We start from the raw sequence: 223741 nt of genomic DNA, 5'->3' as shown, positions 1-223741 counted from the left end.
CAACTGCTGGCAGAGCTTGCGGCAAAAGTGCCGGGCTTTATGGCGATCGAAGTGCCGCAACAGGCGGTATCGGTCACAGACGCGGTGGCAACTTACCTGTTTAATAGTCAATTATTGAGCCATGATGATGGACGCATGACGCTGGTGTTGCCGCAGGAGTCGCAGGAGCATGCGGGCGTCTGGCGTTACCTCAACGACCTGCTGGCGCAGGATAACCCGATTAGCGCCCTTAAGGTCTTCGATCTGCGCGAAAGTATGGCGAACGGTGGCGGGCCAGCCTGCCTGCGTTTGCGGGTGGTGTTGAGCGAGGCGGAGCAGCGGGCGGTCAACCCGGCGGTGATGATGAACGATACGCTGTTTGCCACGCTCAATGCGTGGGTGGACAAATACTATCGCGACCGTCTCACGCAGGCCGATTTAGCCGATCCGCAGCTACTGCGCGAAGGGCGTGAAGCGCTGGATCGCCTCACTCAACTGTTGGATCTCGGGTCGGTTTATCCTTTTCAGCGTTAAGCGGAGGCGGTATGGAGAACTTTCTGGCAGCAACCATTGCGGGCGATATTCCACGCAAGATGTCCGGTGAAGCGGGCGGTATTCACTGGTTGTGGCATGAGCAGGGGATCCTTGAGCTGGTGCCGCCGCAGCCGGTAGGGCGTTCGCTGGTGATCTCCTGCGCCATTCACGGCAATGAGACGGCGCCGGTGGAGCTTATCGATCAACTGCTGCATAACCTCTTCTCCGGTGAGCAGCCGCTGACCTGGCGATTGCTGATTATTCTTGGCAATCCGCAGGCGCTGGCGCAGGGCAAGCGCTATATCAAAAGCGATCTCAACCGCATGTTCGGCGGGCGCTGGCAGCAGCTTCCGCCGAGTGATGAAACCATCCGCGCGGCGCAGCTTGAGCGGGCGGTGACGCACTTTTTCTCTGAAGGGGACGAGACGAGCTGGCATCTCGATCTGCATACCGCCATTCGCGGCTCGCACCATGTGCGTTTTGGTGTCCTGCCGCAGCGCGCCACGCCGTGGGATGAAGCTTTCCTGACGTGGCTCGGCGCGGCCGGGCTTGAAGCACTGGTGTTCCATCAGGCACCTGGCGGAACCTTTACCCACTTCAGCTGTGAAAGCTTCGACGCGCTTGCGTGCACGCTGGAGCTGGGCAAAGCGCTGCCCTTTGGTGCCAACGATCTGAGCCAGTTTCAGCGCACCGCCTGGGCGCTGGCGGCGCTGCTTGCCGGTGAACCCGCGCCTGATACCGAGCTTGCTCCCCAGCGTTACCGGGTAGTGCAGCAACTGACCCGGCGCAGCGAGGCGTTTACCCTCTATATGGACAATGAGACACTGAACTTTACCCCGTTCAGTGAAGGCACGCTGCTGGCGGAGGATCGCGGCGAGCGCTATGTGGTGACGCACCCGCAGGAGTATGTGCTGTTTCCCAACCCCAATGTCGAGATTGGATTACGCGCCGGATTAATGCTGGAAAAAATAGCGTAGCGTTAAGCCCTGCCACCGCAGGGCTTATTTTTGCTCTCTGAATTTATTACGGAATTATCTTGTTGAGTGCTGAAAAAAATAGCATACTCAGTTTTTACTTATCTCCATAAAAAACTTATATTTCAGTGCCTTGTTTATTTTTATTTCCACTCTTCATCGTTTATCCTTATTTCCTTCATATTTGATTAAATCCTCACTTTTATACTTTCACTGTTTTACCATCGCTCTGATTAATTGACGCTTGAAGCGCTAAAGTGATTAGCGTCAACACGGCAACCGCCGTATATAAAACTGAAGTAAGGAAGAATATTATGCGTAAATTGACTGCCCTGTTTGTTGCCTCTACCCTGGCGTTTGGTGCTGCAAGCCTTGCGCACGCTGATGATGCTCCGGCTGCACCGGCCGATGCCAAACCGATGATGCATCATCACAAAGGAAAAGGGCCGCACGAGATGATGTTCCAGGGCCTGAACCTGACCGATGCGCAGAAAACGCAAATCCGCGACATTATGAAGAGCCAGCGTGAAGAGATGAAACGTCCGCCAGTGGAAGAACTGCGCGCGATGCATGAGATTGTTGCCAGCGACAGCTTCGACAAAGCCAAAGCCGAAGCGCAAATCGATAAGATGGATGAGCAGCGCAAAGCCGACATGCTCAAACATATGGAAACGCAGAACAAGATCTACAACATTCTGACGCCGGATCAGAAAAAACAGTTCAATGCCAATTTTGAGAAGCGTCTGACAGAACGTCCAGCCGCAGGCGATAAAATGCCTCCTGCACCGGCTGAATAATTTAGTCTACCCCTCTTAAGACCGCCGGTTTTGCCCATCGCCAGTAGCACATGATGGGCAGAACCGGCGGTTTTTTCTCGCCTGCCTCTTGCCAGCCGCTACCGGCGCGGTATCCTCGTTGTTCCTGTGTGCCCGAAGTTGCTACTTATCTGAAGTTTATACTTTTTTACATCTCTGGTTACGTCGTAGCCTAAGGCATCGCTGCCTGGCTGCCGATAACCTGTTTATAGCAATGTGAACAAGAACAAGAATGCACGCTGTTTCAGAAGCAGCGGCGCAGCGTATCGCTGTGCTATTCAGGAGTGATGATGGAATTCTTTGATATTCGCAAAATGCCGGTCAATCTCTGGCGAAATGGCGCAGGCGAAACGCGCGAGATTTGCTGCTTTCCGCCCGCTACCCGCGAATTTAACTGGCGCGCCAGCATTGCCTCGCTGGCCGGAAACGGCGAGTTTACGCCGTTTCCCGGCGTCGATCGCGTGATCACACTGATTGAGGGCGGGGAAGTAACGCTCAACGGCGGCAGCGTGCGCCATACGTTGAAACGCCACCAGCCCTTCACCTTCGCCGGGGATCAGCCGGTCAAGGCCGAGCTTTGCGAAGGCCGCATGTCGATGGATTTTAATATTATGACCCGCCGCGATCGCTGCCAGGCGAACGTGCGCATCGCCGATCGCACCTTTACCACCTTCGGCTCGCGCGGCGGGGTGGTGTTTGTGCTGAGCGGCGCATGGCAGCTGGGCGATAAACTGCTCACCGCCGATCAGGGTGCCTGCTGGCAAGAGGGGAGGCAGACCCTGCGGCTGCTCCGCGCCGAAGGGCAGCTACTCTTTAGCGAAATCACGTGGCTGGCCGGGCACTAAGCCAGCTCAACGATCTCGTGTTCACCCGACAGTAGCGGTTTACACAGAATTTTATAGCCATCGTGATCGAAACCAGCGGGGGTGCGCAGTAAAGCTGCCGCCTCGCCTGGCGTATTGACCGAACCCAGCCAGAGCCAGTTATGGATGATGTGATATTGCGTCATCCCGCCGAAGCTCTCTTTCAACCCAATCGGGCCCTGCCACGGCCAGCACACCAGTTGCATGCGCGCCATCGCGGCGAGAAAACGGCTATTGTGCTCTTCAACACTCTCTTTCCCGCAGCAGGCACCGGCGCAGCGCTTTAACGCCGAGCGAAAGCAGGGGCGGCCGCGGCTGAGCGGCTCAAGACCGAGCAGGCCGTAACAGAGCTTCTCTTCATCAGCGATAGATTGCAGCGCCTGCAGCGCCGTACGCCGGTTGGCAAACAGGCCAAAAAGATGTGGCGATGAGGAAAAGTCCACTTCGCGGGCGTAGACCACCTGCGGTTTACCTTCCTCCACGCGCAGGGAACAGAGCTGGCGGTTACGGCGCAGGCGTTTATTAAACAGCGGCTGTTGCTCTTTAATAAGCCTGGCTTCCAGCAGCAGCGCGCCAATCTCACCGGCGGTGCAGATCCAGCTGACGCGCCTTGACTGGCGCAGCATGGAGGCTTCATCCGGGGTGCGGAAATGGGACATCACCCGGCTGCGAATATTGACGCTTTTGCCGATATAGAGCGGCATGGCCTCGCTGTCACCGTGAAAAATATAGACGCCAGGGTGCTTAGGCATCGCCTCAAGCCACTGACGCAGATGTTCGGGGTATTCATAGATTGCCGCCGCCTCAAATGAAAGACGCGGGGCCGATTGACGCCTTGCCACACGGAACTCCTGATACTGGTTACTTGTACAGTGTAGCAGGGTGCTTCAGGTTAAAAAAGAAACATTTGGAAAGATCAGGCAAGTGTGGGGCGGGAAGAAGGGCGCTGACACCGCTTCGCTTAGCAGGCCTACAGCGTATCTGTAGGCCTGAGCGGTCGTTACGGTTTACTGTTTTTTCCAGAAATCGTCGAAAATGGTGATTGGCTGACGGCGCTTGTGCTCGGTCTTCACATACCAGCCCTCAATAATGCGGGCGGTTGCTTCATCCAGCGTTTTGCCTTCCAGATAATCGTCAATGTTCTCGTAGGTGACGCCAAGTGCGGCTTCATCCGGCAGAGAAGGGCGGTCATCTTCCAGATCGGCAGTCGGTGCTTTTTTGTAGAGATGCTCCGGGCAGCCAAGGTGCGCCAGCAGCTGTTTGCCCTGACGCTTATTGAGGCGGAACAGCGGGTTAATATCGGTACCGCCATCGCCATACTTGGTGTAGAAGCCGGTGACCGCTTCGGCGGCGTGGTCGGTTCCGACAACAATCCCTTTGCACATCCCGGCGATGCTGTATTGCGCTTTCATACGCTCGCGCGCTTTCTCATTCCCGCGCACAAAGTCGCTCAGCTCAATACCGGTATCACGCAGCGCCTGCTCGCTTGCCAGCACCGACGCTTTGATATTGACGGTCAGGACGCGGTCCGGTTTGATAAACGCAATCGCGTCCTGGCAATCCTGCTCGTCAGCCTGCGCGCCGTAGGGCAGACGCACGGCGATAAACTGTAACTCGCTGTCGCCGCTCTCTTCACGCAGCTCCGAGATGGCTAACTGGGAGATTTTCCCCGCCAGCGTTGAGTCCTGGCCACCGCTGATGCCGAGCACCAGTGATTTGATAAAGGGATAGGTTTTCAGATACGTTTTCAGAAAATCCACGCTGCGGCGAACTTCTTCTTCGGCATTGATGGTTGGCTTGACGCCCAGTGCCTGAATAATCTCTTGTTGCAGAGCCATTAACCCCTCCGTTGTTGAATCCTGCTGTGCAGGTTGCAAATTGTTATTCATTAAAGCTAACCCCTTCGTGGGAAAACGACAAGGTTCACAGTTTTACGTGCCGTAATTTGCGCCGATTCAGGTCGTTTACGCACTTTTATTAGATTTTTCTGAAAGATATATCATTTTCTGTCTCAAGTTGAAAAAAGCAATATTATATTCCAGGCTTAGTTAACACGCTGATACAGAAGCGGATACTAAAGAGGATGGAATATGAATAAGAATATCGCAGGAATTCTGGGCGCCGCAGCAGTACTGACTATGCTGGCAGGTTGTACCGCTTACGATCGCGCGAAAGATCAGGTTAGTCAGCCGGTCGTTAAAGATGTGAAAAAAGGGATGAGCCGCCAGCAGGTAATGCAGATTGCAGGCCGTCCGTCATCAGAAGTGAGCATGGTTCACGCTCGTGGTACCTGCCAGACCTATATCCTGGGTCAGCGTAACGGCAAAACTGAAACCTACTTCGTTGCACTGGATGAGACCGGTCACGTGCTGAACTCGGGTTATCAGACCTGTTCTGAATACGACACCGACCCGCAGGCACCGCAGCAGCAGTCTCAGCAGAAAAAACCTTTCCAGTAATTTTTTGATTCGCCTGAGCAAACAAAAAACCGGCCATCTGGCCGGTTTTTTTATGCCTTATGCCGGCACGTTATCGATTTTGCTGATACGTGACCAGACGCGGTGCGCGGAAAGCTGTTCGATAAAATCTTCCACCAGCGCGGTGGACGCGATATCGCCTTCAATAATGCCCTCTTCGCCCTGCGGGTTTACGTGGATCACCCCTTTAAACTGGCGGGCGTCACCGGCAAGACCGATAGTCTTGAGATGCTTATAAGCTTCCAGCAGGTAGTATTTCGCATCGCCATTTTGCAGCAGCGTGCTGACATCGCCGCCGGGCACAAAAACGCCATCCACCGTCAGCGAAGGCGAACCGGCAAAAGTTGCCGCCACCGGCAGGCGGGAGCCATCATCAGCCACCACTTCGCCCATACGTGAGTAGAGCAGTTTGGCGTGCACGCCTTTGTTCTTCAGCCCCTGCAACAGAGTAAGCACATCCTGCGCACGCACATTGTCATGCAGCAGCACCGCGACCACGCGGCCCTTCACATCGCCATCCGGAATGGCATACAGGCTGAGGGAGGGATCTTTCTCCACGCCATTTACCGCAGGCGGCGGCGTAATATTGCACTGCTCTTCCGTCAGGGTAATACCCAGGTTTTCCGCGACGGACTGCGCCAGCTTGACATCAATATGTGCCAGCAGATCGACCACGCGTTCGCGAATATAGGGGCGTGCCACTTTGCTTAGCTCAAAGCTGAAGGCATCAACGATATGGCGTTGTTCAAACGGCGTCTGGCTTAGCCAGAAGAGGCGAGGATGGGCGTAGTACTCACCAAATGAGGGGCTGCGCTCGCGCACTTTATGCCCTTCAACACGCTCCTGATAGCTCTCAAAACCACCGCGTTTCGGCCCCGGCGGCGTTTCGCGCGGCCAGTTATCGTTGATGGAGTTCGGCTCATAGTTGGCCGGATTGGTATCGATATCCATCCGGTGCATGCCGTCACGCTGGAAGTTGTGGTACGGGCAGGTCGGGCGGTTAATCGGAATTTCGTGGAAGTTCGGCCCGCCGAGACGGCTAATCTGCGTATCGGTATAAGAGAAGAGGCGCCCCTGCAACAGCGGATCGTTGGTGAAATCGAGCCCCGGCACAATATGGCCCGGATGGAAGGCCACCTGTTCGTTTTCGGCAAAGAAGTTATCCGGGTTACGATTGAGCACCATTTTGCCGACCCGCTGCACCGGCACCAGCGCTTCCGGGATCAGCTTGGTCGGGTCGAGCAGGTCAAAATCGAACTTGAATTCGTCCTCTTCCGGGATCAGTTGCAGCCCCAGTTCATATTCCGGGTAGTCGCCCGCTTCAATCGCTTCCCACAGCTCACGGCGGTGGAAGTCCGGATCGCGCCCGGTCAGCTTCTGCGACTCGTCCCACACCAGCGACGCTTTACCCGCCAGCGGTTTCCAGTGGAAGCGTACAAAGGTCGCTTTCCCTTCGGCGTTAATCAGGCGGAAGGTGTGAATACCAAACCCTTCCATGGTGCGATAGCTGCGCGGAATGCCGCGGTCGGACATCGCCCACATCACGTTATGCAGGGTTTCCGGTTGCAGGGAGACGTAATCCCAGAAGGTGTCGTGCGCGCTCTGACCCTGCGGAATAGCCCAGTGTGGCTCCGGTTTTACCGCATGGACAAAGTCGGGGAATTTGTGCGCATCCTGCAAGAAGAAGATCGGCGTGTTGTTGCCGACCAGATCGAAGATACCCTCTTCGGTGTAGAACTTGGTGGCGAAACCGCGAATATCACGCACGGTATCCGCTGAACCGGCGCCGCCCTGTACGGTTGAGAAGCGCACAAACACCGGGGTGATCTTCTCCGGGTCGGAGAGGAAATCGGCCTTGGTGACATCTTGCAGGCTGCGGTAGGGCTGGAAGTACCCGTGCGCCGCCGAGCCTCGCGCATGCACGATACGTTCAGGGATACGCTCATGGTCAAAATGGGTGATCTTTTCGCGCAGAATAAAATCTTCCAGCAGCGTCGGGCCGCGCGAGCCTGCGCGCAACGAGTTCTGATCGTCGCTGATGCGCACACCCTGGTTAGTGGTTAGCGCGGCGTTTTCGCCGCCCTTACGGAACGGCTCCAGCGCATTCAATTTCTCATTGGCGGTATCGGGTGATTTCAGGCTGCCAGGTGCGGTGGGCTCTTCACCGGGTGCGGTCGGTTTTGGCGAAGGGCGGTGGGAGTTATCGGATGGTGCGAGGGAATCCAGTCCCGGGCGGGCTTCGTTTTCATCATCAACCGGGGCGCGGGAAGGTTGCGTCTCTTTCTCATGCTGCGACATTGAACTCGTCTCCTGTTATCCATGACTAAAAAGGCAGGTTATTGCCATTAACCCTTCTAACTATAGAACAATGTCCCGGTCGCGCCCGTTTACCGGCCCGGCCTTGAAAACGCGCTGAGAAGCGCACGCCGGGCGCGACGAGCGGGGTCACAATCGGCTATCATTGGCTTTCGTGTGTGTGAAATTTGTCTTTAGTGAATGCATCGCTTATGAAAACGCTTCGTCAACAGAATCGAGTCATTATCAGCTATGTCCCGCGCGTCGAACCGGCGCCCCCCGACCATGCGTCAAAGGTCGAAGGTTATCGTGATGTCTGGAGGCTGCGCGCTAAATATGTCGCGTTTGTGTTGATGGGCGAGAATTTCCGTCGCTCGCCGACCTTCACTACGCCGGATGCGGCACAGCGCTGGGCGACGCAGATGCGTCAGGAAGGCGAGATAGAGGAATAAAAAAAACGCCTGCAGTGTGCAGGCGTTTTTGTTTTTACACGTGAAGCTTAGCGATGCGCCAGTTCGGCGTGCTCTTCGCTGTCCAGAATGGTTTTATCTGTCTGCTTCAGCCACTGGCTGGTCAGCGTCCCGGCGGTCATGGAGCCGCTAACGTTCAGCGCGGTACGGCCCATATCGATCAGCGGTTCAACGGAGATCAGCAGCGCAACCAGCGTAACCGGCAGGCCAAGCGCCGGCAGCACAATCAGCGCGGCGAAGGTAGCGCCGCCGCCCACGCCCGCCACACCGGCGGAACTGATGGTGACAATACCGACCAGCGTGGCGATCCACATCGGATCCAGCGGGTTGATGCCGACCGTTGGTGCAACCATCACCGCCAGCATTGCCGGGTAGAGACCCGCACAGCCATTCTGGCCGATGGTCGCACCAAAGGAGGCGGAGAAGCTGGCAATCGACTCCGGTACGCCAAGGCGACGGGTCTGCGCTTCCACATTCAGCGGAATAGAGGCGGCGCTGGAGCGGCTGGTAAAGGCAAAGGTCAGCACCGGCCACACTTTACGGAAGAACTTCAGCGGGCTGACGCCATTCACGCCCAGCAGCACGCCATGTACCACGAACATAATGCCGAGGCCGAGGTAAGAGGCGATAACAAAGCTGCCCAGCTTGATGATGTCGTGGATGTTGGAGCCAGCAACCACTTTGGTCATCAGCGCCAGCACGCCGTAAGGTGTCAGCTGCATCACCAGACGCACCAGTTTCATCACCCAGCTTTGCAAGGTGTCGATGGCGGTCAGCACGCGCTGGCCCTTCGGCGCATCATCTTTCAGCAGCTTCAGCGCGGCAACGCCGAGGAAAGCGGCAAAGATAACGATGCTGATGATCGACGTTGGGCTTGCGCCAGTCAGATCGGCAAACGGGTTTTTCGGCACAAACGACAGCAGCAGCTGCGGCACGGTCAGATCGGCCAGTTTGCCGACGTAGTTGCTCTGGATGGCATTCAGACGCGCGGTTTCTGCGCTGCCCTGCACCAGCCCTTCAGCGGTAAGACCAAACAGATTGGTCACCAGCACACCGACCAGCGCGGCGATAAGGGTGGTGAACAGCAGCGTGCCGATGGTAAGGAAACTGATTTTGCCCAGCTGCGACGCGTTGTGCAGACGTGCAACGGCGCTGAGGATCGAGGCGAAAACCAGCGGCATGACGATCATTTGCAGCAGTTGCACATAGCCGTTACCGACTACGTTGAACCACTGAATAGACTCTTTCAGCACCGGATTATCGGCACCGTAAATAGCCTGCAGCGCAAGACCGAATGCCACGCCAAGCCCGAGACCAACCAGTACTTTCTTTGCCAGGCTCCACTGTTTGTGGCGCGCCTGCGCCAGCAAAAGCAGCAGTGCAGCGAACACGACAACGTTCGCGATTAATGGAAAATTCATCCCCGTTCTCCTGATTTCATTATATTGATGACATCGAGGTCATCCTGTGGCGCAAGGTTAGCAGAAGTGCCCGGGGCGGCTTATATCCAAATGGAATGCTTTATAGCGAAGTGTTCAAAAGCGACTATTTATCGTGCAATCTGGCGATCAATAAAGCGATTGAACTCATTTTGCAGGATATTTATCGCTTCGGATGACCAGCGGATTGCACCATTTTCGGGCAGGGTTTGCGGCATCCACACGGCATAGGTGAGCAGGGCCATGCAGAGCACGCGCTCCATCTGGTTACCTTTTTGTGACGCGAGAATCGGCAGGCGAAAGCGCCAGCGGCAGGGCCACAGCAGCGGCACACCGGCGGGCGTGAGCATATCTGCGACGATATGGCTGAGATAGCCGACGACCATACCCTGCAGCGCGTCCGTCGGCAGGATCCAGCTATCAGGCACTTTTAAGGCAAAGAGGGTAAGCGCAAGAAACACCGCCAGCAGGCTGTGGGTGAACCCGCGGTGACCAAAGGCACGCGCAACGGGTTTTGAGATCCACTTTAGCCGCTGGCCGAGGAAGGATTTTGGGTGATCGATGTCCGGCAGCAGGCAGGTGAGAATGGCTGAAGGCACAATATGCCACCAGTCGCCCTGTGCAAGCACGGGCGTCAATTCGGCATTCTTGGTAAACACCGCGCAGGCTATGGAGAAAAGCAGGTGTCCTTCCGCCGTCATGATCAAACTCGCTAAACTGTCGATGCATACAGTATAGGATGTTTGTACAGTAGGCGGAAGAGGTGACGGTGTAACTCTTTGTCACAATCCTGCTAATTTAGCGCGCCAGCCAGCCGCCATCGACCGCCAGCGTGTAACCATTTATGTAGTCAGCCGCCGAAGAGGCGAGAAAAACCGCCGCGCCCTGTAAATCCTCCGGCGTACCCCAGCGAGCCGCAGGAATACGATCGAGGATCTCCTGATTACGTTCAGCATCTTCGCGCAACTGCTGGGTATTGTTGGTCGCCATATAGCCGGGCGCAATCGCATTAACGTTAATATTGTGCTTCGCCCACTCATTCGCCAGCAGGCGGGTGAGGCCCATCACGCCGCTTTTTGAGGCGGTATAAGAGGGAACACGAATGCCGCCCTGGTAAGAGAGCATCGAGGCAATATTGATAATTTTGCCGCCGCTGCGCTGGGCGATAAATTGTCGGGCGACAGCCTGGGAGAGGAAGAAGAGCGATTTGAGGTTGAGATCCATCACCTCATCCCAATCCTTTTCGCTGAAATCGATGGCGTCACAGCGGCGGATCGTTCCGGCGTTATTGATGAGAATATCAAGGTGCCCCATCTTCGCCACCGCTTGATCAACAATCGAGGTCAGCTGCTGCTGGTCGCGCAGGTCGGCCTGAATCGCGTGAAATCGGCGGCCAAGCGCCTCGACGCGTTTTGCCGTTTCATGAGGGATTTTCCGGTTAACACCGACAATATCGCAGCCTGCTTCTGCCAGCCCTATTGCCATGCCCTGGCCCAGACCGGTATCGCATCCGGTTACAAGAGCCACCTTATCCGTTAGCTTAAAAGCATCCAGTATCATATCTACTCCGGCGTGATGTCATGTCGTGACGGGCGTCAATGCCTGCGGATCAGAATAGAAGGCGGGAGCGTAAAATACAAACAAATGAAATCATGTTTCAATATTTTTGTGATGCAGGAGCAGCTTTGCACTGCTCCTGCACATTGTTAACCGAGCAGATGCGCGGCGGTGAGCTGCTGCAAGCTGTCGAGTTTGACATTCGCCAGCACATATCGCGGATCGGCACGATGATCCTCATCGGGCACCACAATCGAACGCATGCGCGCCGCTTTGCTGGCAATCATCCCGTTTACTGAATCCTCCAGCGCGACGCAGGCTAAGGGATCGACACCGAGTTTCGCCGCACAATCGAGATAAACCTGCGGATGCGGCTTGCTGTAAGGCAGGCTCTCGGCAGAGGCCAGTGCATCGAAGCTGTCACGCAGGTCGAACATCGCTAAAACTTTTTCGAGCATATGCAGCGGCGAGGCGGAAGCCAGCCCAACACGCAGACCGTTCGCTTTGCACAATGCCAGCGCTTCACGCACGCCCGGCAGTAGCGGGCGCTCTGCTTCTACCAGCGCAATGGCGCGCTCAATAATTTGTGCGGTCACTTGCTGGCGGGACGGACCGCTCCACGGCTGTTGCGTATACCATAAATCAACCACCATATCGATGCGCAGGCCCAGCGTGTCAGGCAGTTCGCCGCGGCGCGTGATGTCGACGCCGAGGCTTGAGATCACCTCAAGTTCAGCGCGATCCCACAGCGGTTCCGAGTCAATTAATAAACCATCCATATCAAAAATTGCTGCAACTGTTTGGCGCGGGGCAGACATAACACCTCTCCGGTTAGCGTGATTAAACAGGGTGAAGGTAGTGAGTATGGCAATGCGTTCACCCTGGCGTCTTTAAAAATCAGGCGAAAATAGTTATCAGCAGGTAGACTAAGGCACAAACAGTGCGTCAACAACAAGGGGAATCCATGACGTATCAACAAGCTGGACGCATCGCCGTACTGAAACGCGTTCTGGGTTGGGTGATTTTTATTCCGGCCGTTATTTCGACCGTTATTTCGATCCTGAAGTTTATGTATGAGCATAGCGATAAACAGCCCGGTATTAACGCCGTGATGCTCGATTTTGCCCACGTGATGATTGAGATGATGCGGTTCAATACGCCATTCCTCAATCTCTTCTGGTACAACTCGCCGACGCCCCATTTTCAGCAGGGTCTGAACGTTCTCTTCTGGATTATCTTCGCGCTGATCTTTATTGGCCTGGCTTTACAGGCTTCAGGTGCACGCATGAGCCGCCAGGCACGCTTTGTGCGTGAAGGGGTGGAAAACCAGCTGATCCTCGAAAAAGCCAAAGGCGACGAGGGGCTGACCCGCGAGCAGATCGAAGCGCGTATTAATGTGCCAAACCACACCATTTTCTTGCAGATTTTCCCGCTCTATGTGCTGCCGGCCATTATCATCGTGGCGGGGTACTTCTTCTTTAAGCTGCTCGGCTTTCTGTAAAGTGACAGCGCCCGATAGCATTCGCGATCGGGCTTCTTAGCCTTCCACTTTTACGCGGCCAATACCCGATCCAGCGCCTTCTGTGCATTCATCAAATGTTCACCGCCGAAAAGAATGGCGCGGTTGAAGAGGGTGTAGAGCTGGTAAATAGGTTGGCGGTCGAGAAAGTCGGGCGGGAGCGGGGAGATAGACTGGTAACCGTCGTAGATCTGCGGCGGCTGATCCGGATGGAGCGGCAGCATCGCCAGATCGCACTCCCTGTCGCCCCAGTAGCAGGCGGGATCGTAAATATAGGGGCCATCCGGGCCAAGGGCACAGTTGGCGGACCAGAGATCGCCATGCAGTAAAGAGGCCTGCGGCTGGTGGCCAGCTAACCGCTGCTGAACATGTTCAACAATTGCATCGATATTGCCGAACTGTAGCCCTTTCTCCGCCGCCAGCTCAAGCTGCCAGCCGATACGCTGCTCGGCGAAAAAGGTCGACCAGCGTCGCTGCCAGGCGTTTGGCTGCGGGGTGGTGGAGAGATCGTTATCGAAGTCGAGACCAAACTGCGGCTGATCGCTCCACTGATGGAGCCGGGCAAGCTGCTGGCCCAGCAAAAAGGCGCTATGCATATCCAGCGGACGGGCGTGGAGATACTCCATCACCAGGAAGCTGTAGTCGCGGTCGCTGCCGACCGCCCACACTTCAGGCACCCGGACCGTATTGCTGCGCGCCAGCAGCGCCAGCTGATCGGCTTCGGCAGTGAAGATGGGAAGCAGGGCGCGTTCATCACATTTAACGAAACAGTCGCGTCCTGCGTAACGTATGCGCCATGCAGCGTGAATTTCGCCGCCCGGTAGCTCATCGCGTTGTTCAATTTCGCCTTCACCCAGTTGCTCGCTTAACAGACCACTTATCGCTTGCCACATGATATTTCTCCCATGTAATCAGCCAGATCATTAGGTTAGCGCACTAAAGCTGTGAAAAAATTCGACTTAACGCACACCAGGCGCACGCACGGCGCAGGATGGCACTTATTGCTCTTGTTGCCGCCACGTTTCCCAGGTGGAAACCGTGACATCGGTTTTTCGCCCGACGGCGCTTTCGGCCAGGCCGCTGGCGAGATCATGAACCTCTTGCTCATTTAAGGCGCTAATCAGGCCGAAGGTGTTGGTGCCCAGATCGTGCACCTTGCCATCGTCGTCCGCCATGGTGATAAGAAAGCCCGCAAGTGTAAAGTGGTTATTCAGCTCATTAATATCCGTTAGCGTCTCATCGTGAAATTTCACCGTGACGACGTAGCGGTTGATGCCATCGCTACTCATATTTCACCTCATTGTTAATGCAAATTTTTTTAGCATAGTCGGCGACGACTATTTGTCGACCATCGCCAGCGACTCTCGCTGCGTTAACGCGCTTAAGCACCGCATAAGTAGTCGTAGATCTTTTGCGTATCTTCACTGGCACACAGGCGCGTACCCTGATTGATGGTTGCCGCGCTGCCGGCTGCGACGCCAAAGCGCACCATATCGTCGAGCGGGGCATCTGCGGCAAGCTTAAGGGTCATGGCACCGACCATGCTGTCACCCGCACCAACGGTGCTCTGGCTTTTCATCGGCGGCGGCACAACCTGAACATGGCCCTGCTGATCCACCCCCAGCGCCCCTTGCGGCCCAAGCGAGACCACTACGCGGCGCGCTTTGCCGCTGTTAATGATCTCCTGCGCGGCACGCAATACGTCATGGGGTTGGTTGAGCGGTCGGCCAACCAGCGCGCTCAGCTCTTTCTGGTTGGGTTTGACCAGTTCGATATTGCCAATCTCCAGCGCAGCGGCCAGCGCTTCGCCTGAGCTGTCGATAATGCAGCGGATCCCCTGTTTTTGCGCGACCGTAATCAACTGCGTCAGTTTTTCAAGCTGTACACCAGGCGGAAGACTGCCGCTGATGACCAGAATCGCGCCGCTCTCTATCGTCAGCACTCTCTCTTCTATCTGGCGGAATTCATCTTCGCTGAGGGCAGCGCCGGGCATCACAAAGCGATACTGCTCGCCGCTCGCTTCAACGTGCACATGCAGGTTCTGTCGCGTCCAGTCGGCGGTCTGCACGCTGAGGGTCGGGACATGCTCATCGGCGAGCAGGGCAGTCAGGTGTTCACCGGTTGCGCCGCCCGCCGGGAAAATCGCGGTAGCTTTGCCGCCGAGGTGGGCAATGGCGCGGGCAACATTAATTCCGCCGCCACCCGGTTCAAAAACCGGCGAGGTGCAACGGAGTTTTCCTTCCGGATAAATTTGCGGCGTTATTGTCGCGCTATCGAGAGATGGCGCGAGCGTTAGCGTATAAATCGATACCATATTGACCTCCTGTTACGTAGGGTGCAGTAAGCCTGGCACCATTTACAGCGAAGGGAAAGTAAATAACAGTATGATTTTAAATACGATATTATTTTTACAGTGATATTTCGGAATCTATAACAATTATTCTGAGATCTCTCTTATTCAAAAAATCAAATAAGATTTCATTGATATGTTTAAGCGGTCTTTTTATAATTTGTTACCTTTCTGCGGACCGTTGGTCATTGATCCATAAGAAAGTTTCCGGGACCGTGTTGGTCTCATTTACTGTACGGATTTTAAAAAAATGAAGCTTTTTAAGACAGTACCCGCGCTGGTTGTAGCTGCGGGCGTGCTTGCGTCGATGAATGCTGTCGCAGATGATACCGTTTTTACTGTCATGGATGACCCCGCCTCCGCGAAAAAACCGTTTGAAGGTAATGTTAACGGTGGCTATCTCGGTCAGTCAGGCAACACAAAGAGTTCCTCTTTGACGGCTGACTCTACCCTGACATGGTATGGCGATTCTACGGCCTGGTCCCTGTGGGGCAACGCCAGTAATACCTCGTCTAATGACGAACGTTCTTCCGAGAAGTATGCCGTTGGTGGTCGTAGCCGTTATAACATGACTGACTACGATTACCTGTTTGGCCAGGCGAGCTGGTTAACCGATCGCTACAACGGTTACCACGCCCGTGACATCGCCACCGCCGGTTATGGTCGTCAGTTCCTGAATGGCCCGGTTCACAGCTTCCGTCTCGAATTCGGTCCGGGTGTACGTTATGACAAGTACACTAACGGCGATACCAAAACGACGGCGCTGGGCTATGCGTCTGGCACCTATGCGTGGCAGTTCTCTGACAATGCGAAATTTACCCAGGGCGTTTCGGTGTTTGGTGCGGACGATACCACTGTCAACTCCGAAACCGCGCTGAACGTGGCGATTAACTCCCACTTCGCGTTGAAAGTTGCCTATAACGTAACCTGGAACTCCGAGCCGCCATCATCGGCACCGGATCATACCGATCGCAGAACGTCGATTACCTTAGGCTACAAAATTTAACTGGACGGGCCGGATTATCCGGCCCGTTTTTATTTACACTCAGGGCGCAATTCGCCGGTTAATTTTATTTAAGTCCGCTCCTGCACTTTCTCTCCACATTTCCTCTTTGAGAAACATATTCAGTTTATTTGACACGAACGGCTAAATAAATTGACTGGGAAAAAGTGTGATCCAGATCTACAATTCTTGCTGTGGGCACGCTGCTGCCCGGCCAGTTAAATCTATTTCAGCAAGAGAATTCAATTATGAAAACAATCACAGCAACCGCCGCCGCGCTGGTTATTTCTGCGCTCTCTTTCAGCGCATTCGCGGCACAGCCTGCACAATCTACTAATCACATCACCAGCATCGAAGCGGGTTCAAACATGATCCCCGGCACGCATGCAGTAAAAGGTACTAATGACGCTGCTTTTAATGCGCATACGCTGGTAGCCGGTGGATGGGAATAAAGATTATTCTTAGCAGTTTCATCTGCTTAATTTAAAAACCGGATTATGCGGTACCGGTTTTTAAATTTGGCAAGACAGACTTAATAATGAGTCGATTCTGAAAAGTTATTTATAAAAAGTGCACGAATAACGCTTATCTCTGGTTGCGTTAAATCTCAGAGTATTAGCTACGCAGGAGAGAAAGAATATTCTCCGCCGCCTGGTTGGCCACTTTTAGCACGGCGTCCTGACCCTGCTGTAACAGCTGCGCTTTAGCCATCTTGCTCGCTTCCAGCGCGTAATCTGCATCTTCTATCCGGCTCTTTGCCGCCTGCGTGGCGACACTCTGCTGCGCCAGCACCGATTTGTTTGATTCAAAACGATTAATAAAAGCGCCATATTGCGCGCGGTAACCGCTCACTTTCTCCAGCGCCTGGTCGAGTTTGCCCATCGCCTTACCTGCGGTGGTTTCTGACAGCAGATCCGTGCCGGTTAAGCCAAGGGATTTAACATCCGCGGGCGTGGTCGGAATGGTCGTTGATTTGATCTCATCCCCGACAGTGGCGCTGGTTACCACTTCCCACGGCCTGCTCTGCTTAGGTGGCACTTCCGGCGTAATGGTCGGTTTTGGCAGGTCGCCCCAGGTCAGGTTGCTGGTGAAAGAACCGCTACCCACGATCATCACCACCAGATCTTCGGTGACATTATCTATTTTTAACCGCTCAAGGCGGTTCGAACCATTGCTGCCATCATTGTAGGCCGCAGCGGACTCGTAACGATCGCCATCGCCGCTGTATTTGATGGTCATGCCGTGATAGGCGAGCGTCTCGCTGCCATTTAATGCCCAGGATGTACCCCCTTCAATCAGCAGCGAGTCATCATAGGTGGCGCCACTCTTGAAACCGTTCGCTGGAGTCAACACGCGGCTGGTCGCCTTCGCAGAATCCGTGATACCACGGCTTTTCCAGGTGTAGTCCGGGTCGCTGCCGTTAATTGGCGTGCCTGCCAGATGTTTACCGTCACGCGTAAAGAGCTGAATATCGTCATCCAGACCGAGCGAGTCGATGGTCAACGTAATATTTTTCGCCCCCGCCGGGATATAGGCCAGCGAGACGATCCCAGAACTGAAAGAGTAGTCCGTCCCGCTCACCGGAAATTTCGTACTCAGCGGCGGTACATCGCCGATAAGCTGCGGCGGTAGCTCTGGCGAGTCCGTTGCCAGCGGATAAGAGCCGAAAATCTCGGTGCCTTCGGAAATCGACTGAATGGTATCCAGAATACTTTTATATTCATTCTGAATGCTCTGTCTGTCGCCTTCGGAAAGCGTGCTATTGCCGGCCTGGATAGCCAGGCTTTTAGCGCGAATCAGCCGTTCGCTAATGGTACTCAGGCCACCATCGGCGGTCTGCGCCATGCTGATGGCGTCATCAAGCCCGCGGGAAACCACGGTGTCTGCGTTGCTATTAGAACGCATACGATTGGCGATGGCCTGGCCTGCCGCATCGTCTTTTGCGCCATTGATTCGAAAGCCTGACGATAAACGCTCAATTGACTCTTGCAGAGTCGATGAGGTCGTTTTTCGAACCGTCAGGTTCAATCCCGTCATCTCGTTGTAATTGATCGCTTGCATTACCGTCGCTATATCATTCAAACCACGAATGCTCTATTTATCGGCAACAGGAGTGAGTTTCTTTAAGGTAAATCGATAAGGAAATTTAACTTTGTGCAACTGTATAAAAAACAAGTCCTTTTACATTTCCGCTATAGATTTGCTGTGTTGTGGCACACTTACAGGCAATGGGTATAAGGACAGGTTGCGTTTTACTCAAGGCTTTCTAATGAAAAAAGTGGGGCGATATGGGCAAGTTGAATGATGCGGCGTTATACGATGAGATGTGCCGGGTGGTGGGCAAGGTGGTGCTTGAGATGCGTGACCTGGGACAGGAGCCTAAGCATATTGTTATTGCGGGTGTGGTAAGAACCATGCTGGCTAATCAGAGAATTAAACGTACCGAACTGACCGAAGCGGCGATGGAAGAGGTGATTCGCGCACTGGGTTTCGACGCCTGAGCCGGGTTTCAACAGGGCACGCATTGCTGCGTGCCCGGGAGAAGCGAAAGCCCTAGCGTCGTTTTCTCGGGGAAACCGGAAGGGTTTGTGAATATTTCACTTTGCTGTGTTTATAGAAGGCAAAAAAAACAATCGCAATCAGCAGAACAATGGCTAAGATATAAACTATTACCATGATTTATCAGTGGGTTAGGGGTTAATGGGAAGCCAAATAGACTGCTTCCACCCCTGTTGTGTCAAGATGGCAAAGCAAAATCAGATAATACCTTCCTTGCGCCAGCACAGTTGAATGGCGACTTACTCCCCAATAGAGCCGAAAAAGGGCGCAAAAACGATCCGCGCCACACTAGCCCTTTCAACGCCGAGTGCAAATGTGTACTATTGTCGGGTACTTAACAGCAGCGGGTAAGGGTAAAGTGCGGTCATTACCGTTCGATACATATTCCGCAGAGTGAAGCGAGAAAACTTATCTAAGCGGCTGTTATATCTTTGAAATCTCATTTTGCATGTGCTCTTTCGTGTGGCGCACCACTGCAAATTAAGGAAATGAAATGCCTGTAATTACGCTTCCTGATGGCAGTCAACGCCATTATGACCACGCCGTAAGTCCCCTGGATGTCGCGCTTGATATTGGCCCTGGCCTGGCGAAAGCTTGCATTGCCGGGCGCGTCAACGGTGAACTGGTCGATGCTTCAGATATCATCGACAGTGATGCAAACCTTGCTATCATCACCGCAAAAGATGAGGAAGGGCTGGAGATTATCCGCCACTCCTGTGCGCATCTGTTGGGCCATGCTATCAAGCAACTGTGGCCGCACACCAAAATGGCGATTGGTCCGGTTATCGACAACGGTTTCTATTATGACGTTGATCTCGATCACACCCTGACTCAGGAAGATATCGACGCGCTCGAAAAACGTATGCACGAGCTCGCCGAATCCAACTATGACGTTATCAAGAAGAAAGTGAGCTGGCAGGAAGCGCGTGAAACGTTTGTCGCACGCGGTGAAAACTACAAAGTCTCCATTCTTGATGAAAATATTGCCCATGATGATAAGCCTGGCTTGTATCATCATGAAGAATACGTCGATATGTGCCGTGGTCCGCACGTACCGAATATGCGTTTCTGCCACCATTTCAAACTGATGAAAACGGCGGGCGCTTACTGGCGTGGCGACAGCAACAACAAGATGCTGCAGCGCATTTACGGTACCGCATGGGCAGATAAAAAAGCGCTTAACGCCTATCTGCTGCGTCTGGAAGAAGCCGCAAAACGCGACCACCGTAAAATCGGCAAGCAGCTTGACCTGTACCATATGCAGGAAGAAGCGCCGGGTATGGTATTCTGGCACAACGATGGCTGGACCATTTTCCGTGAACTGGAAACGTTTGTACGCTCTAAGCTGAAAGCGTACCAGTACCAGGAAGTGAAAGGCCCGTTTATGATGGACCGTGTGCTGTGGGAAAAAACCGGCCACTGGGACAACTACAAAGATGCTATGTTTACGACCTCTTCGGAGAATCGTGAGTACTGCATCAAACCGATGAACTGCCCGGGACATGTGCAGATTTTCAACCAAGGGTTGAAATCCTACCGCGACCTGCCGCTGCGTATGGCGGAGTTCGGTAGCTGCCACCGTAATGAACCTTCGGGTGCGTTGCACGGTCTGATGCGTGTGCGCGGCTTTACGCAAGATGATGCGCACATCTTCTGTACGGAAGAGCAGGTTCGCGATGAAGTGAACGCCTGCATCCGTATGGTCTACGATATGTACAGCACGTTTGGCTTCGAAAAGATCGTTGTCAAACTCTCCACCCGTCCCGAGAAACGTATCGGTAGCGACGAGATGTGGGATCGTGCTGAGGCGGATCTGGCAGTTGCGCTGGAAGAGAACAATATCCCATTTGAATATCAGCTGGGTGAAGGCGCATTCTACGGTCCGAAAATTGAATTTACCCTGTATGACTGCCTCGATCGTGCATGGCAGTGCGGAACGGTACAGCTGGACTTCTCCCTGCCGGCTCGTCTGAACGCCTCTTATGTGGGCGAAAGCAACGAGCGTCAGGTTCCAGTTATGATTCATCGCGCAATTCTTGGGTCACTGGAGCGCTTTATCGGCATCCTGACTGAAGAGTTCGCAGGCTTCTTCCCAACCTGGCTTGCGCCGGTGCAGGTAGTGGTCATGAACATCACTGATTCACAGTCTGAATATGTCAACGAATTGACCGAGAAACTGCAAAATGCAGGCATTCGTGTAAAAGCAGACTTGAGAAACGAGAAGATAGGCTTTAAAATCCGCGAGCACACTTTACGTCGTGTCCCTTATATGCTTGTTTGTGGTGACAAAGAGGTTGAAGCCGGCAAAGTTGCTGTGCGTACCCGTCGCGGTAAAGACCTGGGTAGCCTTGACGTAAATGAAGTTATCGAGAAGCTGCAACAAGAGATTCGCAGCCGCAGTCTTAAACAACTGGAGGAATAAGGTATTAAAGGCGGAAAACGAGTTCAAACGGCGCGTCCCAATCGTATTAATGGCGAGATCCGCGCCCTGGAAGTTCGCTTAACTGGTCTGGAAGGCGAGCAGCTTGGTATTGTGAGTCTGCGAGAAGCTCTGGAAAAAGCTGAAGAAGCCGGGGTTGATTTAGTTGAAATTAGCCCTAACGCCGAGCCGCCCGTTTGCCGTATAATGGACTACGGCAAGTTCCTCTATGAAAAGAGCAAATCTTCTAAGGAACAGAAGAAGAAGCAAAAAGTTATTCAGGTCAAGGAAATCAAATTCCGACCTGGTACAGATGAAGGCGACTATCAGGTAAAACTCCGCAGCCTGATTCGCTTTCTTGAAGAGGGCGATAAGGCCAAGATCACACTGCGTTTCCGCGGTCGTGAGATGGCCCACCAACAGATCGGTATGGAAGTGCTTAACCGCGTGAAAGAAGATCTGGTCGAACTGGCAGTTGTCGAATCCTTCCCTACGAAGATCGAAGGCCGCCAGATGATTATGGTGCTTGCTCCTAAGAAGAAACAGTAAGGCCATCAAGTAATTAAACCTGTGGGCCTCGTGCTCGCGGGTTTAGTTCGCCTTTGTTTCGTTTATTAACAATGCGAAGTGGAAATTGAAAAATGCCAAAGATCAAAACCGTACGCGGTGCTGCTAAGCGCTTCAAAAAAACCGGTAAAGGTGGTTTTAAGCACAAGCATGCTAACCTGCGTCATATTCTGACCAAAAAAGCTACCAAGCGTAAACGTCACCTGCGTCCGAAAGCCATGGTTTCTAAAGGCGATCTGGGCCTGGTCATCGCGTGCCTGCCGTACGCATAAGTCGTTAACCTTTTAACTTTTTAATTAGAATATACAGGAGAGCATATGGCTCGCGTAAAACGTGGTGTGATTGCACGTGCACGTCATAAGAAAATTTTGAAACAAGCTAAAGGCTACTACGGCGCGCGTTCACGCGTTTACCGTGTTGCCTTCCAGGCTGTTATCAAAGCTGGTCAGTACGCTTATCGTGACCGTCGTCAGAAAAAGCGTCAGTTCCGTCAGCTGTGGATTGCACGTATCAACGCAGCAGCACGTCAGAACGGTATTTCTTACAGCAAATTCATCAACGGCCTGAAAAAAGCCTCTGTTGAAATTGACCGTAAGATCCTGGCTGACATCGCCGTATTCGACAAAGTGGCATTCTCTGCCCTGGTTGAAAAAGCGAAAGCAGCTCTGGCGTAAGCCAGTTTAAGAGAGGGAGCCTGGCTCCCTCTTTTGCTTTAACAGTATCAATACATTGACTTTTTGCCGTGATGCGTTTTCAATAGCCCATCGTCGCCACGTAGCCGATTAAGGTAATGCAAGCATGAATGCTGCTATTTTCCGCTTCTTTTTTTACTTTAGCACCTGAATCCAGGGGGCTTGCGCGTGAAAGAAGAAACGGAAAACAGCGCCAGAAAGCCTCCCTTGTGGAGGCTTTTTTTGTATCTGCCGCGTGTAAATATCGTCATATAACGAGGAAAACCATGTCACATCTCGCAGAGCTGGTTGCCAGTGCGAAGGCAGCCATTAACGATGCCTCAGATGTCGCCGCGCTGGACAACGTACGCGTCGAATATTTGGGTAAGAAAGGGCATCTGACCCTTCAGATGACCACCCTGCGTGAGCTGCCGCCAGAAGAGCGCCCGGCTGCCGGAGCGGTAATCAACGAAGCGAAAGAGCAGGTTCAGCAAGCACTGAACGCGCGCAAAAACGATCTCGAAAGCGCTGCGCTGAATGCCCGCCTCGCTGCTGAGACCATCGATGTCTCCCTGCCGGGCCGTCGTATTGAAAATGGCGGTCTGCACCCGGTGACCCGTACCATCGATCGTATCGAGAGCTTCTTTGGCGAGCTGGGCTTTACCGTCGCCACCGGGCCGGAGATCGAAGACGATTACCACAATTTTGACGCGCTGAACATTCCGGGCCACCATCCGGCACGTGCCGATCACGACACCTTCTGGTTCGACGCCACGCGTCTGCTGCGTACGCAGACCTCAGGTGTGCAGATCCGCACCATGGAGCATCAGCAGCCGCCGATCCGCATTATTGCCCCGGGCCGCGTCTACCGTAACGACTACGATCAGACCCACACCCCGATGTTCCATCAGATGGAAGGGCTGATCGTTGATAAAAACATCACCTTTACCAACCTGAAAGGGACGCTGCACGACTTCCTGCGTAACTTCTTTGAAGAGGATCTGCAAATCCGCTTCCGTCCCTCCTACTTCCCGTTCACCGAACCCTCCGCCGAAGTGGATGTGATGGGTAAAAACGGTAAATGGCTGGAAGTGCTGGGCTGTGGCATGGTCCACCCGAATGTGCTGCGTAACGTTGGCATCGACCCGGAAATCTACTCCGGCTTCGCGTTTGGCATGGGGATGGAGCGTCTCACCATGCTGCGCTACGGTGTGACAGATCTGCGCGCATTCTTCGAAAACGATTTGCGTTTCCTCAAACAGTTTAAATAAGGGCAGGCGAAACAATGAAATTCAGTGAACTGTGGTTACGCGAATGGGTGAACCCAGCGGTTGATAGCGAAGCGCTCTCCGGGCAGATCACCATGGCCGGCCTGGAAGTGGACGGCGTTGAACCGGTCGCCGGTGCGTTTCATGGTGTAGTGGTTGGCGAAGTGATGGAGTGCGCTCAGCACCCGAACGCTGACAAACTGCGCGTAACAAAAGTGAACGTGGGCGGCGATCGCCTGCTGGATATCGTCTGCGGCGCGCCAAACTGCCGTCTCGGTCTGAAAGTGGCCGTTGCGACCGTCGGCGCGGTACTGCCGGGCGATTTCAAAATTAAAGCGGCGAAACTGCGCGGCGAACCCTCTGAAGGGATGCTCTGCTCCTTCTCCGAACTCGGTATTTCCGACGATCACAACGGCATCATTGAACTGCCGGCAGATGCGCCGATTGGCACCGACATTCGTGAATACCTGAAGCTTGAAGACAACACTATCGAAATCAGCGTCACGCCAAACCGCGCCGACTGCCTGGGTATTATCGGTGTCGCTCGCGACGTTGCGGTGTTGAATAAATCCCCGCTGAACGAGCCAGAAATCGCACCGGTTGCCGCCACCATTAACGATACGCTGCCGATCGTTGTGGAAGCGCAAGAGGCCTGTCCGCGCTACCTGGGCCGCCTGGTCAAAGGTATCAACGTCAGCGCGCCGACGCCGCTGTGGATGAAAGAGAAGCTGCGTCGCTGCGGCATTCGTTCAATCGATGCGGTAGTCGATGTCACCAACTACGTTCTGCTTGAGCTCGGCCAGCCGATGCACGCTTTCGACAGCGATCGCCTGGAAGGCGGCATCGTGGTGCGTATGGCGAAAGAGGGCGAAACGCTGGTGCTGCTCGACGGCAACGAAGCGAAGCTGAGCACAGACACGCTGGTCATTGCTGACCAGAAAAACGCGCTGGCAATGGGCGGTATCTTCGGCGGCGAGCATTCAGGTGTAAACAGCGAAACGCAAAACGTTCTGCTGGAGTGTGCTTTCTTCAACCCGCTCTCCATTACCGGTCGCGCGCGTCGTCACGGTCTGCACACTGATGCTTCTCACCGCTACGAGCGCGGCGTCGATCCGAAGTTGCAGTATAAAGCGATGGAGCGCGCCACGCGCCTGCTGCTGGATATTTGCGGCGGTGAAGCGGGCCCGGTTATTGACGTGACTAATGAAGCCTCTCTGCCGAAACGCGCCACTATCCGTCTGCGTCGCAGCAAGCTGGACCGCCTGATTGGTCATCACATTGCCGATGAGCAGGTGAGCGATATTCTGACCCGCCTTGGCTGCGAAGTCACCGCAGGCCAGGATGAGTGGCTGGCGGTCGCGCCGAGCTGGCGTTTCGATATGGAGATCGAAGAGGACCTGGTGGAAGAGGTTGCCCGTGTTTACGGTTACAACAATATTCCTGACGAGCCAGTACAGGCCGGGCTGATCATGGGCGAACATCGCGAAGCCAACTTGTCCCTTAAGCGAGTGAAAACTATGCTTAACGACAAAGGCTACCAGGAAGTGATCACCTACAGCTTCGTTGATCCGAAACTGCAGCAGTTGATCCACCCGGGCGAAGAAGCGCTGGTGCTGCCAAGCCCGATCTCCAGCGAAATGTCGGTGATGCGTCTCTCACTGTGGACTGGTCTGCTGGGCACCATTGTCTATAACCAGAACCGTCAGCAGAGCCGTGTGCGTATTTTCGAAACCGGTCTGCGTTTTGTGCCGGATACCCAAGCGAACCTCGGCATCCGTCAGGATGTGATGCTGGCAGGTGCTATCTGCGGTAACCGTTATGAAGAGCACTGGGACCTGGCGAAAAACAGCGTTGATTTCTTCGATCTGAAAGGCGATCTGGAGTCTGTGCTGGAGCTGACCGGCAAAACAGGCGCTATCGAGTTCCGCGCTGAGACCAATCCGGCGCTGCACCCGGGTCAATCTGCCGCGATTTATCTGAAAGATAAGCGCATTGGCTTTATCGGCGTGGTGCATCCGGAGCTGGAGCGTAAGCTTGATCTGAATGGCCGCACGCTGGTGTTTGAACTGGAGTGGAATGCCCTTGCAGACCGCGCCGTGCCTCAGGCTCAGGAGATTTCTCGCTTCCCGGCGAACCGCCGCGACATCGCTGTTGTGGTCAATGAAAATGTACCCGCAGCAGATGTTTTGGCTGAATGTAAGAAAGTTGGCGCAAATCAGGTAGTTGGCGTAAACTTGTTTGACGTGTACCGCGGTAAGGGCGTCGTGGAAGGGTCGAAAAGCCTTGCCATCAGTCTGATCCTTCAGGATACCGGCCGTACACTCGAAGAAGAGGAGATTGCCGCTACCGTTGCCAGATGTGTAGAGGCATTAAAAGAGCGATTCCAGGCATCATTGAGGGATTGAACCTATGGCGCTTACAAAAGCTGAAATGTCAGAATATCTGTTTGATAAGCTTGGGCTTAGCAAACGGGATGCAAAAGAGCTGGTAGAGCTGTTTTTCGAAGAGATCCGTCGTGCTCTGGAAAATGGTGAGCAGGTCAAACTCTCCGGCTTCGGCAACTTTGATTTGCGTGACAAGAATCAACGTCCGGGTCGTAATCCAAAAACCGGCGAAGATATTCCCATTACAGCACGGCGCGTGGTGACCTTCAGACCCGGCCAGAAGTTAAAGAGCCGCGTCGAAAACGCTTCGCCCAAAGCTGAATGATTTTGCATTAACCAAAAAGGCCGCCTCGCGGCCTTTTTTCTTTTCAGCATCCGCTATCCCTCTTAGAATCAGTCACCTGGCTGATGAGTAAACGTGAAACCATGCTGGCATACGCCCATCTTCAACAGCAACGCAACCGCCTCTGGCTCGGCGCGCTGGCGCTGTTTTTACTGCTTGCGCTCACTTTGAGTCTTTGCGCAGGCGAGCAGTGGATAGCCCCCAATCGCTGGTTCACTCCTGAGGGTGAGCTTTTCGTCTGGCAGATACGCTTACCGCGCACCCTTGCCGTGCTGCTGGTGGGTGCTGCGCTGGCGCTGTGTGGTGCCACCATGCAGGCGCTGTTTGAAAATCCTTTGGCAGAGCCAGGCCTGCTTGGCGTATCGAGCGGCGCGGGCGTAGGCCTGGTTGCGGCGGTGTTTCTCGGCGGCGGGATGTTGCCCGACTGGGCGCTCGGTCTATGCGCCATTGCCGGCGCATTGATGGTTACGCTTATCCTGCTGCGCTTTGCGCGCCGCCATCTTTCCACCAGCCGCTTACTGCTGGCCGGTGTCGCGCTCGGCATTATCTGCACTGCCTTAATGACCTGGGCGGTCTACTTCTCCACCTCGCTCGATTTACGCCAGTTGATGTACTGGATGATGGGCGGCTTCAGCGGCGTCGACTGGCAGCAGGGCTGGCTGATGGCAGCACTTCTGCCGGTGATGGTGTGGATCTGCCTGCAATCCACGGCGTTGAACGTGTTAGCGCTGGGGGAAATCTCCGCCCGCCAGCTCGGGCTGCCGCTCTGGTTATGGCGTAATCTGCTGGTGGCGGCTACTGGCTGGATGGTAGGCGTCAGCGTGGCGATTGCCGGGGCTATTGGCTTTATCGGGCTTGTGATCCCGCATATTATGCGCTTATGTGGCTTAAGCGATCACCGCGTTCTGCTTCCGGGCTGCGCGCTGGCGGGCGCGGTAGCCTTACTGCTGGCGGATATTGTCTCGCGCCTCGCGCTCAGCGCCGCAGAGCTGCCGATTGGCGTTGTAACATCGACACTAGGTGCGCCGGTGTTTATCTGGCTATTATTGAGGGTCGGGCGCTAAGCCCGGCAACCATCACATTCATTAAGGGGATGTTATGCAACAGAATATTCTGGATACCGAAGTCACCACTATTGATGGCGAAAGGATCTCGCTCAGCGCCTGGCGCGGCAAGGTGCTTTTAGTGGTTAACGTCGCGTCAAAATGTGGCCTGACGCCGCAGTACGAGCAGCTGGAAAACCTGCAGAAAGCGTGGGAAGGGGAAGGCTTTAGCGTGCTGGGCTTCCCGTGTAACCAGTTCCTTGGCCAGGAGCCGGGCTCGGAAGAGGAGATCAAAACCTTCTGTAGCACCACCTATGGCGTCACCTTTCCGCTGTTCAGCAAGATCGACGTCAATGGCGACGCGCGCCATCCTCTCTATGAAAAATTGATTGCTGCCGCACCAACAGCGCTTGCCCCGGCAGACAGCGAATTTTATGAGCGCATGGTCAGTAAAGGCCGCGCACCGCAGGCACCGGGCGATATTTTGTGGAACTTCGAAAAATTCCTGATTGGCCGCGACGGCCAGGTGATTCAGCGTTTTTCACCCGATATGACGCCGGAGGATCCGCTGCTGGTCAACGCCATTAAGCAGGCCGTCTCGAAGTAATGTCGATGCTGATGCAGCTGCAGCAGGTTGCTGAGCCAGGCAGGCTGGCACCGATAAGCGTGTCGCTGCCCCCCGGGCAGATCGTGCATCTTGTCGGGCCGAACGGGGCAGGGAAGAGCACGTTGCTCGCACGTATCGCCGGGCTTTCCGGCGGGCCGGGTAAGATAACTTTTGGCGGCCAACCGCTTGAGCAGTGGTCGGCGACGGCGCTGGCACGGCATCGCGCCTACCTGGCCCAACAGCAGAGTGCACCGTTTGCCATACCCGTGTGGCACTACCTGTCGCTGCATCAGCCTGATAAAAGCCAGCACGCCCTGCTGACCCACATTGCCGGTCAGCTTGGCCTGCAGGATAAGCTGGCGCGGGCAACCAACCAGCTCTCCGGCGGCGAATGGCAGCGGGTGCGGCTGGCGGCGGTGATTTTGCAGATCCATCCGCAGGGCAACGATCACGGGCAGTTGTTGCTGCTCGATGAACCGATGAACAGCCTTGATGTGGCGCAACAGGCGGCGCTGGATGGGGTAATTGGCGAGCTGGCCAGCGCTGGTATTACGGTGGTAATGAGCAGCCACGATCTGAATCATACGCTGCGTCAGGCACACCAGGTCTGGCTATTGCGTGAGGGCGAGTTGCTGGTGAGCGGCGCCAAAGCAAAGGTGATGACACCTGCGCATCTGGCTGACGCCTACGGCATGGTTTTCCAGCAGGTTGAGGTGGAAGGCCACCGAATGCTGATCCCGACCGTGTGACGCAATGGTGACTTGCCACAACTCGCGCTCCCACTGTAGATTAATCCGATAAAAAGAGATAACGAGGCGTATTGCAGAATGCGTATCTGGTTTTTACTGGCGGCAGCGCTTTTCCTTGCAGGATGTAGTTCTCATCGCGCCCCCCCGCCGAACCCACGGCTGTCGGACTCGATTACGGTGATCGCCAACCTGAACGATCAGCTGAGCGAATGGCGCGGCACGCCCTATCGCTATGGCGGAATGGCGCGTTCAGGCGTCGACTGCTCGGGCTTTGTGATGATGACCTTCCGCGACAAATTCGCGCTGCAGTTGCCGCGTGAAACGCGTCAACAGGCGAAGCTTGGCACCGAGATAGATAAAGAGGATCTGCTGCCAGGCGATCTGGTGTTTTTCAAAACCGGCTCTGGCGAGAGCGGGCTTCACGTCGGCATCTACGACACTGATAACGCCTTTATTCACGCCTCAACCAGCCGGGGGGTGATGCGCTCTTCGCTGGATAATGTCTACTGGCGCAAAAATTTCTGGCAGGCGCGACGCATCTGACGCGGCATCGACAGACAGAGAAAAAGGGAGCGCGCGTTATGCAGGCCTCCCTTTTTTTGTTTGCGGCAGCGGAACATTTTCATATAAACCAGGACGTTTCCACTAATTCATTTTTTAAAGTTTAATTATGCTGTTCGCAACTCACCGCCAGGGGGCAGGAGAATGCGGGAGCCAACGAATAACAACGGAGGGGAGGGTAGAAAAATAGAACGGGAAAAAAATGAAGCCAATCTCATTAAAATCAGTAAATATAGAATATTGTCAAACAGCTTTGTTGAAGCCGGATTTCACCCATAATGCGGGGCTGGCAAAATGATAGTTTCACTCGATTACAGCTATCGCTCTGAGCTTTTATTACTCCCGGCAAGAAACGGTAACGGAGTGCTTCAGGGTGTCGAAATTATCGTTAACTTTGTTGGAAAGGACAGCACCGTCCGCGCCCCGACAGAGCTGGTTTTGCCGCGCCTGACGAATGCAGAAAAAGTGACGCTATTTACTGAGCAACTGGCGCTAATTGAAGCCTGCCAGCTCTTTTTAATTCAGCATCACCTTACCGCCTGGATTAATATTTCTCCGGAAATAACCGAGCAATTACTGACGGATGACACGCTGGCGGCGCAGGTAAGAAAATTCCCGTGCCTTGAATTAGCCATCAATGAGAATTATCCAGATCTCAATAGCGGAAAAGAGAACAAAACTCTGTCTCTATTGGCGAAACAATATCCGCTGGTGCTGTGGAATTTCGGCGTTGGCGCTGCGTCAACCAGAGCGGTATTTGACGGGTTGTTTAAACGGGTCATGCTGGATAAAAACTTTATTCACCAACGTTTATCTACGCTTGCCTTCGAACCCTTTATGCGCGCCATCATTTCGCAGGTTGAACCCTATTGCGATGCGGTGATGATTGCCGGCATTGATGATGAGCCGTCGCTGAAGCGCGCAAGGGCGTTTCAGTTCAGCGCCATGCAAGGCGCACTTTGGCCTGCGGTTACCGCCGCGCAGCTGACGTCACTGATCCATCCATAGCCCTTGTGTTGCCCGGTGTTTAAACACCGCGTTAGGCACTACACTAAAAGGCTGGAGGATCTATGACCCTGACTTTTACTACTCGCTGGCGTGATGAACTGCCAGATTACTACACCGCGTTAACGCCCACTCCGCTCAGCAACGCACGCCTTATCTGGCGTAATGCTCCGCTGGCTGAATCCCTCGGCGTGCCCGAGGCGCTCTTTCACTCTGAATCCGGCGCTGGCGTCTGGGGCGGCGAAACGTTGCTGCCCGGCATGTCGCCGCTGGCGCAGGTCTATAGCGGGCATCAGTTCGGTGTCTGGGCCGGGCAACTGGGCGACGGGCGCGGCATTCTGCTCGGCGAACAGCAGCTGGCGGATGGCTCAACCCGCGACTGGCACCTGAAAGGGGCCGGGCTGACGCCATACTCGCGCATGGGCGATGGCCGCGCGGTGCTGCGTTCGACCATTCGCGAAAGCCTTGCCTCAGAAGCGATGCACTATCTCGGCATTCCCACCACTCGTGCGTTAAGCATTGTCACCAGCGACACGCCGGTGATGCGAGAGACCCGCGAGCAGGGGGCGATGCTGATGCGCATCGCGGAAAGCCATGTCCGTTTCGGCCATTTCGAACACTTCTACTATCGTCGTCAGCCCGAGAAAGTGCGTGAGCTGGCCGATTTTGTCATTCGCCATCACTGGCCCCATCTGCAGGAGGAGCCTGACCGCTACGTCGCCTGGTTCCGCGATGTGGTCCGGCGTACTGCCGTGATGATTGCCCGCTGGCAGGCGGTCGGTTTTGCCCACGGCGTGATGAACACCGACAATATGTCGATCCTCGGGTTGACGATGGACTACGGCCCTTATGGTTTTCTTGATGACTACAACCCGGCGTTTATCTGCAACCACTCTGACTACCAGGGGCGCTACAGTTTTGAAAATCAGCCGGTGGTGGCGCAGTGGAATCTGCAACGCCTGGCGCAGTCCCTCTCGCCGTTTATTGCCGTCGATGCCCTGAATGGGGCGCTGGATGAGTATCAGACCGCGCTGCTGACGGAGTATGGCAGCCTGATGCGCAGCAAGCTCGGCCTGTTTGTGCCGCAAGAGGGGGATAACGAGATCCTCAACACGCTGTTTGCGTTGATGGCGCGGGAAGGGAGTGATTACACGCGTACCTTCCGCATGCTAAACCATACCGAGCAGCAGAGTGCGGACTCGCCGCTGCGCGATGAGTTTATCGATCGCAGCGCGTTTGATAGCTGGTTCGCCACCTATCGCCAGCGCCTCCAGCAGGAGGGAATTGACGATGCGCAACGGCAGCAGCAGATGCAGGGCGTTAACCCGGCGGTGGTGTTGCGCAACTGGCTGGCGCAGCGCGCCATCGATGCGGCGGAGCAGGGCGACATGGCAGAGCTGGAAAGGCTGCATGAGATCCTGCGCCAGCCCTTTAGCGATCGCAGCGATGATTATGCCCGCCGTCCGCCGGACTGGGGCAAACGGCTGGAAGTAAGCTGCTCGAGCTAGTTTATTTGGTGAGGATCAGCTTGCCGGCATGGGTTTCGCGCAGCAAATAGCGCTGCCCGTTATGCTCAATCACAACACGGCGCTGTTCGCCGAGCAGCGCCTGGCTGGTGATGTACCGATCGTCGGCCTGAATCTGATCCGGTTTTTCGTGCGGGCTGGTGGGCGTGGCGGGGCTATCCATAGGCAAAGTCGCGCTTAACGGTAAATCAACAATGAGAATTATTATCGATAAACCGCGCAGTGAGGCAAGTGCGTTTCAGGGAGATCGCGCCGATCCCCCTAAAATCTGTAGGTAACCTCTGCCTGGTTCGCAGATGAGCCTGGATCAACCGCGCGTGGCGACGGCGGCGGCCAGTTTTTCCAGCAGCAGGATGCTGTCATCCCAGCCAAGGCACGGGTCGGTGATCGACTGACCATAGATCAGCGGCTGCCCGGCAACGATTTTTTGCGTTCCCTCTTTCAGGAAACTCTCCGCCATCACACCGGCAATGGCCGTTGAACCATTGCGAATTTGCGCACAGATCTCATCACACACCTCAAGCTGGCGGCGATGCTGCTTCTGACAGTTGCCGTGGCTGAAGTCGACCACCAGTTGCTCCGGCAGATCAAACTCGCGCAGCGTGTCGCAGGCATTGGCAATATCCTGCGGGTAAAAGTTTGGCTGCTTGCCGCCGCGCATAATGATATGGCCCCACGGGTTCCCGCTGGTCTGGTAAACGGTCATCTGACCATCTTTGTCCGGTGACAGGAACATATGGCTGGCGCGGGAGGCGCGGATCGCATCCACGGCAATACGGGTATTGCCATCGGTGCCGTTCTTAAAGCCCACCGGGCAGGAGAGCGCCGAGGCCATTTCGCGGTGGATCTGGCTTTCGGTGGTGCGCGCGCCGATGGCGCCCCAGCTAATCAGATCGGCGATAAACTGGCCGGTCACCATATCAAGGAACTCGGTGGCGGTCGGCACACCCAGTTCGTTGACCTGCAACAGCAGCCTGCGCGCCAGTTCGATACCGTGATTCACGCGATAGCTGCCGTTCAAATCGGGATCGGAGATCAACCCCTTCCAGCCGACCACCGTGCGCGGTTTTTCAAAATAGGTGCGCATCACAATCTCTAACTGCGCCTCGTGCTGCGTACGCAGAGCTTGCAGGCGGCGGGCATACTCCATCGCCGCATCCAGATCGTGAATAGAGCAGGGGCCGATAACCACCAGCAGGCGGCGATCTTCACCGTTAAGGATTTTTTCTATACGTCTCCGTGAGGCCGTCACATGGGCGGCGACCTCCGGGCTGACAGGATAGCGCTGTGCCAGCGCCGCAGGCGTCACCAGACTATCAATACGCGCGGTGCGAAGTTCATCTGTTTTGTTCATTAACGATCTCGAAATTAGGGGCTTCAGCGGCAAAAGTGCCGGAAGTGATGCGCTCACCATAAACCAATCGCGGCTGAAAACAAGCCCGCTACAGGGCGCAACACATCAGTGGCAAGCATGATAGCGCAGAATGCATTCATGTACTAGCTTATTAGTACATGCGACGGCTTAATCCCATCATATCGAGCATCTTGGTGGCGATCTCCTCAACGGAGTAGTTGGTGCTGTTAAGGCAGGGGATTTGATGGCGGCGGTAAAGTGCTTCTACTTCGGCCACCTCCATACGGCACTGGCGTAGCGACGCGTAGCGGCTGTTCTCGCGGCGCTCTTCGCGGATGGCGGCAAGGCGCTCAGGATTAATGGTCAGACCAAAGAGTTTATGCTGTAACGGCTTGAGCGCGGCAGGCAGGCCGAGGTTATCCATATCATCCGCAATAAAGGGGTAGTTCGCGGCACGAATACCGAACTGCATCGCCAGATAGAGGCTGGTAGGTGTTTTACCGCAGCGGGAGACGCCGAGCAAAATCACCTGTGCCTGGTCGAGGTTGCGCAACGAAATACCGTCATCGTGCGCCAGTGTGTAATCAATGGCGGCGATACGCGCGTCATACTTGGTCAAATTTCCCGGCGTCAGGCCGTGGGTTCGATGGGCAATCGGCGTCGGATCGAGTTTTAATTCCTGCTGCAACGGGGCCACCAGCGCCTGCACGATATCCTGACAGAACCCCTCACATTGCAAAATAATGGCGCGGATTTCCGGCAACACAATCGAGTAGAAGACCAGCGGGCGATTGCCGGTCTGCTGATAGAGCGCATCTATCTGCTCCTTGACCGCGCGGGCGCGGCTCTCGGTTTCCACGAAAGGCAGGGTGATGCTGCTGACGGCAACCGGAAATTGCGACATCACCGCATGGCCTAATACTTCAGCGGTGATAGCGGTTCCATCGGAAATATAAAACACGTGACGATCGACTGCGTTGTCCATTAATCCCATCCTGAGTGTGATGCGCAATTATCTGAAAGCTTAAATTAAAAAGCCTGCCACTGCGTATAACCTTTATCTCATTTTAAAATGAAATACCGTTTTTATTTTTAATGAACTGTACGGTTCATTTTTTAACACCGGGAAGTACGCGCAGCGCCGGGGTATTAAGAATTAACCTGGTCACCATTAATTGATGGGTATCTGTCCGAAAAACCGCTAAGGCTAATTGCTTACACGATTCACCGTTTTTTCAACGCAATTTATTATGCCAGGATAAAAAACGCTGTAAGACGTTATGTACCCCTTCATATATCACAAAAGGATTGTCTCGATGTCCAACAATGGCTCGTCACCGCTGGTGCTTTGGTATGACCAACTCGGCATGAATGATGTAGACAGAGTTGGAGGCAAAAATGCCTCCCTGGGTGAAATGATTACTAATCTTTCCGGTATGGGCGTCTCCGTACCGAATGGATTTGCGACCACCGCCGACGCGTTTAATCAGTTCCTCGAACAGAGCGGTTTAAATCAGCGTATTTATGAACTGCTTGATAAAACCGACATCGACGACGTCTCCGAACTGGCGAAAGCCGGGACGCAGATCCGCCAGTGGATTGTGGATACCCCGTTCCCGCCCGCGCTGGAACAGGCGGTACATGAAGCGTACGCCCAACTTTCGGCAGATGACGCAGAGGCCTCGTTTGCCGTGCGCTCCTCCGCCACCGCAGAAGATATGCCGGACGCCTCGTTTGCCGGTCAGCAGGAAACCTTCCTCAATGTGCAGGGCTATGACGCCGTGCTGGTGGCGATTAAGCATGTCTTCGCTTCCCTCTTTAATGATCGCGCCATCTCCTATCGCGTGCATCAGGGTTACGACCATCGTGGCGTGGCGCTCTCGGCGGGCGTGCAGCGCATGGTGCGCTCCGATCTCGCCTCTTCGGGCGTGATGTTCTCCATTGATACCGAATCCGGTTTCGACCAGGTGGTGTTTATCACCTCTGCGTTTGGGCTGGGTGAAATGGTGGTGCAGGGCGCGGTCAACCCGGATGAGTTCTACGTGCATAAGCCGACGCTCGCCAACGATCGCCCGGCGATTGTGCGCCGCACCATGGGTTCGAAAAAAATCCGCATGGTCTACGCGCCGAATCAGGAGCATGGCAAGCAGGTGCAGATTGAAGATGTGCCGCAGGCCGACCGCGATCGCTTCTCCCTGACCGATGAGGAGGTGCAGGCGCTGGCGAAACAGGCGGTGCAGATTGAAAAACATTACGGCCGCCCGATGGATATCGAGTGGGCGAAAGATGGCCACACTGGCAAGCTCTTTATTGTGCAGGCGCGTCCGGAAACCGTACGCTCGCGCGGCCAGGTGATGGAGCGCTACACCCTGCATGCGCAGGGCAAGATCATCGCCGAGGGGCGCGCCATCGGCCACCGCATCGGCGCGGGCACGGTGAAAGTGATCCACGATATTAGCGAGATGAACCTGATTGAGCCTGGCGACGTGCTGGTCACTGACATGACCGACCCGGACTGGGAGCCGATCATGAAAAAGGCGGCGGCGATTGTCACCAACCGCGGCGGGCGCACCTGCCATGCGGCGATTATCGCCCGTGAGCTGGGTATTCCGGCGGTGGTCGGCTGCGGCGATGCCACCGATCGCATCAAAACCGGCGAAAAAGTGACGGTCTCTTGTGCTGAAGGCGACACCGGCTATGTCTATGCCGAACTGCTCGATTTCAGCGTGAAAAGCTCAAGCGTCGACACCATGCCGGATCTGCCGCTGAAGATCATGATGAACGTCGGCAACCCGGATCGCGCCTTTGACTTCGCCTGTCTGCCAAACGAAGGCGTCGGGCTGGCGCGTCTCGAATTTATCATCAACCGTATGATCGGCGTGCACCCGCGCGCGCTGCTGGAGTTTGACGACCAGGAGCCGAAGCTGCAAAACGAAATCCGCGAAATGATGAAGGGTTTCGATTCGCCGGTTGAGTTCTATATCGGTCGCCTGACGGAGGGGATCGCGACGCTCGGCGCAGCCTTCTGGCCGAAGCGCGTTATCGTGCGCCTTTCCGATTTCAAATCTAACGAATACGCTAACCTGGTGGGCGGTGAGCGCTACGAGCCGGAAGAGGAGAACCCGATGCTCGGCTTCCGTGGCGCGGGCCGTTATGTGGCAGATAGCTTCCGCGACTGCTTTGCGCTGGAGTGTGAAGCGGTAAAACGCGTGCGCAACGAGATGGGGCTAACCAACGTCGAGATCATGATCCCGTTTGTGCGCACCGTTGACCAGGCGAAAGCGGTGGTGGATGAGCTGGCGCGCCAGGGGCTGAAGCGCGGCGAGAACGGGCTGAAGATCATTATGATGTGCGAAATTCCGTCGAACGCGCTGCTGGCAGAGCAGTTCCTCGAGCACTTTGACGGCTTCTCCATCGGTTCAAACGACATGACCCAGCTGGCACTCGGCCTCGATCGCGACTCCGGCGTAGTGTCGGAGCTGTTTGACGAGCGCAACGATGCGGTGAAAGCGCTGCTGTCGATGGCGATCCGCGCGGCGAAAAAGCAGGGCAAATATGTCGGCATCTGCGGCCAGGGGCCGTCCGACCATGAGGATTTTGCCGCGTGGTTAATGGATGAGGGCATCGACAGTTTGTCGCTCAATCCGGATACGGTGGTGCAAACCTGGCTCAGCCTCGCCGAACTGAAAAAATAACGGCGAAAACAAAATCCCCGGCACAATGTCGGGGATTTTTTTATTTCAGCTGCGAATATGTGGCCGATCACAATAACTAAAAAACGTAAAAAGCCTGGCAATTATTGCAATTGTTCCGATGCTGCCTTCTTCTAATACTTGAGCCTGTAGTGAGCGGTGCGATAAGAAATAACGCACCAGGATGAAATAATTTTTCACCTCACAAGGCTAATAACAATGACAATTTCCTCTGTCCTGCGTACGAAAGACAAAATAGGCTATGGCCTCGGCGATATGGCAAGCGCCCTGGTGTGGCAAACGGCGACGCTATTTCTCGCCTATTTCTATACCGATGTTTTTGGTTTACCCGCCGCCATTATGGGCACTATGTTTTTAGTCGTTCGCGTTATTGATGCGTTTGTCGATCCCTGTATCGGCGCGCTGGTGGATCGCACGCAAACACGTCATGGTCGTTTTCGCCCATGGCTGCTCTGGTTTGCTATTCCCTTCGGCGTCAGCTGCGTCATCACTTTCTATGTACCGGAGGCGGGCGCCACGGCAAAAATTATTTACGCCTGCATCACTTATGCCATTCTCAGCTTTATCTACTCCGCGATTAACGTGCCTTACTGCGCCATGCCCGGCGCGCTGACCATGGATCCGCACGAGCGCCACTCGCTGCAATCCTGGCGCTTTGGCCTGTCGTTTATCGGCGGTCTGATTGTTACCGTTATTGCCCTGCCGCTGGTGGCGCATCTCGGCGATGGCAACGTGCAGAAGGGGTACTTCTACGCCATGAGCATGATGGGCGTATTGGGGATTGTGCTCTTCTTTAGCTGTTTCTTTATGACCCGCGAACGCTTTACGCCGCGTAATGACACTTCCGGCTCGATGATAGGCGATCTCAAACTGCTGGCGGCAAATAGCCAGTGGCGCATTGTTTTCCTGTTTAATATTTTGCTGTTGACCGCCGTCGTCACCCGCGGTTCAGCCACCATGTATTACGTCAAATATGTGTTATTGCGCCCGGAAATGGTCTTCACCTTTATTGTCTCCGGCATGCTGGCTTCACTCACCGGCGCACTATTATCGGCGCGTCTACTCGGTAAATTCGATCGCGTGCGCGCTTACCAGTGGACGATTATTACTTTTGTCATCTTTGCCGCGCTGATCTTTATCATTCCGCCATCGCAGGTGTGGCTTATTTTCACCCTCAATATTGTCTTCAGCTTTATTCAGAACCTGACCACGCCGCTGCAATGGACGATGTTCTCCGACGTGGTGGATTATGAAGAGCACCGCAGTGGACGCCGCCTCGACGGGCTGGTCTTCTCCACCGCGCTCTTCGCCATTAAATTTGGTCTTGCCCTCGGTGGCGCAGTGGTGGGCTGGGTGCTCGGTGCGGTTGACTATATTCCGAACCAGGCTCAGCAGAGCGCAACCGTGCTCACCACCATCAATGCGCTGTTTACCCTGATTCCCTGCCTGTTATTTATCTGCATGGTGCTGCTGCTTACCCGTTACAAACTCAACAGCAGCGTCGCTGACAGCATCGCACAAGAACTTCTGCAAAAACGCGGTGGCAGTAATGAAGCCGCCGACGCGCAAACCACCCCGGATCTCAGCAACACAGGAGTGACCCGATGACCGCAATTTACAAAGACGCAAACCGCCCCGTCGCCGAACGCGTGGCTGACCTTCTTGCCCGTATGACGCCAGAGGAGAAGTTCGCCCAGATGCATGGGCTGTGGCTGGTGCTCTCAGAGGAGGGCGACCACCGCGAGCGGACCGATTTAAGCGATGAATTTGCCGGTGTAAGCGCTCAGGAGGCGCGGGCGGAGCGGCTGAAACTCGGCGTCGGGCAAATTACCCGCCCGCTGGGTACACATATTGTCGAGGCGAAACAGGGTGTACGCGCCGCCAACCGGCTGCAAAAAACGCTGATGGAGGAGACGCGCCTTGGCATCCCGGCGCTGTTCCATGAAGAGTGCCTGGTGGGGCTGCTGTGTAAAGACGCCACGCTGTTTCCCTCCTCTCTCAACTACGGCTCGACGTGGGATCCGGAGCTGATTAAACGCGCCGCGCAGCACATTGGTGATGAAGCGCGCTCGACCGGCTGTAAACAGGGGCTGGCGCCGGTGCTGGATGTCTCGCGCGATGTACGCTGGGGGCGTACGGAAGAGACCTTTGGCGAAGATCCATGGCTGGTCGGCGTGATGGCCTGCGCCTACGTTGAGGGGTTGCAGGGCGAGAAGGGCGATATGCTGGCGACGCTCAAGCACTATGTCGGCCACTCATTCAGTGAAGGGGCACGCAACCACGCGCCGGTGCATCTCGGTTTTTGCGAGCTTAACGACACCTTCCTGCTGCCGTTTGAGATGGCGGTGAAGTGCGCCAATGCCGGATCGGTGATGCCCGCCTATCACGATATCGATAACCAGCCGGGCCACAGCGATCGTTTCCTGCTCACCACCGTGCTGCGTGAACAGTGGGGCTTTGAGGGGATTATTGTTGCCGATTATGGCGGCGTCAGCCTGTTGCACCAGCATCATGGCGTTACTCATGATGCCGCCGAGTCGGCGGCGCTGGCCTTTAACGCCGGGCTCGATGTCGAGTTGCCGAAAGATGACTGCGCGCGTCATCTGGCGCAGGCGGTGGAGCGCGGTCTTATCACTATGGAGAAAGTGGATGAGATTGTCGCGCGACTGCTGGCGGTGAAGTTCCGCCTCGGCCTGTTTGAACACCCCTACAGCGACGAACAGAAGATTGTTCTGCAAGCGGAGGAGACACGGCAGGTGGCGCGCGAGGTGGCGACCCGCTCGTTGACGCTGCTGGAAAACAACGGCGTGCTCCCCCTGAGCGGCGCGCCGAAGGTAGCGGTTATCGGCCCGACCGCCGACGATCCGCTGGCCTTATTGAGCGGCTATAGCTTCCCGGTGCATCTGATTATCAGCGATATGCTGGAGGAGACGTCCCAAGTCACCACACCGCTTGCCGCCCTGCGCCAGACCCTTGGTGAGGCGCAGGTTCGTTACGCCAAAGGGTGCCATATCATTGAAAAACGGATGGCGGGCGCGCCGGTCTTTCCGGGCGATGCCTCAGGAAAACCGATGCAGGCGTCGCCGGTCTCAAAGGATATAAGCCTGATCCCTGACGCGGTGCGCGCGGCGCAAGAGAGTGAGGTAGTGATTGCCTGCGTGGGCGATCTCGCTGGCCTGTTTCAGAGTGGCACGGTCGGTGAGGGCTCTGACACCGATAGCCTGACGCTGCCCGGCGTCCAGCAGCAGTTGCTGGAGGCGCTGGTAGAAACCGGCAAGCCGGTGGTGGTGGTGATGACCGGCGGGCGGCCGTATAACCTGCAGGGGCTGGAAACGCGCGTCGCTGCCCTGCTGATGGCATGGGCACCGGGGCAGGAGGGTGGATGGGCAATTGCCGATGTGCTCACCGGGCGTGCGGAGCCGCAGGGCAGGCTGGTGGTGAGCGTGCCGAAGAGCGCGGGCGCCATGCCCTATTACTACAACCATAAACTGAAGAGCGGCGGGACGCCTTTCGCCTTCCACTTTGGCTCTCGCTACCCCTTCGGCTATGGACAGAGCTGGACGCAGTTTGCCTACGGCGAGCCTGAATTGGCGAGCAGTCAGGTCGATATCGACGGCGAAATTACGCTGCGCGTGAAGGTAAGCAATACCGGAGAGCGCAGCGGCAGTGACGTGGTGCAGCTCTATGTGCGCGATAACGTCGCCTCGATGGTGCGGCCGGTGCAGGAGTTAAAAGCGTTTCAGCGCGTGGCGTTAAGCCCCGGTGAGACGGCGACGCTCACCTTCACGCTACCGGTTGATATGCTCAACTTCACCCGCCGGGACGGAAAGCGCATTGTCGAGCCTGGCGAGTTTGAGTTGCAGATTGGCACCTCATCGGCAGACATTCGCGGGCGCGCAACCGTGACGGTAACCGGGCAGACAAAAGTGTTGCCGCAGCGATGGCGAATGATGAGTAATTGTGAAGTAAGTCGCTAATTTCAGACGAAACCCGCTATGCAAAGCGGGTTTCGTCTGAAATTAGCGCTATCAATAAAAAAAGGATAAAAAAAAGCCCATCGTGGGAGATGGGCAAAGACTACACACAGCAATTCGTTGTTTCACTCAGGGGATTTCCATGCTTATAAATCAAGGTGTTGATTTATAACCGTGCTCTTATAGTAGGCATGCGGAATTTTTGCGTCGATCAGATTCGTCTCATTAGTTAAACGCAGGTAAAGAATATATGCTGCAAAAGAGGCGATATACCGGAGATTATACAGGATGGGTGATGTAGCGGTGTTAAAATGATAAGCAATGCTTAATGATTATTAAGGCGGGCTACCCCGCCTTAACGGTATCAGGCAGGGTTGTCTAAATCGTCGACTTGCGCCAGCGCGTCGTCTGAGGGCGTCTTCGGTGCCGGGACTTCGTTAACCCAGGCGGAGAAGAGACGCCAGGAGACCGCCAGCAGCACCGGGCCGATAAACAGGCCAATCATGCCAAAGGCTACCAGGCCGCCGATAACGCCGGAGAGGATCAGGATCAGCGGAAGATCGGCCCCGAGGCGAATCAGCACCGGGCGGATAAAGTTATCAAGCGTTGCCACCACCGCACTCCATACCAGCAGCACCGTTCCCCACGTCGAATCACCGCTCCAGTAGAGCCAGATAATCGCCGGTACCAGCACCAGCAGCGGACCGATCTGAATCAGGCAGGTCATCAGCATCAGCACGGTAAAGAGGGTGGCGTAAGGCACGCCGGAGACAGCAAGCCCGATACCGCCCAGCACCGCCTGAACCAGCGCCGTTACCACCACGCCGAGCGCGACGGCACGGATCGCCTGGCCTGCCAGCAGCACCGCAGCATCGCCGCGCTCGGCCGCCAGCCTGAAAGCGAAGTGGCGAATACCCTCTGCCACCTGCTCACCGCGCCAGTAAAGCAGGGCGCTGAATAGCAGCATCAGGCCGCAGTGCAGCATCAGGCGACCAATATGCGCGGCCTGGCCGACAAACCACGTTGTTGTGGTCCCGACGTAGGGACGTAGCTTCGCCATAATCGCGCTACCGCCCATATCGAGCAGGCTGTGCCAGGCGGCGTAGAGCTTGCTGCCCACCAGCGGAATGCTGTTCAACCATGCCAGATCCGGCGGTGAGGAGACGCCGCTGGTCACGGCGTGGATCACCGTGCCGCTGGAGTCGACAAGGCTATTGACCAGCAGGGCGACCGGGATAATAAACAGCAGGATCAGCAGCAGCATCATCGCCAGCACCGCCAGCGAGCGGCGGCCGAAGAGTAATCGCTGCAGGCGCAGCAGCAAAGGCCAGGTGGCGATCACCACGGTTCCCGCCCAGGCGAAGCCGAGCACAAACGGCTGCACCACCCACAGGCAGGCAATGATCATCAGGGCTAAAAACAGTACCGACAGCATTAATTGCGGCACATCCCTGGAGTGACGACTATCAACTTTATCCATTATTCACCTTTCCAGTACTGAAGGGGCGGTGCGGCAGGCAAGCACCCATTATTATGCGAAGCGATATGCGCTGGTTTGCACCGCCTGATTCTGCCTGCAATTCTGCTGAGCACCTAAGAAAAAAATGTGATACAACGATGAGGGCTTAAAGCAAACGATTAACTTTTAACAACATTAACTGTCAGGCAGGGTCAAGCATAATGATCCCACAGATTTCCCAGGCACCAGGCGTCGTTCAACTGGTGCTCAATTTTTTGCAAGCACTGGAGCAGCAAGGTTTTACAGGTGATACCGCCACCAGTTACGCCGACCGGCTAACCATGGCGACAGACAACAGTATTTACCAGCTACTACCCGACGCCGTTCTCTTCCCCCGTTCAACGTCAGACGTTGCCCTGATCACGCGTCTCGCCGCCGAAGCGCGTTTTAAGGCGCTGGTCTTTACCCCGCGCGGCGGCGGTACCGGCACCAACGGCCAGGCGCTGAATCAGGGCATCATTGTTGATATGTCCCGCTATATGAACCGCATTATTGAGATTAACCCCGAAGAGGGGTGGGTGCGTGTTGAAGCGGGCGTCATCAAAGATCAGCTTAACCAGTTTCTTAAACCGTACGGTTTCTTCTTCGCGCCGGAGCTCTCTACCAGCAACCGCGCGACCCTTGGCGGCATGATCAATACCGATGCCTCCGGCCAGGGTTCACTGGTCTACGGTAAAACCTCCGATCACGTGCTCGGGCTGCGCGCGGTGCTGCTGGGCGGCGATATCCTTGATACCCAGGCGATGCCGGTTGCGCTGGCCGAAACCCTCGGCAAGGCCAGCACCGCTATCGGGCGCATCTATAAAACCGTGCTCGAGCGCTGTCGCGATAACCGCCAGCTGATTGTCGATAATTTTCCGAAACTCAACCGCTTTCTCACCGGGTACGACTTGCGCCACGTCTTTAATGACGAGATGACCGAGTTTGACCTGACGCGCGTGCTGACCGGCTCGGAAGGGACGCTGGCCTTTATTACCGAAGCGCGGCTCGATATTACCCGCCTGCCGAAAGTGCGCCGGCTGGTGAACATCAAATATGACTCCTTCGACTCCGCGCTGCGTAACGCCCCCTTTATGGTCGAGGCGCGCGCGCTGTCGGTGGAGACCGTTGACTCGAAAGTGCTCAACCTGGCGCGGGAAGATATCGTCTGGCATTCGGTTAAAGAGCTGATTACCGATGTGCCGGACAAAACCCTGCTCGGCCTCAATATCGTCGAGTTTGCCGGGGATGATGAAGCGTTGATCGATGCACAGGTCGCCTCGCTCTGTCAGCGGCTGGATGAGCTGATGGCGAGCGGCGAAGGCGGCGTGATTGGCTGGCAGCGCTGCGATGAGCTGGCGGCGATTGAACGTATCTATGCGATGCGCAAAAAAGCGGTTGGCCTATTGGGGAATGCCAAAGGGGCGGCCAAGCCAATTCCGTTTGCGGAAGATACCTGCGTGCCGCCGGAGCACCTGGCAGATTACATTGTTGAGTTTCGCGCGCTGCTCGACGGGCACGGGCTGAGCTACGGCATGTTTGGTCATGTTGATGCCGGTGTGCTGCACGTGCGTCCGGCGCTGGATATGTGCGATCCGCAGCAGGAAGTGCTGATGAAAACTATCTCTGATGAGGTGGTGGCACTGACGGCGAAATATGGCGGGTTATTGTGGGGCGAGCACGGTAAAGGTTTCCGCGCCGAGTACAGCCCGGCCTTTTTCGGCGAGGCGCTGTATGGTGAGCTCAGGAAAATCAAAGCGGCGTTTGATCCTGAGAACCGCCTGAATCCGGGGAAAATCTGCCCGCCGGAGGGGCTTGATGCGCCGATGAAGCAGGTTGATGCGGTTAAGCGCGGGACGTTTGATCGGCAGATCCCGACCACTTCGCGCACGGCCTGGCGTGGGGCGATGGAGTGTAACGGTAACGGGCTGTGCTTTAACTTTGATGTCAAAAGCCCGATGTGCCCGTCGATGAAGATCACCGGCAACCGCATTCACTCACCGAAAGGGCGCGCTACGCTGGTGCGCGAATGGCTGCGCCTGCTGGCCGACCGCGGTATCGATCCGCTGAAGCTTGAGAGAGAGCTGCCGGAAAAACGCGCCTCGCTGCGCACCCTGATTGAGCGCACCCGCAACAGCTGGCATGCGCGCCGCGGCGAGTATGACTTCTCCCACGAGGTGAAAGAGGCGATGTCCGGCTGCCTGGCCTGCAAAGCCTGTTCGACCCAGTGCCCAATCAAGATTGATGTTCCGGAGTTCCGCTCCCGTTTTCTGCAAATCTATCACGGTCGCTATCTGCGCCCGCTGCGCGATCATCTGGTGGCGACGGTCGAAAACTATGCACCGCTGATGGCGCGTGCGCCGAAGACTTTCAACTTCTTTATGAGCCAGCCATGGGTACGAAACCTGTCGGCGAAACATATCGGCATGGTCGATCTGCCGTTACTCTCAGTACCGTCGTTGCAGCGGCAGATGGTCGGCCATCACTCGGCCAATATGACGCTGGAGCAGCTTGAAGCGTTGAGCGAAGAGCAGCGCGCGAAAACGGTGCTGGTGGTGCAGGATCCCTTCACCAGTTATTACGACGCGCAGGTGGTGGCGGATTTTGTCCGCCTGGTAGAGCGGTTAGGTTACCGCCCGGTAGTGTTGCCCTTTTCACCGAACGGCAAAGCGCAGCACATCAAGGGCTTTCTGAATCGCTTTGCGAAGACGGCGCAGAAGACCGCGGATTTCCTCAACCGCGTTGCGGAGCTGGGGATGCCGATGGTTGGCGTCGATCCGGCGCTGGTGCTCTGTTATCGCGATGAGTACAAGCTGGCGCTGGCGGATAAACGCGGCGATTTCCATGTGCAGCTGGTGCATGAGTGGCTGCCCGCCGTGCTCGAAAAGGTTGAGCCACGCACCGTGAGCGGCGAGCCGTGGTATCTTTTCGGCCACTGTACCGAAGTGACCGCCTTGCCCGGCGCGCCTGCGCAGTGGGCGGCTATCTTCGCGCGTTTCGGCGCACAGCTGGAAAATGTCAGCGTTGGCTGCTGCGGGATGGCCGGCACCTATGGCCACGAAGTGAAGAACCACGCCAATTCACTCGGTATCTATGAGTTGTCGTGGCATCAGGCGATGCAGCGTCTTCCGCGCAACCGCTGTCTGGCGACGGGCTATTCGTGCCGCAGCCAGGTGAAGCGCATTGAAGGAAACGGTGTGCGCCATCCGTTACAGGCACTGCTGGAGATGGTGTGATGATCTGGAAACGCGCGGTTACGCTGGAAGCGCTCAACGCCATGGGCGACGGCAATATGGTTGGCCTGCTGGATATTCATTTTGAGCGCATCAGCGACGATACGCTGGAAGCGTCGATGCCTGTCGATGCGCGCACGCATCAGCCCTTTGGCCTGCTGCACGGCGGCGCGTCGGTGGTGCTGGCTGAAACCCTCGGCTCGGTGGCGGGCTATCTCTGCACGGAAGGGGAGCAAAAGGTGGTCGGTGTAGAGGTCAATGCCAACCACCTGCGCCCCGTGCGCAGCGGTCGGGTGCGCGGCGTCTGCAGCGCCCTGCATACCGGCAGCCGCCATCAGGTGTGGCAGATCGATATCTTCGATGAGCAGGCGCGCCTCTGCTGCTCTTCACGCCTGACCACCGCCGTTGTCTGAAGTGATTTCGGCGGGTTACCGCCGAAAATCTTCACGATTTATTCACTATTCTTAAGATAACCCATTAGCACTCCGTGCTATATTACGCGCTACGGGATGTAACGCTTGCGCTCTGATGCAAGCGATTGGGCTGTAACGCGTAATGACTTGATGAAGTTCTTCATTGTCTCTTTAAGCGCTACTGGATACATGCTTGAAGGATTGATGAATGACGGCATTTAAATTAGCTTTTCTCCACCCGCGTTACTGGCTCACCTGGGCTGGTCTGGGTTTTCTCTGGTTGCTGGTGCAACTCCCTTATCCTTTTCTTTCGCGTCTTGGCGCCGGTCTGGGGCGACAATCACGCCGCTTCCTCAAACGCCGCGAGAAGATCGCAAAACGTAATCTCGAACTCTGTTTTCCTGATATGAGCGACGAGATACGTGAAACGCTTATCGCCAAAAACTTTGTCTCGCTGGGCATGGGCCTGATTGAAACCGGCATGGCCTGGTTCTGGTCCGATAAACGCGTGCGCCGCTGGTTTGATGTCGACGGTTATCAGCACTTGCAGGCCGCGCAGGCAAGCCGCCAGGGTGTTATGGTGGTGGGCGTGCACTTTATGTCGCTGGAACTTGGTGGCCGCGTGATGGGGCTCTGCCAGCCGATGATGGCGACCTATCGCCCGCATAACAGCCCGGTGATGGAGTGGGTGCAAACCCGTGGACGTATGCGTTCCAATAAATCGATGATCGATCGCCGCAACCTGAAAGGGCTGGTGCAGGCGCTGAAGCAGGGCGAAGCCGTGTGGTTTGCACCGGATCAGGATTATGGCCGTAAGGGCAGCAGCTTCGCGCCATTCTTCTCGGTCAAAGACGCAGCGACCACCAACGGTACGTTCGTGCTTTCCCGCCTCTCCGGCGCGAAGATGTTGACCGTAACAATGGTGCGTAAAGAGGACAGCTCCGGCTACTCGCTGCACATCGGCCAGGCGCTGGATGATTATCCGGCCCATAACGAATTTGCCGCAGCCAGCTATATGAACCGGGTGATTGAGCGTGAAATCCTGCGCGCACCGGAACAGTATTTATGGATCCACCGGCGTTTCAAAACGCGCCCGATCGGCGAACCTTCGCTCTACAGCTAATCTTTCTTAACGCCCCGTTTCAGGGGCGTTTTGCCGTTTAATTAAAGGGAGTGGTTATGGTCAGGATTATTGCCGCGGGCTGCTTTGCCCTTTTCTCTGCCTGCTCGTGGTCAGCCGGTATCACGCTGCTCTGCGATGAGTACAGCGTTGAGGTGGAGCCCAACGGGCTGACGGTAAACGGGCGGCACTTCAGCGATCCGCAAGAGAAGCCGTATGAGATTGGCGATCAGTACACCGGGCGTTCGCTCTTTTACAGTGATAAAGAGGATCAGAACGCAGAAACAAACTGGGTTGCGATCCATATCATTACGCAACTGGGAAGCGGTAAAAAAGCCTTTTTCTATTCAGATAAAAACCACACCGATGACAAAGCGATCCTCTGTAGCCAGGGGAAGGAAACGCCGTCACCGTAAAGGCGAGCGCAGGGCGTTAACTGCTGAGATTTTCCCATAACTGCAGCTGTGAAAGGGTCAGAGCGTGGGGTAACGCATAGCCTTTAACGGCAGGAAAGAGGCTTTGCCACTCGCTGTCGCCACTCTGCAGAAGGTGCTCTGCGCGATTGTGCAGCCCCAGCATAAAACCGTACGCTTTAATCTCGCGCAAAAAGGGCAGGCTCTGTTGCAGCTCCGCGTGCGCGATGCGCTTATCAAGAACAATCTCGATACGATCCGCTGCGACATCATGGCGGGTGCAGAGATGATGAAGCGTGGCGAGATAATCGCTATCGTTCAGCCGCTGCGGCGGTAACGTAAAGGAGAAACAGAGCGTCTCTTTCTTTTTCGCCAGCTGGCACAGTGTTGTAAAAATAAATTCGGCCACGCTCGGCGGCTGCCCGCATGTTATCTCTACCGGACGGGGGAGTGCAGGGCGATCGCTGTATTCAAAAAAACGCGCGCTCGTCTGGTAACAAAGAATATTTTTCCCCGACAGATCGGTCACCGGCAGAAATTCTGCCGTCACGAGAAGTTTCTTATCAGCAATATCGACTATTATTGATTTCATTTCCCTGATTAAGCTCCCTACTCAAAAGAACAGGACTTTTCCAATATACAAGAGTGCAATTTTACCTACGCAATCATCACATTTGAAAATTGTTTTAAGTGATCGATCTGTTGCTGTTTGATAGCCTCTATCTATTGCTATTACAAAACCGATCGCTTAAATCTATATAATTGGTTAGCGTTATCGGCGTAATATTTGTATTAACGGCATATTATTATCTGTTGGTTTGTTTTGGGTTTTTGTTATCTTCTTGTTATCGCTGATAAAACATCAAAAATTTATTTCTATACTGTCTGAGAAAACCGCCGTGAAACGGGCCTGCGATCGCCGGGTTTTGTTTTTTATGCCGCAATAAAAGCATTAATTGTTTAAATACCAACTCCGCGCTGCCAATAAATCATCGGCCATGATGAAAATAGCGCGGGCGCGCCGGAAGGAAAAAGACGCACCCTGAAGATAAAAATGCCAATTAAGCGTAACGGGTGAGGAAATCAATAATCAGCCGGGTAACAAATTCCGGGTTTTCTCTGTTGCTAATATGGGCCGCGCTGGGGATGAGGCTAAATTCACAGCCCACTTTTTCCGCCATCAATTGGCCCTCCAGCGGCGGGCGCGGTAAATCCAGCTCTCCGGTGGCAACCTGCACCGGGCAACTGATTTTCTCCAGCATCGCCATACGATCGGGCCGCCCGAAAATGAGCTTGCCAAGCGGAACAATGCTCTCGCGCAGCTGCTCTGCGCTGAGTGCACCAAGCCGGGCCTTGAGCGCCTGAACATCAGATGGATCGGCATTATGCGAGTAGAACTGCGAAACCACATACTCCAGCAGCGGCGGGGGAAGGGTGCCAGCAGCGTCAATGGCGTTAAGCATGGCGAAATACTTTTCACGCGCCTCATCCGTTTCACTGCCAATAAAGGTGTCGATCAGCATCAGCGCTTTAACCCGTTCCGGAGCCATTGCGGCGAGTTCTGCGCCCCACATTCCCCCTACCGACAGCCCGACGATGGCAAACTCCTCAATGCCAAGGGCATCCATAATCTGCAGATGATCGGCGGCGAGATCGGCCATGGAGCTTTTCCCTGCGGGCAGCGCGGGGGATTCACCATGTCCCCACAGGTCAGGCACGATGACGCGAAACTGCTTCGCGAGCGCGGTCATCTGCGGTGACCACATGGTTTTATCAAACAGGTAGCTGTGACCAAGCAGGAGGGGTAAGCCGCTGCCGCTATCGATATATGACAGGGTAGATGGTGTCTGCATCACTCTTTTCCTTATAGGGGCGCTCGTTGGCGTGAGCGCGGTAAAAGTGCGCTCATCATATAAAAGATCGATCGCCTCGGGAGCCTGCAAATTCCTATTCTTCAGCGGGCGGTCACCTTTAAGCCCTTCCTATAATAAAAATAGGCATTTCCTATACATTTTTTGCGCTTTTACCGATTTAACGCGTTACGCTTGCTAAAGCCATTATTTATCAATTTATTAATCATTTTTTTACCGTCCTCTACACCCTTTCAACAGGGTCTATGCTTAACAGATACGCTGTAAAAAGGGCCCGCGGGGGAATAACCCTGCGGTAAGAAGGTTGAAGTGAGAATTATTATCACTAACATAGCGTTATGCCCTTCAGCTCAGATGAAGTGAGGTAACACGATGGAATCATTTAACCCCGAAGATTTTGCATGGCGCGGGCTTACCCTGACGCCGGCCGCCGCGGAGCATATCCGTGAGCTAACCGAAAAACAGCCCGGCCTTCTTGGCGTGCGGCTTGGCATTAAGCAGACCGGCTGCGCAGGCTTCGGTTATGTGCTCGACACCGTAAGCGAGCCGAACGACGACGACCTGCTGTACGAATCTGATGGCGCTCGCCTCTATGTCCCTTTACAGGCCATGCCGTTTATCGATGGCACCGAAGTGGACTACGTGCGCGAAGGCTTGAACCAGATCTTCAAATTCAATAACCCGAAAGCGCAGCACGAGTGCGGCTGCGGCGAAAGCTTTGGGGTATAGGCGGTACTATGTCTCGTAATACTGAAGCAACTGACGATGTCAAAACCTGGACCGGCAATATCAATTATAAAGAGGGCTTTTTCACCCGGCTGAGTACGGATGAGCTGGCGAAGGGCATCAACGAAGAGGTCGTGCGCGCCATTTCGGCGAAACGTAACGAGCCCGAGTGGATGCTGGAGTTTCGCCTGAACGCTTTTCACGCCTGGCTGGAGATGGAAGAGCCGCACTGGTTAAAAGCCCATTACGATAAGCTTAACTACCAGGATTACAGCTACTACTCCGCACCCTCCTGCGGCAACTGCGACGACGCCTGCGCCTCGCAGCCTGGCGCGGTGCAGCAAACCAACGCCAATACCTGGCTGACGGAAGAGGTCGAAGAGGCCTTTAACCAGCTCGGCGTGCCGGTGCGTGAAGGCAAAGAGGTGGCGGTAGATGCCATTTTTGACTCGGTGTCGGTTGCCACTACCTATCGTGAAAAGCTCTCCGAACAGGGGATTATCTTCTGCTCCTTTGGCGAGGCGATCCACGATCATCCGGAGCTGGTGCAGAAGTACCTCGGCACCGTGGTGCCGTCGAACGATAACTTCTTCGCCGCGCTGAATGCGGCCGTCGCCTCTGACGGCACCTTTATCTACATCCCGAAAGGGGTGCGCTGCCCGATGGAGCTGTCGACCTATTTCCGTATCAACGCGGAGAAGACCGGCCAGTTCGAGCGCACCATTCTGGTGGCGGATGAAGGGAGCTATGTCAGCTACATCGAGGGCTGCTCTGCACCGGTGCGCGACAGCTACCAGCTGCATGCGGCGGTGGTGGAAGTGATCATCCATAAAGATGCGGAAGTGAAATACTCCACGGTACAAAACTGGTTCCCGGGCGATAACAACACCGGCGGCATTCTCAACTTCGTCACCAAGCGTGCGCTGTGCGAAGGGGAGAACAGCAAAATGTCGTGGACTCAGTCAGAAACCGGCTCTGCGATCACCTGGAAGTACCCGAGCTGTATCCTGCGCGGCGACAACTCGATTGGCGAATTCTTCTCGGTAGCGCTCACCAGCGGGCATCAGCAGGCGGATACCGGCACCAAGATGATCCACATCGGTAAGAACACCAAATCGACGATTATTTCGAAAGGGATCTCGGCCGGAAAGAGCCAGAACAGCTACCGCGGGCTGGTGAAAATCATGCCGACGGCAACCAACGCGCGAAACTTCACCCAGTGTGACTCAATGCTGATTGGCCCTGATTGTGGCGCGCACACCTTCCCCTATGTCGAGTGTCGCAACAACAGCGCGCAGCTGGAGCATGAAGCGACCACTTCGCGTATCGGTGAAGACCAGCTCTTTTACTGTCTGCAGCGCGGCATCAGCGAAGATGACGCCATCTCAATGATTGTTAACGGCTTCTGTAAAGATGTCTTCTCCGAGCTGCCGCTGGAATTTGCCGTCGAAGCGCAAAAACTGCTGGCTATCAGCCTTGAACACAGCGTCGGTTAAGAATTAAAGGATAATAAATGTTAAGTATCAAAGATTTGCAGGTTGGTGTTGAAGATAAATCGATTCTGCGCGGCCTGAACCTTGAGGTGCGTCCGGGCGAAGTGCACGCCATTATGGGCCCGAACGGCTCCGGGAAAAGTACGCTCTCCGCCACCCTTGCCGGGCGTGAAGATTATGAAGTAACCGGCGGCAGCGTGGAGTTCAAAGGCAAAGATCTGCTGGAGCTGTCACCGGAAGATCGCGCCGGCGAAGGCGTCTTTATGGCCTTCCAGTATCCGGTGGAGATCCCGGGCGTCAGCAACCAGTTCTTCCTGCAAACGGCGCTCAACGCGGTGCGTAAATATCGCGGCGAAGAGGCGCTGGACCGCTTCGATTTTCAGGATTTGATGGAAGAGAAAATTAAGCTGCTGAAGATGCCGGAAGATCTGCTGACCCGCTCGGTTAACGTCGGCTTTTCCGGCGGCGAGAAGAAGCGTAACGACATCCTGCAAATGGCAGTGCTGGAGCCGGAGCTCTGCATCCTTGATGAGACCGACTCGGGGCTCGATATCGATGCCCTGAAGATCGTTGCTGAAGGGGTCAATGCGCTGCGCGATGAGAAACGCGCCTTTATTATCGTCACCCACTACCAGCGCATTCTCGACTACATCAAACCGGACTTTGTGCATGTGCTGTATCAGGGGCGCATCGTGAAATCAGGCGATTTCACGCTGGTTAAGCAACTGGAGGAGCAGGGCTATGGCTGGCTTACCGAACAGCAGTAACGCGCTGCAACAGTGGCACCATCTTTTTGAAACGAAGAGGGGTGCGCACTCCGCCACGGCTGAGCAGCACCTGCAGCAGATGCTGCGTCTCGGCCTGCCGACGCGTAAGCATGAGAACTGGAAATATACGCCGCTGGATGGTCTGTTACACAGCCAGTTTGTCGCCAGCAACGCCACCCTTGACGCCGCGCAGCGTGATGCGCTGGCGCTGCCGGTTGACGCCCTGCGTCTGGTCTTTGTCGACGGTTTGTTCAGCGCTGAACTGAGCGACGACACCACCGGCTCCGGGTTTGCGGTAACGGTAAGCGAAGCCGCCGAAAACCTGCCTGCGCCGGTGCAGCCGGAGGTCTTTTTACACCTTACCGAAAGCCTGGCGCAGAGCGTCACCCGCATTGAGGTCGCGCGCAATCAGCGGCCTGAAAAGCCGCTGCTGCTGATGCACGTTACCCAGGGGCTGGCCGGGGAAGAGATGAACACGGCGCACTATCGCCACCATATCGAACTGGCGCAGGGCGCGGAAGCGACGATCTACGAACACTATGTCAGCTTGAATGGCGCGCGCCATTTTACCGGCTCGCGCTTCACCATGCTGGTCGGCGCGAATGCGCGTCTGCATCATGTCAAGCTGGCTTTCGAGAACCCGCTAAGCTACCACTTTGCCCATAACGATATTGTACTCGGCGACGATGGCGCAGCCGACAGCCACAGTTTCCTGCTTGGTGGCGCGGTGCTGCGACATAACACCAGTACTCAGCTGAATGGTGAAAACACGCAGCTCAATATCAACAGCCTGGCGATGCCGGTGAAGAGCGAAGTGTGCGACACCCGCACCTGGCTTGAGCACAATAAGGGCTACTGCAACAGCCGCCAGCTGCATAAAACCATTGTCAGCGGCAAGGGGCGAGCGGTGTTCAACGGTCTGATCAAGGTGGCGCAACACGCCATTAAGACCGACGGTCAAATGACCAACAACAACCTGCTGCTTGGTCGTCTTTCGGAAGTGGATACCAAACCGCAGCTGGAAATTTATGCCGATGACGTGAAATGTAGCCACGGGGCGACCATTGGACGCATCGACGATGAGCAGATGTTTTACCTGCGCTCGCGCGGCATTGATGAGAACGCAGCGCAGCAGATGATCATCCATGCCTTTGCCGCTGAGCTGACCGAAGCCATCAGCGACGAGGCGCTAAAACAGCAGATTCTGGCGCGTATCAGCCAGCGTCTTGCAGGGGGCGAAGCATGAGTTTTCCCGTGAACGAGGTACGTGCCGATTTTCCGGTACTGCAACGTGAAGTAAACGGACTCCCGCTGGCATATCTCGACAGCGCCGCCAGCGCGCAAAAACCGAATGCGGTAATCGATGCCGAAGCGGAGTTTTTCCGCCACGGCTATGCCGCAGTGCATCGCGGCATCCATACGCTCAGCGCGGAAGCAACGCAGCGGATGGAAAATGTGCGGGTGCAGGCGGCAAGCTTCCTGAACGCGCGTCTGCCGGAAGAGATCGTGTTTGTGCGCGGCACCACCGAAGGGATCAACCTCGTTGCCAATAGCTGGGGCAACAGCCAGGTAAACGCGGGCGATAACATCATCATCAGCGCCATGGAGCACCATGCCAACATCGTGCCGTGGCAGATGCTCTGTGAGCGGGTTGGCGCCGAGCTACGCGTCATCCCGCTGAATCAGGATGGCACGTTGCAGCTTGAGGTGTTGCCCGGCCTGCTGGATGCGCGGACTAAACTGCTGGCGATTACCCATATCTCTAACGTGCTCGGCACCGAGAACCCTGTTGCTGAGATTATCGCGCTGGCGCATCAGCACGGTGCGAAGGTGCTGGTGGACGGTGCGCAGGCGGTAATGCATCACGCGATTGATGTGCAGGCGCTCGATTGCGACTTCTACGTCTTCTCCGCCCATAAACTCTACGGCCCGACCGGGATTGGCGTGCTCTACGCTAAAGAAGATATTTTGCAGGCGATGCCGCCGTGGGAAGGGGGCGGGGCGATGATCGCCACTGTCAGCCTCACTGAAGGCACGACCTATGCAAAAGCGCCGTGGCGTTTTGAAGCGGGCACGCCGAACACCGGCAGCATTATGGGCTTTGGCGCGGCGATGGAGTATGTGACGCGCCTCGGTCTGGAAGCGATCGGTGAGTATGAGCAGACGCTGATGCGCTATGCTCTCGATGCGCTGAGCGAGGTGCCGGATCTGACGCTTTACGGCCCGGCCGACAGAAAAGGGGTGATTGCCTTTAATCTCGGCAAACATCACGCCTATGACGTGGGCAGCTTCCTGGATAATTACGGTATTGCGGTGCGTACGGGTCACCACTGTGCGATGCCGCTGATGGCCTTCTATAATGTCTCGGCAATGTGTCGTGCGTCGTTTGCGATGTACAACACGCATGAAGAGGTGGATCGTCTGGTTACCGGCCTGAAACGTATTCATCAGTTACTGGGCTAACAGGGAGCACACATGGCCGCACTACCCGATAAAGAGAAGCTGGTGCGCAACTTTAACCGTTGCGCCAACTGGGAAGAGAAGTACCTCTACATTATTGAGCTGGGCCAGCGCTTACCGGCGCTGAGTGCTGAAGCGCATAACGCAGACAATCTTATTCAGGGCTGTCAGAGCCAGGTGTGGATTGTCATGCAGCGCAATGATGAGGGCGTGATTGAGCTGACCGGCGACAGCGATGCCGCCATCGTCAAAGGGCTTATCGCCATTGTCTTCGCCCTCTATCAGCAGATGACCCCGCAGGACATCATGGCCTTCGATGTACGCCCGTGGTTTGAAAAACTCGCCCTGACGCAGCACTTGACCCCCTCCCGCTCGCAGGGGCTGGAAGCAATGATCCGCGCCATCCGTACCAAAGCCGCCAATCTTAGCTAAACTCAAAAGACCCTTCTATCCTGTTTACGCGGGGCGTTTGCCGCCTCGCTGATTCTTCAGCTTTCTGACAGCCTGTCAGTGATTACAGGAAACACAGCATGAAACGCGCGTCTTTACTTTTTCTTTCCCTTTTTGGTGCACTAAGCACACTTCACCTGGCCCATGCGGCGGAATACAGCCTGCCTGCGAACGGCGGTCGCCTGATTGGCCAGAACCAGACCTACACCGTACAGGCCAGCGATAAAAACCTGCAGGCCATTGCCCGCCATTTTGATACGGCAGCAATGCTGATCCTTGAGGCGAATAACACCATCGCGCCAGTTCCTGCACCGGGCACGACGGTGACTATCCCAACACAAATGCTGCTGCCGGATACGCCGCGGGAGGGGATTGTCGTCAACCTCGCAGAGCTGCGGCTCTACTTCTACCCGCCGGGTAAAAACAGCGTGCAGGTCTACCCGATTGGCATTGGCCAGCAGGGGCTGGAAACGCCGGTGTCGGTGACCCGCATCAGTCAGAAGATCCCTAACCCGACCTGGACACCGACTGCGGGCATCCGTGCGCGCTCGCTGGAGCGTGGCGTGGAGCTGCCGAAAGTGGTGCCCGCAGGGCCAAATAACCCTCTGGGACGCTTTGCCATGCGTCTGGGGATTGGTAATGGCGAGTATCTGATTCACGGCACCAATGCACAGGACAGCGTCGGCTTACGCGTTAGCTCCGGCTGTATCCGCATGAACGCGCCCGATATTGAAGCGCTGTTTGCGCAGGTCGCTGCCGGTACGCGGGTGGCCATCATCAATGAACCGGTGAAGTATGCTGTCGAGCCTGATGGTAAGCACTACATTGAAGTGCATCGTCCACTGGCGCAGACCGTTGAACAGGACACGCAGACGCAGCCTATCGTCTTCTCACCGGCGCTGGGCGCGTTGATTGAGCAGTCTGGCGGCGACCATTCGATGATTGAGAAAGCGCTCTCGCGCCGTGCTGGTTATCCGGTGGTAATTGCGGGCGGGAAAGCCACCTCTGCGTCAACCGCGGTATTGTCGGTAAAGAACAGCATTAAGCCGACAGCCAGCGTTGAAGGGCAGAGCGAAGTGGTGATGCAGTAGGTTAGAGGGATAGAAGGAAGGCAAAAAAAATGGCGCACAATGTGCGCCATTTTCATTACAGGAACTCTTACTTACGGTAAGAGTGAGCCTGGTTGTCCAGACGCTGGTTAGCGCGAGCTGCGTCGTCTTTAGCAGCCTGAACGTCAGAACGCACTGCGTTCACGTCGTTGCTCAGCTGGTCAACTTTAGCGTTCAGAGTCTGAACGTCAGAAGACAGCTGATCGATTTTAGCGTTGCTGGAGCAACCAGCCAGCAGAGTAGAACCCAGGATTACCGCGCCCAGTACCAGTTTAGTACGATTCATTATTAATACCCTCTAGATTGAGTTAATCTCCATGTAGCGTTACAAGTATTACACAAAGTTTTTTATGTTGAGAATATTTTTTTGATGAGAATGCACTTAAATTTGATCGTTCGCTCAAAGAAGCACCGACTTTGATTTAACTTGCTAAAAACGCCTATTAAAACAGCGGATTCTCATCGGATTCATCTTAGATAAAGGGCGAATTAAATAGCAAAATCCGATTGAAATTTTTAATTCCATCCGCAAGCAAAAATATTTAAAAAAAAAGCGCCGCAAGGGCGCTTTTTTAATCTGCCAAAAAGTCCGGTAATTATTACAGTACGTGGACAGATGCAGTGTTGGTGGTGCCGCTCGGAACCAGCGCGCCGGAGACCATCACTACCACGTCGCCTTTGCTTGCCAGACCGCTTTCCAGCGCCACTTCTTTACCCAGACGGTAGAAATCATCCGTAGAGGAGATCTCTTTCACCAGTTGGGCAACAACGCCTTTGCTCAGCACCAGCTGACGCGCAGTCACTTCATTGGTGGTCAGCGCCAGGATAGTCGCATCCGGGAAGTATTTACGCACAGCGCGCGCAGATTTACCGCCCTGAGTTGCCACAACGATCAGCGGCGCTTCCAGCTTCTCAGCGGTTTCCACTGCGCCACGGCAGACAGCTTCGGTAATACGCAGTTTGCGGCTGTCGTTGTTGTAGTCCAGACGGCTGGTCATCACGCGGTCAGTACGCTCGCAGATGGTTGCCATGATGGAGACGGACTCCAGCGGGTATTTCCCTTTTGCAGATTCGCCAGAGAGCATCACGGCATCGGTGCCGTCGAGGATGGCGTTCGCCACGTCGCCAGCTTCAGCGCGGGTCGGACGCGGGTTTTTGATCATGGAATCGAGCATCTGGGTAGCGGTGATCACCACTTTACGTGCGCGAATACATTTTTCGATCATCATCTTCTGCGCGAAGATCACCTCTTCAACCGGGATCTCAACGCCCAGGTCGCCACGGGCAACCATGATGCCGTCCGACGCTTCAAGGATCTCGTCGAAGTTGTTCAGGCCTTCCTGGTTTTCAATTTTGGAGATGATCTGGATGTTTTCGCCGCCGTGCGCTTTCAGGTGCTCACGGATTTCAACCACGTCAGAACGCTTACGGATAAAGGAAGCAGCAACGAAATCGACGCCTTGCTCGCAGCCGAAGATCAGATCCTGCTTATCTTTTTCCGCCAGCGCCGGCAGGGCGATGGAGACGCCCGGCAGGTTCACGCCTTTGTTTTCGCCGAGATCGCCGTTGTTCAGCACTTTACAAACAACTTTATTCCCTTCGATGGCGGTTACTTCCATACCGATCAGACCATCGTCGACCAGCACGGTATCGCCGACGCTCAGGTCGTTGGTGAAGCCTTCATAGGTCACGGCAACGGTGTCGCTATTGCCAACAACGGATTTGTCGGTGGTGAAGGTGAAAGTCTGACCCGCTTTCAGCGAAACGTCGTTACCGCCTTCCAGTTTGATGGTGCGGATTTCCGGACCTTTGGTGTCCAGCAGGATGGCCGCTTTCTTGCCGGTTTTGCTCATCACGTTGCGCAGGTTCTGGATGCGCTGGCCGTGCTCAGCATAGTCACCGTGAGAGAAGTTCAGACGCATGACGTTCATGCCTGCGTCCAGCATTTTGGTCAACATCTCTTCGGATTCGGTTTTCGGCCCGATGGTGCATACAATTTTGGTCTTTTTCATGACAGTTTCTGGTCTTTAAGTTTGGGTTGAGAAGGAATGGGAATTCACGCTCCGGGATGCGCACGGCGCCGGAGTCAAACCTGTGTTGCGAAAAGAGCGATGCCACAGACTAAGGATAGGTGACATCAAAAAAGCGTGCAGAGGAATGTGTGCCTGAGGTTCAGCCAGTCTGGGAAAACATTGATGTGAGTTATCTGCTTTACAGTTCAATCAGCTGAATCCATTCAAATTAGGATTGCGGCATTATAGCGTCCACAGTGACAGAAAGGAATTAAAAACGCTGTTTCAAAATACGAATTGATGACCAGCATCGTTTCGTTATGCAACCGTTATCACATAATTGCGCAACCGTTGCACCAGCGTATGCACTTCTTCTGCTGAACAACCCGGCGTCAGCAGTTGCATCAGAATGACCGCATCTTGCGGCAACATTATTGTACAGCTGCGCAAGTGCTTATTTATCGAGCCACTCTTTTGCTGAAAAAAATTAGCAATAAGAAAGTTCCATATATCTCAATTGACTCACGCCTGAGATCAGGGTATTAAATAAATGCAAAGCAAACTGCTTGCACTCTAATTAATTACCACGATAGCTAATTTTTTAATCACGCCGACCTTTAAGCGAGGCGGATATATCGTTCATTTCGTCAGCATAATCGCAGAAATATATTTTATATTTCCGAATCACTATCACGTTTTTGCACCAAATTTAGATTAAGGAAAATCCTAAAACGCTTGCATTTAAGCGTGGCTAACTTTTTGTTTTAGTTAGTTTCTTCTAACGCAGCGCGAAAGTGGCATAAATCTAAGTTGTTGATATATATGAATCTTCATTTTTTGAGATAATTTGCAATAAAGCACGGCGTAACTACTCTTAAGCGACTCTTAATGAGAGGCAAAACTTTATAAAAAAATTTGTTCCGGAGAATTACACCCGGAGGTCGGCTGGTGCCTGCTAATTATTTTACCGCCAGCCCTATTTAATGCGTTGACTCTTGATGAAGGTTAGGCGATGACGACTTCCACAGTTGTTGGTCATGGATATGCTTTTATTTCACCGCCGGAAATTCCGACCCAACAGGGGCCGATGGGTATCCTGTATGATTTTAATGACGGCGCCCGTTTATTGTTGCCAGCCGGTAACTGGCGGGTCGAAATAAGCGATGACGAAACGGGAAATATCCTCTTTGCTGACGATGTCGGGCAGGGGTGGGTCATCAGCACGAAAAAATATTATGTGCCGTTTCGTCTGCGGGTCTGGGACGGAGTGCAGGCGGAGCCCGTGCTGGATCATGCGCTGGATATGCGCGGCAAAAGGGTGCTGATCTCTTTTCCCAGCGGCACGCTCGGCGATCTGGTCGGCTGGGTGCCGTACGCCGAACGCTTTCGGCAAACCTACCAGTGCCACGTTGACTGCACGCTGGCGCAACCGATTGTCGATCTCTTCTCGCCGGTCTATCCGCAACTCAATTTTTCAACCCCGGAAAGCTGGCAGGCCGGGCCTGGCGTGAGCGCGCCGCCCTATGCCAGCTGGCGCGTCGGGCTCTTTTTTAATGGCGATCTCGACAAACAGCCCTTTGATTTTCGCGCCGTTGGCCTGCACCGCACCGCCGGGCATATCCTCGGCGTCGACCCTAGCGAAATTATCCCGGATCTGCGCCAGCACACTCCACGCCGCATCGCTGAGCCCTATGTCTGCATCGCCACCCAGTCCACCAGCCAGGCCAAATTCTGGAACAACGGCACCGGCTGGCATGAGGTTATCGACTATCTACAAGCGCAGGGCTATCGCGTGCTTTGCATCGACAAAGAGCGCGTGGTCGGCCGCGGTTACGTCTGGAACAAAATCCCCCACGGCGCGGAAGATTTCACCGGCAATCTGCCGCTGGCTGAACGCGTGGCGCTGCTGGAGCACGCCGACTTTTTTATCGGCCTCGGCAGCGGTCTCTCCTGGCTTGCCTGGGGCTGCCATATCCCGGTGGTGCTGATCAGCGGTTTCAGCCTGCCCAACAGTGAGTTTTATACCCCCTGGCGCGTCATCAACACCCATGTCTGTAACGGCTGCTGGGATGACGTGCGGCTCAATTTCGATCATCAGGACTATTTCTGGTGTCCGCGCCACAAAGGCACGGACCGGCAGTACGAATGCACACGATTTATCACTGGCAAGCAGGTCATCGGCCATTTACGTCGGCTGATTGCCCTGCGAAGCAATCCCTTTGGCATCAAAACAACAGCATTGGCAGACCCCGATCAACACGCCGCATAGCGGATGAGAGACGGGTTTCGAGGACATTGAAATGAAGAAAAGTCTTAACTGCAGTTACCGGCTGGTGTGGAATGACGTTCAGCGGGCGTTCGTGGTGGTTTCCGAACTGACACGGGCAAAAGGCAAACGCGCAGGCGGAGCGGTATTAATCTCAGCGGCGGTGGGCGGTCTGTTCGCCAGCAGCGGGGCAATGGCATTCACCCCCGATGTCACCGATTCGGTGCGGGATGAGGTGGTGCAAGAGGGCGTGCAGAATGTACGCACCGGCGGGTTAACCACTAACCATACTATCGGCAGTCGCGGTACCCAGATCGTGGCGGGCGGTCAGACCGTTGACACCCGCGTTCAGGATGGCGGCTCGCAGATCGTGCGCCAGAATGGCCAGACCACCGGGACGGTGGTCACCAACGGTGTACAGATTGTTGAAGTGGACGGCACGGCAACCGGCTCGCAGCTTAACAGCGGCGGCACGCAGGCGGTCTCCGGTAAGGCGAGCGGCACCGTGGTCGGTGCAGGCGGCGTGCAAACCGTGTTGCAAAGCGGGCTGGCAAGCCAGACGGTAATTAACAACGGCGGCGTGCAGGCTGTTAGCGGCAACTCAGTCGAGGGTGTGGTTAATGCGGGCGGCACGCAGCTTATCAACAGCGGCGGTTTCTCGCAGGATGCGACGGTCAACAGCGGCGGCAGCCAGCACGTTAACGTCGGGGGTTCCGCCGCCGATACCGCTATCTTTGGCGGCGGTAATCAAATTGTTGCCGGTACGGTATCCGGTGCCCACCTCAACGACGGCGGCGCGCAGCTGGTTCAGCAAACCGGTAAAGCCATCGGCACCATCGTCAATAATCGTGGTACCCAGACCGTCGACGGCACCGCGATCTCTGCGGTGGTCAACGGCGGCGGTACCCAACTTGTGCATAGCGGCGGTCTGGCGGCGGGCACAACCGTCAACAGCGGCGGCATCCAGCATATCAAACAGGGCGGCGCAGCCTCCGACGGCGTCGTGTTTGGCGGCGGCACCCAGGTTCTCTCAGGAACCGCATCCGGCACCAGCGTCAGCGACGGCGGTGCGCAGTTAGTCCAGGCAACCGGTAAATCTACCGGGACCATCATCAACAATCGCGGCACACAGACCGTTGACGGCCAGGCGATCGACTCCGTGGTCAATGCGGGCGGTACGCAACTGGTGAATCGCGGCGGTCTGGCGACCGGCGGCGTGGTCAACACCGGCGGGCTGCAGCATATCAGCGTAGGCGGTGCGGCATCCGACGCCACTCTGCTCGGCGGCACCCAACTGGTGGAAGGTATGACCTCCGGTACCGTCATCAATAACCGCGGTTTGCAGCAGATCCACGCCAGCGGCATCAGTAAAGACGCGGTGGTTAACGCGGGCGGTGAACAGGATGTCGACGGCGTTTCGCTCTCCGCTGAGGTGAACGACGGCGGGCTGCAGAAAGTGCGCAGCGGCGGTAGTGCAACCAGCGCGGTGATCAACGCGGGTGGGATCCAGAGTGTGCTCACGGGCGGTTCAACCACCGCTACCACGCTGCTGGGCGGTATTCAGCAATTAGCAGGCGTAGCGGCAGACACCATTATCGGTGCGGGCGGCGTACAACACGTGCAGGTAGGCGGCAGCGCGACGGGATCGCTTATCAACGAAGGCGGCCTGCAGCGCGTGGACGGCACAGCCACCTCATCGGTTATCTATGACGGCGGCACCCAACTGGTGAATAACGGTGGTCTGGCCAGGAGCGCGACCGTTAACAGCGGCGGCCTGCAGCATATTAATGAAGGCGGAGCGGCGTCCGACACCACGGTGTTTGGCGGCGGTAAGCAGGTTGTTGCCGGCACGGCGTCCGGGACCAGCATCAACAATGGCGGTCATCAGCTGGTGCAGGCCACCGGTAAAGCCACCGATACCATTATCAACAGCGGCGGAACCCAGGCGGTAGATGGCGCGGCCATTGCTGCCGTGGTCAACGACGGCGGGGTACAGCTGATCCACTCCGGTGCGCTGGCCAGCGGATCGCAGGTGAATGCCGGTGGTTTGCAGCATATCAATGAAGGCGGTGCAGCGTCGGATGCGCTGCTGTTTGGCGGTACCCAGGTTGTTGAAGGTACGGCATCCAATACCCGCGTCGATGCAGGCGGCGTGCAGCAGGTTCACGCTACCGGCAAAACCACCGACAGCAAAATCTATGACGGCGGTTTCCAGGATGTTGACGGCACGGCAAACGGCACCACCGTCTACAGCGGCGGTAAACAGCTGATCCGCAGCGGCGGTCACGCGAACGATACCCGCGTTGATAAAGATGGCGTGCAGATTGTGCGTGCCAACGGTGCGGCTTCAAAAACCACCCTGCTGGGCGGAACGCAGCAAGTTGCCGGGCTGGCAGGTGATACGGTTATCGGCGACGGTGGCATTCAGCACGTGCAGGTGGGCGGCATCGCAACGGGATCGCTTATCAACAGTGGCGGTTTGCAGCGCGTTGACGGTTCGGCGACCTCAGCCGTGGTCAACAACGGCGGCGTGCAGCTGGTTAATAGCGGCGGGCTTGCCGCAGGCTCCATCGTCAACAGCGGTGGCCTGCAGCACATCAATGTCGGCGGCGCGGCCTCCGACGGCACGGTATTCGGCGGCGGCAAACAGTTGGTGGCAGGTACGGCTTCCGGCACCAGCGTCAGCGATGGCGGTCAGCAGATCGTGCAGGCGAGCGGCAAAACCACCAATACCCAAATCAACACCGGCGGCGTGCAGAGCGTCGACGGCAATGCCACCTCATCGGTCGTGCGCAACGGCGGCACGCAGCTGGTGAACCGGGGCGGCCTGGCGGCAGGCACCACGGTGCACAGCGGCGGCCTGCAGCACATCAATGTTGGCGGCGCGGCCTCCGACGGCACGGTATTTGGCGGCGGCAAACAGGTGGTTGCGGGCACGGCGTCCGGCACCAGCCTGAGCGATGGCGGTCAGCAGATCGTGCAGGCGAGCGGTAAAACCACTGATACCCATATCAACAGCGGCGGCGTGCAGAGCGTCGATGGCACCGCTATCGCCTCCGTCGTTAATGACGACGGTCAGCAGATTGTCAACAACGGCGGCCTGGCTGCCGGTTCAATCGTCAAAAACGGCGGGGTGCAGCACGTCTCAGCCGGTGGCGCAGCCTCCGACGGCACAGTGTTTGGCGGCGGTACGCAGCTGGTTCAGGGTACGGCTTCCGGCACCAGCATCAGCGACGGCGGCGTACAGCTGATCACGAAAGGTGGCCAGGCACGCGGCACGCTGGTGAACAGCGGTGGCGTCCAGCGCGTAGACGGTCAGTCGTTCGAGGCGGTGATCAATAACGGCGGGCAGCAGATCGTTGACCCGTACGGCTGGTCGCGCCAGAGCGTGATTAACGCGGGCGGCAAGCAGATCCTCAGCAACGCGGCGGTAGCGATCTCCACCGTTCTCAACGGCGGTGAGCAGCACGTCAATAACGGCGCGAAATCCTTCGCCGCGCGCGTGCTGGGCGGAACGCAGAATATCGGCAGCGGCGGCCAGGCCTTCGACGCGCGTATCGAGAAGGGCGGCGTGCAGAACGTTAACGATGGCGGTTATACCTACGGCGGCACTATCTCTGAGGGTGGCAGACAAAACGTTGCCACTGGCGGCGTTACCGACTTCACTTTCGTCGACGGCGGCCTGCAGGTCGTTGACGGCACGTCGATTGTCAGCATCGTGAAAAACGGCGGGCGTCAGGTGATCAACAAAAATGCCAACGCCGAAGTCTCTATCGTCATTGATGGCGGTATCCAGGAGGTGTACGGCACCACCACCGGTTCGGAAATCACCCGTGCAGAACAGCGCATCTACAGCGGCGGCTCAGCTACCTCTACCGTGCTGAACGACGATGCAGTACAGAGGATTTACGACGGCGCCGTGGTCACCGATACACGCAACCGTCACGGCATCCAGAATATTTACAGCGGTGGCCGTGCGGAAAACAACCTGATGGATAACTTTGCGGTGCAGAATATCGCCGCCGGGGGCACGGCGGTCAACACCTCGTTGGGCAACGACAGCCAGCAGAATGTGCGCGGCAGCGCGGTGGATACCGATCTCTCCTCGAACAGCGTGCAGAACGTCTACCGCGGCGGTACCGCGACCCGCACAACGCTCTATGAGCGCGGCACGCAGAATATCTACAGCGGTGGTTCATCCGATTTTGCTGTTATCAACGTCGGCGGGATCCAGAATGTGCTGACCGGCGGCACCGCCAGCAACACCACCATTAACGGTGGCGGTACGCAGAACGTCAACAGCGGCGGGACGGTGATCTCCACCATCATCCGCGAAGGCGGGATCCAGAACGTCAATGACGGCGCAATCGTCATCGACAACAAAGTGGTTGGCGATCAGGTGGTTAACCAGGGCGGTACCGTTGCCTCCTCTACCGTCAGCGAAAACGGCGCCCAGAGCGTCACCTTCGGCGGCAAGGCTATCGCTACCACCGTCAGCAAAGGCGGCGCCCAGTTCGTTCGTGCCGGGGGCGTGGCGGATCTGACAGCGATTGAGCGCGGCGGCATGCTGGCGCTGGAAGATGGCGCCACGGTCACCAATATCAATCTCAACAGCGGCGCAGCGCTGATGGCGGGCACTGACACCACCCTTAACGGCACCAACGCTAACGGCAGCTTCTCCATTGCCAATAAGATCGCCGATAGCCTGCTGCTGGAAAGCGGCGGTCTGCTGGCGGTTGCCGCAGACGGTAGCGCCAACAACACCGTGGTCAGCGAGAACGGTACGCTGAGCGTTGCCGAGGGCGGCATGTTGACTGGGGTCACCAAAATCAATGATGGCGGTACGCTGGCCGGTAATGTGAACAACGACGGCGAACTGCGTATTACCACTGAGAACAGCGCCAGCACCGTTAACGCGGCGATCAACGGCAACGGTACGCTCTATAAAGAGGGTAACAACACCCTGACCCTGAGCGGTGCGCTTAATCAGGCGGGCGGCACCTACCTGCAGAGCGGTACGCTGGTGTTCAGCGGGCTGGATGCGGTGACCGACATCATCGCCCAGGCCGGGACCTCTTTGCAGTTGAGCAACGGCTCCACGCTGACCGGGATGATTGACCCGACCGACCTCACCGTCGATGCGGGCTCAAACTGGCTGATGACCGACAGTTCCCTGCTCGACAACCTGACGCTGGGCGGCACCATTGATTACCAGGCACCGACCGGGGCATTTGTACCGAAAACCCTGACCGTCACTAACCTGGTGGGCAATGGCGGCACCATCACCCTCAACACCCTGTTTGATGGCAATACCGCAGTGAGTGACAGCCTGGTACTGGATGGCGGTACCGCCACCGGTAACACCAATATCGCCATTCGCAGCCAGGGCGGCCTCGGGGCACGTACCAGCGGTAACGGCATTCAGGTCGTTAACGCCATTAACGGCGCGACCACCACCGATGATGCTTTCCGTCTGGACGGCAGCCTGCAGGCGGGTGCGTATAACTACACCCTGCAACAGGGCAGCGCCGACGAGAGCTGGTATCTGACCACCGCTGAGGCAGGCGGTAACGCAGACGGCCCGCAGAACTACCGTTCGGCGATCTACCTCTACAGCTCCGTCTACGCTCAGGCAATGGACTATGACAGTGCGCTGCTCGGCTCGCTGGATGCCCGTCGCTATGCGGCGCGTACCCCGACCGAAGGCGGCAGCAATATGTGGGCCCGTTTCCAGGCCGGTCAGTTGAGCCACGATCACGGCGGCAGTGATCTGAGCAATGGCAACACGCCGGAAAGCAAAGGCGGCTACACCTTCCTGCAGATCGGTAGTGATTTGTGGCAGGGTTCAGGCTCGGGCATGGAGTGGACCGCTGGGATCTACGGCGCGGCAGGTCTCTCTGCCATCGACGTGCAGCGTAACAACAAGTCAAAAGCTGGTACGGTTCGCGATGACGCTTACAGCGGCGGTCTCTACCTCAATGGCGTGCATGAGAGCGGCTGGTGGATGGACGTAGTGGCACAGGGTACTCGCCACAACTTCGACACTAATCCGCGCGACGGCGACGGCCTGAAAACCCACGGCTGGGGCTACGTTGGCTCCTTCGAAACCGGTCTGCCGTTTGAGATTGGCAGCGGCCTGGTGCTGGAACCGCAGGTGCAGTACCAGTATCGCGGCGTGAACCTGAAAGATGGCAGTGATGATGTGGCTGACGTCCAGTTCGGTGATGGTCACAGCCAGCAGGTACGTGCCGGTCTGCGTCTGGGCAACAATGCGACGCTGAAAGAGAGCGGTAAACCGGTACCGGTAAGCTGGTTTATCCGTCCGTCCTTTATCCAGACCTTCGACTCGAAGGGCACGCTGAACGTTAGCGCGCCGGGTGTGGCAGGCAGCGAAACGTCGTTCAATCCGGATCAGGATGGCACCGCGGCAGCGCTGGATGTCGGCATCGATGGCCAGATCCGCGATAACGTGACCCTCGGGGTGCGCGCGGGCTACACCCGCAGCATCGATGACGCGGGTACCGGCGGCTACGGCGGTCAAATCACGCTGAAAGTCGGCTTCTGATAAGCCTTGCAGTCATATGAAAAGCCGCGCCGCAAGGTGCGGTTTTTTTTATCTCTTATTTCTGTGGGAAAATTTTTATCACGACCGGTAACGCGCAGAAGGCGTGTGGGTGATGCTGAAGCTGAGATGAAATAAAGGGGATAAAACAGAGAGTAACAACGAATGGTGCGTCCGAGTGGACTCGAACCACCGACCCCCACCATGTCAAGGTGGTGCTCTAACCAACTGAGCTACGGACGCACTGAAGAAGGATGGTGCGTTCAATTGGACTCGAACCAACGACCCCCACCATGTCAAGGTGGTGCTCTAACCAACTGAGCTATGAACGCAATGTTGTGGTTGACAACGGGGACGAATATTAGCGGCAGCCCGCAGATGTGGCAAGCGGAAAATGGCAGATTTCTTACTGAATTCACTCGATTGCGGAACAACTGAGCAAAACGCGCTGAAAGTAGCCGCCCGCAGACGGCTACAGCGGTTTAGCGTGCCGCGCGCTGCAAAATACGGCTCGAAGGCTGACGCTGCAAATGGCGCATGCGCAGCATCATCATTACCGCCGCCGAGGTCAGGCCAATAATAAAGCCCATCCAGAAGCCTGCTGGTCCCATTGGTGCAACCAGCAGATCCGTCAGCGCCAGAATGTAGCCGGTCGGCAGCCCCAGCACCCAGTAGGCGATAAAGGTAATAAAGAAGATCGAGCGCGTATCTTTATACCCGCGCAAGATGCCGCTACCGATCACCTGAATCGAATCAGAGATCTGATAGATTGCCGCCAGCATCATCAGATGCGATGCCAGCGCCACCACTTCCGGGTTGTCGTTATAGAGCAGGGCGATTTGCTCGCGCATCAGCACCGTAAACACCGCGGTAATGGCCGCCATACAGACGCCGACCATCAACCCGGTACGCGCCGAGGTTTTGGCATCAATCGTCGAGCCCTGACCGAGGCGGAAGCCGACGCGAATGGTGACCGCCGCTGCCAGCGACATCGGCAACACGAACATCAGCGAGCTGAAGTTAAGCGCAATCTGGTGTCCGGCAACATCGACAATGCCGAGAGGCGAGACCAGCAGCGCGACGACGGCAAACAGGGTCACTTCGAAGAAGAGCGCCAGCGCAATCGGTAAGCCGAGCTGGGCCAGTCGTTTCAACACCGCCATATCGGGTCGTGCGAAGCGGGCCTCGTGTTTGATGTCGCGCATCGCACCGGCGTGTTTCACGTAGAGGCGCATAAAGATAAACATCACCCAGTAGACCGACGCGGTCGCCACGCCGCAGCCGACGCCGCCCAGCTCCGGCATACCGAAACGGCCATAGATAAAAGCGTAGTTAACCGGAATATTGACCAGCAGGCCGAGAAAGCCCATCACCATACCGGGTTTGGTGCGCGCCAGCCCTTCGCACTGGTTGCGCAACACCTGGAAGAAGAGGTACCCCGGTGCGCCCCACATCAGCGCGCGTAAAAAGTGGACCGCTTTATCGGCCATCAGCGGGTCGATGTTATGCATGGCGCGAATAATATGACCGGCGTTCCACAGCACAATCATAATCAGCACCGATACGGCACCCGCCAGCCAGAACCCCTGGCTCACCTGATGCGCGATGCGATCGCGACGCCCGGAACCATTCAGCTGCGCAATCACCGGCGTCATTGCCAGCAGCAGGCCGTGACCAAACAGAATAGCGGGGAACCAGATAGAGGTACCGATAGCGACCGCAGCCATATCCGTGGCGCTATAGCCCCCGGCCATCACGGTATCGACGAAGCCCATCGCCGTCTGGGCAACCTGCGCAAAAATCACCGGCAGGGCAAGTGCCAGTAATTGACGCGCCTCTGTTACATACTTCTGCACGCGAACACCTATATATTGTTGTTATAAGAGAGAATGGAAATACTTAAGAGAAAGGAGTTATATCCTTGTGCGACAAAAAATGCCGCACTGCGATAAGTGCGACATCTGCTCAAATAGTACCTGTTAACGCCCCTTTTTGCCACGTTATCCATAAATCAAAATTATCTTTCGCCGCAAAGCGGGCTTCAGGCTGGCAAGGGGATTTTTCACCTGTTATTGTGCGTGAAGCACACGGTAATGCCGTAAGAATGAAACAGGAGTGATGATTATGTTTACGGGTATTGTACAGGGCACGGCAAAAGTGGTGTCGATTGACGAAAAACCGAATTTTCGCACCCACGTTGTTGAGCTGCCTGAAACGATGCTGGACGGAATTGAAACCGGGGCGTCCATTGCGCATAACGGCTGCTGCCTGACCGTCACCGAGATTAACGGTAGCCATATCAGCTTTGATTTGATGAAAGAGACGCTGCGTATTACCAACCTTGGCGAACTCGAAGTTGGGGATATCGTTAACGTTGAGCGCGCGGCGAAATTCAGCGATGAGATTGGCGGGCATTTAATGTCGGGTCATATTATGTCGACCGCTGAAATCGTCAAAATCCTCGCCTCGGAAAATAACCGTCAGATCTGGTTTAAAGTGCAGGATCCGACGCTGATGAAATACATCCTTTATAAAGGATTTATTGGCATCGACGGTATCAGCCTGACGGTCGGCGAAGTGACCGCCACGCGTTTTTGCGTGCATCTGATCCCGGAAACGCTGCAGCGCACCACCCTGAGTGGCAAAAAACTGGGCCAGCGCGTCAATATTGAGATCGATCCGCAAACTCAGGCCGTTGTCGATACCGTTGAGCGCGTACTGGCGGCCAAAGAGGCTGCTGTTGTGGTGAATGTCGTCGAGTGACCAGACGCCACAAACAGCAAAAAGCCGCAGCGTAGCCGTTGCGGCTTTTTTGTTGCTCAAACGCAGCGCTAACGCGCGACGCGCAGACCTTTCTCGACGCCGCGGCTAAACACCACCTGCCAGAGCTGAATATCGCGGGCGCGAAAGGCCCCGGCGCAGGCGTTCAGATAGTAACTGAACATGCGTTTAAACCGCTCGGAGTAGTTGTCGGCAATCTCCGGCCACGCGGCGAGAAAGCGCCCATACCAGGCCATTAGCGTGCGGTCATAATCGGCGCCGAAGTTGTGCCAGTCCTCCATCACAAAGTGCGGCTCACTGGCGGTAGCGATGTGGCGCACCGAGGGCAGACAGCCGTTCGGGAAGATATAGCGGTTGATCCACGGATCAACATTGTTATCGGTCTGTCTGGAGCCGATGGTGTGGAGTAAAAAGAGGCCGTCCGGCTTCAGGTTTTTGTCGACCACATCAAAGTAGGTGGCGTAGTTTTTCGGCCCGACGTGTTCAAACATACCGACGGAGACGATGCGGTCAAACTGATCGCGCAAATCGCGGTAATCCTGCAACAGAATCTCCACATCCAGCCCGGCGCAGCGCTGTTGCGCCATTTTCTGCTGCTCTGCGGAGATGGTGACGCCGACCACGCGAACGCCATAGTGCTGTGCCATAAACTGCGCCAGCCCGCCCCAGCCGCAGCCGATATCGAGCACGCGCATACCGGGGGTTAACTGTAATTTTTCGCAGATAAGCCGCAATTTTGCCTGCTGCGCCTCGGCAAGGGTGGTCGCCTCTTTCCAGTAGCCACAGGAGTACTGCATCGCCGGGTCGAGCATGCGGGTAAAGAGATCGTTGCCGAGGTCGTAGTGCTCTTTGCCGACAATCCACGCCCGCTTTTTACTTTGCAGGTTGAAGAGCCGGGCCGCGGCGATGCGCAGCGTATCTTTGAGATGGTGCGGAAGCTGTTTTTCAAGGCCAGCGCGCAGTACCTGGGTGAAGAATATGTCGAGCCGCTCGCACTCCCACCAGCCGTCCATATAACTTTCGCCGAGTCCGAGCGATCCGTCCTGTAAAACGCGTTTGAAAAAATCAGGATTTTTCACCTGAATATCTGCGGGTGCGGGACCGTTGATACGAATACCTGCGCGACCCAGCAGTTCGTTTGCTATGCGGAACCAGTTGTCATCCCGCACGCTCACTTCTTCTATACACGATGAACTCATACCTTCTCCATCACGAATAGTGATCAGAACTCTACAAGCGTAGACGCTGGCAGAATTTGTGAGAAATCTCACGGTTTGCACCGTAAGGCTGATATCAGACGTAGAACAGAGGAAGGGAGAGACCCTTGCCAGAAAAGGCCCTCCTTGGGGAAACGAGCACGCTCCGGTGCCCGTTACTGCATAATATTTATCGTATTTATGAGATAGCCGAGAATCAGTATAGGCCTCAATATCAGGTGATTCAACTTGTCGCTAATAGCAGGCTAATTACGCCATTAGCGACAGTCCCGTCAGCAACTACCCGCGCGCGGAGGAGGGCTCACGCACTTCATCCTGCTCTTCGCCTGCGCGATGCTGAATGCCATAACCGAGTGCCGCGAGCAGCACCATGGCGAGCATCACGCTGGTGGTGGTCAGCAGCGGGGTAATGATCAGCCACGAAACAACGAGGCTTGCGAAGAAGCAGAGCCCCAGTTGCAGGGTATTCTGCAATGCTGCCGCGCGGCCCGTCGCCTGCGGGAAGGGACGTAGCGCCCGCGCCACCACGATAGGGTAGATAGCGCCATTTGCCATCGCCATCAGGCAGAAGGGGATCAGCAGCGCGGTCAGCGAGACGCCGGGAATGAAGCCGACTGCCCAGGTCGCCAGCACGCTCAGAGCGAAGCCGCTCAGTAACCACGGCAACATGCGCGAACCCTGCCATTTTTGCAGCGCTGCGCGGCAGCCGTAACCACCAATCAGGAAGGCGAAGGTTTGTGGCACATAGCTCAGGCCAATTACCGACGGGCCATAGCCCATCTCATGCAGGATAAACGGCGAGCCGGTAAGCCAGGCGAAGAAGCTGGCAGAGCAGGCGGCGTAGATCATCACATTGCCGCGATAATCGCGGGCGCGCAGCAGATCGAGGAAGGTGAGTGCCTGCTGGTCATGCGCCACCTCTTTTACCGGCGATTTGAGGCGGAAAACCGGGATCATCAGCACCACGGTGATCGCCAGCAGGGTAGCGAAAATCGCCTGCCATTCAATATGCGCCAGCAACCAGGCACCGAGCAGCGGGGCCAGCGCCGGGGTTAAGCCGACCAGCGGCATAATGGTGGCGAAAATGCGGTTAACACGGTGCGCCGGGTAGTGATCCGTCACCAGCGCCTGCCAGCTAACGGTAGCGGCACAGACGCCGACAGCCTGCACAAAACGCAGCACCAGCAGCCAGGTGGCATCGCGCACCCAGAGGGTGCCAAGGCAGCCCAGGGCGAAAATAGAGAGACCAATCAGCAGAATCGGTTTGCGACCATAGCGATCCGACAGCGGCCCCCACAGCAGCTGCGCCACCGCGAACCCGGCCAGGAACAAACTCAGCGAGGCGCTGATCACGGCGGGAGAGGTGTTTAAATCTTGCTGAATCGCGCTGAAAGCGGGCAGGTACATGTCGGTGGCTAAAAAGCCCAGCACGCTTAAGCCCGCGAGCCAGACTAAAAATCCTTTGCCAGGTTGCATTCTCATTTCTCTTTAATTGCAGGTAATCAGGGTGGGGAAGTGTAAGGAGTGCTTTCCTGGTTGTGAAACGCTAATATTTGCACATTGGTTTCAAAAATTTTGCAGGCAGAATATGTGGTCAGAATACTCCCTTGAAGTGGTGGATGCCGTGGCGCGTAACGGCAGCTTTAGCGGCGCAGCGCAGGAGTTGCACCGCGTGCCCTCTGCGGTGAGCTACACCGTGCGTCAGCTGGAGGAGTGGCTGGCGGTGCCGCTGTTTGTGCGCCGCCACCGTGATGTGGAATTAACCCCCGCCGGGGTCTGGTTTTTAAAGGAGGGGCGGTCTGTTATCAAAAAAATGCTGATCACCCGCCAGCAGTGTCAGCAGATTGCCAACGGCTGGCGCGGCCAGTTGCCGATTGCCGTCGATAACATTGTGAAACCCGCCCGCACCCGGCAGATGATTGTCGATTTCTATCGTCACTTCAGCGATGTCGAACTGGTGGTCTACCAGGAAGTGTTCAACGGTGTGTGGGATGCGCTCGCCGATGGTCGGGTTGAACTGGCGATCGGCGCCACGCAGGCCATTCCGGTCGGTGGACGTTATGCTTTTCGTGATATGGGCACTTTGAGCTGGAAGTGTGTCGTCTCACGTCAGCATCCGCTGGCACAACTCAACGGTCCGCTAAGTGATGAGACGTTGCGCAACTGGCCGTCGCTGATTCAGGAGGATACCTCCCGCTCGTTGCCGAAGCGCATTACCTGGCTGCTGGATAACCAAAAAAGGGTGATGGTGCCCGACTGGGCCTCGTCGGAAGCGTGCCTGTCGGCGGGGCTCTGCGTGGGGATGGTGCCAGCCCATTTTGCCCGACCGTGGCTCGATAGCGGTGACTGGGTGGCGCTTGAACTGGAAAACCCGTTTCCGGATGCCGCCTGCTGCCTGACATGGCAACAAAACGAGGCGTCGCCTGCGCTGAACTGGCTGCTCGATTACCTGGGCGATAGTGAAACGTTGAATAAGGAGTGGCTGCGGGAGCCGGAGTAAGGCTCCCGCGCAAAGGGATTAACGGCGGTAATCGCGGAAGGGGCCATCGGCCACCGAGCGGCGCTCAACCAGGCGCGGATGTACCTCAATCGACTGCGACTGTTCGCGCTTATTCACAATGCGATCGAGCAGCATGGTGAATGCCGTTTCGCCCAGTGAGTCTTTCGGCTGATGAATCGTCGTCAACGCCGGGGTGAAGAAGCGCGAGTTGCGCACGTTGTCATAGCCGATAACGGAGATGTCCTGCGGCACGCGCAGACCCATCTCATCGGCGGCGCAGAGTGCGCCCATCGCCATAATGTCGCCGCCGCAGAAGACTGCAGTGGGGCGTGAGGACTGGCCGAGGATCTGCTGCATGGCGCGGTAGCCGGACTCCGGCTCAAAGTCGCCCTGCACAATCCAGTTTTCCGGCACGTTGATCATCGCTTCGTTCATCGCCTTCATAAAACCGGCCAGACGACCTGCGCCGGTGTTGCGCTCCAGCGGACCCGGGATCACGCCGATGTCGCGATGGCCGCGCTCGATCAGGTAACGACCGGCCATATAGCCGCCCTGGAAGGCGTTATCGATCACCGAATCGGTGAAGTCCGCCTTCGATTCGCCCCAGTCCATCACCACCATCGGAATATGGCGATACTCCTCAAGCATGGTGAGCACGGTTTCCGGGTACTCAGAGCACATCACCAGCAGGCCATCGACACGCTTTTGCGCCATCATCGACAGATAGGCGCGCTGCTTCTCCTGGCTGTTCCAGGCGTTGCCGAGGATCAGGGTGTAACCCTTCTGGAAACACTTCTTCTCAACCGCTTCGATGATCTCGGCGAAGTAGGCCGCTTCACTGCTGGTCGCCAGCAGACCAATCGATTTGGTGTGATTCACTTTCAGGCTGCGCGCAACGGCGCTTGGCGAATAGTGCAGCTCTTTGATCGCCGCCCAGACAGCGTTGCGCGTCTCTTCGGCGACGAAACGGGTTTTGTTAATTACATGTGATACGGTTGTAGTGGAAACGTTTGCTCGTTTCGCGACATCTTTAATCGTTGCCATCAGATATTACTCCAGACCATATCGTAAGCTCCTGATAATTCGGTAGGTAAACGTTTGCCTTTAAACACCCTGAACTCATCAAAGTGAGTGCGGTACGCCGGGAAAACGACACTGGACGTCAGGAGGGGAGTCAATGGCCGGTACGCTAATAAATTTAGCGTCGAATTTTGTCTGATCTTGAGCAAAAGGGGAAGTATTAAAACGGTTCTGCTGGCAAATCACGCAAGATTTTTCCCATAATTTGTGCAAAAATGCGTAAGCTCACTTTTTGTGGGGAAATTAAATGGAGAAAAATTGATGAGCACCGATCTTAAGTATTCACTCTTCACCACCGTCATCGTTCTGAGCCTGATTGTTTTCGGCGCGCTGACCGCTGCACTGCATTGATCTGATGCGAGGGAGAGCCCTCTCCCTCGGTTCTTGCGTCCCTATTGTTACCCGTTGCGCAATAAACTTTTCTCCGTACGCTCACTTCTGTTTTTTGTGACACCTGTCATACTTTTGCCTTTCGCGACCCGCTAGAGGGTCGGCATGTCCATTTCGGAGTCAAAAGATGAAAATAAATTTCCCCCTGCTTGCGCTGGCGATAGGCGCCTTTGGGATTGGTACCACTGAGTTCTCCCCGATGGGATTACTGCCGGTGATTGCGCAGGGTGTTGGGGTATCGATTCCGGCGGCGGGGATGCTGATTAGCGCCTATGCCATCGGCGTGATGGTGGGCGCGCCGCTGATGACGCTGCTGCTTTCCCATCGCGGCCGTCGTAACGCGCTGATTTTCTTAATGGCGATCTTCACCGTTGGCAATGTGCTCTCTGCCATTGCGCCCGATTACGCCACCCTGATGATCGCCCGTATCATCACCAGCCTTAACCACGGCGCGTTCTTCGGCCTTGGCTCGGTGGTAGCCGCAAGCGTTGTCGCGAAAGAGAAGCAGGCCAGTGCGGTGGCGACGATGTTTATGGGGCTGACTATCGCCAATATTGGCGGTGTGCCTGCCGCCACCTGGCTTGGGGAGACTATCGGCTGGCGCATGTCCTTTATGGCAACTGCCGGGCTTGGAGTGATCTCCATGGTCTCGCTCTTCTTCTCATTACCGAAAGGCGGCGCGGGCGCACGACCCAACGTGCGCAACGAGCTCGCGGTACTGATGCGCCCGCAGGTGCTGACGGCGCTGCTGACTACCGTGCTCGGTGCTGGCGCAATGTTTACCCTCTATACCTACATCTCGCCGGTGTTGCGCACGTTGACGGACGCCACGCCGGTGTTTGTCACCGCCATGCTGGTACTGATTGGCGTTGGTTTCTCGATTGGTAACTTTTTGGGTGGAAAACTGGCGGACCGCTCGGTAACCGGCACCCTGAAAGGCTTTTTACTGCTGCTGATTGTTATCATGCTGGCGATCCCGCTGCTGGCGCGCAGTGAGATTGGTGCGGCGATCGCAATGGTGGTGTGGGGCGCGGCAACCTTCGCGGTGGTGCCGCCGTTGCAGATGCGCGTAATGCGTGTTGCCCATGAAGCACCGGGGCTGTCGTCATCGGTCAATATTGGCGCATTTAACCTGGGTAATGCCCTTGGCGCGGCGGCAGGTGGGGCGGTGATTTCCGGCGGTCTCGGCTACAGTTTTGTTCCGGTGATGGGAGCGATTATTGCCGGGCTGGGGCTGCTGCTGGTGCTCTTCTCCGGGCGTAATTCAGCGTCGCGCGTCTGTGCGGCAGCGGAGTAAGGCGAAGTAACACCTGCCGCGCAAGCGGCAGGTGGGAGAGGGAGTTAGCGAATGGTTTTCGGTGTCACTACGCGGCGCGCACCAACATAGTGGCGCTGCCAGTAATCTTCGCTTAATGAAGTGACCTGAATATCCTGGCCGCTTCGTGGTGACTGGATAAATTTGCCGTTGCCGACATAGACGCCAACGTGATCGGCGGTGCCGCGACCCTGGGTGCGGAAGAAGACCAGATCGCCGCTCTCCAGTTCGCGCAGGTTAACCGGCGAGGCATCACGCAGGTGATACATCTCATTGGCGGTACGCGGAATACGGAATTTCACCAGATCTTTATAGGCGTAATAGACCAGCCCGCTGCAATCAAAACCGGTTTTCGGCGAGGAACCGCCCCAGTGGTAGGGTTTGCCGAGCTGGTTCATCAGCTTCGACATCGCGGTTTTTTGCACTTTTTGCACGCGCAGTTTATGCACGTCAGCCAGCGTGCCGGCCTGGCTGCTTTTCACTTTAATACAGTGCGGCTTGTGGCCTTTGCGCGGCGTACACTTCTCAGTCCAGCTAACGGTTGCAGTTTTCAGTGAGCTGGATGCTTTACGACGCGAGGGAGTTTTAGCGGTTTTCTGCGGGGTAGCGCTGTTTTTCTTTTTTATCGATTTGGTCGACGTTTTGGTTTTTGCGGTTTTTTTACTGCTGACTTTTTCTGCTAGAGTGCCACTGCTTTTCTTTGTTGTTTTTGTAGAACTGTTTTTTTTCTTACGTTCGGATGCTTTCGCCAGATGTGTTTTTTGCACGGCCGAGGCTGGCGCTTGTTCAGAAGCGCTCGCTAATGGCGTGAAAGACAATGTGGTGAACAACAAAGCACAGAGCGTGATTGAAGCTTTTGGTATCCGCGCCACTGAGCATTCCCCTGTTAGGGCAGGCATCTTATTATGCTTGCGTATGATTTAAAAAACTCGTCGATTCTAATCTATAAAAAGCCCAAACGTTAATACTGTTTTTGCATCTGTAACGTCGTTTCGTTAACAAGCGCGCAAAAACGAGCAAAACGTTTCGCTAAAAACGGTTTTTTCGCCGCCTGAGCCGCGCCGGGTTGGCTTAAGTCACGCTTACCTTATCGTGCCTGTAACAGCGTAAATTCGCGCGGTGAATAAAATGTTATTTTCCGAAGCAAGCCTGACCCGCTACAATGTTCGATCTCTGCCGTAGAAGAAGTTGAAGGAAGCAAAGACAATGAGTGAGACTCTTGAGAAAATTCAGCGCCAGATCGCTGAGAACCCGATTCTGCTGTACATGAAAGGCTCGCCGAAACTGCCAAGCTGCGGTTTCTCCGCCCAGGCCGTTCAGGCGCTCTCTGCATGCGGCGAGCGTTTTGCCTATGTGGATATCCTGCAAAACCCGGATATCCGTGCCGAACTGCCAAAATATGCAAACTGGCCAACCTTCCCGCAGCTGTGGGTTGAGGGTGAGCTGGTTGGCGGCTGCGATATCATTATCGAGATGTATCAGCGCGGTGAATTGCAGCCGCTGATCAAAGAGGCCGCAGCGAAATATAAAGGCGTACCGGACGCCGAATAACCCGGCGTTATCGGCTCCGCCTTGAAAGGGCTCATGTTTCGACATGAGCCCTTTTTTATTGCCTGTCACCTGCTCACGGTGCGTTGACTTAAGCTAAATTATTGGGTATTACTGTGCAAATTTTGCACGTAACTGTTTGTTAATTATCCTATTTTAAGAATTTTGATAAACCCAGGCATGCTTTTTCTGATGACCAGCTGTGAACAGGATTGCCTCAATTCAGGATGAATGATGAAAACAATAGACAAGATGATTGCGTTGATGACGCTTCTCTTTGCTTTTTCAGCCACGGCGCAGCAACCGCTGGCAAGCAAGGAGAATGTGATGACCAGTATCTCACTGGGCACCCTAAGCGGAACGGCGAAGGAGCGGGTCTATGATACCGATGAGGGCGGACGCAAAATCAGCGAGCTTGACTGGCGCTATCGTCACGCTGTCGTGGTGCGGGGCTCTATCGAGTGGCCGTTGCAGTCATGGCTCACTTTCGGTGCGTCCGGCTGGACAACTGTCGCGCACAGTGGCAGCAAGATGGATGATTATGACTGGCAGCAGGCGTCGCAATCCCGATGGACCGACCATAGCTCTCACCCTAATACGTGGCTCAATTTCGCTAACCAGTGGGATCTCAATCTGACCGGATGGCTCATTCATCAGCCTGACTGGCGGCTTGGCGTGATGGGCGGCTACCGGCAAAGCCGTACCAGCTTCTCAGCGCACGGCGGCACCTTCAGCCGTAATAATGGCGCAAAGGTTGGCCGTTTCGATGATGTGAAAGTTCTCGGATATTCACAGCGCTTCAACGTACCCTATGTTGGCCTTACCGGTCGTTATCGCTATGGCAATGTTGAAGCAGGAACCAGCCTGAAATATAGCCGCTGGGTAAGCGCGCAGGCGACAGACCAGCACTACTTGCGCAGCATCACCTTCAGCGATACTACCCGGCAGCAGCAGAACTTTTCCCTTTCGGCTAGCGTCGGCTATTACGTCACGCAGCAGGCAAAGCTCTATCTGGAAAGCACCTGGGATCGCACGTTAAACAAAAAAGGGACCAATACCGCCACCTTCTCCAGGGAGGGGACCTATGCGCGCGCCTCTTTCAAGGATAGCGCCGGGATAGAGCACTCCGCGCTGCTCACCACCGCCGGGCTGGTCTACCACTTTTAATAAAAAACCGGTCTGTTGACCGGTTTTTTCAGGCTTCTGAATCGACTTCTGGCGTCGGCAACGGCCAGCCGCCAAGGCGCTTCCAGCGGTTGACGATTTCACAAAACAGTTGTGCGGTCTGCTCCGTGTCATACAACGCGGAGTGTGCCTGCGTGGCGTCAAAAGCGATGCCAGCGGCCGCACAGGCTTTAGAGAGTACGGTTTGACCCAGCGCCAGCCCGCTCAATGAGGCAGTATCGAAGGTCACGAAGGGGTGAAACGGATTGCGTTTCATCGCCGAACGCTCGGCGGCAGCCATCATAAAGCTGTGATCGAAGGTCGCGTTATGCGCCACCATGATCGCCCGGTTGCAGTTCTGGTCTTTCATCCCTTTGCGTACCAGTTTGAAAATGGCATGCAGGGCGTCGTATTCGCTTACCGCGCCGCGCAGCGGGTTGGTCGGGTCGATCCCATTAAACGCCAGCGCTTCCGGCTGCAGATTAGCTCCTTCGAATGGCTCAACGTGAAAGTGCAGGGTGCTGTCAGGCATCAGCCAGCCTTGCTCATCCATTTTTAACGTAACGGCGGCGACCTCCAGCAGGGCGTCGGTTTTGGCGTTAAACCCGGCGGTTTCAACATCGATTACCACAGGGTAAAAACCGCGAAAACGGTCGCACAGAGCAGTCAGTTGAGCATTATCGGACATCAGGATCTCTTGATAGGAAAAAAGGGCAGCGCATTATGGCAAATTTTACGGAAAGATGTAAAACAGCGGGCGCATTGCGCGCCCGGGGGGATCAGTGACCCAGACCGCGTCCGGCATCTTTCTCTTCAATCAGTTCGATTTTGTAACCGTCCGGATCTTCAACGAAGGCGATAACCGTGGTGCCGCCTTTAACCGGGCCAGCTTCACGGGTGACGTTGCCGCCGTTTTTGCGAATCGCTTCGCAGGACTCCGCCGCGTTTTCCACGCTCAGCGCGATATGACCATACGCCGTGCCCAGCTCATAGCTGTCGACACCCCAGTTGTAGGTCAGCTCAATCACCGCTTCTTCGCTCTCATCACCGTAACCGACAAAAGCCAGCGAATATTTGTACTCCGGGTTTTCGCTGGTGCGCAGCAGTTTCATGCCCAGCACGTTGGTGTAGAAATTGATTGAGCGTTGCAGGTCGCCGACGCGCAGCATGGTGTGAAGTAAGCGCATAATATCCTCTTTTATGAATGCGTTAACGTTCCGGTTCGAAACACGGTTTTAGTATAGCGGCCGATCCGGGCCGCTATCAAATCTCAATCCGCTTCTCAGAGAGAAGGGTAGTCGGTGTAACCTTCCGCGCCGCCGCCATAGAAGCTTTCCGGGCGCTGCGGGTTGAGTTCCGCTTTCAGCTGCAGGCGTTTTACCAGATCCGGGTTGGCGATATAGGCGCGGCCAAACGCCACGGCATCAATCAGCCCCTTGTTGATCAGGTCTTCCGCTTTTTCCACGCTGTATGCGCCAGCACCGATAATCGGGCCATGGAAGCGCGCACGCACTTTTTCACGGAACGTTTCGCTGTAGGGCTCACCGCCCGCCCAGTCCGGCTCGGACATGTGCAGGTAAGCAATACCGCGTTTACCCAGCTCTTCAATCAGGTAGAGCGCGTCCGCTTCTTCGTTCGGGCCATTGTCGGTGTTCTGGAAAGAGCCGATTGGCGAGACGCGAATACCGATGCGATCGGCGCTCCACTCTTCACACACGGCGTCAATCACTTCCAGCACAAGGCGCGCGCGGTTTTCAACGCTGCCGCCATACTGGTCGGTACGCTGGTTAGCAGAAGGAGAGAGGAACTGGTGCAGCAGGTAGCCGTGGGCAGAGTGCAGCTCAACCAGATCGAAACCGGCTTCGCGCGCGTTGGCAACGGCCTGGCGGAAATCATTAACGATGCCCGGGATCTCATCGGTCTCCAGCGCGCGCGGCATGGAGGTATCTTCACGGGTGGCGTTGCCGTTTTCATCACGCAGCGAGGTACGGGTACCCGCGCTGATGGCAGACGGCGCAACCGGTGCGGCACCGCCCGGCTGTAAGCTGCTGTGAGAGATACGGCCGGTGTGCCACAGCTGAACCGCAATACGGCCATCATCGGCATGCACTGCATCGGTGATCTTTCTCCAGGCGGCGATCTGCTCGTCGCTGTGCAGACCCGGCGCGCCCGCATAACCTTTGGCCTGCGCGGAGATTTGCGTCGCTTCACTGATGATAAGCCCGGCGCTGGCACGCTGGCGGTAGTACTCCGCCATCAGCGGTGTTGGGACATCGCCCGGCTCAATGCTGCGCAGGCGCGTCAGGGGCGCCATCAACACGCGGTTCGGTACGGTAATGGCACCGACTTTCAACGGCGTAAATAATTTACTGGACATAAACAACTCCTGAATAGACCGGTCGACTAGTAAAAAGTGAAATAAAAAGCCTGATGTTATTCAGGCCGGGTAATGATCTGCTGCGCATGCGCCAGCGCGCTTTCCAGCGGCACGGCACTGCGCGAAATTTTCGCCTGCAGATTTGCGCCGAGCCACAGGGCATATAACACCTGTGCCTGGGAGCGCGCTTCGCCTGCAAAGGCGAGGCTCTTCTCCTCGCGTCCCTGCTCCAGCGCCTGTGCCAGCAGGGCGATAATCCCCCGCGCACCGCTGTCCATCGCCGTGCGCATATCTTCCGAGAGATCGCACACTTCCGCCGAAAGCTTCACCGTCAGGCAGCCGCTGATATGGCCCTGCTGGCAAAACTGATTCAGCGTCTCCTGATAATAGGCCAGCAATCTGTCGCGCGCCGTGCCCGGGCCGCTGGAAAAATGGTTTGCCAGCCGCTGGTGGTAACCGGCGTAGTAGCGCTCAAGCAGCGCCACGCCAAACGCCTCTTTCGAGCGAAAGTAGTGGTAGAAGGAGCCTTTCGGCACTTCCGCCGTTTTCAGTAATTCGCTCAACCCCATGCCGGTAAAGCCGCGATGCATACAGAGCTGCTCGCCGGTGGCCAGTAAGTGTTCGCGTGTATCGTGTTCAGAATTCTTGCGCATCGACACACTCTAGCGGGCGAACTTTGTGATGGCAATTGGCGAACAATGCGTTTTTAACAGTTGCGCAATATCTCACCGCGGTCTTGAATGTAGAGAAAGCCTGCATCTATGGAGCGTCCATTGCCTGAACAACTGGAGTTTTTCCCGGTCCAGAGTCCGTGTCGCGGCATCTGTCAGACAGATGAGCGCGGCTTTTGCCGTGGCTGTATGCGCAGCCGCGATGAGCGCTTTAACTGGCAAGCGATGAGCGATGCGCAAAAGCAGGAGGTGCTGCGCCTCTGCCGCCAGCGCTGGCAGCGTAAATTGCGCGCAATGCGTGACCAACCCCCGGAAGAACCTGATCAACCTTCGCTGTTTTAAGGGCAAAAATGGGTATACTCGGGGCAAATTACCTTCGAGGAAATCATGATGGTTCAGCGTATTGCCCTTGCGCCGCAAGGTCCTGAGTTCTCACGTTTTGTGATGGGTTACTGGCGTCTGATGGAGTGGAATTTCACGCCGCGCCAGCTGGTCAGTTTTATTGAAGCTCATCTCGATCTTGGTGTCACTACCGTCGATCATGCCGATATCTATGGCGGCTATCAGTGTGAAGCCGCCTTCGGCGAAGCCCTCAAGCTTGCCCCGCATCTGCGCGCGCGCATGGAGATGGTCACTAAATGTGGCATCGCCACCACCGCGAAGCCGGAACACGCGCTCGGTCACTACATCACCGAGCGCGACCATATTATTCACAGCGCCGAGCAGTCGCTGGTCAACCTGGCGACCGACTATCTCGATCTGCTGTTGATCCATCGCCCGGATCCGCTGATGGATGCCGATGAAGTCGCCGAAGCCTTTTTACAGCTGCATCAGAGCGGTAAAGTGCGCCACTTCGGCGTCTCTAACTTTACGCCTGCGCAATTCTCCCTGCTGCAATCACGGCTGCCGTTTACGCTGGTCACCAATCAGGTGGAGATCTCGCCTGTGCACCAGCCGCTGCTGCTTGATGGCACGCTCGATCAGCTTCAGCAGTTGCGCATTCGCCCGATGGCGTGGTCCTGCCTGGGCGGCGGGCGCATCTTCAGCGATGCCGACTGCCAGCCGCTGCGCGATGAGCTGCACCGGGTGGCAACGGAGCTGAACGCCGAAAACATTGAGCAGGTGATTTACGCCTGGGTGCTGCGTTTACCCTCTGCGCCGCTGCCGATTATCGGCTCCGGCAAAATTGAGCGCGTGCGTTCATCCCTTGGCGCGCTGAATCTTCAGATGTCCCGCCAGCAGTGGTTCCGCATCCGTAAAGCGGCGCTCGGCTACGACGTGCCGTAAGCTAACGCTATGACCTCCCGGTGAAAAGTGCCGCTCTGGCCTACACTTACAGAGCGAAAACAATCCAACGGAGGTCACATGAAGCGTTTTAGTCTGGCAATGCTGGCTCTGCTCACCTGTGCGGGTGCGCAGGCCGCCAGTGAAGAAGTGCAGATGAACCTCGTCACCGCGCAGGGCGTCGGGCAGTCCGTCGGTAGCGTCAAGATCAGCGAAACCGATAAAGGGCTGGAGTTTGCGCCCGACCTCAACGCGCTACCGCCCGGCGAGCACGGTTTCCATGTGCATGCTAACGGGAGCTGCGAGCCAGCGATGAAAGAGGGCAAGCCCTCTGCTGCTGAAGCCGCGGGCGGCCACCTCGATCCCCATAAAACAGGCAAACATGCAGGACCCGAAGGGGAAGGCCATTTAGGCGACCTGCCGGTGCTGGTGGTCAATAATGACGGTAAAGCTACCGATGCCGTCGTCGCGCCGCGCCTGAAAAAGCTGGACGAGGTGAAAGGCAAGGCGCTGATGATCCACGTCGGTGGCGATAACATGTCCGATCAGCCAAAACCGCTCGGCGGTGGCGGGGCGCGTTATGCCTGCGGCGTAATTAAGTAACCGGCTCGCTGATGGTGCCTGGCGCGGGCGCGTTTTCCAGCTGGGCAAGCGCGCAGTAGAGACGCCAGATTAGCGAGGCAAGTTCCCGCGCGGCGGGCTGGTGATGCTGGCCCAGCGCCGCGCAAATCCGATCTAACTCTGTGAGCGTGGCGTTGAGCGATCGTTGCTGCACGCCGCGCTCGCTCATCACATCCCGCAGCAGACCAATGGCGCGATCGCGCACCCGGCTTAACGGATCGGAACGCGTCTCCCAGCCGCGCAGTTGCCACACCACATGCGAACAGTTGAGCAGCACCACGCCCCAGCGCAATAACCAGCGCCGCGCCTGTGCATCCTGGCTGTTACTGAGCTGGCTGATGTGGTGATAAACAACCGACTCATATTGGTGTTCCTGCAACCTCGGCGTGCGGCTCAGTTGGTCAACAAAATGGCGGCGCAGGGCGCGAATATGGCGACGGCTTTTACGCGCATCCGATCCCGGTCGCAGCACCGCAAAGGCGAGCCAGGCCAGCGCCACGCCGAGGATCTTTGCCAGATCGGCATTGAGAAAATCGGCAAAATCAAACACCGGTGGGTCGCTCACCGCGATAAACGATCCCATAAAGACAATCAATTGCCCCCACAGCCCGGCGCGCTTTGGCATCTGAAGCTTGAGCAATTGCAGGGTGGTAAGCAGCGGAAAGAGAAACAGCAGAAACAGCGCCAGCGCGTTGATCTGCACCATCAGGCCAAATTTCACCACAAAGCTAAACAGCGTCAGCAGGGCAAGCGTGCGCAACAGCAGGGTTAAAGAGTTGAACGGCGCGGGCGAAACGGAGTAGAGCACGCAGCTGATCGCCGCCAGCGTCAGCGCGGCGGATCCATGCTCCCACTGCGCGCTGAGGCTCCACGCTCCAACCATAATCAGCGCGACAAAGGTTCGCAGCCCGCTCCACAACGCTTCGGCATTATCGATATCGCGCATTAACGCCGGGCTGCGCGGTGGCAGCGCTTCGCTTACCGGCGAGGCATTTTCCAGATGACGTAACCAGCGGCTGCTGGCAAGGTATAAACGGCAGAAGTAGCGCAGCTGCTGCCAGAAAGCGTGATGGCGATAGTCAGCCTGCGGCGTCGGTGCCAGCGGGGCAATAATGCGTGCAACCGTTAGCGCATCGGCATCGTGATGCGCCAGCTCTGCCAGCAGCTGCTCAAGCAGAGGGCGCAGCGTGGCGGGCGCGTCGGGCCAGTTGAGCATCATTCGCCGCAGGCTGGAGATGACGCTGGTCATGCGCAACTGCTGATGGAGTAGCCAGGTGAGCACGCGGTTTTGACGGCGAAAGCGATAGTGGCTCCAGAAGGCCTGAATGCGCAGCAGGTTAGTGGTGAGGATCTGCCCAATCAGGCTCTCATGCGCGTTGCGGATAGCGTCGTTTGTTTCCGCCTGCCAGAGCAGGCTGGCGTGCTCCAGCAGCCGGGCGTGCATCCTTCTTAGCGCGGCGAGCAGCGTCGGGCCATCGGCGGTGCCAGGCAGGATCATCATCATCAGGCCGCCGCACAGAATGCCGAGGATCACCTCGCAGACGCGCGCCTGGGCGATGTCCCATAGCTCGGTAATTTCGGTGATATTGGTCATCGCAAACGCGATGATGGCAGCGGTGTAGCCCGCCAGCTGGAAAGCATAGGCGACGTTATTGCTGAACTGGGCGCAGGCCCAGGTGCAAAAGGCTATCCAGCCCGCCATGGCAAACAGAAAAAGCCACGGATCGTTAAGGGTTTGCCCGGCGATAATCAGTGCGGCGCACGCCCCAAGCAGGCTACCGGCAATGCGCCCGAGGCTTTTGCTGATCACGCCGCCGACGGTGGGAAAGCTGACGACTGCCGCAGAGGTCATCGCCCAGTAAGGCTCGTCAAGATTGAGCGCATAGGCCAGCGTCAGGGCCAGGCACATAGCAATGCCGTTACGCAGCGCGTAGCGCCACTGGCCGCCGGTGGCCTTGACCCACGGCAGGTTTTGCCACAGCCGCGCCAGCCTGCTCACGGCTGCTCGCTGATGGTCACGGTGCAGGTGGTGCCGGCCACCAGCGTCATATCCTGCGGCAGGGCGTCAAACTGAATGCGTACCGGCACACGCTGCGCCAGCCGCACCCACGGAACAGTCGGTTTTATATCCGCCACCAGCCCGCTGTCGGCCTCCACGCTCTGATCGTAAATGGCGCGACCAATGCTGGCTACGTGACCCTGTAACGTTTTATTGCTGCTGTAGAGTACAATCTTCGCTGCGGCACCTTCACGAATATGGCGCAGTTTGGTCTCTTCGAAATAGCCGACGACATAAAATGAGTGGCTGTCGACCAGCGCAAACACCGGCTGACCGGCAGTGGCGTAGTTGCCCGTGCGCGCAGAGAGGTTTGTCACCCAGCCATCGACCGGCGCGGTAACGCGGGTTTGCGCCAGCTGCCATTTCGCCTGGTTAAGCTGCGCCGTGGCGACGGCAACATCGGCCTGCGCCGCTTTCACGCCAATATTGGCGGTGTCGAGATCTTCAGCCGAAATGTAGTTATGGGAAAGGTGGCGGCGGCGGTTGGCTTCGTTATTAGCTTTTGCCAGCTCCGTTTGCGCCTTCGCCAGCTGCCCTTCAGCATTCACTACCGCAATGTGATAAGGGGTATCGTCAAGCAGAAACAGCACATCGCCTGCGTGAACGTACTGGTTATCTTTCACCGCCAGCTGGCGAATAGTGCCGGAGACCTGCGGCGTGATGCTCACCTGCTCGGCGCGCACTTTGCCATCCCGCGTCCAGGGCGACTGCATATAGACGTTCCACATCCACCAGCCTGCGGCCAGCGCAACCGCCACGACCAATAACGTTGAGAAATACTTCAGTGAGTTAAGCCGCATCGTTACCACACCATCAACAGACCGAGCGCGAGGCTCAGCGCAATCACAAAGAAGGAGAGATCCATCAGCATCGGATGCCAGATATCGCCCGCGTAGATCCAGTCGCGCAGCAGGCGGTGCGCCATCAGCCAGATAAGAAAGCCCAGCATCACGGCTTTGAAGAGCGGCGGAAAATAGACCGAGGCGCCAAAGATAAGATCCTGGAAGGGTAAATCGGGAGAACTTGAGGTTAACTTCACGCGTCACTGTCCTGTTTAAAATAAGTGCGCCAGCGCGCGGAAAGCGGCGCGGCACAAGCCCTGGCGAGGCGAGCAATATATTTGTTTTACAAATATAAATGCTGCAAACTATTCTAAAATGAGTATAATAACTTAGCAAACTAATTATAAGGAGATGAAATTGGAATCGCCATTAGGTTCTGATCTGGCACGCTTAGTGCGCATTTGGCGTGCTTTGATTGACCATCGCCTAAAACCTCTGGAATTAACGCAGACACACTGGGTGACGCTGCACAATATTCATCAGTTACCGCCCGATCAGTCGCAAATTCAACTGGCAAAAGCGATCGGCATTGAGCAGCCTTCACTGGTGCGCACGCTCGATCAACTGGAAGAGAAGGGCCTTATTTCTCGCCAGACTTGCGCCAGCGATCGGCGGGCAAAACGCATTAAATTGACTGACAAAGCGTCGCCTATCATCGATCAGATGGAGACGGTAATTCGTAAGACCCGGGGTGAAATTTTATCCGGGTTCTCTGCGGAGGAGCTTGAGATGTTGATTAAGATGATCGCCCGGCTGGAGCACAATATTACCGAGCTCCAGTCGCGAGACTGAAAGCAAAAAGCCTTGCGATCGCAAGGCTTTTTTTATGCCCGTTAAGGGCAGGCTTATGCGGCCATCAGCATGACCGCACACGCTGATGATTAACGCGGGGAAACGGTAATTTCGCGGCCGTTGCTTGCCATTACGACGCGCTGACCTGCAACGTACTGGGTTTTACCCTGTTTCTGCACCACCATAATGGTGTTGCCGTCGTCCTTACGAATTTCCAGCTCCACGCCCTGGGTTTTGTTCATCGCACCCTGCGCGGATTGACCCGCAACGCCACCGGCTACTGCACCTGCGGCGGTTGCCAGCGAACGACCTGCGCCGCCGCCAATGGTGTTGCCCAGGAAACCACCCAGTACGGCACCACCCAGCGCGCCGATAACATTGCTGTCATCACCGCCCTGAATCTGCACCGGACGAACGTTAACCACGGTGCCGTAAGTGACATTTTGCACCTGTTTGGCTTCGGATGCAGAGTAGACGTCGCCGGAGAGCGAGTCGTTATTCACACACCCAGCCAATGTAAAACCAACCAGCGAAACTGCCAGTGCACGTAACATCATTTATGAATCTCCTGTTCACCATGAAACGCCCTTGCGAGCATCCGTCATGGCTAAATTATATGGCATATTCGCAATGCCACTCGAATCTTCAGCCAATTCCCGAAAAAAATGATACACAAAGCGCGATCAACCCGATCTAAACGAAGCGATTATAAGCGTACTTTGCGCCATTTACACTTAAGCAAAATGGTGAGGATTGTTAAAAAGTGTTTGCAGTCGATGGCGTAAACGGACGCTTTATGGTGGAGTGGAGCCTCTTTGCCATGCATGAAAGGAAGGGATATGAAATCAGGTCGCTATATTGGGGTGATGTCGGGCACCAGTCTGGACGGGGTAGATGTGGTGCTGGCCGCCATCGACGACACCATGGTCGCGCAGCAGGCAAGCCTGACCTTTCCCATTCCGCTGCCGCTTAAAGAGGGGATCCTCAACATCTGTCAGGGGCAGGAGCTGACCCTCTCTCAGCTTGGCCGCCTCGACACGCAGCTCGGCAAACTCTTTGCCGATGCGGTATTAGCCCTGATGGACAGAGAGCAGCTCATTGCCCAGGATATTGTGGCGATAGGCTGTCACGGCCAGACCGTCTGGCACGAACCGACGGGCGTGGCGCCGCACACGCTGCAAATTGGCGATAACAACCAGATTGCCGCGCGTACTGGCGTTACCGTAGTCGGTGATTTTCGCCGTCGCGATATGGCGCTCGGCGGGCAGGGCGCGCCACTGGTGCCCGCTTTTCATCACGCGCTGCTCGCGCACCCGGTTGAACGGCGTATGGTGCTTAATATCGGCGGTATCGCCAATCTCTCACTCTTGATCCCAGGCCAGCCGGTCAGAGGTTTCGACACCGGGCCGGGCAATATGCTGCTTGATGCGTGGATCTGGCGTCACCAGGGCAAACCCTATGATGAGAACGCACAGTGGGCGAGCGAAGGCAAAGTGATCCTGCCGCTGCTGCAAAGAATGCTGAGCGATCCCTATTTTGCAGAACCGGCACCGAAGAGCACCGGGCGGGAGTATTTCAATGCCGCCTGGCTGGAGCGTCATCTTGTTCACTATCCGGGGCTTGCCGCCTGCGATGTACAGGCGACGCTGGTGGAGCTGACGGCGGTCACCATCTCCGAACAGGTGTTACTCAGCGGTGGCTGCGAGCGGCTGCTGGTGTGCGGTGGCGGTAGCCGCAACCCGCTTTTAATGGCGCGTCTGGCAAGCCAGCTTCCGGGTATTGAAGTGGCACCGACCGATGATGCCGGGATCAGCGGCGACGATATGGAAGCGCTCGCCTTTGCGTGGCTGGCCTGGCGCACGCTGGCTGGCTTGCCGGGCAATCTCCCCTCGGTGACCGGTGCTGCCGCGCCAACGGTGCTGGGGGCTATCTTCCCGGCTAACCCACGGCAGAATCAGAGTTAACCGCATTCCACTTCAGGGGTACGCCGCTAGACTGACCGGGTTTAAGGAGGGCGCTTCGCTCTCCGTGACCTGGAGCGTCCCGGAGTATCCTATGAAAAAAATTCTTATCGTCTGCCTGCCCGCACTGCTCGCCGGATGCAGCTATTACAACCAGTTCGTCGAGCGCATGCACACCGATACTCTCGCCTATCAGTGCGATGAAAAGCCGCTAACCGTGAAGATTAACCAGACCCGCCAGCAGGCGAGTTTCGTGCTTGATAACCAGCAACTGACCCTGCAACAGGGGCTCTCCGCCTCGGGCGCGCGTTACACCGACGGTGTGTACGTTTTCTGGTCAAAAGGCGACGGCGCCACCGTCTATAAACACGACCGTATTGTCTTAAACAACTGTCAGTTAATTCCGCAGCGTTGAGATTTTCACCGGGGGGCGCATAATAGCTCTCCCTGAGGACAACTTTCGCTAACGCCATGACTGATAACGATCAATTGCAGCACATCGCGCACCTGCGCCGTGAGTACACCAAAGGCGGTCTGCGCCGCGCCGATCTTCCCGCTGAACCCTTAACGCTCTTTGAGCGCTGGCTCGGCCAGGCGTGTGAAGCGCAGCTCGCTGACCCGACGGCCATGGTGGTCGCTACCGTCGATGAGCATGGGCAGCCTTATCAGCGCATTGTGCTGCTCAAGCACTACGACGAAAAAGGGCTGGTGTTCTACACCAACCTCGGCAGCCGTAAAGCACAGCATCTGGAACATAATCCGGCCATCAGCCTGCTCTTTCCGTGGCACATGCTGGAGCGCCAGGTGATGGTGACCGGCAAAGCGGAGCGTCTCTCCACCCTTGAAGTGGTGAAGTATTTCCACAGCCGCCCGCGCGACAGCCAAATCGGTGCATGGGTCTCGAAGCAATCAAGCCGCATCTCGGCGCGCGGTATCCTCGAAAGCAAATTCCTCGAACTGAAACAGAAATTCCAGCAAGGCGAGGTGCCACTGCCCAGTTTCTGGGGCGGCTATCGCATCCCGATTGAGCAGATGGAGTTCTGGCAGGGCGGTGCAAATCGTCTGCACGATCGTTTTTTGTACCAGCGTGAAAATGGCGCGTGGAAAATCGACCGTCTGGCACCGTAAAACGCCGAAAATGTTGTGATAAGCGCTGGTGCAACGTAGCCCGGCGCTTTATGCTATCTGCCCCCCTGAAGTATCCTTTCGCATCTGGCGAAAAGTCGTGTACCGGCATAGGTGCAGTCCGTTTTATACATGGAGAATTTGATGGCTAGCAGTAACTTGATTAAACAATTGCAAGAGCGGGGCCTGGTGGCCCAGGTGACGGATGAGGAAGCGTTAGCAGAGCGACTGGCGCAGGGGCCAATCGCGCTCTATTGCGGCTTCGATCCCACCGCTGACAGCTTGCATTTGGGGCATCTGGTTCCTTTGTTATGCCTGAAACGCTTCCAGCAGGCGGGTCACAAACCGGTCGCGCTGGTGGGCGGCGCCACGGGGCTTATCGGCGATCCGAGCTTTAAAGCCTCCGAGCGTAAACTCAATACCGAAGATACCGTGCAGGAGTGGGTCGACAAGATCCGCAACCAGGTAGCACCGTTCCTCGATTTTGACTGCGGCGAGAACGCAGCTATCGCGGCGAACAACTATGACTGGTTCGGCAGCATGAACGTGCTGACCTTCCTGCGCGACATCGGTAAACACTTCTCTGTTAACCAGATGATTAACAAAGAAGCGGTCAAACAGCGTCTGAACCGCGATGATGTCGGCATCTCCTTCACTGAATTCTCCTACAACCTGCTGCAGGGCTATGACTTTGCCTGCCTTAATGAGCGCTACGGCGTGGCGTTGCAGATTGGCGGCTCCGATCAGTGGGGCAACATCACCTCCGGTATCGATCTGACCCGTCGTCTGCATCAGAACCAGGTCTTCGGCCTGACCGTACCGCTGATCACCAAAGCCGACGGCACCAAATTTGGTAAAACCGAAGGCGGCGCGGTGTGGCTCGATCCGAAGAAAACCAGCCCGTACAAGTTCTACCAGTTCTGGATCAACACCGCCGATGCCGATGTTTATCGCTTCCTGAAATTCTTCACCTTTATGGACATCGCTGAGATCAACGCGCTGGAAGAAGAGGATAAGAACAGCGGGAAAGCGCCGCGCGCGCAGTATGTGCTGGCCGAGCAGGTAACGCGTCTGGTTCACGGTGACGAGGGTCTTACCGCTGCGAAACGCATCACCGCAAGCCTGTTCAACGGCACGCTGAGCGATCTCAGCGAAGCGGACTTTGAACAGCTGGCGCAGGATGGCGTACCGATGGTTGAGATGGAGAAGGGCGCGGATCTGATGCAGGCGCTGGTTGATTCCGAGCTGCAGCCGTCCCGCGGCCAGGCGCGCAAAACCATCGCCTCTAATGCTGTCACCATTAACGGTGAAAAGCAGGCCGATCCGGAGTATTTCTTCACCGATGCCGACCGTCTGTTTGGTCGCTACACGCTGCTGCGTCGCGGTAAGAAGAACTACTGCCTGGTGTGCTGGAAGTAATTTTCTCTGGCTTCAGACGATAAAAAAGGCGGGATATTCCCGCCTTTTTCTTTGCCCTGCGTTAATACCGTCTTCGGTAAATCAGGCAATGCCTTCCGCAGAGAGCGCCGCAGCCACCGCCGGGCGTGCCGCCACGCGTGACATGTAGGCTTCGATATTGCCAAGACCGCTCATATCGAGTTTTACCGCATGCGCCCAGCGCAGCACGGTGAAGAGATAGCCATCGGCAATAGTGAAGTGCTCACCACCGATCCAGCCGTTGCCGCTCAGAGAGTCGTTAACGTAGTGCAGCTTCTTCTCCAGCTGTGCCCGCACGGTCGGTTTGTACTCTTCCGGCGTATCCGGGCGGAACAGCGGGGTGAAGCCTTTGTGCAGCTCGGTAGCGATATAGTTCAGCCACTCCAGCGCCTTGTAGCGCGGCAGCGTACCGACAGCCGGCAGCAGCTGGCTTTGCGGCGCGTTATCCGCAACGTACTGCATAATGGCAACGCCTTCGGTGATCAGCGTGTTGTCATCCAGCAGCAGCGCCGGAACCTGGCCTTTCGGGTTAATCGCGAAAAAGTCTTCGCCATCTTCCAGACGTTTTTTCATCAGATCGACGCTAATAAGGGAGATCTCTTTCCCGGCTTCGCGCAGCGCGATATGGGAGGCGAGTGAGCAGGCACCTGGCTTGTAGAACAGTTTCATCGACGTTTCCTTTTATCTGAATTCCGGCATAGAGTAGTACGCCGTTGCATAAAAAAAAAGCCGCTAACTGACGTTAACGGCTTCTTCATTTCTACCCGCTTGCGATTACGCAGTGGCGGTTTTGGACGCTTCATCCGCGTCGTCACGGCTCTGGGTCATGCGGTTCAGCTTCGGCGCGGTCAGCACCATCAGCACGGCAATCACCGCCGTCGCAATACCAATCTGCAGGAAGACGCTACCGTAGATGTTCAGGGACATCAGCGGGTCGGTGACGTTCTCCGGGATCGCCATCTGGTTGGCCACGTAACCAGCGATGATATTCGCGCCCGCGGTGGTCAGGAACCAGCTGCCCATAATAAAGCCCATCAGACGCTGCGGCACCAGCTGCGCGACCATCGCCAGGCCAAGGCCGGAGATCATCAGCTCACCAATACTCTGCAGGCCGTAGCTCGCAATCAGCCAGCTTACGGAAACAATACCGGCATCAGAGGCGAACTTGGTGCCCAGCGGCAGCACGAGGAACGCGCCGGAGCAGAGCACCATCCCGATGGCGAACTTGTGCGGCATCGGCAGGGTATCGCCCATTTTGTTATAGATAGCGGCAAGAATCGGGCTACCGATAATGATCCAGAACGGGTTCAGCGCCTGATACTGCTCCGGCTCAAACGCGATGCCGAACAGCGTATGTTCAACGTTACGGATAGCGAAGAAGTTCAGGGAGGTTGGCATCTGGCTGTAGAGCACGAAGAAGACGATAGCCTGCACCATCAGGATAAAGGCAACGATCATCTTACGACGCGCCGCGCCCTGCAGGGTAAAGGTCTCTTTCGCGAAGATAGCGATAATGCCCAGCGCGATCACGCCCAGCACCATACGCGCGATACCCTGGTTATGCAGCAGCCAGGTGGCGATGGCGATCAGCACCGCAATACCGACGATAGTCGCCAGCAGGTAGCCAACGCGCAGCGGTTCGAAGTCCGGTTTGGAGCCGTAGTTTTTCACCCAACGTTTGCAGAACGCAAAGTTAACGATGGTGATCAGCAGACCAACGACGCTCAGACCAAACGCGGTGCTCCAGCCAAAGCGGGCAGCAAGCCATGGCGTTGCCAGCATTGAGAAGAAGGAGCCAACGTTCACCGCCATGTAATACATGGTGAACGCGCCGTCGAGACGCGGGTCATCCTTGTCATAGCACGTTGAGAGCAGCGAAGAGGGGTTGGCTTTAAACAGACCGTTACCGACGGCAATCGCTGCCATGCCCATATAGACGATGCTGGCATCGTGACCTGACCAGGCCACCAGCGCATAACCCAGCGCCAGCACAATCGCGCCCAGCAGGATCACACGTTTAGTACCGAGCACTTTGTCGCCCAGCCAGCCACCGATAGCCACCAGGCCATAGACCAGTGCGCTGAAGGAGGAGAAGAGCGTAATGGAGTCTGATTCCGACATTCCCAGTTGCTTAACCAGGTAAACGGCCATGATCCCTTGCAGGCCGTAGTAACCAAAACGTTCCCACAATTCGATAGAGAAGATGAGATAGAACGCTTTCGGTTGTTTGAAAGCGTTCATGCTGACGCTTTCTGTTGGTTTGTTTGCAGTTGACACGTAGACCTCTTTTTTTACATCCCATATTAACGGGGGGTGTTCAGCGCGCGATAACCAGTTTGCATCACGCTTTTAGTTATATTGGGAGGAGAAACGGCGGGTAATGTTCACTATCCTGGCCCCTGAGGCAAGTCTTTTGACATATTCTGTTACATAGATCCAGCGCATAACTTTGCTCGGCAAACTGAATTGTTATTCAGAGTTTAATTTTATCATTTTGGTAAAAGTGGATTTTTCCACTGTTTCTTAACATCTCAGCGCGGGGGTAAGGGATATGTTCGGCTATTTTCGCGCACAGGCAGTGCATTGGGCTGGTTTCTGAGACATATCTGGTTGGATGTCCCGCCAGAGTAGGGGCCGGGTGGATATCAGAGAGGGGTAAATTTTAACATTTAGCCCTTTATTAACATTGCCTTAGCAAATAAGCCTCAAAGCTCCTGGCGTTGGATTTTTTTCTTCTAAAAAAAGGTTTCGACTGTCTGAAAGTGTATAAGCGGATGATTATTTGCTCAAAGCACCGTTCGACCGCCCGATCGTGTCACTGGGCGACTCTTTTGCAGAGTTGTGAGGCGTATCACAATGAGTTATCTCCTAAAATCAGCCACTTTGTGGCGGCTTTTATTACAAGCGATACGCTTACCGGAGAAATAATTAACAATTGTTGCCCGGATAAGCCGGTTGTTCATGACAGCAGGGCGCCGCAGTGGCAGACTTCGGACTTTATTTTTATGGGAGCAAAGCGATGAATTTACATCCGTGGATCAACGCAGTACATCTTGTCAGCGCAGTCGTCTGGATTGGCGGTATGCTGATGACCGCCATGGTGGCGCAGTGGAGCCTGCGACAGAACGATAAAAGCACCACTCTGATTCTGCTTAACGATGTACGCAGCTGGAACCGCAGAATGACCAGCCCGGCGATGATCGTGCTGTGGATTGCCGGGATCGCCATGCTGGTGGCTCACGGTCAGATGCCGCACCTGTGGTTAATCGTCAAGATTGTGTTTGTGGTGCTGCTGTCGGGCCTGCACGGCTTTCTCTCCGCCACGCTGCGTCGGCTGGCAAATGGTGAAACCCTGAAGCGTACAGGCGCGCTGAACAACGCTACGCTGCTGCTGGTGCTGTTTACCGCGGTGATTACGGTACTGGCGGTGGTACGCCCCTTCTGAGGCGTTAATCGGTCTTACTGTCGTATTCGCACAAATCTTCAATAATGCAGGAGCCGCAGCGGGGTTTACGGGCGATGCAGGTGTATCGCCCGTGCAGAATAAGCCAGTGATGGCAGTCAACTTTAAACTCCGCCGGCACCACTTTCAGCAGCTTCTCCTCCACCTCTTCGACATTTTTCCCCGGCGCAAAGCGCGTGCGGTTAGAGACGCGGAAAATATGGGTATCGACGGCAATGGTTGGCCAGCCAAAAGCGGTATTCAGCACCACATTGGCGGTCTTACGCCCGACGCCCGGCAGGGCTTCCAGCGCGGCGCGATCTTCGGGCACTTCGCCACCATGTTTTTCCAGCAAAATGCGGCAGGTCTTAATGACGTTCTCCGCTTTGCTGTTGTAAAGGCCGATGGTTTTGATGTACTGCTTGACGCCATCAACGCCCAGCTCCAGCATCGCCTGCGGCGTATTGGCAACCGGGTAGAGCAGCGCTGTCGCTTTATTGACGCTGACATCCGTCGCCTGGGCTGAGAGCAGCACGGCGATCAGCAGTTCAAATGGCGAGGTGAAGTTCAGTTCGGTGGTCGGATGCGGGTTGTTCTCCCGCAGCCGGGTGAGGATTTCGAGGCGTTTCGCTTTGTTCATTATGCCTTCCCGGGCGAGGTCTCTGGCGCGTCGTTGGCCTTCGCGGCGGCAGCGGCTTCACGACGTTTTTTCATTTTCTGATCGATTAAGTACTTCACCGCCAGCATCATACCGAGGCCGATAAAGGCGCCCGGCGGCAGCATTGCCAGCAGGAACGGCGAGTCCGTATGGAACACTTCGATGCGCAGCCCTTTGGCCCAGCTTCCCAGCAGGCCATCCGCGCCGTCAAACAGCGTGCCGTTGCCGAGCATTTCACGCATCGAGCCAAGCACGAACATTGCGCCGGTCGCCCCCATGCCGATGGCAAAACCGTCCAGCGCCGACAGCGCCGGCCCTTTTTTCGCCGCGAAAGCTTCTGCGCGACCGACCACGATACAGTTAGTGACGATCAGCGGAATAAAGATCCCCAGCGACTGATAGAGGCCGAAAGCATAGGCGTTGATCAGCATCTGCACGGCGCTCACCACCGAGGCGATGATCATCACGTAGATGGGAATACGGATCTCCGACGGCGTCCAGCGCCGCAACAGGGAGATAAACAGGTTAGTCAGGGTCAGCACCAGCGTGGTCGCCAGCCCCAGCCCGAGGGCGTTGGTAGCGGTCGACGTTACCGCCAGCAGCGGACACATGCCGAGTAACTGCACCAGCGCGGAGTTGTTTTTCCACAGCCCCTGGACAATGACCTCTTTTACTTCGCTCATCGTTTACTCTCCACACTCTGGCAAACGGGACAGCTGCTCAGGCAGCGTCATGGCGTAAATCCCGGTGCGCTTCACCGCATTCACCACCGCGCGCGGGGTGATGGTCGCACCGGTAAACTGATCGAAATCGCCGCCATCTTTCTTCACGGCAAAGTGGCTATCGGCCGGGCCGTCGATTTTCTTGCCGGCAAAGTAGGTGATCCAGTTACTGATGCGCAGCTCGATTTTATCCCCAAGCCCCGGCGTTTCATGGTGTTCGGTAACACGCACGCCCAGCACCGTACCGCTAAAATCCGCGCCGACCAGCAGCTGGATAGCACCGGAGTAGCCATCCGGCGCGGTCGATTCAATCACCGCCGCCACCGGTTTATCCTCCTTCTGCGCAATCCATACGCGATGCGAACCTTTACCGAGCGCCGGGTCGCTCACTACATAACAGCTCTGCGCCAGCGCGTTAGTATAGCTCTCGGGCGGCAGCACCTGATCGAAGAGTGCTTTTTGCTGCAATACCGCCTGGTCGGCGATGGTGCTTTTGGTCATCTGGTTAATGGCGGCGGTCAGGCCGGTGGAGCCAGCGGCAAAGAGGGCCAGCGTGACGCCATGTTTACGCATTGTCTCTAGCATGACGGCTCCTTAACGATGTCCATACACACGCGGGCGCGTGTAGTAATCAATCAGCGGCACGGTGATATTCGCCAGCAGCACCGCAAAGGCGACGCCATCCGGGTAGCCGCCGAAGCTGCGAATCAGCCATACCAGCAAACCAGCCAGCGCGCCGAAAATCAGACGGCCTTTATTGGTGGTCGAGGCGGTGACCGGATCCGTAAGAATAAAGAATGCGCCGAGCATCGTCGCCCCCGAGAGTAAATGCAGCTGCGGGGCTAAGAAAGTCTGCGGGGCGAAGAGCCAGCCAAGGGTGGCGCACAGGGTCAGCGAGAGCAGGAAGCTGACCGGGATATGCCAGCGAATGGTATTTTGCGACAGCAAAAAGATCCCGCCCGCCAGATAGCCAAGGTTAACCCACTGCCAGCCTGCACCCGCCAGCACGCCGCTGTAAATCGGGTACTGCATAATCTGCTCAACGCTGTGTCCGGCATGCAGCGAAGTTTTAAAGGTGTCGAGCGGCGTCGCCTGGCTGATGCCATCCACGCCCATGCGCAGGGCATCCATCGTCGCACCCGTGGTGCTGTGACCGGTAAAGATTACCTGAAGGGCATCCAGCAAACCGGGCACCGTACGCGCAATATCATGGGGCGGCAACCAGCTGGTCATCTGCACCGGGAAGGAGATAAGCAGCACCACATAGCCGATCATCGCCGGGTTAAAGGGGTTATGGCCGAGACCGCCATACAGCTGCTTGGCGATAATCACCGCAAACACGGTGCCCAGCACCACCATCCACCACGGTGCAAAAGAGGGGATACTGATGGCGAGCAGCAGGCCGGTTAACAGGGCTGAGTTATCCGCCAGAATGGTGCTGACGGACTGTTTGCGCAGTTTCAGCACCAGCCCTTCGGCCAACAGGGCGCTGATGATAGCGAGAATAAGCTGGATCAACGTTCCCCAGCCAAAAAACCAGAGCTGCGCGGCGATGCCCGGTATCGTCGCCAGCGTGACCAGCAGCATAATGCGCGAGGTCTGGCGCTGGTTATGGGTGTAAGGGGAACTTGCGATTCTGAAAACCATTTAATCCTCGTTAACAGCTTGCTGCGCGGCTTTTTTAGCCTGAACTCGGGCAATGGCCGCCGCGACCGCCGCTTTACGCGGATCATCATTGGCAGCCTGGGTGTGCGTGGAGGCCTCTTCTGCGCTGGATTGCGCGCGGGCCTGCTCCGCTTTACGTGCTTTGGCACGGGCAATCGCCGCTTCAACGGCGGCTTTGCGCGGGTCGACCGGTTCGCTGGCTTCCGGTTCGGCAACTGGCGTCTCTTTCTGTGCCTGCTCCGCTTTACGCGCTTTCGCGCGTGCAATCGCTGCTTCAACGGCGGCTTTGCGCGGGTCGACCGGCTCGCTGGTTTCCGGTTCGGCAGCAGGAGCCTCTTTCTGCGCCTGCTCCGCTTTACGCGCTTTCGCACGGGCAATCGCCGCTTCAACGGCGGCTTTGCGCGGGTCGACCGGTTCGCTGGCTTCCGGTTCGGCAACTGGCGTCTCTTTCCGTGCCTGCTCCGCTTTACGCGCTTTCGCGCGGGCAATCGCTGCTTCAACGGCGGCTTTGCGCGGGTCGACCGATTCGCTGGCTTCCGGCTCGGCAGCAGGAGCCTCTTTCTGCGCCTGCTCCGCTTTACGCGCTTTCGCACGGGCGATTGCCGCTTCAACGGCGGCTTTGCGCGGATCAACCAGTTCGGTGGTTTCCGGTTCGGTAGCGGCAGCGACTTTCTGCGCATGCTCAGCTTTACGGGCTTTGGCGCGGGCAATCGCTGCTTCGACAGCGGATTTGCGCGGGTCGTCGCCTTCAGCCGTCTGCTGCGCTTTTTCCGCCTGACGCGCGCGCGCCTCGGCTTTACGCGCTTCGCGGGCGGCAATCACTTCGCGGTTATCCGGCTCTGCGCCAGCCTGCACCACCACCGGCTCTGCGGCAGTGGCCTGTTTCTCTTTCACGCGCGAGAGGGCGGCTTCGATTGCCTGTTTATCCTCTTCGCCAGGCTTCGCGGCAGCCTGCTTGTGACGCGCCTGGCGCGCCAGTTTTTCGCGCTCAAGACGCGCCTGACGGGCTTCAAAACGCGCCTTCGCTTCGGCGGTGCGTCGCTCTTCCTCGGCGATGGCGGAGATCTCCGCTTTCTCCTGACGGAAGTATTGCACCAGCGGAATATTGCTCGGGCAGACCCATGCGCAGGCACCGCACTCGATGCAGTCAGAGAGATTGTGTGCGATGGCTTTGTCGTGCTGCTGGCCTTTGCTGAACCAGTAGAGCTGCTGCGGCAGTAAGTCCGCCGGGCAGGCGTCGGCGCAGGCGCTACAACGGATGCAGCCTTTCTCTTCCTGCGTTTCGCCCATTTCGCTGGCCGAAGGGGCGAGCAGGCAGTTAGTAATTTTGACCACCGGCACATCCAGCCACGGCAGGGTAAAGCCCATCAGCGGGCCGCCCATAATCACCAGCTGTTCTGCCGAAGGCTGGAAGCCAGCGAAATCGAGCAGGTGGCGAACCGGCGTGCCAAGCCGCGCCCAGACGTTGCCCGGCCGGGCAACCGCTTCACCGGTCAGCGTCACTACGCGTTCCGTTAACGGTTCACCGTCAATCACCGCGCGCTTCACCGCGTAAGCGGTGCCGACGTTTTGCATCAGCACGCCGATATCGGACGAGCGTCCGCCGTGTGGCACCTGCTTGCCGGTGAGGATCTGCGTCAGCTGCTTTGCGCCGCCGGAGGGGTATTTGGTCGGGATCACTTTCAGCTGAATATCGTGGCTGCCCGCCAGCACCGCACGCATCATCGAGATCGCCTGCGGTTTATTATCTTCGATACCGATCAGCACCTGGCGCGGCTGAAGGATATGCGCGAGGATGCGCACCCCTTCCATAATCTGCGCGGCGCAATCCTGCATCAGGCGATCGTCGGCGGTGATATAGGGTTCGCACTCGGCGGCATTGATAATCAGCGTATCGACTTTATCGCCGGCGCCTTGCAGCTTGGCACCGGTCGGGAAGCCAGCGCCGCCCAGCCCGGCAACGCCGAACTGATGGATACGCTCAATCAGCGCCTCAACGCTCTGGGTGCGATAATCCTGCCACCCTTCACGCGCAATCCAGCGATCTTCGCCGTCCGCTTCGATAATGACGCTCAGCTCCGGCAGCGCGGAAGGATGCGCGGTGGCATGAGGGGCAATCGCCACAACGGTGCCGGAGGTCGGCGCGTGCACCGGCAGCATACGACCGCGGCCACGGGTCAGCGGCTGTCCGCGCAAAACGCTATCGCCCACGCTGACGCACAGTTCGCCTTCAGCGCCGATATGCTGCTTTAAGGGAATGACAAAACGGTTCGCCAGCGGCAGTTGACGCAGCGGCGTACCGTTAGACTGGGTTTTCATCTCCGGCGGATGAATGCCGCCGTGGAAATCCCACAGTTTCTCTTTTCGGAATGCGGAAAATAACTTAAGCATGGTGCTCCACGGGAATAGTGCGCACCGGAATGGTGTGCAGATCCCATTTCCAGTTCTGCGTGGTTGGCGCAACCGGGCGCAGGTCGATACACTGCGTCGGGCACGGATCCACACAAAGGTTACAGCCGGTGCAGAGATCGCTTATCACCGTATGCATGGCGCGGGTTGCGCCCACGATGGCATCGACCGGGCAGGCCTGAATGCATTTTGTACAGCCGATGCAGTTGCTCTCATCAATGATGGCAAGCATACGCACCGGCTCCAGCGCGTCGGCATCGCCGTCAATCGGCTGCGGGTCGACGTTTAACAGCGTGGCGATTTTCTGCATCACCGCTTCGCCGCCGGGAGCGCAGCGGTTGATCTTTTCACCCTGAGTGCCCACCGCTTCAGCGTAGGGGCGACAGCCGGGGTAGCCGCACTGCCCACACTGGCTCTGCGGCAGCACTTCATCGATACGTTCAACAACCGGATCGTCCTCGACCGCAAACCGGCGCGAGGCGTAACCGAGGATCAGGCCGAACAGCAGCCCAAGTACGCTCAGGACTGCAACGGCGATGGTTATCGCATTCATTACAGTTTTACCAGACCACTAAAGCCCATAAAGGCCAGAGACATTAAGCCGGCGGTAACTAACGCAATCGCATTACCGCGAAACGGCGCGGGAACATCGGCGACGGCAAGGCGTTCGCGGATCGCGGCGAACAGCACCATCACCAGTGAGAAGCCGACGGCGGCGGCGAAGCCATACAGCGCCGACTGCATAAAGTTGTGCCCAAGGTTGATGTTGAGCAGAGCGACGCCAAGCACCGCGCAGTTGGTGGTGATAAGCGGCAGAAAGATACCGAGCAGGCGATAGAGCGCCGGGCTGGTTTTACGCACCACCATCTCGGTGAACTGCACCACCACGGCAATAATCAGGATAAAGGAGAGGGTGCGCAGATAGACCAGGTTCAACGGGATCAGCACCCAGTTGTCGATAAGCCATGAGCAGATCGAGGCCATGGTCATGACGAAGGTGGTTGCGAGCCCCATACCCATTGCGCTTTCCAGCTTTTTGGAAACGCCCATAAACGGACACAGGCCAAGAAACTTCACCAGTACGAAGTTGTTGACCAGTACCGTTCCGATAAATAGCAGAAGATAGTCTGTCATTATGTGGCCTGAAATGAAAAAAGCCGCCTATTATCGGGCAAACTGCCCCGGGCGACAACAGGTTAACTGTAAGGTTATTTACGGGTTAATAAAGGTCTTCTTCACGCGCACCGCGCGCTTGAAGTAGGGCACAAACAGCGCCGCCGCCAGCAGCGGAAAGATCAGCTGGCGAACCGCCATCGCATCGGAAACCGGTGAAAAAGCAAATGCTTTTATCGCCAGCAGCACGCAGACCAGCAGCCAGATAATGTAGTGTTTCGGCACCAGGCTGCGGCGTTTGAAAAAGGCGATGGTCAGCCAGAGCGTATAGCACCAGAGTGCGGCGGCAAAAACAAAGGATAAGATCAACAGCAGCATCGCTTTCGACGGCTGCGCCAGCAGGGCCGAGAGCGCATGCGGCGTTAACAGGGCGGTGACGTAGAGCATTAACGCCAGCGAGGTGCTTAATAACGCGACCAGCAACCAGGCCAGAGGGGCGAGTAACCAGCCTCCGATACGTTCTGCGGGTGTTGTTGTCATGCCATTTCCTCTGTTAACACATTCAGTTGCGGCAAACATTGCCGGGCGACGAGTATAAAGCATCGCACGGCGATTGCCAGCGGACTCAGACCACGTAGCGCCATACCGAGCGCGGAACGCACCCAATGTCAAATAGCCGCCCGCCGGAGACCAGCTCAGCGCGGCGGTGATCGGCAGCGCGATACATATTAATGATCTCACTGCTCTCGGTCAGGGTGTAGTTAAGGTGATCAAAGAGCTTTTCCAGGCTTTCAAGCGAACTGATTTTGCGAAATTTTAATAAATAGTCCTGCACGGTCATGTCGGAGGGTGTCCATATAATGAAGAGGCAAAAAAAGAACGATATGCGCGCAAATAATAGACGTTATTATCCGGGCGTAAATAGCGTGAGAATAATCTGCCATTAAATTAAGCATATTCTTTTCAGATAAAAACCAGGCGCCACTAAGGCGCCGGGCGAAGAAGGTTAACGTCCTTCCTCATGATGGGCAACCCGCTTCTGGCGCGATATGGGCTATCGCAGCAATAGGGAATACCTTTATTTCTTTTGCACTGCCACGCTTTGCTCAGGCGGCTGGTAATTATCAATATGGCTGGCAAACACCAACAGAATGGTTGATACGCCGAGCACAATCCAGCCCATTAATTCAACAATCCGATTGAATATTGCGGTCATATTTATACTGCTCCCTGGGATTAACATCACACGCCGGTAGTCATTAACGGGTGTTGGGCGCAGATTTAAGCAGATTTTGTGACCGGAAACCAGACCAGAATAGGCTTAATTATTCATCGTAAAAATGCGTCACAACAGCGGTTGTCGGCGTCAGGCAGATAGTGTGAAATGGAGGTCCACTGAAAAGAGGCCGTGATATGAGTGATATTATTCGGGTTGGCGTGATCGGATATGGCTACGCCAGTAAAACATTTCATGCACCGCTGATTGCAGGCACCGCCGGAATGGCGCTGGCGGCTATTTCCAGCAGTGATGAGTCAAAGGTCAAAGCGGACTGGCCCAACGTCGATGTTGTTGCCGATCCCAAACGTCTGTTTAACGATCCCAATATTGATTTAATTGTCATCCCCACGCCTAACGATACCCACTTTCCGCTGGCGAAAGCGGCGCTGGAAGCGGGCAAACATGTGGTGGTCGATAAACCCTTTACCGTGACACTGTCACAGGCGCGCGAGCTTGACGCGCTGGCCCGCAGCTATGGCCGCCTGTTATCGGTGTTTCACAATCGCCGTTGGGACAGCGACTTCCTGACGCTGAAAGCGCTGCTTGCCGATGGCGCACTGGGTGAAGTGGCCTATTTCGAATCCCATTTCGACCGCTTCCGCCCGCAGGTGCGTGACCGCTGGCGCGAACAGGGCGGCCCGGGGAGCGGCATCTGGTACGATTTAGCCCCGCATTTGCTTGATCAGGCGATCAATCTGTTTGGTCTGCCGGTCTCATTAACCGTCGATCTGGCCCAGCTGCGCCCGGGCGCGCAATCCACCGACTATTTCCATGCGGTATTGACCTATCCCCAGCGCCGCGTGGTGCTGCACGGCACACTGCTGGCGGCGGCTGAATCTGCGCGCTATATCGTCCACGGCACGCGCGGCAGCTATGTGAAATATGGGCTTGATCCGCAGGAGGAGCGCTTAAAAAGCGGAGCGCGCTTACCGCAGGAGGATTGGGGCTACGACATGCGTGACGGGGTTTTGACCCGCATCGACGGCGAAACGCGGAGAGAGGAGACCTGGCTGACGCTGCCGGGCAACTATCCGGCCTATTATGCGGCAATCCGTGATGCGCTGATGGGCGGCGGCGAGAACCCGGTTCCGGCCAGCCAGGCGATCCGCATTATGGAGCTGATTGAGCTTGGTATTGAGTCAGCAAAACACCGCGCAACCCTCAGCCTCACCTGAGTGAGTGGCTCACGGCCTGCCGTGAGCCACGCTCATCAGGCCTGCGCGACGCGTTCGCGCAGTGCCTGTTTCTCTTCGGCAGTGATAAAGGCCATCTCCAGCCCGTTAATCTGCGCCTGGCGGATCTGCTCAGCGCTCAGGCCGGCTGCCGGGGCGGCGACTTCATATTCGTGACCAATATCGATCCCCTGAACCGCCGGATCGTCCGTATTGATGCTGGCCAGAATGCCGTGATCGAGGAAAGTTTTCAGCGGATGGCGATCGAGGGAAGCCACGGTGCTGGTCTGAATGTTGGAGGTGAGGCAGGACTCAATACCGATGCGCTGTTCGGCGAGGAAGTCCATCAGCGCGGCATCTTCAATCGCTTTTACGCCATGACCGATGCGCACGGCACCCAGTTCACGGATCGCCTGCCAGATGCTCTCCGGACCCGCGGCTTCACCGGCATGCACGGTGATCTGCCAGCCTGCATCGCGGGCGCGGGTGAAGTGGGAAAGGAACAGGCTTCCCGGAAAACCGAGTTCATCGCCCGCCAGATCGAGCGCAGTAATACCGTCGCGATGGGCGAGCAGGGCGTCCAGCTCCTGTTCGCAGGCGGCTTCGCCGAAGGTGCGGCTCAGAATACCGATTAAGCGCGCCTGCACATTAAAATCGCGGCTTCCTTCGCGTACCCCGGCAATCACCGCTTCCACTACGCCTGCCACCGGCAGGTTGTGGGTCATCGCCATATAGCCCGGCGAGAAGCGCAGCTCAACATAGTGCAGGCCATTTCGCGCCGCATCTTCCATGTTTTCGTAAGCGACGCGTCGGCAGGCATCCAGCGAGGCCAGCACCTTTACGCCCCAGTCGAGTTTGGCGAGAAAGCTCACCAGATCCGGTTCGTTCGAGGTGACCTGCACATGCGGGCGCAGCGCGTCGAGGGTTTGCGCGGGGAGGGTTAAATTATACTGGCGGCCAAGATCGAGGATGGTTTGGGCACGGATATTGCCGTCAAGATGACGATGGATATCGGTTAAAGGCAGTTTTAAATCAATCATGATCGCACTCATCTTTTTGTAAAAGTGCAAAGCATTATACAACACTTCGTTAACTTATTAAAAATAGTAATAAAATGAGCAGGATGGAAAAGTAGGACGTGCAAAGATGAGGGAAAAGTATGCATCTGCTGATGCCAGCGCAAGCCGGGCTGGCATCGATCACGCCCTCAGAAGAAGACGTTGAAAATCACTGTGACGATCAGCAGCCAGCAGGGGAGTGAAAAGTAGAGCGTGCCCTTTTTGTCCGGGCTACGTTTAAGCAACAGGAGCGTGATAAAGGTCACCGCCAGCGCGGCGAGATAGAGGATCACCAGCAAGTGGCTCTGCAACACATTGTGCAGCGCGATGGCCAGCAGCAGACTCGACACCAACGCATAGAGGCGGAACGTGCGGGTAAAAAAGATCCAGCCGAGAATAAAGTAAACCAGCGACACGCCCCAGACCATCATTCACTCCCTTGATAAATTTCGCCACAGGCTAACATGAACGCAGCGCGGCAATCAGCCTTTTTACTCCCTCTTCCAGCTTCACACGCGGGCAGCCGACGTTAAAGCGAATAAACCCGCGCCCCTGAGGCCCATAAACATCGCCGCGCATAATCGCCACCTGTTGCTCCTCAATCAGCGTTTTTTGCAGCGTGTCGTCATCAATCTCCAGCGCTCGCAGATCGATCCACGCGAGGTAGGTCGACTCCGGCGGCTGCCAGCGCAGCTGCGGGAAGGCGTCGTTAAGGGTTGTGGCGAGGTAAACCAGGTTAGCGCGCAGATAGCTGCGCAGAGTCTCAAGCCACGGGGCGCCTTCACGATAGGCGGCAACATGTGCCGCTACTGCCAGCACCGCCGGGGAGGATAAGCCGTTAGCGTTTTTTAACGCGTCGAGATAGCCGTTGCGCGACGCCTTGTCGCCAAACAGCCCCCATGCGCCGGTTAATGCCGGGATATTGAAACTTTTAGATGCCGAGGAAAAGAGCGCCCACGGCGAGCGCGCGACATTGCACCACGGAATGTGCTGCTGCGCGCCCCAGACCATATCCATATGGATCTCGTCGCTGATCACTTTTACCTCGTGGCGCTCGCACAGCAGTGCCATCGCGGTCAGCTCTTCGTGCGTCCACACTTTGCCGGTCGGGTTATGCGGGCTGCAGAGCAGCAGAACCTTGCTTTCCGGCCGTGCCAGCACGGCTTCGAGCTGCGTCATGTCACATACCCAGCCGCCGTGATACTGGTGCAGCGGCACCGTCAGCAGCTTGCGCTGATTATGGCTTATCATCTTCGGAAAGGCGTCATAGACGGGCGTGTGAACCACAACGGCATCGCCGGGCTGCGTCCACTGGCGGATGGTCTCGGCAATCATCCAGATAACCGACGGCCCATAGACCAGGGCGTCGCAGTCGATTCGGGTGTCGAAACGGCTGGCGAGCCAGTATTCGATAGCGCCGAGAAAGTCATCGTTCTGCCAGCGGCTGTAGCCGAAAACCCCGTGCGCAAGGCGCTTTTGCATGGCGTCGAGAATACAGGGCGCGGTGGCGAAATCCATATCCGAGATGGTAAAGGGCAGCAGGTCGGCGCGGCCAAAACGATCGCTCACGTAGTCCCACTGGGTGCACCAGGTGCCGTGGCGATCAACCGGGGTGGAAAAATCAAAGGAAACGTCGCGCTTCATCTACTTGCCTCTGGAGTTGTTTGTACCTGCGCGGCCGTAATGAGCTGCGCCATTTCATCTTTTACCGACTGCACCTGCGGCCCAATCACCACCTGCAGGTTATGGTCGTTGACCTTCACCACGCCGAGGGCGCGATGGGCTTTCAGCGCGGCAGTATCAACCTGCGCCATGCTGCCCACCGACAGGCGCAGGCGGGTAATGCAGTTATCCAGGCTCTGCACATTTTGCGCTCCGCCAAGGGCGGCAAGCAAGGCCGGGACATCATAGCCGGAGCGGCCTGTCGCTTCTGGCGTTGTGCTTTGCTCGCGCTCAACCGTCTGCGGTTCGCGGCCAGGCGTTTTCAGATCAAAACGGGTAATGGCAAAGCGGAACAGCGCGTAGTAGACGATAAACCACACCGCGGCGACCAGCGGCACCAGATACCATTTGGTCGCCAGCCCGTGCAGCACGCCGAAGACGATAAAATCAATCACATTGCCGTCGGTATTACCAATCGTCACCCCAAGCACCGCCATCACAGTAAAACCCAGTCCCGTGAGGAGGGCGTGGATCAGATAGAGCGCCGGGGCGACAAAAAGAAACAGAAACTCAACGGGCTCGGTGGTGCCACCGACGACGCAGGCGATAACGCCGGAAATGAGCAGCCCCTTAATCTTGTGGCGGTTTTCCGGGCGCGCGCAGTGGTACATCGCCAGCGCTGCGCCGGGCAGCCCCCCCAGGAACGCAGGCATTTTCCCCTGCGAGAGAAAACGCGTCGCGCTCTCAGAAAAGCCGTGCGTCTGCGGGCAGCCAAGCTGGGCCTGGAAGATGGTCAGCGCGCCGCTTACCTGATGACCACACACCTCCATGGTGCCGCCCGCATCAGTAAAGCGGATCAGTGCCACCAGAATATGTTGTAAGCCGAAGGGGAGCAGCAGCCGCTCGCCGGTGCCGAAGATCATCGGCCCGAAGTCGCCCGCGCGATCGATAAGTTGCCCGAGGCCGCTAATGCCGAGCGCAAACCAGGGCCAGATAAGCGGGATCAGCAGGCCAGCAATGCCCATCACCACGCTTGTGACAATCGGGACGGAACGCGTGCCGCCAAAAAAGGCCAGTGCGTCCGGCAGGCGCAGGGTGTGAAAGCGCTCATGCACCCGCCAGACGATCACCCCCGCAATCACCGCGCCGAGGATGCCGGTATCAATCGACTGAATGCCAAGCACGCTCTGAATGTTATGCGTCTTGAGCACGGCTGCGTCGTTAGTCGGTAAAATACCCTGCGCGGTGAGCCAGAAGTTGACCGCCAGGTTCATCACCGCATAGCCGACAAAGCCAGAAAAGGCGGCGACGCCTTTATCTTCGCGCGCAAGGCCCAGCGGGATGGCAATACAGAACATGACCGGTAAGAAGGTGAAGGCAAATGCGCCGATTTTGCTCATCCAGATAAAGATTGCCTGCAGTAACGGATGGCCTAACAGCGGCAGCAGCGTAATTACATCACGGCTACTTAGCGAGCTGCCAATGCCCAGCATAATCCCGCAGAATGAGAGCAGCGCAACCGGCAGCATAAAGGTGCGGCCAAGCTGCTGAAAAAACTCCCACACGGAATTACCCGATCTCTTTTTCCCCGTCATAACAACTCCTCATAAAAGTAAGCGAACGGCAGGCTTCCTGACTCTGCGTATAGGGTTTTATCAGCTTTCTGCCGCTGGCGGCACCGCTAATCATCCTGACGATCTTAATTAGGAATTCAACTAGATAGAGGGGGATTTGCGAGCTGTTTTCCAGCTTTACTAAATGGATGAGAAAATTTCATATACCCGGTTGCGAAGGCCGAAAACCGCGACTATTTTTAGGGGCGAAATTAAGATCCTCCAGCCATGATGCGGAGGCCCGCTATTGGTATCTCTATTCAGGATGACTATGCAGACGACAACCACAGAAGAGCAGCTCAACGCTTATTTTGGCGCGAGTGCCGGTGATAATGAGGCTGAAAGGCAGGTTATTAGCACGATCCTTGCTAACCTGCGTTTGCAACAGCGTGATGTCACCCATAAACATCTCATCCTCGCGCTGGTTGGGCTGCTGGAAACGGAAGACGATCCCACCACGCTGGAGATTTATCGCCGCGCCTTAGAGCGGGTAGTGCAGAAAACGCCGGACGATATGTAAAACGGCACGATTGATCAATGAAGACGCCTTCATTGAGGACGAAGGCGTTTTTTACGCCAGTCAGGCGGAGTAGGTTACCCGTTCGAGGATGAGCTGCCGGGCGGCATCAAGCACGCGCTTCTGTCTGGGGTCGGTGGTTATACTGCTCTGTGCACGCAGCACCATTACAAGGTTGCTGGGTTTCACAGGCCGTTGAGAGTGCATAAGGTAGGTAGCGGCTATGCCGATGACCTCATGGATCTCTTCAGGTTCAACTTGCACATCGTCGTTCAATGACTCTCCCTTGTTGCACTGTTGATTCTCTCTTCCAGGCACGCCGGCCAGATCAAATCCACTGTGCATTCGTCGGAACATGCGAAGCAAGTCTGAATAGAAGGGTGAAAAGTAAGGGTCCGGTAGGGAACGCCAGACCTGATGACGAGTTGCTGCTGGAAAATCAGTGCTTGCGGGCTTTGTTATCGATGCCCGGGCCTGATAAAGGCAACCGGCTCTTTAAGCGGCTGACCTGTAAACTGCTTTTGCGCCCGCGTGAGGCCGGCTGGGTTTTATAGTGGTGAATACCGCTGATCGCACTTTGCAGCGCTTCGCGTCGTGTGCTGTCGGCTTCGCTCATCAGGGACTCTTGCAGTTGCCCAATCAGCGCATCGAAAGAGACATCATCATCTGAATCAAGCAGGGCCAGTACCGCCTCGCCCATTACCGTATCTACAAGCTTATCTGACTCATTTTTACTCATTCTGCCTCACACATTTGCTGCACCGTACAAAGGTTTCCCGGTCATGCATCTTAGTAACGTTATGCTGAACGTTATAGCGCATTCATTAAAATTATGGAAATGACGAGCCCATTTTTCTGGTGAAAATCAGCTTCAGCAGATCGCCATAGCGCGCTTCTGTTAACGGATCGTTGGCGTTATCGAGACGCGCTGCCAGTTTGATACAGAGACTCTGTCGGCTGACCTGGCCTTTTTCACGCAAAAGCTCGATCACGATTTCGCCTAACAACTCCTCTTGCGAGGGCGTGCAACCCGGCGGGAAGAACGCACTCTCATCCGGACCTTTACCCTGGAAACCTTTCACGACTGTCCTCTCTTCAACGGGCTAAATGCCAAAAGAATGATTTTGCATCAACGGACTGATTCGGTTATCAGCCTCGCGCTACAAAGCATTCAGCAGCCCCGAATTTTGCTGGCTAATAATAACTGAAAGAAATAGATAGGGAAGGGAAAAGGGGCTTACGGAGGATATATCTTCCAGGGGGAAAGCCAAAAAATGCCCCTCATGTGAGGGGCATTTTGCTTACTGCTGCGGGATTGCCGGCGGAGCGGGAGGAACCGCCTCACCCGGCACGGCTGGCTGCAGTGACGGCAGGCCAAACATGCCGACAAACTGCTCCAGCGGCATCTTCTCGCCGTTCAGCGTCACCTGGCCGTTGGCATACTGCAGGCTGGTGAGAATGGTGTTGTTCTCAAGGGTAGTGATGCGGAACATCTGGCCCATTGCCGCCAGGCCTTTCACCTGCTGGTTAGCCAGTTTCGCCGCATCCTCTTGCTGATACCCTTGCAGCTTCGCCACCTGGGTCATCAGTTCGGTCGCCATATCCACCGGAATGGAGAGCTTGCCGTCGAGAGATTTCACATTGCGATCGACCTGCTGAGCCAGCGTCTGCGGTGCGTCAGCGGTTTTTGCCGGATCTTTCAGGAACAGCGAGAGGTTAAAGGTCGATTCGCCTTTCGCATTTTTCCAGCTCAGCGGGGCAACGGTAATCACCGGCTCGCCTTTCAACAGCAGCGGTACGACACTGAGAAACGCTTCGGTCGCTTTCTGCTGGTACAGCTCAGGATTCTGGGCGATATCAGGCTGCGCCATCAGCGCGCGGATCTGCGCATCATACTGCTGCGTGGCCTGATGCCAGGCGTTGCCATCAACCTGGCCGACTTTCAGCGTCAGTTTGCCGTTGCCGAGATCCTGGCCCTGAACTTTCAGGCTGTTGAGGGTGTAATCGACCTGGCTGTTGATATTTTTCTTATCATCCGCCACGTCCGATTTCGCCGTAAGCTCCATCCCTTCAAGAATCGCCATCTCTTTGTTTTCAATAGAGATAGCAAGTTTATCAAGGCTCATCTTCTGGCTGCCGGTGCGCTCATTAAAGGCGCTGATTTCACTGGAGCCATCGGTTTTGAAGTTATTAAAGGAGAGCTGCACTTTCTGGCCAAACTCGTTAACCGTATCGACCAGGCCGCTTTGCGCTTCGCCGCTCACCGCGACCGCATTACCCTCTTTATCAGCGCTGACGCGGAAATTACCGCCGCCGAAAGCGACTTTCTCACCCTCTTTTTCGAAATTCAGCGCGCGCAGGTTGATGTCGCTGCGGGTATCACCGGCGTAGCCAATACGCGTTTCGGCGACGAACGGCGACTCACCTTTCGCCATCTCAAACAGCGCTTTGGTGACGTCATTATTGACCAGCTGCGTATGGACCGAGGCCATTGCCGGCGTCAGGCTGAAGGATTTTAGCTGTGCCAGCGGGAAGGGGCCGTGATCGACATTTTCATGCAGAACCACGCTCTGACCCGGCTTCAGCCACGGGCTGGTGGTGCCGGCAATCGGCTTGACCTGCAGGGTGAAGGTACTGGAGAAGAGGCTGCGTTTGTAATCCTGCGCCGAAAGCTCAACATTGGCGTCCGGCGCGCTGCGTTTGATCTGGGCATTTGCCTGGCTCACCATCTCGCCCAGACGACCTTCCAGCTGTTTCCCGGTATACCAGGCTCCGCCTGCCCAGACGACACCTAATGCAACAATAACCCCGGCGGCAACCAACGTTTTTTTCATAGCGCTTATCCCTGAAAAAGAAACCAGGCGGTGTAAACCGCCTGGACTGTCAATGAAGTTCGCTAAAGCTTAGCAATAGTTGCTTAAAACTTCAGTAACTTAGTCGATTTTATTAAACACGCGTGCCACCCGTCCGGTGCCGCTCGCGGCGACCGGCGACTCATCCGCGCCGATAAACGCCGATTCACCCGCTTTCAGCACCAGCGTTTGTTCACCTTTGCTGAGCACCGCTTCACCTTCGACACAGAAGATAATCGCCGCGCTCTGCTGCGCCAGCGGCGTTTCGTGGGTGGAGAGATCGTGCAGCGAGAAGGCAAAGTCAGCGACCGGGATCGGGAAATCGAGGGCGGCATCGTCACGAACCGGCTGCGTCAGCAGATCATCTGCCGCTTTCGGCGTGAATTTGACGTTCGCTACCAGTTCCGGGATATCAATATATTTCGGCGTCAACCCGGCGCGCAGCACGTTATCCGAGTTGGCCATCACCTCCAGCGCCACGCCCTGCAGGTAAGCGTGCGGGGTTTCCGCGAACAGGAACATCGCTTCGCCGGGGTTAAGTTTAACCACGTTAAGCAGCAGCGGTGAGAAGAGGCCGCTGTCGTCCGGGTAGAATTCGGCGATGGTGCGGATGGTGTTCCACGGCTCGCCATGCTCTTTATCAAGCACCGATTTCAGCACCGCCAGCGCGCGGGACTTCTCTTCGTTCTGCATATTGAGCAGCGCGGCAAAAAGCTCGCTCAGGCGCTCGGCACCGGGTGCCTGCAGGAAGTGGGCGATGGCGGGATGTGCCCCGGCGACAGGTTGCAGCAGGGAGACGATCTCAGAGAACTCGCGGAACGCGTTCATCGCCAGGAAAGGGGTGAGGGCAAAGACCAGTTCCGGCTTGTGGTTAGGATCTTTGTAGTTGCGCTCGGCGGCATCCAGCGGGATACCAGCCGCGTTCTCCTTCGCAAAGCCCAGCTCTGAGTTTTTCTTGTTCGGGTGAACCTGGATTGAGAGCGGTTGGTCAGCGCAGAGCACTTTAAACAGGAACGGCAGTTCGCCAAAGCGTTCAGCCACGGCATCGCCGAGCAGGCGGCGCTTATCGGCCTCAATCACCTCGCGCAGCGCGCGGGTTTGCCCCTGTTCGTCCTGCACTTTTGAGCTGCTCTTCGGGTGGGCACCCATCCATAACTCGGCCATTGGCAGATTATCCGGATTGGCGATGCCGTAGAGTTCCGTTAACGCACTTTTACTACCCCAGGCATAGTTCTGCACGGAGTTGATGAGTTTTTGCATTATCAAGCCCTTTTTTGATTAGGAAAATTATCGCGCCATTAAAGCAACAAACCCGGCGGAAGTAATCAGTGAGGGTAAAAAGTCGTACTAGTCTCAGTTTTTGTTAAAAATTTGTGTAGGATATGGCGACTCGCTTTAACACAGGCTGAGGGATCTCCTGCCTGAACAATAACCAAATCTTGCCGTAAGTGAGAGAACAATGTCGAACAAACCCTTCTGTTATCAGGATCCTTTCCCCCTCGGAGAGGATGACACCGAATACTATCTGCTAAGCCGCGACCACGTCTCCGTTGCCCAGTTTGAGGGGCAGGATATTCTCAAAGTCGATCCGCAGGCGCTGACGCTGCTGGCACAGCATGCCTTCCATGATGCGTCGTTTCTCCTGCGCCCGGCGCATCAGCAGCAGGTTGCCGATATCCTGAGCGATCCGGAGGCGAGCGAGAACGATAAATATGTCGCACTGCAGTTCCTGCGCAACTCGGAAATCGCCGCTAAAGGCATTCTGCCGACCTGCCAGGATACCGGCACGGCGATCATCATGGGTAAAAAGGGGCAGCGCGTCTGGACCGGCGGCGGCGATGAAGCCGCACTGGCGCAGGGCGTTTACAACACCTATACCGAAGATAACCTGCGCTACTCGCAAAACGCGCCGCTGGATATGTATAAAGAGGTCAACACCGGCACCAACTTGCCTGCGCAGATCGATCTCTACAGCGTGGACGGCGAGGCGTATAAATTCCTGTTTATCGCCAAAGGCGGCGGCTCGGCAAACAAAACCTATCTCTACCAGGAGACAAAAGCGCTGATCACCCCGGCGAAGCTGAAAAACTATCTGGTAGAAAAAATGCGTACCCTCGGCACCGCGGCCTGCCCGCCGTACCACATCGCTTTTGTCATTGGCGGGACCTCTGCGGAAGCGACGCTGAAGACCGTGAAACTGGCTTCGACCAAATATTATGACGCGCTACCGACCCAGGGTAACGAGCACGGCCAGGCGTTTCGCGACGTGCAGCTTGAGCAGGAGTTACTGCAGGAAGCACGCAACCTCGGCCTCGGCGCGCAGTTCGGCGGCAAATACTTCGCCCATGATATCCGCGTGATCCGTCTCCCACGCCACGGCGCATCCTGCCCGGTCGGCATGGGCGTGTCGTGCTCCGCAGACCGCAATATTAAAGGCAAAATTACCCGCGACGGCATCTGGCTTGAGCGCCTTGAGCAGAATCCTGGCAAATACATCCCGGAAGCTCTGCGCCAGGCGGGCGAGGGCGAGGCGGTAAAAGTCGATCTTAACCGCCCGATGAGCGAGATCCTGGCTCAACTGTCGCGCTATCCGGTCTCTACACGCCTGTCGCTCACCGGGACGATTATCGTCGCCCGCGACATTGCCCACGCCAAACTGAAAGAGCTGATGGACAGCGGTGAGCATCTGCCGCAGTACGTAAAAGATCACCCGATCTACTACGCCGGACCGGCGAAAACGCCGGAAGGGTACGCGTCGGGATCGCTCGGCCCAACCACTGCCGGGCGTATGGACTCCTACGTCGATCAGCTGCAATCCCAGGGTGGCAGCATGATTATGCTGGCGAAGGGCAACCGCAGCAAACAGGTAACGGACGCCTGCGCGAAACACGGTGGTTTCTACCTTGGCAGCATCGGTGGCCCGGCGGCGATCCTCGCGCAGAACAGCATTAAACATCTCGAGTGCGTAGCCTACCCGGAGCTGGGTATGGAGGCTATCTGGAAAATTGAGGTGGAGGATTTCCCGGCGTTTATCCTCGTGGATGACAAAGGCAATGACTTCTTCCAGCAGATCCAGTCTGGCCAGTGCGCCAGCTGCCTGAAATAGTCCCTGCCGCCCTGCGGGGCGGCTTTTTCCCCGTTTTGGCCGTTATAAAGCACGAACTTCACAACAACATTCTAAAAAGCATCAATACTTTTACCTGTTTGCAAGTGAGCCAGTCGAAAACCCTATCACTTTGTACCCAAGGAGAGAGTAATGACAACGCATCGCAGTGAGAAAGATTCGATGGGCGCGATTGACGTCCCGGCAGATAAGCTGTGGGGCGCGCAGACCCAGCGGTCGCTTGAGCATTTCCGTATCTCAACAGAGAAGATGCCGGTCTCGCTGATCCACGCCCTGGCGCTGACCAAACGCGCGGCGGCTAAAGTGAACCAGGATCTGGGGCTGCTGCCGGAAGAGAAGGCGCGCGCGATTATGGCGGCGGCCGATGAGGTGCTGGCCGGAAAACACCCTGACGAGTTTCCGCTGGCGATCTGGCAGACCGGATCGGGCACCCAAAGCAACATGAACATAAATGAGGTGCTGGCAAACCGCGCCAGCGAGATCCTCGGCGGCGAGCGCGGTATGGCGCGTAAAATTCACCCCAATGATGACGTCAACAAGAGCCAGAGCTCCAACGATGTCTTCCCGACGGCGATGCACGTCGCGGCGGTGATTGGCGTGCGCGAGCAGCTTATCCCGCAGCTTCAGGTGCTGAAAAAGACCCTCAGTGAAAAGGCCACCGCCTTTGCCGATATCGTCAAAATTGGCCGTACCCATCTGCAGGATGCAACGCCGCTGACCCTCGGCCAGGAGATCTCCGGCTGGGTAGCGATGCTTGAGCATAATCTTAAACATATCGAACAGAGCCTGCCGCATCTCGGCGAACTGGCGCTCGGCGGCACCGCGGTAGGTACCGGGCTGAATACCCATCCGGAATATGCTGAACGGGTGGCAAAAGAGCTGGCAAGCTTTACGCAGCAGCCGTTCATTACCGCGCCGAACAAGTTTGAAGCGCTGGCGACCTGCGATGCGCTGGTGCATGCCCACGGCGCGTTAAAAGGGCTTGCCGCGTCGCTGATGAAAATCGCCAACGACGTGCGCTGGCTCGCCTCCGGCCCGCGCTGCGGCATTGGCGAAATTTCGATCCCGGAAAACGAGCCGGGCAGCTCCATCATGCCGGGCAAAGTTAACCCGACCCAGTGCGAAGCGATGACCATGCTCTGCTGCCAGGTGCTGGGCAATGACGTGGCGGTGAATATGGGCGGCGCGTCGGGTAACTTCGAGCTTAACGTCTTCCGCCCGATGGTGATCCATAACTTCCTGCAGTCGATTCGCCTGCTGGCGGATGGCATGGAGAGCTTCAATGAGCACTGTGCGGTTGGCATTGAGCCAAACCGGGAGCGAATCGATCAGTTGCTGAATGAGTCGCTGATGCTGGTGACTGCCCTCAATACCCATATTGGCTATGACAAAGCGGCGGAGATTGCCAAGAAGGCGCATAAAGAGGGGCTGACGCTGAAAGCCTCGGCGCTGGCGCTCGGCTACCTGACGGAAGCCGAGTTTGACAGCTGGGTGCGGCCGGAATCGATGGTCGGCAGCATGAAGCCTGCCTAATCCGCCACGTAGAGGTGCAGCCGGGGAATGATTGGCGTTAACGGCTGCGCCTGCGGTTTGTAGCGGTGCTGAATGTTATCGGCGTTGTAGTCCAGCAGTTCGCCGACGTCCGGCACCGCGCCGCCATTCTCCTCCGATATCAGCGTGATAATCGGCGTCGGGCAGGCGTGCTGCACCTGTTTTTGCGAGCCGGCGTACCAGACGCGGGCGATAGGTTGTACCTTCACCGGGCGTTTGATCTTCAATCGCGCTTTTTGCGGCAGGGCGGCGACATCGTTGTACTCCTGCTGAACGCGCGCCAGCCACTCATCTCTGCTCCAGCCTGCCACCGCGCGCGGTGATTTCAGGCTCTTCTCCAGCTGCGCCAGCACCTCATCGCGGGTGAAATTTTTAATAATGTGCTTATTAGCCCAGCCGAAACGGATGGTCGCCGGTGCGCGCAGCAGTGTTAATGTGCGGTAAGCATTGAGGGTAATCAGCCCCGGCAGATGGCGATGCACCCACTCGAAGCGGGCCGTGGGCGCCAGGCCGGATTCAACCGTGACGATCTTTTCAAACGCCTGCTTGAGCGAATTAATCGTGTTAATGCGCGCCTCCAGCGCCTGCAACATCGCGTCACTTGCCTGATAACAGACCACGCCCGGCAGCCGCACGGCGGCTTTACTGCTGCGGTTTTCCGACTGCTGCTGAATAAAGAGGTGGGTGTAGTGGTTGAGCGCGAGGCTGGCCGCCGCTTTGCCGATATGCTGCTTCACCGCGATGGTCGGGAGCGGATCGTGCTCGGCCCCTTTGGCAATCTCCGGCAGGGTAAAGACGCGGGCGACCATCAGGCGGCACTCGCTCAGTTCAGCCTTCAGCGTCGCCAGCTCTCGCTCCAGCTGGCGAAAGGTGCTGTTCAGGCGGTCAATCAGGTCTAACGCGGCCATTGTGCACTCCTGTAGTTACAACATACTCATGGTTTATAGCACAGGAGCCGGGCATTAGCCACTGTGCGTTTAAGGGTTAAACAGGAAGCGGAAGGTTATGGTAGATCGGCCACTGGAAGGTAAATTTCGCGCCGCCAAGCTCGCTCTCGCCGCAGCTGACGCTGCCGCCAAAGGCTTGGGCGATGGAGTGGACAATCGCCAGCCCTAAGCCGCAGCCGCCTGTGGCGCGATCGCGGCTCGGATCGAGGCGCACAAAGGGTTCGAAAATACGCTCCCGTTCAGCCGGCGCAATACCTGGGCCATCATCTTCCACCGTCATGCTGGCAAGCGATCCCTGACGCTGCAACGTCACCTTAATCGTCCCTTCGCTGTAGCGCAGGGCATTGTTGACCAGATTATCCAGCACGCGCTCCATCAGGCGCATATCGAGCGCGCCATATTCATCGCCTGCCTGGCAGTCGAGCAGTAAGCTGTGCTGCGGGTTCATGCTGCGCGCATCGTCGAGATAACTGCTAAACCAGGCGGGCAGATCCGGTGTCGTCAGCTGCAACTCGGTCTGTGGGCGATCGAGGCGGGCATAAGTCAGCAACTCCTCAATCAACCCCTCCAGTTGCCCGATATCGCGGTTCAGCGCAGTGTGCTCGGCCTCGCTGAGGTTATCGCTCATCTCCAGCCGGTAACGCAGCCTGACCAGCGGGGTGCGCAACTCATGGGCGATGCCGTCAATCAGCTGTTTTTTACTGGCGATTAAGGCGTTGATATTGTCCGCCATCTGGTTAAAAGCGATGCCGAGCCGTTCGAAACTGGAGGCGCTATCAAAGTGGATGCGCTCCTCAAGATGGCCTTCGCCGAAGCGCTGTGCGGCAGACTCCAGCCGCAGCATCTCCTGCCAGTGCGGCCGCATCCAGATAAAGACCGGGAAGGCCAGCGAGATGGCAATCAACGCCATTAACCCCATATCCAGCAGCCGCGTTTCATGCAGGAAAAAGAGATAGGGCACCGGGCCGACCGCCAGCACATAGTGGCTGCGCGGGATGCGCTGGATAAAAGTGTATTCCGAATCAATCGCGACAATATCGCCCTCGCGCAGACGCTGGGCAGCCGCCGGATCGAGCTTGAACTTGTTCATCGGCTCGACCTGCAAATCGAACGAGAGATTAAGATCCAGCTCTTTTAAGGTCTTTGCCCACTCGTGGGGCGGGATTTCGCGCAGTTCGCTACGCATTAGATAGAGCGAGCTTTTCATCAGGTCATCAAGCGACTGGCGGCCGGCGCGCTCGGCGGTAAATTTGTAGACCAGACCGACCAGCATCGTCATCACCAGAAAGCAGACGAACAGCAGAAGGTAAAACTGGACGAACAGCTTTTTCATCGTGACACCTGGTTACGGATTTCAGTTGTCCCACGCATGGGGAGCAAACAGATAGCCTTTGTTACGGACGGTTTTAATACGATAGGGCTCAGTGGCGCTGTCGAGCAGCTTTTTACGCAGGCGCGAAATCGCCACATCAACACTGCGATCCATTCCGTCGTAGCTTACGCCGCGCAGGTTTTTAAGCAGCGCATCACGATCCATAATCTGCCCCGCGTGGGTGGCAAGCTCCCACAGCAGATCAAAGTCAGCGGTTGAGAGCGCCACCTCAACGCCTGCCAGCAGCACCTGGCGGTTAACGGGGTCAATCGACAGTGTGCCGAAGGTAATGGTTTTATGCTGTTTCAGCGACGGCACCGCAGGCTCGGCGGCTGCTGCGCTGCGCTGGCGTAGATGGAGCCGCAGTCGCGCCAGCAGCACGGCGGGCGGGGTGGTTTTCAGAATATAGTCGTTAGCGCCCATCTCCAGCGACAGGATATGGTTCATATCGCTATCAAGGGAGGTCAGCAGCACAATTGGCCCGTTCCACTGTTTGCGCAGATCGCGACACAGGGTCATGCCATCTTTGCCTGGCAGCATAATATCGAGCAGCACCAGCTCCGGGTTCTCCCGCGCGATCACCTCTTCCGCGCGATCGCCTCTCGGCTCGACAATCACATCCATATCGTGCTTGCCAAGGTATGCGGCAATCAGTGCACCCACATCCGGGTCGTCTTCTACAAAAACGATCTTATTCATAAGCCATCATAATGAGCAAAAACGTCAACATACACCGCCTTGATAGAACCTGCCATTACTCTTTTCTAAACGAACGCGCTTCCGCTATGCTGGCGGCCTATGTTGTTGAAGTGTTAACAGGAAAAATGATGGGATTGCTGATGAAAGCGGCGATTGGCGCGCTGGTGGTGGTGCTGATTGGTCTGCTGGCGAAAACAAAAAACTACTATATAGCCGGGTTAATCCCGCTCTTTCCTACCTTTGCGATGATTGCGCACTATATTGTCGCCACCGAGCGCGGTGTCGAGGCGCTGCGCACCACCATTATCTTTGGCATGTGGGCGATCATCCCTTACTTCCTCTATCTTCTTTCGCTCTGGTACTTCACCGCGTTTATGCGGGTAGGGCCGGCGCTGGGCTGTGCGGTGATCTGCTGGAGCCTCAGCGCCTGGCTGTTAATCTACTGCTGGAGTCGCCTGCACTGATCTCAGCGCACCAGCATCCAGGTGGCGGGCAGGGCGGCAACCAGCAGCAGGAAAATCAGGACTTTTTCGCGCTGCATCAGCGAGATGGTGTCGTTATGGGTGCTGCGGGCGTAGATAAAGACCAGCAGACCTGGGGCATAAAGCACCACTGAGAGCAGCAGGTGCATCGGGCCGGAGGCGTAGAGCAGCCATAAACCGTAGAGGCAAGCCCCAACGGCGACCATCCGGTGCAGCGGACGACGCGCGATTTTCAGCAGGAAAGCGCCAACCAGCAGGTAGGGCACGAGGATCATCTCTGAGGCAATGGTCAGCAGAGTGTTGTAATCCGAGCCGGTAAGCCAGATCAGCACCAGGCAGATCTGCACGCTGGCGTTGGTCAGCCACAGCGAGGCTGCAGGGGCGCTCTGTTTGTTCTGGTGCGCGAAGATACGCGGGAAGGCTTTATGCGTTGCCGCCAGCAGCGGCACTTCCGCCGCCATAATGGTCCAGCTCAGGTAGGCACCGCACACGGAGATAATTAATCCCGTCGCGATCACCACTTCGCCCCAACTGCCCAGCAGTTTCACCATCAGCCCGGCCATCGACGGGTTACGCATTTCTGCCAGCTCCGGGCGCGCGACCACACCGAGAGAGAGCAGTGTTACCAGCAGATAGACCGTCAGTGCCGCCAGCACCGCCAGCAGCGTCGCGCGGCCGACATCCTGTTTATTACGCGCACGGGCAGAGACCACCACCGCGCCCTCCACGCCGATAAACACCCACAGGGTGATCAGCATGGTGTTTTTCACCTGCTCCCACACCGGCACGCCGAGTGCTACGCCGCTAAAGTCGAGGGAGAATTTATTGAGGTTGAAGGCCAGCGCCGCCAGCACGACAAACAGCCCGAGCGGGACCAGTTTCGCCAGCGTTGCCGCCAGGTTGATGCTCGCTGCGGTTTGCACGCCGCGCAGCACCAGCGCATGAACAATCCACAGCAGCGCAGAAGCACCGACGATCGATTGCCAGGTGTTGCCATCGCCAAACAGCCGCAATGACGGGCTGTCAGTGAAGAAACTGAGGGCGGAGAAGACGATCACCAGATAGGAGACATTTGCGATCACCGCGCATAGCCAGTAGCCCCAGGCGGAGCAGAAACCAATCAGCTCGCCAAAGCCTTCGCGGGCATAGGTGAAGATACCGCCATCGAGATCCGGGCGGATGCGGGTCAGGATCAGCATGGCGAAGGCGAGAAGGATGATGCCGACGCCGGTGATCAGCCAGCCGATAATCAGCGCGGCAGGGCTGGCGACTTCCGCCATATTTTGCGGCAGGCTGAAGACGCCCGCACCAAGCATTGAGCTCAGGACCAGCGCAGTTAAAGCGCTAAGGCCAAGTTTCTTTTCCATTGTTATCCTGTCAAAAAAGCAACTCATCCAGAATAATTATTTTGCCGGAGCGCATAAATATGGTGGATATCACTAAGGCGCGGAATTTTACGGAGAGTCGTCAGGGCATGCAATGAGGGCGAGGGGAATTTTGTGAAAAAGGAGATAAAACTGAAAAAAAAGGCGGCTTTCTAAGCCGCCTTTTCTCTGAGCGACGCCTTATTTATAGAGGTCGGCGCTGATGGTCATGTTGTTGCCGCTTTCAGACCACTGACGCGTGATGTGATAGTACTTCGCGCCTTTTGCGGCGGCACGTTTGGCGACCTGATAAGAGATTTCAGTCATGTTGCCATAGTTGCCGGTGAACTTAACGCTGTCGAAAGGCACCATCTGCGCGGCGGTGATTTTATTCAGCTCTTCAATCTTTTTACCGTCCGGAAGCGTGACACTGTAACGGCCGCCGGTAGAGGATTGCGTTTCAAAGAAACGGCCGACGCCGACGCCTGCGGTGGCATCTGACGCTACGCCTGGAATTTCAACACGCTTCGCTTCTTCACCGCCTTTAGCCAGCGCGGCACGGCCCGCTTCGGAGTCGCGTGGGATGGCGTCTGCGCTCTGAATCACCCGTTTTTTCGCATTGGCTTTATAGATGAAGGCCGTAATCAGCTGGTTACCGCCCTGGTTGGCATCAACCTGGCGCACGATATAGAACGCATCAGCGCCCTTCGCTTTCGCCGCTTTACTGATAGCGTCGTTAACTTCCGGCTGGGTGCGGTAGAAACCCTGCACCGTCACGGTATCGTAAGGCTCGAGCGCAATGGCTTTATCTTTTGGATATTCGGTTACGCCATTGATCACGCGATAGGTCGGCTTGTCTGCTTTCGCCGCATCAGCTTTATAGAGATCGGCGGTGACGCGCTGGTTGCCGCTGTTATTGGCATCAGAGGTGTCAACAACATAAAAAGAGGCCGCGCCCTCTTTATCTGCGCGTTTGGAGACGGCGTTAACCGCATCGCCAATCGCGTTAAAACGTCCGGTAATCACGATGCGATCGTAAGGCTTCACCGCAGCGGCTTGCTCCGGTGTTAACTCTGTCGCGGCGTTAGCAGTAAACGCGGTTGCGGACAGAAGTGCTGACGCCAGGAGGGTGTACTTGAGCTTCATAAAAATAATCCTTCGCCTTGCGCAAACCATAAGTTGTTATTAATAAAACGTCGGTGATTATTGCATTTAAACCGCGCGACTGTCTGCGTCATTTTTTACAGAGTGTGCGCGGCCAGGGGGATAAACCATAACCTTTAGTGATATGTTGAAAAAATAGCCCCTTGACCAGCAAAAGTGATAAAGGTTATGAGTTTTTAAAGTTAATGTAATGTTAAAAGGGATGGTGGGGCGGAGATAAATCATGTTTTGCCGCTTCGCTTAAGCGGAATATCAGCCTTTCCACGTTAATTTAAGTCAAATAACCCTGTCAGCCCGCTTCAGCGCTTAATTTTCGCGGATTAGTGCAGCATTTCGCTTTTCTGACGGTGGATCGCAGGCGTTATTTTCAGTAGGTTATAGAAAGTTTGTTACTGTTTTATTTTCCGCACGGCGTTAATTAGCCACCGCGAAAAACGGACAAACCATCAACTAAAAACCGATGGAAGGGAAAACTATGCGTATTGGTGTACCTAAAGAGAGGTTGGCCAATGAAACCCGCGTGGCCGCGACGCCGAAAACGGTCGAGCAGCTACTAAAATTGGGTTTCACCGTCGCGATTGAGAGCGGCGCGGGCAAGCTGGCAAGTTTTGACGACGAGGCGTTTGCCCAGGCGGGCGCGACCATTGTCGATAGCGATAATGTCTGGCATTCGGATGTGATCCTGAAAGTGAATGCGCCGCTGGAGGAGGAGATTGCACTGCTCAATCCGGGCACAACGCTGGTGAGCTTTATCTGGCCTGCGCAAAACCCGGCGCTGATTGAGACGCTGGCGGCACGCAACGTCACGGTGATGGCGATGGACTCCGTTCCGCGCATCTCGCGCGCTCAGTCGCTGGATGCGCTGAGCTCGATGGCGAACATCGCCGGTTATCGCGCGATTGTTGAAGCCGCCCACGAGTTTGGCCGCTTCTTCACCGGGCAGATCACCGCCGCCGGTAAAGTGCCACCAGCCAAAGTGATGGTGATTGGCGCAGGCGTTGCTGGGCTGGCCGCCATCGGTGCGGCTAACAGCCTTGGCGCGATTGTCCGCGCATTCGATACCCGCCCGGAAGTGAAGGAGCAGGTGCAAAGTATGGGCGCCGAGTTCCTCGAGCTTGATTTTGAAGAGGAAGCGGGCAGCGGCGACGGCTATGCGAAGGTGATGTCTGAAGCCTTTATCAAAGCGGAGATGGAGCTCTTTGCTGCGCAAGCGAAAGAGGTCGACATCATCGTCACTACGGCATTAATTCCGGGCAAACCGGCGCCGAAACTGATCACCCGCGAGATGGTTGACGCCATGCAGCCGGGCAGCGTGATTGTCGATCTGGCAGCGCAAAATGGCGGTAACTGCGAATATACCGTGCCGAACCAGGTCACCACCACTGCTAACGGCGTCAAAGTGATTGGCTACACCGATCTCCCGGGCCGCCTGCCGACCCAGTCGTCACAACTCTATGGCACCAACCTGGTTAACCTACTGAAACTGCTCTGCGTTGAGAAAGATGGCAACGTGGTAGTTAATTTTGACGACGTGGTGGTGCGCGGCGTAACGGTAGTGCGTGAAGGCGAAGTGACCTGGCCGGCACCGCCGATTCAGGTCTCTGCCCAGCCGCAGGCCGCACCGAAAGCGGCCCCCGCTGCGCCGAAAGAGGAGCCGACACCGGCTTCACCGTGGCGTAAATATGCGCTGATGGCGCTGGCGATTGTGCTGTTTGGCTGGCTCGCCGATGTCGCACCGAAAGAGTTCCTTGGTCACTTCACCGTTTTTGCGCTCTCCTGCGTCGTGGGTTTCTACGTCGTGTGGAACGTCTCCCATGCGCTGCATACGCCGCTGATGTCGGTCACCAATGCCATCTCCGGCATTATTGTCGTCGGGGCGTTGTTGCAGATGGGGCACGGCGGCTGGGTCAGCTTCTTCAGCTTTATCGCGGTGCTGATTGCCAGTATCAATATTTTTGGTGGTTTCACCGTCACTCAGCGCATGCTGAAAATGTTCCGGAAGAACTAAGGGGTAACAAATGTCTGGTGGATTAGTTACAGCTGCATACATTGTTGCCGCGATCCTGTTTATTTTCAGCCTGGCGGGGCTTTCAAAGCATGAGACCTCCCAGCAGGGTAACAACTTCGGTATCGCCGGGATGGCGATCGCGCTGGTGGCGACCATCTTTGGTCCGGATGCAGGGAATGTCGCCTGGATCCTGCTGGCGATGATCATCGGTGGCGCAATCGGCATGCGTCTGGCGAAGCGTGTTGAAATGACCGAAATGCCGGAATTGGTCGCAGTGCTGCATAGCTTTGTTGGCCTGGCGGCGGTGCTGGTGGGCTTCAACAGCTACCTCGACCACAACCCGGGTATGGATCCGGTGCTGGTCAATATTCATCTCACCGAAGTGTTTATCGGTATCTTTATCGGTGCCGTCACCTTCACCGGGTCGATTGTGGCATTTGGTAAGCTGCGTGGGAAAATCTCCTCGAAGCCGCTGATGCTGCCGAATCGTCACAAGATGAACCTCGCCGCGCTGGTGGTTTCCTTTGTGCTGCTGCTGGTGTTTGTACGTACCGAAAGCGTTGGCCTGCAGGTGCTGGCGCTGCTGCTGATGACCATCATTGCGCTGGTATTTGGCTGGCATCTGGTGGCGTCGATTGGCGGCGCGGATATGCCGGTCGTGGTCTCGATGCTTAACTCCTACTCCGGTTGGGCGGCGGCGGCGGCGGGCTTTATGCTCAGCAACGACCTGCTGATCGTCACCGGTGCGCTGGTTGGTTCGTCCGGGGCAATCCTCTCCTACATTATGTGTAAGGCGATGAACCGCTCCTTTATCAGCGTGATTGCCGGTGGGTTTGGCACCGACGGCTCCTCCAGCGGTAGCGAAGAGGAAGCGGGCGAGCACCGCGAAATCAACGCTGAAGAGACGGCGGAGCTGCTGAAAAACTCCCACTCGGTGATCATCACTCCGGGCTACGGGATGGCGGTGGCGCAGGCGCAGTACCCGGTAGCGGAAATTACCGAAAGACTGCGCGCCCGCGGTGTGAAAGTGCGTTTCGGTATTCACCCGGTCGCCGGGCGTTTGCCGGGCCATATGAACGTGCTGCTGGCGGAAGCGAAAGTGCCGTATGACATCGTGCTGGAGATGGATGAGATCAACGATGATTTCGCCGATACCGACACGGTGCTGGTGATTGGTGCCAACGACACCGTTAACCCGGCGGCGCAGGACGATCCGCGCAGCCCCATCGCCGGTATGCCGGTGCTGGAAGTGTGGAAGGCACAGAACGTGATTGTCTTTAAACGTTCGATGAACACCGGTTACGCCGGCGTGCAGAACCCGCTCTTCTTTAAAGAGAATACGCAGATGCTGTTTGGCGATGCCAAAGCCAGCGTCGATGCCATTCTCAAAGCGCTGTAAGGTTTACTGCTTAACGATACCGCTCTTCGGAGCGGTATTTTTTTGCCCGCAGTAAGGCTTGTCAGAGCGTCTATACTTCTTGCTTGATCTTTTTATAAGGAGGAAGGATGACGTTTTTGTCACGTTTTGACTTTATATCCATCTTGATGATGCCCTCATTCTGGATTGGTCTTGGTACGGTGGTGATTGTGACGCTGGTGGTTTACTGGCTCTTCACCCACTTACTGAAAATGGTGCTGAAAGGCGCGCGTAGCTGGAGTGAAAAGCAGGGCGGCGTCGGCACATTGCAGCATGTGGTGGTGGATATGCTCAGCCGCACCAGCAGATTCCTGCTTTTTGTCGCGGCGTTACTCTTCAGCCTGCGCTTCGTCGACCTTCCCGATCACCTCTTTAACACCCTCGGGCATGCCTGGTTTTTAGTGCTGGCGATCCAGATCGCGCTCTGGCTTGATCAGGGCGTGGTGTCGTGGATGCGCCACCTGATGTACTCGCCTAATACCAGCAAAAACCCGGTCACTATGGTGATTGCCGGTCTGCTGCTGCGCATGATGCTCTGGACGATGATGCTGCTGTCGATCCTGGCAAACGTCGGCGTCAATATTACCGCGCTGGTGGCGAGTCTTGGGGTAGGCGGTATCGCCATTGCGCTGGCGGTACAAACCATTCTGAGCGACGTTTTTGCCTCGCTCTCCATCGGCTTCGATAAGCCCTTCGAGATCGGCGACTTTGTGGTGTTCGGCGACGTTGCCGGTACCATTGAGCATATTGGTCTCAAAACTACCCGTATTCGCAGCCTGAGCGGGGAGCAGATTGTCTGCGGTAACGCCATTCTGTTGCAGCAAACGCTGCATAACTACAAGCGTATGCAGACGCGCCGTATCGTCTTCACTTTTGGCCTGGCGCTCACTACACCGCCGGATAAGCTGCGCAAAGTGGGCGAGATGGTAAAAAACATCATCACCGACGTGGGCAATACGCGTTTCGATCGCGCCCACTTCCTCGGCTTTGGTACCGATCGGCTCAACTTTGAAGTGGTGCACATTGTTAATTCTGCGGATTACAACACCTATATGGATATTCAGCAGGAGATCAATATCCGCATCATGGAGCAGTTGGCGGCAGAAGGGATTGAGCTGGCGATACCGTGCGTGGTGGTGAAAGGAGGGCTGGCGGTAGAAACGCCGTCGGCAGAGCCGCAGAGTGAACAACCGGCAGTATAAAAAAACCCGCCTTGCGGCGGGTTGTTTGCTTAGTCGTCTTCGTCGTCATCCAGCTCAACGGGCGACTGGTAATCATCCGGTTTGATAACCAGCAAATCGCAGCGCAGGTGATCGATCACCTGCTCTGCGGTATTGCCGAGAAACGCGGCGGAGATACCGGTGCGGCCAATGGTGCCAAGCACTACAATACCGGCCTGTAAATGTTCCGCCAGATCCGGGATCACCTCTTCCGGCAACCCTTTCTCGACATGGGTCATTTTCTCATCGATACCAAACTTTTGCCGCAGCGCTTTCATCGCCAGCAGGTGCTGGCCGCGAATGGCGTCGTTATAGACGCTCGGATCAAACTCCGGCAGCTCAATCGCAATATTGATGGGGGTGACAGGATAGGCACCGACGAGGTGCACTTCAGTATGGTTGACCTGCTCAGCCAGATGCTGGGTCTCTTTCACCAGCTTCTCATTCAGCGCGTTGTGATAGATCTCTTCGCTGGCAAGGTTAACCGCAACGACAGCGCGACCGCCTTCCGGCCACGGCTGATCTTTGACCATCCACACCGGGCAGGGGCATTTACGCAGCAGATGCCAGTCGGTCGGGGTGAAAATCACGGATTCCAGTTTGTCGTGCTGGTGGGTCATCTTCAGCAGCAGATCGTGGCCGCCGGAGAGCACTTCCTGAATAATCGCTTCGAAAGGACGGTTATGCCACACCACTTTGATGTCGATTGGCACACCCGCGTCGATATAGTATTTCGCCTGTTCGCGGATCCATGCGGTGCGCTGGCTGATAACGCCCTGGCGCATCGCCGTTCGCTCATCGGGGGACAGAAGGGTGGTCATCTCGTATGAGAAGTCATAAATCGGCAAAAATGCTTTGATCCGACCGCCAATCCGTTGATGCAAATACACGGCACGTCGTAATGCGGGTTGATCGTCCTGATTAGGATCGATGGCGACCAACATATTCTGATACTTAGCCATACAGGGTCTCCTTACATCTGTCACCACTCTCTGACAGTAAAAGATAACCCATATAAGCTGAATGAAACAGCGGAAACCTTTTGCCGGATCAATAAATCAGAAAAATGTAATGACCCGGCAAAAAGGCAAAAGGTGGGGGTAAAACTCAGGCAACGTTACGGGCGTGGCCCGCCAGCTCAGAGAGCAGATCGCCATTTTCGATGGTGATATATTTCCCTTTCACCGCCAGCATGCCGCTCTTCTGGAAACGACCCAGCAGACGGCTGATGGTCTCAACGGTCAGGCCCAGATAGTTGCCGATGTCGCCACGGGTCATGGTCAGACGGAATTCACGCGGCGAGAAACCACGCTGCGCAAAACGACGGGAGAGGTTATAGATAAACGCCGCCAGGCGCTCTTCCGCGTTTTTCTTCGACAGCAGCAGGATCATATCCTGATCGCCTTTGATCTCACCGCTCATCAGACGCATCATCTGCTGGCGCAGGCTCGGCATTTTACCGGAGAGATCGTCCAGCGTTTCGAACGGGATCTCACACACCATTGAGGTCTCCAGCGCCTGAGCGAAGCTCGGGTGATGACCGGTGCCGATGGCATCAAAGCCCACCAGATCGCCCGCCAGATGGAACCCGGTGATCTGCTCATCACCCTGTTCGGTGATGGTATAGCTTTTGATGGTGCCAGAACGGATAGCGTAGAGCGATTTCAGCTCATCGCCTGCTTTAAACAGGGTCTGACCTTTCTGGATGGGCTTTTTACGCTCAATGATATTGTCGAGCTGATCCAGCTCATGCTCATTAAGAGTAAAGGGGATGCAAAGCTGGCTGATACTGCAATCCTGACAATGGATAGCACAACCGCCAGACTGAATGCGTCGAATAATTCGCTTTTCCGGGATCATAGGTCTGCTCTACGCCGTAATTGATATTGGTCAATTTTAACATCTTTTTATGGCGCACGTAAGCCTGGCAAAACGTCAATTCACCATAAATGAAACAGTGGAGCGAAACGGTAAAGACTTACTTTGTCTCATGTTATTGAATTTCCACCAATTCACTAAGGCTTTTGCGAGCGAAGTACATGAAATGCATACTAAACAGACCTGTTTTCTCACAATAGTAAGTAACGTTCATGGCGCAGCAGCCACTCTTTACGGGCCACGCCGCCCGCATAGCCGGTGAGCATGCCGTTACTGCCGATCACGCGATGGCAGGGGACGACGATGCTAATTGGATTGGCTCCATTCGCCGCACCCACGGCACGCGCCGCGCCTGCGCGGCCAAGAATGGTCGCCAGTTGACCATAATGCATCACCTGACCGCAGGGAATGGTGCGCAGCATCTGCCACACTTCACGCTGAAAAGGGGTTCCGCCCGTTGCGGTCGGCAGGGTATCAATCACCGCCAGATCGCCGTCAAAATAGTCCTGCAGTTTTTGGCTCAACCCGCCAGGATTCTGCGAAGCCACGCGCTGATACCCTTCACGACGATAGTGAATATTAAGCAGTTCAACCATCCGGGCATCATGTTCTTCCCACTCGACGGCGCGCAGCTGAAACTGCTCATCGCAGATGATCCACAGCGGGCCAAGCGGGGTGGAGATTTTATCTTCAAGCAGGGTGAGCATCGGGCGTCCTTATCACTAAATAGCGGCGATAATTTAGCAAACAAAAAAGCGCCTCACCATACCCTGAAAGGGTGGTAGCTTGAGTCTTCAATAAGGAAATAACCCTTAAGAGTTAAATGGCGGAGAAAATATAAGGTTACTAACGTTTATTAATTAAAAAAATAGAGCCTGCCGACATCCGTCAGGCTCCAGAGTACACACAAACTGAGCATCCAATCTTTATTTTTTGCACGCGATCCTTGCGCCTTCCCTATATTTATAGCGGCCATAATAATTATTGCCAGTTTTAATTAGTGATTAATTTCACGATTATTTAACAGAGGTGCAGGGTATAAAGACACGCCTCGTTATACCGTTTTTATAACACCTTGAGCCTACGCATAATTTGCCCGCAGCATTGAGAAGCGCTCCTGCGCCAGCTATAGTACTTCAGCAGATGTTGCTGGAGGACTGCCCCATGAACCCGGATGAAAAATCGCTGTTTCTTGACGCCATGGAGGATGTCCAACCCCTGAAACGCAGTGCCGATGTGCACTGGCACCCGAGCCATAAATCCCGACCCTTGCAGCGCATTGACACCCTGCAACTCGATAATTTTTTGACCACCGGCTTTCTTGACCCGGTCGCCCTTGATACGCCGCTGGAGTTTCGCCGCGAAGGGCTGCAAATCGGCGTGCTCGATAAGCTGCGGCTGGGCAAATATACCCAGCAGGCTAGCCTGAACCTGCTGCGCCAGCCCGTCGAGCAGTGCCGGCAGATGCTGTTTAGCTTTATGCATCAGAGCCGTAAAGATGGGCTACGCAATGTGTTGATCATTCACGGAAAAGGTCGCGACGAGACCTCGCACGCCAATATCATCCGCAGCTACCTGGCGCGCTGGCTGCCAGAGTTTGAGGATGTGCAGGCGTTCTGCCCGGCGTTACCGCACCACGGCGGCAGCGGCGCATGTTATGTCGCCCTGCGCAAATCCGAGCAGGCAAAGCAGGAGAACTGGGAGCGGCACGCCAAGCGCAGCCGCTAGCCGACAAGCGGAACATCCGCTAAGCGTGTAGTCCAGGCGGGGGAGAGCAAGGAGCGCTTCATCTTCCAGCCTGGCGCGACGCCCTGGCCGGCAAACCATAATTTATTTCCCTTCTTATTAAGCGTGTCTAAAACATTCATTAGTGATTCGCTATTTTCTCGCGGAGTAAATTCATCGAATAAATTAAGTTGCGCGACGCCTTTACTAAAAAAATCCCCCAGCATAACGCCCGCTTTTTGATATCTCGGCCCTTGCTTCCAGATAATATCCAGGCTACGCGTTGCCGCTGCAATAATATCGCGGGTGTCATGGGTTGGCGTCAGTAAACGAATGCCTGCGCTGTTGCTGTAATAAGGTTCGTCATCATCGTGCGGGCTACTCTTAATAAAAGCTCCGACATAGCGGCAATATTGACGATCCGCGCGCAGCTTTTCAGCGGCCCGCGCCGCCCAGGTGCAGATGCCTTCGCGCACCGATGCGTAGTCGCTGACGCGCTCGCCAAAGGAGCGCGAACTGATGATTTCATGCTTCGCCGGTGCGAACTCGGCAAATCCCAGGCAGGGTTCCCCGCGCAGTTCACGTACCGTTCGCTCCAGCACCACGCTGAAGTTTTTACGGATAAGCCATAAATCGCTCTGCGCCAGCTTGAGCACGGTATCAATGCCCATCGCCTCCAGCCGCTTGCTCAGACGGCGACCAATTCCCCACACTTCGCCTACCGGCAGGGCGGCCATCAGCTTTATCTGCTGTGGCTGGCGCGACAGATCGACCACGCCGCCCGATGCCTCCGGCCACTTTTTCGCGGCGTTATTCGCCAGCTTGGCCAGCGTTTTCGTCGGCGCAATGCCGACACCGACGGTGAGCATGGTGCGCTGATAAATGGCATTACGCAGGGTGCGCCCAAACTCGCGCAGCTGTGGAATGCCGGTTAAATCTACAAACGCTTCATCGATGCTGTAGATATCTACCGCCGGACAGAGCTCCTCCAGCAGCGTCATCACCCGATGGCTCATATCGCCATACAGTGCGTAGTTACTGCTGAACACCGCCACATTGTGACGCTCCATTAGCGCCTTCTGCTTGAAGTAGGGGTCAGCCATCGTAATGCCGAGCGCTTTGGCTTCAGCCGAGCGGGAGATGACGCAGCCATCGTTATTGGATAAGACTACTACCGGCTTACCGGTTAAATCGGGCCGGAAGACGGTCTCGCAACTGGTGTAGAACGAATTAACATCAACGAGCGCGTACATGATGACGGGGCGGCAAAGTGATCACGGTCGTCACGACGCCAACAATATGCGCGCCTTCCTCTTCTTCGATCCTGATCGCCGGATAAGCGGGGTTATCCGCCACCAGCTGCGGATAAGGCCGCAGCCTCAGCCGCTTTACCATAAAACCGCTTAACAGGCGGGCGACAACAATATCGCCATCGCCCGGTTGCAGGCTGGTATCGACCAGTAACAGCGAACCCGGCAGGATCGCCGCCCCGCACATGGCGTCACTGGACGCCCGCATTACATAGGTGGCTGACGGGTGGGCGATCAGGCTGCTCACCAGGTCGATCGCATCTTCAATGTAGTCCGCAGCCGGACTCGGAAAAGCGCTGGTAGTCATAATGGGTGTCGATCTTTTATTATTACTGTATATAAATACAGTATCGTTGTTCGCACGAAAGGATCAACCCCCTGGAGGCAGGATCGTTGAAAGATCCTGATGATATTGGCAATTTTTTGCACAATCATTTTCAGCGTTTGCGCGGCGAGCTGCATGTTTCTCCGGTTAATGCTTTTGCAATCAAAGAGTAAGACACTACACTTAGTGAGAATCTTTCCATTGGACGGTCCGCATGACAACGCTCAAGAGCAACAACTTCTTTTTTACCATTTTGTTATTACTGGTCAGCGTGGCGTTTTTCACCCTGATCCAGCCTTACTACTCCGCCATTATCTGGGCGGTGATCCTGGCATTGATCTTCTATCCGCTGCGCACAAAGCTCACTATGCTCCTGCGCGGGCGGAACGGTATCGCCTCGCTGATTACTGTGCTGCTGATCTGCATCCTCGTTTTTATCCCGATGATGATCGTGCTTTCGTCGCTGGCGGTAGAGATCAACGCGCTCTACCAGCGTCTGCAAACTAACGCGACGGATCTGCCGCAGCTGTTAAGTAACGGCATTGCGCACCTGCCGGAGTGGGCAAAACATGCGCTGCGCGAAAACAACTTCGATTCGGTGGACGCGATCCGCGAAAAACTCTCGGGTGTTGCGCTCAGCGTCGGGCGTTATCTGGCGGGCAGCGCGGTGATTATCGGTAAGGGAACACTGGGATTAACCATCAGCTTCTCGCTGATGGTCTATCTGCTCTTTTTCCTGCTGAAAGATGGCGCCGCGCTGGTGAAGAAAATCTACGAGGTGATGCCGCTGTCGGCCAAAATCAAACGCCGTCTGTTCCTGAAATTTGCCGGTGTGGCGCGCGCGACGGTAAAAGGGACTCTGGTGGTGGCGATTGCGCAGGGCGCGCTGGGCGGGATTGGCTTCTGGTTCGCTGGTCTGAGCGGCAGCCTGCTGTGGGGTGCGCTGATGGCGTTCCTGTCGCTGATCCCGGCGGTCGGTACCGCACTTATCTGGATCCCGGCAGTGATCTTCCTCTACTCCACGGGCGAGCTGCTCACCGCCACGCTCCTGACCCTCTACTTTGTGATTGTGGTCGGGCTGGCAGACAACCTGCTGCGTCCGCTGCTGGTGGGGAAAGATACCCGCATGCCTGACTACCTGATCCTGCTGACCACCCTTGGCGGTCTGCAATTCTTTGGCATCAATGGCTTCGTGCTTGGGCCACTCGTTGCAGGGTTGTTTATCTCCTCCTGGAACTTGCTGGCAGAAGCGCGTGCCAATGCGCTTAATACGCAGCAGGAATAAAACGTAACAGGCTGCCGGAAATAAACCGGCAGCCATTCGTTTAGCCTGCGTTTAATTAATTCGACAAGCGGTAAAGAATTGCAAATACTTTGAGTAAAATCTTAGCTTGTGCTAAATATAAGGCATGTACAACAACTGAGGACAATTTTTAACCGCCACGAAGAGAAGCAACGCGCGGTAAATTGTAAAAATATGGACATTCGGTTCAGTAGTCTTACCTCCTGTTTTTCACTTCCAGCCTCCTTCTGCTGCCCGCCTGCGGGCGAACAATACTGGCGCACTGCGCTGTAGTCCTCTCCTGCCCGATCCGGCGCCCTGTGCGCAACTGTTAATTTTTTTACGGTTTTCCGCTATGCGGTAAATCGCAAGGATCTCTATTCTCAAGCAGGAGAAAAAATATGATTTACTGGATTTTATTAGCATTGGCGATTGCCTCGGAAATAACCGGCACGCTATCTATGAAATGGGCAAGTATTAACGACAGCCACAGCGGTTTTATTTTAATGCTGGTGATGATCGCCTGTTCCTATATTTTCCTGGCGTTTGCGGTGAAAAAAATCGCCCTCGGCGTGGCCTACGCATTATGGGAAGGTATTGGTATTGCCATTATTACGCTGTTTAGCGTGCTGCTGTTTGATGAACCCCTCTCACCGTTGAAAGCGGCGGGTCTGGTGACGCTGGCGCTCGGTATTGTGCTGATCAAGTCCGGCACGCGTAAGGCCCCACGTCAGGAGCAGGGTCATGTTACTGCTTGAGTGGGTGCACGCGTTATGGCTGGCGATGGCCATTATTCTGGAAATTGTTGCCAACATCTTTTTAAAACTTTCTGACGGCTTTCGTCGCAAACTCTATGGCTGCGGATCGTTAGTGGCAGTGCTGGCGGCGTTCAGCGCGCTGTCGCAGGCGGTAAAGGGGATCGATCTCTCCGTCGCCTACGCCCTGTGGGGCGGGTTTGGTATCGTGGCGACGCTCGCCGCCGGCTGGATCCTCTTCGGCCAGCGCCTCAATGGCAAAGGCTGGATCGGCCTGGCGCTGCTGCTTATCGGGATGATGCTGATAAAACTTGCCTGATGTGATATTGCCCGCGTTTGCGGGCAACGAAATTTGTGGGCTGTATTACGCTTAGAGGACAATAACAAACGTTACGGGACACCAGTAAGGGTCGTCGATGCTCAATCCGCTAAGCTGGCGCAATATCCCCACAGCAAGAACGCTTTTTGTGATGATTTTTCTGGCGGGAGCTGGGCTCATCATCTCCGTCGTTGCGCTCCTCTATCTCTCACTGCACCTGATTAGCAGTAAAGCGAATGAAATCGATGAGCACCGCGCGGCGCTCGCCGTGCAGGGGGCGATTCAGACTTCGGTCAACAGAATGCGATCTCTCGGCCTCGATAATGCGGTGTGGGATGAGGCGGTGCGCGTCGTCTACCGCACGCCGATGGATACCGGCTGGCTCTACAATACCTGGGGCGCGGGCTTTAAAGTCGACAATCTCTATGACGGCACCTTTGTGCTGGATGAGCACTTTGCAGTGGTCTGGGGCGCGTTTCGCAGTCAGCCTTTTACCGAGCGCAATCTCGCCTTTTTTGGCGACGGGCTGGCGGCGCTTATTCGCAACCATGCCGCGGCCCTACAGCAGGGCAAGGACATTTTCGCCGGTATCACCCGCACGCACCGGGGAGTAGCGTTTGTCAGCATTGGCCTGATCCGCCCGGTGTCGGGGCGGCTTGATAAGCAGGGCAGCGCGCGGCGTTACTTAGTGATGACCCGTCATCTTGATGATGAACTGCTCAGCGAACTGGGCAGCACCTTTCAGATCCAGAACCTGCGCCTGGCGCCGCAAAACGCGCAGGGAAGCAGCATGCCGTTGCACGGCTCCGCCAATGAATTCCTTGGTTATATGAGCTGGAAGCCGCACTTTCCGGGCGCGGAAGCGGCAGACGCGGCGGCAGCTGATATCCGCCAGATCGCGATGCTCGCCTCGGGCCTTATCCTGCTGTTTATCGTGCTCAGCAGCGCCGGGCTTTATAAGCTGGCAAAAGGGGAGAAGCTGGCGCGCAGCATTGCGCTAACCGACTGGCTCAGCCGTCTTCCTAACCGACGCGCGCTGATTGAGCAGTTAGATCAGTGGAGCGAGTGGGGCAACAGCGATCTGATAAGCGTGGTGTTTATCGATCTTGATGGCTTTAAAGATGTGAACGATATCTATGGTCATGACGTGGGTGACCGGCTGATCGTCACCATTGCGCAGACGTTGCAGGAAAAAGTGCCGACCGACGGCATGCTGGCGCGCATGGGCGGGGATGAGTTCGCCATGACCCTGAGCGGGCCGTGGTCGGTTGAAAAAGCCACCGACTTTGCGCAAACGGTGCTCGACTACTTCTGCGCGCCGGTGCGCATTGGCAAACGTTCGCTGCATATCAGCGCCAGCATCGGCATCGCCAGCGGAACGCTGGTGGAGTGCTCAAGCTCCGAGCTGTTCCGCCGGGCTGATATCGCCATGTACCATTCGAAAATGTGCGGCAAAGCGCGGATGACGCATTATGACGCGGCGCTAAACAGCGCCCGCGAGCGCCAGCTGATGATTGAAAACGATATTCGCGACGGGCTGGAGCGGGAGGAGTTTGACGTCTGGTATCAGCCGATTATCGATGCCCGCAGCGGCAAGATGAGCGGCGTTGAAGCGCTGGCGCGCTGGCCGCGGCGTCCGGATGGCGAGCTGAAACCGGACGAGTTTATCCCGATTGCTGAAACCAGCGGCCTGATTTACGCGCTGGGGCAGTTTGTCCTGCGTCGCGCCTGCCGCGATCTCTATCCGCACGCGGGGCTCAAACTGTCGGTCAATATCTCTCCCGCGCAGTTTCGCGACCCGGAGTTTGAAGACAAAGTCGCTCAGGTGCTGGAGACCTGCCGCTTTCCGGCGCAGCGCCTGCAACTGGAGGTGACGGAAACGTACGTGCTGGAGAACCCGGAGCGCGCGCAGGCGGCGATTGCCAACTTAAAAGCGCTGGGCACGGCGGTCGCGCTCGATGATTTCGGCACCGGTTACTCCAGCATCGGCTACCTGCGGCGCTTTAATTTCGACACCATCAAAATTGATAAGTCCCTCGCCGGATTAGTGGATAACGATGAGCAGGCGTCAGCATTAGTAAGCGGCACCATCCGTATTGCCAGCGCGCTGGGGATGCAGGTTGTAGCGGAGGGGGTGGAAAACGAAACGCAAATGGCGCTGCTGCGTGATGCGGGCTGCGATCAGTTGCAGGGCTTCTACTTTAGCGCGCCGATGCCGCTGGAGAGGCTGTTACAACAACCTCTCCAGCGGCAGGAGTGAGTTACTGCACCGTATCGCTGGCCAGCGCGTCCAGCTTGTCACGAAAACCGGTCACCGCAATCGCGCGGTTATCGGCGCGCCAGCGATCTTTTGCCGCCGGGGCGGAGCTTTGCACGGCGATCAACTGCCAGCCCTCATCGGTTTTTAACATCAGCGGTGAACCGCTATCGCCCGGTAGCGTATCGCACTGATGCGACAGCACGCTGCTCTGCGCCCAGCCCGTCACAATACAATCCTGGTGGCTGAAGAGATTATCCAGATGATCTTGCGGATAACCTGCCTGCGTCACTTTGCGGTTGGCCGCCTTCAGCGCTGCAGTAAGCGCATCTTTATCGCCGCTAAACAGCGGCAGCGGCGTAATGCCGGAGGGGGGATAGCGCAAAACGATCAGCCCAAAATCCCATGAGGCCGCCGAGGAGGGGACAATCCACCCTTCGCCGTCGGCCTTCAGGCGTCGACCTAACGAGGCATCAACCCGCCCTTCAATACCGTGGATCTCATAGCGCCAGATCCCTTTTTGCGACACAAAGCGCAGCGCTATCGCTTTATCAATTTTGCCGCGCGGCGGCGTCAGCAGACAGTGCCCGGCGGTTAAGGCGAGATGTGGGGAGATAAGTGTGGCGGTGCAGAGATTGCCGCTGGCGGTCTCGAGCTGGCCTATTGCATCCCACGGTGCGGTGGTCGGCGACGCGACGCGGACACGATCGTCATGCCCAAAAAAGAGGGTTTTTATATCCCTGGCGCTAACCGCGTCCTCATCGCCATCATCAGCATGTCCAACAGCGGAAAACAAAAGCAGCGGTCCCAGCAACAGCACAACGGTTCTTCGCATAGTACTCTCAGGTGGGGAAATTATGATTATTAAGGTCGAGCCATGAGTAATAAATATAGACGGGACGCATAGAAAGCGGGAGTAAAATCAGCGTGCTACATCAATAAAGATAGAAACGGAGGGCGATAAGCGCGCAGAGAATTAACATCATCAGGATAACTTCAAAACGATAACGTCGCAGCATGCTCAGGCCTCCAGAGAAAAACGGCGCTTCACCCGAAGGGCTCAGCGCCGCGTTTTAGCACGGCGCTCATGGGGAGCGCCGGTTACAGACACGTGGCTTATGCAGCCGGCTGTGCAGCCGGTTTAGCAGCAGTGTGTTTTACGTGTTTGTGGTGTTTTTTAGCAGCCTGGGCTTTCTGCTCTACAGCCGGTTTAGCAGCTGCTTTTTTGTGGTGCTTTTTAGCAGCCTGGGCTTTCTGCTCAGCAGCCGGTTTAGCGGCGGCTTTCTTGTGCTGTTTTTTAGCAGCCTGAGCTTTCTGCTCAGCGGCTTTTTTGTGTTTCTTGTGGTGAACTTTCTTCGCCGGAGCTGCTTTGGTGTCAGCAGCAGCCGGAGCAGCGGTAGTGGTGGTCGGCGCAGCAGCCGGCGCCTGAGAGGTGGCAGCGGTGTCAGCAGCGAAAGCAGCAGAAGACAGACCCATTGCAGCGGCAACAACCAGAGCTAATACTTTTTTCATTCCGATATCCTCGAATTGGTTTCTTCATTCAACCCCACTGCGGGGCCGTTGAAAGAACTATATCCCTGTTATCGAAGCGTTTCCGTGAGTGATTGGTATCGGCGTGTAACGGAATGTACAGCGGGGGAAAACGCGCCGGAAAGCGGCTCCGGCGCGGGGTGATCAGAGGTAACGGCGGGTAAGGTGCTGGCGGAAATAGTCCGCATTCAGCGGCTCGCCGGTGGCGTTGGCAATCAGCTGGGCAGTGCTAAAGCGGCTGCCGTGCTGCCAGATGTTCTGGCGCAGCCACTCAAACAGCGCGCTGAAATCACCGGCGGCGATAGCGTCATCCAGACCCGGCAGCGCACGGCGCGCGGCGTGGAACAGCTGTGCGGCGTACATTGCGCCCAGGGTGTAAGAGGGGAAGTAACCAAAGCCGCCGTCGGTCCAGTGGATATCCTGCATACAGCCGTTGCGGTAGTTGCCTTCGGTTGATAGCCCAAGCCAGGCCTGCATCTTTTCATTCCACAGTGCCGGAATATCGTCGACCTCAATCTCACCGTCGATCAACGCCCGCTCGATCTCATAGCGCAGAATAACGTGTGCCGGATAACTCACCTCGTCGGCGTCAACGCGAATATAGCCCGGCTTCACGCGCTGGTTCCAGGCGATAAAGTTGTGCTCTTCAAAGGCAGGCTGCATACCGAACCGCTCAATAATCGCCGGCTGCAGACGGCGCAGGAAGGCTTCGCTGCGACCAAGCTGCATCTCAAAGAAGAGGCTCTGTGATTCGTGGATCGCCGTGGAGCGCGCCAGCGCAATCGGCTGACCCGGCCAGCTACGCGGCAGGTTCTGCTCATAGCGGGCATGACCGGTTTCATGCACCACGCCGAACAGAGCACTCAGCAACTCATTTTCGTCGTAACGGGTGGTGATGCGCACATCTTCCGGCACGCCGCCGCAGAAGGGGTGGGCGCTGACATCAAGGCGTCCGCCGTTAAAATCGAAACCGAGCGTCTTCATCGCCTGCAAACCCAACTCGCGCTGATCGGCAATCGGGAACGGCCCTTGCGGGGCGATAAGCGTCTGCTGCGCCTGTTTCTCTACCGCCTGTTTCAGCAGATCCGGCAGCCAGCTTTTGACCTCGCCAAACAGCTCATCAAGGCGGGCGCTGGTCATATCCGGCTCGAACTTATCCAGCAGGGCATCATAGGGCGAGCAGCCTTTCGCCGCCGCGCGCAGCTTCGCCTCTTCGCGGGTGAGTTTCACCACCTCTTTCAGATTGGCGGAGAAGCCCGCCCAGTCATTGGCCGGGCGCTGGGTACGCCAGGCGTGTTCACATTTACTGCCCGCCAGCGACAGAGCTTCCACCAGCGCTTCCGGCAGCAGGGCTGCTTCATCGTAGTGGCGCTGCATTTCACGCAGGTTAGCCTGTTCAACGTCGTTGAGATCTTCCTGACCGGCGCTGGAGAGCCACTGGCCGACCTGCGGATTGGTTAAAATCTGGTGGCGCAGCACGCTCAGCTCGGCCAGCGCTTCACCGCGCGCGGCGCTGCCGCCCGGCGGCATCATGGCGAACATATCCCAGCCGGCAACGGCGGCAAGATGTGAGAAACGTGACAGGCGAAGGAAGGTACGGGTGAGTTGTTGATAGTTCTGCTTATCCATAATGCCTCTGATTTTTTTGCATTTTATTAACCCGAACGCCCAAAAATAGTAGTTCTGCGGCTAATGTTAAAATCTGTACCATAATAGAGAACACATTCATTTAACCAATAAACGCATAACACAGCAAAAAACCATGAATCCTTTCATTTGGGTGATCTGCAGTTTAATGGCGCTTGACGCTGTGCGGGAGTTGATGGGCGCAAGCTCCGTCTTCGCGCTTTTCTAGCCCTTTTCCGCACTACATTGCAATAAAAAAGCCCCGCTTGCGCAGGGCCTGTCTTCCTTATACGCGCTAGCGCAGACGCGCGTGCAGCCTTGTGCCGACCAGCACGGCGAGCACCAGCATCGCCGCGATAAACCCGCCGACGCCGTTCCAGCCATAGCTGTGCCAGAAGACGCCGCCTAAGGTTCCTGCCACGCTCGATCCAAGATAGTAGCTGAAGAGATAGAGCGACGAGGCCTGGCCTCTGGCGCGCTTAGCGCGTGGGCCAATCCAGCTGCTGGCAACGGAGTGTGCGGCAAAAAAACCGCTGGTAAAGAGCAGCATGCCGATAAAGATCGCCCACAGCGAGGAGAAGAGCGTCAGCAGTAAACCGACTAGCATGATTGAGGTAAAGGCGATCATCACCGGGCCGCGGCCATATTTGCTGGTCATCGCGCCCGCTTTTGGCGAACTCCAGGTGCCGGTCAGATAGGCCACCGACAGCAGGCCAACCACCGCCTGGCTCAGCATCCACGGGGATTGCATCAGACGATAGCCAATATAGTTAAACAGCGTGACAAACGACCCCATCAGCAAAAAGCCTTCGAGAAAGAGCAGCGGCAGGCCGCGATCGCGCCAGTGCAGACGGAAGTTGATCAGCAGCGTTTTTGGCCGCAGAGAGGAGGGGCGAAAGTGGCGCGAGGGGGGCAAAATCTTCCAGAACATCAGCGCCGAAGCCAGCGCAAAGCAGCCAATCACCGCCACTGCCACCCGCCAGTTAAAGAAGTCGGTAAAAACACCGCTCAGCAGGCGGCCGCTCATGCCACCGATGGAATTCCCGCTAATATAGAGCCCCATCGAGAAGGCGACAAAACTGGGGTGGATCTCTTCACTCAGGTAGGTCATACCGACCGCCGCCACGCCGCTTAGGGAGAGCCCCACCAGCGCGCGCATTACCAGAATGCCGTGCCAGCTGGTCATCATCGTTGAGAGCAGCGTGCAGCACGACGCCAGAAGCAGCGCGGTAACCATTACATTTTTGCGCCCGATTGCATCTGATAACGGCCCGGTAAACAGCAGGCCAATCGCCAGCATGGCGGTAGAAATAGAGAGGGATATACTGCTGCTGGCGGGCGAAACACCGAACTCATGGGAGAGCACCGGCAAGATAGGCTGAACGCAGTAGAGCAGGGCGAAGGTCGCCAGCCCGGCGGAGAAGAGCGCCAGCGTGACGCGCATAAATTGGGGAGTACCACGTTTAATAAACTGCCCGGACTGAGCGACGGGTTTTTCGTTAACGATGTGTGTCGGTTCGCTATCAACCGTTGTTGTACGACTCACTTGGGATCCTTACCTTTTTGGCCCGTCATTACGGGGACAGGCTTACCACGGCGTAAGGGTATGAAAGCGGCAATATTCTGTCTAATATATTAATAATCTCAAATAATACTTTAAAAATATCAATATTAATCATGTCCGTATCTCTCCGCTACTTTCCATTTACCCCATCAAAATTAGAAAGTTAATGAATTCCTAATGTCCGTGGTTGTCCGTGGTGATCCGTTGAAATCCGCAACCCGTTCGGGTACAACGCCGGGACTAAAAAAGGGGAAACGGGTACAAATGAAACTCTCGGCAAGACAAGTAGATACAGCGAAACCATACGACAAAGATTATAAATTACCAGACGGAAACGGCCTATTTTTACTGGTGAAAACCAATGGCGCAAAATACTGGCGATGGCGGTACACATTTGCGGGGAAAGAGCGTTTATTAGCGCTTGGGGTATACCCATCGATAACACTTGCGAATGCGCGCGACCGGCGCGACGAGGCAAAAAAATTGCTGGCGCAGGGAGTCGATCCAGTTAGGGCAAAAGCTGCTAACGCATTACTTTTGCGCACACAAGAGGTGACGTTTGAAGATATCGCGTTAGAGTGGTATGACTTCAAAAAAACCGGGTGGGGCGATTCATATACCCGTGACGTTATGCGGGGGCTGGAAAATAATATTTTTCCTTGGATCGGCAAATATCGCATAGATAGCATTGAGCCGGTGCAAGTGCTCGATTTAATCCGGGCGATTGAGCGACGCGGGGCTACATCACTATCTGGAAAAGTACGCCGGTGGTGTAGTGAAATATTCAGCTATGCCGTTGCTACTGGCCGTGCCAAATATAACCCGGTCAGCGAACTGCACATAGCGCTGCGTCCACATTTCGCAAAGATCCGCCCACACCTAACCGCCAACGAACTCCCGGCCTTCCTCACCGCTCTCGATGGCTACGAACGGCACGGCGGGCTATCACACTTAGGGCTAAAAATCCTCATTCTCTCCGGCCTGCGCACTCATGAGCTGCGCCATTCAAGATGGGCGTGGGTAGACTTCGACCAGGGATTGTGGGAAATCCCAGCGGAGTTTATGAAAATGCGCCGTCCTCATATCGTTCCATTATCTCGCCAGCTTGTTGAGCTGCTGCGCGAACTGCACCAATTAACCGGGCGCTATGAAAATATGTTCCCAAAGCGAGGCGATCCTACAGGGGTGATGGATAAAATGGTGATCGGATTGTTGATTTATCGGCTTGGCTACAAAGGGCGGGTAGTAGGGCACGGTTTCCGGCACACATTGAGCACCATTCTCAACGGTCAGGGGTTTAACCCGGATTGGATTGAGCTACAGCTCGCGCATAGGGATGGTAATAAAATACGTGGCATTTATAACCATGCGTTATATTTAGATGGCCGCCGCGAAATGATGCAATGGTATGCAGACCATATTGATCACTTGCGGCGGCAAGGGGTTAGTTAATCAGGGTTTTCTTCCACGCCTCAACCTCGCCGCGTACCCAGCGCGATGCGGCTCCCAGCTTGCGGGGTCTCGGGAATTCGCCCCGCTTGCAACGGTCATAGATGGCAGATTTTTTCAGGCCGACCGACTGAATAACTTCCCTGATCGGGATCAAATCAGTATCAGATGTAACGGGATTCATGCGCTAAACTCCGTCGATTCCTCCAGCCAGCTAGGACTCGAAAGCGTTTGATCTGCGCTTTCTAAATGCGCAATCACATCACGCAAGATTTCTTTAAATTCTGGGTCAATGTCTGAAACCTCTCTCAGCGATCCCATGATCATGACTTGCAAGATACCGAAAACATGCATTACCTCACCAACATGTTCCGGGTTGGTTTCTTGGAACAGCCCAGCCAAAGCCTTAGCGCAGCTCAATACTGCATCACTATGAAATTCTTTTGCGTTACGCATTTTGCACCTCGGCAATCTCTGCAATTTGTTTATACATGGAAGCGATTTTTATCAATTGCATGACGGAAGGATGTAACGCGATATAAGCCCTAAGATCTGGCTTTGATAATTCCAGCATGAAATCTGAAATATTTGCTAATAATGCTGCAATGCAAAGCATATCTTCGCCATTGGTTTCTGTTTCCATTTCCTTAAAAAAGCTTCCATATGTTTGTACGCAACCAACCGGCGATTTTTATCAGTTTGTGATTTATTTTCTTTATTCATTTTCAACCCTAAGTTTACTTATTAGTAACACTGGTTTTGCGCCTAGCGAAATCAACTAAATTAAATGCGCCCGCGCTGCAATGTTTTGTAAATCATTCGTAACTGGACAACGTTAAGTAGGTAAGCGGCGCGGGGATGCGCCGCGCTGAAATTTTCCCGGCTTTCGTCGTAGTCGATAATCAATTCTTCCAGCGCGGTGATCGCATCATCAATCGCCTCTGATGCGATTTGTAAACGCTGTAATTTATAGGCTGCACCTACTTTCATGAATGCATCCCCTCGGCGCGTTCTTCCTCACGGCGGCGGTAAAATTCCACTACGCTGGCGGCGCTTTTAGCCATTTCAGAAACGACCGGCGTCTCTGCTTTCCCTGCCATCAAAAAACATTTCACTAACATTTCATCCAGCAGCGCCAACCGCGCGCCGCTGGCAATATCCCCGATGTAGCTCCCCGTTTCGGGGGAAAATTGCTGCCACGCTTTCGCGGTCTCTGCGCAGCCGCCAGACTCAACGAAAAGGCGGGCCAGCGTATCGCGCGCCTCGATCAACGCCGCGTTTTCAGTAGCCAGCTTGTTGTATTCTTCTGCCGTGTAAGTTTTAACCGTCATACTTTCGAAATCTCCCTGATGAATTTATCTGTGGTAACGAGCTGCCAAGCCTCGCCGCCGTCGAATGAAATCAGCCGCCAATGCAAATTAACCTCAAGCCAGACGCACACCGGGCGACCGCCTTTTGTGTGGCGTGAAACAGCGGTGTGATTAACCTGTTTGCTCCGGTAAAGCGCCATCACCTGATCCGCTTTTGCCTCGATTTTTGGGGGCACCTTGTCGCCCCATTTCCCGCAGGCTTTCGGCTTCGGTTTTTCCCCTTTGCGCTTCGCGCCGGTGCCTCTCACAAGCGCCGTTTCAAGGCGGGTAAGGTAGGCCCGGAGAGTGGTTATTTCCGTCTCCGGGAACATGCTCGAATGCATGAGCTTTAACGCATGTTTCAGATCGTCATGCGTGACTACCTTTCGCCGTGCGAACGAGAAGCCCCGCAGCGCCTGCTTAACGCTGCGACCATCTGCCCGCGCACACGCTCGGCATAACTCCGCATGCAGCAAAGTTTCAGGAAATTCGCTATACTTCTCTGCGATGATTTCCCGCGCCGTTTTTCCCTCGAACATAGAACTTCCTCAAATTAAACCTAAAACCTGCTTTCGAAACCCCTCAATTTCGAAAGGAATGGCACCTCTACGGCGTTAACTCCCCTTAAGTAACCCACATGTACCGGGTATGGTTTTGAGCCGCTTAGATGCGCTTATATTCATCCTCTGAATCCGGTCGGGATCTCCGCGTCCGGTTCGGAAATTTGTGTGATATCTCGGGGCTGGGGTTTGCCGCCGTTTGGCGCGATCAACCCGGTTAGCCCGGCCTGCATCGCAAAATCAATCACGTCCCCCGGCGTGTGACCGGCCTGGCGAAACTTCGCCAGCAGGGAAATCACCGCGTTAACTTCGCCCACTGTGTTGATTTTTCGGCCTTTTGAGATCCGGTATTCAACCCAGCGCTGCCAAAGCTCCGGCGATAGCCAATCAGGGAGATCCGGCGTGATGGACTGCGCCGATGAGCCGCTGATAATCACCACGCCTTGCGATTCGTGCCGCTTGGCGGCGCTTTCCCGGAGAACGCAAATCCCCGCATCGAGCTGCGCCAGCTTGGTGATCGATTTCAGGCGGGGGGTTTTCCAGTCCAGCTCGATTCCGCAGCTGGAGCCGTCGCCATCGGTCACGTAAATATCAACTCGCCCGCTGCGCCCATCGCCCCGGTCTGAAACGGGATGTTCGAGACGAATGGCCAGGCCAGCAGATTTCAAAACCTCCACGGCGCTGGCGAGAAACTCACTCGCAGATTCCCCCGACAATTTTCCCTCAAGCAGATCCGCAACCTCGCCCCGAAAATCCCTTCCCGCCGGGAAGGGTTTGGGTAGGGGATCTTTTAAGTCTTTTAGATCTTTTCTTTTCTTTTCTTTTCTTACGTCACGCGTTACGGTCTCCGTTACGTCACGCGTTACGTAACGGTTTTCGTCACTTTGTGACGCGAGTAACGCCTTTTTGCGCTCACGATATCGGCGCTGCCTTTCTGCTGCGCTGCTTTTTTTACCGCCAGCTAAGTTATTGAATTCAGTGAAGTTAGGGAGATGGATGCAATCATTTTCCGCGTCATAAACTACCCAGCCGACCTCTGCTAATGCATCGCCAAAGCCAGGGATCTGCACTAATTCGTCGATATCTTTTAGATCTGTATGAGGCAACACGCCGTCACGTGCGTGACGGTTAGCGTTACTCCAGAAAACGAGTAACGCACCAACCGTTACATAACGCGTTACGTAACGCGATGCCGTCACGGTGTTATCACCGGCAACGGTAAAATTCCCCCCGTTGGACTTCTCTAAAATTCTCGCTATGCCATTGACTTTGGGGTCATTTGGTAGGCTTGTGCGCATCTTGATCCACCAATCACCAGACATCGATCACCTGCGCTTTCTTTTCCATCCGTGTAACGCCGTTACGTAACGCGTTACGGTTGATAACGGTCACCGTTATTTTGTTGAGTTACTGCGAACCTGATTTTTCAGGCGCTTTGTTTCAGCCGCCAATTTATAGACACGCGGGTCATACTGGAGAGCGCCACCAGATGCGATCTGCAGACGCATCGCGTTACGCTCTGGCACTAATTCGCCCCATACGGAAACGGACGGCGGCGAAACCTCGGCAGCTTTTGCTAGTTTCGATTTGTTCCCGAAAAATTTAATTGCATCAGCCGTGAACACTATTTACCTCTCAAAAGTTAAGTTTGCCTAAACGCTAGAATATAGGGATTATTAAGTCAAGGAGAAATTAAACTATCCTAACTATGAACAAAAAAACACTCGGCGAGCGCCTACGGGAATGTAGGCTAGATATGGGGTTATCCCGCACGGAGCTGGCGAAGCGCCTCGGGGTAAGTCACGTAACGGTAAGATCTTGGGAGATAAACGAAACAAAACCGAATGGCCCACGCCTGCAAACATTAAGCAGATGTATAGGAAAGCCCCCGGAATGGCTGCTATATGGCGATGATGGGGCTTTAAATGCGGATATAACTGGCGATAAATTCACTACGGTAGCCCTAAATGAGACGCAGACTGTTCTTATAGAGTTGTTCGACAGCCTGCCCGATTCGGATCAGATGGCGTTCCTTGAATCCCTTAAAAAACAAGTGGATGAAAACGAGCGGCGCTATCAGGAGCTTAAGGCAGCGCAAAGGAAAAAAAGCCTTAAGAAGTAATCTCTTTTTTTAATTGACTTAACAAAGTCCCATCGATCACACTCCTACCATTAAGTTTCCTTAAAAAAATACTTGCCTAACTAATTAGGTTTTCTTAAAGTTATTTCCGTTCAGATGTGATCAGCCTCTGACTTTGACAGTTTTTGCGTGTGCGAATGGTGGCGACAGCCCTTGCGCAGGCAAAAATCTGTTAATGAAAGGACAACCATGATGAAAGGCAATATCAGTTTTATAAGCGACTGGATGCGCGGCGAGCCGGTGTATAACAGGGCGAAACCGTCTTTATCCAGAATCATATTCCGCAAGCTATTAGCGATTTTGAACCAGAAGGGAGATCCGACCATTTGAGAACGAATTGCGAGTATTGCGATAAAGAGATCGAAGAGTCAGAAGTATTTGAAAGCGTGTTGTTTTTTTATAGGGGCGGCGTCGCCCAATCAGAAAACAGAAAATATTGTTGTAAACATTGCGCCGAAGCTGACCAGATGGCGCACGAAATTTAGGGGTTGATTGTGGGAAAGATTCATTTTGCAGAATTAAAAGTGGTTGACCTGGGTAATGGGTTTGGGAAATTCAATCTTAACGACCAGCTTTATGGGCTGTTTTCCCGGACAGACGTTAAAGATAGTAAAGCCGTTGATATTATTTTAACGAATGACGTAACGTCTTTTTATGTCATGGGAGAGGTGCATTGTATGGGTTGCGCAGTTAATTCAATAGGCGATCTGTATGTGATGATTTTGGAGGCCGATAACGCCTACGGAATGGATTACGAGAAGTACAAATCAACATATTCGCCCGGTGTACAATCCCAAGTAAAACACTGACAACAGCCCCCGCAAGGGGGCTTTTGCTTTCTGAGGTGATCCATTGTCCGAAACCCCTGCAGTACCCCCGTATTTTGAGCCTGGCCGTTATGAAAATATCCCCAACGAAACCTATCACGCCGCGAACGGCATAAGCAGCTCGCAGATTAAAGATGCCCGCATTAGCCTGCTGTTGTTCCACAAAAAGCACGTTACGAAAGAGATTGAGCGCGTACAAACCAAAGCTTTCAGCCTGGGCAGTTTGCTGCATGCGCTGGCGCTGGAGCCGGAGACCGTAGAGAAGGAATTCAGCATAGAACCGGCGTTACCCGATGGCGCGTTTACCACGATGGCCAGCATGCGGAAGTTTATCGACAAGCATAACGCTGCGTTACGCGAGGGAGAGAAGCCTCTCAAAACCTCCGGTACAAAAGCCGCCGTTGCTGCTGCTATCCGGGCGGTTAAGCCCGACGCTGTATTTGCTGACGAGCTGATCGCCAAATGGGAGGAAAACCCCGAAGGTAAGATCCTCGTGACGCGCGAACAATACGCCACGGCGCTGGCTATGCAGGCAGCGCTTTTCGCCGACCCGGACGCGGGCAAGTTGTTACGTCACGCGTCACGCACGGTAGAGGTGAGTTACTTTGGTATTGACGATGAGACCGGGCTGGAAATCCGCACCCGGCCAGATCTGGAAATTGAGTTCGAAGGGCTGCGCCTCGGGTTCGACCTTAAAACGGTAAGCATTGGTGACGTGCGCGAGCGTGATATCAAAGCGGTGTTACACCGGGAGATCATGAAACGCGAATATCACGTTAGTGCGGGCATGTACTGCGAAAACTCCGCGCTGGATAAATTCGCATGGATATTCGTGAACAAAGACGAGGGCTATCACTGGGTTGCAGTGGTATGGGCGCACACTGAGCAGATCGAGCTGGGCGCGCTGGAGTATCACGAAACCATGCGGCGCATTGCGGCGGCTATGGATTCCGGCTATTGGCCTGCGCCGGTAACAGAAGAGTACACCGATTATTTGACGGAATACGAGCGGCAGCGTTTAGATGCGTTACGTAACGTATAGCGTTACATGCATTGCGTTACGCGCGTTACGTTATGCGTTACGTTACGACCGTAACGCGTAACGGTGGTCAGGATTCCGACCTAATCACTGATCGATTATCAGCCTCATTATTCACAATGAGGCTTTTTTATGACCGAATTAGCACCGGCGACTATCGACACTAACACCGCCATTTTCAATCCCACAATGCTGGGCCAGCTCACAAGCCTGGCGGATCTGATGTCGCAGGCCGTTGTTACCGTTCCCGCACACCTCGCCGGAAAGCCAGCTGACTGTATGGCCATCGCAATGCAGGCTATGCAGTGGGGCATGAATCCCTATGCAGTAGCGCAGAAAACTCACCTGGTAAACGGCGCGCTGGGCTATGAGGCGCAGCTCGTTAACGCGGTGATCTCCAGCTCGAAAGCAGTACAAAGCCGGTTTCATTACCGTTACGGCGGCGACTGGTCACGCGTTACGGTCACGAAAACGGCGCAGGTTGAAAAGACCGGGCGCAATGGCAAGTACACCACGACCGAAACCGTTCGCGGCTGGGTTGACGCGGATGAAAAGGGGCTTTACGTGGAAGTGGGCGCGCAGCTGCGCGGGGAAAGTGAAATTACGTGGGGCGAGCCGGTCTATCTCTCCAGCGTGGTAACTCGTAACTCACCGTTATGGGTATCAAACCCCAAACAGCAGATCGCATATCTGGCTGTTAAGTATTGGGCGCGCCTGTACTGCCCGGAAGTGATCCTCGGCGTGTACACCAAAGACGAGCTGGAAACGCCGCAGGAAAAAGACGTAACGCCGTTACGTGATGGCGTTACGCGTTACGTTACGGTGTCAGAAATTGCCGGTGACGTGATCGACGCGGAAAAGGAAGCCGTTAACGTTGATGAGCTGTGCGAACGGTTCCGCCTCGGCATCGATGAGGCCAGCACCGTGGAAGAGGCGCAGAGCGTAGGGCAGGAAATCAATTCCCACAAAGCGGAGCTGGGTGCAACGCTGCATCTTGAGCTGAAAAACAAAGCCGCGAAGCGCTTTCACCAACTCAAGCACCTGAATTTTGTAACGACCGCCATTAACGAGATCCCCAAACCGGGAGAGCCAGACGCCGTGGAACTTTTTGAGCGCGCCGAAAAAGTTTTATTGGCGGCTAAACGCCATTTGGGGGATGATCTGCACCAAAGTTACAGCGTCACTTTAAACGATATGCGCCCGGATTATTTGCCGGTTTAAGCAGGAGGGAAATCGATGGCCAGCACCATTGGAGATAGGGTTTTATCTTCGGTATTAGGGTATGTGGAGAGCAATCCGGGCGTAACGGCCCGCGATATAAGCGACGATCTGCAAATGGATTTTGCGTATGCATCACGCATCGCCAAAGAGCTGACAGAAAAGGGCATTTTGATGCGCCGCCGGTTGTCGAAAGGCTATCACTACTCAATGCCTGGCGAAATGAACGAGAAGGGCGAGCCGCTGCCGCCGCCTGCGCTCCAGGCATCCAGTACCGCCATGCTGCTGACCGCAAAAGAGACCGCTGCCAGCCTGATGGCGCGCGGTCTATACCGGCGGGCTGCAACGGTGCTAACCGGTGCGCTTGAGAATGCTTACATGGATTCAGAGTTTAAGAAGGTGCGAGCGTTGCGGGAAAAGTGTTTGAGGATGGCCCCGCGCGCGCGCCCTTGTGAATATGAACCTTATGCAGGCTCAAACGTATCTTTGCCGGTTAACGGCTTTTTCAGGAACTGAAACAGAAACCCCGCAGCAGCGGGGTTTTTTATGGGCATTGTATTAATGTGCTGTGCGCTTGTGCCGCTTGATTCATGTTCGGAACAAGAGGGAGCAAAAATGCACTTAATCATTGAATATCTATCTTATTTTACAGTTTTAGTGGGCACGGTTTATGCGGTTTCATGGGTTCTCAACATAGAACCTCAGAAGCAAGGATATAAAACGTTAGAGGGGTTGCGCGGTGTCTGCGCTGCATCTGTTGCCATCTTCCATATATATTATCGAGCTGGGGGAGCCGATGATAATTATTGGTCAGTTGACTATCTACCGGAATCTATAATTCGTGCTTTCAACCTCACCGGGGTATTACCTGTAGCACTGTTCTTTATGCTCAGTGGATTCCTATTTTTCCGCAAAGCGTTGGCACCTCATTTTAATACGCGTGCGTTTATCGTGGGGAGGGTTGCCCGGATATACCCGCCGATCATCGCCATAACCGCTATAGCATACGTTGCATCGCTAATCGTTAACGGCTCAGATGCAGTATCAACCCCGCTGTGGTTTATCCGTTCTTTGCCTACGCTTTTCAAAATGCCATTCCCTACTATTAACGGCGCTTACCCTGGCAATTCGGGTCTTGGTGTTACCTGGACACTGGTATGGGAATTGCGCCTATACGTTGCTATCCCGTTTATAGCGCTGCTTATGCGCTACATAACGCACAAGCGCGCGTTAGTAGTGATTATCTGCATGGTTGGCGTCTGGCTGGCGAAACATCTGTTTATCGGCGCACATTCAAACCTTGGCCTGATTATGTATTTCCTGTGCGGCTTCCTGATTGCGGCTATCGATGACAAACGGCGGCCAGCTGATTGGATCTGTATGATGCTATTTGTCGTTTTAATTTCCCTGCTTATTCGCCGCAATCCGTTCAGCGTATCCTCTCCGCTCTACGTTGCCGTTATTTTCTTTTTCATCCGCAACGGGTTTAGCTTTTACGGGCTGCTAACATGCCGCGCCGTGCAGCTGCTGGGGACGTGTAGTTACTCACTGTACCTATGTCACTGTATTACGCAGTTTGTTGCAAAGCACTACCTGTACAGCACCGGTAATAATGTCTGGCAGCTGGGTTCAATTGTTGCCACCGGCGTATTAGCTCCGCTGATGTATAAGTTTGTTGAGCGGCTTACCATCCGCCGCTGTCGAGAAAATACCGCCCCTTTGACAGCTCAACATTAGCCGTCGCTGGTGAAACCGAAGGATTAAAACGACAAACCCCGCAGCAGCGGGGTTTTTTCATGGTGGTGATCAAACGATGCAATCAGCCAGTTTTATAAATCGGTCTATCTCATCGTAAAGCGGCGGCAGCTCGCCGTTGCCGTTATGCCACATTGTTTCCTGTGCGGCGCGCAGCTCGCCGAACGCCCGCTGCAGTGCCATGCAGCAAAGAACATGCTTAAGGTTTCTTTCCAGCTCGCTGGCATCGTCGCGCAGATCTTCCAGTGCTGATCTCAATTCTTCCATACGTCCCCCGTAACTTTCCCTAACTGAAACTAAAGATTTCTTAAGCCGGTGAGAAGGGGGAAGATTTGACGGTGTGAAATAGGGCGCAAAAAAAACCCCAGCACGGGGGCCGGGGTTTTCTTGGGTATCACGGAAGCTGGTAAGGAATCCGCTTAACCGTATGACTATCACTAAACCCTTTCGATTAAGGCGGGGTTTTAAGTGGAGCGTAAAGCAAAAACTCAACGTAGGCAGTATGCATTTTTGGGAATTACAATTCAACGGAAAGGCTCGAAAAAGTGTCCGTTTGTTAATACTATTTTTCTTTGTGTGGTTATTTTGATGGGGTAGAATGCATCGCGTTGAGTTTAAACACTTCTCTCAAGCCAGGCGAAAGGATTTCCCCCGCTGTAACGCGTGGTGGCGACGGGGTTCGGGCTTGGAAGGAGCGTAAAGCAAAAACTCAACATTTGCAGCGCCTTAATTCGGGGGAAAGTTAGAACCAGTTAGGGCGGCTCCTTCCTCGATAGAGGAAACGGATGATGTTTAATCGTGAATTCGCTAAACGCGTAATCACTATCATCATTGCTGTTTTACAGCTGATCTTGTCATTCCTGTAATGGCTTGAAACGTAACTAAGGCGCTCCCGCTTACCGGCTGGAGCGCCTTTAACATTTGGGGCGCTATTCGCTTTCCGGTGGTATTGGTAGTTCCCTGCGCGGGCTGTACAGCGTGTGATTGATAACCACGTAACCGGCATCGCACCACTGCCCGACCTGCGCCCGTGAAACAGCTGCGCCGTTACGTGTCGCCAGCGCCCGCCCGAAAGCGGCTTGATTGCCGCCGTAGTAAAGATTGATGTATTCGATAAGTTCCATATTTCCCTGCATAGCAAAGCCCGCGTAAGCGGGCTGTGTTGGTTATTCGGCTTGTTCTTCCTGCTCGCGCTGGTAGTCCCATTCAGTGCAGCAATAGCCAACCTCGTCGAACTGCTCGGCGGTATATTCACCGTCCAGAATATCCAGCATGATGCGCGCCGGTGTGGTTTCTTTGGCTTCGCTTTGCTCGCCCTCCCAATGTAAGCGGAGTTTCATATTCGGTTCCTTGTGCTCCTGCTCGGCGATCTCTTCGTAGCTGAATAAATTTACTGTGCTCATTTTCTGGTTCCTTGTTTGGGTTGATTCGTTTCGATGGATGTATAGTAAATATCTATACAGTGGATGTAAAGTAATTTCCTAAACTTTTTTTCGTGGGGCAAAAAAAAGAGCGCCCAGCGGCGCTCTATGGTTATCGGGTTAGGTCGAACATCAGATCGCTGTAGCGGTGTCTTGCTGCCGTGTCCTCTTCCCGGATGATCTCGCGTATGGCTTTCATCGCCTCATCAAGCGGCGCGCCTGCTATGCCCGCATCCATCAGCTCCTGTTTCAGCATGGTGTAACACCGGGTCACCGCCTCGATGTGCGCCACGCGGTGAGCCAGTGCGCCCAGCTCGCGCGTCATAGATTCACGTTCTTCCATCATTCGTCCTCTTCCTCGGTCAGCCCTTCCAGCAGGATTACCAGCGCTGCATATGTGGTGCGGGTCTTAATCTTGGCAACGTCGCGTTGCCACTGCTTTTCAGCTCGTTCAATGGTTCGCATATGGCTCCCCAGCTCGAGCGCCAGCACTCTGATTTTCTCTGCCTGTTTTGGTGTGATCATTTGTTGGTTCCCTGAATGGGGCCGCTTGCGCGGCCCGGTGCTATTAAAGTTCGTCGTAGTTCTGGATGGCGTTGAGCATGGCGCGGCTCTCACCGCTGAGGCGTAGCTCGTCGTGGAAGTCCAGCGCCAGACCGTGAGCCACATCGATAGCCAGGCGGCGAATGTGTGGGCGCTGCTGCTGCCAGACCTCGGGGTCATGCATGTTGGCAACAATCCAGACCGCGCCATCAAGCACCCAATCCATTTCGAGCGCCTCGGCGTGAGCGGCTTCGATATCGGCTCCGCTCCATTCCCGCGGATCCATTCCATCTTCATCGGTGCGATCATCCAGCAGGGCGAGCAATCCAATTTTGGCGCTCAGTTCGTGCGTTAGCTCTGCGTGGCGGCGCGGGGTGTAGAGCTTGAACATTCTTCCGCCATGCTCGGCACAAGCGGCGTTCCAGCGCGCACACTTAGCGCCAATCGTTGAGGTGTTATCACGCATTAGAATCTCAGCGGTCTGAATCAGTGCGGTGATATTCATTTCTGGTTCCGCTGTTGCCGGTGCTGCCGGTTCCTCAACGCCTACACAGACTTTTGCAGTAGCGCGCATGTTCTCAACGATTGGCGGGTTGTAAGTGCCCTCTTGGGTGCTTCTAAACTCGACGTTGTAAGTGCCATCTTCCAGCGCAATGATGCTTTCGATTCTTACTTTGTAGATACCAGCCCACTGGAAAACATCGCCAACTTTCATTTCTGTAATTGCTTTATAAACGTTCATTTGTTGATTCCCTGAGTTTGTTTAAGTTCTTAAATCGAGTTTGCCGTCTCGATGTGATGTATAGTAAAAAACTAAACATTTAATGTCAATTAAATTTCTATACATTTTTTTCAGGGGGTTGATTTGGAAGGGGTTAAAACGGTGTTGGTTGAGATGGAATAGAAGGGGCGTTTATGATGTACGGGTATATTATGGAAGCGTGTTGCTTTCATGAGGGTTGATAGTGATAGCACTCGTCGCCCGCGCTCTGCATCGCGCGCGCGCGTTTTTCGTGTGCGCGTCATAAGGAGAAGCATTTGCCGGTTGTCGTGTCGTACCGTGTTGACTGGTTCCGTGTGATCGATGACATTACGCGGCGGGGGATCTCCCTCTATGAGATCGCCAAGTGGACAGACATATCAAAGAGCGCCCTTATAGGCTGGAAGCAGGGGAGTCACCCATCACACCATAACGGGGAAACGTTGATCGATTTCTGGTGCATGGTGACGAACAAAGAGCGCAAATTACTCCCTCAAGTGGTTTCTAAGCGTCGATTCGTTTATGAGAGCAAAAGGCGCGTGATTACTGCGACAAATGAGGCGTTGAGCGCATAAAATCTCTATGCATTTCTGACCCTCGTTTATGCATGCTTTATGCAGTGTCCCTAACTCAAATCAGCTGAGTTAACTGCGTGAAATAAGGCTTTCGACCTGTTTACGTGATGAGTGCTGTTTCGTTGGTTTGCGCAACGTCCATTATGTTAAATAGAGCCGTTTTTCCTCAAATCTTCCAATAGTCGGGATTCCGACCATAATCACCGCGCATTGTTGCCGCTCACAGTTCACAGGAGCCGCAACAATGGCACGACCAAAGAAACCTATCCAAATCCCCGGCAATGAGACTGAGACCCAGCAGAACGCGGCAGAGGCTGCGGGCGTGGCTATCGTCTCAAACAGCGCCCCAGCATTCGACCCAGCTTTGACTACTGACACCGGCGCGATCTCCGCTGCAATGGCGGGGCTGGATGTCAATGCCGCTGCCGTTGTAGAGCGTAACGCCGTGCTGTCAGATATGCCGGTATCAGCAATGCAGATGCTCAACGTATGGGATGAGCTGGGCTTTGTAGACTCGTTAGGCCGTCCTCTCACTGACAACCCCGAATTCCTGCGCCTCATCAAGAAAGCTCACACGCAGCCTGCAATGGTCACTAACAGCGACGGCGTAAAACGTCCTGCACCTGGACGCCCTCAACTCACCGATAAAGGCTGGCATGTTCCCGGCTGATAGCATGGAAAGCAAACAGAAAGCGATTAAATCTTGTGCGTAATCGGTTGAAATCGGGCAGGAAACGAGCGTAAAGCGGCTATTAAACGAGCATTAATTCTCTGGAAAATCGGCCCCTTTTTCGAAACTGCACCCCCCCTACACCCCGGATTTTTTCGCGGCCTGAAAGTAGGGATATCGCCAAAAATATTTTCACAATTTTCACCAAAGTGATTGTTAAAAACTATCGGTCACTTACAACCAATAGAGGGTTTCTATATGTGTGGTGGTGGTGCTCCGCAGGTAGTTAAGACCGACCCGGAAGCCGAAGCAGCTGCAGCTGCAGACGCAGCAGCAAAGGCAGAGAACGCAGACGCCGCAGCGCGCCGTAAGCGTAAGCAAGGTTCCTCTCTGCTAGCGAGCGGCGCAAGCGGCGCAGCAGACTCTGGCAGCTCACTGTTATCGACTGGCGCGACGGCTAAGACCCAGCTGGGGGCGTAATGGATAAAACGGCAGAGACCATAATTCGCCGTGCTGACGCGCTCAAGGGGGCGCGTACCCAGCACGAAACGGTTTGGCGTGAATGCTTCGACTACACCTACCCGCTGCGCGGTAACGGGCTGGCGGGCGAAGTGCTGGACGCGCAGAGCGCTAAACACAAGGTAGCTCGCTTACTGGATGGCACCTGTACGGATAGCGCCAGAATGCTGGCCTCTGCGCTTATGTCAGGCATGACCCCGGCTAATTCGCAGTGGTTATCGCTGGACAGTGAAAACCTCCCGGAGGATGCAAAGGCTTGGCTGAGTGAGTGCGCGACCCTGCTTTGGGAGAACATCCACGCGGCCAACTTTGACGCGGAGGCATACGAGGCGAATCTCGATGTTGTGTGCGCCGGTTGGTTTGTGCTTTACGTCGATGAGGACAGGGACAAGGGCGGTTTCACCTTCCAGCAGTGGCACCTATCACAGTGCTATGCCACATCGAGCCGCAAAGATGGCGTAGTCGATACGCTGTTTCGCTGTTACTCCCTCACCGCAGAGCAGGCAGTAAAAGAGTTTGGCCTCAACAACGTGAGCGAGAAGGTGCGCAAGGCTGCGCAAGAAAAGCCCGACGAATGTTTTGAGTTTATCCACGCCATATTCCCGCGCGCGACGTGGGTAACGGCTATCACTGCGCAGCAGTGGATCAGCTCGCTGCCGATTTCCGCGACACCGGCGCAGCGGCAGGAGAATGCGCAGCAATGGGAACACTATCAGCAGACGTTAACCCTGCAGCCCGTTTACCGGTCAATCATCGACGGCAACCCGGCGCAGCAGATGGAAGCTGTTAACTCAGTGCAGCCGCAGCCGGACACGCCTGATTACGCGTTTAAGCAGCAGCTGCATAACGCAGCTCAAGCGAAGATGAAAGCCGTAAACAAGGCGCGCGAGGCAGATCCGGCTGCATGGCTGCGCCAGCATACTGACGTTGCCAGCGGTGCACTTACCGCATTTGAGAGCGGGCAGGCATCCGGGGAATATCTGGCCGCGCGCATCGAGGCGGAAAAAAGCCGGTTAGGTATTCGCAGCAAAAGCATTCTTCCCAACGCGCTGGCGCAGCAGCTGCTTAACCGCATCGATAACAGCCAGGAAAGCAGCGTTACGGTTAACCGCGAGGATTTTCTAACTAGCGTTTACAAAGGGCTGGCGTCTGGCGTACATCTCACCAGTGAAACGCCGGATTGGATGAGCGGTTTCAAGGGAACGCAGAACGTAGCCAAACGCGTTAGCCAGGAGCGCGTATTGCACTTTAAAGACGGTATCGCATGGCATGAGTATAACCAGCAGTTTGGCACCGGTAGCTTGCGCGAGGCGCTATTTAGCGGCCTGAGTAACGCAGCTCGTAACACCGGCATGATGCGCGTTTTAGGAACTAACCCGCAGGCCATGTTTAATTCGCTGGGGGAATCCATCGGCAAAGACCTGAAGCGCGCCGGGAACCCGGCAGCGATGGCGGATTTTAATAGCCGGTTGAACAAGCTGAAGCGCAACGTATTAACGCAGGTTGATGGCTCGCTGAATATCCCCGGTAATGTCACGCTAGCGCGCGTGGCAGGGAATATCCGTGGCTGGATGCGAATGTCCCAGCTCGGAGGCGCGGTTATCTCATCGCTGAACGATACGGCCATTTCTGCCAGTGAGATGCGCTATCAGGGGCAGAATTTTATGGAGTCGCTCACCGGCGCGATAAAAGGGCGTTTCTCGCGGTTTACCAGCGCAGAACAGAAAGAGATTTTCGCCTCGATAGGCGTTTACTCTGACTCAATGACGCGCGAAATCACGCGCCGGTTATCAGGCGATGACACCATGGCCGGGAAGATGGGCCGCGCGCAAGAGCTGTTTTTTAAATACAACCTTATGAACTTCTGGACGGAATCAGGGCGGCAGTCTAACGCGCTGATGATCACCCGCTGGCTGGCCAAAAACGCAGAGTTACCGCACGGGCAGCTATCTGAGGATTTCGCCCGCGTATTGGATTTGCACGGCATCGGTGAACGGGAATGGGAAATTTTTCGCAATATGGATATGGCCAGCGCAGACGGCGAGAAATTCATGGTGCCAACGGCGATCCGCGAGGTGCCTGATGATGTTATCGCCGGTTACGTGGAAAGCAAAGGGCTGAAAGTGACGCCCCGATCGCTGGATAATGCGCGGCAAGATTTAGCGGGCCAGCTCCGGGGTTACGTGCTCGACCGCCTGAGTGTTGCACTGGCAGAGCCTACCGACCGCACTCAAGCGCTCATGAAAATGGGGACAGTATCAGGTACGGAAGTTGGCGAGGCGGTGCGCTTTGCTGGCCAGTACAAATCCTTTACGGCAAGTTTCATGCAGAGCGTGCTGGGGCGCGAGGTGTACGGGCGCGGTCATACACCGGCGGCGCTTGGCGAGTCGAAAACGGCCTCACTCACGAACGCGCTGTTACGCAACGGAAAAGGCGCTTTTGTGGGCGCGGCAAATCTCTTTGTATGGGCCACGGCGCTGGGCTATATCTCAATGCAGACCAAACTGCTGGCCAAAGGCCAGACACCACGACCGGCAGACGGGAAAACGTTTCTGGCTGCAGCTGCGCAGGGCGGCGGGCTGGGGCTTATGGGGGATTTCTTTTTTGGCCAGACCAACCGCATGGGGGCCGGTGCTTATTCGTCATTGGTAGGCGGGCCAATTGGCACCGCAGCGGATAGCATGATCCGCCTGCTACAGGACACCACGCGCGGAGAAGCGGAGCTGGGCGACTGGTACAGAACCGCGCTAGATAACACGCCGTTTCTCAATATGTTCTACCTACGTACGGTGATGAACGGGCTTATTCTCAACCGCATACAGGAAAATTTAGACCCCGGATCTCTCGAACGGTACGAGCGCCGTGTGCAGCAGCAGCAGGGCAACGAGTTTTTACTAAAGCCATCGCAGTTTATGCTGGGCGGAAATTGAGAGATTCCTAATTAACGGCGTTTGTGTTTACAGACCCACAAAAGAGGCGCATTTTTGCTACGCAATCCGGGGCGTTAAGGTGACATTTCCTCATGAATGTCCTTTCATTATGTCGCCGTAAGCGGGCCGCTTATGCGCGCCCCGGATTGTCTAAAGGTGGAAATTTAAGCAAATGTATTAAGACTCATGGGAACGATAATTCCATTGCTTTGCCCCGAGGCCGGGGCTTTTTTTTGGCCAAAATTCAGGGAAAACAAATTGAGCAAAATCAAACTTTACGGGGCGGCGGCATTGCTGGCCGTATCAATGGCGGCATCTGCTGGAGCGGAGGCGGCTAAACTTACTGAATGGACTTATGCAAGCGGCGTTTTTTACATCGATACGATTGAACAGCCGAAAAATATCATGCTGACCGTAGAGGCAACATGGAATTTAACAAGCCACGCATTTTTTACGATGATCCCAGGGAAATGGAATAATTGCGAGCCTGATTCTCAAATGGTCGGTGATGAAATGGCACCGATGAAAATTAATGACCGGTACTTTAAAGCTAAATACGCGTGTGCTGGCGGCTCACGGATGATCATCCCCGCTACGAAAATAGGACAGAAATATTTAGATGATTTAGCGTACAGCGGAAAAGCATTCACATTCTCTTTTCGTAGTGATGTAACGATGCATTACCCAGCGTCGAATATTAAGGGAATGCTCGCACGTAAAAAAGAACTGCAACAGGCGCAATAACCTCCCGACAGTAGTCAGGATTCCGACCGCGCCGCCGGTCAACGATCAGCCCCATTAATCAAAATGGGGCTTTTTTATGCGTGACGATCACAAAACCCGCCTAACTGAACTCACAGAAAAACTTACTGAAACCGTCTTAGAAGAAATCAACCCGGATAACTGGCCCGGAGCTGGCCAGACGCTTGAGCGCATGAGCAAAGTTGACCGGGGGGATCGCTACTGGTGCAAGCAGAACGCCGCCGCCACGCTCGTTTTGCTGAACAAAATCACCTCCCTGATGAACTACAACGGCAAAGACAAGCCGACAGACAAAGACGAGGAATTTGATTTAGGGAAGCGTGTCGCAGAGGCAGAGCGCGAAGCAGCTGCCGCCATTGATCGCGCTATGAAAGGGCGCAAATGATCTCGTTTGTTGCCTTCTATCTCATGTGGGCGGAGCGCATGGGGTGGAAGGTGCCAGATTGTCATATTGTCGCCTGCAACTGGATGCAACACCGTGGAAAGCTCGCGGTGCTGCGCTGTTTCCGTGGTTTCAGTAAGTCCACTATTCTGGCTATCTATAACGCCTGGCGATTTTATACAGATCGCCAGTACCGCATTTTGCACCAGTCAGAATCAGACACTACCGCGCTTAAAACCAGCCGCGACACGCAGAACATACTGCGCAACCACCCGCTAACGCAGGGCTTACTGCCGCCGGGTAATGGCACCGTTGAACAATGGTGGGTTGAGGGGGCTAACGATAGGCGTAACGCCTCAATGTTCGCGCGCGGCAGCCAGTATCAGCTGCATAGCAAGCCGATCGGCGATGTGCGTTTAGACCCGGATCGCATCCGTGAATATAACGTTGAGCCTGAGTTACGTTACGCAAATAGGGCTTTCTCGATGTGGCTCGGCTCCGTGCAAATCGTTGGCGCGGTGGCGTGGTGGGACGTGGCAACCGGCAAGGTTAAAGCCGATGCCTCCGCGTTTTCTCTGATGCTTACCGACTCGCGCGGCCATTTGTATTGGCATGTCTGCCAGGACTTGAAAGGCGATCTGGCCACGTTCGACGACAACGACAAAATCATCGGCGGGCAGGTAATGCAGATTAAGGAACTGGTTATCAAATACCAGATCCCAAAAGTCTGCGTAGAGGTGAACGGCCCCGGCTCTTTCGCCGGTAAATTGCTGTTACAGGCGCTAAAAGGGACGGGGTGCGGGGTTAAGGAAGAGTACAGCGTTACGAACAAGCAGAAGCGCATTTTGGACGCGTTTGAGGCTCCGCTAACGTCTGGCTTCCTATGGGCGCATAGCGACGTGTTAGATGGGCCGATGTATGGCCAGATGCGAGACTTTAACCCGGAGCTGACAAACCAACATGATGACTTTATCGACTCCGGCGCGGGCGCTATTAGTCAAACGCCGGTGCGTATCGGGAAATTAGTCGGGAATCCGACCGGAGAAGGCCGCGAAAATTGGCGACCGATAGACGGCGATCACCACGTCGAAACCGATTATTAGAGGCGCTATGTCTGTATCAAGCCATCAACCTTACATCACGTATACGGCGAACGGGGCAACAACCGTTTTCCCATACGATTTTTACATCATCACCCCTAACGACCTGCAAATCTCGATTGATGGCGTGATCGTAACTACCGGTTACAGTGTCACGGGCGCAGGCAATCAGGGCGGCGGTAACGTCACTATGCTGACGCCACCGGCTGCGAACTCGGTTGTTTTCATAGAGCGCGTAGTGCCTACCTCGCGTCTGGCAGATTACCAGGACAACGGCGATCTGCTGGCCGATACGGTTAATAAGGATTTTGACCGCATTTGGATGGCCATCCAGCGGGCATTTATTTATCTCGATCTCTGCCTGCAACGCCCGCTACTGGGCGGGCCTTATAACGCCGTGCCTTATCGCATCGAGAATTTAGAAGATCCGATTAACCCGCAGGATGCCGTTAACAAACGTTATACGGATTTACAGGGGAGTAACTATTTCGCGCGCTCTCTTCGTGTCCCTGAGACACAAGTAAATATTTTGCCCGCAGCCGGTGCGCGTGCTAACCGCGTTTTCACGTTCGATAAGAACGGCCAGCCGATGATCGTCGCCCCCTATCCGGGCAGCGCGGAAAATGTATTTATTGAGCTGGCCAAAGACACCGGCGCGACCCTGATCGGCGCAACCCCGGAGGGAACAGTACAAGCGGCGCTCGATAACCGTGTGAAAAAAACCGGCGACACCATGAGCGGGCCGCTTACCATTTTCGGCGATGGTGGCGCGTTCGCCATTCATCCGCTGACAGCTAACGCCCAAAGCTATCTGTATGCGTTCGACTCTGCTGGCGGCATGCATTGGTATGTTGGAAGCGTTACCGACAACGATAATGATCTGCATCTCGGCAATGTCCACGGCGGCAATGCTATGACTCTGGCAGAGGCGGGCGGCATTGCTATTGCTCCCAAAGCTGGATCAGGTGTAGCGATAGGTGGATCTACCGTTATCAGTGGAAGCTTGACCGCAACTAATTCCGTTATCGTTGGTGATGGTACGCCGACAACGCCAGCGGTACTTGATGAGTCTGGCGACATCACCGGCGCGGTGTGGAATAGCGGAAAGCTGAGTAACTACATTCAAACTTATGTTGCCAATCAGATTCAAAACGAGATCACAAACAACCCGCCGGGCCAATCTAATCCGGGTAGCAATGGCTCGCTGACTATCGCGGGGATTACGTTGCAGTGGGGTAGACTAGATATCGGACTTGGCGCAGCTATCGGCGTGACGTTCCCAACGCCATTCCCTACAGCTTGCGTTAATGTCCAGCTAACAATATTTTCAACTGGAGGAATAGGAGATTGGCAAGTATGGGTAAATGGTGAGCCAACCAATACCGGATTTACTGCAACAGATAACTCTGGTAGCGGTACAGGGACAAACGTTTTCTGGCTCGCCATCGGATATTAACAAAAGGCCGCATTGAGCGGCCTTATTTTTTGAAATATTTAAAAACAACGCTGAAATATTAATTTATAAATATAGCGTCAATTTTGCAGTCAATTAAATAAATCGCATTGCTTTTCTTGATATATTCCTAATGTTATTTAGATTTATTGAACTTTATCTGGTTAAAAATGTACGCTCCCCATTTCTTAATCAATACGGGAATTTCAAAATGAAAAAATTAGCCTTATTTATTGCTGCTGCTGTTTTCGCTGGCAACGCTGCAGCTACAGCCGGTGATTCAACTCTTACCGTTAATTATTTCCAGACAAAATCGTCTGGCATGAAAGACGTTGCAGATACAGCAAGCTCTGCAATGGACGCATGGAATGCTGCAGCTCTGGCTGCTTATGGTAAAGATGCTGTGAACTATAGCCCGGAAGGATATAGCAACCTCGGCGGCGTTTCCGTGCATTACCGCTATGAGATCACCGACACCCTCGGCGTTATCTCCGCAATTTCTTGGGCGCGTGAGACTGCTTACTCTACCGAAACCGCACCGGCATCAAGTGCAGAATCTCGTGTTAAAGGCTCTTACCTGGCTGTTATGGCTGGCCCGTCTTACCGCATTAATAACTACGTTAGCGTTTATGCTATGGCAGGCGTCGCAGATAAGAAGCTGAGCGTTAACACCTCCGGCGATATCGGCGATTTCCATGCCAGCGAAAACCAAACTGATCTGGCCTACGGCGCAGGCGCACAGTTCAATATTTATAAGGGTATTACCCTTGATCTGGCGTATGAGGCATCTAACGGCGGTGAATGGAAAACCAGCGGGATCTCTGCTGGCCTCGGCTACAAGTTTTAATTTTTCCAGTTCCTTATAGATACCTAAGCCCGCAGCGCGCGGGCTTTTCTTTATGCGAAAAAAATGAACAATCCAGCCAGCAAAGAATTTTTAAAAGAATGCTTGTACCGGGAAGTTTTGAAAGGCGATACCAAACCTTTTTCATGGATGCGCGCTATAAGAAAAGGCGCGGTAAACAGTCAGAAAAGGTTTTATTTCTGGTTTAGAGTTTACAAATATGTTTCACATAATAATAAATTCTTTTTGGGGAAGTACGCTAAAAGTAAATATAAAAAGCTATGTTTGCGCTACGGTGTTGATATTCATATTCGTGCGGTGATCGGGCCGGGTTTACATATCGGCCATTATCATGGGCTGGTTATCAAAGAAAATATTATCATTGGGAAAAACTTTGATGTTCGTCAAGGTACGACAATCGGCAACAAAAAAGGTATGGCTGACGGTGTAGCCATAATTGGCGATAACGTCACTATTGGCGCTAATTCGTGCATTATCGGAAAGGTTAACATTGGAGATAATGCGACGATAGGCGCACATACATTTATCAATAAAGATGTACCCGCAAACACCACGGTTTACAACCGGATCGAGACGGTAGTAACACCGAAGAATTGACCAGCAGCCCGCCACCGTGCGGGCATTTATCAGGAGTTGTTGTAATGGGATTTTTTACCTTTGATCGCCTTATTACCCCATCACTAATGTCTATTTTTTATGCTTTATGTGTAATTGTTTGCGTTTGGATGGCGATAGATGGAGGTGGGATCATATGGATAGTCGGGGCGCTTTTCGTGCGCATTCCACTTGAGTTCACTATTGTCGCGTTTAAGTGCTGCGAGTATTTGCGCGATATCTGTGAGCAATTGCCAGCGAAGCCACGCATTGAGCCAGATTTTAAACGTAATAACCGTGACGCAGATTTCAACTAACTGCCAGCAATTGCCCGCCACCGTGCGGGCTTTTTGGTGAAAATGAAATATATGAAAAAGCCAATAAAAATAATTCTTTTATGCTCGTTAGTTATTACCGGGAAGGCTCTTGCAAAAGAGATGACCTATCAAGAACTTGTTAAGCAGTTCGAAAACGAGATGATTGAACAAGAGGAACAAACAAAAGCAGCCGCAAGGAATATGGCGCTAATGATGAGAGCATACGGGGAAGCAGCAAAGAACATACGTAAGCGGAAAGAGGCACAAATTGGCAAACAGTTTATTGACGCATACTACGAAAAATTAGCTAACGCTATGGCCTTAAGGTTTCCAGATGGCAAAGATTATTTCTGGAAAAAATCAACTGTGACGGTGCATCTTGATGCTAAAGGGCAGCTCTTACGCAGCGATTGCACAGGGGATAAAGGATTATGTGAAGCCGCCAAGCGCTCATTAGTTGGCGTCAAATTCCCGCCAATGAATAGCATCATAAAGGGGCATTTGTTGAGAACTAGGGGCGGGCTAAGCATCCCATTCTCGCTCGAGCCAACGCCTGAGATAGCGGCAAAACTAGCAATAGCGAAGAAAAAATTTGCGGCTGAAAAAGCCGCTGCTGCAAAGGCCGCTGCTGAAAAGAGAGCTGCCGCTGGATATGTAGACGATTTATTTGGCGATTTGTCCCCCTCTAAACCGGCCAGCAGACGGCGTGACAGCACGATGCAGAGCACTTCCCGCAATGGTGCATCAGGTGCAGATGTCAGTAACTACGCAGGGCAGATTAAAGCCGCCATTGAGAGCCGTTTCTATGATGCATCCTCTTACACGGGAAAATCCTGCACATTGCGCGTTAAGCTGGCTCCCGATGGCACACTTTTAGATGTCAAATCAGAGGGGGGAGATCCGGCGCTATGCCGAGCGGCAACAAGAGCAACAATGGAGGCGAAAATGCCTAAGCCGCCAAGTAAGGCCGTATATGAGATATTTAAAAATGCGCCTATGGATTTCAAGCCCTAACAACATCCCCTATTAAGCCCGCCGCCGTGCGGGTTTTTTTTAACCGTTTTCAGTCAGGATTCTGACCCCCGCAGCGCCTTACCTTCGATAAAGATTAATCAATCACCCCCCGGCGGGGGTAAGGCAAAAAACTATGTCGAAAATGTCCACTATCGCAGACGTTGCCGCGCGCGCGTCTTACACATCGTCAACTATTAGCGGGGGCTATTGGATGCTTAACCTACTCGACAGAATCACCCCATCACAATGGGCGGCGATCGGCGTTCTGGCGTCTATCGCTTTCGGCCTCTTAACCTACTTAACGAGCCTCTATTTCAAAATCAAAGACGACCGCCGCAAGGATGCAGCTGCAGCTGCTGGGTTAGCTCATGAGGAAATTTAAATTAAGCGCGGCAATGCTAGCGCTTATTGCTGCCGGTGCGACCGCGCCGCAACTGCTGGATCAGTTGCTCGATGAGAAAGAGGGCAACAGTTTGATCGCATACCGGGACGGCTCCGAAATCTGGACTATCTGCCGGGGAGTAACGCAGCTCGATGGCAAGCCGGTGACCGCTGGCCAGCGCGTAACGGTGGAGAAATGTCGCCAGGCGAATGCGGTTGAGCGAGATAGGGCGCTGGAGTGGGTAGAGAAGCACGTCAAAATCGCGCTGACAGCGCCGCAGAAGGCCGGGATCGCATCTTTCTGCCCGTATAACATCGGCCCCGCTAAATGCTTCTCTAGCACGTTCTACGCGCGTTTAAATGCGGGTGACCGGCGCGGGGCTTGCGAGGCTTTACGATGGTGGGTGAGAGACAGGGGTAAGGATTGCCGGATCAAGGCAAGTAACTGTTATGGCCAAGTGGCGCGACGAGATCAGGAATCGGCGTTAGCCTGCTGGGGGCTGGATGATTAGAACCGCGATTATAGGAATAGGGCTGGCTGCTGCGTTCGCAGCCGGTTGCCTGTACACCGGAACGGTGCGCGACCGCGCAGAGCTGACGCGGGAAGTTAACGCGCAGACGGCGGCGAGACTGATAGAACAAGGGCGCAGCATTGCCCGCGATGAGGCTGTAAAGGATGCACAAAATAGACTTGCGCTGGCAGCTGCTGGCGCTGCCGCTCTGCGCGACACTGTTAACCAGCTGCGCGACCAATCCGGGCGACTCGCTTCCCAGTTGGACGCCGCAAAGCGCGCCGGTAATTCGCCCGCTGCCGCCGGAGGCGCGGCAACCAACTCCGGGGCCGGAGTGCTCGCCGACGTGCTCGGAAGCATTGCAGAGGAAGCTGCAAGCTATGCTCACATTGCTGACGAGCGTTACAGCGCGGGGATAGCCTGCGAGACGATTTATAGCAGCGTAGAGCGATAGGAAGGAAATCGAGACGAAAAAAAGCCCGCAGGGAAACGGGCTTTTGGTACTTCCGGCAAATCAACAAATGAACTTAAACAATTACGGGTCTTCGGGTATGTCAAGGAACCCGGTCGCAGCTCCATCCGCAACCGGCGATAAATTTAACCTCATCGCTTTGAAAAGACAAATCATCGTGTGAAAAATCCGAAAACTCTGCGAAAGTAGAAGCGATGAATTATACGGGTATCTATCCGGGTGCATATGAAATTAATTCAACGTGAACCCGGTATATGGCGAGCCTGTAGCCAAGGAATAATACTTCAAAAATATGAATATCGAACTGCGCCACCTGCGTTACTTTATCGCCGTTGCAGAAGAGCTCCATTTTGGTCATGCCGCCGCGCGGCTGAACATCTCGCAGCCGCCCCTGAGCCAGCAAATTCAGATCCTCGAACAGCAGGTCGGCGCGCGGTTGCTGGCCCGCACAAATCGTAGCGTCTCATTGACCCCGGCCGGACGCCAGTTTCTGGCCGACAGCCGGCAGATCTTAAACCAGGTGGATGAAGCCGCCGCCCGTGCGCTACGTTTGCACCAGGGGGAAACAGGCGAGTTACGCATTGGCTTTACCTCCTCCGCGCCCTTTATTAAAGCGGTCTCAGATACCCTCTCTTCCTTTCGCCAGCGCTACCCGGATGTGCATATCCAGACGCGAGAGATCAATACCCGCGAACAGATAGCGCCACTTAATGAGGGAACGCTGGATCTCGGTTTGATGCGCAACACCCCGTTGCCGGAGACGCTGGCGTGGGAGGTGATTCTGCGCGAGCCGCTGCTGGCGATGGTTCCGCGTAACCACCCGCTGGCAACACGCACGGCCGTGTCTCTGCACGAGCTGGCGCAGGAGCCGTTTGTCTTTTTCGATCCCCATGTCGGTACCGGCCTGTATGACGATATCCTCAGCCTGATGCGGCGCTACCAGCTGACGCCTCGCATCGCGCAGGAGGTGGGCGAGGCGATGACCATTATCGGCCTGGTGGCCGCAGGGCTTGGCGTGTCGATTTTGCCCGCCTCGTTTCACCGCGTTCAACTCAGCGAGATGTGCTGGGTACCGATTGTGGAAGAGGATGCCGTCTCGGAGATGTGGCTGGTGTGGTCAAAACACCAGGAGCAGGGGGCAGCCGCGGCGCGTTTCAAACAGCAGCTCCTTGACGCGGCAAACGGCTGAATTTCGCCCATAACGGAGGGCAAAATGTGCGTTAAATCACAAGCATGGGTAAATATTTGACGACAGCCGTTAAGTGTTTCACCATAGCCGAATGTTTATTTCGAAGCGCGAAAATAAGGGAGTATGAGGTGGTCGCTGATAGCCAGCCGGGGCATATTGATCAAATAAAGCAGACCAATGCGGGCGCAGTCTATCGCCTCATCGACCAGCTTGGCCCGGTTTCGCGTATCGACCTCTCCCGGTTAGCGCAACTGGCCCCGGCAAGCATCACCAAAATCGTGCGCGAAATGCTGGAAGCCCATCTGGTGCAGGAGACGGAGATCCAGGAGCCGGGCAGCCGCGGGCGTCCGGCGGTCGGGCTGGTGGTCGAAACCGAAGCCTGGCACTACCTCTCGCTGCGCATTAGTCGTGGCGAAATTTTTCTCTCCCTGCGCGATTTAAGCAGCAAGCTGGTGATCGAGGATCGTCTCGATCTCCCCTTAACCGCCGCCGAACCCTTGCTCACCCGCATCATTACCCATATCGATCAATTTTTTACCCGCCATCAGCACAAGCTTGAGCGGCTGACGGCGATCGCTATCACGCTGCCGGGCATTATTGATACGGAAAATGGCATTATTCACCGCATGCCTTTCTATGAGGACGTGAAGGAGATGCCGCTCGGCGAAGCGCTGGAGGCCCATACCGGCGTGCCGGTCTATGTGCAGCATGACATCAGTGCCTGGACGATGGCGGAAGCGCTGTTTGGCGCCTCGCGCGGCGCGCGGGATGTGATTCAGGTGGTGATCGATCATAACGTCGGTGCCGGGGTGATCACCGATGGACGCCTGCTTCATGCGGGCAGCAGCAGCCTGGTGGAGATTGGCCATACGCAGGTCGATCCCTACGGCAAGCGCTGCTACTGCGGCAACCACGGCTGCCTGGAGACCATCGCCAGCGTGGAGAGTGTGCTGGAGCTGGCGCAGCTGCGCATGAGCCAGTCGATGAGTTCGATGCTGCACCAGCAGCCCTTAACAGTGGAGTGGCTCTGCCAGGCGGCACAGCAGGGCGATCTGCTGGCAAAAGATATCATCAGCGGCGTCGGGGCGAATGTCGGGCGCATTCTGGCCATCATGGTCAATTTGTTCAACCCGCAAAAAATATTGATTGGCTCGCCGCTGAGCCTTGCGGCAGAAGTGCTGTTTCCTACCATTGCCGACTGCATTCGCCAGCAGGCGCTACCGGCGTACAGCCAACATATCTCCGTTGAGAGTACGCAGTTCACCAATCAGGGCACCATGGCGGGTGCCGCGCTGGTAAAAGACGCGATGTATAACGGATCGCTGCTGATTCGTTTGTTACAGGGGTAACATTTTTACCCAGTCGCGATAAAAATTGCGCTATCTCAAATTGAGCCTCCACCACTTCCCGTAGACTTTCTGCTCTGAATTATATTTCCGGTTTATATTTTCGTTGCTTAACGGTGGAGTTACTTATGCTTAAGCGTTTCTTTGTTACGGGTACAGACACTTCTGTCGGGAAGACAGTGGCGTCCCGCGCGCTGCTCCAGGCGCTGGCTGCCAGCGGCAAAACGGTGGCAGGTTATAAGCCTGTTGCAAAAGGAAGTCAGGCAACGCCGGAAGGGCTGCGTAATAAAGACGCGCTGGTGCTGCAAAGTGTCTCCTCCCTCGAACTGCCTTACAGCGCCATCAATCCGATTGCGCTGAGCGAAGAGGAGAGCAGCGTGGCGCACAGCTGCCCCATCAACTATACCCTGCTGTCGAACGGGCTGGCCGATTTGTGTAAGCAGGTCGATCACGTCGTTGTCGAAGGCACCGGCGGCTGGCGCAGCCTGATGAACGATCTGCGCCCGCTCTCCGAGTGGGTGGTGCAGGAGCAGATGGCGGTGGTGATGGTGGTGGGGATTCAGGAAGGGTGCCTCAACCATGCACTGCTTACCGCGCAGGCGATCGCCAGCGATGGCCTGCCGCTGATTGGCTGGGTAGCAAACCGCATCAACCCGGGCCTTGCGCACTATGCCGAGATCATCAACGTGCTGAGCAAAAAACTGCCCGCGCCGCTGGTGGGCGAGCTGCCTTACCTGCCGCGCCCGGAACAGCGCGACCTCGCCCACTATATCAACCTGCAGATGGCCACCGGCATGCTGATCGCCGATCGCGTGCTGGCCTGAGTCCTTTTTTGATCGTTCGCCGGACAGGGCTAATGCCTGTCCGGTCTATGTCACCCCCTGTGCTCATTTACCCATGAAACTTCTGAAAGCGCGCTTCACACACTCAGGCCATAGCTACGCTTAACGGAAAATCGTTTCCGGAGATGAAGCTTATGTATGCTTATGCAAAAGAGAAAACCAAGCCTCAATATCCTGCACAAACTGCCGCGCCTTCAGAAGAGGAAATCCTCGAACAACTCCGGTTTAATAATTTCCCTAAGGATGATCTCAAAACCATCCTCGATAAAATAAAGCAGCTTAATCCCAAATTAAAACAGCCCCACCTGCTGGTTGCGAAATATCGCTCAGGTGCCGCTGCAAACAGCCAGGGTAGCGCAAATGCTGCCTCATCCAAAAGTGCGTCATCAGCAACGACTGCTGGATACAAATTTTCCAGCGATATTGTGGATGGCGCGCTCTACTTATATGCCACTAACAAAGGTGCTCTGTTTATAAACTCGCTTATCAGAAAGGCAAAAGGACAGGATATTGATATTCCTGACTCGACAAAACTGGCGCGAGAAGCCAAAAGAGAGTTTGAAGTCGGCACAAATCCTCCGGCTTTTGCGCCCGGGATAGATATGAAGCTCGTAATCAAAACGTTAAGCCACAAAAGCAACGCCGTGGCCATCATGAACCAGGCCGTAGAGGAGGCGAAGTTTACCGGGATGGATAACTATTACAGAGGGACAAAACACCGACCCGTTCTGAATGCCATTTCACCGGGTATGTTAGTCAGCGCCAATTTTCTTATGTCGGTTACCCAGGATAAGAAAATGGCAAAAAGATTTGCCACGGGTAAATATAACTCACTCGCAGATTTGGATGAGGTAGGTGTGATATACGATATTGTGGGCAATCCAAAGAACTTTAAATATGGTGATGTGGTTGAAAAAGAGAGTCTTTTCCCCATCGGAACGAAGTTCAAATATATGGGGCATACCGGTACCACCTATCGCTTTGTTGAGCAATCGGCGGCGGAAGTGAAAAAATATAATGGTGATATTTACAGGTTGTACAGATAACGATCCTGGCGGCTATTGCTGTTCATCGGGGTGATTCGGTAAATCAAGGCCCAGGAGAGAAACTGATGTATGCCTATGCAAAAGAGAAAGCCAGGCCGCAGCCGTCCGCTTCGTCTCATGAACAGGATGATAATGCGATGACGGAGCGGGAGCGTATTGCAATACAGGCGCAGCGGGTGATTATTTAAGTAAACGAGCCAGTTTTATTGCTGTCTGGGAAAAAGATCTGGGCAACACAACGCCGGAGTCATTCGATAATTACTACTGGCAGGGCGGAAGAGGCATTTGCCGAAGGCTTCAGCGATTTGTACGGTAAGACGGAGTACCGGAAATGGCCGAATATCAAAGCTTATCTTGCGCGCAAAATGAAATCGGTGACCTGAAGGCGCTAACCGGGGCTTATCCGGCCTGCGGTTAACGCCATTTGGCAAATTTGCTTAACTCTCGCTATGGATCGCCAGCGCCCGGCGCGTTTTCCCGGAGCTTAAATACTCGGCGATGTAATCCTGCGAAATCTCGCCGTTATAGCGACCCTCTTCATCCACGATGGGCATCCAGCTGGTGTTACTCTCATAGAGCCGAGAAAGCACCACGCGCAGGTTATCCTCCGCTTTACCGGTAATGCGGAACGGGTGCAGCAGCGCAGCGCAGTCGCGGGCATCATGCCGCGCTTCGCGGCGTTTGACGAAGCCGAGCGGTTTACCCGCGCCGTCGACCACCGTTACGGCACGCATATCGTTATCATCCATAATGGCGAACGCCTCAGCGGCCGGGGTCGATTCCCGCACGGTGATGGTCGGTTGCTGATCGGTCACGTCCCCGGCTGATACCAGCAGCAGGCGCTTGAGCGTCCGGTCCTGGCCAACAAACGAGCCGACAAACTCATTCGCCGGTTTTGCCAGCAGCTCATCAGGGCTGGCGCACTGCACGATGCGTCCCTGGCGGAACACCGCAATCCGGTCGCCGAGCTTTAATGCCTCGTCGATATCGTGGCTCACCAGCAGCACCGTCTTTTTCAGCGCGCGCTGCATTTCAAGAAACTGGTTCTGGATCACTTCGCGGTTGATCGGGTCGACCGCGCCGAAGGGTTCATCCATCAGCAATACCGGTGGATCGGCCGCCAGCGCGCGGATCACGCCAATACGCTGCTGCTGGCCGCCGGACATCTCGCGCGGGTAGCGGTGAAGGAACTTTTTCGCATCGAGCGCCACCATCTCCATCAGCTCTTCTGCGCGGCTTTTACAGCGTGCTTTATCCCAGCCCAGCATGCGCGGCACCACGGTAATGTTCTCTTCGATGGTCATATTAGGAAACAGGCCAATCTGCTGGATCACATAGCCGATATTGCGCCGCAGGGTCACGGTATCCATGCCGCTGGTGTCTTCACCGTTAATCAGGATCTTGCCGCTGCTTGGCGTAATAAGGCGGTTAATCATCTTCAGCGTCGTGGTTTTGCCGCAGCCAGAGGGGCCGAGCAGCACGCACATTTCACCTTCCGGCACCATCAGGTTGACATTGTCGACGGCATTCACACTCTGGCCGTTCTTCTGCGTAAATTGTTTGGTCAGATTTTCCAGTTTAATCATTATCGAATCCCCTTCGGCGTCAGCACGATTTGTAAGCGGTGCAGTAACCAGTCGAGCACAACGGCCAGTAAACAGATCATCACCGCGCCGGCAATCAGCATGCGAATATCACTCCCGCCGATGCCGTTCAGCAACAGCAGCCCCAGCCCGCCTGCGCCAATCACGGCGGCGATGGCCATTACGCCAATATTCATCACCACGGCGGTACGGATCCCGCCGAAAATCACTGGCAGCGCCATCGGGATCTCCACCCAGCGCAAACGCTGCCAGAAGGTCATGCCAATCCCGCGCCCCGCTTCACGCAACCCCGGCGGCAGGCTGTCGAGAGCGGTGTGGGTGTTACGCACAATCGGCAGCAGCGAGTAGAGAAACACCGCGGTAATTGCCGGTAGTGCGCCAATCCCCTGGCCGACCAGCGAAAAGAGCGGGATCATCAGGCCAAACAGGGCAATTGACGGAATGGTCAGCACCAGTGTCGCCAGGCCAAGCACCGGCGTTGCCAGCCATTTGTGGCGCACAATCAAAACTCCCAGCGGCACGCCAATAAGTATCGCCATGCCCACCGCCAGCAGCACCAGCCAGAGGTGCTGGAAGGTGAGAGTGGCGAGGTAGCCGGCGTTGTCCATCATGTAGTGAATCGTGTCCATAGGCTCTCCTTACAGCAACCCTTTCTCGCGCAGGAAGTCGCGGGCGACCTGCTGCGGTGTCTGGTGATCGATATCGACTTTCGCGTTGAGGGAGATAATCACCTCATTGTTCAGCAGGCCGGAGAGGGTATTGAGCGCCTCTTCTAAGCCCGGATTAGCTTCAAGCGTGTCTTTACGCACCACCGGCGTAACCGCATAGCTCGGGAAAAAGCCTTTATCATCCTCCAGCGTTTTCAGGTCGAACCCCTTAAGGCGGCCATCGGTGGTGTAGACCAGCCCGGCATCGACAAAGCCGTCGCGGATGGCGTTATAGACGAGGCCAGGATCCATCTGGCGGATTTGCGGGCGATCCAGCTCCATGCCATAAGCCTGCTGCAACGGCTTCATGCCGTCGCTGCGCCCGGCGAACTCCAGGTCGAGGCCCAGCAGCCAGTTCTTTTTCGGGTTGGTTTTGCGGATCTCTTCAATCTTCGCCACCATCTGCGACATGGTGGTGATGTGCTCAGCCTCGGCGCGTTTGCGCTGCATAGCGAAGGCATAAGTGTTGTTCATATTGGCCGGATTGAGCCACATCAGACCGTGTTTCGCATCGAGGCGTTTAACGGTGTCGTAGGTCTCCTGTGCCGACATGCGTTTGTTGATGTGGTTAAAAATAATCAGCGAGGTGCCGGTATACTCCCAGGTCATATCGACCTGCTTGTTGATCATCGCGTTGCGTGAAATCACCGTTGCGATATTGGTCTGCGGCTGCACCTGAAAGCCTTTTTTCTGCAAATACTGCACGGTAAGGGCCGACAAAATATGCTGCTCAGTAAAGCTTTTGGTCGCCACAACCAGCGGTGCCGCATGGGCGCTGGCAGTGAGCAGCGCCGTTGCTGCCAGCCAGCCCAGCGTATGAAAAAGTCGTTTCATCACACTTCCTCTTATTGTTATCACGCCGTGTGCGGGCTAAGAAGACGGCCCAGCGCCGCCAGCAGGGTATCGAGGATCAGGGCGAACAGCGCCGTGGCGGCTGCGCCTAAAATCAGCGTCGGGAAATCGTTGAGGTAGATGCCGGGGAAGATCAGTTCGCCATAGCTGCTGGCGCCAATCAGAAACGCGAGTGGCGCGGTACCGACGTTAATTGCCGTCGCAATTCGCACCCCGGAGAGGATCACCGGCAGGGCATTCGGCAGCTCCACCTGGCGTAAACGCTGCCATTTGGTCATGCCAATTCCGTTCGCCGCTTCGATTAACGAGGCGGGTACCGAGCAGAGCCCGGCATAGGTGTTGCGCACAATCGGCAGCAACGAGGCGAGGAACAGCGCGATGATCGCCGGGATATCGCCAATGCCAATCACCACCATCGCCAGGGCCAGCACCGCCAGCGGCGGCAACGTGTTGCCGACGTTAAAGATCTGCATCACATACTCGGCAACCCCACGAGCGGCGGGGCGGCTAAGGGCGATACCGCTGGGAATACCGACTAAGAGTGCAAAAAACATTGAGCTGAACACCAGAATCAGGTGCTGTTGCCCGAGGTAAATCAAATCCACCTGGCGGGCTTTTATCGTCTCCAGCCCGACGCCCCAGGTAATCAGCGCCAGTATGGCGACAATCCCGGCGATGAAAAGCAGCGCGCGGGTAAGCATGGAAGTCTGCATTGCAGTGTCTCTCCCTGTTTGCATGCGTTATAGCAACCGCAGGTTGCATGTTGTTATGCCATGTTCGGCAGGGTGCTTTGAGCTATAGCAAGCGTGCGGGGATGCTTCCAGTTCTGAGGCCGCTTTTTAAAACCCAGCGGCAGGCAGCTTTTGCACACTAAGCCTTACCGCGTACAGGCCGAACGGAATATTAAAGAATTGTCTTAAAAGCGAAGCGGCAGAGGTGACGGTGTCACTAATGTGATTGCCGGGATAAACTATTCCGGCGCGTGAAAGGGCGCAAAATCACCGTAACAGCCGGTTTAACGCAGCGGCGAATAAAAACAGGTTGATGAGAACTCTTAAAAAATAAGCTCTGTTTATACGGGGCACATATCCTTAAACCAACCCGGTTATCGTTATAAAACCTTGCGAGGAGGCAACAGTATGTATGCTTCAGCGACAAAAAAGCCACTCAGCTCCTGGGCAGGAAAAGGGAGTCAGGGATCCTATGCAGAATCATCGCCGCTTTCATCACTGCATCAGGTTTCAGGTAAACACTCAGCCGCCTCGTTCAATGAGAACAAATCACAAAAAATCGCTGAAGTGGTGAATAAAATCACCTCGTCGCACGCCGCTCCTGGAAGAAAAACGTCGCCCAATAGCGCATTAAACTCAGATGTCGTAAACAGCTTTGAGTCGCGAGGCCACCATGAAGCAGTGCGGATCTTCACCTTGCCGGACAGCCAGCTAGGTCGGCAATTACCTGCACTACCTTCCTCGGCGGAGCTAGGTTTAACAGAGAGCGAAATTTCGGCCATCAAAGTCTACACATCAAGTAACTACACCCTGCTTAATAAATATGAAAGAAGCAGGAACATGGAAAACCATGAAGTCGAAAGGCTTGTTAACACACTGATAAAAAATGGTTTTTTAAAATCCGGCTTTGTGGGGAAAGAGTCTCTGGAAAGCGGAGTGAAAAATTTTAACCAGGTGCTGGATAGATCCAGAAAAAAACACCCCTCAAATGAAAGTTTCGGCAATGTGGTTGTGCGCGGTATTGGTTTCGATTATCCCTTTGGCGAAAAAGAGGCGAGGCAATACGCCACTGTCGGGGCTGTCATTGGGCAAAAAAGTTACACCAGCACCAGCGTCAGCACACCCTATTTAAATACCCATCTTCTGATCCTTGAAGCGCCGCCAGAAGCCGAAGGGCACTGGATTGCGCCAACCTCTGTGTTGCCCCAAGAGGATGAAATACTGTTTGCTCCCGGCGTGAAAATCAAAATCAAAGATGTGATTGATGTTAATGAGTTTGGCAGTGCCGATGTGATGAGTTCCGTTTTCAAGCGGTTTCATATATCGGGCGAAATCAGGCAGTCGCCTGTGTTTAAGAGCCTCAAGGAACCGCATCACTACATTAAAAAATATATCTATGGTGAGCTGCTGCCGCAAAAGTCCAGATGAGCCGCTGTTTCAGAAGCGTTTCTTAAAAAAATCCGGCCTGTACGGCCGGAAAAGGTGTTAACGGAAGAGCGCTTTTTGCGCTACCGGCATCAGCAAGTTTGCCCGCCACTCTGCCAGCGTAAGCTGTGCCAGCCGGGCGAGTGCCTGCCAGAAAGGGTGCTGCGCCTGCTCCTCCAGCACGGCAAGAAAGCGACCCGACCACGGCAGCAGATGCCACGCCAGAAGCTCATCGCAGGCCTGCGTCTTTCCCTGCTCCGCCAGCCAGGCCGCCAGCAGCAGCAGGGTGCCGATATGATCTTCCGGCTCGTTTTGCTGCGTCTCGAAAGCAATATTGTTGTCGCGCAGCCACTGGCGCAGGGCCAGCGTCGAGTCACCAAACAGCACGCACTCTTTATCCAGCCATACCGATCCCCACGGCGGTGCAGGCAGCGCCCACGGGCCGATAAACAGCCGTTGCCAGGCATCGGTTAACGGCTCTTCGCCATCCGCTGAAAATTGTTCAGCCAGCGGGAGCAGCAGGCTTTGCGCCAGCGGCCATGACGCCATCCACGCATTGTGCGTAAAGGCGTTGACCAGCGGCGCAGCAGGTTCGCTCTCCGGCGGGTAGTAAAAGAGAGCGCCAAGCACGCGGGCGGTGAAAATAAACGATTCACGCTTATCAACTGTCATGGTATTTCCCGAAAAAGTGCCGAAGGCCGGACAAGCGTTCACCGCTATCCGGCCCCGTAATCGATCACCCGGCAACGGCGACGCCAACGGTCATATGCAGCCCGTAAAAGAGGCCGCGGCCAATCAGCTCCCCGGCAACCACCAGCACAAACCCAACCAGCAGGCTACTGACGCGCGGCTGCCTGCGTAGCACCAGCGGGCAGATCCAGCAGCCCAGCCCCAGTGCTAAAAGCAGCAGTCGCAGCGCCTGGAGTAAGCCGTAATCCGGGATCAGCGCTGTAGCCTGCTGCACGGAAGAGTGGGTTTCGCCAAGCTGCATGCTCTGTATCATCACCACCGCTGCGCTTGCCAGCAGCGCGATCGCGCTTATCGCCGCAAAACGGGAGGCCGGAAAGCGTATGCCGACAAGGCGCAGCAGCAGTGCGGCGAGCAGCGGGCCGCCAATCAGCATGGTGAGGAAGAAGCTGGCGGTGGTGTAGCCGTTATGCCAGGTCGGCACGGTCTCAATCTGATAGACCCGCGTCATCGCCCAGACAAACAGCACGCCAGAGACCATGCTGATCAGCAGCCAGATGCGCCCAAGGCCAGCAGGCATTTTGCCGAGCCAGTTCAGCAGCCACCAGATGCCGCCGATGGCAAAAAAGAGCGATCCAGCGGCAATCTCATTACTCAACGCAGAGGCGCCAATACGGTTTAGGGAGTTAAAGGCGCGCAGCGGTGAGCCGAGGTGCATCATCGAGGCGACAAAGCCGATGCCCATCAGCAGCCAGAGGAAAAACTGGCTGCGGACAATATGCAACTGACCGCGGCGATCGCCCTCATTGGCCATCCATACCAGGCCGGTGCCAATCACACCGCCCGCCACACACTGACCGAGCACCGTAAAGAGCACCAGCGGCCATTCATGCCATCCGTTTCCCATTTCATACCTCCTGTGGATTAGCCAGATAGCCGCTTGTGTCCCCGGTCGGGCGGCTGTTGGCGTTGGGTTTGATGACAATATTTGGCCGGGTAAAGTGCGCCGCCGGAATGGGCGCGACCGCCGCCAGCGTGCCGTGCTTTTTACGCAGCGTCTCAATCGGACCAAAATCAAGGGCGCGCAGCGGGCAGGACTCGACGCAGATCGGCTTTTTGCCCTCTGCCACGCGCTCGTGGCAACCGTCGCACTTGGTCATATGCCCTTTCGCCGCATTGTATTGCGGCGCGCCGTACGGACAGGCCATATGGCAGTAGCGGCAGCCGATACAGACCTCTTCGTCGACCACTACAAAACCATCTTCGCGTTTATGCATCGCGCCGCTCGGGCAGACTTTGGTGCATGCCGGATCCTCACAGTGGTTACAGGAGAGGGAGAGATAGTAGGCAAAGACGTTTTGCTGCCAGACGCCGTTATCCTCCTGCCAGTTGCCGCCCGCGTACTCATAGACGCGGCGAAAACTGACGTCCGGGGTTAAATCTTTGTAATCTTTACAGGCCAGTTCGCAGGTTTTACAACCGGTGCAGCGGGCGGAATCAATAAAAAATCCATACTGGGTGCTCATCGGCTACTCCTCAAACCTTTTGAATGTCGACCAGATTGGTGTGCTGCGGGTTGCCTTTCGCCAGCGGCGAAGGGCGATGCGTGGTCAGCGTATTGACGCAGCCGCCGTGATCGACGCGATCGCCCGCCATATCCGCCTGGTGCCACGCACCCTGACCCATGGCGCTGACGCCCGGCATAATGCGCGGCGTCACTTTCGCCGCAATCCGCACTTCGCCACGGTCGTTAAACACGCGCACCAGATCGCCGTTCTTAATCCCGCGCCGTTCGGCATCAAGCGGGTTGATCCACACCTCCTGGCGGCAGGCCTCTTTCAGCACATCAATGTTGCCGTAGCTGGAGTGGGTGCGTGCTTTGTAGTGAAAGCCGAAGAGTTGCAGCGGGAAGGTGGCGCGTGCCGGATCGTCCCAGCCTTCAAAGGTGGAGGCATAGACCGGCAGCGGGCTTATCACCTCATCCTTTTGCAGCTCCCAATGGCTTGCGATCTCCGCCAGCTTGCTGGAGTAGATCTCAATTTTGCCCGACGGCGTTTTCAGCGGGTTGGCCTGCGGATCATCGCGGAATTTTTTATAGGCCACGAAGTGGCCGTTCGGATCTTTGCGTTTGTAGATACCCATCGCTTTCAACGCCTCGTAGGAGGGCAGCGCGGGATCTTTCTCTACCATTCTGGCGTAGAGGTATTTCAGCCACTCCTCCTGCGTGCGCCCTTCGGTGAAGCGCTGGTGGATATCCGGCCCAAGGCGGCGGGCGATCTCGCTGGTGATCCAGTAGATGCCTTTGCGCTCGAACTTCGGCGCGGTGACCGGCTGCAGGAAGATGAGGTAGCCCATGTTGCCGGCGTAGTCGTTGGGGATAATATCCTCCTGCTCAACGGTCATCAGATCCGGCAGCAGGATATCGGCATACATCGCCGACGAGGTCATAAAGTTCTCAATCACCACGATCGTCTCGCACTTGCTCTCATCCTGCAGCACATCGTGAGTGCGGTTAATATCGCCGTGCTGGTTGACGAGGGTGTTACCGGCATAGTTCCAGATGAACTTAATCGGCACATCGAGCTTCTCTTTACCGCGCACGCCGTCGCGCGTCGCCGTCATCTCCGGCCCGCGGGCGATGGCGTCGGTCCAGCTAAAGCAGGAGATGGCGGTTTTTACCGGGTTCTCCGGCATCGGCATCCGTTCGATAGTAATGGTGTAGGTTGACTCCCGCGCGCCGCTGTTGCCGCCGTTAATGCCGACATTGCCGGTGAGGATCGGCAGCATGGCGATCGCACGGGCGGTCAGTTCGCCGTTGGCCTGCCGCTGCGGGCCCCAGCCCTGGCAGATATAGGCCGGTTTGGTGCTGCCAATCTCTCTGGCGAGCTTGATGATTTTGTCTGCCGGGATGCCGGTAATGCGCGATGCCCACTGCGGCGTTTTTGCTACGCCGTCATCGCCCTGACCGAGAATATAGGCTTTGTAGTGGCCGTTTGCCGGTGCACCGGCGGGCAGGGTTTTCTCGTCGTAGCCGACGCAGTAGTTATCGAGGAAGGGCTGATCGACCAGGTTTTCGCTGATAAGTACCCAGGCCATACCGGCGACCAGCGCGGCGTCGGTGCCGGGACGGATCGGCACCCACTCATCTTCGCGTCCGGCGGCGGTATCGGTATAGCGCGGATCAATCACCACCATTCGCGCATTGGAGCGTTCGCGCGCCTGCTCGAGAAAGTAGGTAATGCCGCCGCCGCTCATGCGGGTCTCCGCCGGGTTGTTGCCAAACATCACCACCAGCTTGCTGTTTTCAATATCGGAGGTGCTGTTCCCTTCGTTTGAGCCGTATGTGTAGGGCATCGCGCAGGCGATCTGCGCCGTGCTGTAGGTGCCATACTGGTTGAGAAAGCCGCCGTACATCGCCATCAGGCGGGCGACGAGCGAGGCGGAAGGGGATGAGCGGGTAATGTTGCCGCCGACGATGCCGGAGGAGTAGTTGATATAGACCGCTTCGTTGCCATATTTGTCCACCACCCCTTTCAGGCGGCTGGCGATGGTGTCGAGGGCTTCGTCCCAGCTGATGCGCTGAAACTTGCCTTCGCCGCGTTTGCCGACGCGTTTCATCGGATAGTTGAGGCGATCCGGGTGATTGATACGCCGCCGGATAGAGCGGCCGCGCAGGCAGGCGCGCACCTGATGGTTGCCATACTGATCTTCGCCGGTGTTATCGGTTTCGACCCAGTAGACCTCCTCATCGCGCACATGCAGACGCAGGGCGCAGCGGCTGCCGCAGTTGACCGAGCAGGCTCCCCAGACCACTTTATCCGGTGCGGGTTGCATCGCCTGTTGCACCGCGGCAGCGGCGGAGCGCATACCAAACGGAAGAGAAAAACTGCTTGCTGCCAGCGCTAACGATCCGAGGGCGGTCGACTTTACCAGCGTTCGTCGGCTGATACCCCCGGCATATTCCGTCTTCGACATGACTCACTCCATTATTATTTTTAAATAAAAACTTACCCGCGAAAATTAAAAGCAGGCTAATGATGGAGGTATGGTAATCATTAAGGAGTAGGGGAATGTTATGCACGATCAAAGAGAGGGGAGTCCCCCTGGAAATCAGGGGGATTAGATTTTACTGATTGCTGTTACTGTTTTCGTTCTGAGATGATGCGCCGCCATTACGGGCGTAGATAATTTTGTAGGTATCATTGGCGCAGTGGCCAACTACCTGTCCGCCCGCCTGTTCAGCTTGATCGTTTGGCACCACGGTCAATTCGAACCCGGACTCCGGGACGCCATTATTAATAATCTTTTGCTGGATATCCGTTTTTACGCGTTCGCATGAATCCGGCGCGGCGAAAGCAGGAACAGAACCTACCAGCAGTGCTGCGCACAGCCAACGTGAATAGTGCATGCTTGTCTCCTTATTTATTGTGCGCTTTAAGCTTAGCACTTCTCTTTTCGACAAAAGGTAAATCTCTGAATCATCTTAGCTGTATGTGAAATTCCGCAGATACCCGATAAGGAAGTCGCTAACTCATTACGCTATCGGGTAAATGTTTTGCTAATATAAGCGCCATTCTAAAGAAAACTGTGGTGGAACCTTTGAAAAAACAGTTATTACTTATCTCTCTGGCCCTGGTTTTGGCCGGATGTGATGAGGAAAAAGGCCCGGTGGCATTCACGCCGGAGATGGCAAGTTTTTCGAATGAATTCGATTTTGATCCTCTGCGCGGTGCGGTAAAAAACTTTAGTCAGACCCTGCTTAACGATAAGGGTGAAGTGACGAAGCGCGTCAGCGGAACGCTGTCGAAAGAGGGCTGTTTCGATACGCTCGAACTTCACGATCTGGAGAACAATAGCGGCGTATCGCTGGTACTGGATGCCAACTACTATATCGAAGCCGAAACGCAGGAGAAGCGTCTGCGGCTGCAGGGGAAATGCCAGCTGGCAGAATTCCCGTCGGCGGGTGTCACCTGGGACACCGACGATAACGGCTTTGTGGTGCGCGCATCAGGCAAAGATATGGAAGTGAAGTATCGCTATGATGATGAAGGCTACCCGCTGGGCAAATCAACCACTTCAAAAGATGTGCATCTCGATGTTGCCTCCACGCCGGCTAAAGATAAGCGCAAGAAGCTCGATTATGCCGCGGTAAGTACGCTCAATGATAAGCCGCTGAGTAAAGTGCAGCAGACCTGCGACTACGACAAACATGACAATCCGCTGAGTTGTAGCCTGGAGATTGTTGATGAGAGCGTAACGCCGCAGGTGACGCATAAATACAGCATCAAAAACACCATCGAGTATTATTGATGCTGTCCGCTCACCGCGCTTATTGCGCGGTGGGTTAATAGTGCTGCTCTCTCGCTTCAGTAAAGTAGCATGCTTAATCAATGCAGCAATACCAGGGAAAATCTCTCTGATAATTTCATTCGAGGTAATCCAGCATTAATGCATGATGAGTCCTGGAACGCAGGGAAAGGTGCTTTCGATGAAAAAAACAGCAATAATTTTCCTTATCATGATGGCATCACCAGCTGTTTTCAGTGCTGATAACCGTGATATTTCTGAAGGGCCAGAAATAGACAGTTGTTGGCGTAATCAGCAAGATCGTGGTCAAGCTGCTACGTGTCTGCACGAGTTGAATGATAAAAGTAATAAGAGTCTTGATCTGCTAATTGAAAAAACAGTAAAGCAGATAAAGAAAAATAACACGGGACCGGTCTACAAAAGCAATAATGCAGAACTGACTATTGGTGATGTTTTTAGTAAGCACTTTCTGGAATCCCAACAGTCATGGAAAAGTTATCGTAATGATTTTTGCCTGGGCGTGGGTTCGCAAATTGGTGAAGATGCCTATGACTACTGGCCTTCTATCTACCAATGTCAGATCAACCTTAATCGAAGGCATGCGGAAGAGATAAAAATGCTTCATGCAGATGATAAATAACGGAGCAATCGCGTGACGCATAAATACAGCATCAAAAACACCATCGAGTATTATTGATGCTGTCCGCTCACCGCGCTTATTGCGCGGTGGGTTTTAACAGCGTGCTGCCGCTGGTTTTATGTTCCTGCAGATAGTGCTGCTGAAAAATACACATGCGGATGGTGTTGCGGTATTCGCCATTAATAAAGAACTCGTGAATTAATTCCCCCTCCACCTGAAAACCCAGCTTGCGGTAGATGTGAATCGCTTTCTCATTCTCTTTATCAACGATGAGATAGAGCTTATAGAGGTTTAATACCGTAAAACCATAATCCATCGCCAGCTTGGCGGCTTTAGACGCCAGCCCTTTGCCCTGGAATTCCGGCGAGATAATGATTTGAAACTCCGCGCGGCGGTGCACATGGTTAATTTCAACCAGTTCCACCAGACCGGCGTTGGTGCCATTACACTCGACGACGAAACGGCGCTCGCTCTGATCGTGGATATGTTTGTCGTAAAGATCGGAGAGTTCAACGAAGGCTTCATAGGGCTCTTCAAACCAGTAGCGCATTACGCTGGCGTTGTTGTCGAGCTGATGGACAAAACGAAGGTCTTCGCGCTCAAGCGGGCGGAGACGAACGGGATAGTCGTCACTCATAAAAATCCTTTCTCTGAGATGAAGGCGGGCGCAGCGCGCCCGACGAGATTAACGAACTTCACGCCCGGTGCGGCGATCCAGGCAGCGCAGGGTATTAGGTTCCCAGTACGCATTCAGGTTGCTGCTTTTCTGGCAGTTGTCGCGCGCATCGAAGGCGACATCATCTTTGTCCCACTCTTTCTCGACGCGTTTATTGACTTTGTGGCGCAGGCTGCGGGTGTCGTTCCACTGCTCTTTTTCCATCGCGGCGGATTGACGGGACTGCGCATTGTCGCCCGATTCGATCACCAGGCGGTTGGTTTCAGCCAGTGCGGAAGTGGTGTACACAATGGCACCCAGCGTCAGCATTGCGGTCAGGCACAGGCGTTTGCTAAGTGTAGAAGTCATGGCAATGGTCCTTAAGTGAGGAAAAACGTCTCTATTCTAAGCGATCTCCGCCTGCCAGCATACCGGGGCGAAACCGACTGTAAGAGCATTATCAGGTAAGATGGTTCAACCTATTTTCAATAAACGACCTGACTATGCTGAAAATTACGCTGCTCTTTTTTGTCACCGCTCTGTGTGAAATTGTAGGCTGTTTCTTGCCCTGGCTGTGGCTAAAACGCGACGGCTCACCACTGCTGCTGATTCCTGCCGCCATCGTACTGGCGCTTTTTGTCTGGCTGCTGACGCTCCACCCGGTTGCCAGCGGGCGTGTCTATGCCGCTTACGGCGGGGTTTACGTCTGTACCGCGCTTCTCTGGCTACGGGTTGTTGAAGGGGTAAAGCTAACCGTTTATGACTGGCTCGGCGCAGGGGTTGCGCTGTGCGGCATGTTGATCATCGTCGCGGGCTGGTCGCGAAGCTAACAACTGCGTGGTGATTTCCCTCCCCATTGACCTGGCTGGGGAGTGGAGCCTGTTATCTTTCTGCACAACCTTTTCTTTCTTCACATAATGATGAGCAGATCTATGACACATTTGGTTACCATTCTAGTTGGTGTAGTCAGCAAATCCTGTCGCAAATCATAGTCGGGTTTTAGCGACGCCTTAATCTAGTGAACCACTGTTTCATTTAATAAGATGAGTCTCACCATGGATAACAGGCTGTTAACGGCGAAAGCCACACTACCTCAGTACGATCGCAGCAAGCTGGTTGCGCGCATCGTGCATCTTGGTTTTGGCGCATTCCACCGCGCGCATCAGTCGGTCTATACCGATATCCTCGCCGCAGAGCACGGCAGCGACTGGGGTTACTGCGAAGTTAATCTTATCGGCGGCGAGCAGCAGATTGCCGATCTGAAACAGCAGGATAATCTCTACACCGTGGCGGAGATGTCCGCCGATGCGTGGACCGCGCGCGTGGTTGGCGTGGCGAAACGCGCGCTGCATGCGCAGGTGGACGGGCTGGAAACGGTGCTGGATGCCATGTGTGAGCCGCAGGTCGCCATTGTTTCGCTGACCATCACCGAGAAAGGGTACTGCCACTCACCGGCAACCGGGGAGCTGATGCTCGATCACCCGTTGATCGCAGCCGATCTGCAAAACCCGCATCAGCCACAATCCGCCGCCGGGGTGATTGTCGAAGCGCTTTCGCGTCGCAAAGCCGCAGGTTTACCGCCGTTCAGCGTGATGTCCTGCGACAACATGCCGGAAAACGGCCACGTGACGCGCAACGTTGTCTGCGCCTATGCCCGCACGGTGGACGCCGCGCTGGCGCGCTGGATTGAAGAGAACGTCACCTTTCCCTCCACGATGGTCGATCGTATCGTCCCGGCAGTGACGGCGGAAACCCTTGAGAAGATCGAACAGCTTACCGGCGTGCGCGATCCGGCGGGCGTCGCCTGTGAACCGTTCCGCCAGTGGGTGATTGAAGATAATTTTGTCGCAGGCCGCCCGGCATGGGAGAAAGCGGGGGCTGAGCTGGTGAGTGATGTGGTGCCCTTTGAAGAGATGAAGCTGCGCATGCTGAACGGCAGTCACTCCTTCCTCGCTTATCTCGGCTATCTGGCGGGTTATCAGCACATCAACGAATGCATGGAAGATGAACACTACCGCCGTGCAGCACATGCGCTGATGCTGCGCGAACAGGCGCCGACGCTGAAAGTTGAAGGTGTCGATCTGGCACACTACGCCGATCTGCTGATCGCGCGTTACAGCAACACCGCGCTGCGTCACCGCACCTGGCAGATCGCCATGGACGGCAGTCAGAAACTGCCGCAGCGTATGCTCGATTCTGTGCGCTGGCATCTGGCGCAGGGCAGCAATTTCTCACTGCTGGCGTTAGGCGTCGCGGGCTGGATGCGCTATGTCGGTGGCGTTGACGAGCAGGGGCAGGCGATTGAGGTATGCGATCCGCTGCTTGCGGTTATTCATAAAGCGGTGAACAGCAGCGCTGAAGGCGAAGCGCGCGTGGAGGCGTTGCTGGGCATTGAGGCGATCTTTGGCCGCGAGCTGCCAAAGGAGAGGGCTTTCGTAGCGCAGGTGCAGAAGGCGTATCAGATGCTGCTGGCGAAAGGGGCAAAAGCGACGGTCGCGCAATTTGCTGCCGGGCTGTAACTAAGCGACGAGTGCCGCAGCGGCGGCACTCATCTTCATCATGTTTTGCCGATCAGTGCAGGCCGAGGCGGATCAGCTCTACCGGCTCGAATTTGCCTTCACACCCTTCCACTTCCACCGTTTTGTTACGGCGCACTTTTTCAGCGCTTAACCCCTCGGCGTGAATAGCGACGATTTTGCCGATACGGCCTGTGCCGTTAATCATTACGCGTGAGCCGGTGGTGATAGGGTTACGGTTACGGTCATAAGTCATCATGATGGTTTCTCCTTGATAATATCCATAAAGCGAACCGGGGCAGAAGATGGCCCCAAAACGGACGCCCTATAAATACGCCACTGAGATGATGAGTTTTTGCTTTTGATCAAGGTCACACTTTTTTCTGGCAAAAAAGGTGACCTGATAAGGGAAAAAGAGGGGGATTACTCTTCGCTGAACCAGTCGCGATTTTCCTGGCGAATGGTTTTAACCGACTCGCTGATCTCCTGCAGATGCAACGTCATCGCATGCTCAACCGCATCGGCGTCGCGTTTTTCCAGCGCGTCGAAAATCGCCTGGTGCTGGCGCAGCAGCATCTCCGGTGGCGAAACATGATCGAGGCTCATATAGCGCACACGGTCAATCGTTGCCTTGATGTTTTCAATCGTATCCCATGCCAGCTGGCAATCAGCGATCAACGCCAGCTTGTGGTGAAAATCATCATCCAGTTCAAAGAAATCATTCAGCTGCTTACGCTCAATGGCGATCCGCTGCTGGTGGAGATTCTGCTCAAGCTGATAACAGGCGCTGTCATCTATCATCTGCGCGGCGCGACGGGCCACGGCGCACTCTATCGCCTGACGGACAAAACAACCGTTGCGCACGTGGGTGAGGGAGATTTTGTTAACGTAGCTTCCACGCTGGGGGCGGATCTGAATCAACCCGTTTTCCGCGAGCTTGATAAAAGCTTCACGCACCGGCTGGCGGGAGACGTCAAAACGCACCGACACCTCTTTTTCAGAGAGCGGCGTGCCCGGTGGGATCAGGCAGTGGACAATATCCCGTCGCAGGATGGTATAGATCTGTTGATTAACGGGTTGCGTAGGATTGAGTTGCGTTTCGGCGGCCATTCGCTCTTACTTTTTAAAGGGTTAACCCGGCTACCATACCATTGTTTCTGCGCACATCCCATACCCGGCCCGCAGGCCGGGCGGGAAGCATCAGCTCTGGCGGTGCACGCTCAGACCGGCATAGCTCTGGCTGACCGGCATCATCTCAAGTGTGTTGATATTGACATGCTTCGGCAGTGTCGCCACCCACCACACCGCTTCGGTCACATCTTCCGCGCTCAGCGCGGTGGTGTTTTCGTAGGTTTTCGTCGCTTTATCGTCATCGCCTTTAAAGCGCACGTTGGAGAACTCGGTGCCGCCAACCAGACCCGGCTCGATATTGGTCACACGCACCGCGGTACCGCTCAGATCGGTGCGCAGGTTGAGGCTGAACTGGCGCACAAAGGCTTTGCTCGCGCCGTAGACGTTGCCGCCCGCGTAAGGCCAGCTACCGGCCGTTGAGCCAAGGTTGATAATATGACCGCGATTGCGCTCGACCATGCCTGGCAGCACGGCGCGGGTCATATAGACCAGCCCTTTATTGTTGGTGTCGATCATCGTTTCCCAGTCATCCACATTTGCTTTGTGGGCAGGCTCCATGCCCAGCGCCAGCCCGGCGTTATTGACCAGTACGTCAATCTCGCGCCACTGCGCGGGCAGGGCAGCGATAAACTCGTCGATCGCCGCGCGGTTACGCACATCCAGCTGCGCGGTGTAGAGATTCTCGCCCAGCTCCTCTTTCAGCTCCTGCAAACGCTCCTGGCGGCGGCCGGTCGCGATCACGTGGTGACCATTTTGAATAAAACGGCGGGTAATGCTCTCGCCGAACCCTGCGGTTGCCCCGGTAACAAGAATAATCATGTCATTGTTCCTCAACGATTTTTGTGATGTCGTCACATAGCATGCACCGCACAGAGGCGGCAATACAAGTTTTGACTGTTAAAGAGTGTGGCAAAAAATGGTGGCTTGTGCAGGGATGAGAAAGGATTGCGCCGCGCGCGGTGGATGCCTACTCTGAGGAGACTTACCGCATTCAGGAGCAAACTATGTCGGTCTCTAATCCCTTTTTTACTGCCAGCCCGCTGCCATATCAGGCGCCACCTTTCGATCTTATTGAGCAGGAGCACTATCGCCCGGCCTTTGATGAAGGGGTGAGGCAAAAACGCGACGAGATCGCGGCAATCGCGCAAAACAGCAAGCCTGCGGACTTCGACAACACCATCCTGGCGCTGGAGCAAAGTGGTGCTTTGCTCACTTATGTGACCAGCGTCTTTTTTGCCATGACCTCGGCGGATACCAATGATTTCCTCCAGCAACTGGATGAAGCCTTCTCCACGGAGTTAGCGGGGCTGGCGAACGACATTTATCTTGATGAGCAGCTTTTTGACCGCGTTGAAGCGGTATGGAAAAGCCTTGATACCGCTAACCTCGACGCTGAATCGGCGCGTCTGGCAGAAGTGACCTATCAGCGTTTTGTGCTGGCGGGCGCGATGCTGGATGAGCAGGATAAAGCGACGCTGAAAGCGCTCAATACCGAAGCGGCGTCCCTGATTAGCCAGTTTAATCAGCGCCTGCTGGCGGCGGATAAAGCGGGCGGCCTGGTGGTGGATGATGTACGCCAGCTCGATGGCATGAGTGCTGAAGAGATTGAGCATGCCGCCGAAGCGGCGAGGGCTAAAGGGCTGGAGAACCGCTGGCTGTTAACGCTGCTTAACACCACTCAGCAACCGGCGCTGGCCGTACTGCGCGATCGTCAGACGCGAGAGAACCTGTTCAAAGCCAGCTGGCTGCGTACCGAGCGCAATGATGCTAACGATACGCGTGCGCTGGTGCTGCGCCTTGCCAGCCTGCGTGCCGAGCAGGCGCATCTGCTCGGCTTTGATGATTTCGCCAGCTGGAAGATCGCCGATCAGATGGCCGGTACGCCCCAGGCGGCGCTGGAGTTTATGCGCAACATCGCACCGGCTGCCCGTGCGCGTGCTGAGCGTGAGCTGGCAGATATTCAGCAGGTTATTGATAACCAGCAGGGCGGGTTCACCGCTCAGGCCTGGGACTGGGCTTTTTACGCAGAACAGGTCCGCATGGCGAAGTACGATCTCGACGAGACGCAGATTAAACCCTACTTCGCGTTGAACACGGTATTAACGGAGGGGGTATTCTGGGCGGCAAGCCAGCTGTTCGGCATCCGTTTTCAGGAGCGGTTTGATATCCCCGTTTATCACCCGGATGTACGTGTATGGGAAATTTTTGATGCTGACGATCGCGGGCTGGCGCTCTTTTATGGCGATTTCTTTGCCCGCGACTCGAAAAGCGGCGGCGCCTGGATGGGTAACTTTATCGAGCAGTCGACGCTTAACGGCACGCAGCCGGTTATCTACAACGTCTGCAACTACCAGAAACCGACCAATGGACAGCCTGCGCTGCTCTCCTGGGATGAGGTGATTACGACTTTCCACGAGTTTGGCCATACGCTGCACGGGCTATTCGCCAGCCAGCGCTACGCCAGCCTCTCCGGCACCAACACGCCGCGCGATTTTGTTGAGTTCCCGTCGCAGATCAACGAGCACTGGGCCAGCCAGCCGCAGGTGTTTGCCCATTACGCCCGCCACTACCAAAGCGGCGAGCCGATGCCGGATGCCCTGCGCGACAAGATGCTGCGCGCTACGCAGTTTAATAAAGGCTATGACATGACCGAACTGCTGAGCGCGGCGTTGCTGGATATGAACTGGCATGGGCTGGCGGCGAATGCGGATGTCAACGATGTGGCAAGCTTCGAAGCGCAGGCCATTGCCAAAGAGAAGCTCGACCTGGCCGCCGTACCGCCGCGCTATCGCAGCAGCTATTTTTCCCATATCTTCGGCGGCGGTTATGCCGCAGGGTATTACGCCTATTTATGGACGCAAATGCTCGCCGACGATGGCTATCAGTGGTTCGTTGAGCAGGGCGGGCTAAGCCGTGAAAACGGGCAGAAATTCCGTGACGCCATTTTGTCGCGCGGCAATAGCACGGATTTAGCTAAACTCTACCGCCAGTGGCGCGGACACGATCCGCAGATCGAGCCGATGCTGAAAAACCGGGGTTTAAGCAACTAAGAGGTGGCAGGAATCCGCTTATTAAAAGGGGGTTCCTGCCAGTATGTCAGTGAGGCGTGCTCGCAAGTTTTTCTTTTAATTGCTGAACCTTTTCGTAATATTCAGTGCCTTGCTTAATTCGCTGAAGATGCCTGTCAACTATCTGTTTGAAAGAGCGTCCTTGTTTATTAACTACGTCTGGATTAGCGCCGTGATCCAGCATAAAGAGAACTTTATCCAAATCATCCTTTAAAAATGCGTCGACAAGGGGAGTGTTACCCAGACTATCCCGGACATTTACATCCGCTCCCCGCTCAATTAAAAGTGTAAGTGTATCGATATTTTTTGAACTCACTGCTGAGAAAATAAGCGGCACGTTAAGTAATTTGTCCCGTGAATTAGGATCAAGGCCACCATCCAGCATCGCTTTTAACCAGATATCTCTATCGCTCATTGCCATCATCTGCGCGGGAGTGCCCGGCATATTCGGCTGAGCTTGCTGCGCATCTGCGCCAGCGCGGACAAGGTCTGTGACAATATCCAGCCTTTCTGGCGAGTTATCGTTATACATAGCTTCATTCAGAGCAAAAAAGAGCAGGGTGAGTTGCTCTTTTCCGGGAGTATTCAGATCGGTCTCTTTTGACAGGCTGCTAACGGAGTCACGATCCGCCGCCTCAATAGCTTTAGCCAGGGCTAATTGCGGGCCAGTAAAGTGTTTCTCAGGTTCTATTTTTTTCATATCATTGCACGCCGATGTCAGTACTAAAAGAAACGAAAATAGGAGAGTAAATACCAGTTTTTTCATGCTAATACCGACTTTTAATGATTCCAATATCCTCATCCTTTTGTGCTTCGATACAATCAATAACCTGCGACATACCGTGCTTATCCAGCATATCGCCAACACCACCTGGTAGCGCATGGGATTTGCCGATGGCATCAGGAAACATGTTTGAAAAGCCCGCTTTAACGGCGAAAGCTGCCGTATCAAATTGGGCTTCAATCAGGTCGGTAAGACTAACTTCCTGAATTTTAGTCAGCATCTCGCCATTGACCCTGTAAGCGGATATTGCCGAACCGTCACCGATACGCTGGGCACCATATTTTTCAACAGTACCATTATTCAACCCTGCGGCGTTAAACGTCCAGGTTGGCTGACCGCTGGACAAGCCGGCCGCTGAAGCCAGACCGCCACCAAGGGAATGCCCAGCAATGTCAACGTTGCTTCCACTCTCAGAGATTGCCCGACCCAGATTGACCGCTTTTTCATAATAGGATGAGTCAAAGCCTCCTCCCTGGGCAAGATTATTACCCCAGTCCAGCATCTTATCTGGACGCGTTCCCCTAAAAACAAGCGTTGGTTTCATATCATCCCCGAAGACATAGTGGTCAGGGGCGTAAACACGACTGAAGAAATTAGGCTCCACTGCCTTGTCAAACAGCATCTCGCGTTTCAAGCCAAGCGATGCCAGTGCATTTTCATCATTGCTTATATCGACCCATCCCTCTGGCACATCCGGCATGGTTTCCAGCGCATTGATAGGTTGCCCGGCTCGGCCATAAACATTCTGAGCGAGTTTCGCTTTTTCAACGGCAACATTGTTCTCTGCCAGACGGTTAGCTGCGGCCTGCGCATCGGGAAACTGTCCATACTTGCCTTTACTGATGAGATTTTTTCGCTCCTGCCAGCGCTCAGCTTTGGTCAGTGGCCGGAGAGGTTCATCCGTTCGGCTACTACGGGCACCGGCCACGCTGGGTGCTTCACCCCGCATTGCTGCATCAGAGCGCGTTAGCTGACTTTGCGGCATAACGGTTGGAGAGGGGCGTTTGCCAAATGTGCTGACCATCTCTTCATAGCGACGGATGATTGATTTGACCGGATAAGTGACGGACAGGTGAGACGAAAAAAGCTGCAGGCTCCCGTCATTATCAATAAAAAACGCTGCCGTCACCGGCGACCACATTCCCGAACTACTATCGATAGCAACCATCGCACCACGCTCAAGATCGACGGCAGCGAGCGTGCGTACATCGCGACCCGCCTGATAGGGATTGGCACCATTGCGCGAGCGTAGACTCTCCGGGCGGCTAAACAGTGAGCTCACCGATGAAGGCGGCATTGTTCTGATTCTTTGCACTGCAAGGTGAGGTTGAACAATAAATTGAAACTGAGACGGATCGACTTTTTCTTCGAGAATATAGGTCAATAACATGTAACTTGTCATGATACCGACTCCCGGAAGACGCCATTCCATTTAGTGGTATGCATTTGTTCCCCTGAACATAAATGATTACCCAGTAGGGCTCTTGATGGCTGGTTGTTGAACAACGGCTGCCCGCCCCGGTAAAGAAGTATATAAATTCTTGCAGAAATTTACAGGCAGGTAACCTGACGATTCTGGTGGGGGAGTAATGGTATAGCTTTAAATGTCCTGGAGAGGGGCATACAACAATATGGCGAACATGGCGTGTCGCCAAAGGTTCACCCGTAATAAACATTATCAACATAGGTAAACCGCTGGCAGCAGCGAGATCGCCCCTGCCAGTGATTAACGAACTCTTCAGATGAGAAGGCAACGCTGTTTCAAACCGCACGACTTCATAAGCAACATGTCAGGGCGGTTAAATCTTTGTTCCCATGATGCGCGAAACAACGGCTTTTGCCGCATCAAGCTTGGCTTTTCCTGCATCAGAGTGCGTACCGGTTTCGAATGCTTTGAAGTTACCTTCAATCTTCTCAGCGGCTCTTTCAATGAACACCTGCGGCAGCTCAGAGAAGATGGACTGGAAAATGACTTCATAGGCTAAAGCGCGACACTGCAGATCGTTAATCGCTTCTTCGGTTGTCTTCATCATCTCTCCTTAAGAAATGCTGTAATACATCGTACTGATTAAATTGAAAATTCTTCAGATCACCTGAACGAGCTAAACGCCCAGATCTTGTGGTAATCAACGGATTTGATCCTGTCAGCGTTCGCGAACGTCTCCTGTTAACCGTTATCGACCAGTTAACCGCTATTCTTTATCAAAAATTTAGAGCGCGGAATTTTCAGGTGCTGCGCGACGACGCATTGCGAGCGAGGCTACCTTTTCTCATCTCTGCGTTACCGCCTCTCGATAAACGTTTGCGCTTTAAAAACTTACATAACCCGCACGAGCATTGACCGTTCTCCCTTCGCTTAATAACGTTAAGCGTGGTGATGAATCCCCCTACGCGGAGGGGCTACCAGCCACATCTTTTGGGGTGAAAGCGAGTTGTGCGGGCTGGCGCGCGCTCACCGGGAGGCACCCGGCATCACCGAAATATCCTTAGCCAGAGACGGGTTATTTGGCCGGTCTCTGGCTTTTTGCCGCCTTTTTATACCCACACAATTGCGAAAGTGTGGCCTACCTCACGTTTCCCGCCGTAGCGTTATCCCTCTCATTAAGCCAAATTATAGGACCTAATTTTTAGCGCTTAACAATCTATGGCATGGCGCAGGCATGATGAGCATGGCTGTGTTAATGTCGAAGGCAATTTAAGCAACTGAGGTAACCGACATGACCAAAAATGTAGTGGTAATTCGCGCCGGTGGTAAGGTTGAGCAGGTGTCCGTGGAAGATAACGCCAAATCGGTCACCTTTAAAAATGAGCAAAGCGCTTTTCTGGAAATCCCGATCGAGCCGTGGGAGCTCGACGGCGAGACCTACTTCGTCGCCCGTTTCTCCGATCTGGTCACCCAGCAGGAGACGGAGCAAGCTATTCGCCAGTTTCATTAAACCCTAACCGCCTTCGGGCGGTTTTTTTTGCCTGTATGTGGAGGTATCCATGGAAACAGAACGTGAAGTAACAGCCGCTACGCCGACTATCAGCACGCAGGACAGCGCGCTGTCGCATCTGGTCTCCTGCGCAAACCTTGGCGCAAGCATGGTAGTCACGCTGGTGGTAGGCGGACAGGTAGTGGCAGGTGAACTGGTATCAGGTAGAGAGTATGCGCTGTCGACGGCGCAGGCGATTCGTTCTGTTGCTGGCGATGAGGATATTAAAAATCCTATCGCTACTTTTTTCGATCAGCTGGCAGAAGATTACCGCGTCGACGACGAGCATGAGATTCCACTTAACTACCTGCATATTAAAGATCCCTCATGGATGACAGGTAATGGCGGCTGGACAAGTGTAAAGGGCACAATATTACGAGTGCATATTGCGAAAGTCAGCGGGTTTTCATTGGGCAAAGCGAAAAACGCATAAATGCAAAAAAACGGGGCCACAAAAAGGGCCCCATTTTTTATAAAACATTTTTCGGCCAGCGTCGTCTTCTGAGTGCAGGAATACAGGTTAACGCAGTAAGTCGCGCGCCACACACTGAGCAAATTGCCCCGTGCGAAGGAAGTTTATCGGAACAATAAGTTGTAAAAGTAAACTTGTGGCTGCTGCAAACCGGGCACGTAAATTTGAGATTGGGGATAACCCCTCCGGTCTGATGAATTGAGAAACCACCCTAACACGGCAACCCGTTTAAAAGGGATATATCCTCTTTATTTTCAAATAAAAACGTCAATTAAGGTCAGGCAATCGTTTCGATGATTTCCCCTGATGAAGCGGTAATGGCAGGCGTCGTTTAGGTTCTGTTGAGGTTGTTACTGATAAAGTGACACCAGCCCGTTAACATTGAAAAACGAGTTAGCGTGTAACAATAAGCACAAATCTATCCATGCAAGCATTGACCGCCATAACCGGCGGTTTTTTTTTGCGCCAGATAAAGCAAAAACGGCTTCTTACACATAATGTAAGAAGCCGTCGCGGTGGGGGATTATCGTCGTTCATCAATCGTCCCATTTATGGCTAAAATAAGCGGCTAAAAAACCTGAAAACAAAATAATGCCCAGAACCGCCATAAATACATGCATATTTCCCATTTTGTACCTCTCCATTTATTTCACTGATTTGCCTCACTTGAAAATTTTATCGCTGCAATGGAGAGATAATAGCCTGCTAAATATCAACAAACGCTTAATAATGTGAATTAATTCACCGCTTCGGTAAATTTTTTCCGGTACGCCGCGGGCGACAGGGCGTGCTGCTGTTGAAAATGGTGGCGCAGCGAGGCGGCGTTAGCGAACCCGCTGTGACGGGCGATAAGCTCAATGCTCATCCGCGTTTGCGTCAGCAGTGACTGCGCGCGCAGCAACCGCTCGTGCAATATCCAGCGTGCGGGCGTGGTGCCGGTGGCTTCCTGAAAACGACGCAGAAAAGTGCGCTCGCTCATGGCGGTGCGCTGCGCCAGCGCGGCGACCGTATGGTTGCCCGCCAGGTGCTGGTGCAGATAATCAAACAGCAGACCGAGCTGGCGGCTTTCACGTGTTCGCGCCACCGGGCGAGCCAGGTGCTGGGTTTGCGCGCCGTCACGGTGAGGCTGCACCACCAGTCGTCTGGCGACGCTATTCGCTGCCTCAATGCCAAAATCCTCGCGCACCACATGCAGGCAGAGATCGATCCCCGCCGCGCTGCCCGCCGAGGTCATCACATTCCCCTCGTCATAATAGAGAGCGTCGTCCAGCACAACGATGGCCGGATAGTGTTCACGTAACAGGTCGGTATAGCGCCAGTGCGTGGTGGCCTTACGTCCGTTAAGTAAGCCCGCGGCCGCCAGCACAAACACCCCAGAACAGATCGAGATGATACGACAGCCGCGCTGCCAGGCTTGCTGTAACGCACGGCATAAGGCGGGCGGAACCGGGTGATTGGCGCCGCGCCAGCCGGGGATGACCACGGTATCGGCCTCAGCAAGCAGTTCAAGACCGCCTTCCGCCATAATGCGAATGCCGCCGGTAGCGCGCAGTTCGCCCGCATCAACGGCGGCAACGGCAAAGTCATACCACTTATCGCCCATCTCCGGGCGCGGCAGGCCAAACACTTCCACGGCGACGCCAAATTCAAAGGTACAGAGCCCGTCATAGGCGAGGGCGACCACGCGATGGCGGGCCGCAGGGTGTCGTAAAGTTGTCATTATCCTGGTGTTATCTGGCAGAGAAGGGCGCATTCAGGGCGCGCTGTTTTGGTTAGATTAGTGTTAACACAACCACGGAGAAAAGACGATGAGCTATGTAACCGATATTCCCGCCGCCTCCCCGGAAGAAGCCGCCAGCCACTTTATGCACCGCCTGAGCGTCGAGACGGACTGCGCGGATGTGCACCACGCCCTGACCCATAACGAGAAAGATTTTGTCTTACTGCACGTAGTCGGCAGCCCGGATGCGTTTGCGCGTCGCCATCTGCCGGGCGCGATCCATCTGCCTCACAACACTATTACGCCGGAGCGGATGGCCGAATGGCCCGCCGATACGCTGTTCGTAGTTTACTGCGCAGGCCCGCACTGCAACGGGGCTGATTTCGCAGCACTGAAGCTGGCGCGCCTTGGGCTGGCGGTAAAGATCATGATCGGCGGTATTACCGGTTGGCAAGATGAGGGTTTTCGCTTCGCCAGTGGGATAGAGCACGCCGCCTGATCGGGGATTAATTTCATCTTTCTGCACTGAACATGAATAATTTTCATGGGACGTGAAATTTTCTCGTTTGCCGCCGTGCGCCCGGTATGACATTTTGTTTGGACATTTAGCCGTCCAGAAGTCTAAATGTTCAAATAATGAATTATCACGCCGGGCAACCATCTGCCACGGCGCATAAGGAGAGAGTTATGCAGCGACATCAGGCCCCGTTCCGCGCAGACGTAGTCGGCAGCTTTTTACGTCCCGACGCCATTAAGCAGGCGCGTCAGCAGTTTGCGCAGGGTGAAATCAGCGCCGATCAGCTGCGTCATGTTGAAAACGAAGAGATTCGTCAGGTAGTGGAACAGCAGTGTGCCTGCGGTCTGCACGTGGTGACTGATGGCGAGTTTCGCCGCGCCTGGTGGCATTTTGATTTCTTTGCCGGGCTGGAGGGCGTTGAGCTTTTCGAAGCCGAGCAGGGGATCCAGTTCAATGGCGTGCAGACTAAAGCACACGGCGTGCGCGTGACAGGCAAAGTGAGCTTCAAAGACCACCCGATGCTGGAAGATTTTCGCTATCTGAAGAGCATCAGCGGCGATGCGCAGCCGAAAATGACCATCCCCAGCCCGAGCGTGCTCCACTTCCGCGGCGGCCGTAAGGTGATCGACGCGACGGTATACCCTGAGCTGGATGCCTATTTCGACGATCTCGCCACCACCTGGCGCGATGCAATCCGCGCGTTTTATGACGCTGGCTGCCGCTATCTGCAACTGGACGATACCGTCTGGGCCTATCTCTGCTCTGACGTGCAGCGCAAGCAGATTGTCGCCCGCGGTGACGATCCGGAAGAGCTGGCGCGCATTTACGCCCGCGTACTGAACAAGGCGCTGGAGGGTAAGCCGGAAGATTTGACCATTGGTTTGCATGTCTGCCGCGGCAACTTCCGCTCGACCTGGATCTCCGAAGGGGGTTACGAGCCGGTAGCAGAGGTGCTGTTCGGCGGCGTTAATGTCGATGCCTTCTTCCTTGAGTATGACAACGACCGCTCCGGTGACTTTGCGCCGCTGCGCTTTGTGCGCCCAGGCAAACAGCAGGTAGTTTTGGGTCTGATCACCACTAAAAACGGTGAGCTTGAGAACCCGGAAGGGGTGAAAGCGCGTGTTGAGGAAGCGGCGAAGTATGTTGATATCAGCCAGATTTGCCTCAGCCCGCAGTGCGGTTTCGCCTCAACCGAAGAGGGCAATTCCCTGACGCCAGAGCAGCAGTGGGAGAAAGTACGGCTTGTGACCCATATCGCCGAGCAGGTGTGGTAACAGGCACCGTCCTGGTTTGCCTCCGCTGCGCAATTGCCGGATGGCGGCTTCGCCTTATCCGGCCTACAAAAACGGAGCTCGCTGAAACGGCGTAGGCCGGATAAGCGTTTACGCGCCATCCGGCAATGGCGTGACCATGGTGGAATGGTTCCGTTCACCAGGCGTTGGGGAGTTTCATTAATCTCTTATGCGGTGAACGGGACAAGGGAAGCGGCCGCGCTCCCCTTGTCAATCCCCGCGGCCCCGCGAGGAAATCGGTGCTGCGCACTGCGCTCACCTCCCGCGTGTCTGCCTGCGGCCGGCTCGACTCGACATCCTGTCTCGGTTCGCCTCTGTCCGCCATCCATGGCGTCCAGACCTTGTCATTCACGCTTCGGTTCGCCGATTTCAGCGGGGACACAACCCCCTCGCTGTGATATTGCAGATATAAAACCGCATCGGTTTCGCTGTGGGCTCGTTTTTGTAGGCCGGATAAGGCGGAGCCGCCATCCGGCAATGGTGTGGCAGGGATAATGCCGGATGGCGCTGGCGCTTATCCGGCCTACGCCGTTCCAGGGGCTTCGTTACCGTAGGCCGGATAAGGCGGAGCCGCCATCCGGCAAGGGGTACGGGAAGATAATGCCGGATGGCGCTGGCGCTTATCCGGCCTACGCCGTTTCAGCGGCTTCGTTACCGCAGGCCGAATAAGGCGCAGTTGCGATCCGGAATGACGGGCATCACTTTATTGCGTCTGCAACACGCCCCATGGCCGGACGCGCATCCCTTTGAGCATCATCAGCCACGCGATGACAATGGTGACGATCAGGATAACAAACAGCGACCAGGGCGGCAGCGTGGTGAGGATCACGCCGGTTAACAATGGGTTCATCGCCGCGCCCAGCCAGCCGAGCGCCTGCGCCGAGAAATAGGTCGCTTTCATGCCCGGCGGCGCAATGTTATCAATCAACAGATACTCGCCTGGGGCATAGATCACCTCGCCGAGGGTAAAGACCGCGGCAGAGAGGCCCCACAGCCATAAATTGTCGCCAGAGAGCATAAAGCCCGCGAGACCGATAACAAAACTGAGCGTGCCAATCCCCATCAACGGCCGCAGGTTGCCAGGGGTGAGCTTTCGCCCAACGGCATACTGCAAGGTGACGACTATCGCTGCGTTGACCGGCAGAACCACCGCCACCACGCGCTCGGCGAACTCACTGCTGGCCACCACCATCACATACTGCGACAGGCAGGACGCAAAAGAGCCGGCAACGAACGAGGCGAGAAAGTTCGAGAGGGTAAACCAGCCCAGCGCTTTATCCTTCAGCAGCACCGACGGAGACCAGGCCGCGGCGGGATCGTGACCACTGCCAACGGCAATGCGCTGCACATAGAGCTGAATAAAGACCAGCGGAAATGCGGCGCAGAACACGGCCAGCCAGAAGGGCAGATTGATGCTCTGCATCACCAGCAGGGTGCCGAGCGGCGGCCCGACGGTCCAGCCGATATTGAGAAAGGTGTAGTTGAGCGAGAAAATTTTCGCCTTCGTCGCTGGCAGCAATGTATCAGCAAAATAGGCCTTCAACACCGTTGAAAAGACCGAATAGGCGCAGTTGATGAGGGCGAAAAAGAGCACCACCAGGCCAGCATGATGCGTCAGCGGAATAGCGGCAAATCCACCGATAAAGGCGACAATTGCCAGCAACATGTAGCGTTTTTTGTCGAACTTATCCGCCAGCATGCCAAAGCCAAGACTGAAGATGACGCCGATGGTCAGGGCGATACTCATCGCATAGCCGACCTGATCGACCGCCATGCCGTACTGGCGATTGAGGTAGATAGTCATGAACGGCAGCGTTGCGCCGCGGCCAATCGTTAACAAAAGTGATGAAAAAAGTAATGCGGCGGTGGAGCGCGTTTGTGTCGAGGTCATTTTCTTACCCGGCATGATTATTTTCGTTTTTGTGATGCCAACAGCAATAACACGCCGAAACTGAGGCGCACAACCGCCAATTTGTCTGGAGGTGCCAAAAACGACCTACCGAATTTAATGATCTATTACTGGACTATTTTTTCAGTTAACGTAAATTTTTTACAAATTTGTAAACAAAAAGGGGCGTAGATGGCGCGTAAAGATGTGCTGCTGGCAATGCTGGTAGTCGTGGCCTGGGGCCTCAATTTTGTGGTGATCAAAGTGGGTCTGCACGCCATGCCGCCGCTGATGCTCGCGGGGCTACGCTTTCTGTTGGTCGCTTTCCCGGCGTTGCTGTTTGTCGCCCGACCCAAAGTGCCGATGCGCCTGCTGCTCGGGTATGGCCTGACCATCAGCTTCGGGCAATTCGCGTTTCTCTTCTGCGCTATCAAGTTCGGTATGCCCGCAGGATTAGCCTCGCTGGTTCTGCAAGCGCAGGCCTTCTTCACCATCATTCTCGGGGCGGGGATCTTTGGCGAACGGTTGCAAGTCAAACAGCTGGCCGGCATTGCGCTGGCGGTCGTGGGCGTGCTGGTGCTGATTCAGGCGAGCTTCACAGGGCAACATATTCCGCTGCTCGGCTTTATGCTCACGCTGGCGGGGGCCTTTAGCTGGGCCTGCGGCAATATCTTCAATAAAAAAATTATGCAGCACAGCTCGCGCCCGGCGGTGATGTCGCTGGTGGTGTGGAGCGCGCTGATCCCGATTGTGCCGTTTATGGTCTGCTCGCTGATTTTCGACGGCCCGGCGCTGATGCTGGAAAGCGTGGTGGCGATCGATACCACGACGCTGCTGTCGCTGGTCTATCTGGCATTTATTGCCACCATTCTCGGCTACGGAATTTGGGGAACGCTGCTGGGGCGATATGAAACCTGGCGTGTTGCGCCGTTATCGCTGCTGGTGCCGGTGGTTGGCATGGCAAGTGCAGCCCTGCTGCTGGATGAGAAATTATCCGCGATGCAGCTGGCCGGTGCCGTGCTGGTGATGGCCGGGCTCTATATCAATGTGTTTGGTTTTCGTCTGCGCCGGGCGGCACAGGCAAACTGAAGGTAAAAAAAAGCCCCGCACGGTACGGGGCAAAACGGTTAGCTGCGTTGATGGTAATACGCTACGCCTAACTCGTCAGATTTGTCGCTTCCCGCCCCCATATGGTTGAAGTCATACGGCGATGTTTGTTGGGCAGCGGGTATGATCATGGCGTCACGGGCGCTTTGCCCTTTGCTGTGATCAAACTGCTCCGCATAACTCTGGCCACTCAGCAGCACCAAAAATGCCGCTGCGGCACAGGTAATACGTTTCATACTTTCCTCGATACGTCTTTAATTACAGGCGATTAGTTAACAAGCGTGATTTAGCGGATAGAGATAGCGGGACTCCGCAGGCATATCCGTGACACGGAACTTATGCGGCGGCACGTCAAAATAGTTTTTGAACGTGCGGGTCAGGGTCTGTTGCGATTCAAACCCGTAACGCTCCGCCAGATACAGGATCGGCTCATTGCTTCCCTTGAGCTTCTGCGCAATTTCCGTCAGCTTGCGGCTGCGAATGTATTGTCCCAGTGAATGACCAGTCTCTTTTTTAAACATCCGTTGCAGGTGCCACTTAGAGTAACCCGAACGCTCTGACACCTTTTCCAGGGAGAGCGGCGACTCCAGGTTATCCTCGATCCAGTCCAAAATGCTATGAATGGTAATAGCGTCAGTGTTGCGTCTGGACATCGTCATACCTCTTTGTTTTTACGGCAAGACTTTCTTAAGCAAATGCTCAAGTGTTGCCACTTCTTCTGCGGTTAAGTTTTTTGTTAATTCCTGATGCAGGTCTTGACCCACTAATTGATGACATTGCTCACAGAGCGTCGCGCCTTCAGGTGTTAATCGCACCAGCACGCCGCGCTTGTCATTAGGATTCGGGCTGCGTTCAATCCACCCTTTGCACACCAGCCTGTCCATCATGCGGGTCAGTGCGCCAAGGTCGACGGAGAGAACTTTTTTCAACTCAACCGGGGTAATACACCCTTCACAGCGGACAGAGCAGAGCACCTTAAACTGGGCGGCAGTGATATCCAGCGGCGAAAGATAGTCGTTGAGTAAACGATCTTTTTTTTGGTTAACCATGTGGATCAAGCGGCCTAAAGGAATGATGTCGTTAAATAGATCATTCGTGCTTTTCACAATGGTTGCCCCGGCAAGTAGTTTAATCACGGCAGATATTATTGCTCAGGCAAATATAAGTCAACCAAATGGGTATCGGATGCCACTAATTGCTAAAACTTTTCACGCTTAAGAATGTTTTTAATTTCATCTAGTTGAATTTACGCAACTTTTACCCATTATCAGCATAAGTGAAGGCGCTTTTGCCGCCGCGTTGCGGCTATACTGGCGGGGTTGTTAACCGGGGAGAGGTGAAACGTACCATGATGGAATTGATCAAAGTTATCGGTCTCGGGCTGGTGGTATTGCTGCCGCTGGCTAATCCGCTGACCACCGTCGCGCTGTTCTTAGGCCTGGCGGGTAACATGAACAGCGTCCAGCGAAACCAGCAGGCGCGCATGGCTTCGCTCTATGTCTTTATCATCATGATGGTCGCCTGGTACGCAGGCCAGGTGGTGATGAACACCTTTGGCATCTCGATTCCAGGCCTGCGCATTGCCGGTGGGCTGATTGTGGCGTTTATCGGCTTTCGCATGCTCTTTCCACCGGCGAAAAGTCATGAGTCGCCGGAGACAAAAGCCAAAACGGCGGAGCTGGCGGATGAGCCGGAGACCAATATTGCCTTTGTACCGCTGGCGATGCCGAGCACTGCCGGGCCGGGCACCATTGCGATGATTATCAGCTCGGCATCGACCGTTCGCCACGGCGCTGATTTTCCCGCCTGGGTGATCGCCGTTGCGCCGCCGCTGGTTTTTGCCGCCGTGGCGCTGATTTTGTGGGTAAGCCTGCGCAGCTCCGGCGCAATTATGCGGCTGGTGGGCAAGGGCGGCATTGAAGCCATCTCGCGGCTGATGGGCTTCCTGCTGGTCTGTATGGGCGTGCAGTTCATCATTAATGGCGTGCTGGAGATTATCTCGACCTATCCGGCGGGCGCCTGATGCGCCAGCTCTCCTGCTTCATTCTCTGCTGCTGTCTGCTTATCGTCGGCTGCCAGCAGCAACAACGCGTCGAAGCGCCGCTTGGGCAGAGCAGCTTTACTGCGTATCAACAGCAGACGCGCGATTATGTCGCCGCCCACCGCGCCTTTCAGACGCTGGATAAACCCGCCGAATTACGGCTCAATACGCCGCAGGAGTGGCGACCGGCGCAGAGAGCGCGCAAGGGGATTTTGCTGATCCACGGTCTTGGCGACGGGCCGGGATCGTTCGTCGATATTGCCCCGCAGCTTGCCCGCAAAGGGTTTCTGGTGCGCACGGTGCTGCTGGACGGCCACGGCACGCGTCCTGCCGACCTGATTGGCGTCAGCGTTGACCAGTGGCGGCAGGTGGTGAATGAGCAGGCGGCGATTCTGGCAAAAGAGGTCGATTCGCTCTGGTTGGGCGGCTTCTCTACCGGCGGCAACCTGGCGCTGGAATATGCCATGGCGCATGACAACGTGCAGGGGCTGCTGCTCTTCTCGCCGGCCTTCAGGCCAAGTACCCGCTACGCTTTTCTGGCGCCGACGCTGGCGCTGTTTCGCGACTGGCTGCGCCCGCCGGGGGCGCTTTTCCCCCAGCAGATCGCCACCCGCTATCTGCGCGTGCCGACCAACGGTTTTGCCCAGTTCTGGCGAACCAGCGCCAGCGCGCAGAGTTTGCTGGCGCAGAAGTCCTTCAATAAGCCGACGCTGGTGGTGTTAACGGAGCATGATTCGGTGCTGGATACGCGCTGGATCCTCGATCGCTTCGACCGCGCCTTTACCCATCCCGCCAGCCGTGCGATCTGGTACGGCACGCCGCCGTTCGAATCAGTGACAATGTCACGTCTGCGCGTGAAAACCGATATGCTACCGCAGGATCGCATCAGCCAGTTTTCCCATATGTCGGTGCTCTTTTCACCGGATAATCCGCTCTATGGTCGCCAGGGCAGCGTAAGGCTTTGCGGTAACGGGCAGTCGGAAGCGGCGGCACAGCGTTGCCTGAAGGGTGACGAGGTGTGGTATTCCGATTGGGGGTTAGTGACGCCGGGGAAAATTCACGCCCGGTTGACGTGGAACCCGTGGTTTGCATGGCAGAATTCGGTGATGCACGACGTTATCACCGCAGCGCCCTGATGGTGGAAACCGCGGCGATCCCGTAGGCCGGATAAGCGTAGCGCCATCCGGCATTATCCCCGCCACACCACTGCCGGATGGCGGCTGCGCCTTATCCGGCCTACAAAATCGAGCCTACAGCGACACCAGTGTGGCTTTTATCTGCGATATGGCAGCGAGGGGTTGTGTCCCCGCTGAAATCGGCGAACCGAAGCGTGAATGACAAGGTCTGGACGCCATGGATGGCGGACAGAGGCGAACCGAGACATGGAGCGAAGCCCGGAACGGGCGAGCAAGTCGAGTCGAGCCGGCCGCAGTCAGGCACGCGGGAGGTGAGCGCAGTGCGCAGCACCGATTTCCTTGCGGGGCCGCGGGGATTGATAAGGGGAGCGCGGCCGCTTCCCTTATCCCGTTCACCGCATAAGAGATTAATGAAACTCCCCAGCGCCTGGTGAACGGAATCATTCCACCAAAGCCACATGCAAACCCCATTGCCGGATGGCGCGTAACCGCTTATCCGGCCTACGCCGTTTCAGAACGATCACACTGACTCGCTCTGCTCCTCGAGCTGCACCGGCCAGCGGCGGAAAATCACCACCGCCCACACCAGCGCGGCAATCGCCGGGACGGCACCAGCATAACCGATGGTGCTCATCGACCAGTGCAGGCTCACCTGATTTCCCACCAGCGCACCTGCACCAATACCGATATTGAAAATCCCGGAAAAGAGCGCCATCGCCACATCGGTGGCATCCGGCGCCAGCGCCAGCACTTTCACCTGCATGCCGAGGCCAATAATCATAATCGCCACGCCCCAAAACAGGCTTAGCACGGCGAGATAGCTTTCGCTCCCGGCGGCAGGAAGCAGCATCACCAGCGAAATCACCAGCAGCCCGATGGCGCTGCACACCAGCCCGGAGGCGTGTCGGTTGCCGAGTTTACCGAACAGCACGCTGCCAATAATTCCCGCACCGCCAAGCAACAGCAGCAGGATAGTTGCGAAATTGGCGCTAAAGCCCGCTACATTCTGCACAAACGGCTCAATATAGCTGTACGCGGTGTAATGGGCGGTCACCACCACTGCCGTCAGCACATAGATGCTGACCAGCGCCGGGCGACGGAACAGCAGCGGCAGGCTTTTCAGCGAGCCGGAGTGCTCGCTGTTGAGCGTCGGCAGCAGCTTCACCAGGCAAATAAGCGTTACCAGCGCGCCCATGCCAATCACAAAGAAGGTGGTGCGCCAGCCAAAGTACTGCCCGACGATGCGGCCAATCGGCAAGCCGAGCACCATCGCCAGCGCGGTACCGGTGGCGAGCAGGCTTAACGCCTGGGCGCGTTTACCCGCCGGTGCCAGGCGGATCGCCAGTGAGGCGGTAATCGACCAGAAGATGGCATGCGCAAACGCAATGCCGATACGGCTAATCACCAGCACCTCAAAATTCCACGCCAGGAAGGAGAGAACATGGCTGGCGATAAACAGCACAAACAGCGCAATCAGCAGTTTTCGCCGCTCAATATGGCTGGTTAGCAGCATAAAGGGCAGCGACATCAGCGCCACCACCCAGGCGTAGATGGTCAGCATAATCCCGACCTGCGGGGTCTCCATATCGAAGCTTTGGGCGATATCAGAGAGCAACCCCACCGGCACAAATTCGGTGGTGTTGAAAATAAAAGCGGCAACGGCAAGCGTAACCACCCGTAGCCACGCGACTTTACGTGAAACAGTATTCGTCATCATAAGAGTGCTTTGGGTTGGTTTGAGAGAAGAAGAGGCGAAGATCTTAATGCTTTTGCCGACGGAAAGACAAACTTTTTGTGATGTAGATCTCATTTTTCATTCAGCAAAAAAATAGCGGTTGCGCCGCCGAAGGTTTGCCGTCAGAACAAAAGAAAAGATGAGGAAAAACAATGCACACAATTGACTTCTATCTGGTCGACGCTTTCAGCGACCACACCTTCGGCGGTAACGCCGCCGCGGTCTGTCCACTTACCGAGTGGCTGCCGGACGAGCTGTTACTGAAAATGGCGCAGCAGCATAACCAGTCGGAAACCGCTTTTTTTGTGCGCAACGACAGCGGCTTCGAGCTGCGCTGGTTCACGACGCAGGATGAGATCAATCTCTGCGGTCACGCGACGCTCGCCGCCGCTCACATTATCTTCGAATACCTCGATTATCCAGAGACTGAGATCCGCTTCAGCACCCGTTTTGTCGGCGAGTTAACCGTTGCGCGCAACGGCGACTGGCTCACTCTCAATTTTCCGGCATGGACAACCCAGGCCGTTGAGAACCCGCCGCCGCTGCTGCTGGAAACGCTGGGCATTGCGACGGCGCAGGCGGTGTATGAAGGGCGCGATTACATGGTCGTGCTGGAGAGCCAGGCGCAGGTCGAAGCCTTACAGCCCGATATCGCCGCCATGAAACCGCTGGGGAAAATGGTCTGCGTCACGGCACCGGGAGAGGAGTATGACTTTGTCAGCCGCTTCTTCTGCCCGGGCGAGTCGGTGGCCGAAGATCCGGTTACCGGTTCGTCGCACAGCATGCTGATCCCTTACTGGGGCGAGAAGCTTGGCAAAACGGTGATGCAGGCGCGCCAGGTCTCCGCGCGCGGCGGCGATCTGCGCTGCGAGTGGCGGGGCGATCGGGTGTTGATTGGCGGCCAGGCGACGCTCTATTTAATCGGCAAAGTCTATCTGCGCTAGCACAATGACCGGGGGCGATAGCGCCCCCGCAGCGCGCTTATTACGGCAAGCGCGCAATGTTAGTTTTGATCACCTCAACGGAGTGGTTGAACTTTGCCACTTCGTCGTCGGTTAAGTTCAGTTCGATAATCTGCTCCACGCCGCTGTGGGTCAGCACCGCAGGCACGCCAATCGCCACATTGTGCGCGCCATACTCCCCGTCAAGAATGCAGGAGATCGCCAGCGCGCGGTGGCTGCCGGTAAAGATATTGCGGCAGATCTCGGCGATCGTGCCGGCAATGCCATATTCGGTACAGCCTTTGCGGGCGAAGATCTCAAAGCCGTGGCGGCGCACGCGATCCGCCAGTGCATCTGCATCCAGCGGCTGGCCGGTCTTTTGTTGATAGACGTCGGCGATGGGCGAACCATAAATCGATGAGTGCGACCACACCGGGAACTGCGTATCGCCATGCTCGCCCATAATAAACGCGTCAATGCTCTGCGCGCCGATATCCAGCGTCTGCGCCAGCAGACGGCGAAGACGGGTGGTGTCGAGCCAGACGCCGGTGCCGATCACCTGGTTGCGCGGCAGGCCGGAGAGGGACCACACCTGCCAGGTAATGATGTCGCAAGGGTTGGTCGCCACAAGGAAAATGCCGTTAAAGCCGTTTGCCATCATGGTGGGCACAATGTTTTTAACAATGCGCGCGGTGTTGGCAAGCTCATCCAGCCGCGTCTGGCCGGGCTTCAGCGCGCCACCGGAGACGGTAATCACCGCGATATCGACATCCGCACACGCCTCGATGGAGCGGGTGGAGACGATCATCATCCCCGGCATAAACGCGGCGGCATCCGCCAGATCCTGCGCGTGTCCCTCTACGCGCTGGGCGTTAACATCCACCAGGATCAGCTCTTCACAAATGTTCTGGTTTAAAAGAGCGTAAGCGGCAGACGCACCGACATTACCGGTGCCGATAATCATCACTTTGCGGGCTTTTGTATTCATGGCGATTCCCTTGTCAGAATATTCTTGTGCGTAAAGTACAGCCTGTTATTGCCGGGGTGCAATATTGTCGCGGATCTATAGGTTATTCATATGAGTTAAGCGGCGGAATTTTCGCTAATTTAACAACGCGATAACTATAAGGAGCCGCTATGTACCGTATTGTTGATGCCACCGCCACGCAGCCGGAGGTGATTGCCCTCATCGCCGCCCTCGACCACTACCAGACCGCGCTCTACCCGGCAGAGAGCAACCATCTGGTCGATCTGGCTTCCTTTCCCGAAGAGACGCTGATCCTGCGTAAAATCGTGCATCAGCAGGATGCTGTTGGCTGCGGCGCGGTGTTGCTTAATGAGGATGGCAGCGCGGAGATGAAGCGGGTGTTTATCGATCCGACGCACCGCGGGCAGAAGCTGGGCGAGCAGCTGATTGCCGCGCTGGAGCAGGCGGCGAGCGAGAAGGGGTGCCACACGCTGCGGCTGGAGACGGGCATCGAGCAGCACGCGGCGGTGAAGCTTTATCAGCGCTGCGGATACCAGATTTGCGAGGCGTTTTCGCCCTATGAGCCTGACCCGTTAAGTGTATTTATGGAGAAGCAGTTGCCTGATGCGCTGCGAGCGTAGGCCGGATAAGGCGTAGCCGCCATCCGGCAATCAGCCGCGGTTTCAGGGGCTCCGTTCACGTAGGTTGGATAAGCGTGTAACGCGCCATCCGGCGATGGGGTTTTCATGTGGCATTGGTGGAATGATTCCGTTCACCAGGCGTTGGGGAGTTTCATTCATTTCTTCTGCGGTGAACGGGACAAGGGAAGCGGCCGCGCTCCCCTTGTCAATCCCCGCGGCCCCGCGAGGAAATCGGTGCTGCGCACTGCGCTCACCTCCCGCGTGCCTGACTGCGGCCGGCTCGACTCGACTTACTCGTCCCATCCATGGGACTCGCCCCTCCGGGGCCAGCGCAAGCGCTGTTCAAAATTGCTCCCGGCAATTTTGTCCCTGTCTCGGTTCGCCTCTGTCCGCCATCCATGGCGTCCAGACCTTGTCATTCCCGCTTCGGTTCGCCGATTTCAGCGGGGGTCAACAACGCCGCTGTGATAACGCAGGTAAAGGCAATATCGGTGTGGCTGTAGGCTCGTTTTTGTAGGCCGGATAAGGCGGAGCCGCCATCCGGCAATTGTGTCGCGGAGACAATGTCTGATGGCGCTGCGCTTATCAGGCCTACGCGGTTTCAGCCGCACCTTTCCTGTAGGCCGGATAAGCGTTTACGCGCCATCTGGCATAAAAAACCGCACGCCGAAAACCCTACGGCAACAGCGCAATAAATGCTTCAAGGTGTCGGCTTTTCGCGCCGCGTCGCCACACCAGCCAGGTGGTGAGCCAACGCCACTCCTCTGCCAGCGGCCAGGCATTGACCTGCTGATGGGCGGGCATGCTCTCCAGCATACTGCGTGGGATCAGCGCCAGCCCGGCACCGGCAATCACGCAGGCCAGCATGCCGTGGTAGGACTCCAGCTCGTGAATTTTCCCCGGCGTGGCGCGGTCGGCCTGAAACCAGCTCTCAAAATGGCGGCGATAAGAGCAGTTAGCGCGAAAGGCATAAATACTGGCACCGTTCACCTGCGAAGCGCGGGTAATCGGCTCATGGCCCGCCGGGGCGACAATCATCATCTCTTCGCGATAGACCGGAATGCCCTCCAGCCCCGGGTGCATAATCGGCCCGTCAACAAACGCCGCGCTCAACGTCCCCTCAAGCACGCCGTCAATCATGGTGCCGGAAGGGCCGGTGGAGAGATCGAACTGGATGCGCGGGTAGCGCTGGTTATAGGCGGCGAGCGTCGCCGGAATACGCACCGCGGCGGTGCTCTCCAGCGCGCCCAGCGAGAACAACCCCTGCGGCTCATCGCCCGCCACCACCATCCGCGCCTCATCCACCAGCGCGAGGATCTGCTGGCTGTAGCGCAAAAAGCTGTGTCCGGCAGGCGACAGGCGCAGGCGCTGATTTTCGCGGATAAAGAGATCGACGCCGAGATCCGCTTCCAGCTGGCGAATGCGCGTCGTCAGATTTGACGGCACCCGGTGCACCTTCTGCGCGGCCTGGGTAATGCTGCCGGTCTGCGCCACGGCGTTAAACATCTCAAGCTGGGTTAAATCCATGCTGTTCTCATAATGTGAATGGTGAAGTTAATATTATTCAGTTTTCAGAAATAACAAACTGCGTCACCCTAATGCAAGTTCTGAAATCATTGAGGGAAAAAATAATGTCTCCGACCGCCACCACCCATGCACTCTCCATCAACCCGGCAACGGGTGAAACCCTGCGCGCCACGCCGTGGGCCAGCCGTGAAGAGGTTGACCGCGCGCTGGCGTTGGCCGATAGCGGCTACCGCCACTGGCGCAACGTCAGCGTCAATGAGCGCGCGCAGAAGCTGCGCGATCTGGCCGCCGTGCTGCGTCACCGCGCAGAAGAGATGGCGCTGATGATGAGTGAAGAGATGGGCAAACCGATCCTGCAGGCGCGGGCAGAAGTGGCGAAGTCCGCCGCGCTGTGCGACTGGTACGCCGAGCATGGCCCGATGATGCTCGGCAGCGAAGCCACCCAGGTCGAAGCGCAGCGTGCGCGCATCGAATATCGCCCGCTGGGGCCGATTCTGGCGGTGATGCCGTGGAACTTCCCGCTCTGGCAGGTGCTGCGCGGCGCGGTGCCGATCCTGCTGGCGGGCAACAGCTATCTGTTAAAACATGCGCCGAATGTGCTCGGATCCGCGGCGCTGATCGGCGAGTTGTTCAGCGAAGCCGGGTTCGCGCCGGGCGTCTTTGGCTGGGTCAATGCAACCAATGAGGGCGTTAGCCAGGCAATTAACGATGCGCGCATTGCCGCCGTGACCGTCACCGGCAGCGTGCGTGCCGGGGCGGCAATCGGTGCTCAGGCCGGTGCGGCGCTGAAAAAGTGCGTGCTCGAACTGGGCGGTTCCGATCCCTTTATCGTGCTCAACGATGCCGATCTCGATCTGGCGGTGAAAGCCGCTGTTGCCGGGCGTTATCAGAATACCGGGCAGGTGTGCGCCGCGGCGAAACGCTTCATTGTTGAAGAGGGGATCGCCGACGCGTTCACCGAGAAATTTGTCGCTGCGGCGGCGGCATTACAGCAGGGCGCGCCGGAAAAAGAGGAGAACTACCTTGGGCCGATGGCACGCTTCGATCTGCGCGACGAGTTGCACGCTCAGGTTGAGGCGAGCATCAAAGAGGGCGCCACCCTGCGACTCGGCGGCGAGAAGACGCCGGGCAACGGCAACTACTACCCGGCGACGGTGCTGACCAACGTTACGCCGCAGATGACGGCGTTCCGCCAGGAGCTGTTTGGCCCGGTTGCTGCGATCAGCACCGCCCGCGATGCAGAGCATGCGCTGGCGCTGGCCAACGACAGCGACTTTGGCCTCTCGGCCACGGTGTTCACCGCCGACAGCGCGCAGGCCGAGTGGTTTGCCGATAATCTCGAGTGCGGCGGCGTGTTTATCAACGGCTTTAGCGCCAGCGATCCGCGTGTGGCTTTTGGCGGCGTGAAGAAGAGCGGCTTCGGGCGCGAACTCTCCCACTTTGGTTTGCACGAGTTCTGCAACGTTCAGACCGTGTGGAAAGATCGTCTGTAAGCGCAACGCGCCCCTGTGGGGCGCGTCATCACTGGCTGTCATGGATGTGTCATGATCCTTTTGTAGACTCACCGCAACTTAGTGGTTACAGAAGAATATCATGAACTTAACGCAAATTTTACGCCGAGTTTTTCGGCGTATCGCACCGCAGCAGTTTGGTTTGTTGGCCGGGATTTTTTGCATCATCGCGCTCTTTTCCGCCCTGCAAATCGCCTCCTCCTTTTTCCTTACCGCCTCGCTTCGCAGCGCGCAGCACGATGAGAGCCTGAACCAACAGGCGCATCTGCAACAGGTGCGGGCAGACGAAGCGCGCATTGCGCTTCTCAGCGCAAGCGATCTGCTCAACCGCGCCGGGGTCTACTTTATGCAGGATAAAGCGACCGGTTCAGACGGCAGCTGGCACAGCCTGATGGACGAAACTCAGCAGGCGCTGGCTGCGTCGAATAAAGCCTGGCTTGCCTTTCAGGCACTCAACCCGCCAAAAGATGACGGGCTGGTCAACAGCTATCAGCTCTTTTATGGCGCGCTGAAAGAGCAGGCTGACGGGCTGGTGAAAACCCAGTCGATCGACGCCTTTTTTGCCGTTCCGGCACAGGCATTCCAGGCCGATTTCAACGATAACTACGCCCGTTTTCAGCAGGCTGGCGCACAGCACGCCGAGCAGGGAAGGCAGTCGCTGCTTGCCAGCCTCAGCCGTTTGCAGCAGGTCTTTATGCTGATCCCGGCGCTGCTGGTCGCCATTGCGCTGGTGGTGTGGTTCGGCATGTCGCGCTGGGTCATCACGCCGCTGCGTACACTGATTGCTCACATCAATATTCTTGCCGCCGGCGATCTCGGCACGCCATTGCCGCCGGTGCAGCGCTTCAACCGCGAAATCACTCAGCTTAGCCATAGCGTCGGCACCATGCAGCGGGGGCTGCAACAGCTGGTGATGCAGGTGAGCGACGCCACCGCGTCAATGATTGGTACCATCGGCAGCCTGGCGGAAGGCAACCAGTCACTTAATCAGCAGTCGGCGAAGCAGGCGCAGGAACTGAACGATGTTACCGAGCATATCGCCACGCTGGAGTCGCACGTCGAGGGCAATACCGGTTTTGCTGAAGAGGCGCGCCAGCAGGCAGATGAAGCACGTAAAGTCGCGGCGGGCGGCGACAGGATGATGGAGACGGTGACGCAGTCGATGCGCGAGATTGTCGACCGCTCCGCCGAGATGCGCAATATCGTGGCGCTGATCGACGGCGTGGCGTTTCAGACCAACATTCTGGCGCTGAATGCTGCTATCGAAGCGGCGCATGCGGGCAACCACGGGCGCGGCTTCGCGGTGGTGGCAAAAGAGGTGGGCTTACTGGCGCGTAAGAGCAGCCACTCGACGCAAACCATTCAGCAGCTGATTAACCACTCATTGCAGGGGATCAACGATGGCACCCAGGCGGTGAGCCGTCTCGAAGATAACCTGCAACAGGTGACCGGGCTGGTCGGGCATCTGAGCGGGGTGTTGAGTGAAATTTCTGCCGCCACGCTGAGCCAGGGCGAGAGCATCCATAAGATGACCCGACGCCTTCACTCCCTTAACAGTGTGGCGCGGCGCACCGGTGAGCTGGTGACCACAGCAGCCGCGGCCTCCGAGCAGCTTTATCACGATTCTCAGGTATTGATGCAAGCGGTTGCGCGTTTTCGTCTCAGCGCCTGACGCGGCAAAACAGCTCTGGTATACTCGCAGCCCGATTTGGCCTGTGGGCGAGGAGTGAAAGTGGCATCGGTGATGGATAATGGCGTGCTGGAGACGATAGTCGACCAGGTACGCCCGCTGCTGGGACGCGGAAAGGTCGCGGATTATATCCCGGCGCTGGCGGCAGTCAGCGGCAATAAACTGGGTATCGCGATCAGCACCGTCAATGGGGAGCACTATCAGGCAGGCGATGCCGATGAGCGCTTCTCCATTCAGTCGATCTCAAAAGTGCTTAGCCTGGTGGTGGCAATGAACCACTACGGTGAGGAGGAGATCTGGCAGCGCGTCGGCAAAGATCCTTCCGGCCAGCCTTTCAACTCGCTGCTGCAACTGGAGATCGAGCAGGGCAAGCCGCGCAATCCGTTCATTAACGCCGGGGCGTTGGTGGTGTGCGATATGCTGCAAAGCCGCCTCAGCGCACCGCGCCAGCGGATGCTGGAGATTGTGCGCAAGCTCGCAGGCGTCGAGGATATCGTTTACGACACGGCGGTGGCGCGATCGGAGTTCGACAACGCCGCGCGCAACACGGCTATCGCCTGGCTGATGAAATCTTTCGGCAACTTCCACAATGATGTCACCACTGTTCTGCAAAACTACTTCCACTACTGCGCGCTGAAGATGAGCTGCGCTGAGCTGGCGCGCACCTTTCTTTTCCTCGCGCAGAGCGGGCAGGCGGAGCACCTCGGCCAGCCAGTGGTGTCGCCAAGGCAGGCGCGGCAGATTAACGCCCTGATGGCGACCAGCGGCATGTACCAGAACGCCGGGGAGTTTGCCTTCCGCGTCGGCCTGCCGGCGAAGTCGGGCGTTGGCGGAGGGATTGTGGCGATTGTGCCTCATGAGATGGCGATTGCCGTCTGGAGCCCGGAGCTGGATGACGCGGGCAACTCACTGGCGGGTGTCGCGCTGCTGGAAGCGCTCAGCCAGCGCCTTGGTAGATCGGTCTACTGATGGCGGATCTCGACGCGCTGTTTGCCCGCCTTGGGCGCTCAACCTTTCGCTCCCGTTTTCGCTTAGGCGCAAAGGAGCGGCATTACTGCGAAGAGAAGGGGGCAGAGGTGATTGCTGCCCACGCCGCCGATTTCGTCGCCCGGCGCCTTGCGCCTGCGCTGCCTGACAATGACGGTAAACAGACGCCGATGCGCGGCCACCCGGTGTTTATCGCCCAGCATGCCACCGCCACCTGTTGTCGCGGCTGTCTGGCGAAGTGGCACGCCATTACACCGGGTCAGCCGCTTTCACCCGCGCAGCAGCAGTATGTTGTTGATGTGATTTATCACTGGCTGGTGATACAGATGAATTCGCCGCGCTGATGGCGGTTGCGCAACACCCTATAGCGGAAAACAAGCATGCTAAGCTTTAGGCTATTTCCGACGCTACTTCGGGCAGCTCCTGCCGCCCGCGACAGGAATTGAGATTTGATGCGAGCTTTGTTGTCCTCCTGGCGTCCGTTCAGGGAAGAGACCCCGCTGATAAATGCGGGGATGATTTTTGCGCTGACCACGCTGTTCTATTTTATCGGCGCGATGATGCGCCTGGTCGAGGAGTTGTCGCTCTTCTGGCCGCTAAACGCGGTGATGGCCGGGGTCTTCGCCCGCTACGCGTTTTTGCATCGCTGGCACTACTACTTAATCAGCTATGTCGCGATGCTGGCTTACGATGCCGTCACCACCAGTTGGGGCACGGCGTCGCTGATCATCAACTTCTCCAATATGGTGTTTATTATCACCATGGCGCAGCTTATCGGTTGGGAGCGGCGCCAGATCGCCAAGACGCCACAGCCGATCAATGCCCTGAAACTCTTTAGTTACTGTCTGGTGGCGGCGCTGCTCTGCGCCTTCTTTGGCGCGCTGGGCTCGGTCGGGATTGACGATCAGGGTTTCTGGCCGCTGCTGGCGGACTGGTTTGGCGAGCAGTTCTCAACGGGCGTGCTGATTTTGCCCTGCCTGCTGACCATGACGCGCCCGCGCGCGCTCAAAGGCTTTTCACTGCCGCAGGTGATACCGATCCTTGCGCTGGCAGTGTCGGTCGCCGCCTCGGTGATGATTGGCGGTGCCGGAAGCCTGGCGTTTCCGCTCCCGGCGCTGATCTGGTGCGCGGTGCGCTATTCACTGCCGTTAACCTGCCTGGTGACGCTTATCACCGGCGGGCTGGAGATTATGCTGGTCTCCAGCGGGCAGATCGATATTCACGTCCACTCGCCGTTTGATATTCCGCAGATGCTCTCGGCGCGCCTTGGCGTGGCAACGATGGCCATCTGCCCGGTGATCGTCTCGGTCAGCGTTGAAGCCATCAACCGCCTGATGCGCCAGGTGTCGCTGCGCGCCGATTTTGATTTCCTCACCCGCGTTTACTCCCGCTCCGGCCTGTATGAAGCCCTGCGCAAAGAGGAGAAGCGCTTTGTCGGCAAGCATCTGTCGGTGATGCTGATGGATATCGACTACTTCAAAAGCGTCAATGACAGTTATGGTCACGAGTGCGGCGACAAAGTGCTGACTTCGTTCGCGCAAAAAGTGCAGCAGGAGCTTGGCACACGCGGGCTGGTGGCGCGTATGGGCGGCGAGGAGTTTGTGGTGGTCGCCGTAACGGACGATGCGACGGCAGGCAAAGCGCTGGCGGAGACGCTGCGCCATGCGGTGGAAACCCATCTCTTTAAATGGCGCCAGCAGACGCTACATCTGACGATGAGCGTCGGCATCGGGCACGGCACGCCGGACCCGCGCCAGTTAACCGAGGGGTTCAATGATCTGCTGGCCGAGGCCGATGAGCATCTCTACCGCTCGAAGAACCATGGCAGAAACTGTACTAGCGATAGCCAAAACGATGCGCGGGAAGTGACTGTTTCGCCCGCCACGTGAAATAAGCAACACAATAAATATTAATAACTTATAAATATCTTGCGGCTGATTTTTGAGACCCATATGATTAACGTCGCGCGGTCGCAAGCAGCGGATTCGCTCACCCTGACAAACGTGCCGAATAGGCTACGCTTAATGCTGTAAACCGTTGTCTACTCGCCCGTTTGCTCGAGCGCGGCGGTCCAGACTGAGAATGATGAGATCGGCACTCTATGAAAACACCTGCGATTCCCGCAAATGAGGCACAGCGCCTGGCGTCATTACATGACTCCGGCCTGCTGGAGGGTGGCGTCAACGCCCGTTTAGACCGCTTAACGCGCCTGGCGCAACGGATGTTCAATGTCCCGGCGGCGTTGATTACGCTGGTCGATGAAGAGACGCTCCATTTTAAATCCACCGGCGGTTATCCGGCTGAAGCCCAGACGCTGCCGCGCAACATCTCCTTTTGCGGTCACGTCATTTTGTCTGAAACGGCGATGATCATTGAAGATACCCATCTTGATGAGCGATTTACCGATAATCCGCTGGTGACCGGCGAACCGCACATTCGTTTCTATGCCGGTTACCCGCTGCGCCTGCCGGACGGCGCGCTGGTGGGATCGCTGTGCGTGATTGATAAAGCGGCGCGCGGCTTTTCCGGCGCGGAAGTCGACACCCTGAAAGATTTCGCCATGATCGTCGAAGATGAGTTCGCGGTGATGAGCGCGGCGACGACCGATGAGTTAACCGGACTCTTTAACCGCCGTGGCTTCGATAACCTGGCGAAGTTCGCGATTGTTGGCGCACGCCGTCGCGCGCAGCCATTGACGCTGGCGTGGATCGACCTTGATAACTTTAAAGAGATTAATGACACCTACGGCCACGGCGAAGGGGATGAAGCCCTGAAGGCGATGGCGGAGGTGATGACCGCCAGCCTGCGCGAAGCGGATCTGCGGGTTCGCTACGGCGGCGACGAGTTCGCGATTGTCTTCTCCGATACCAATGAAGAGGGCGCATGGATTGCGATGCAGCATCTGGTCGAACAGGTTGAGGCCTGGAACCAGCAATCGGGTAAACCCTGGAAGCTCGGTTTCTCCTGGGGCGTCAGCGAGTTTAATCACGATGGCAGTGACGATCTGCGCGCCTGGATGAAAGAGGCGGATGAGAAGATGTATGCCATGAAATCCCGCAACAATCGCGGGCGCTGATCCATAACGAAATCGTATGGGCGCGGCGCTTGAGTTAGCCTGTTCCGCGTTGAATAGTGGTCATTTTACAAGGAAGACAAATGACCGCTTATCATATCAATAGCCTCTCTGGTGAGGCGATCCTCTGCCATATCGACAGCCTGTGCGGCGTGCTGGAAAACTGCGTCGCCGGCGGTGCCTCCGTCAGCTTTATGCACCCGCTTTCGCGGGAAAAATCACATCAATTTTGGTCCGGGGTTGCCGCAAGCGTAACGCGCGGCGAGCGTATTGTCCTGGCGGCGCAGGATGAGGCGGGTGAGGTTGTCGGTACCGTGCAGGTGGTGCTCGATCAGCCGGAGAACCAGCCGCACCGCGCCGATGTCTCGAAATTACTGGTGCATGGTAACGCGCGACGTCAGGGGCTGGCGCGTCGCCTGATGACAGCGCTGGAGCGTGAGGCGCAGGCGCACGGCAAAAACGTGCTGGTGCTGGATACGGCGACCGGAAGCGGAGCGGAGAACTTCTACACCGCCTGCGGCTGGCAGCGGGTGGGTGAGATCCCGCGTTATGCGCTGATGCCGGATGGAAATGTGACGGCGACGACACTTTTTTACAAGTTCATATAACTGGCGTCAATAAGCCGCACCAGTTTGATCAAAACAGGGTTTCATGGTCGTAAAGTCTGATAAGTTATTACACCAATCTTCCAAGGTTGTATGACTAATCTAAAAAAGGAACCCACTGTGAACACATTAAACCGTCGCAATTTTCCCGGGGCTGACTATCCAGAACGTATTATTCAGTTTGGCGAAGGGAATTTTTTGCGCGCTTTTATCGACTGGCAAATCGATCTGTTGAACGAGCACACCGACCTCAACGCCGGTGTGGTGGTGGTTCGTCCAATCGAGAGTGATTTCCCGCCTTCTCTGAGCACGCAGGATGGTCTCTACACCACCATTATTCGCGGCCTCAACGAGCAGGGCGAAGCGGTGAGCGACGCGCGTCTTATCCGCTCCGTTAATCGTGAAATCAGTGTTTACACGCAGTATGACGAGTTTCTTAAACTGGCACACAATGCGGATATCCGCTTCGTTTTCTCCAATACCACTGAAGCGGGTATCAGCTACCACGCCGGGGATAAATTCGATGATGCCCCGGCGGTAAGCTACCCGGCTAAACTGACCCGCCTGCTGTTTGAACGCTTCCGCCATTTTGCCGGCGCGCAGGATAAAGGCTGGATCATTATCCCTTGTGAATTAATTGATTATAACGGCGACGCGCTGCGTGAACTGGTGCTGCGTTATGCCAACGAGTGGGCGCTGGGCGCGGAATTTATCCAGTGGCTTGAGACTGCGAACAGCTTCTGCTCGACGCTGGTTGACCGCATTGTTACCGGTTATCCGCGTGATGAAGTGGCGAAACTGGAAGCGGAGCTGGGTTATCAGGATGCCTTCCTCGATACCGCCGAGCACTTCTATCTGTTTGTTATTCAGGGGCCTAAATCGCTGGCCGCTGAGCTGCGTCTGGATAAATACCCGCTGAACGTGCTGATTGTGGACGACATCAAGCCATATAAAGAGCGTAAAGTGGCGATCCTCAACGGGGCGCATACGGCGCTGGTGCCGGTCGCGTTCCAGGCGGGTATCGATACGGTCGGCGAAGCGATGAGTGACACGGAGATCTGTGCCTTTGTTGAGAAGACGATTTACGAAGAGATCATTCCGGTGCTGGATCTGCCGCGCGACGAACTGGAGTCTTTCGCCAGCGCAGTGACCGGGCGTTTCCGTAACCCCTATATCAAACATCAGCTGCTCTCTATCGCCCTGAACGGCATGACCAAATACCGCACCCGCATTCTGCCGCAGCTGCTGGCAGGGCAGAAAGCCAGCGGTGAATTACCTGCGCGCCTCACCTTTGCGCTGGCGGCGCTGATTGCGTTCTATCGCGGTGAGCGTGACGGGAAGAGTTATCCGGTGCAGGATGATGCGCACTGGATTGAGCGTTACCAACAGCTGTGGAGCCAGCATGGTGACCGTCAAATTAACACCCGCGAGCTGGTGAGTGCGGTGCTGTCGGTGAGCGATCATTGGGAGCAGGATCTGAGCAAGGTGCCGGGTCTGGTGGAGCAGGTGACGCGCGATCTGGATGCGATTCTGCTGCGCGGCATGCGCGAAGCGGTAAAACCGCTCTGCTGTTAGCTGGCTGTTAAATGCCGGATGGCGCTGGCGCTTATCCGGCCTACATTTTTCACTTCCACAATCCACTCGATCCCCGTAGGCCGGATAAGGCGTAGCCGCCATCCGGCAATTCCACACTCCACCCGATCCCGTAGGCCGGATAAGGCATAGCCGCCATCCGGCAAAACAGCGAAAGCTGAAAGCACCCATCTAGTTACAACATACTATTAGAGGGTTGTATAACAGGTTCCAGCAACCTCTGCGCCAATACCTCGTCGGGCAGGGCGAAATTGCGTCACAATCCATTAGCAAACTTGCAACTGTGACATTGATCACGTTTAATAGCCGCTGCGCTCCTTTTCCCCCTGAATAATTATGATTGTCCGTCCTGAAAAACACTGGCTTGCTCGTCTCTTCGTCTGGCACGGCTCCGTACTGCCGAAAATCGCTTCACGCCTTACCATGAACTTCCTGCTCTCGGTCGCCGTCATCTGGATGCTGCCGTGGTACACCTCGCTTGGCATTAAGCTAACGGTCGCGCCATTCAGCATTCTCGGTGTGGCGATTGCTATCTTCCTCGGTTTTCGCAACAACGCCTGTTTCGCCCGCTACTCGGAAGCGCGTCTGTTGTGGGGGCAGTTGATGATCGCCTCGCGCTCGCTGCTGCGGGAAGTGAAAACCACGCTGCCAGACGAAAGTGACGTGCGCCACTTTATGCAGCTACAGTTCGCCTTTGCCCACGCGCTGCGCATGACGCTGCGACGCAAACCGCAGGGCGACGTGCTGTCAAAATATCTCTCGGCTGATGAGTTACGACAGGTCTTAAATGCCCATTCACCGGCGAACCGTATTCTGCTGTTGATGGGCCAGTGGCTGGGCGAGCGCAGGGCGCAAGGGGCGCTGTCGGATATTATGTTCCACAGCATTACTCAGCGCTTACACGATATGTCCGCGGTGCAGGCTGGCTGCGAGCGTATCTTTAATACGCCGCTGCCTTTCGCCTATTCACTGATTTTGCACCGCACGGTCTATCTCTTCTGCATCATGCTGCCGTTTGCGCTGGTGGTGGATCTGCACTTTATGACGCCCTTTATCTCGGTGCTGATCTCCTACACCTTTATCTCGCTCGATACGCTGGCGGAAGAGCTGGAAGATCCCTTTGGCGAAGAGGATAACGCTCTGCCGCTGGATGCCTACTGCAACGCGATTGAAATCGATCTGCTGCAAATGGAAGACGCCGACGATCTGCCGGTCAAACTGACACCGGACAAAAATTACCAATTGTCCTAAACTTACAGGGGCGTAAGCCGTAAGATTTTTTCACTCTCCTGGCTCAGGTCATCTAAAAAGAGGGACATGTGATGGAAAAGTCCGATAAAACCTTCTCGTTCGCGCTGACGTTTATCGTTGGCCTGTCACTGCTCGCCACGGCATGGGATATCTCACTCTTTAGTAGCCTGCCGTGAGCCATCTGCCAGCAGCGCCTGCGTCTCTTGCGCCGGGCGCTGCAACAGTGCAATCGCCTCTTCAGCTGACGTGACATTGGCGTAACCGATAATCAAACCGTAACGTGGCGAATCACCTCTGTACCATTCTGAAAGCGGGCTGACCTGCAACTGATGTTGTTGCCAGAGTTGTGCCAGCGCCACATCCTGCGTGCTATCACGCAAAAACGCGATGATATGCATGCCACCGTCGCGCACCTCCACATCAAAAAGCTGCGGATAAATCTGCGCCAGCGCCGCCAGCACGAACCCGCGCCGGGCAGAGTAAAGATTGCGCATCTTCTTCAGATGCTTATAAAAGTGGCCTTCGCTGAGAAAGGCGGCGAGAATTTTTTGCGTTAACAGCGGCTGGCCGCTCTCGGTGAGTTCAGCCGTTTGCCGGAACTGCGCGATCAGCGTACGCGGCAGCACCAGATAACTGGTGCGTAAGGAGGGCAGCATGGTTTTGCTGAAGGTGCCCATATAGATAACCCGGTCATCACTATCGAGGCTTTTCAGCGCAGGCACCACTTTGCGCGTGTAGTGAAACTCGCCGTCGTAATCATCCTCAACAACCCAGCTATTGTGCTGCGCTGCCCATGCCAGCAGCTGCTGTCTGCGGGGCAGGGAGAGGGTGACCGCCAGCGGGCTTTGGTGTGACGGTGTCACAAATAGCAGGCGGGCGTCATGGTGATGGCGCAGCAGAAACTGTACATCCAGACCGTCGTTATCGACCGGCACGCTATGCAGTTGCTGGCACGTATGCTCCAGAATGCGCTGGCCTAAAAAATAACCCGGCTCTTCAAACACCACTTTATGCTGTGAGCCTGCAAGCAGGGTAAGGATCACCCGCAAGTTATGCTGATACCCGCCGGTGATCACCACCTGTTCCGGACTGCAGGCGAGCCCGCGCGAAACATTCAGATAGTGGGCAATAGCGTCGCGCAGAGGAGCGTAGCCCATTAACGGCGGCGTAAGCATTTCGCCCGGATGCAGCGCGCGCACCGCTTTAGCGCTGAGCAGCAGCCATTTTTTACTCGGGAAGGCATCAAGCGCCGGAATGCCGAGGCGCAAGAAACCGCTCT

Annotated in this window: 228 protein-coding genes, 2 tRNA genes, 1 other RNA gene, 1 pseudogene and 1 other annotated feature (2 of these 233 only partly in view); of the genes and pseudogenes, 120 read left to right on the top strand and 112 right to left on the bottom strand. The window is 55.6% G+C overall.

Translation table 11 applies throughout. From position 1 onward, the window contains the following. The 4 genes from astB to ves all read left to right on the top strand — a co-directional run. Positions 1-513, top strand: partial view of an N-succinylarginine dihydrolase gene (astB, locus tag ABIC80_RS07465; RefSeq protein WP_429176295.1) — the 3' end only. Its footprint begins 813 nt before the window's first position; 513 of the gene's 1326 nt are visible here — the last part of the coding sequence; its start codon lies off the left edge, out of view; it ends in the stop codon at positions 511-513. 11 nt (positions 514-524) lie between these two features. Continuing rightward, positions 525-1490 (top strand): succinylglutamate desuccinylase, encoded by a 966-nt coding sequence (gene astE, locus ABIC80_RS07460; RefSeq protein ID WP_429176292.1) that lies wholly within the window; start codon positions 525-527, stop codon positions 1488-1490. A gap of 311 nt (positions 1491-1801) precedes the next feature. Beyond that, positions 1802-2284: an ATP-independent periplasmic protein-refolding chaperone Spy gene (gene spy / locus ABIC80_RS07455; RefSeq protein WP_429176290.1), complete on the top strand. Its 483-nt coding sequence runs from the start codon at positions 1802-1804 to the stop codon at positions 2282-2284. A 308-nt stretch (positions 2285-2592) separates the two neighbouring features. After that, positions 2593-3147: an environmental stress-induced protein Ves gene (gene ves, locus ABIC80_RS07450; RefSeq protein ID WP_023481716.1), complete on the top strand. Its 555-nt coding sequence runs from the start codon at positions 2593-2595 to the stop codon at positions 3145-3147. Here ves and cho read toward each other — a convergent pair. Together cho and nadE are read right to left on the bottom strand one after the other, a co-directional pair. Further along, on the bottom strand, positions 3144-4007 hold the full coding sequence (gene cho, locus ABIC80_RS07445; protein WP_346439329.1) for an excinuclease Cho: 864 nt from the start codon (positions 4005-4007) through the stop codon (positions 3144-3146). The genes ves and cho overlap by 4 nt on opposite strands. Positions 4008-4172: 165 nt before the next feature. Then, complete coding sequence (nadE, locus tag ABIC80_RS07440) at positions 4173-5003, bottom strand: ammonia-dependent NAD(+) synthetase (RefSeq protein ID WP_429176287.1); 831 nt, start codon at positions 5001-5003, stop codon at positions 4173-4175. Positions 5004-5255: 252 nt separating this feature from the next. Between nadE and osmE the strand changes: the two genes are divergently transcribed. After that, a complete protein-coding gene (gene osmE, locus ABIC80_RS07435) occupies positions 5256-5624 on the top strand; it encodes an osmotically-inducible lipoprotein OsmE (protein WP_042716978.1) in 369 nt (122 codons plus the stop codon). Positions 5625-5681: 57 nt separating this feature from the next. Here the strand turns inward: osmE and katE are convergent, their stop codons facing one another. Next, positions 5682-7940: a catalase HPII gene (katE, locus tag ABIC80_RS07430; RefSeq protein ID WP_263752429.1), complete on the bottom strand. Its 2259-nt coding sequence runs from the start codon at positions 7938-7940 to the stop codon at positions 5682-5684. Positions 7941-8134: 194 nt separating this feature from the next. Here katE and cedA point away from each other — a divergent pair, with 194 nt between their 5' ends. Further along, positions 8135-8389, top strand: coding sequence for a cell division activator CedA (gene cedA / locus ABIC80_RS07425; protein ID WP_258185103.1), 255 nt, complete (start codon positions 8135-8137; stop codon positions 8387-8389). A gap of 47 nt (positions 8390-8436) precedes the next feature. Here the strand turns inward: cedA and ABIC80_RS07420 are convergent, their stop codons facing one another. The 4 genes from ABIC80_RS07420 to hxpB form a co-directional block, all read right to left on the bottom strand. After that, on the bottom strand, positions 8437-9828 hold the full coding sequence (locus tag ABIC80_RS07420; RefSeq protein ID WP_023481542.1) for an L-cystine transporter: 1392 nt from the start codon (positions 9826-9828) through the stop codon (positions 8437-8439). Positions 9829-9956: 128 nt separating this feature from the next. Then, positions 9957-10547: a metal-dependent hydrolase gene (locus ABIC80_RS07415; RefSeq protein WP_094420097.1), complete on the bottom strand. Its 591-nt coding sequence runs from the start codon at positions 10545-10547 to the stop codon at positions 9957-9959. Positions 10548-10644: 97 nt separating this feature from the next. Then, entirely contained in the window at positions 10645-11406 is a 762-nt protein-coding gene (kduD, locus tag ABIC80_RS07410) for a 2-dehydro-3-deoxy-D-gluconate 5-dehydrogenase KduD (protein WP_263752427.1), read from the bottom strand. A gap of 146 nt (positions 11407-11552) precedes the next feature. Beyond that, a complete protein-coding gene (hxpB, locus tag ABIC80_RS07405; protein WP_429176284.1) occupies positions 11553-12221 on the bottom strand; it encodes a hexitol phosphatase HxpB in 669 nt (222 codons plus the stop codon). Positions 12222-12367: 146 nt separating this feature from the next. On the opposite strand from hxpB, the gene ABIC80_RS07400 reads away from it, so the two are divergent. Continuing rightward, positions 12368-12904 carry a YniB family protein gene (locus tag ABIC80_RS07400; RefSeq protein WP_139567267.1) on the top strand — a complete coding sequence of 179 codons (537 nt, stop codon included), beginning with the start codon at positions 12368-12370 and terminating at the stop codon, positions 12902-12904. A 50-nt stretch (positions 12905-12954) separates the two neighbouring features. On the opposite strand, the gene ABIC80_RS07395 is transcribed toward ABIC80_RS07400, so the two are convergent. The 3 genes from ABIC80_RS07395 to pfkB all read right to left on the bottom strand — a co-directional run bounded on the left by ABIC80_RS07395 (position 12955) and on the right by pfkB (position 15236). Next, positions 12955-13815 carry a fructosamine kinase family protein gene (locus ABIC80_RS07395; RefSeq protein WP_094420093.1) on the bottom strand — a complete coding sequence of 287 codons (861 nt, stop codon included), beginning with the start codon at positions 13813-13815 and terminating at the stop codon, positions 12955-12957. Between the two features lie 105 nt (positions 13816-13920). After that, positions 13921-14211: a type V toxin-antitoxin system endoribonuclease antitoxin GhoS gene (ghoS, locus tag ABIC80_RS07390; protein WP_094420092.1), complete on the bottom strand. Its 291-nt coding sequence runs from the start codon at positions 14209-14211 to the stop codon at positions 13921-13923. Between the two features lie 92 nt (positions 14212-14303). Beyond that, positions 14304-15236, bottom strand: coding sequence for a 6-phosphofructokinase II (gene pfkB, locus ABIC80_RS07385; RefSeq protein WP_429176281.1), 933 nt, complete (start codon positions 15234-15236; stop codon positions 14304-14306). A gap of 286 nt (positions 15237-15522) precedes the next feature. Here pfkB and ABIC80_RS07380 point away from each other — a divergent pair, with 286 nt between their 5' ends. Both ABIC80_RS07380 and ABIC80_RS07375 read left to right on the top strand, forming a co-directional pair. Beyond that, positions 15523-16278 (top strand): DUF481 domain-containing protein, encoded by a 756-nt coding sequence (locus ABIC80_RS07380; protein WP_200133136.1) that lies wholly within the window; start codon positions 15523-15525, stop codon positions 16276-16278. A gap of 245 nt (positions 16279-16523) precedes the next feature. Continuing rightward, positions 16524-16727: a hypothetical protein gene (locus tag ABIC80_RS07375; RefSeq protein WP_429176279.1), complete on the top strand. Its 204-nt coding sequence runs from the start codon at positions 16524-16526 to the stop codon at positions 16725-16727. 163 nt (positions 16728-16890) lie between these two features. On the opposite strand, the gene ABIC80_RS07370 is transcribed toward ABIC80_RS07375, so the two are convergent. Further along, positions 16891-18336, bottom strand: coding sequence for a flagellin (locus ABIC80_RS07370; protein WP_429176276.1), 1446 nt, complete (start codon positions 18334-18336; stop codon positions 16891-16893). Positions 18337-18563: 227 nt separating this feature from the next. Here ABIC80_RS07370 and fumD point away from each other — a divergent pair, with 227 nt between their 5' ends. The 15 genes from fumD to selO all read left to right on the top strand — a co-directional run bounded on the left by fumD (position 18564) and on the right by selO (position 31959). Next, the gene (fumD, locus tag ABIC80_RS07365; protein WP_042715883.1) at positions 18564-18776 is read left to right on the top strand and encodes a fumarate hydratase FumD; all 213 of its coding nucleotides are present in this window, start codon (positions 18564-18566) and stop codon (positions 18774-18776) included. Positions 18777-19327: 551 nt separating this feature from the next. Beyond that, positions 19328-21256, top strand: coding sequence for a threonine--tRNA ligase (gene thrS / locus ABIC80_RS07360; RefSeq protein ID WP_094420089.1), 1929 nt, complete (start codon positions 19328-19330; stop codon positions 21254-21256). A gap of 3 nt (positions 21257-21259) precedes the next feature. Continuing rightward, on the top strand, positions 21260-21802 hold the full coding sequence (gene infC, locus ABIC80_RS07355; protein ID WP_071789579.1) for a translation initiation factor IF-3: 543 nt from the start codon (positions 21260-21262) through the stop codon (positions 21800-21802). A gap of 92 nt (positions 21803-21894) precedes the next feature. Beyond that, a complete protein-coding gene (gene rpmI, locus ABIC80_RS07350) occupies positions 21895-22092 on the top strand; it encodes a 50S ribosomal protein L35 (RefSeq protein WP_001124225.1) in 198 nt (65 codons plus the stop codon). A 45-nt stretch (positions 22093-22137) separates the two neighbouring features. Continuing rightward, positions 22138-22494, top strand: a complete 357-nt coding sequence (gene rplT, locus ABIC80_RS07345; protein WP_007374646.1) for a 50S ribosomal protein L20 — start codon at positions 22138-22140, stop codon at positions 22492-22494. Between the two features lie 119 nt (positions 22495-22613). Beyond that, positions 22614-22738: a sequence feature (Phe leader region), on the top strand. Further along, complete coding sequence (pheM, locus tag ABIC80_RS07340) at positions 22619-22663, top strand: pheST operon leader peptide PheM (protein ID WP_001386830.1); 45 nt, start codon at positions 22619-22621, stop codon at positions 22661-22663. (Overlaps the previous feature by 45 nt.) 40 nt (positions 22739-22778) lie before the next feature. Next, complete coding sequence (pheS, locus tag ABIC80_RS07335; RefSeq protein ID WP_429176273.1) at positions 22779-23762, top strand: phenylalanine--tRNA ligase subunit alpha; 984 nt, start codon at positions 22779-22781, stop codon at positions 23760-23762. Between the two features lie 14 nt (positions 23763-23776). Then, the gene (gene pheT, locus ABIC80_RS07330; RefSeq protein ID WP_429176270.1) at positions 23777-26164 is read left to right on the top strand and encodes a phenylalanine--tRNA ligase subunit beta; all 2388 of its coding nucleotides are present in this window, start codon (positions 23777-23779) and stop codon (positions 26162-26164) included. A 4-nt stretch (positions 26165-26168) separates the two neighbouring features. Next, a complete protein-coding gene (gene ihfA, locus ABIC80_RS07325) occupies positions 26169-26468 on the top strand; it encodes an integration host factor subunit alpha (RefSeq protein WP_006820203.1) in 300 nt (99 codons plus the stop codon). A gap of 101 nt (positions 26469-26569) precedes the next feature. Further along, positions 26570-27550 carry a vitamin B12 ABC transporter permease BtuC gene (gene btuC, locus ABIC80_RS07320; RefSeq protein ID WP_429176506.1) on the top strand — a complete coding sequence of 327 codons (981 nt, stop codon included), beginning with the start codon at positions 26570-26572 and terminating at the stop codon, positions 27548-27550. A 34-nt stretch (positions 27551-27584) separates the two neighbouring features. Continuing rightward, positions 27585-28136, top strand: a complete 552-nt coding sequence (locus tag ABIC80_RS07315; protein ID WP_429176267.1) for a glutathione peroxidase — start codon at positions 27585-27587, stop codon at positions 28134-28136. Further along, complete coding sequence (btuD, locus tag ABIC80_RS07310; protein ID WP_429176264.1) at positions 28136-28885, top strand: vitamin B12 ABC transporter ATP-binding protein BtuD; 750 nt, start codon at positions 28136-28138, stop codon at positions 28883-28885. The genes ABIC80_RS07315 and btuD overlap by 1 nt, the downstream gene beginning before the upstream one ends. A gap of 78 nt (positions 28886-28963) precedes the next feature. After that, positions 28964-29428, top strand: coding sequence for a C40 family peptidase (locus tag ABIC80_RS07305; protein ID WP_042715841.1), 465 nt, complete (start codon positions 28964-28966; stop codon positions 29426-29428). Positions 29429-29740: 312 nt separating this feature from the next. After that, on the top strand, positions 29741-30454 hold the full coding sequence (locus ABIC80_RS07300; protein ID WP_094420086.1) for an EAL domain-containing protein: 714 nt from the start codon (positions 29741-29743) through the stop codon (positions 30452-30454). 62 nt (positions 30455-30516) lie between these two features. Continuing rightward, entirely contained in the window at positions 30517-31959 is a 1443-nt protein-coding gene (gene selO / locus ABIC80_RS07295; RefSeq protein ID WP_429176261.1) for a protein adenylyltransferase SelO, read from the top strand. Between the two features lies 1 nt (position 31960). On the opposite strand, the gene hemP is transcribed toward selO, so the two are convergent. The 3 genes from hemP to ppsR all read right to left on the bottom strand — a co-directional run bounded on the left by hemP (position 31961) and on the right by ppsR (position 34316). After that, positions 31961-32140, bottom strand: a complete 180-nt coding sequence (gene hemP / locus ABIC80_RS07290; protein WP_263752407.1) for a hemin uptake protein HemP — start codon at positions 32138-32140, stop codon at positions 31961-31963. 144 nt (positions 32141-32284) lie between these two features. Next, positions 32285-33331: a 3-deoxy-7-phosphoheptulonate synthase AroH gene (aroH, locus tag ABIC80_RS07285; RefSeq protein ID WP_429176259.1), complete on the bottom strand. Its 1047-nt coding sequence runs from the start codon at positions 33329-33331 to the stop codon at positions 32285-32287. Positions 33332-33482: 151 nt separating this feature from the next. Next, positions 33483-34316 (bottom strand): posphoenolpyruvate synthetase regulatory kinase/phosphorylase PpsR, encoded by an 834-nt coding sequence (gene ppsR, locus ABIC80_RS07280; RefSeq protein ID WP_042718155.1) that lies wholly within the window; start codon positions 34314-34316, stop codon positions 33483-33485. 331 nt (positions 34317-34647) lie between these two features. On the opposite strand from ppsR, the gene ppsA reads away from it, so the two are divergent. From ppsA to ABIC80_RS07265, 3 genes are all read left to right on the top strand, one after another. Then, the gene (gene ppsA / locus ABIC80_RS07275; RefSeq protein WP_288876888.1) at positions 34648-37026 is read left to right on the top strand and encodes a phosphoenolpyruvate synthase; all 2379 of its coding nucleotides are present in this window, start codon (positions 34648-34650) and stop codon (positions 37024-37026) included. Between the two features lie 216 nt (positions 37027-37242). Next, a complete protein-coding gene (locus tag ABIC80_RS07270; RefSeq protein WP_429176258.1) occupies positions 37243-38652 on the top strand; it encodes an MFS transporter in 1410 nt (469 codons plus the stop codon). Next, positions 38649-41021, top strand: a complete 2373-nt coding sequence (locus ABIC80_RS07265) for a glycoside hydrolase family 3 N-terminal domain-containing protein (RefSeq protein WP_429176256.1) — start codon at positions 38649-38651, stop codon at positions 41019-41021. Before ABIC80_RS07270 ends, ABIC80_RS07265 begins: the two co-directional genes overlap by 4 nt. A 65-nt stretch (positions 41022-41086) precedes the next feature. On the opposite strand, the gene rprA is transcribed toward ABIC80_RS07265, so the two are convergent. Continuing rightward, an RNA gene (gene rprA / locus ABIC80_RS07260) (antisense sRNA RprA) lies at positions 41087-41194 on the bottom strand. Between the two features lie 188 nt (positions 41195-41382). Further along, positions 41383-42498 (bottom strand): AI-2E family transporter YdiK, encoded by a 1116-nt coding sequence (gene ydiK, locus ABIC80_RS07255; RefSeq protein WP_200133131.1) that lies wholly within the window; start codon positions 42496-42498, stop codon positions 41383-41385. Between the two features lie 200 nt (positions 42499-42698). Between ydiK and ydiJ the strand changes: the two genes are divergently transcribed. The 4 genes from ydiJ (at position 42699) to ABIC80_RS07235 (ending at position 47698) form a co-directional block, all read left to right on the top strand. Beyond that, positions 42699-45752, top strand: a complete 3054-nt coding sequence (gene ydiJ, locus ABIC80_RS07250) for a D-2-hydroxyglutarate dehydrogenase YdiJ (protein WP_429176254.1) — start codon at positions 42699-42701, stop codon at positions 45750-45752. Continuing rightward, on the top strand, positions 45752-46162 hold the full coding sequence (gene menI / locus ABIC80_RS07245) for a 1,4-dihydroxy-2-naphthoyl-CoA hydrolase (protein WP_042715208.1): 411 nt from the start codon (positions 45752-45754) through the stop codon (positions 46160-46162). Before ydiJ ends, menI begins: the two co-directional genes overlap by 1 nt. A 208-nt stretch (positions 46163-46370) precedes the next feature. Next, positions 46371-47285 (top strand): kdo(2)-lipid IV(A) palmitoleoyltransferase, encoded by a 915-nt coding sequence (lpxP, locus tag ABIC80_RS07240; RefSeq protein ID WP_023481826.1) that lies wholly within the window; start codon positions 46371-46373, stop codon positions 47283-47285. A gap of 56 nt (positions 47286-47341) precedes the next feature. Further along, positions 47342-47698, top strand: a complete 357-nt coding sequence (locus tag ABIC80_RS07235; protein WP_225975728.1) for a hypothetical protein — start codon at positions 47342-47344, stop codon at positions 47696-47698. A 16-nt stretch (positions 47699-47714) separates the two neighbouring features. Here ABIC80_RS07235 and ABIC80_RS07230 read toward each other — a convergent pair whose 3' ends face one another. Together ABIC80_RS07230 and ABIC80_RS07225 are read right to left on the bottom strand one after the other, a co-directional pair. Continuing rightward, complete coding sequence (locus ABIC80_RS07230) at positions 47715-48287, bottom strand: hypothetical protein (protein ID WP_429176253.1); 573 nt, start codon at positions 48285-48287, stop codon at positions 47715-47717. 469 nt (positions 48288-48756) lie between these two features. Continuing rightward, entirely contained in the window at positions 48757-49548 is a 792-nt protein-coding gene (locus tag ABIC80_RS07225; protein ID WP_305205882.1) for an alpha/beta fold hydrolase, read from the bottom strand. Positions 49549-49938: 390 nt separating this feature from the next. Between ABIC80_RS07225 and sufA the strand changes: the two genes are divergently transcribed. The 7 genes from sufA (at position 49939) to ldtE (ending at position 56553) form a co-directional block, all read left to right on the top strand. Next, positions 49939-50295 carry a Fe-S cluster assembly scaffold SufA gene (sufA, locus tag ABIC80_RS07220; RefSeq protein ID WP_288877849.1) on the top strand — a complete coding sequence of 119 codons (357 nt, stop codon included), beginning with the start codon at positions 49939-49941 and terminating at the stop codon, positions 50293-50295. Between the two features lie 8 nt (positions 50296-50303). Beyond that, complete coding sequence (gene sufB / locus ABIC80_RS07215; protein WP_076769762.1) at positions 50304-51788, top strand: Fe-S cluster assembly protein SufB; 1485 nt, start codon at positions 50304-50306, stop codon at positions 51786-51788. A gap of 17 nt (positions 51789-51805) precedes the next feature. Further along, positions 51806-52552, top strand: coding sequence for a Fe-S cluster assembly ATPase SufC (gene sufC, locus ABIC80_RS07210; RefSeq protein ID WP_094420024.1), 747 nt, complete (start codon positions 51806-51808; stop codon positions 52550-52552). Further along, entirely contained in the window at positions 52527-53798 is a 1272-nt protein-coding gene (gene sufD / locus ABIC80_RS07205; RefSeq protein ID WP_429176250.1) for a Fe-S cluster assembly protein SufD, read from the top strand. Before sufC ends, sufD begins: the two co-directional genes overlap by 26 nt. Further along, positions 53795-55015 (top strand): cysteine desulfurase SufS, encoded by a 1221-nt coding sequence (gene sufS / locus ABIC80_RS07200; protein ID WP_429176247.1) that lies wholly within the window; start codon positions 53795-53797, stop codon positions 55013-55015. Before sufD ends, sufS begins: the two co-directional genes overlap by 4 nt. Positions 55016-55027: 12 nt before the next feature. Further along, positions 55028-55444: a cysteine desulfuration protein SufE gene (gene sufE, locus ABIC80_RS07195; RefSeq protein ID WP_429176245.1), complete on the top strand. Its 417-nt coding sequence runs from the start codon at positions 55028-55030 to the stop codon at positions 55442-55444. A 98-nt stretch (positions 55445-55542) separates the two neighbouring features. Continuing rightward, positions 55543-56553: a L,D-transpeptidase LdtE gene (gene ldtE, locus ABIC80_RS07190; RefSeq protein WP_128483059.1), complete on the top strand. Its 1011-nt coding sequence runs from the start codon at positions 55543-55545 to the stop codon at positions 56551-56553. A 67-nt stretch (positions 56554-56620) separates the two neighbouring features. On the opposite strand, the gene ABIC80_RS07185 is transcribed toward ldtE, so the two are convergent. From ABIC80_RS07185 to ABIC80_RS07175, 3 genes are all read right to left on the bottom strand, one after another. After that, positions 56621-56857 (bottom strand): major outer membrane lipoprotein, encoded by a 237-nt coding sequence (locus ABIC80_RS07185; protein WP_006118977.1) that lies wholly within the window; start codon positions 56855-56857, stop codon positions 56621-56623. A gap of 313 nt (positions 56858-57170) precedes the next feature. Next, a complete protein-coding gene (gene pykF / locus ABIC80_RS07180) occupies positions 57171-58583 on the bottom strand; it encodes a pyruvate kinase PykF (RefSeq protein ID WP_054802861.1) in 1413 nt (470 codons plus the stop codon). Between the two features lie 15 nt (positions 58584-58598). Continuing rightward, positions 58599-58793, bottom strand: coding sequence for a hypothetical protein (locus tag ABIC80_RS07175; protein WP_420920232.1), 195 nt, complete (start codon positions 58791-58793; stop codon positions 58599-58601). A gap of 802 nt (positions 58794-59595) precedes the next feature. On the opposite strand from ABIC80_RS07175, the gene ABIC80_RS07170 reads away from it, so the two are divergent. Together ABIC80_RS07170 and ABIC80_RS07165 are read left to right on the top strand one after the other, a co-directional pair. Then, entirely contained in the window at positions 59596-60852 is a 1257-nt protein-coding gene (locus ABIC80_RS07170) for an autotransporter strand-loop-strand O-heptosyltransferase (RefSeq protein ID WP_413311237.1), read from the top strand. Between the two features lie 31 nt (positions 60853-60883). Further along, on the top strand, positions 60884-67414 hold the full coding sequence (locus ABIC80_RS07165) for an AIDA repeat-containing protein (protein ID WP_429176242.1): 6531 nt from the start codon (positions 60884-60886) through the stop codon (positions 67412-67414). Positions 67415-67577: 163 nt separating this feature from the next. Here the strand turns inward: ABIC80_RS07165 and ABIC80_RS07160 are convergent. From ABIC80_RS07160 to mdtK, 3 genes are all read right to left on the bottom strand, one after another. Beyond that, positions 67578-67654: transfer RNA gene (locus tag ABIC80_RS07160), tRNA-Val, on the bottom strand. A gap of 12 nt (positions 67655-67666) precedes the next feature. Beyond that, a tRNA-Val gene (locus ABIC80_RS07155) sits at positions 67667-67743 on the bottom strand. A gap of 150 nt (positions 67744-67893) precedes the next feature. Next, the gene (gene mdtK, locus ABIC80_RS07150) at positions 67894-69267 is read right to left on the bottom strand and encodes an MdtK family multidrug efflux MATE transporter (RefSeq protein ID WP_094420019.1); all 1374 of its coding nucleotides are present in this window, start codon (positions 69265-69267) and stop codon (positions 67894-67896) included. Between the two features lie 268 nt (positions 69268-69535). Here mdtK and ABIC80_RS07145 point away from each other — a divergent pair, with 268 nt between their 5' ends. Further along, complete coding sequence (locus ABIC80_RS07145; protein WP_094422856.1) at positions 69536-70174, top strand: riboflavin synthase subunit alpha; 639 nt, start codon at positions 69536-69538, stop codon at positions 70172-70174. A 68-nt stretch (positions 70175-70242) separates the two neighbouring features. Here ABIC80_RS07145 and cfa read toward each other — a convergent pair whose 3' ends face one another. Both cfa and punC read right to left on the bottom strand, forming a co-directional pair. After that, positions 70243-71391 (bottom strand): cyclopropane fatty acyl phospholipid synthase, encoded by a 1149-nt coding sequence (cfa, locus tag ABIC80_RS07140; RefSeq protein ID WP_076769765.1) that lies wholly within the window; start codon positions 71389-71391, stop codon positions 70243-70245. Positions 71392-71688: 297 nt separating this feature from the next. Further along, complete coding sequence (punC, locus tag ABIC80_RS07135; protein ID WP_242388502.1) at positions 71689-72885, bottom strand: purine nucleoside transporter PunC; 1197 nt, start codon at positions 72883-72885, stop codon at positions 71689-71691. 112 nt (positions 72886-72997) lie between these two features. Between punC and punR the strand changes: the two genes are divergently transcribed. Next, positions 72998-73909, top strand: a complete 912-nt coding sequence (gene punR / locus ABIC80_RS07130) for a DNA-binding transcriptional activator PunR (RefSeq protein WP_124968462.1) — start codon at positions 72998-73000, stop codon at positions 73907-73909. 18 nt (positions 73910-73927) lie between these two features. Here the strand turns inward: punR and purR are convergent, their stop codons facing one another. After that, positions 73928-74953, bottom strand: a complete 1026-nt coding sequence (gene purR / locus ABIC80_RS07125) for an HTH-type transcriptional repressor PurR (protein WP_023481848.1) — start codon at positions 74951-74953, stop codon at positions 73928-73930. A 297-nt stretch (positions 74954-75250) separates the two neighbouring features. On the opposite strand from purR, the gene ABIC80_RS07120 reads away from it, so the two are divergent. After that, complete coding sequence (locus tag ABIC80_RS07120) at positions 75251-75340, top strand: YnhF family membrane protein (protein ID WP_094192965.1); 90 nt, start codon at positions 75251-75253, stop codon at positions 75338-75340. Positions 75341-75506: 166 nt separating this feature from the next. Continuing rightward, positions 75507-76676 (top strand): MFS transporter, encoded by a 1170-nt coding sequence (locus ABIC80_RS07115; RefSeq protein ID WP_200133117.1) that lies wholly within the window; start codon positions 75507-75509, stop codon positions 76674-76676. A gap of 44 nt (positions 76677-76720) precedes the next feature. On the opposite strand, the gene ABIC80_RS07110 is transcribed toward ABIC80_RS07115, so the two are convergent. After that, positions 76721-77566 (bottom strand): C40 family peptidase, encoded by an 846-nt coding sequence (locus ABIC80_RS07110; protein ID WP_429176240.1) that lies wholly within the window; start codon positions 77564-77566, stop codon positions 76721-76723. Between the two features lie 334 nt (positions 77567-77900). On the opposite strand from ABIC80_RS07110, the gene ABIC80_RS07105 reads away from it, so the two are divergent. Both ABIC80_RS07105 and ABIC80_RS07100 read left to right on the top strand, forming a co-directional pair. Then, the gene (locus ABIC80_RS07105) at positions 77901-78245 is read left to right on the top strand and encodes a Grx4 family monothiol glutaredoxin (protein ID WP_023481856.1); all 345 of its coding nucleotides are present in this window, start codon (positions 77901-77903) and stop codon (positions 78243-78245) included. A 228-nt stretch (positions 78246-78473) separates the two neighbouring features. Then, a complete protein-coding gene (locus tag ABIC80_RS07100) occupies positions 78474-79409 on the top strand; it encodes an omptin family outer membrane protease (RefSeq protein ID WP_429176238.1) in 936 nt (311 codons plus the stop codon). Between the two features lie 28 nt (positions 79410-79437). Here ABIC80_RS07100 and rnt read toward each other — a convergent pair whose 3' ends face one another. From rnt to ABIC80_RS07080, 4 genes are all read right to left on the bottom strand, one after another. Then, positions 79438-80094, bottom strand: coding sequence for a ribonuclease T (gene rnt / locus ABIC80_RS07095; RefSeq protein WP_094420013.1), 657 nt, complete (start codon positions 80092-80094; stop codon positions 79438-79440). A 91-nt stretch (positions 80095-80185) separates the two neighbouring features. Continuing rightward, positions 80186-80593 carry a lactoylglutathione lyase gene (gene gloA / locus ABIC80_RS07090; protein ID WP_023481879.1) on the bottom strand — a complete coding sequence of 136 codons (408 nt, stop codon included), beginning with the start codon at positions 80591-80593 and terminating at the stop codon, positions 80186-80188. 95 nt (positions 80594-80688) lie between these two features. Then, entirely contained in the window at positions 80689-81783 is a 1095-nt protein-coding gene (locus ABIC80_RS07085) for an alkene reductase (RefSeq protein WP_429176236.1), read from the bottom strand. A gap of 56 nt (positions 81784-81839) precedes the next feature. Then, positions 81840-82436 carry a TetR/AcrR family transcriptional regulator gene (locus tag ABIC80_RS07080; RefSeq protein ID WP_042718753.1) on the bottom strand — a complete coding sequence of 199 codons (597 nt, stop codon included), beginning with the start codon at positions 82434-82436 and terminating at the stop codon, positions 81840-81842. Between the two features lie 108 nt (positions 82437-82544). Here ABIC80_RS07080 and ABIC80_RS07075 point away from each other — a divergent pair, with 108 nt between their 5' ends. From ABIC80_RS07075 to sodC, 3 genes are all read left to right on the top strand, one after another. Then, positions 82545-82796 (top strand): DUF1289 domain-containing protein, encoded by a 252-nt coding sequence (locus ABIC80_RS07075; protein ID WP_187802308.1) that lies wholly within the window; start codon positions 82545-82547, stop codon positions 82794-82796. A 48-nt stretch (positions 82797-82844) separates the two neighbouring features. Then, complete coding sequence (locus tag ABIC80_RS07070; protein ID WP_429176503.1) at positions 82845-83741, top strand: aldo/keto reductase; 897 nt, start codon at positions 82845-82847, stop codon at positions 83739-83741. A gap of 78 nt (positions 83742-83819) precedes the next feature. Continuing rightward, a complete protein-coding gene (gene sodC, locus ABIC80_RS07065) occupies positions 83820-84341 on the top strand; it encodes a superoxide dismutase [Cu-Zn] SodC (protein ID WP_429176233.1) in 522 nt (173 codons plus the stop codon). Here the strand turns inward: sodC and ABIC80_RS07060 are convergent. The 3 genes from ABIC80_RS07060 to ABIC80_RS07050 are packed head-to-tail and all read right to left on the bottom strand — an operon-like array spanning position 84334 to position 87457. Continuing rightward, positions 84334-86358: an FUSC family protein gene (locus tag ABIC80_RS07060; RefSeq protein WP_429176230.1), complete on the bottom strand. Its 2025-nt coding sequence runs from the start codon at positions 86356-86358 to the stop codon at positions 84334-84336. The genes sodC and ABIC80_RS07060 overlap by 8 nt on opposite strands. Further along, positions 86355-87218, bottom strand: coding sequence for an efflux RND transporter periplasmic adaptor subunit (locus tag ABIC80_RS07055; protein WP_305205869.1), 864 nt, complete (start codon positions 87216-87218; stop codon positions 86355-86357). The genes ABIC80_RS07060 and ABIC80_RS07055 overlap by 4 nt, the downstream gene beginning before the upstream one ends. Before the next feature lie 2 nt (positions 87219-87220). After that, the gene (locus ABIC80_RS07050; protein ID WP_429176227.1) at positions 87221-87457 is read right to left on the bottom strand and encodes a DUF1656 domain-containing protein; all 237 of its coding nucleotides are present in this window, start codon (positions 87455-87457) and stop codon (positions 87221-87223) included. A 154-nt stretch (positions 87458-87611) separates the two neighbouring features. On the opposite strand from ABIC80_RS07050, the gene slyA reads away from it, so the two are divergent. Then, on the top strand, positions 87612-88052 hold the full coding sequence (slyA, locus tag ABIC80_RS07045) for a transcriptional regulator SlyA (protein WP_054802850.1): 441 nt from the start codon (positions 87612-87614) through the stop codon (positions 88050-88052). A gap of 89 nt (positions 88053-88141) precedes the next feature. Here slyA and slyB read toward each other — a convergent pair whose 3' ends face one another. Next, positions 88142-88609: an outer membrane lipoprotein SlyB gene (slyB, locus tag ABIC80_RS07040; protein WP_023481629.1), complete on the bottom strand. Its 468-nt coding sequence runs from the start codon at positions 88607-88609 to the stop codon at positions 88142-88144. A gap of 282 nt (positions 88610-88891) precedes the next feature. Between slyB and anmK the strand changes: the two genes are divergently transcribed. From anmK to tyrS, 4 genes are all read left to right on the top strand, one after another. After that, the gene (gene anmK, locus ABIC80_RS07035) at positions 88892-90016 is read left to right on the top strand and encodes an anhydro-N-acetylmuramic acid kinase (RefSeq protein ID WP_288878122.1); all 1125 of its coding nucleotides are present in this window, start codon (positions 88892-88894) and stop codon (positions 90014-90016) included. Between the two features lie 91 nt (positions 90017-90107). Then, positions 90108-90428: a C-type lysozyme inhibitor gene (mliC, locus tag ABIC80_RS07030; protein ID WP_076769771.1), complete on the top strand. Its 321-nt coding sequence runs from the start codon at positions 90108-90110 to the stop codon at positions 90426-90428. Between the two features lie 56 nt (positions 90429-90484). Then, the gene (gene pdxH / locus ABIC80_RS07025; protein ID WP_313162143.1) at positions 90485-91141 is read left to right on the top strand and encodes a pyridoxamine 5'-phosphate oxidase; all 657 of its coding nucleotides are present in this window, start codon (positions 90485-90487) and stop codon (positions 91139-91141) included. A 141-nt stretch (positions 91142-91282) separates the two neighbouring features. Further along, on the top strand, positions 91283-92557 hold the full coding sequence (gene tyrS / locus ABIC80_RS07020; protein WP_054802846.1) for a tyrosine--tRNA ligase: 1275 nt from the start codon (positions 91283-91285) through the stop codon (positions 92555-92557). 81 nt (positions 92558-92638) lie between these two features. Here tyrS and gstA read toward each other — a convergent pair whose 3' ends face one another. Further along, a complete protein-coding gene (gene gstA, locus ABIC80_RS07015) occupies positions 92639-93244 on the bottom strand; it encodes a glutathione transferase GstA (RefSeq protein ID WP_429176226.1) in 606 nt (201 codons plus the stop codon). Between the two features lie 105 nt (positions 93245-93349). Next, positions 93350-94852, bottom strand: a complete 1503-nt coding sequence (dtpA, locus tag ABIC80_RS07010; protein ID WP_042716881.1) for a dipeptide/tripeptide permease DtpA — start codon at positions 94850-94852, stop codon at positions 93350-93352. 742 nt (positions 94853-95594) lie between these two features. Here dtpA and ABIC80_RS07005 point away from each other — a divergent pair. Further along, the gene (locus tag ABIC80_RS07005; RefSeq protein WP_242388493.1) at positions 95595-96020 is read left to right on the top strand and encodes a CopD family protein; all 426 of its coding nucleotides are present in this window, start codon (positions 95595-95597) and stop codon (positions 96018-96020) included. Positions 96021-96024: 4 nt separating this feature from the next. On the opposite strand, the gene nth is transcribed toward ABIC80_RS07005, so the two are convergent. The 10 genes from nth to blr all read right to left on the bottom strand — a co-directional run bounded on the left by nth (position 96025) and on the right by blr (position 103800). Continuing rightward, on the bottom strand, positions 96025-96657 hold the full coding sequence (gene nth, locus ABIC80_RS07000; protein WP_094420003.1) for an endonuclease III: 633 nt from the start codon (positions 96655-96657) through the stop codon (positions 96025-96027). Further along, a complete protein-coding gene (locus ABIC80_RS06995; protein WP_263752361.1) occupies positions 96657-97358 on the bottom strand; it encodes an electron transport complex subunit E in 702 nt (233 codons plus the stop codon). The genes nth and ABIC80_RS06995 overlap by 1 nt, the downstream gene beginning before the upstream one ends. A gap of 3 nt (positions 97359-97361) precedes the next feature. After that, positions 97362-97982 carry an electron transport complex subunit RsxG gene (gene rsxG, locus ABIC80_RS06990; protein ID WP_042716887.1) on the bottom strand — a complete coding sequence of 207 codons (621 nt, stop codon included), beginning with the start codon at positions 97980-97982 and terminating at the stop codon, positions 97362-97364. Between the two features lie 9 nt (positions 97983-97991). Further along, positions 97992-99044, bottom strand: coding sequence for an electron transport complex subunit RsxD (gene rsxD / locus ABIC80_RS06985; protein ID WP_429176224.1), 1053 nt, complete (start codon positions 99042-99044; stop codon positions 97992-97994). Continuing rightward, positions 99045-101453, bottom strand: coding sequence for an electron transport complex subunit RsxC (gene rsxC, locus ABIC80_RS06980; protein ID WP_429176222.1), 2409 nt, complete (start codon positions 101451-101453; stop codon positions 99045-99047). It lies immediately after the preceding gene. Next, a complete protein-coding gene (gene rsxB / locus ABIC80_RS06975) occupies positions 101446-102024 on the bottom strand; it encodes an electron transport complex subunit RsxB (RefSeq protein ID WP_429176219.1) in 579 nt (192 codons plus the stop codon). The genes rsxC and rsxB overlap by 8 nt, the downstream gene beginning before the upstream one ends. Continuing rightward, on the bottom strand, positions 102024-102605 hold the full coding sequence (rsxA, locus tag ABIC80_RS06970) for an electron transport complex subunit RsxA (protein WP_023481348.1): 582 nt from the start codon (positions 102603-102605) through the stop codon (positions 102024-102026). Before rsxA ends, rsxB begins: the two co-directional genes overlap by 1 nt. A 78-nt stretch (positions 102606-102683) precedes the next feature. Continuing rightward, positions 102684-103124 carry a DUF2569 domain-containing protein gene (locus ABIC80_RS06965; RefSeq protein ID WP_023481384.1) on the bottom strand — a complete coding sequence of 147 codons (441 nt, stop codon included), beginning with the start codon at positions 103122-103124 and terminating at the stop codon, positions 102684-102686. A gap of 85 nt (positions 103125-103209) precedes the next feature. Further along, complete coding sequence (ydgT, locus tag ABIC80_RS06960; protein WP_023481783.1) at positions 103210-103425, bottom strand: transcription modulator YdgT; 216 nt, start codon at positions 103423-103425, stop codon at positions 103210-103212. 237 nt (positions 103426-103662) lie between these two features. Then, positions 103663-103800, bottom strand: a complete 138-nt coding sequence (gene blr, locus ABIC80_RS06955) for a division septum protein Blr (protein WP_429176218.1) — start codon at positions 103798-103800, stop codon at positions 103663-103665. A 197-nt stretch (positions 103801-103997) separates the two neighbouring features. Between blr and ABIC80_RS06950 the strand changes: the two genes are divergently transcribed. Further along, positions 103998-105038 carry an oxidoreductase gene (locus ABIC80_RS06950; protein WP_094419997.1) on the top strand — a complete coding sequence of 347 codons (1041 nt, stop codon included), beginning with the start codon at positions 103998-104000 and terminating at the stop codon, positions 105036-105038. 35 nt (positions 105039-105073) lie between these two features. Here the strand turns inward: ABIC80_RS06950 and add are convergent, their stop codons facing one another. From add to malX, 4 genes are all read right to left on the bottom strand, one after another. Beyond that, a complete protein-coding gene (gene add, locus ABIC80_RS06945; RefSeq protein WP_094422854.1) occupies positions 105074-106075 on the bottom strand; it encodes an adenosine deaminase in 1002 nt (333 codons plus the stop codon). Between the two features lie 167 nt (positions 106076-106242). Then, on the bottom strand, positions 106243-106524 hold the full coding sequence (locus tag ABIC80_RS06940; protein ID WP_429176217.1) for a hypothetical protein: 282 nt from the start codon (positions 106522-106524) through the stop codon (positions 106243-106245). Positions 106525-106552: 28 nt separating this feature from the next. Further along, entirely contained in the window at positions 106553-107737 is a 1185-nt protein-coding gene (locus tag ABIC80_RS06935) for a MalY/PatB family protein (protein WP_429176215.1), read from the bottom strand. Beyond that, the gene (gene malX, locus ABIC80_RS06930; protein ID WP_429176214.1) at positions 107734-109350 is read right to left on the bottom strand and encodes a maltose/glucose-specific PTS transporter subunit IIBC; all 1617 of its coding nucleotides are present in this window, start codon (positions 109348-109350) and stop codon (positions 107734-107736) included. The genes ABIC80_RS06935 and malX overlap by 4 nt, the downstream gene beginning before the upstream one ends. 289 nt (positions 109351-109639) lie before the next feature. Here malX and ABIC80_RS06925 point away from each other — a divergent pair, with 289 nt between their 5' ends. Further along, the gene (locus tag ABIC80_RS06925) at positions 109640-109888 is read left to right on the top strand and encodes a biofilm development regulator YmgB/AriR family protein (protein ID WP_429176212.1); all 249 of its coding nucleotides are present in this window, start codon (positions 109640-109642) and stop codon (positions 109886-109888) included. A gap of 60 nt (positions 109889-109948) precedes the next feature. Here ABIC80_RS06925 and ABIC80_RS06920 read toward each other — a convergent pair whose 3' ends face one another. From ABIC80_RS06920 to manA, 5 genes are all read right to left on the bottom strand, one after another. Beyond that, positions 109949-110161, bottom strand: coding sequence for a hypothetical protein (locus tag ABIC80_RS06920; protein ID WP_148285640.1), 213 nt, complete (start codon positions 110159-110161; stop codon positions 109949-109951). A gap of 163 nt (positions 110162-110324) precedes the next feature. Then, positions 110325-110624, bottom strand: a complete 300-nt coding sequence (locus ABIC80_RS06915; RefSeq protein WP_148285641.1) for a hypothetical protein — start codon at positions 110622-110624, stop codon at positions 110325-110327. A gap of 91 nt (positions 110625-110715) precedes the next feature. Further along, positions 110716-110967, bottom strand: a complete 252-nt coding sequence (locus ABIC80_RS06910; protein ID WP_054803867.1) for a hypothetical protein — start codon at positions 110965-110967, stop codon at positions 110716-110718. A 219-nt stretch (positions 110968-111186) separates the two neighbouring features. Next, complete coding sequence (locus ABIC80_RS06905; RefSeq protein ID WP_042715267.1) at positions 111187-112719, bottom strand: YdgA family protein; 1533 nt, start codon at positions 112717-112719, stop codon at positions 111187-111189. A gap of 99 nt (positions 112720-112818) precedes the next feature. Next, positions 112819-113997 (bottom strand): mannose-6-phosphate isomerase, encoded by a 1179-nt coding sequence (gene manA, locus ABIC80_RS06900; RefSeq protein ID WP_312277112.1) that lies wholly within the window; start codon positions 113995-113997, stop codon positions 112819-112821. Positions 113998-114196: 199 nt separating this feature from the next. On the opposite strand from manA, the gene fumA reads away from it, so the two are divergent. Together fumA and fumC are read left to right on the top strand one after the other, a co-directional pair. Next, the gene (fumA, locus tag ABIC80_RS06895) at positions 114197-115843 is read left to right on the top strand and encodes a class I fumarate hydratase FumA (protein WP_263752349.1); all 1647 of its coding nucleotides are present in this window, start codon (positions 114197-114199) and stop codon (positions 115841-115843) included. Positions 115844-115993: 150 nt separating this feature from the next. Next, positions 115994-117394, top strand: a complete 1401-nt coding sequence (gene fumC / locus ABIC80_RS06890) for a class II fumarate hydratase (RefSeq protein ID WP_200133095.1) — start codon at positions 115994-115996, stop codon at positions 117392-117394. On the opposite strand, the gene tus is transcribed toward fumC, so the two are convergent. The 3 genes from tus to rstA all read right to left on the bottom strand — a co-directional run bounded on the left by tus (position 117391) and on the right by rstA (position 120430). Further along, positions 117391-118320 (bottom strand): DNA replication terminus site-binding protein, encoded by a 930-nt coding sequence (gene tus, locus ABIC80_RS06885; protein ID WP_263752347.1) that lies wholly within the window; start codon positions 118318-118320, stop codon positions 117391-117393. The genes fumC and tus overlap by 4 nt on opposite strands. Before the next feature lie 76 nt (positions 118321-118396). Then, positions 118397-119692, bottom strand: a complete 1296-nt coding sequence (gene rstB, locus ABIC80_RS06880; protein ID WP_288877774.1) for a two-component system sensor histidine kinase RstB — start codon at positions 119690-119692, stop codon at positions 118397-118399. Positions 119693-119713: 21 nt separating this feature from the next. After that, a complete protein-coding gene (gene rstA / locus ABIC80_RS06875; protein ID WP_054803870.1) occupies positions 119714-120430 on the bottom strand; it encodes a two-component system response regulator RstA in 717 nt (238 codons plus the stop codon). Between the two features lie 128 nt (positions 120431-120558). Between rstA and ABIC80_RS06870 the strand changes: the two genes are divergently transcribed. Then, positions 120559-120894 carry a GlpM family protein gene (locus ABIC80_RS06870; protein ID WP_023481682.1) on the top strand — a complete coding sequence of 112 codons (336 nt, stop codon included), beginning with the start codon at positions 120559-120561 and terminating at the stop codon, positions 120892-120894. Between the two features lie 2 nt (positions 120895-120896). Here ABIC80_RS06870 and ABIC80_RS06865 read toward each other — a convergent pair whose 3' ends face one another. Together ABIC80_RS06865 and ydgH are read right to left on the bottom strand one after the other, a co-directional pair. Further along, the gene (locus tag ABIC80_RS06865; RefSeq protein WP_429176210.1) at positions 120897-122279 is read right to left on the bottom strand and encodes an amino acid permease; all 1383 of its coding nucleotides are present in this window, start codon (positions 122277-122279) and stop codon (positions 120897-120899) included. Between the two features lie 198 nt (positions 122280-122477). Beyond that, a complete protein-coding gene (gene ydgH / locus ABIC80_RS06860; RefSeq protein WP_023481762.1) occupies positions 122478-123422 on the bottom strand; it encodes a DUF1471 family protein YdgH in 945 nt (314 codons plus the stop codon). Between the two features lie 493 nt (positions 123423-123915). Between ydgH and pntA the strand changes: the two genes are divergently transcribed. From pntA to ABIC80_RS06845, 3 genes are all read left to right on the top strand, one after another. Further along, positions 123916-125448: a Re/Si-specific NAD(P)(+) transhydrogenase subunit alpha gene (gene pntA, locus ABIC80_RS06855; RefSeq protein WP_094419983.1), complete on the top strand. Its 1533-nt coding sequence runs from the start codon at positions 123916-123918 to the stop codon at positions 125446-125448. A gap of 10 nt (positions 125449-125458) precedes the next feature. Beyond that, positions 125459-126847, top strand: a complete 1389-nt coding sequence (pntB, locus tag ABIC80_RS06850; RefSeq protein WP_094419982.1) for a Re/Si-specific NAD(P)(+) transhydrogenase subunit beta — start codon at positions 125459-125461, stop codon at positions 126845-126847. Between the two features lie 107 nt (positions 126848-126954). Then, entirely contained in the window at positions 126955-128067 is a 1113-nt protein-coding gene (locus tag ABIC80_RS06845; protein ID WP_200579505.1) for a mechanosensitive ion channel family protein, read from the top strand. Between the two features lie 29 nt (positions 128068-128096). Here ABIC80_RS06845 and uspE read toward each other — a convergent pair whose 3' ends face one another. The 3 genes from uspE to ogt form a co-directional block, all read right to left on the bottom strand. Beyond that, positions 128097-129047 carry a universal stress protein UspE gene (uspE, locus tag ABIC80_RS06840; RefSeq protein ID WP_094419980.1) on the bottom strand — a complete coding sequence of 317 codons (951 nt, stop codon included), beginning with the start codon at positions 129045-129047 and terminating at the stop codon, positions 128097-128099. A gap of 145 nt (positions 129048-129192) precedes the next feature. Then, positions 129193-129945 carry a fumarate/nitrate reduction transcriptional regulator Fnr gene (gene fnr / locus ABIC80_RS06835; protein WP_023481718.1) on the bottom strand — a complete coding sequence of 251 codons (753 nt, stop codon included), beginning with the start codon at positions 129943-129945 and terminating at the stop codon, positions 129193-129195. A gap of 209 nt (positions 129946-130154) precedes the next feature. Further along, positions 130155-130670 (bottom strand): methylated-DNA--[protein]-cysteine S-methyltransferase, encoded by a 516-nt coding sequence (gene ogt, locus ABIC80_RS06830; protein ID WP_094419979.1) that lies wholly within the window; start codon positions 130668-130670, stop codon positions 130155-130157. A 457-nt stretch (positions 130671-131127) separates the two neighbouring features. On the opposite strand from ogt, the gene smrA reads away from it, so the two are divergent. Then, positions 131128-131691 carry a DNA endonuclease SmrA gene (gene smrA / locus ABIC80_RS06825; RefSeq protein ID WP_094419978.1) on the top strand — a complete coding sequence of 188 codons (564 nt, stop codon included), beginning with the start codon at positions 131128-131130 and terminating at the stop codon, positions 131689-131691. Here the strand turns inward: smrA and umuC are convergent. Next, entirely contained in the window at positions 131688-132941 is a 1254-nt protein-coding gene (gene umuC, locus ABIC80_RS06820; RefSeq protein ID WP_094419977.1) for a translesion error-prone DNA polymerase V subunit UmuC, read from the bottom strand. The two genes, smrA and umuC, sit on opposite strands and share 4 nt — an antisense overlap. Continuing rightward, on the bottom strand, positions 132925-133305 hold the full coding sequence (umuD, locus tag ABIC80_RS06815; protein WP_042717591.1) for a translesion error-prone DNA polymerase V autoproteolytic subunit: 381 nt from the start codon (positions 133303-133305) through the stop codon (positions 132925-132927). The genes umuC and umuD overlap by 17 nt, the downstream gene beginning before the upstream one ends. Positions 133306-133537: 232 nt before the next feature. Here umuD and ABIC80_RS06810 point away from each other — a divergent pair, with 232 nt between their 5' ends. The 4 genes from ABIC80_RS06810 to ABIC80_RS06795 all read left to right on the top strand — a co-directional run bounded on the left by ABIC80_RS06810 (position 133538) and on the right by ABIC80_RS06795 (position 137939). Then, positions 133538-134608 carry an AI-2E family transporter gene (locus tag ABIC80_RS06810; RefSeq protein ID WP_429176208.1) on the top strand — a complete coding sequence of 357 codons (1071 nt, stop codon included), beginning with the start codon at positions 133538-133540 and terminating at the stop codon, positions 134606-134608. A gap of 398 nt (positions 134609-135006) precedes the next feature. Continuing rightward, positions 135007-135363 carry a multidrug/spermidine efflux SMR transporter subunit MdtJ gene (gene mdtJ / locus ABIC80_RS06805; RefSeq protein WP_042717594.1) on the top strand — a complete coding sequence of 119 codons (357 nt, stop codon included), beginning with the start codon at positions 135007-135009 and terminating at the stop codon, positions 135361-135363. Beyond that, positions 135350-135679: a multidrug/spermidine efflux SMR transporter subunit MdtI gene (gene mdtI, locus ABIC80_RS06800; protein WP_054803877.1), complete on the top strand. Its 330-nt coding sequence runs from the start codon at positions 135350-135352 to the stop codon at positions 135677-135679. The genes mdtJ and mdtI overlap by 14 nt, the downstream gene beginning before the upstream one ends. Before the next feature lie 97 nt (positions 135680-135776). After that, complete coding sequence (locus ABIC80_RS06795; RefSeq protein ID WP_429176207.1) at positions 135777-137939, top strand: putative bifunctional diguanylate cyclase/phosphodiesterase; 2163 nt, start codon at positions 135777-135779, stop codon at positions 137937-137939. A gap of 1 nt (position 137940) precedes the next feature. On the opposite strand, the gene ABIC80_RS06790 is transcribed toward ABIC80_RS06795, so the two are convergent. The 3 genes from ABIC80_RS06790 to ABIC80_RS06780 form a co-directional block, all read right to left on the bottom strand. Beyond that, a complete protein-coding gene (locus ABIC80_RS06790) occupies positions 137941-138771 on the bottom strand; it encodes a trypsin-like serine peptidase (protein ID WP_042717599.1) in 831 nt (276 codons plus the stop codon). Positions 138772-139052: 281 nt separating this feature from the next. Then, positions 139053-139448 (bottom strand): acid resistance repetitive basic protein Asr, encoded by a 396-nt coding sequence (gene asr, locus ABIC80_RS06785; protein WP_034814024.1) that lies wholly within the window; start codon positions 139446-139448, stop codon positions 139053-139055. Positions 139449-139610: 162 nt separating this feature from the next. Next, positions 139611-141095 carry a carboxypeptidase M32 gene (locus ABIC80_RS06780; RefSeq protein WP_200133083.1) on the bottom strand — a complete coding sequence of 495 codons (1485 nt, stop codon included), beginning with the start codon at positions 141093-141095 and terminating at the stop codon, positions 139611-139613. Between the two features lie 133 nt (positions 141096-141228). Between ABIC80_RS06780 and ABIC80_RS06775 the strand changes: the two genes are divergently transcribed. After that, a complete protein-coding gene (locus ABIC80_RS06775) occupies positions 141229-141321 on the top strand; it encodes a KPN_01571 family protein (RefSeq protein WP_208864599.1) in 93 nt (30 codons plus the stop codon). 66 nt (positions 141322-141387) lie between these two features. Here the strand turns inward: ABIC80_RS06775 and ABIC80_RS06770 are convergent, their stop codons facing one another. After that, positions 141388-142638 carry an MFS transporter gene (locus ABIC80_RS06770; protein ID WP_429176206.1) on the bottom strand — a complete coding sequence of 417 codons (1251 nt, stop codon included), beginning with the start codon at positions 142636-142638 and terminating at the stop codon, positions 141388-141390. A gap of 282 nt (positions 142639-142920) precedes the next feature. Between ABIC80_RS06770 and ABIC80_RS06765 the strand changes: the two genes are divergently transcribed. Next, positions 142921-144108 carry a tyrosine-type recombinase/integrase gene (locus tag ABIC80_RS06765; RefSeq protein ID WP_429176500.1) on the top strand — a complete coding sequence of 396 codons (1188 nt, stop codon included), beginning with the start codon at positions 142921-142923 and terminating at the stop codon, positions 144106-144108. On the opposite strand, the gene ABIC80_RS06760 is transcribed toward ABIC80_RS06765, so the two are convergent. The 8 genes from ABIC80_RS06760 to ABIC80_RS06725 all read right to left on the bottom strand — a co-directional run bounded on the left by ABIC80_RS06760 (position 144101) and on the right by ABIC80_RS06725 (position 147639). Next, entirely contained in the window at positions 144101-144289 is a 189-nt protein-coding gene (locus tag ABIC80_RS06760) for a helix-turn-helix transcriptional regulator (protein ID WP_429176205.1), read from the bottom strand. The two genes, ABIC80_RS06765 and ABIC80_RS06760, sit on opposite strands and share 8 nt — an antisense overlap. Next, complete coding sequence (locus ABIC80_RS06755) at positions 144286-144561, bottom strand: hypothetical protein (protein WP_429176203.1); 276 nt, start codon at positions 144559-144561, stop codon at positions 144286-144288. Before ABIC80_RS06755 ends, ABIC80_RS06760 begins: the two co-directional genes overlap by 4 nt. Beyond that, positions 144554-144748, bottom strand: a complete 195-nt coding sequence (locus tag ABIC80_RS06750) for a hypothetical protein (RefSeq protein ID WP_429176200.1) — start codon at positions 144746-144748, stop codon at positions 144554-144556. The genes ABIC80_RS06755 and ABIC80_RS06750 overlap by 8 nt, the downstream gene beginning before the upstream one ends. 140 nt (positions 144749-144888) lie before the next feature. Beyond that, entirely contained in the window at positions 144889-145095 is a 207-nt protein-coding gene (locus ABIC80_RS06745; protein WP_429176197.1) for a hypothetical protein, read from the bottom strand. Beyond that, positions 145092-145436: a hypothetical protein gene (locus ABIC80_RS06740; protein WP_429176194.1), complete on the bottom strand. Its 345-nt coding sequence runs from the start codon at positions 145434-145436 to the stop codon at positions 145092-145094. Before ABIC80_RS06740 ends, ABIC80_RS06745 begins: the two co-directional genes overlap by 4 nt. Further along, complete coding sequence (locus ABIC80_RS06735; protein WP_429176192.1) at positions 145433-145993, bottom strand: hypothetical protein; 561 nt, start codon at positions 145991-145993, stop codon at positions 145433-145435. The genes ABIC80_RS06740 and ABIC80_RS06735 overlap by 4 nt, the downstream gene beginning before the upstream one ends. 140 nt (positions 145994-146133) lie before the next feature. Further along, entirely contained in the window at positions 146134-147336 is a 1203-nt protein-coding gene (locus tag ABIC80_RS06730) for a hypothetical protein (protein ID WP_429176189.1), read from the bottom strand. Between the two features lie 72 nt (positions 147337-147408). Beyond that, on the bottom strand, positions 147409-147639 hold the full coding sequence (locus ABIC80_RS06725) for a Cro/CI family transcriptional regulator (RefSeq protein WP_429176186.1): 231 nt from the start codon (positions 147637-147639) through the stop codon (positions 147409-147411). 83 nt (positions 147640-147722) lie between these two features. Here ABIC80_RS06725 and ABIC80_RS06720 point away from each other — a divergent pair, with 83 nt between their 5' ends. The 7 genes and pseudogenes from ABIC80_RS06720 (at position 147723) to ABIC80_RS06690 (ending at position 152975) form a co-directional block, all read left to right on the top strand. Next, positions 147723-148136 carry a helix-turn-helix domain-containing protein gene (locus tag ABIC80_RS06720; RefSeq protein ID WP_429176184.1) on the top strand — a complete coding sequence of 138 codons (414 nt, stop codon included), beginning with the start codon at positions 147723-147725 and terminating at the stop codon, positions 148134-148136. A gap of 344 nt (positions 148137-148480) precedes the next feature. Then, entirely contained in the window at positions 148481-148639 is a 159-nt protein-coding gene (locus ABIC80_RS06715) for a YdaE family protein (RefSeq protein WP_429176181.1), read from the top strand. A gap of 9 nt (positions 148640-148648) precedes the next feature. Further along, complete coding sequence (locus ABIC80_RS06710) at positions 148649-148963, top strand: hypothetical protein (RefSeq protein ID WP_429176179.1); 315 nt, start codon at positions 148649-148651, stop codon at positions 148961-148963. Positions 148964-149021: 58 nt separating this feature from the next. Continuing rightward, a pseudogene (locus tag ABIC80_RS06705) lies at positions 149022-150023 on the top strand (PD-(D/E)XK nuclease-like domain-containing protein); the annotation flags it as partial. 129 nt (positions 150024-150152) lie between these two features. Then, positions 150153-151241 (top strand): RecT family recombinase, encoded by a 1089-nt coding sequence (locus tag ABIC80_RS06700; protein ID WP_429176177.1) that lies wholly within the window; start codon positions 150153-150155, stop codon positions 151239-151241. A gap of 15 nt (positions 151242-151256) precedes the next feature. Next, positions 151257-151754, top strand: a complete 498-nt coding sequence (locus ABIC80_RS06695; RefSeq protein ID WP_429176174.1) for a MarR family transcriptional regulator — start codon at positions 151257-151259, stop codon at positions 151752-151754. A gap of 30 nt (positions 151755-151784) precedes the next feature. Then, positions 151785-152975, top strand: coding sequence for an acyltransferase family protein (locus ABIC80_RS06690; protein ID WP_429176171.1), 1191 nt, complete (start codon positions 151785-151787; stop codon positions 152973-152975). 69 nt (positions 152976-153044) lie between these two features. Here the strand turns inward: ABIC80_RS06690 and ABIC80_RS06685 are convergent, their stop codons facing one another. From ABIC80_RS06685 to ABIC80_RS06660, 6 genes are all read right to left on the bottom strand, one after another. Next, entirely contained in the window at positions 153045-153260 is a 216-nt protein-coding gene (locus ABIC80_RS06685) for a hypothetical protein (RefSeq protein WP_429176169.1), read from the bottom strand. A 662-nt stretch (positions 153261-153922) separates the two neighbouring features. Beyond that, positions 153923-154117: a hypothetical protein gene (locus tag ABIC80_RS06680; protein WP_429176167.1), complete on the bottom strand. Its 195-nt coding sequence runs from the start codon at positions 154115-154117 to the stop codon at positions 153923-153925. A 42-nt stretch (positions 154118-154159) separates the two neighbouring features. Beyond that, positions 154160-154396, bottom strand: coding sequence for a hypothetical protein (locus ABIC80_RS06675; RefSeq protein ID WP_429176164.1), 237 nt, complete (start codon positions 154394-154396; stop codon positions 154160-154162). 130 nt (positions 154397-154526) lie between these two features. Further along, the gene (locus ABIC80_RS06670) at positions 154527-154760 is read right to left on the bottom strand and encodes a hypothetical protein (protein ID WP_429176163.1); all 234 of its coding nucleotides are present in this window, start codon (positions 154758-154760) and stop codon (positions 154527-154529) included. After that, positions 154757-154939 (bottom strand): hypothetical protein, encoded by a 183-nt coding sequence (locus tag ABIC80_RS06665; protein ID WP_429176161.1) that lies wholly within the window; start codon positions 154937-154939, stop codon positions 154757-154759. Before ABIC80_RS06665 ends, ABIC80_RS06670 begins: the two co-directional genes overlap by 4 nt. Before the next feature lie 43 nt (positions 154940-154982). Then, positions 154983-155699 carry a hypothetical protein gene (locus ABIC80_RS06660; RefSeq protein ID WP_429176159.1) on the bottom strand — a complete coding sequence of 239 codons (717 nt, stop codon included), beginning with the start codon at positions 155697-155699 and terminating at the stop codon, positions 154983-154985. Positions 155700-156536: 837 nt separating this feature from the next. On the opposite strand from ABIC80_RS06660, the gene ABIC80_RS06655 reads away from it, so the two are divergent. The 19 genes from ABIC80_RS06655 to ABIC80_RS06565 all read left to right on the top strand — a co-directional run bounded on the left by ABIC80_RS06655 (position 156537) and on the right by ABIC80_RS06565 (position 172874). Then, positions 156537-156962 carry a hypothetical protein gene (locus ABIC80_RS06655; RefSeq protein WP_429176157.1) on the top strand — a complete coding sequence of 142 codons (426 nt, stop codon included), beginning with the start codon at positions 156537-156539 and terminating at the stop codon, positions 156960-156962. 258 nt (positions 156963-157220) lie between these two features. After that, the gene (locus ABIC80_RS06650) at positions 157221-157442 is read left to right on the top strand and encodes a hypothetical protein (protein ID WP_429176154.1); all 222 of its coding nucleotides are present in this window, start codon (positions 157221-157223) and stop codon (positions 157440-157442) included. Further along, entirely contained in the window at positions 157442-160411 is a 2970-nt protein-coding gene (locus ABIC80_RS06645; RefSeq protein ID WP_429176152.1) for a portal protein, read from the top strand. The genes ABIC80_RS06650 and ABIC80_RS06645 overlap by 1 nt, the downstream gene beginning before the upstream one ends. Before the next feature lie 258 nt (positions 160412-160669). Further along, positions 160670-161155, top strand: a complete 486-nt coding sequence (locus ABIC80_RS06640; RefSeq protein WP_429176150.1) for a hypothetical protein — start codon at positions 160670-160672, stop codon at positions 161153-161155. A gap of 76 nt (positions 161156-161231) precedes the next feature. After that, a complete protein-coding gene (locus tag ABIC80_RS06635; RefSeq protein WP_429176147.1) occupies positions 161232-161558 on the top strand; it encodes a hypothetical protein in 327 nt (108 codons plus the stop codon). Continuing rightward, the gene (locus ABIC80_RS06630; protein ID WP_429176144.1) at positions 161555-162658 is read left to right on the top strand and encodes a hypothetical protein; all 1104 of its coding nucleotides are present in this window, start codon (positions 161555-161557) and stop codon (positions 162656-162658) included. Before ABIC80_RS06635 ends, ABIC80_RS06630 begins: the two co-directional genes overlap by 4 nt. A 7-nt stretch (positions 162659-162665) precedes the next feature. Further along, positions 162666-164111, top strand: coding sequence for a phage tail fiber protein (locus tag ABIC80_RS06625; RefSeq protein WP_429176142.1), 1446 nt, complete (start codon positions 162666-162668; stop codon positions 164109-164111). 208 nt (positions 164112-164319) lie between these two features. Next, a complete protein-coding gene (locus ABIC80_RS06620; RefSeq protein ID WP_429176139.1) occupies positions 164320-164955 on the top strand; it encodes an Ail/Lom family outer membrane beta-barrel protein in 636 nt (211 codons plus the stop codon). 63 nt (positions 164956-165018) lie between these two features. Further along, positions 165019-165570 (top strand): serine acetyltransferase, encoded by a 552-nt coding sequence (locus ABIC80_RS06615; protein ID WP_429176137.1) that lies wholly within the window; start codon positions 165019-165021, stop codon positions 165568-165570. Positions 165571-165614: 44 nt separating this feature from the next. Next, the gene (locus ABIC80_RS06610; protein WP_429176135.1) at positions 165615-165884 is read left to right on the top strand and encodes a hypothetical protein; all 270 of its coding nucleotides are present in this window, start codon (positions 165615-165617) and stop codon (positions 165882-165884) included. A gap of 36 nt (positions 165885-165920) precedes the next feature. Further along, positions 165921-166898, top strand: a complete 978-nt coding sequence (gene tolA, locus ABIC80_RS06605) for a cell envelope integrity protein TolA (protein WP_429176132.1) — start codon at positions 165921-165923, stop codon at positions 166896-166898. 142 nt (positions 166899-167040) lie between these two features. Continuing rightward, positions 167041-167280 carry a phage holin gene (locus ABIC80_RS06600; RefSeq protein ID WP_429176498.1) on the top strand — a complete coding sequence of 80 codons (240 nt, stop codon included), beginning with the start codon at positions 167041-167043 and terminating at the stop codon, positions 167278-167280. Continuing rightward, complete coding sequence (locus tag ABIC80_RS06595; protein WP_429176130.1) at positions 167267-167791, top strand: lysozyme; 525 nt, start codon at positions 167267-167269, stop codon at positions 167789-167791. Before ABIC80_RS06600 ends, ABIC80_RS06595 begins: the two co-directional genes overlap by 14 nt. Further along, positions 167784-168245: a DUF2514 family protein gene (locus ABIC80_RS06590; protein WP_429176129.1), complete on the top strand. Its 462-nt coding sequence runs from the start codon at positions 167784-167786 to the stop codon at positions 168243-168245. The genes ABIC80_RS06595 and ABIC80_RS06590 overlap by 8 nt, the downstream gene beginning before the upstream one ends. Before the next feature lie 310 nt (positions 168246-168555). After that, positions 168556-169452 (top strand): LysR family transcriptional regulator, encoded by an 897-nt coding sequence (locus ABIC80_RS06585; RefSeq protein WP_429176127.1) that lies wholly within the window; start codon positions 168556-168558, stop codon positions 169450-169452. 128 nt (positions 169453-169580) lie between these two features. Beyond that, on the top strand, positions 169581-170801 hold the full coding sequence (gene mlc, locus ABIC80_RS06580) for a sugar metabolism global transcriptional regulator Mlc (RefSeq protein WP_305205855.1): 1221 nt from the start codon (positions 169581-169583) through the stop codon (positions 170799-170801). A gap of 125 nt (positions 170802-170926) precedes the next feature. After that, positions 170927-171622, top strand: coding sequence for a dethiobiotin synthase (gene bioD, locus ABIC80_RS06575; RefSeq protein ID WP_094419969.1), 696 nt, complete (start codon positions 170927-170929; stop codon positions 171620-171622). Positions 171623-171774: 152 nt separating this feature from the next. Continuing rightward, entirely contained in the window at positions 171775-172686 is a 912-nt protein-coding gene (locus tag ABIC80_RS06570) for a hypothetical protein (protein ID WP_429176124.1), read from the top strand. A 65-nt stretch (positions 172687-172751) separates the two neighbouring features. After that, positions 172752-172874, top strand: a complete 123-nt coding sequence (locus ABIC80_RS06565; RefSeq protein ID WP_429176122.1) for a hypothetical protein — start codon at positions 172752-172754, stop codon at positions 172872-172874. A gap of 249 nt (positions 172875-173123) precedes the next feature. On the opposite strand, the gene osmV is transcribed toward ABIC80_RS06565, so the two are convergent. From osmV to osmY, 4 genes are read right to left on the bottom strand one after another with little or no spacing between them, the layout of a single operon-like run. Next, positions 173124-174272 carry an osmoprotectant ABC transporter ATP-binding protein OsmV gene (osmV, locus tag ABIC80_RS06560; protein ID WP_023481673.1) on the bottom strand — a complete coding sequence of 383 codons (1149 nt, stop codon included), beginning with the start codon at positions 174270-174272 and terminating at the stop codon, positions 173124-173126. After that, positions 174272-174919, bottom strand: a complete 648-nt coding sequence (gene osmW / locus ABIC80_RS06555; protein ID WP_242389804.1) for an osmoprotectant ABC transporter permease OsmW — start codon at positions 174917-174919, stop codon at positions 174272-174274. The genes osmV and osmW overlap by 1 nt, the downstream gene beginning before the upstream one ends. A 9-nt stretch (positions 174920-174928) precedes the next feature. Continuing rightward, positions 174929-175831, bottom strand: coding sequence for an osmoprotectant ABC transporter substrate-binding protein OsmX (gene osmX, locus ABIC80_RS06550; protein WP_429176120.1), 903 nt, complete (start codon positions 175829-175831; stop codon positions 174929-174931). 20 nt (positions 175832-175851) lie between these two features. Then, positions 175852-176562: an osmoprotectant ABC transporter permease OsmY gene (gene osmY / locus ABIC80_RS06545; RefSeq protein WP_023481750.1), complete on the bottom strand. Its 711-nt coding sequence runs from the start codon at positions 176560-176562 to the stop codon at positions 175852-175854. Positions 176563-176988: 426 nt separating this feature from the next. Here osmY and ABIC80_RS06540 point away from each other — a divergent pair, with 426 nt between their 5' ends. Further along, positions 176989-178008 (top strand): ADP-ribosyltransferase, encoded by a 1020-nt coding sequence (locus ABIC80_RS06540; protein ID WP_305205852.1) that lies wholly within the window; start codon positions 176989-176991, stop codon positions 178006-178008. A gap of 57 nt (positions 178009-178065) precedes the next feature. On the opposite strand, the gene dmsD is transcribed toward ABIC80_RS06540, so the two are convergent. From dmsD to ABIC80_RS06515, 5 genes are all read right to left on the bottom strand, one after another. Then, on the bottom strand, positions 178066-178677 hold the full coding sequence (gene dmsD / locus ABIC80_RS06535) for a Tat proofreading chaperone DmsD (protein WP_429176118.1): 612 nt from the start codon (positions 178675-178677) through the stop codon (positions 178066-178068). A 64-nt stretch (positions 178678-178741) separates the two neighbouring features. Beyond that, positions 178742-179599 carry a DmsC/YnfH family molybdoenzyme membrane anchor subunit gene (locus ABIC80_RS06530; RefSeq protein WP_429176116.1) on the bottom strand — a complete coding sequence of 286 codons (858 nt, stop codon included), beginning with the start codon at positions 179597-179599 and terminating at the stop codon, positions 178742-178744. Position 179600: 1 nt separating this feature from the next. Further along, positions 179601-180218, bottom strand: coding sequence for a DMSO/selenate family reductase complex B subunit (locus tag ABIC80_RS06525; RefSeq protein WP_042713039.1), 618 nt, complete (start codon positions 180216-180218; stop codon positions 179601-179603). Between the two features lie 10 nt (positions 180219-180228). Continuing rightward, positions 180229-182667: a selenate/tellurate reductase subunit YnfE gene (ynfE, locus tag ABIC80_RS06520; RefSeq protein WP_429176114.1), complete on the bottom strand. Its 2439-nt coding sequence runs from the start codon at positions 182665-182667 to the stop codon at positions 180229-180231. A 151-nt stretch (positions 182668-182818) separates the two neighbouring features. Beyond that, positions 182819-183100 carry a DUF1161 domain-containing protein gene (locus ABIC80_RS06515; RefSeq protein ID WP_023481755.1) on the bottom strand — a complete coding sequence of 94 codons (282 nt, stop codon included), beginning with the start codon at positions 183098-183100 and terminating at the stop codon, positions 182819-182821. Positions 183101-183291: 191 nt separating this feature from the next. Here ABIC80_RS06515 and ABIC80_RS06510 point away from each other — a divergent pair, with 191 nt between their 5' ends. Together ABIC80_RS06510 and ABIC80_RS06505 are read left to right on the top strand one after the other, a co-directional pair. Continuing rightward, the gene (locus ABIC80_RS06510; protein WP_200133070.1) at positions 183292-184002 is read left to right on the top strand and encodes a YnfC family lipoprotein; all 711 of its coding nucleotides are present in this window, start codon (positions 183292-183294) and stop codon (positions 184000-184002) included. A gap of 178 nt (positions 184003-184180) precedes the next feature. Continuing rightward, positions 184181-184639, top strand: coding sequence for a DUF1311 domain-containing protein (locus tag ABIC80_RS06505; protein ID WP_429176112.1), 459 nt, complete (start codon positions 184181-184183; stop codon positions 184637-184639). Positions 184640-184715: 76 nt separating this feature from the next. Here the strand turns inward: ABIC80_RS06505 and speG are convergent, their stop codons facing one another. Further along, positions 184716-185276, bottom strand: coding sequence for a spermidine N1-acetyltransferase (gene speG, locus ABIC80_RS06500; protein ID WP_023481559.1), 561 nt, complete (start codon positions 185274-185276; stop codon positions 184716-184718). 48 nt (positions 185277-185324) lie between these two features. Further along, the gene (locus ABIC80_RS06495) at positions 185325-185663 is read right to left on the bottom strand and encodes a DUF1283 family protein (RefSeq protein ID WP_023481288.1); all 339 of its coding nucleotides are present in this window, start codon (positions 185661-185663) and stop codon (positions 185325-185327) included. 134 nt (positions 185664-185797) lie between these two features. On the opposite strand from ABIC80_RS06495, the gene ABIC80_RS06490 reads away from it, so the two are divergent. Continuing rightward, positions 185798-186124: a YnfA family protein gene (locus tag ABIC80_RS06490; RefSeq protein WP_042715656.1), complete on the top strand. Its 327-nt coding sequence runs from the start codon at positions 185798-185800 to the stop codon at positions 186122-186124. Between the two features lie 225 nt (positions 186125-186349). After that, positions 186350-187813 (top strand): mannitol dehydrogenase family protein, encoded by a 1464-nt coding sequence (locus ABIC80_RS06485; RefSeq protein ID WP_429176111.1) that lies wholly within the window; start codon positions 186350-186352, stop codon positions 187811-187813. Between the two features lie 52 nt (positions 187814-187865). Here the strand turns inward: ABIC80_RS06485 and ydfZ are convergent, their stop codons facing one another. The 3 genes from ydfZ to ydfG form a co-directional block, all read right to left on the bottom strand. Continuing rightward, entirely contained in the window at positions 187866-188069 is a 204-nt protein-coding gene (ydfZ, locus tag ABIC80_RS06480; protein ID WP_042715647.1) for a putative selenium delivery protein YdfZ, read from the bottom strand. Between the two features lie 164 nt (positions 188070-188233). Continuing rightward, entirely contained in the window at positions 188234-188920 is a 687-nt protein-coding gene (locus ABIC80_RS06475; RefSeq protein ID WP_200133066.1) for a GntR family transcriptional regulator, read from the bottom strand. A gap of 90 nt (positions 188921-189010) precedes the next feature. Beyond that, positions 189011-189760 (bottom strand): bifunctional NADP-dependent 3-hydroxy acid dehydrogenase/3-hydroxypropionate dehydrogenase YdfG, encoded by a 750-nt coding sequence (gene ydfG, locus ABIC80_RS06470; protein WP_023481428.1) that lies wholly within the window; start codon positions 189758-189760, stop codon positions 189011-189013. A 185-nt stretch (positions 189761-189945) separates the two neighbouring features. On the opposite strand from ydfG, the gene dcp reads away from it, so the two are divergent. Further along, positions 189946-191991, top strand: a complete 2046-nt coding sequence (gene dcp / locus ABIC80_RS06465; RefSeq protein ID WP_429176109.1) for a peptidyl-dipeptidase Dcp — start codon at positions 189946-189948, stop codon at positions 191989-191991. A gap of 46 nt (positions 191992-192037) precedes the next feature. On the opposite strand, the gene ABIC80_RS06460 is transcribed toward dcp, so the two are convergent. The 3 genes from ABIC80_RS06460 to ABIC80_RS06450 form a co-directional block, all read right to left on the bottom strand. Continuing rightward, positions 192038-192802, bottom strand: a complete 765-nt coding sequence (locus ABIC80_RS06460; RefSeq protein WP_429176108.1) for an ankyrin repeat domain-containing protein — start codon at positions 192800-192802, stop codon at positions 192038-192040. Then, a complete protein-coding gene (locus tag ABIC80_RS06455) occupies positions 192777-194195 on the bottom strand; it encodes a phospholipase (RefSeq protein ID WP_429176107.1) in 1419 nt (472 codons plus the stop codon). The genes ABIC80_RS06460 and ABIC80_RS06455 overlap by 26 nt, the downstream gene beginning before the upstream one ends. Positions 194196-194592: 397 nt before the next feature. Next, on the bottom strand, positions 194593-194826 hold the full coding sequence (locus ABIC80_RS06450; protein WP_232044993.1) for a hypothetical protein: 234 nt from the start codon (positions 194824-194826) through the stop codon (positions 194593-194595). A gap of 684 nt (positions 194827-195510) precedes the next feature. On the opposite strand from ABIC80_RS06450, the gene ABIC80_RS06445 reads away from it, so the two are divergent. Together ABIC80_RS06445 and ABIC80_RS06440 are read left to right on the top strand one after the other, a co-directional pair. After that, positions 195511-195729, top strand: coding sequence for a hypothetical protein (locus ABIC80_RS06445; protein WP_042715639.1), 219 nt, complete (start codon positions 195511-195513; stop codon positions 195727-195729). Positions 195730-195778: 49 nt separating this feature from the next. Continuing rightward, entirely contained in the window at positions 195779-196201 is a 423-nt protein-coding gene (locus ABIC80_RS06440; protein WP_200133064.1) for a hypothetical protein, read from the top strand. Positions 196202-196776: 575 nt separating this feature from the next. Here the strand turns inward: ABIC80_RS06440 and mgtS are convergent. Then, a complete protein-coding gene (gene mgtS, locus ABIC80_RS06435; RefSeq protein ID WP_023481773.1) occupies positions 196777-196869 on the bottom strand; it encodes a protein MgtS in 93 nt (30 codons plus the stop codon). Positions 196870-196976: 107 nt separating this feature from the next. Then, positions 196977-197981: a transcriptional regulator FtrA gene (gene ftrA, locus ABIC80_RS06430; RefSeq protein ID WP_429176495.1), complete on the bottom strand. Its 1005-nt coding sequence runs from the start codon at positions 197979-197981 to the stop codon at positions 196977-196979. 67 nt (positions 197982-198048) lie between these two features. Between ftrA and ABIC80_RS06425 the strand changes: the two genes are divergently transcribed. Both ABIC80_RS06425 and ABIC80_RS06420 read left to right on the top strand, forming a co-directional pair. Beyond that, positions 198049-198459 (top strand): rhodanese-like domain-containing protein, encoded by a 411-nt coding sequence (locus ABIC80_RS06425; protein ID WP_312424931.1) that lies wholly within the window; start codon positions 198049-198051, stop codon positions 198457-198459. A 188-nt stretch (positions 198460-198647) separates the two neighbouring features. Beyond that, complete coding sequence (locus tag ABIC80_RS06420) at positions 198648-199751, top strand: cobalamin-independent methionine synthase II family protein (RefSeq protein WP_429176104.1); 1104 nt, start codon at positions 198648-198650, stop codon at positions 199749-199751. A 721-nt stretch (positions 199752-200472) separates the two neighbouring features. Here ABIC80_RS06420 and ydeE read toward each other — a convergent pair. Then, on the bottom strand, positions 200473-201660 hold the full coding sequence (ydeE, locus tag ABIC80_RS06415) for an efflux MFS transporter YdeE (RefSeq protein WP_242390018.1): 1188 nt from the start codon (positions 201658-201660) through the stop codon (positions 200473-200475). 189 nt (positions 201661-201849) lie between these two features. Between ydeE and eamA the strand changes: the two genes are divergently transcribed. Then, positions 201850-202746: an O-acetylserine/cysteine exporter gene (eamA, locus tag ABIC80_RS06410; RefSeq protein WP_312278685.1), complete on the top strand. Its 897-nt coding sequence runs from the start codon at positions 201850-201852 to the stop codon at positions 202744-202746. 38 nt (positions 202747-202784) lie between these two features. On the opposite strand, the gene marB is transcribed toward eamA, so the two are convergent. Genes marB through marR form a run of 3 tightly spaced genes read right to left on the bottom strand, consistent with a single transcriptional unit; the run spans position 202785 to position 203870 of the window. After that, positions 202785-203000, bottom strand: coding sequence for a multiple antibiotic resistance protein MarB (gene marB / locus ABIC80_RS06405; RefSeq protein ID WP_042715626.1), 216 nt, complete (start codon positions 202998-203000; stop codon positions 202785-202787). A 36-nt stretch (positions 203001-203036) separates the two neighbouring features. Then, positions 203037-203417 carry an MDR efflux pump AcrAB transcriptional activator MarA gene (gene marA / locus ABIC80_RS06400; RefSeq protein ID WP_023478575.1) on the bottom strand — a complete coding sequence of 127 codons (381 nt, stop codon included), beginning with the start codon at positions 203415-203417 and terminating at the stop codon, positions 203037-203039. Positions 203418-203435: 18 nt separating this feature from the next. Next, positions 203436-203870, bottom strand: coding sequence for a multiple antibiotic resistance transcriptional regulator MarR (gene marR / locus ABIC80_RS06395; protein WP_023478578.1), 435 nt, complete (start codon positions 203868-203870; stop codon positions 203436-203438). A 242-nt stretch (positions 203871-204112) separates the two neighbouring features. Here marR and ABIC80_RS06390 point away from each other — a divergent pair, with 242 nt between their 5' ends. Both ABIC80_RS06390 and ABIC80_RS06385 read left to right on the top strand, forming a co-directional pair. Further along, positions 204113-204787: a MarC family NAAT transporter gene (locus ABIC80_RS06390; protein WP_042715624.1), complete on the top strand. Its 675-nt coding sequence runs from the start codon at positions 204113-204115 to the stop codon at positions 204785-204787. Continuing rightward, positions 204787-205941: an alpha/beta hydrolase gene (locus ABIC80_RS06385; RefSeq protein WP_429176102.1), complete on the top strand. Its 1155-nt coding sequence runs from the start codon at positions 204787-204789 to the stop codon at positions 205939-205941. Before ABIC80_RS06390 ends, ABIC80_RS06385 begins: the two co-directional genes overlap by 1 nt. 520 nt (positions 205942-206461) lie before the next feature. Here the strand turns inward: ABIC80_RS06385 and ABIC80_RS06380 are convergent. Beyond that, complete coding sequence (locus ABIC80_RS06380) at positions 206462-207658, bottom strand: sugar transporter (RefSeq protein WP_094419817.1); 1197 nt, start codon at positions 207656-207658, stop codon at positions 206462-206464. A gap of 170 nt (positions 207659-207828) precedes the next feature. On the opposite strand from ABIC80_RS06380, the gene ABIC80_RS06375 reads away from it, so the two are divergent. Beyond that, positions 207829-208620 (top strand): PhzF family phenazine biosynthesis protein, encoded by a 792-nt coding sequence (locus ABIC80_RS06375; protein ID WP_429176101.1) that lies wholly within the window; start codon positions 207829-207831, stop codon positions 208618-208620. Positions 208621-208660: 40 nt separating this feature from the next. Here the strand turns inward: ABIC80_RS06375 and ABIC80_RS06370 are convergent, their stop codons facing one another. Beyond that, positions 208661-209605 carry an L-lactate dehydrogenase gene (locus tag ABIC80_RS06370; protein WP_429176100.1) on the bottom strand — a complete coding sequence of 315 codons (945 nt, stop codon included), beginning with the start codon at positions 209603-209605 and terminating at the stop codon, positions 208661-208663. A 149-nt stretch (positions 209606-209754) separates the two neighbouring features. Here ABIC80_RS06370 and ABIC80_RS06365 point away from each other — a divergent pair, with 149 nt between their 5' ends. Next, positions 209755-210225, top strand: a complete 471-nt coding sequence (locus ABIC80_RS06365) for a GNAT family N-acetyltransferase (protein WP_429176098.1) — start codon at positions 209755-209757, stop codon at positions 210223-210225. 675 nt (positions 210226-210900) lie between these two features. Here the strand turns inward: ABIC80_RS06365 and ptrR are convergent. Continuing rightward, positions 210901-211752 (bottom strand): putrescine utilization regulator PtrR, encoded by an 852-nt coding sequence (ptrR, locus tag ABIC80_RS06360; protein ID WP_139964810.1) that lies wholly within the window; start codon positions 211750-211752, stop codon positions 210901-210903. 104 nt (positions 211753-211856) lie between these two features. Here ptrR and sad point away from each other — a divergent pair, with 104 nt between their 5' ends. The 9 genes from sad to ABIC80_RS06315 all read left to right on the top strand — a co-directional run bounded on the left by sad (position 211857) and on the right by ABIC80_RS06315 (position 222462). Continuing rightward, positions 211857-213245, top strand: a complete 1389-nt coding sequence (sad, locus tag ABIC80_RS06355) for a succinate-semialdehyde dehydrogenase (RefSeq protein ID WP_429176095.1) — start codon at positions 211857-211859, stop codon at positions 213243-213245. Between the two features lie 100 nt (positions 213246-213345). After that, positions 213346-214935 carry a methyl-accepting chemotaxis protein gene (locus ABIC80_RS06350; RefSeq protein WP_263752280.1) on the top strand — a complete coding sequence of 530 codons (1590 nt, stop codon included), beginning with the start codon at positions 213346-213348 and terminating at the stop codon, positions 214933-214935. Positions 214936-214995: 60 nt separating this feature from the next. Then, the gene (glsB, locus tag ABIC80_RS06345; protein ID WP_094419823.1) at positions 214996-215922 is read left to right on the top strand and encodes a glutaminase B; all 927 of its coding nucleotides are present in this window, start codon (positions 214996-214998) and stop codon (positions 215920-215922) included. Beyond that, positions 215922-216284, top strand: a complete 363-nt coding sequence (locus ABIC80_RS06340; protein WP_429176093.1) for a DUF4186 domain-containing protein — start codon at positions 215922-215924, stop codon at positions 216282-216284. Before glsB ends, ABIC80_RS06340 begins: the two co-directional genes overlap by 1 nt. A 108-nt stretch (positions 216285-216392) precedes the next feature. Beyond that, complete coding sequence (locus tag ABIC80_RS06335; protein WP_429176090.1) at positions 216393-217829, top strand: diguanylate cyclase domain-containing protein; 1437 nt, start codon at positions 216393-216395, stop codon at positions 217827-217829. Positions 217830-218041: 212 nt separating this feature from the next. Beyond that, entirely contained in the window at positions 218042-219016 is a 975-nt protein-coding gene (locus tag ABIC80_RS06330) for a GGDEF domain-containing protein (RefSeq protein WP_042715599.1), read from the top strand. Between the two features lie 80 nt (positions 219017-219096). Next, positions 219097-219621, top strand: coding sequence for a GNAT family N-acetyltransferase (locus tag ABIC80_RS06325; RefSeq protein WP_429176087.1), 525 nt, complete (start codon positions 219097-219099; stop codon positions 219619-219621). A gap of 117 nt (positions 219622-219738) precedes the next feature. Further along, positions 219739-221193 carry a tagaturonate reductase gene (locus ABIC80_RS06320; RefSeq protein WP_429176085.1) on the top strand — a complete coding sequence of 485 codons (1455 nt, stop codon included), beginning with the start codon at positions 219739-219741 and terminating at the stop codon, positions 221191-221193. Between the two features lie 354 nt (positions 221194-221547). Next, the gene (locus ABIC80_RS06315) at positions 221548-222462 is read left to right on the top strand and encodes a bestrophin family protein (RefSeq protein WP_429176083.1); all 915 of its coding nucleotides are present in this window, start codon (positions 221548-221550) and stop codon (positions 222460-222462) included. Between the two features lie 152 nt (positions 222463-222614). Here ABIC80_RS06315 and ABIC80_RS06310 read toward each other — a convergent pair whose 3' ends face one another. After that, positions 222615-223741, bottom strand: partial view of a PLP-dependent aminotransferase family protein gene (locus ABIC80_RS06310; RefSeq protein ID WP_429176081.1) — the 3' portion only. Its footprint extends 295 nt past the window's final position; only the last 1127 of its 1422 coding nucleotides appear in the window; its start codon lies off the right edge, out of view; the stop codon is at positions 222615-222617.

The organism is Kosakonia sp. 1610 (assembly GCF_050435845.1).
In the GTDB taxonomy this organism is placed as follows: Bacteria; Pseudomonadota; Gammaproteobacteria; order Enterobacterales; family Enterobacteriaceae; genus Kosakonia; species Kosakonia cowanii.
The sequence above is the reverse complement of the archived record's forward strand: the minus strand, read 5'-3'. Positions and strand labels throughout refer to the sequence as shown.

What these genes read in the sequence shown, in the direction of transcription:
- astE (WP_429176292.1), top strand. Translation starts at nt 525, where the DNA reads ATGGAGAACTTTCTGGCAGCAACCATTGCGGGCGATATTCCACGCAAG.
- spy (WP_429176290.1), top strand. Translation starts at nt 1,802, where the DNA reads ATGCGTAAATTGACTGCCCTGTTTGTTGCCTCTACCCTGGCGTTTGGT.
- ves (WP_023481716.1), top strand. Translation starts at nt 2,593, where the DNA reads ATGGAATTCTTTGATATTCGCAAAATGCCGGTCAATCTCTGGCGAAAT.
- nadE (WP_429176287.1), bottom strand. Translation starts at nt 5,003, where the DNA reads ATGGCTCTGCAACAAGAGATTATTCAGGCACTGGGCGTCAAGCCAACC.
- osmE (WP_042716978.1), top strand. Translation starts at nt 5,256, where the DNA reads ATGAATAAGAATATCGCAGGAATTCTGGGCGCCGCAGCAGTACTGACT.
- katE (WP_263752429.1), bottom strand. Translation starts at nt 7,940, where the DNA reads ATGTCGCAGCATGAGAAAGAGACGCAACCTTCCCGCGCCCCGGTTGAT.
- ABIC80_RS07420 (WP_023481542.1), bottom strand. Translation starts at nt 9,828, where the DNA reads ATGAATTTTCCATTAATCGCGAACGTTGTCGTGTTCGCTGCACTGCTG.
- ABIC80_RS07415 (WP_094420097.1), bottom strand. Translation starts at nt 10,547, where the DNA reads ATGACGGCGGAAGGACACCTGCTTTTCTCCATAGCCTGCGCGGTGTTT.
- kduD (WP_263752427.1), bottom strand. Translation starts at nt 11,406, where the DNA reads ATGATACTGGATGCTTTTAAGCTAACGGATAAGGTGGCTCTTGTAACC.
- hxpB (WP_429176284.1), bottom strand. Translation starts at nt 12,221, where the DNA reads ATGTCTGCCCCGCGCCAAACAGTTGCAGCAATTTTTGATATGGATGGT.
- ABIC80_RS07400 (WP_139567267.1), top strand. Translation starts at nt 12,368, where the DNA reads ATGACGTATCAACAAGCTGGACGCATCGCCGTACTGAAACGCGTTCTG.
- ABIC80_RS07395 (WP_094420093.1), bottom strand. Translation starts at nt 13,815, where the DNA reads ATGTGGCAAGCGATAAGTGGTCTGTTAAGCGAGCAACTGGGTGAAGGC.
- ghoS (WP_094420092.1), bottom strand. Translation starts at nt 14,211, where the DNA reads ATGAGTAGCGATGGCATCAACCGCTACGTCGTCACGGTGAAATTTCAC.
- pfkB (WP_429176281.1), bottom strand. Translation starts at nt 15,236, where the DNA reads ATGGTATCGATTTATACGCTAACGCTCGCGCCATCTCTCGATAGCGCG.
- ABIC80_RS07380 (WP_200133136.1), top strand. Translation starts at nt 15,523, where the DNA reads ATGAAGCTTTTTAAGACAGTACCCGCGCTGGTTGTAGCTGCGGGCGTG.
- ABIC80_RS07375 (WP_429176279.1), top strand. Translation starts at nt 16,524, where the DNA reads ATGAAAACAATCACAGCAACCGCCGCCGCGCTGGTTATTTCTGCGCTC.
- ABIC80_RS07370 (WP_429176276.1), bottom strand. Translation starts at nt 18,336, where the DNA reads ATGCAAGCGATCAATTACAACGAGATGACGGGATTGAACCTGACGGTT.
- fumD (WP_042715883.1), top strand. Translation starts at nt 18,564, where the DNA reads ATGGGCAAGTTGAATGATGCGGCGTTATACGATGAGATGTGCCGGGTG.
- thrS (WP_094420089.1), top strand. Translation starts at nt 19,328, where the DNA reads ATGCCTGTAATTACGCTTCCTGATGGCAGTCAACGCCATTATGACCAC.
- rpmI (WP_001124225.1), top strand. Translation starts at nt 21,895, where the DNA reads ATGCCAAAGATCAAAACCGTACGCGGTGCTGCTAAGCGCTTCAAAAAA.
- rplT (WP_007374646.1), top strand. Translation starts at nt 22,138, where the DNA reads ATGGCTCGCGTAAAACGTGGTGTGATTGCACGTGCACGTCATAAGAAA.
- pheS (WP_429176273.1), top strand. Translation starts at nt 22,779, where the DNA reads ATGTCACATCTCGCAGAGCTGGTTGCCAGTGCGAAGGCAGCCATTAAC.
- pheT (WP_429176270.1), top strand. Translation starts at nt 23,777, where the DNA reads ATGAAATTCAGTGAACTGTGGTTACGCGAATGGGTGAACCCAGCGGTT.
- ihfA (WP_006820203.1), top strand. Translation starts at nt 26,169, where the DNA reads ATGGCGCTTACAAAAGCTGAAATGTCAGAATATCTGTTTGATAAGCTT.
- btuC (WP_429176506.1), top strand. Translation starts at nt 26,570, where the DNA reads ATGCTGGCATACGCCCATCTTCAACAGCAACGCAACCGCCTCTGGCTC.
- ABIC80_RS07315 (WP_429176267.1), top strand. Translation starts at nt 27,585, where the DNA reads ATGCAACAGAATATTCTGGATACCGAAGTCACCACTATTGATGGCGAA.
- btuD (WP_429176264.1), top strand. Translation starts at nt 28,136, where the DNA reads ATGTCGATGCTGATGCAGCTGCAGCAGGTTGCTGAGCCAGGCAGGCTG.
- ABIC80_RS07305 (WP_042715841.1), top strand. Translation starts at nt 28,964, where the DNA reads ATGCGTATCTGGTTTTTACTGGCGGCAGCGCTTTTCCTTGCAGGATGT.
- ABIC80_RS07300 (WP_094420086.1), top strand. Translation starts at nt 29,741, where the DNA reads ATGATAGTTTCACTCGATTACAGCTATCGCTCTGAGCTTTTATTACTC.
- selO (WP_429176261.1), top strand. Translation starts at nt 30,517, where the DNA reads ATGACCCTGACTTTTACTACTCGCTGGCGTGATGAACTGCCAGATTAC.
- hemP (WP_263752407.1), bottom strand. Translation starts at nt 32,140, where the DNA reads ATGGATAGCCCCGCCACGCCCACCAGCCCGCACGAAAAACCGGATCAG.
- aroH (WP_429176259.1), bottom strand. Translation starts at nt 33,331, where the DNA reads ATGAACAAAACAGATGAACTTCGCACCGCGCGTATTGATAGTCTGGTG.
- ppsR (WP_042718155.1), bottom strand. Translation starts at nt 34,316, where the DNA reads ATGGACAACGCAGTCGATCGTCACGTGTTTTATATTTCCGATGGAACC.
- ppsA (WP_288876888.1), top strand. Translation starts at nt 34,648, where the DNA reads ATGTCCAACAATGGCTCGTCACCGCTGGTGCTTTGGTATGACCAACTC.
- ABIC80_RS07270 (WP_429176258.1), top strand. Translation starts at nt 37,243, where the DNA reads ATGACAATTTCCTCTGTCCTGCGTACGAAAGACAAAATAGGCTATGGC.
- ABIC80_RS07265 (WP_429176256.1), top strand. Translation starts at nt 38,649, where the DNA reads ATGACCGCAATTTACAAAGACGCAAACCGCCCCGTCGCCGAACGCGTG.
- ydiK (WP_200133131.1), bottom strand. Translation starts at nt 42,498, where the DNA reads ATGGATAAAGTTGATAGTCGTCACTCCAGGGATGTGCCGCAATTAATG.
- ydiJ (WP_429176254.1), top strand. Translation starts at nt 42,699, where the DNA reads ATGATCCCACAGATTTCCCAGGCACCAGGCGTCGTTCAACTGGTGCTC.
- menI (WP_042715208.1), top strand. Translation starts at nt 45,752, where the DNA reads ATGATCTGGAAACGCGCGGTTACGCTGGAAGCGCTCAACGCCATGGGC.
- lpxP (WP_023481826.1), top strand. Translation starts at nt 46,371, where the DNA reads ATGACGGCATTTAAATTAGCTTTTCTCCACCCGCGTTACTGGCTCACC.
- ABIC80_RS07235 (WP_225975728.1), top strand. Translation starts at nt 47,342, where the DNA reads ATGGTCAGGATTATTGCCGCGGGCTGCTTTGCCCTTTTCTCTGCCTGC.
- ABIC80_RS07230 (WP_429176253.1), bottom strand. Translation starts at nt 48,287, where the DNA reads ATGAAATCAATAATAGTCGATATTGCTGATAAGAAACTTCTCGTGACG.
- ABIC80_RS07225 (WP_305205882.1), bottom strand. Translation starts at nt 49,548, where the DNA reads ATGCAGACACCATCTACCCTGTCATATATCGATAGCGGCAGCGGCTTA.
- sufA (WP_288877849.1), top strand. Translation starts at nt 49,939, where the DNA reads ATGGAATCATTTAACCCCGAAGATTTTGCATGGCGCGGGCTTACCCTG.
- sufB (WP_076769762.1), top strand. Translation starts at nt 50,304, where the DNA reads ATGTCTCGTAATACTGAAGCAACTGACGATGTCAAAACCTGGACCGGC.
- sufC (WP_094420024.1), top strand. Translation starts at nt 51,806, where the DNA reads ATGTTAAGTATCAAAGATTTGCAGGTTGGTGTTGAAGATAAATCGATT.
- sufD (WP_429176250.1), top strand. Translation starts at nt 52,527, where the DNA reads ATGGCTGGCTTACCGAACAGCAGTAACGCGCTGCAACAGTGGCACCAT.
- sufS (WP_429176247.1), top strand. Translation starts at nt 53,795, where the DNA reads ATGAGTTTTCCCGTGAACGAGGTACGTGCCGATTTTCCGGTACTGCAA.
- sufE (WP_429176245.1), top strand. Translation starts at nt 55,028, where the DNA reads ATGGCCGCACTACCCGATAAAGAGAAGCTGGTGCGCAACTTTAACCGT.
- ldtE (WP_128483059.1), top strand. Translation starts at nt 55,543, where the DNA reads ATGAAACGCGCGTCTTTACTTTTTCTTTCCCTTTTTGGTGCACTAAGC.
- ABIC80_RS07185 (WP_006118977.1), bottom strand. Translation starts at nt 56,857, where the DNA reads ATGAATCGTACTAAACTGGTACTGGGCGCGGTAATCCTGGGTTCTACT.
- pykF (WP_054802861.1), bottom strand. Translation starts at nt 58,583, where the DNA reads ATGAAAAAGACCAAAATTGTATGCACCATCGGGCCGAAAACCGAATCC.
- ABIC80_RS07170 (WP_413311237.1), top strand. Translation starts at nt 59,596, where the DNA reads ATGACGACTTCCACAGTTGTTGGTCATGGATATGCTTTTATTTCACCG.
- ABIC80_RS07165 (WP_429176242.1), top strand. Translation starts at nt 60,884, where the DNA reads ATGAAGAAAAGTCTTAACTGCAGTTACCGGCTGGTGTGGAATGACGTT.
- ABIC80_RS07145 (WP_094422856.1), top strand. Translation starts at nt 69,536, where the DNA reads ATGTTTACGGGTATTGTACAGGGCACGGCAAAAGTGGTGTCGATTGAC.
- cfa (WP_076769765.1), bottom strand. Translation starts at nt 71,391, where the DNA reads ATGAGTTCATCGTGTATAGAAGAAGTGAGCGTGCGGGATGACAACTGG.
- punC (WP_242388502.1), bottom strand. Translation starts at nt 72,885, where the DNA reads ATGCAACCTGGCAAAGGATTTTTAGTCTGGCTCGCGGGCTTAAGCGTG.
- punR (WP_124968462.1), top strand. Translation starts at nt 72,998, where the DNA reads ATGTGGTCAGAATACTCCCTTGAAGTGGTGGATGCCGTGGCGCGTAAC.
- purR (WP_023481848.1), bottom strand. Translation starts at nt 74,953, where the DNA reads ATGGCAACGATTAAAGATGTCGCGAAACGAGCAAACGTTTCCACTACA.
- ABIC80_RS07120 (WP_094192965.1), top strand. Translation starts at nt 75,251, where the DNA reads ATGAGCACCGATCTTAAGTATTCACTCTTCACCACCGTCATCGTTCTG.
- ABIC80_RS07115 (WP_200133117.1), top strand. Translation starts at nt 75,507, where the DNA reads ATGAAAATAAATTTCCCCCTGCTTGCGCTGGCGATAGGCGCCTTTGGG.
- ABIC80_RS07105 (WP_023481856.1), top strand. Translation starts at nt 77,901, where the DNA reads ATGAGTGAGACTCTTGAGAAAATTCAGCGCCAGATCGCTGAGAACCCG.
- ABIC80_RS07100 (WP_429176238.1), top strand. Translation starts at nt 78,474, where the DNA reads ATGATGAAAACAATAGACAAGATGATTGCGTTGATGACGCTTCTCTTT.
- rnt (WP_094420013.1), bottom strand. Translation starts at nt 80,094, where the DNA reads ATGTCCGATAATGCTCAACTGACTGCTCTGTGCGACCGTTTTCGCGGT.
- gloA (WP_023481879.1), bottom strand. Translation starts at nt 80,593, where the DNA reads ATGCGCTTACTTCACACCATGCTGCGCGTCGGCGACCTGCAACGCTCA.
- ABIC80_RS07085 (WP_429176236.1), bottom strand. Translation starts at nt 81,783, where the DNA reads ATGTCCAGTAAATTATTTACGCCGTTGAAAGTCGGTGCCATTACCGTA.
- ABIC80_RS07080 (WP_042718753.1), bottom strand. Translation starts at nt 82,436, where the DNA reads ATGCGCAAGAATTCTGAACACGATACACGCGAACACTTACTGGCCACC.
- ABIC80_RS07075 (WP_187802308.1), top strand. Translation starts at nt 82,545, where the DNA reads ATGGAGCGTCCATTGCCTGAACAACTGGAGTTTTTCCCGGTCCAGAGT.
- ABIC80_RS07070 (WP_429176503.1), top strand. Translation starts at nt 82,845, where the DNA reads ATGGTTCAGCGTATTGCCCTTGCGCCGCAAGGTCCTGAGTTCTCACGT.
- sodC (WP_429176233.1), top strand. Translation starts at nt 83,820, where the DNA reads ATGAAGCGTTTTAGTCTGGCAATGCTGGCTCTGCTCACCTGTGCGGGT.
- ABIC80_RS07055 (WP_305205869.1), bottom strand. Translation starts at nt 87,218, where the DNA reads ATGCGGCTTAACTCACTGAAGTATTTCTCAACGTTATTGGTCGTGGCG.
- slyA (WP_054802850.1), top strand. Translation starts at nt 87,612, where the DNA reads ATGAAATTGGAATCGCCATTAGGTTCTGATCTGGCACGCTTAGTGCGC.
- slyB (WP_023481629.1), bottom strand. Translation starts at nt 88,609, where the DNA reads ATGATGTTACGTGCACTGGCAGTTTCGCTGGTTGGTTTTACATTGGCT.
- anmK (WP_288878122.1), top strand. Translation starts at nt 88,892, where the DNA reads ATGAAATCAGGTCGCTATATTGGGGTGATGTCGGGCACCAGTCTGGAC.
- mliC (WP_076769771.1), top strand. Translation starts at nt 90,108, where the DNA reads ATGAAAAAAATTCTTATCGTCTGCCTGCCCGCACTGCTCGCCGGATGC.
- pdxH (WP_313162143.1), top strand. Translation starts at nt 90,485, where the DNA reads ATGACTGATAACGATCAATTGCAGCACATCGCGCACCTGCGCCGTGAG.
- tyrS (WP_054802846.1), top strand. Translation starts at nt 91,283, where the DNA reads ATGGCTAGCAGTAACTTGATTAAACAATTGCAAGAGCGGGGCCTGGTG.
- gstA (WP_429176226.1), bottom strand. Translation starts at nt 93,244, where the DNA reads ATGAAACTGTTCTACAAGCCAGGTGCCTGCTCACTCGCCTCCCATATC.
- ABIC80_RS07005 (WP_242388493.1), top strand. Translation starts at nt 95,595, where the DNA reads ATGAATTTACATCCGTGGATCAACGCAGTACATCTTGTCAGCGCAGTC.
- nth (WP_094420003.1), bottom strand. Translation starts at nt 96,657, where the DNA reads ATGAACAAAGCGAAACGCCTCGAAATCCTCACCCGGCTGCGGGAGAAC.
- ABIC80_RS06995 (WP_263752361.1), bottom strand. Translation starts at nt 97,358, where the DNA reads ATGAGCGAAGTAAAAGAGGTCATTGTCCAGGGGCTGTGGAAAAACAAC.
- rsxG (WP_042716887.1), bottom strand. Translation starts at nt 97,982, where the DNA reads ATGCTAGAGACAATGCGTAAACATGGCGTCACGCTGGCCCTCTTTGCC.
- rsxD (WP_429176224.1), bottom strand. Translation starts at nt 99,044, where the DNA reads ATGGTTTTCAGAATCGCAAGTTCCCCTTACACCCATAACCAGCGCCAG.
- rsxC (WP_429176222.1), bottom strand. Translation starts at nt 101,453, where the DNA reads ATGCTTAAGTTATTTTCCGCATTCCGAAAAGAGAAACTGTGGGATTTC.
- rsxB (WP_429176219.1), bottom strand. Translation starts at nt 102,024, where the DNA reads ATGAATGCGATAACCATCGCCGTTGCAGTCCTGAGCGTACTTGGGCTG.
- rsxA (WP_023481348.1), bottom strand. Translation starts at nt 102,605, where the DNA reads ATGACAGACTATCTTCTGCTATTTATCGGAACGGTACTGGTCAACAAC.
- ABIC80_RS06965 (WP_023481384.1), bottom strand. Translation starts at nt 103,124, where the DNA reads ATGACAACAACACCCGCAGAACGTATCGGAGGCTGGTTACTCGCCCCT.
- ydgT (WP_023481783.1), bottom strand. Translation starts at nt 103,425, where the DNA reads ATGACCGTGCAGGACTATTTATTAAAATTTCGCAAAATCAGTTCGCTT.
- blr (WP_429176218.1), bottom strand. Translation starts at nt 103,800, where the DNA reads ATGACCGCAATATTCAATCGGATTGTTGAATTAATGGGCTGGATTGTG.
- ABIC80_RS06950 (WP_094419997.1), top strand. Translation starts at nt 103,998, where the DNA reads ATGAGTGATATTATTCGGGTTGGCGTGATCGGATATGGCTACGCCAGT.
- add (WP_094422854.1), bottom strand. Translation starts at nt 106,075, where the DNA reads ATGATTGATTTAAAACTGCCTTTAACCGATATCCATCGTCATCTTGAC.
- ABIC80_RS06940 (WP_429176217.1), bottom strand. Translation starts at nt 106,524, where the DNA reads ATGATGGTCTGGGGCGTGTCGCTGGTTTACTTTATTCTCGGCTGGATC.
- ABIC80_RS06935 (WP_429176215.1), bottom strand. Translation starts at nt 107,737, where the DNA reads ATGAAGCGCGACGTTTCCTTTGATTTTTCCACCCCGGTTGATCGCCAC.
- malX (WP_429176214.1), bottom strand. Translation starts at nt 109,350, where the DNA reads ATGACGGGGAAAAAGAGATCGGGTAATTCCGTGTGGGAGTTTTTTCAG.
- ABIC80_RS06925 (WP_429176212.1), top strand. Translation starts at nt 109,640, where the DNA reads ATGCAGACGACAACCACAGAAGAGCAGCTCAACGCTTATTTTGGCGCG.
- ABIC80_RS06915 (WP_148285641.1), bottom strand. Translation starts at nt 110,624, where the DNA reads ATGAGTAAAAATGAGTCAGATAAGCTTGTAGATACGGTAATGGGCGAG.
- ABIC80_RS06905 (WP_042715267.1), bottom strand. Translation starts at nt 112,719, where the DNA reads ATGAAAAAAACGTTGGTTGCCGCCGGGGTTATTGTTGCATTAGGTGTC.
- manA (WP_312277112.1), bottom strand. Translation starts at nt 113,997, where the DNA reads ATGCAAAAACTCATCAACTCCGTGCAGAACTATGCCTGGGGTAGTAAA.
- fumA (WP_263752349.1), top strand. Translation starts at nt 114,197, where the DNA reads ATGTCGAACAAACCCTTCTGTTATCAGGATCCTTTCCCCCTCGGAGAG.
- fumC (WP_200133095.1), top strand. Translation starts at nt 115,994, where the DNA reads ATGACAACGCATCGCAGTGAGAAAGATTCGATGGGCGCGATTGACGTC.
- tus (WP_263752347.1), bottom strand. Translation starts at nt 118,320, where the DNA reads ATGGCCGCGTTAGACCTGATTGACCGCCTGAACAGCACCTTTCGCCAG.
- rstB (WP_288877774.1), bottom strand. Translation starts at nt 119,692, where the DNA reads ATGAAAAAGCTGTTCGTCCAGTTTTACCTTCTGCTGTTCGTCTGCTTT.
- rstA (WP_054803870.1), bottom strand. Translation starts at nt 120,430, where the DNA reads ATGAATAAGATCGTTTTTGTAGAAGACGACCCGGATGTGGGTGCACTG.
- ABIC80_RS06870 (WP_023481682.1), top strand. Translation starts at nt 120,559, where the DNA reads ATGGGATTGCTGATGAAAGCGGCGATTGGCGCGCTGGTGGTGGTGCTG.
- ABIC80_RS06865 (WP_429176210.1), bottom strand. Translation starts at nt 122,279, where the DNA reads ATGGAAAAGAAACTTGGCCTTAGCGCTTTAACTGCGCTGGTCCTGAGC.
- ydgH (WP_023481762.1), bottom strand. Translation starts at nt 123,422, where the DNA reads ATGAAGCTCAAGTACACCCTCCTGGCGTCAGCACTTCTGTCCGCAACC.
- pntA (WP_094419983.1), top strand. Translation starts at nt 123,916, where the DNA reads ATGCGTATTGGTGTACCTAAAGAGAGGTTGGCCAATGAAACCCGCGTG.
- pntB (WP_094419982.1), top strand. Translation starts at nt 125,459, where the DNA reads ATGTCTGGTGGATTAGTTACAGCTGCATACATTGTTGCCGCGATCCTG.
- ABIC80_RS06845 (WP_200579505.1), top strand. Translation starts at nt 126,955, where the DNA reads ATGACGTTTTTGTCACGTTTTGACTTTATATCCATCTTGATGATGCCC.
- uspE (WP_094419980.1), bottom strand. Translation starts at nt 129,047, where the DNA reads ATGGCTAAGTATCAGAATATGTTGGTCGCCATCGATCCTAATCAGGAC.
- fnr (WP_023481718.1), bottom strand. Translation starts at nt 129,945, where the DNA reads ATGATCCCGGAAAAGCGAATTATTCGACGCATTCAGTCTGGCGGTTGT.
- ogt (WP_094419979.1), bottom strand. Translation starts at nt 130,670, where the DNA reads ATGCTCACCCTGCTTGAAGATAAAATCTCCACCCCGCTTGGCCCGCTG.
- smrA (WP_094419978.1), top strand. Translation starts at nt 131,128, where the DNA reads ATGAACCCGGATGAAAAATCGCTGTTTCTTGACGCCATGGAGGATGTC.
- umuC (WP_094419977.1), bottom strand. Translation starts at nt 132,941, where the DNA reads ATGTACGCGCTCGTTGATGTTAATTCGTTCTACACCAGTTGCGAGACC.
- umuD (WP_042717591.1), bottom strand. Translation starts at nt 133,305, where the DNA reads ATGACTACCAGCGCTTTTCCGAGTCCGGCTGCGGACTACATTGAAGAT.
- ABIC80_RS06810 (WP_429176208.1), top strand. Translation starts at nt 133,538, where the DNA reads ATGACAACGCTCAAGAGCAACAACTTCTTTTTTACCATTTTGTTATTA.
- mdtJ (WP_042717594.1), top strand. Translation starts at nt 135,007, where the DNA reads ATGATTTACTGGATTTTATTAGCATTGGCGATTGCCTCGGAAATAACC.
- mdtI (WP_054803877.1), top strand. Translation starts at nt 135,350, where the DNA reads ATGTTACTGCTTGAGTGGGTGCACGCGTTATGGCTGGCGATGGCCATT.
- ABIC80_RS06795 (WP_429176207.1), top strand. Translation starts at nt 135,777, where the DNA reads ATGCTCAATCCGCTAAGCTGGCGCAATATCCCCACAGCAAGAACGCTT.
- ABIC80_RS06790 (WP_042717599.1), bottom strand. Translation starts at nt 138,771, where the DNA reads ATGCGAAGAACCGTTGTGCTGTTGCTGGGACCGCTGCTTTTGTTTTCC.
- asr (WP_034814024.1), bottom strand. Translation starts at nt 139,448, where the DNA reads ATGAAAAAAGTATTAGCTCTGGTTGTTGCCGCTGCAATGGGTCTGTCT.
- ABIC80_RS06780 (WP_200133083.1), bottom strand. Translation starts at nt 141,095, where the DNA reads ATGGATAAGCAGAACTATCAACAACTCACCCGTACCTTCCTTCGCCTG.
- ABIC80_RS06775 (WP_208864599.1), top strand. Translation starts at nt 141,229, where the DNA reads ATGAATCCTTTCATTTGGGTGATCTGCAGTTTAATGGCGCTTGACGCT.
- ABIC80_RS06765 (WP_429176500.1), top strand. Translation starts at nt 142,921, where the DNA reads ATGAAACTCTCGGCAAGACAAGTAGATACAGCGAAACCATACGACAAA.
- ABIC80_RS06760 (WP_429176205.1), bottom strand. Translation starts at nt 144,289, where the DNA reads ATGAATCCCGTTACATCTGATACTGATTTGATCCCGATCAGGGAAGTT.
- ABIC80_RS06755 (WP_429176203.1), bottom strand. Translation starts at nt 144,561, where the DNA reads ATGCGTAACGCAAAAGAATTTCATAGTGATGCAGTATTGAGCTGCGCT.
- ABIC80_RS06750 (WP_429176200.1), bottom strand. Translation starts at nt 144,748, where the DNA reads ATGGAAACAGAAACCAATGGCGAAGATATGCTTTGCATTGCAGCATTA.
- ABIC80_RS06745 (WP_429176197.1), bottom strand. Translation starts at nt 145,095, where the DNA reads ATGAAAGTAGGTGCAGCCTATAAATTACAGCGTTTACAAATCGCATCA.
- ABIC80_RS06740 (WP_429176194.1), bottom strand. Translation starts at nt 145,436, where the DNA reads ATGACGGTTAAAACTTACACGGCAGAAGAATACAACAAGCTGGCTACT.
- ABIC80_RS06735 (WP_429176192.1), bottom strand. Translation starts at nt 145,993, where the DNA reads ATGTTCGAGGGAAAAACGGCGCGGGAAATCATCGCAGAGAAGTATAGC.
- ABIC80_RS06730 (WP_429176189.1), bottom strand. Translation starts at nt 147,336, where the DNA reads ATGTCTGGTGATTGGTGGATCAAGATGCGCACAAGCCTACCAAATGAC.
- ABIC80_RS06720 (WP_429176184.1), top strand. Translation starts at nt 147,723, where the DNA reads ATGAACAAAAAAACACTCGGCGAGCGCCTACGGGAATGTAGGCTAGAT.
- ABIC80_RS06700 (WP_429176177.1), top strand. Translation starts at nt 150,153, where the DNA reads ATGACCGAATTAGCACCGGCGACTATCGACACTAACACCGCCATTTTC.
- ABIC80_RS06695 (WP_429176174.1), top strand. Translation starts at nt 151,257, where the DNA reads ATGGCCAGCACCATTGGAGATAGGGTTTTATCTTCGGTATTAGGGTAT.
- ABIC80_RS06690 (WP_429176171.1), top strand. Translation starts at nt 151,785, where the DNA reads ATGGGCATTGTATTAATGTGCTGTGCGCTTGTGCCGCTTGATTCATGT.
- ABIC80_RS06685 (WP_429176169.1), bottom strand. Translation starts at nt 153,260, where the DNA reads ATGGAAGAATTGAGATCAGCACTGGAAGATCTGCGCGACGATGCCAGC.
- ABIC80_RS06680 (WP_429176167.1), bottom strand. Translation starts at nt 154,117, where the DNA reads ATGGAACTTATCGAATACATCAATCTTTACTACGGCGGCAATCAAGCC.
- ABIC80_RS06675 (WP_429176164.1), bottom strand. Translation starts at nt 154,396, where the DNA reads ATGAGCACAGTAAATTTATTCAGCTACGAAGAGATCGCCGAGCAGGAG.
- ABIC80_RS06670 (WP_429176163.1), bottom strand. Translation starts at nt 154,760, where the DNA reads ATGATGGAAGAACGTGAATCTATGACGCGCGAGCTGGGCGCACTGGCT.
- ABIC80_RS06665 (WP_429176161.1), bottom strand. Translation starts at nt 154,939, where the DNA reads ATGATCACACCAAAACAGGCAGAGAAAATCAGAGTGCTGGCGCTCGAG.
- ABIC80_RS06660 (WP_429176159.1), bottom strand. Translation starts at nt 155,699, where the DNA reads ATGAACGTTTATAAAGCAATTACAGAAATGAAAGTTGGCGATGTTTTC.
- ABIC80_RS06655 (WP_429176157.1), top strand. Translation starts at nt 156,537, where the DNA reads ATGGCACGACCAAAGAAACCTATCCAAATCCCCGGCAATGAGACTGAG.
- ABIC80_RS06650 (WP_429176154.1), top strand. Translation starts at nt 157,221, where the DNA reads ATGTGTGGTGGTGGTGCTCCGCAGGTAGTTAAGACCGACCCGGAAGCC.
- ABIC80_RS06645 (WP_429176152.1), top strand. Translation starts at nt 157,442, where the DNA reads ATGGATAAAACGGCAGAGACCATAATTCGCCGTGCTGACGCGCTCAAG.
- ABIC80_RS06635 (WP_429176147.1), top strand. Translation starts at nt 161,232, where the DNA reads ATGCGTGACGATCACAAAACCCGCCTAACTGAACTCACAGAAAAACTT.
- ABIC80_RS06630 (WP_429176144.1), top strand. Translation starts at nt 161,555, where the DNA reads ATGATCTCGTTTGTTGCCTTCTATCTCATGTGGGCGGAGCGCATGGGG.
- ABIC80_RS06625 (WP_429176142.1), top strand. Translation starts at nt 162,666, where the DNA reads ATGTCTGTATCAAGCCATCAACCTTACATCACGTATACGGCGAACGGG.
- ABIC80_RS06620 (WP_429176139.1), top strand. Translation starts at nt 164,320, where the DNA reads ATGAAAAAATTAGCCTTATTTATTGCTGCTGCTGTTTTCGCTGGCAAC.
- ABIC80_RS06615 (WP_429176137.1), top strand. Translation starts at nt 165,019, where the DNA reads ATGAACAATCCAGCCAGCAAAGAATTTTTAAAAGAATGCTTGTACCGG.
- ABIC80_RS06610 (WP_429176135.1), top strand. Translation starts at nt 165,615, where the DNA reads ATGGGATTTTTTACCTTTGATCGCCTTATTACCCCATCACTAATGTCT.
- ABIC80_RS06600 (WP_429176498.1), top strand. Translation starts at nt 167,041, where the DNA reads ATGTCCACTATCGCAGACGTTGCCGCGCGCGCGTCTTACACATCGTCA.
- ABIC80_RS06595 (WP_429176130.1), top strand. Translation starts at nt 167,267, where the DNA reads ATGAGGAAATTTAAATTAAGCGCGGCAATGCTAGCGCTTATTGCTGCC.
- ABIC80_RS06590 (WP_429176129.1), top strand. Translation starts at nt 167,784, where the DNA reads ATGATTAGAACCGCGATTATAGGAATAGGGCTGGCTGCTGCGTTCGCA.
- ABIC80_RS06585 (WP_429176127.1), top strand. Translation starts at nt 168,556, where the DNA reads ATGAATATCGAACTGCGCCACCTGCGTTACTTTATCGCCGTTGCAGAA.
- bioD (WP_094419969.1), top strand. Translation starts at nt 170,927, where the DNA reads ATGCTTAAGCGTTTCTTTGTTACGGGTACAGACACTTCTGTCGGGAAG.
- ABIC80_RS06570 (WP_429176124.1), top strand. Translation starts at nt 171,775, where the DNA reads ATGTATGCTTATGCAAAAGAGAAAACCAAGCCTCAATATCCTGCACAA.
- ABIC80_RS06565 (WP_429176122.1), top strand. Translation starts at nt 172,752, where the DNA reads ATGTATGCCTATGCAAAAGAGAAAGCCAGGCCGCAGCCGTCCGCTTCG.
- osmV (WP_023481673.1), bottom strand. Translation starts at nt 174,272, where the DNA reads ATGATTAAACTGGAAAATCTGACCAAACAATTTACGCAGAAGAACGGC.
- osmW (WP_242389804.1), bottom strand. Translation starts at nt 174,919, where the DNA reads ATGGACACGATTCACTACATGATGGACAACGCCGGCTACCTCGCCACT.
- osmX (WP_429176120.1), bottom strand. Translation starts at nt 175,831, where the DNA reads ATGAAACGACTTTTTCATACGCTGGGCTGGCTGGCAGCAACGGCGCTG.
- osmY (WP_023481750.1), bottom strand. Translation starts at nt 176,562, where the DNA reads ATGCAGACTTCCATGCTTACCCGCGCGCTGCTTTTCATCGCCGGGATT.
- ABIC80_RS06540 (WP_305205852.1), top strand. Translation starts at nt 176,989, where the DNA reads ATGTATGCTTCAGCGACAAAAAAGCCACTCAGCTCCTGGGCAGGAAAA.
- dmsD (WP_429176118.1), bottom strand. Translation starts at nt 178,677, where the DNA reads ATGACAGTTGATAAGCGTGAATCGTTTATTTTCACCGCCCGCGTGCTT.
- ABIC80_RS06530 (WP_429176116.1), bottom strand. Translation starts at nt 179,599, where the DNA reads ATGGGAAACGGATGGCATGAATGGCCGCTGGTGCTCTTTACGGTGCTC.
- ABIC80_RS06525 (WP_042713039.1), bottom strand. Translation starts at nt 180,218, where the DNA reads ATGAGCACCCAGTATGGATTTTTTATTGATTCCGCCCGCTGCACCGGT.
- ynfE (WP_429176114.1), bottom strand. Translation starts at nt 182,667, where the DNA reads ATGTCGAAGACGGAATATGCCGGGGGTATCAGCCGACGAACGCTGGTA.
- ABIC80_RS06515 (WP_023481755.1), bottom strand. Translation starts at nt 183,100, where the DNA reads ATGCACTATTCACGTTGGCTGTGCGCAGCACTGCTGGTAGGTTCTGTT.
- ABIC80_RS06505 (WP_429176112.1), top strand. Translation starts at nt 184,181, where the DNA reads ATGAAAAAAACAGCAATAATTTTCCTTATCATGATGGCATCACCAGCT.
- speG (WP_023481559.1), bottom strand. Translation starts at nt 185,276, where the DNA reads ATGAGTGACGACTATCCCGTTCGTCTCCGCCCGCTTGAGCGCGAAGAC.
- ABIC80_RS06495 (WP_023481288.1), bottom strand. Translation starts at nt 185,663, where the DNA reads ATGACTTCTACACTTAGCAAACGCCTGTGCCTGACCGCAATGCTGACG.
- ABIC80_RS06490 (WP_042715656.1), top strand. Translation starts at nt 185,798, where the DNA reads ATGCTGAAAATTACGCTGCTCTTTTTTGTCACCGCTCTGTGTGAAATT.
- ABIC80_RS06485 (WP_429176111.1), top strand. Translation starts at nt 186,350, where the DNA reads ATGGATAACAGGCTGTTAACGGCGAAAGCCACACTACCTCAGTACGAT.
- ydfZ (WP_042715647.1), bottom strand. Translation starts at nt 188,069, where the DNA reads ATGATGACTTATGACCGTAACCGTAACCCTATCACCACCGGCTCACGC.
- ABIC80_RS06475 (WP_200133066.1), bottom strand. Translation starts at nt 188,920, where the DNA reads ATGGCCGCCGAAACGCAACTCAATCCTACGCAACCCGTTAATCAACAG.
- ydfG (WP_023481428.1), bottom strand. Translation starts at nt 189,760, where the DNA reads ATGATTATTCTTGTTACCGGGGCAACCGCAGGGTTCGGCGAGAGCATT.
- dcp (WP_429176109.1), top strand. Translation starts at nt 189,946, where the DNA reads ATGTCGGTCTCTAATCCCTTTTTTACTGCCAGCCCGCTGCCATATCAG.
- ABIC80_RS06455 (WP_429176107.1), bottom strand. Translation starts at nt 194,195, where the DNA reads ATGACAAGTTACATGTTATTGACCTATATTCTCGAAGAAAAAGTCGAT.
- ABIC80_RS06450 (WP_232044993.1), bottom strand. Translation starts at nt 194,826, where the DNA reads ATGATGAAGACAACCGAAGAAGCGATTAACGATCTGCAGTGTCGCGCT.
- ABIC80_RS06445 (WP_042715639.1), top strand. Translation starts at nt 195,511, where the DNA reads ATGACCAAAAATGTAGTGGTAATTCGCGCCGGTGGTAAGGTTGAGCAG.
- ABIC80_RS06440 (WP_200133064.1), top strand. Translation starts at nt 195,779, where the DNA reads ATGGAAACAGAACGTGAAGTAACAGCCGCTACGCCGACTATCAGCACG.
- mgtS (WP_023481773.1), bottom strand. Translation starts at nt 196,869, where the DNA reads ATGGGAAATATGCATGTATTTATGGCGGTTCTGGGCATTATTTTGTTT.
- ABIC80_RS06425 (WP_312424931.1), top strand. Translation starts at nt 198,049, where the DNA reads ATGAGCTATGTAACCGATATTCCCGCCGCCTCCCCGGAAGAAGCCGCC.
- ABIC80_RS06420 (WP_429176104.1), top strand. Translation starts at nt 198,648, where the DNA reads ATGCAGCGACATCAGGCCCCGTTCCGCGCAGACGTAGTCGGCAGCTTT.
- ydeE (WP_242390018.1), bottom strand. Translation starts at nt 201,660, where the DNA reads ATGACCTCGACACAAACGCGCTCCACCGCCGCATTACTTTTTTCATCA.
- eamA (WP_312278685.1), top strand. Translation starts at nt 201,850, where the DNA reads ATGGCGCGTAAAGATGTGCTGCTGGCAATGCTGGTAGTCGTGGCCTGG.
- marB (WP_042715626.1), bottom strand. Translation starts at nt 203,000, where the DNA reads ATGAAACGTATTACCTGTGCCGCAGCGGCATTTTTGGTGCTGCTGAGT.
- marA (WP_023478575.1), bottom strand. Translation starts at nt 203,417, where the DNA reads ATGTCCAGACGCAACACTGACGCTATTACCATTCATAGCATTTTGGAC.
- ABIC80_RS06390 (WP_042715624.1), top strand. Translation starts at nt 204,113, where the DNA reads ATGATGGAATTGATCAAAGTTATCGGTCTCGGGCTGGTGGTATTGCTG.
- ABIC80_RS06385 (WP_429176102.1), top strand. Translation starts at nt 204,787, where the DNA reads ATGCGCCAGCTCTCCTGCTTCATTCTCTGCTGCTGTCTGCTTATCGTC.
- ABIC80_RS06380 (WP_094419817.1), bottom strand. Translation starts at nt 207,658, where the DNA reads ATGATGACGAATACTGTTTCACGTAAAGTCGCGTGGCTACGGGTGGTT.
- ABIC80_RS06375 (WP_429176101.1), top strand. Translation starts at nt 207,829, where the DNA reads ATGCACACAATTGACTTCTATCTGGTCGACGCTTTCAGCGACCACACC.
- ABIC80_RS06370 (WP_429176100.1), bottom strand. Translation starts at nt 209,605, where the DNA reads ATGAATACAAAAGCCCGCAAAGTGATGATTATCGGCACCGGTAATGTC.
- ABIC80_RS06365 (WP_429176098.1), top strand. Translation starts at nt 209,755, where the DNA reads ATGTACCGTATTGTTGATGCCACCGCCACGCAGCCGGAGGTGATTGCC.
- ptrR (WP_139964810.1), bottom strand. Translation starts at nt 211,752, where the DNA reads ATGGATTTAACCCAGCTTGAGATGTTTAACGCCGTGGCGCAGACCGGC.
- sad (WP_429176095.1), top strand. Translation starts at nt 211,857, where the DNA reads ATGTCTCCGACCGCCACCACCCATGCACTCTCCATCAACCCGGCAACG.
- ABIC80_RS06350 (WP_263752280.1), top strand. Translation starts at nt 213,346, where the DNA reads ATGAACTTAACGCAAATTTTACGCCGAGTTTTTCGGCGTATCGCACCG.
- ABIC80_RS06340 (WP_429176093.1), top strand. Translation starts at nt 215,922, where the DNA reads ATGGCGGATCTCGACGCGCTGTTTGCCCGCCTTGGGCGCTCAACCTTT.
- ABIC80_RS06335 (WP_429176090.1), top strand. Translation starts at nt 216,393, where the DNA reads ATGCGAGCTTTGTTGTCCTCCTGGCGTCCGTTCAGGGAAGAGACCCCG.
- ABIC80_RS06330 (WP_042715599.1), top strand. Translation starts at nt 218,042, where the DNA reads ATGAAAACACCTGCGATTCCCGCAAATGAGGCACAGCGCCTGGCGTCA.
- ABIC80_RS06325 (WP_429176087.1), top strand. Translation starts at nt 219,097, where the DNA reads ATGACCGCTTATCATATCAATAGCCTCTCTGGTGAGGCGATCCTCTGC.
- ABIC80_RS06315 (WP_429176083.1), top strand. Translation starts at nt 221,548, where the DNA reads ATGATTGTCCGTCCTGAAAAACACTGGCTTGCTCGTCTCTTCGTCTGG.